The organism is Psychromonas sp. MME1, from assembly GCF_041080865.1.
GTDB lineage: Bacteria > Pseudomonadota > Gammaproteobacteria > Enterobacterales > Psychromonadaceae > Psychromonas.
Genome location: NZ_CP160906.1, coordinates 2,710,560 through 2,941,245 on the forward strand (window position 1 = coordinate 2,710,560; position 230,686 = coordinate 2,941,245).

Consider the following 230,686-nt stretch of genomic DNA (forward strand, 5'->3'; position numbering starts at 1 on the left):
TCCGCGCATCATATGCTCACGAACCTTAATACGGCTCATGCCAAATTTACGAAGATAACCATGTGGACGACCAGTTACGTTACAACGATTACGTTTACGTACTGGACTTGAATCACGAGGTAGCGTTTGAAGCTGTAACACTGCACTCCAACGATCTTCGTCAGATGTGTTTACATTACTAATAGTAGCTTTTAAAGCCGCACGTTTTTCTGCGAATTTACAAACTAGCTTCGCACGTTTTACTTCACGCGCTTTCATTGATTGTTTAGCCATAACCTACACCTTACTTACGGAATGGGAAGTTAAAGGCAGTCAGCAATGCACGCCCTTCTTCGTCAGTCTTAGCTGATGTTGTAATTGTGATATCTAAACCACGTACTTTATCAACTTTATCGTAATCGATTTCAGGGAAAATGATTTGCTCACGTACACCCATACTGTAGTTACCACGACCATCAAATGACTTAGCATTTAGGCCACGGAAATCTCGTACACGAGGAATAGCGATTGTTACCAAACGCTCAAAAAATTCCCACATACGAACACCACGTAGAGTGACTTTACAACCAATCGGGTAGCCTTCACGAATTTTGAAGCCAGCCACAGAGCGGCGCGCTTTAGTGATAACAGGCTTTTGACCTGAGATAGCAGCCATATCAACAGCAGCATTCTCAAGCACTTTTTTATCAGCCAGTGCTTCACCAACACCCATATTAAGGGTGATTTTCTCTATTCGAGGGACTTGCATGACAGACGTATAGCCGAATTGCTTTTGCAAATCAGACACCACGTTGTCTTTATAGAAATCATGCAGTTTCGCCATCGTAAACTCCAGTTACTTCACAAGTTCATTATTAGATTTGAAAAAACGTACTTTCTTTCCGTCTTCATCTCTAAATCCAACACGATCCGCTTTACCCGTTGTAGGGTTAAGGATCGCAACATTTGATATTTGTATCGGTGCTTCTTGTTCAATAATACCACCAGTTACACCCGCTTGCGGGTTTGGCTTTTGGTGTTTCTTGACCGTATTTACACCTTCAATAATTACTTTACCGTTAGTTAAAACTTTAGAAATTTTTCCAGTTTTACCTTTATCTTTACCGGTAATAACAATTACTTCATCGTCACGTTTAATTTTTGCTGCCATATCGGTTCCTTACAGTACTTCCGGCGCCAGTGAAACAATCTTCATAAAATTGTCATTACGAAGTTCACGAGTTACAGGGCCAAAGATACGTGTACCGATAGGTTGGTTATTTGCATTCAGCATAACCGCAGCATTGCGGTCAAAACGAATTACAGAACCATCGGGACGACGTACACCTTTTCTGGTACGCACAACCACAGCTGAATGAACATCACCTTTTTTAACTTTACCGCGAGGAATTGCTTCCTTCACAGATACTTTGATGATGTCACCGATTGCTGCATAACGGCGATGCGAGCCACCAAGGACCTTAATACACATTACGCGTCGGGCGCCTGAATTATCGGCGACATCCAGCACACTTTGCATTTGGATCATTACAGTGCTCCGCTATTTTACTATTAAATACTCTCTAAGGAGTTGTGTTCCCTTTATTCAGGGAGCGGCATCATACCACCAACTTTCAAAGAAAGATAGTCTAAAAAAACGGCATCCGAAAAGGACGCCGTTTATACACGTGTAAACGAGGCTTAAAATTAAGCTTTGCTTACGATTTCTACCAATGTCCAAGACTTAGTCTTAGATAGTGGACGGCATTCGCTGATTAAAACAACGTCACCTTCACCACATTGATTTGTTTCATCATGCGCATGTAACTTAGTCGTGCGTTTAATGAATTTTCCGTATAACGGGTGCTTCACTTTACGTTCGATAGCAACAACGATAGATTTATCCATCTTTGCACTGATTACTTTCGCTTGAAGAGTACGAGTTGTAGATTCGCTCATTACGCACCTGCCTTCTGATTTAATACTGTCTTAACACGGGCGATGTTACGACGCACTTCTTTGATTGAGTGCGGCTTTTCTAACTGACCAGTGTTTAACTGCATACGTAATTCAAATTGAGTACGTAATAAGTTAAGAAGTTCAGCATTAAGCTCTTCAACACTTTTTTCTTTTAGTTCGTTAGCTTTCATTACATCACCTTACGAGTTACGAAAGTTGTTGCCACAGGCAGTTTAGCAGCTGCTAGAGCAAATGCTTCACGAGCCAATGATTCTGGAACACCTTCCATTTCATAAAGAACTTTACCTGGTTGAGTTTGAGCAACCCAATATTCCACGTTACCTTTACCTTTACCTTGACGAACTTCTAACGGTTTGCCAGTAATCGGTTTATCAGGAAACACGCGGATCCAGATTTTACCTTGACGTTTAACATGACGAGTCATTGCACGACGTGCTGCTTCGATTTGACGAGCAGTAATTCGACCACGACCGACAGCTTTTAATCCAAATTCGCCAAAGCTTACTTCCGCACCTTTCGAAAGACCGCGGTTACGGCCTTTGTGCATTTTACGGAACTTCATACGTTTTGGTTGCATCATTAGCGTATCTCCTACTTACCGCGGCTTTTGCGCTTTGGTTTAGATGGCTGTTGTTCTGTTTCTTGTGGCAATAAACCACCTAGAACTTCACCTTTAAAGATCCAAACCTTAACACCGATGATACCGTAAACAGTCAACGCTTCTGAAGTAGAGTAATCGATATCTGCGCGAAGAGTATGTAGAGGTACACGACCTTCACGATACCACTCAGCACGTGCGATTTCTGCACCACCTAAACGACCACTTACTTGAACTTTAATGCCTTTTGCGCCAAGACGCATAGCATTTTGTACCGCACGCTTCATAGCACGACGGAACATTACACGACGCTCTAACTGAGAAGAGACTGAGTCTGCTACTAGTTTTGCATCAAGTTCAGGTTTACGAACTTCTGAAATATTGATCTGCGCTGGAACACCTGCCATTTTAGCAATTGCTGAGCGTAGTTTTTCAACATCTTCGCCTTTCTTACCAATTACAACACCTGGACGTGCAGTGTGAATAGTCACACGAACACTTTTCGCTGGGCGCTCAATTGTAATCTTAGACAAAGAAGCATTTTTTAGCTTTTCAGTTAAGAATTTACGAATTTGAAAATCACTATATAAGTTATCTGCAAAATCTTTTGTGCCGGCATACCAGGTAGAGCTAAATGGCTTAGTGATACCTAGGCGAATACCGTTAGGATGAACTTTCTGTCCCATTGTTTAACCCCTGTCTGATACCACTACTGTGATGTGGCAAGAACGCTTCATTATACGATCGGCACGGCCTTTCGCACGAGGCATGATGCGTTTCATTGTTGGGCCTTCATCAACACAAATTTTTGTGATGTATAGCTCATCAATGTCTGCGCCTTCATTATGCTCAGCGTTTGCGGTTGCAGAATCTACAACTTTTTTAATCAATACTGCAGCTTTCTTAGGGCTGTATGATAAAAGTTCTAGTGCTTTTTCTACTGATAGACCACGTACTTGATCTGCTACCAAACGCGCTTTCTGAGCTGAAGAACGAGCAAATAAATGTTTAGCTAAAGCTTCCATAAATACCTCTATTTCTTCGCTTTCTTATCCGCGACATGGCCACGGTAAGTACGAGTTGGTGCAAATTCACCCAGTTTGTGACCGACCATTTCATCAGTTACAAATACTGGCACGTGTTGACGCCCGTTATGGACAGCGATGGTCAGACCAATCATATCTGGAATGATCATTGAACGACGAGACCAAGTCTTAATTGGCTTTTTCTCACCGTTTTCCATCGCTTTCTCTACCTTCTTCAGCAAGTGTAGGTCAATGAATGGACCCTTCTTGAGAGAACGTGGCATGGCGATACCTCTGCTTATTTCTTGTTGCGACGACGAACAATGTACTGATCAGTACTCTTGTTCTTACGAGTTTTGTAGCCTTTAGTTGGCATACCCCAAGGAGAAACAGGATGACGACCACCCGATGTTCTACCTTCACCACCACCATGTGGGTGATCTACTGGGTTCATTACAACACCACGAACGGTAGGACGAACACCACGCCAACGCGTAGCACCAGCTTTACCTAATTGGCGTAGCATATGTTCTGCATTACCAACTTCACCGATTGTTGCACGACACTCAGCAGGGATTTTACGCATTTCACCACTACGTAAACGTAGTGTAACGTAAGCACCATCACGAGCTATAATTTGGCTGTATGCACCAGCTGAACGTGCAATTTGTGCACCTTTAGCAGGTTTCATTTCTACAGCGTGTACTGTTGTACCTACTGGAATGTTACGCATCGGTAAGCAGTTACCTACTTTGATTGATGCATCTTCACCAGATTGGATTACATCACCAGCAACTAAGCCTTTTGGGGCTAAGATGTAGCGACGTTCGCCATCAGCATAAAGTACTAGCGCAATATTAGCACTACGATTTGGATCGTATTCTAAACGCTCTACTTTTGCTGGGATACCGTCTTTATTACGTTTAAAATCGACTAAACGATAGTGTTGTTTATGACCACCACCGATATGACGAACCGTAATACGACCACCATTATTACGACCACCTGATTTAGATAAAGACTCTAAAAGTGGTGCGTATGGCTTACCTTTGTGCAGGTCTTTGTTTACCACTTTGACAACGTGGCGACGACCTGGAGACGTAGGCTTACATTTTACAATAGCCATCTATAATTCCTCTACTCAGCGCCAGCGAAATCGATGTCTGCACCTTCAGCTAGACTAACGTATGCTTTTTTCCAGTCGCTACGGCGACCCATACGTTGACCAGTACGCTTGGTTTTACCCTTCACGTTTAGTGTGCGAACACCAGTAACTTCAACTTCAAACAGTTTTTGAACTGCCGCTTTGATTTCTGCTTTAGTCGCAGTACCTGCAACTTTGAATACCATAGTGTTATGGTTTTCAGCAGATAAAGTTCCCTTTTCAGAGATATGCGGGGCTAGAATAACTTGCAGTAAACGTGCTTCACTGATCATGCTAGGCTCTCCTCAATCTTTTTCACTGCATCTGCAGTTACTAAAACTTTATCAAATGCGATTAGACTTGCTGGATCAATACCTTGCACATCACGAACATCTACTTTGTAAAGGTTACGTGCTGCTAAGAATAGATTTTCATCTAATTCTTCGGTAATGATTAGAACATCTTTAAGATCCAGTTCTTTTAACTTCGCTTTCAGCTCTTTTGTTTTTGGAGCTTCAACTGTGAAGTTTTCTACAACGATTAGACGATCCTGACGAACTAATTCAGACAGAATGCTTCTCACTGCGCCACGGTACATTTTTTTGTTTACTTTTTGGCTGTGATCCTGAGGACGCGCAGCAAAAGTAACACCACCGCCAACCCAGATTGGGCTACGGATTGTACCTGAACGAGCTCGGCCAGTCCCTTTTTGACGCCATGGCTTTTTACCACCACCACGAACATCACTACGGGTTTTCTGAGCACGAGTACCTTGACGAGCACCAGCTGCATATGCAACGACCACCTGATGAACTAGGGCCTCGTTGAATTCACGTCCAAAGGTAGCGTCAGAAACTTCAAGTGCACTTTGTGCATCTTTCAATACCAATTCCATTACTAAATCCTTGGTTATGCTTTAACAGCAGGTTTAATGAACACATTGCCGTTTTTCGCACCTGGTACTGCACCTTTAATGAGCAGTAAGTTGCGTTCAACGTCTACGCGAACAACTTCAAGATTCTGAGTCGTAACACGCTCAGCACCCATGTGGCCAGACATTTTTTTGCCTTTAAAAACACGACCCGGTGTTTGACACATACCAATCGAACCATTAGAACGATGTGATAGTGAATTACCGTGTGTCATATCTTGTGTGTTAAAGTTCCAGCGTTTAACACCGCCTTGGAAACCTTTACCTTTAGACTGACCTGTAACATCTACTTTCGTATTTTCGTTGAAAAGCTCAACACTTAGCTCAGCGCCAACTTTGATATCTGCACCTTCGTTATCAGCAAGAGTAAACTCCCACAGACCACGACCAGCTTCTACACCTGCTTTCGCAAAGTGACCAGCTTCTGGTTTGTTTACACGGCTAGCTTTCTTAGTGCCAGCTGTTACTTGAATAGCTTGGTAGCCATCAGTATCAAGTGTTTTAACTTGAGTAACGCGATTTGGTGTACATTCAAGAACTGTAACTGGGATAGAAACACCATCTTCAGTGAAGATGCGAGTCATTCCAACTTTACGACCTACTAGACCGATTGTCATTGTTGTAACTCCTTATCTAACCCAAGCTGATTTGAACATCAACGCCAGCAGCTAGATCTAGCTTCATTAGTGCGTCAACAGTCTTTTCAGTTGGTTCTACGATATCAATCAAGCGCTTGTGAGTGCGGATCTCATATTGGTCACGTGCATCTTTGTTTACATGCGGTGAAATCAATACTGTGAAACGCTCTTTACGAGTTGGTAGTGGAATAGGACCACGTACCTGAGCACCTGTGCGCTTTGCAGTTTCAACGATCTCCGCCGTTGATTGATCGATCAATTTATGATCAAAAGCTTTAAGGCGGATACGGATTCTTTGGTTCTGCATGGACCAAAACTCCAATAGTTAAAAATACAACATACAAACAAACACCTGACGAACTATCTAAGATAGATCTCAAGTGCTTATTCAAACTAGTCGCTCCCCAATCGGGAGTCATTTTCGATAACCTAATAAAATGGTTATGGGCTTATTGCCCACCTACCATATCGGTAAGTGCGGTGCATAATACAGTAAATGTGAAGCAATGCAAGTTTTTCTTAACTTGAAATAGAAAAATTATCGTAAAGATCTTTTTCGGATCTTATGCCATTACATTTTATCCTTAAGGCGCTTTTTCTCAGTAGTTTGCGCTTGCTACAATGCTATACTTTCCACTCGAATCAATAAATAGGATCTCCTGTGCACGCGTTAATTTCACTTATCGATCATCTTCAACTACAGGCGCAGGCCAGCAACCATCGGCAAATATTACGCTTACGTGGAACAACCAGCTGGTGTTTTCAACAATGTAGCGTATTAATAGAAGATCTTCCGCAGCCCTATTTTTGGATTGGTGATGCACCGACAGGGGTCACAACAACGCCTTACCAAACAATATTAGGCCAAGAAACCCCCCTTCTCTTTATTAATGCTATTGCTGAATTTGATGCCAATGCTTTTGCAGCTGCGGAAGGCACCTTACGTGGAGGGGGATTATTGATATTACTTAGCCCACTCACTATCGATGACAGTGATTACTTTTATCATTTTATTGATAAGCAACTACAGCAATATAATTTCATCACAATTGCAGAAAATGCACCTATTGCTCAAATTAATAATACCTTCTCTCCTGCCACTTCTTCTTTTTCGATTAACACAAGGGAACAAGAATACGCAGTAAGGGCTATTGTTAAAACGGTGACGGGACATCGACGCCGTCCACTGGTTTTAACGGCAAATAGAGGAAGAGGAAAATCAGCTGCGCTTGGAATTGCTGCGGCAACACTACTCCGTAATGGGATAAAGAAGATTTTAGTTTGTGCACCGAGTAAACGCGCCACATTTACCCTTTTTAAACATGCAAGTTTATTACTGGGCAAGGAAGCGCATCAATATGCTATTATTAACGGTAACCAATCTATCCAATTTATCGCCCCGGATGCACTGCTAGAAAACAGACCAAATTGCGATCTTTTGATTATCGATGAAGCCGCCGCGATCCCTATCCCAATGTTAGAAAGCTTTGTTTGCCACTACGCTCGCATTGTATTCGCTAGCACATTACATGGCTACGAAGGTTCAGGACGCGGGTTTGCATTACGCTTTCAAAAACGTTTAACGGAAATCGCACCGCAGTGGCGAAAATGTCATCTGAAAACGCCGATTCGTTGGTCTGAAAATGATCCCCTTGAACATTTCACTCTAAATAATCTCTGTTTAAGCGATGATGCAACGACTCCGCAGCAATATGATGAAGCGCAACCGGTACAGTTTTATCGCGTAACAGCAGCAGAGTTAATTGCCGATAAAAATCAATTAACCACTATTTTTTCGCTTTTAATTAATGCACATTATCAAACCAAACCTTCAGACCTCGCAATGATGCTTAATGACAATGCCATGCACATTTTCCTCTTTAAACAAAACCAGCAAATTCTCGGTGTCGCATTAGTTAATTCAGAAGGCGGATTTTCACCGCTTTTAGCAGAACAGGTATGGCAAGGAACACGCAGAGTTCAAGGCAACCTGATTGCCCAATCCTTGACTTTCCATTCCGGCCATCAAGGAGCAGCGCAGCAACACTTTGCCAGAATACAACGGATTGCCATTCATCCCACATGCCAACGACAAGGAGTGGGTAAGTTATTTGTAAAATCGTTAACAACTTGGGCCTTGGATAACCACTTCGACCATCTTGGAGCCAGTTTTGCGGCAACGGCTTATCTTTTATCCTTTTGGCAACAACTTGGTTTCACTACCTTACGAGTAGGAACAACACAAGATAGCAGCAGCGGTGCACATTCACTGATTGTTAATTACCCGCTTTCAAATCAGGGAAAAAAATTACACCGAACCATTCAGGAAAACTTCCAATTACAACTGCCGCTACAATTAAGTCGTCACCTACAACGTCTTGACCCTGAGTTAGTATCGGCACTATTAGCGGAATTAAATAATCAGCCACAAGACACTACTCAATTAATCAGTTATATTGCTGGTAACCGCCCTTTTGAAACCGTTGAATATCAATTGCAACAATTACTGCTAAACAGCAATTTACACCGTTTAGATAAAAAGCAGCAGTCACTCGCTATACAAAAAATACTGCAAAATAACAGTTGGCATGAAGTCTGCGATAAAAATCAATATACAGGCAAAAAAGAAGCGCAACGCGCATTAAAAAATGCCATTCAACAGCTCACTCAAAAATAAGAAACGATTCGATGCGATTAGATAAATATATATGCCAGTCTACGACACTTACCAGAAGCCAAGCTAAAAAAATGATTTTGCAAGGGCGAGTGAATAATGGCCAACAAACATTACGTAATAGCGCCTACAAAGTACAAGATGGCGAACTCATTACACTTGATAACAAGGCCATTACCTTACGGGGCAACCGTTACATTATGCTCAATAAACCGCAGGGTTTTATCTGCTCTACCGTCGATGAACATCTACCAAGTATCTTAAACTTGATCGATGTCGACCATGCAGAACAACTCTGTATCGCAGGGCGTTTAGATGCCGATACAACCGGTTTGACACTAATCACCGATGATGGGCAGTGGTCACACCTCATTACCAGTCCTCGTAAAAAGTGTGCCAAGCGTTATCGCGTTACGATTGAGCAGCCGATCGATGACCATTCCTGCACACTGTTTACACAAGGTATACAGCTCAAGAGCGAACCCCACCCCTGCTTGCCAGCAAAAGTAATAATTGAATCGGATCTAGAGGTGCTACTAACCATTAGTGAAGGGAAATATCATCAAGTGAAACGCATGTTTGCAGCGATCGGCAACCATGTGACTGCATTACATAGAGAACAAATTGGCGATATTCAGTTAGATGCCGAACTGAAACCAGGAGAATGGCGCTATTTAAACGAACAAGAAATAAATAGTGTCGGTTAGATAATAAACAGGCATCAAATGGTTGATGCCTCTCTTTACCACTTAACGACTATTGCATTAGAAATGTAACTGTAAACCTGCGTAGGCACCTTTAAACTCAGCATCTGCATAGATGCCACTAAGATCTTCAATATCAAATTTAATATCGCGGTAGCCAAATTGCACCGTCGCATCTATCGCAAGTGTTTCAATCATATTCCAGAAAATACCACCTTGAATATCATGCACATGATGATCATCGTAGCCAATCCAGTTTACTTCACCATAAACGCCTAATCCAGTAAAGGGTAAGCCAATTTCAGCTGCCACATAACCTAACGGAATAACCCCATTGTAGGACTCTTCTGCGCTCTGTGACAGGCTATTGCCCTGATTATCTTCTACTGTACCATCAAGTTTTACCTTAAAATCACCATATTTAGCATTAAGCCCCAGATCAAGGGAGACAATATCGTTATCTAAGATTTCGTAATAGAGAATAAAATCGAAATGATCCAATTTTGCATCCACAGAGGCATGTCCGGTGAAGGTATAATCACCAAATTCCAAATTGTTAACATCACTATACCCCTTTACATCGAGTTGGTTATAGCGAATTTTAATATTAGGTATTACTGGAATAGGATGCTCTAAAGCGACCCAGAAACTCCCTTTGGTCTTATCATCCAGATTAAACGATTGCATTGTGCCATCTTCACCAAATGAACCTGAAGATTCCATATTCCAAATCTGCGCACCGGCATAAAGGCCTGCTATGGTGTCAGCTTGTACGGCTAATGGGGTGAATAATAGTGGAGAAGAGAGCGCTAAAACGCTAAAGCGAAATGTATTATTCATAAATTTATCCTTAAAAGTAGTTAATCCATTTAAACAGTGATTATTGTCACCTGATAATGAAATTCGCGCAACTACATTACCATTCTATTACCCTCTAGCTAATAATTAACCCAACGCGTCACTCATTTCATTTTCGAGTGACCATTAAAATATAATTTATACAGTACATATTTAAACTAAAAAACAACACGTTATATTTAAAAAAAATCAATGTGAACAGAAAACATCATGAAACAATCAAAAGCGAACTTGTATTGTACAAAAAAACGACATAAAATCATCGCGTAAATAGAAATTAAAACAAATTCACAAATTTCAACTCAGTTTTCACTAATATTGTTCGCTAGAAAATAGCAAATTGAGGGAAACCTTAAGACGCAAAACCACCGGCCTGTAGAGTAAGCTCCATGGCAGCGGGGTTACCGAGGCAATGATAGACCCATCATACCTCTACTTTTTTATACTTAACAATGTTATAGGATGACTGAATTATCATTTTTTGTAGGAGACAAAATGCATAATTCACCCCTATCATGTAAGCACTTATTATTAATGATCTTATCTTTACTGCTCTTTTCCTGTGTATCATCCGAATCGGACTCCAGTGATCAAATAATTGACCAACCGCTTGGTGAAAAACTTCAACTTGTTATCTCGTGGTATGATAATTCAGATAATGAATCAGGCTATATCGTCGAACGCCGCCTAGCAGGAGAAGATGCCTATGACCAAGCAATCTTCCTTCCTCAAGATAGCGACCGCTATGACGACAAAACGGCGTTCACTGGGCAGACATATTGCTATCAAGTTAGTGCATATAACCAAGCGGGTAAGTCCGCATCTGATGAAGTTTGCATTGCAATTTAATCGCTATTAAAAAGTGAAAAGCCGCAGGTAATATTGACTTATTATCATGCGACTTGATTTAACTGATGCAGATAGGTTAATAGTTGTAACGGATCATCGCGCGGAAATCTTGTGCCGTATCAGCCACCATTCCTCCCATTCCCATCATATTCGCCTCTTGCATCGTCATTGGAGCACCACTGTTACCAAAGAATCCATTACTACCGGAGTACTTATAATCAATATAGGTATAACGGAATTGTAAATAGAGCGTTTCACCAATAATAGGCAAATTATAATAAGCTTCATAGGCATCACCGCGTGCTGCTATTTTAGAGCCAATTAACGTATCTTCGCCATAGGTAAATGAACGCCAATATTTAGAGCCGTGATTGAATTCAAAACCGAATCTATCATCAGCTAAAAAACCAGGTATTGTTGCACCAAGCCAATAGGAATAGCCTTTTTCATCCTCCTGTGACCCTAACATTCCGTAGTTCCCACCTGCGGATGTACCACCATCGGGTAATGTCTGAGAGGCTGATACCGATGCAAATAAAACCGTATCATCCAAAAAGTCATTAATAAATTCACCGACACCATTCACTTGCACAGATAAAGTGAAATTTTGCAGATCACCTAATTGCTCAAAGCCTGTTGGTTGAGGCGCCATAGGATTAGAATAATCGTAGCCCATATCAAGCATATTGGTGGCGTAATAGTATTGCGCTTTAATATCATATTGACCATCATTATAGGGAGTAATAATAAAGCCAATCATGTCTATATTATCCGTCGCTCCCGTATCAGTATAATCATGTCCAGAGACAGAAAATCGTGGCGTACTCGTCGCACTCAAGCCTCGACCAGCACAGATTTTAGCATCCATACCAGCAACACCCGTTATTTTCTCAAGTTTTGCACTTAAACTTAGGCCATCAAATTCGACATTAATAGAATGTCCAAGTGGCGATTTTGCACTGTCATAACCTTCTCGAATGTTAGCAAGAAAGCCGTTCGTGGATGGGCGACGACCAATACTCGCCGTCCAAGGTATTTGATCATTACCTAAAAATGAATCACCGAGATATAACATATATACCTCCTTCACCTTAAGGCTATTATCATCTAAGTTTTCGTTAGTAACCCAATCAAAATCGCCCATTCCCGGATCGTAGGGGTCACTATTAAGCCCTGTTTGCCCAAATGCTTTGTTATATGAGAGTAACCCTTTAAAAACAAGGTTATCAAAGGGCTGATACCCCATACCAATCTCTAAGCGATTAGCTAAAAGGTCATGATTATGTAGTTTAGAGCCATCGGCCATCTTATAATCAATACTGTCCATCGTAACGCGATAATCAGCACTTAGCTTAAGGTTATTTCCACCTACTTTTTTTTGTAATTCACGCACTTGTTCTTTTAAGTCTGCAATATCCTGCGCCTGATCAGCCTGAACTGTTGTTGAAAAGGCAATGAATAAGGAGGCGGCGATTAGCGATAATTTTTTATTCATAATGTGTCATCCCTGTCTTATTAAAAATAGAAGGAAACTACCTATTAGTTTTCCATCATGCATTTGTAGAACTAACTAATTCCGTTTTAGTTACAACTAGCAAGCTCCCCACTGTCTGCGGCATACTTCTCGGCAAAATCAGCTAAATCTGGCGCTATTTTCTGAAATGTATCACCATTTAAAAACTCGGCAGAATCAGGGAATTTCTTTGTATATTCCTTAATAAAACGTTTGGCATCATTCTTAAACAATCGTTTCCACTCAACCTTTAAGTGCTGACTAGCAAACTCCTGCCCATTGATAGCAAAATGGGGACGCAAGTACTTCAAGTAATATTTTTGCCCCTTCGCTGCATCTGCAAACACATTAAAAGTTAACATTAGCCCAAGTGTTAACATTATTAATTTCTTCATATCTATCTCCTCAGCTTAATTAAAAATGATTATTCTTCGATTTTTTCTTTACCGGTGATCATGGCCTTAATATGCGTTGATAACTTCTCTCCAAAGGTGATCATATAAAGATGAATGACTACAAAACTAAGCAAGGCATAGGCATTAAAGGTGTGTAAAATAGCAATTAAATCGACATGTTCTATGACGCCTGCCGCCCGTAAATCGGGAAAAAAGTAGAAAGCAAAGCCACTAATAACCTGTAACGGCAGCAGAGCGAATAAAATCGCAATGTAACCTAGACGCTGTAACGGATTAAATTTATCTTCTGGCGTTATATGATGCGGATGTTTTTCTCCCTTAAACACACCATATAGATAAAAACGCAATGTCCCTTCCACCCCTTTTAAGGTGGGAAAATATTGCTGCCACTCACCCGTGGTCAAAATCCAGGTGTAGATCAAGACAACGAGCCCCGTCCAGACAAAACCAATGAGGTTATGTGTCTCAACCGCCGTTCCAAAACCAAATAAAACAAACAATCCATGCATTTCCAATCCTGAGAGCAATAACAACACAATCATCAATGCTTGCGCCCAGTGCCAAAATCGCTCAAAACGCTTAAAAAGCACCACAATTTTACTGCCAGACAGATTACTCATAACCTTCTCCTTGCTCTTGCTTCACTGACATTTTTTTTCTTCTAATAGCCGCTAGATAACGTAAAGCGCCATGTCCAATTACCCCCAGTAGGCCGCCAATAACAGCGAACAAAGCAAATAACTCCACCCAGAAATTACTATCTCGACCAATTAAGTAAAAATCATTTAATCCCGCTAAACGACTATCACGAGAATGACAGGAATGGCAATCAACCGCCTCTTCTGCAGGTGCAACCATATGTTTAATAGGCCAGAATCCATTGGTTTCAATAAAATCAAAGTGCCCACTAAATTCAACTTCGTTTAATTGAGCACCTGCGGTTAATGCTTTCTCCCAGTCATACTCAGTCCATAGTGCCCCAGTGCCCTTCTTACCATATAATTTGATCGGCAAAATGCGATTAAACTCGGTGTCATAGGGTTGCTTACCACGGTGTACTTTAAAGGGCCAAATACGTGCATCGGGATCGTTGTAATTCCCCGTCGGTGGATTAATATCAATTGGTGCACTGCTAGGATCAATCACCGTTTGTAGGGTTTTCTGGATTAATTCACCTTTATACCAACGGTATTCAGGCGTCACATTACGTCCCCAAGTGAATGTACCCTTTTTACTCATATAACTATGTGCTTCCACCCCATCAAATACCTTCTCTTCCGTATAGGGTTTACCATCTTTCATCTTCGTTGCCGTAGACCAATCCCAACTCAACTTAGTGAGATAAGGACCGCGCGCCATTTCAGGGATATGACAAGAGGTACAAGCAACCTTAGCGGTATGATTATCAATCTCACGGACTTCATGTGGTTTTTCACCATGGCAGGATTCACAGGCGACATTTTTGCCGTCACGTTCGATACGCCCCATATCTTTTTTATGGTCGATAAAAGCTTTTTTACCGTTATAACGCCCCGCAATTTCATGGCCACTGGTTTTATGGCAAGTTTGACAACTGAAATTTAGCTTATCAGGGCTCATGTGCACATCAAGGGAGTGGACAGGATCAACTAATGACATGTCGGTGTCGCCGTGTTTTACACCATTACCGCCACCACCATTAGCATGACATGCAAGGCAGTTTTCCCGTTTAGGTGCTCCGACACTTTTTGCTACGGCTTTAAGGTCGACCGCGGGTTGAAGAAATTCACCGAGCTGCGTCGCTTCATAGTAAGGATGTCCCGACATCGCCGCCGATTTTTTATATGTTCCTGTACCATCATGACAAACTAGGCAATCAACATTCTCTTCCGCTTCCTGATCAAAATCATCATTACGCCAACCATAGCCCGTATGACATTGTGTACAACTCTCATTACCACGTGCAGAAACACAATAGTTATTAAAACCATTTTTGCCCTTACCAACCATTTGCTCATCGACTTTAGCAGCCCATTTCCAATGGAAGGTTTTATGCACCTGCTTGGCAGCCTCGGTGTGGCATTCCAAACAAGCTTCAGTAACATCAGGCGCATAATCAAAATCCTGATCAAGGGATTCAAATTTACTGTGGTCTGCGGTCATCCTTGTGCGATTTAGATCTACCGCAGAAGCATCAGAATCCGTGGCCAACACCGTATTAATCCAACCTAATAGCAATAGTGCGATTATTGCTGTTGCTTTTCCTTGCATCATAACGCTCATGCTCCTAGCTTCCTGTAGTAACAAAAATACCCCCAATAGGGTATACAGCCATATTGAGTTAATTATGGCAAAACAACATGAGATAAAACTGTATTAGATCAACCTTTAGTTAATAAAGCTACATTAGATAAAACTAATTCAGAAAATGGTAATTAAGTCACACTAATGAAGCATAAATTACATTAAGGGCAGGCAGCTAAGAGGTGTCAGCTTTTTTTACAAAAAAAATAAGTTAGGTTGAAAAAAGAGAGTATAGGAAAACAAAATATATATAACCATATGAAATTACATACCTATTAATAACTGGCAAGAAAAATGCAAAACTAAGCATGGTAACTCGTTTTATATGCAATCCTAGACAACTTAAGAAGGAAATAAAAATGATGTTAATTAAATCAATGTTAATCTCCGCTTTAATGCTTGTTTCAACCGCATCTTTTGCAGCGCCAATCACCTTTATGTCAGGTCTCGATGACGGTTGTGCTAAATGTACACTAAGCAATCAAAATGCTGGAACCTATGTCAACCCGACGGGTACTGATCTTGATGGTGCAAGTTGGATTCAACCCGATGATGCTTGGAATGTTATTGGGGATTACCGAGTATGGGAATTAGATTTGAATAAAAATGGCATGGATAATTATATTTCATCGCTATTTGTTTCATATGATGATTCATTAATAATTAAGAGCCAAGGAAATGTACTCTTTAACTCTGACGATTATGGCATTGCTTCCCCATGGAAAAAAATTACTGATGTTATTGCTTTAACCGGTGAGCTTTTCGTAGCTGGCAATGGCCGCCTAAACTTCTATGTAAATAATATAGGGGGCCCTACTGGCGTTATCTGGAAAGGTACTGCCAATGATGTAAGCACACAAGAAGTACCTGAGCCTGTAACAATTGCGCTACTTGGTATGGGACTATTTGGATTAGGAATGACTCGCAGACGTAAATCATCTACTAAGTAAATGATTGATAACATACCTTCTATAACCCAAAAAACCCAGATAGATTACCTAACTGGGTTTTTCGTTTTCTAATTAATTTTAGCTACATTTTTAATGACGTTTTAGCTTCGGGTTGTTAATGCGCCATGCGTCGTCTGGTCAATAGCAACAGATACAACAACACAACAATCATTACAGAGCTACTTCCACCCGAGGAGGATTGTGAAGTTGGTTCCACGCTCGACTCGGAACCATTATCAGGGCTAGGATCTGGCACAGTAACGTTCAATTTATCAATTTCATAGCGACCATCAAGCGCATAAAAAGTAATCCGATATTCTCCCTCGCCTTCAGTAAATAGAATATCAGCACCAGTAGCATCGACGATCCCATCGGCATTATCATCACCTAAGTTTTGACTCCAATCTGCATTTATATCGAACTTAAAGCGCCCTGCACCAGTGGCGTCACTCTGAGGCCCATTCGTCACGGTAATACGCCAAATATTAGGCTCTACTTGCTCCATCAAACTGGCAGCCCAATTATTGCTGACGCCACGGTAATAAACCGTTGCATAGATATTTTCAACACTACCCAAGGCTTTCAATACCGCATTACGGCGAGTCTCATACCAATTTTTACCTGAATCTAGAGTAAATATTCTATAGCGACTTTCATTGCCCCAACTAGCGGGTCTATCATTGATGACTTCATTATCTCCCGTGTCATTTTCCAACTCATCACGGATCAACTGATGTACATTTTCTATCCATGGCAAGGAGTCCTCCTGACGCATCAGCCCCGACTCTGTGACCAACTCTTTAAGATAACCTTGATACTCTGCACTATAGCGCTTAATCGCTAAAATTTTCCGTACCAACAATGGCGCATCATTAGCAGAGGCAAACTGCAATGGATCGCTCTCCCCCACATCTCCGACCAACAATGAGGTTCCTAGGGTATTATCAGTATCATAAGGAACAAAATGCATAACTTCACTTTCATCAATATAAATAAAAAAGTTATTTCCATTACCCCAGAAACCATCCCAATGTCCAAGCACAGCCTCGCTTGCTAAACCTTTAAGTAAGAGGGGAATATTAATATGCAGAGCAACATAGTCCTCAAATGCTTGCCCCTCTAAATTGCTAAAGTTCTGTGCTAATTCGACCAATTGCGCATGTGCTTGCGTATATTTACTGCCCTTACTTTTATATTCAAAACTAGCTTGATCAGAGTCACCTACCCCCCCCCAACTGTCATTGATCCGTGAAAAATGCGCTTTACCCCAAGCTTTATGATTACCTTGCCACAAGAAACCACTGTCATTGTCTGGGCCAAAACGTTTATCTAAATATTCTTTACGATTAACGCTTTCATTCATTCGATAAACACCAAAATAAACGCTGGCTCGGTTACCCACGGTAATATCTAGGCGTGCGTAGGTCGAAGAGTGCGCCGTCCAAACATTAAAATTATGCATAATATGATTAGATAAAGGCTCTGAACATAGCTTTGATCATCTTTAAAGCGCTTCAATTTAAGCTTGCTAATGCCACTCAACACTTGATTATCAACAAACTCATCAAAGTCGAGAGTAAAGTTAGCTTGCGCATAATTGCCATTTTCCTGCTCTGGTAATTCAAAACTGGTGTTACCACTAATCTTGATGCCGATATTATTTAAGGGATACTCGACACCGCCTTTAATAAAGGTCATATCGCCACTCACTACCTCACGAACACTACTGGTGGAACTGAGCAACACATGCCATTGATCTTCACTAAAATGCAGTTTTATTGTCGGAAGATCATCAATATCAAACCAAAATTGGTGTTCTGGATCTTGCAGATAAGTCGTATCATTAAAAGCTTGGCTAGCTGTTGTCACGAGTAAATAAAGCAACCCGAACATTATTGAGAGTTTTTTGAATTTCATAGTTTTCCCTTTGCAGTAGCACTATTATCTTTTTATTTTGATGTGCTTTTATACGCTAATCACACAATAAAAACAGTGACACTTAAACGATTGATAAATGACCAGAACAAACCAATATCACAATTTAAAAATAAATTAATCTAGAAATGCGAACCATACTTAGCGACAGGCTCATAGCCACGACAATGATCGAGATGCAACTTTTAGAACAAGGGCCATGCCCGTTGGTTATACTCGGCAAGCGGTGCTACTGTTGTAAGAAGGCATCTATTTAATTTCAGGCAACCGTTCTATGATTTATGGAGAAAACCATGCGCAAACTATCCATCGCGACCAAACTACTTTGGATCACCTCTGCACTCTTTCTGATCATTGTCAGCGTACTATCCTTTAGCTTATGGTGGTCTTTGAGTAATAAAAATGCAAAATTAGCAGAACAAGTTCAAGGCACCATGCAACAAGAGACTCAACAGCGACTCAATGCCAAAGCAGGCGAATATGGCGAGAAAATAGCAGGTTTCATTAACGAAGCTTACCGCATTCCATTTTCCTTTAGCGGGATTATCGAAACGACAGCACAGCAGCAACCATTAAGCCGAGAAAACATTGAAACAGCAGTGACCGCTATACTACAAAAAAATAGTCAACTCTCATCCATGTATGCCCAGTTTGAAGCCAATGGTTACGATGGCCTAGACAGCGACTACAGTGGAAGCCATAGCCACAGTGTACCAGATGCAGGTTCCTTAGAAATTTATTACACACGTAATAATGACGGTAGCGTAGAGCACCATCAAATCACCGATGCTACGTCCAAATATATCGCTACACTTAACGAATTTGGGATACGCGAAGCAGAATGGTATTTATGCGCCAAAGAGAGCAAAAAGCCTTGCTTAATGGAGCCATACCTCTATGAAATCAGCCCTGGCAATGAGGAATTGATGACTTCATTAACGGTACCTGTGGTGGTGAAAAATAAATTCATCGGCTTGGTAGGGGTTGATATCAATTTACCTATTTTTCAAAAGCTAATTAATGAACTATCCAGCAGTCTCTACCAAGGCCATGCCAAAGTAACCCTTTTAAGCGAAAAAGGATTAGTCGTTGCGGCCAGCCATTACACAAAAAAAGCACGTCCATTATCAGAGTCGATAGATCCCACTCTTGCCAAACAATATCAAAACCTAAACCAGAATGACGCCTATATGGAAACTACCGATAACATAGTCGTCGTTTTCCCTGTGACCATTCCCATCGCAGATGCACATTGGTCGCTACTTATCGAAGTGGCTAAAAGCGATGCATTGCAGGCTGCCATCGCCATGGACGAAGCGATGAGTGATATGGAAAGCTCCTTAGGTAGCCTGTTACTGATAGTTGGGAGCATAGTCTCTGTAATTGCAGTGGCTGCGATTATTTTTGTGATCCGCTCAATTATCGCACCACTGCACATGATCCAGAGTCGAATTGAAAACCTCGCCAGTGCCGAAGGTGATTTGACTCAATCGGTATCAGTACAATCACATGCCGAATTAATCGCGCTAGGAGCTGGCATTAATGGCTTTATTAGCAAGCTTCGAATACTGATCAGCGAGCTCAAAGAGTTAGCTTCCAGCTCACAAAAAGAAAGCCAGAAAGTTGCCAATATTGCGCAACAAACCCGTGCCAGCGTGGATCGTCAGTACCACGAAATTGAAAGTGTGGTCACCGCCGTTAATGAAATGAGCGCCACCGCCTTAGAAGTAGCCAAAGCATCTGAACAAACCGCTTCGGAAACCGAAGCGATGAGTGTCAATGTTAAAACCGGTGAAGAAAGCCTCAGTAAAGCGATGACCTATGTAAACAATATGTCGCAAGAGTCGCAATTGGCTAAACAAGCGGTTGCTAAAGTGGCCGAAAGTAGTACTAATATCAGTAAAATTTTGGAGGTGATTAGCGCCATTGCAGACCAAACCAATCTACTTGCATTAAACGCAGCAATTGAAGCAGCCAGAGCAGGTGAACAAGGCAGAGGCTTTGCAGTAGTCGCCGACGAAGTGCGCACACTCGCCTCTAAAACCCAAAGCTCTACCAGCGAGATCAGTAAACTGATTGATTCATTACAAGGGGAGGTTAAAAGCGCCTCAAAAATTATCGACCAAGGCGCCGATGGCGCACTGTTAGCTGTGGAACAAACCCAATCCGCATTGCATTCACTTAACACTATTGTTAGTCAAATTGAGGCGGTTTCTAGTCAAGTAACACATATCGCCACCGCTGCCGAAGAACAAAGCGCCGTCACCGAAGAGGTCAATCGTAACATTACTGGCATTTCCGATTCAGCTTCTGAACTCGCTCGTCTCGCCGATGAAGCCCAACAGAGCAGCATGAGCCTAGCCGAACTCGTTGTTCAGCAGGATCAACAACTGAAAAAATTAAGAACCTAAATCGCCGCGACCATCCCCTGTTCGGGGATGGCTACCTAGTGCCACCTTATTGTTGACTCATAACGATGGCTATTCAGAATAATAATAGAAAAGTTTTTCCTTTAAACTCCACCTGCTTGCTTAGTGACCGCAATCAGGGTCACCCATTAGTTAGTTCCCGAACGCAAAAGTATAGGCCTTCACCGTCTGAATATTTTTTGGGGTCGGCTTTGCTGTATACAATAACCTGTCTGCTGTGAGTTTTCCCATGTTTACTCCATAGTTGCTGAAATAATGGAGGGGCAATAATGGCTGCCCACCATTCTACCCACCACTAAACAGGTAGTTGGTAACGGACATCTGCAAACCGATTTGTACTGGGGAAATAAAAAATCCCTGTATTTACAAGCAACCAACAGGGCTTCTAAGACATTCTTGGACGGGTAAAACACTATTCGATATTCTGCACCTGCTCGCGCATCTGTTCGATTAACACTTTACACTCAACGGCGGCGGCGGTGATATCGGTATTGATCACTTTAGACCCTAGTGTATTCGCTTCGCGGTTAAATTCTTGCATCATAAAATCTAAACGACGCCCTACTGCCCCGCCTTTTTTAAGTACATTGCGCGCTTCACTAACATGCGAATCGAGACGATCTAACTCTTCTGCGACATCGGATTTCTGTGCTAATAAGACCAACTCTTGCTCAACGCGATTACTGTCTAAATCGACATTAGCATCTTCGAATTTTTTTAGTATGCGTGCTTTTTGCCACGCTTGCACCTCTGGCATAAATGAACGAACTTTAGCCGCTTGTTGTTCAATAGCATCTAAACGTTGTTCAATTAATAGTGCGAGATTGCTTCCTTCCGCGGCACGTGAAGCGATAAATTCATTCATGGTCGCTTGGAAACCCGCCATTAATTCAATTGCAATGCTATCGAAATCTTGCTCTGGCGCTTGCATGACACCCGACCATTTTAAAATATCTACAGGATTTAATGTCCCCGTACCCGCGGTATCTAATACCCATTGCGCATTTTGAATCAATTGAGCAGCAAGATTGTAATTCATAACCAGTGCATTCTGACTACTATCATTGCTTTCAAAACGAAGGTTACACTCTATTTTTCCGCGATCTAATCGTTTGCGAAATATCTCTTTTAATTTCGTTTCCAAACCACGAAACTGCTCAGGAAGGCGAAAATAAGTTTCTAAGTAACGTTGGTTTACTGAGCGAATTTCCCACACTGCGGTACCCCAATCACCTTTAAATTGCTTACGCGCAAATGCTGTCATGCTGTAAATCATAGCTACCTCGAATAATTAAACAGTAAATTTAATTTTGCAGTATAACTGAGGATGGCCTAAACATGCTACGATAACCATGAATTAAGGAGTCTATTTTCATGGTAAAGAAAATTAATTGTCATATTGTGAGCGGTTTTTTAGGCGCAGGTAAAAGTAAACTAATTGAGCGACTAATATCCTATAAACCCATGCATGAAAATTGGGCTGTGTTGGTCAACGAAATCGGTCATCACCAATATGCGCAGGCCCATGCTTTGGCTAATAACGTTGTTGTTAAAGAGATCTATGGCGGCTGTTTATGTTGTAGCGCAGGCATGCCTTTTCGTGTGGCATTAAATAATTTAATCAAAGAGAGTGCACCGCAACGCATTTTTATTGAACCCGCAGGCTTTGGTCATTTAGTTAATATTAAGAAGTTATTACAGGGGCAGTTTTACCAGCCGATACTCTCCATTGAGAAAACAATTTGTTTACTTTCAGAGGAGCAATTGAGTGATGAGAAATATCGTTTGCATGACGGTTATCTCTCTTTAATAAAAGAGTCTGATAAGTTATGGGTAAATTCAGAAAAAGCTTATTCACTCGCTAAAAAAATGGCCGAGCAATATGCACGGCCAATTTACCTTTTACAACAAAACAGGCAGGATTTAACTGCTTTAATTTCAGATCAAGATGACATTAGACGGCCTAATTCTTCTCCCTCTTCTATCATCTGTGCAAATTCATCCACTAAGCCCTCTTTATTTAACGCGATATAGTCGGTCAGTGCTGCGGGAAAACGCGCGACTATCATTGCTGGTGGTAATTTTGCCCCCCATGCAAAACTGGCAAAGACAGATAAGCGAATAAGAATCGCCGCTTTAGAGGGCTGCTCATAGGAGAGCGGATCAAGCTGTTGCTCTATTGCATCGCAAAATACCGTTGAGAAATCCCAATGTTTCGCTAACTGTGCACCAACTTGACTATAGTCAAATCCGAAAGTTTCACGCTGAGCGGAAAGACGGTTCACCACTCTCAACCGCCATCGCAATTAAAGAACATTCCTGCGGTTTTAATATTTGCAGTAACAATTCACCAATGTTATGCATCATTGCACAGGTAAATGCGGTCTCTTGATTAACGTTGGTATGTTTTGCTAATTTTTTAGCAATGGTGGCGGTAATAAATGTATCTTTCCAGAATTGATTTTTATCAAAACTAGGGGTCGATGGGAATGTATTAGAGAGTGTCGCTGCGACCACAATGCTACGCACTTGATTGAATCCTAAACGGATCACCGCTTGCTCAATGGACTCGACCTCTTTTCCGCGACGATATGCAGCAGAGTTAGCAATACGAATCACTTTCGCACTGATAGATTGGTCCATGCCAATTTTTTTGGCAATGTCTTCGACTCGGACATCTTCGTCTGAAAAACTTTGCATTAAATCAAGCAGCAAAACAGGCAACACGGGTAGTTGTTTTACTTCTTTAAATAGTTGTGAAAGTTCAAGCATTCCACATTCCCTTTTAGTAATCGTCTCTATAATCTAGCAAATTAAGCTTTTGTGCGGGTAAATGCAACAAGCAAACAAGTCTTTATTGAGGTGGCGCAAACTCAAATAGTGTAATCATCTTCTGTTGACAAAATAATTTTAATTTATTTTGAATTTCGATAACATCTTCAATTTTATAGGGCTGCTTATGGGTCGTCCCCCAAACCACCCCTGGCCAACAAAGGTCTGACTTTGTTCGCGCAATAATGTGCAAGTGCATCTGCTCAACAATATTACCAATACTCGCAACATTGAGTTTATCACAGCAAAAATGCGTTGTTAAAAATTCACTTAAAAGATTGCTATCTTGCTGTAATGCATGCTGCTCTTGTGGCGTCAACATGTACAACTCGGTTTGCGTGGTTTTGGGAACAATAATCAGCCAAGGAAAATGACTATTATTAAGTAACAGCCAAAGGCTGCGATCGCTTTCTGCCATGAGATGGCAATCTTTATGTAAGCGAGGATCTAATGTAAATGGCATGCATACCCTTATTATCGTCAATGAATGGAGATGAATTATCCTCCTTTGTAATTAAAAATCCTAACGAAAGATAAATTCAACGAAGAAAGTATTGTTTAACTCATGATTCTCACTCGCAAAATTGTTAAACTCACTTTCTTATTACAAGGAATCTATTTTAATTAGCTTTACAAACCAATTATGCAAAGGATGTCATCATGAAATTCAGCCCCTGTACCAATAATTGCACCAGTGGCGGTAACTATTGCCAAGGATGTGGTCGTAGCCATCAAGAGATACGCGAAACTAAAGCCATTGGCGCAACATTAGTCGCTCATCTATTTAAATATGGCTATGATGATCCGGAAAATTTTTTAGATGTTCTCTGTACTAAATCACTCAACCGTTTAGCAGCACTAAAAGAAGAGAAACGTAAATAACATGAGTAAGTATGATGCTATATCCAGCGAGACTCAGGATGAAGCAATGGTTATTGCAAAGAGCACGCAAAGACCTGGACAAACGAAAGAGCAAACAAGGTTGATTGCTTTAGGTATTCAAAAAGGCATTGCTGAATATAAAAAATCAGCTAAAAACAAGCAACGCCAAGCCGATAAAGCTAAAAAATCCAGAATAAACAAAGTAACGCAAACGAGTGAGCAATCTGAAAATGCCCCCCTTCCTCAAACAAAAAATGCTCGTGGCGCATTACCCTGGGGTTTATTAATAACTAGCTGGGCACTGTTTGCACTCTATTTTTTTACTCAGTGATGAATTCCTGTTCATCGCGTTTTTATCACATAATAAAAGCAAGGAATAACAATGGTTACAGTTATCGTAAATGGCGCTAAAGGGCGTATGGGCAGTGAAGCCGTGAATGCAATTAACAATGATCCCGAATTACAGCTCGTTGGTGAATGTGATTTTGGTGATGACCTTGCTGAGCTGATTAGCACAACAAAAGCACAAGTAGTCGTTGACCTAACTGCGGCTTCTGCGGGTTTTAATAATACGCAAATCATTTTAAACGCGGGTGCTTGCCCTGTGATCGGAACAAGTGGTTTTCAAGTTGAACAGGTTAAACAGTTACAAGTGCTTGCACAACAGAAACAGCTCGGTGGGTTAATTGCGCCTAATTTCTCAATTGGTGCGGTATTGATGATGAAATTTGCCGCTGAAGCCGCTAAATATTTACCCGATGTCGAAGTGATCGAGGCGCATAGCCCACAAAAGGAAGAGAGCCCGTCAGGTACAGGCATTCGTACTGCCGAACTGATTGCCGCAGCGCGTACTAAAGCGGCAACGCCTTGCAGCGACAAAGAATTAATTGAAGGTGCTCGTGGTGCAGAACTGCATGGCGTCAAATTACATTCAATACGTCTACCAGGTGTCGTTGCACAACAAACGGTATTCTTTGGCGGGCAAAGTGAAACGCTGAAAATAGAGCATAATTCACAACATCGTGAATCCTTTATGCCTGGAATTTGTCTCGCTTGTAAAGAGGTCGTAAAACGTCAAGAGTTAGTATACGGTCTAGAATTTTTGATGGATTAATCATAAGGAGGGGGGATTAACTCCCCCTCCTCGTTATCAAGTTAGTGTGTATCTTAACCATTTTTTAGAACGCCAACGGAACATCATAATAACCCCTCTTATCCACTCATCCGCGGCGATTGCCATCCACACCCCAAGCACACCAAAAGCAAAGACGATACCAAACAGATAGGCGAGTAGTACGCTGATCCCCCACATGCTTAATATGCCTATTTTCACTGGATAAGCAATATCACCAGCCCCTTTAAGACTTGATATAAAGATTAAGTTAAAAACACGCCCCGCTTCTAAAATAATCGATCCACCCATTAAGGCTGCAGTTAAGATGAGCACCTCTGGATCGTCACTGAATATATCAATGAGCTCAAAACGAAATAGATAAGCGAGGACGGTGATCGTCGTTGAAGCGATTAAACCAACGACGAAATATTGTTGCACACGCTTCAATATTTCTTCAATCCATCCTTTACCTATAAAATAACTGGTCTGGATCTGACTTGCTTGGCCAACTGCTAAAGCAAAGGCGAAAGAGATTCTAGCAATATTTTGTGCGTAGGTATAAGCCGTTAAAGAGGCCGTTCCCATCTGTACGACGAAATAGATAATCACCATTTGTGAAACATTATAGGAAAGGATCTCCCCTGCATTCATTATCCCTATGCGCAATATTTTTTTATAAAAAAGAGCAGGTATCGCGAATACACTCCCTATTGGCAAGTCAATTTTCTTATCGCGCAACATATACCACAAAATGGCGGCACTAATAAATTGACTAAAAACGGTGGCAATCGCCACCCCCTGTACACCATAAACGGGTAGACCAAAGGGTTGATATAATGCACAATAATTGCCGAAAACATTAATCGCGCCAGCAAATAAATTAATAAACATCGGTGATTTAGAGTAACCATGAGCACGTAAAATAGTAGAAAAAATAATGCCTAGGGTCACCATAATTGTCAGTGAAGCGGTAATAATTAGATAGTCATAACCAAATTGCGCTACCTGAGCCTCTAGGCCAAACAGTGAGATAATGTCACCTGTTGCGACAAATGAAAGCACCCCTAAAGCGATCCCCATCGCAAGCCCTAAATAGATACTCGCAACGGCAATTTTTGCTGAATCTTGGTGACGATCAGCGCCATTATATTGGCTAATAAGCACACTACTGCCGGTGCTGACCATCATTGAAATAATAACAAGGAAAAATGATATTTGCGTAACGACACCTACAGCAGAAACCGCTTTCTCTGAGTAGCCGCTAAGCATAAACACATCGCTAGTATTAAGTGCCGTGCGCAATAATATCTCGACAAACATAGGCCAAGTAAGGGCGACAATATTCATTCTATTGTCCATGAGCTTGCTATTTTTATGCATATTGGGGGCTTAATAATGAAAAAGAGAAGAATCTTCATTATATCCCAAAGATGGGTATCGAGCCTACAAAAAAGCACCTATTACCACAAATAACCATAAAATATTCATGGCCAAAGGAAATAGGTGCTCTAATGTGTTTTTAATGCGCTGTTATTTAATAACGATAAAGAACGAACCTCCATTACGATTTATCTGTAACAGTAATGCAGATTCATTGCGTTTTAAGGCTTTAGTCAGTGATTTAATGTCAGTTACACGGCGTTGATTCGCGCCAACAATAAGATCGCCGACTCTTAAACCACTACCCGCAGCAATCGAGTTTCCCGACACCTGTGTAACAACAACACCATTACCATCATTATCATTTTCAAAGCGCACACCTTCTAGCAATGAATGTAGTCCTTCATTCGTAATCGCCGTCTCCTGTGGAGCGGCAATTAAAACAGTTAACTGTTTCTCTTCACCCTCTCGTAAAATGGTTACCTGTACGCTGTCACCTATATTTTTCACACCAATAAGGCTGCGTAATTGTCCCGTGGAAGTGGTATTTTTACCATCAACCATGACGATAACATCCCCTGCCCGCAACCCCGCTTTTTCCGCAGGCATCCCCTTAGCAACATCGCTGATCAACACCCCTGCTTGGCCATTTTCAAGCGCAAAAGCATCGCGTAGATCAGGTGTAATATCTTGGATTGCAACCCCTATTTGACCACGGCGAACCTCACCATGTGCTAAAATCTGTACCATACTTGCCTTGGCCATATTGCTCGGAATGGCAAAGCCAATACCAACATTACCTCCGGCTGGGGCAATGATAGCAGTATTGATACCAACCAGCTCACCCGCGAGATTAACTAGCGCGCCACCTGAATTTCCCGGATTGATAGACGCGTCGGTTTGGATAAAGTTTTCATAGCCTTCTAGCCCTAATCCAGTTCGCCCTAGTGCACTAACGATACCCGTAGTAACGGTTTGCCCTAAGCCAAAGGGGTTACCGATAGCAATCACAAAGTCACCAACATCAATGGCTGATGAATCGGCAATTTTCACCTCCGTTAAGCGATCTGCTTCTATTTCTAATATTGCAATATCTAAATCAGGGTCAACTCCCATCAAATTTGCTTGATAACTTCGCCCATCAAGTAACGAAACGCGTATCTCATCGGCATCTTTAATCACATGGTAATTGGTCATTACCACGCCTTTACTAGCATCCACAATAACCCCAGAGCCTGCACTTTGCTGACGCCTATTTTGCTTACCTTCTGGCATTTGCTGTTGATCAGGCAAATTAAAAAAGTGTCTAAAGAAGGGATCATTTAATAGTGGGTTAACTTGCTGTGGTTTTGTTGAGTAAGTAGAGATGTTAACCACCGCAGGACTTATCTGTTTTAAAATAGGTGACAAGGAAGGGAAAGGCTTCCCGTCTGCAGTGATATTCGGAATAGTTGCAACGGCGACCTGAGAAATTAGGCCAATAAAAACAGCAAATAGTGTTAACGAAATTTTCTTCATTTTTAAAAGTCCTATCATGATTTGTGATCATTAAAAAAAACATGCTAAAAGTACACTATAGAGGCGTTATTCATCCTCGGTAAATGAAATAATAAAATGGTCAATTATCTCTGTCAATTGGATGAAACATTCGTCGCTAGTCCCCATCGAAATAAATTGCTGATATAAAAGTGACTGGTTGAAGGAGAGTTAAGCAATACCCATAATGGAGTAATCTCCGTTATTTTAAACATTTTTTCTGATTATCTTATTCTATAGTGCTAGATTTAACACTCCATCGTATACATGAAACGTATCAACAGCCATTTTCAGTTCGGAGTAATTATGAAATTAGAATCACTTGCGTTACACCATGGTTATCAATCAGAGGCGACCACTAAAGCAGCTGCCGTGCCAATCTATCAAACCACGTCTTACACCTTTGATGACACACAGCACGGCGCAGATTTATTCGATTTAAAAGTCCCTGGCAATATTTATACCCGCATTATGAATCCCACCACCGATGTTTTAGAGAAACGTGTTGCGGAAATGGAGGGGGGTATCGCCGCATTAGCTGTTGCTTCAGGCATGTCTGCAATCACTTATGCCATTCAATGTATTTGCGAAGTAGGTACAAACATAGTTAGCACTAGCCAACTCTATGGTGGCACTTATAACCTTTTTGCACACTCATTCCCTAAACAGGGTATTGAAACACGAATGGTCTCCTTTGATGATTACCAAGGTTTCGCCGATGCAATAGATGAAAATACACGCGCTATTTTTTGCGAATCAATAGGTAACCCTGCCGGCAACATTGTTGATATTAAAAAATTGGCCGAGATTGCCCATCAACATGGCTTACCGCTGATTGTCGATAATACAGTAGCAACGCCTGTATTATGTCGTCCATTTGAATTTGGCGCGGATATTGTGGTGCACTCTTTAACGAAATATATCGGTGGTCACGGCACATCCATTGGCGGCATTATTGTTGACTCAGGCAAGTTTGATTGGGTTGCCAATAAACAACGTTTCGCTGTGATGAATGAGCCAGATCCCTCGTACCATGATGTTGTTTATACTGAAGCCTTTGGTCCGGCTGCTTATATCGGACGTTGTCGTGTTGTACCACTTCGTAATACCGGGGCTGCAATTTCACCGATGAACTCATTCCAAATACTACAGGGCTTAGAGACTTTGTGCCTGCGTATGGAGCGACACTGTGAAAATGCAGTCAAATTGGCAACCTATTTAAGCAATCACGATAAGGTAGAATGGGTAAATTATGCAGCCCTAGAAAGCAGCCAATATCATGAAACCTGCCAAAAAATTTGCTCAGGCAAAGCATCGGGTATATTAAGCTTTGGTATCAAAGGAGGCTCAGAGGCAGGAGGCAAGTTTATTGATGCCTTAAAAATGATATTACGTTTAGTTAATATCGGTGACGCTAAATCCCTTGCCTGCCACCCTGCTTCAACGACACATAGACAGCTTAATGCCGCAGAGTTAAAAGCAGCGGGTGTTAGCGAAGAGCTTATACGTATTTCCGTCGGTATTGAGAATATCGATGATATCATTGCCGATGTAGAGCAAGCGCTCGCGGCGGTTTAAATTTAGGCGTTCAAATTTAAGCCGTAACGATTTCGTTGCGGCTTATTATCAGGAGAACACAATGCAAGACACGCAAGCATTAAGCGATGCAATCAACCAAGTTATGCCCTTTGGGAAGTATGCGGGTCGTAAACTTATCCATTTACCAGAGCCCTATCTTGTCTGGTTTTATAGTAAAGGTTTTCCGCAAGGAAAATTAGGTGAACAACTTGCTTTAATGTATGAGGTAAAACTAAACGGGCTAGAGAAAATGCTTGCCCCACTAATCAAGCAATAAAATAGCATGACACAGATCACACCAATTTCACATAAAATATCAGCAAACAGGCTGAAAGACCTATTTTAACTGAGCTTATAAGCTACGCCCCCTAATAAAAACAGAAAACTACGCCCTACCACATAAAGTACAGCAATTCATAATGAAATTTATTCTTTTTTGCCACGATCCCTGATCGATTATAAATTTACATTTTACTTGTACCATGACGGGTAGAGTGTGATCTATAACCGCTTGAGATTTCAATGACTATGCTTTAATAACGTACTTTTTATTTATATATCAATTAAGGTACTTACTATTATGTTACGGAAATCTCTAGTAGCTCTATCGGTGACCGCATTATTGTCAGCTTGTGCTGGTGGTGCAGGAGAATCTACTCAAGCTAATAACACGGAGGCGGCTAACGCTCCCTATAGTGTCAATATTACCGCTGCTAAAGCAGCGTCGGACAACCACTTAGTCTGTAATCAGCCCGAAAGTAACAATGCAGCCTGTAATTTGCGTATGTATCAAGTTATGGTGGAATCATTTATCGATGCAGATAGTAATGCCGATTATGGAACAGGTTACGGTACAAGCCATCATAAAGGTGATATAGCCGGTGTCACTGCATCATTGGATTATATTAAATCGTTAGGTATGAATACCGTTTGGTTAACACCGATATTTGAATCGATTCCTATAGATGGACAAACAGAATGGATAGATAGACTCGATGCAACGGGTTATTTTACCAGCAACTATTTCAAAATAGATCCAAAATTTGGAACACTAGAACAGGCTAAAGAGTTAGTTAAAAAAGCACATGAAAAAGGCATGTATGTCATTTTTGATGGTGTGTTTGGTCACCATAAAGGTAATGTTGTTAAATCACCTCAGGGTCGTTTACCTACTATCGGTGCTCCAGTTGGTAATGTCGGATTTGAAGCCAAATATCCAGAAGACTTAGCGTTTTATAAAGAAGTTGCAACCTACTGGGTCAATGAGCTACAAATTGATGGCTGGCGTTTAGATCAAGCTTATCAAGTTCCAGTTTCACAATGGACGGAAATTCGTAAAGCCGTAGAAGAGGCATCAGCAACACAAACCTATAAATTAGCAGGTAAAGAGGTCAATCCTCTTGGCTACATGGTCGCAGAAATCTGGCGTACAGGTGCCAACGACATCGCAGCACAGGGATATGGTCCAGAGGATGATCCGGCACTGCCATCAGCATTTGATTTCCCTGTACGTTATTCAGTTGTACAGACTTTTGCTGTCGATGAGAACAGTGGCGGCAAACGCCCAGCAACCCATTTAGATGAGGCACTATTCTCACATGTTTCCTATCCATCTCATGCGATGCCAAATTTAATGCTAGGTAATCATGATTTAGTGCGCTTTGGTGATTTACTACAACGTGGCTTTATCGCTGACCCAAGTGAGCCAGAATATTGGACTCGTCATAAAGCGGCATTCAGCTTTATGGCTGCCTATAGCGGCCCAATTACACTTTACTATGGTGAAGAGATAGGCGATCAAGTTCCAGATTTTGAAGCAATGTACTCTAACTGTGATGGTTCAAGTGGCCTATGTGATGATCACGTTGCTCGTTCAAGCGCAACAATTGAAGGCTTAGCGACCACAGTTGGTGGTGAGATTGCTGTACTGAATGAACAACAATCAGACCTGAAAAATTATGTTTCTTCTTTGATGGCAATGCGCGCTGCAAATCCGGCACTTTATAACGGCAGCCGTACACACATCTATTCAGATAATAATGTTTACGTCGACCGTAAAGATGCAGGTAATAACCATGTGCTTTATCTAGTGAACACTAAAGATAAAGAAGCAATTATCACTCTCAAAGGAGATGCGTTAGGTAGTGTTGGCAACTTAACTAATCTATTAGACAAGCAAACGGTTAAACTCGTCACTGGACAATATCAGATAACACTCGCTCCTCTTTCTGCCGCATTTTATAATATAGACTCCCCTTCTAAGAAAGGCCCTGTGTTCACTAAAAAAGTTGCGAGTTTGACGGGTACGGGCGATCTTGCTAAATGTGATGCTCCAACCATTAAAGGTGACAAAGGACCGCTAGGTAAAACAATGTGGATCCGCGGAACTTACAAAGGTGGCGATGGCTTTAATGCAACTCCTGCTTCACATAAATTTACTTATAAGGGTAATAATATTTACCAAGTGGTTGTTGAAGAAAAGAGTGCAAGTGCATTTGCCTTTAAATTTGCCGCAGCTGACTGGTCATCTGAATTTGCAGTGAAAAAATCCAAAGCCGTTATTATTGGTCAAGAGCAACCGATCATGACCGCTTCAGGTTACGGTACCGAATCACCCATAAAAATTCCAGAGCCGGGTACTTACGTGTATAGCTTTAAAGTTGAAAAAGGACTGCATAAAGGCACTATGATGGTCAGTAAGTGTAAATAATAGAGAAATTACAGCTTGCATAGCTGGATGACTTCTCTTTTTCTTGACTGATTTTTGCATTTTTATTGATAATAGGTATAGTTAAAATCGAACCGTTATGGATTACCATAGGGTTCGATTTTTTTTACTTTTTTCTTTACAGAAAAATTTCTGCTTAACTGTAACCCTATTTAAAGTATTAGCCGAAAAATAACAGGATACATATGGAAGTTATTGAAATAAAACCTTTTATCTCTTTTACCATCACAATTATTTTGTTGTTTATCGGTAAAATAGCAATATCTAAATCACCTCTACTACAACGATATAGCATCCCGAACCGGTTATTGGCGGTTTTGTTTGTGCAGGGGTGGTCGCACTATTTTATTATGTTTTTAAAATAGAAATTCATTTCGGCTTAAATGTTCGCGATATTCTACTACTCTACTTTTTTGCAGGGATTGGACTAAATGCAGACTTTAAAAGCTTACTCTCTGGTGGCAAACCTTTAGTAATTCTAACCTTACTTGCTATCATCTATATTTTTATGCAAAACATTCTCGGCGTTAGCGTCGCGACGGCTTTTGGATTAGATCCATTATTAGGGCTCATGTCTGGCTCTATCTCTTTGATCGGCGGTGTGGGTACGACAATGGCCTGGGCACCACTATACCAAGAGTGGGGTGTTCAAGGCGCCGCTGAAATGGGCATAGCGAGTAACACCATCGGTTTAATACTTGCCTGTGTCATGGGAGGCCCGATTGCTAACTACTTAATTAACCGACACAAATTAACAGCAAGTAACGATCAAGTGTTAGATATTGGCGTTACCCATAAAGATATCCACGTAAAATTAGATCACTATAGTGTCTTACATGCTTGGTTGTTATTGAATATCTGTTTAATACTAGGTTATCTATTAGACATGTTGATTTCAGAAACAGATTTAAAACTCCCCATGTTCGTCTCTTGTATGATTTCAGGGATCGTCATTGGTAACTTTAGAACGCTCATCTTAAAACGAAAAACCAAAGAGGGTATGAGACAAAGTTTAGGTTTAATCTCTGATATTTGTCTAGGTATGTTCTTAACGATGGCATTGATGGGGCTACAATTGTGGCAATTGCAAAATGCCATCGTTTACTTAAGTTCAGTGATGTTTTTACAGGCGCTACTTTCAATTGTCTTTACTATTTTCATTGTCTATCGATTTATGGGTAAGGATTACGAATCAGCAGTTATTAGTTCTGGTTTTGGAGGGATAACCCTTGGTTCAACTGCCACTGCTATCGTTAATATGACGGCGGTAACACAACAATATGGCGCAGCGCATCGAGCATTTATTGTGGTGCCCTTGGTTTGTGGTTTCTTTATTGATTTAATGAACGCGTTTATCATTAACTGGTTCGTCACCCTTCATGGTTAAGTAATGGCTATAAGCAGTGCTCCAAGGCGCTGCTTATACCTATATGGGGAATCATATTGTGGTCATCGCTTATTGAGAAAAAATGAGGGAGCAAACTGTATGATTGAGTAATAGCCGAATTACAATTGAATACAACGCAGCTATCTTTACCCATGTTACCTCAAGATATTATGCAGATTGCGATTAAGCCATCAATAACCGTAACCACATCCCTATCGGCGATGTAAATCCGGTTGTTATCGACTTAATCTCACCTTTATCAATAATAAAAATGGTTGGTGTTTGAGAAACGCCCCAGGCTTTACTTATTACCCCCTGCTGGTCATTAATAACTTTAAAATCATACCCTTTGCTCTCAATGTAATGCTTAATACGGCTCTCATTACCCGAGCTAATCGCAATTGATAACACTGGATAATGCGCTGACATGAAATCAACCGATGGTGATACCGTACTACAAACACTGCACCACGTTGCCCAAAAGTAGAGCAAAACAGGTTCTTCTTTGCTCATCGCTAAAAGATCAATTTTATCCCCTTGTACATCATTGACCACTAAACCCAATATTTGATCGGAAGGGACGGCTCGGGTTCGCCATAAATCCACCCCCCAACCAACGGCTAAAAAGAGTAGTGAATAAATGACAATGGTTGATGCCCATTTACGTATCGATTTTTTCTTCTTTGTACTCAGTTCATTACTATCACTCATCATTTATCTCCTTGCGCTTGCGCAATCGCAGCTAACACCTGTTTATTACTCAAAATAGTATCCAAAGCTATCCCCTCTGGTGCAGCAGGGCCATAGACAATATTAAATGGTACACCATAACGATTAAATGACTGTAAATATTGTGTAACAGAATCGGAACGCACCGTCCAATCGCCTCTCATCAATACTATGTTTTCAGATTGCAATGCGCTATATACAGGTTCTTGCAATAATACGGCTATTTTATTCGCTTTACAGGTGACACACCAATCGGCAGTGACATCAACAAAAACTGTTTTTCCCTGCGCGACCTGTTGAGTAATAACTGCAACATCAAGTGTTTGCCAATCTAGTTCATCTCGATTTGAGCTTGCCCAATAATTATCACTTAAATGAGCCACAGTAAAACCTACGGCACTAACCAGTAATAGCGATAACAATGCCAAAAAGAAAACACGTTGACCATATTGACGTATGACTAATATAAATAGCGATAATAGCAGTAAGCTAGCCAGACTAATCGTCCACATCGCACCAATAAATATCGCCAACAAACTCAGTAACCACAGGCTGGTTGCTAAGATCATTAATGCAAACACAAGCTTAACACGATTCATCCACGGCCCCGGCTTGGGTAACAACAGGGCAAGACCAGGAAAAGCTGCAATTATTAGCCAAGGTAAAGCCATTCCCATGCCTAACGCGGTGAAGATGGTAAATAACGCCATTGTCGATGCCCCTAAGGCAAAAGCGACTGCGGTTCCTAAAAATGGAGCGCTACAGGGCGTCGCCAGCAATGTTGCAAACATACCTTGTAAGTAATGACCAACTAACGAGTTATCACCCGACGTGGCTAACCATGTATTGGCTTTCACGGATAACCGTATCTCAAACAAACCAAACATGTTAGCCGCAAATAACGCCGTGATAGCTGCCATAAATGCAATAAAATATGGGTTTTGGAATTGAATCCCCCAACCGAGCGCTTGCCCTGATAACTTCAGAAATAAGATAAAAGCAGCTAACAACCAAAAAGAGCAAAGAATTCCCAAACTCGATGCAATAAATTGCTGACGAATTTGCCCTCGTTGAATTCCTTGTAACGACAATATGGTGCTTAATTTCATGCCTAAAACGGGCAATACACAGGGCATGATATTAAGAATTAAACCACCTAATAATGCCACTAAAAATATTGACGTAAGTGAATCTGCACCAGTTTGGTTGATAACCTGATCAGAACTACGATTAATTATTTCAACTAAAAGATCATCATCCACAACGGTAAAATGCAAAGGTTGTTGGGATAAATCAACATCTCCAGCCCAACTCGAAGCATTAAATGAGGCTGTTAGCTGCTTGCCTGAGATGTTAATTATTGGTGTTGAAAAATTGATTTCCGCTAACAGCGGATCTTCTGTATCAACAAAAACATCGGGATTACGCCAATTAAATTGATTACTAATTTGTACGCGCAGCGATTGTGTTGTTTTATCCCAATAAGAGTGAATATCGGTAATCGTCGCACTCTGTTGTTCAGCCAGTTGCTCTGAGTCAATAACAACGGGAACGCTCGACATCGCCTGCGCATAGCTGAAAGCGACCTCAGAGTCAGGCTGCAACTCAGATGGATTAAATGAGAGCATAAAATTATAATCACTTAGCACACAAATAGTCGTACAGGATGCCAAGGTCAGTTTTGCCTCAAAATAGGTCTCTTTATTAAAATCAGCTACGGAAATAACCATCGGAAAGTGGATTATCTCTTTATAACCTAAGGTATCAACCCCCAAAACAGGGTAGCGTTTAGGCGCAGGCCAATGCCAATTTAGCGCAGTAACATTGGCATCGTGAACCCACTCCAATTGCGGTGCCACCCCTCCTTCCCGGGAGAACGCCAATAGGTTTTCCAACCATCATCGAGATTCACACTCAACAAAGCATTAACGGTGTTAGCCTGTGGATCTGTTTGTCCGGTTAATTGCATCTGCACAGAAACGGGAGGATGTGAAGGATTAATTAACCATCCAGAGCTTACTAACTGACTATTCGCACTAGCGATAACACTATAAAGACAAAGACTAAATAGCAATACAGTGGATGCAACATGAAAAACACGGTTCAATTTAAACAAATGTAATTCTCCAACGACAAAAATAACGTTTCATAAATAGCCTATTTGAAGGCCATACATATACTCATAACAGCATTTTAACGATATCTTCACATATATGCCATGTATAACTAAATAGACTTCACACTATCCATTACTAGCTGATGTCTATTTACAGTTAATCGATTTATAATCTTTCATATTGTATTTAAGCCTCTTCACGGTAATCACGATGTCTTTACTCTCTATTATTTTGCTGGCTTTATTAATTATTACTGCGCTGCGTTTAATTATTATCGAGCGGAAATATTGCCGCCTCAAGCTGGCCCATGAACATATACAAGAATTAGTTGATAGCTTACCTGATTTAATTTGGGTCAAAGACAGAGAATCACGGTTTCTATTTGTAAACAGCCAATTCAAAAAAACATTTTCCCTCCCCAAAGATCATTTTATTGGAAAAACAGATTTTGATCTGCCCTGCGATAATGAATTAGCACAGAGCTACTTCGAAGAGGATATGAGAGTACAAAGAGAGAGAAAAATACATCATATTGAAGAGCAAATAAATAAGCCGGATGGTTCGCTGGGTTGGTCGGAAACATTAAAAGTACCACTCATAGATAAAAATAATAATGTGGTTGGCACAGCTGGTATCGCCAGAGATATTACGGCCCGCAAACTAGCCGAGCTAAAAATGGTGCATATTGTCTATCACGATGAATTGACCGGTTTACCTAATCGTAATGGCTTTAATCAACAGTTTAATAAACTACTGAGCTTAAACAACTGCACCGTCGCGATTATCTTATTTAATCTCAATAACTTTAAAAACATTAACGATAGCCTTGGACACCATAGTGGTGATAAAACATTAATACAAATTGCGAGTCGTTTAAAGTCATTAGTCAATGATAACACCATCATTGCCCGTTTGAGCGGTGATGAATTTGCGATAGCACATAACTATGCTAAATTTGAAAACTCGTTAGCTAACTTAAAAGTGCGATTGCTAGAGCTGTTAATAGCGCCAATAATACTCAATGAAATAAAGCACCGCGTTACGGCAAGTTTTGGGGTTGCAGTTGGGCCACAGGATGGGCGAGATGTACAAAAACTGTTACAACATGCAGATTTAGCAATGTATCAGAGCAAAGTCAGCCATAGCAAAGGCTATGTCCATTTTATGCCGGAGTTTGCCGAACAATTACTCTATAAAATGAAATTATCCAATCAACTGAATCAAGGCATAGAAAAAAATCAGTTTCATCTTACCTATCAACCCAAGGTCGATTCGACAGATAAAAAATTGATTGGCGTTGAAGCGCTGTTGCGCTGGAAATTAGATGATAAACTTATCTCTCCCTATGATTTTATTCCAATAGCCGAAAAAAATGGTTTCATTGTTGAATTAGGTAATTGGGTTATCACCACTGCACTGCAACAAATGCGTTATTGGATTGATAATAATATAGAATGCCCACCTATTGCGATTAACATATCGGCAATACAATTACACCAACCAGAATTTGCTGACACCCTTATAAAACATTTACATAACTATCAAATCCCAGGAATCTGGTGCAAATAGAGCTCACTGAAAGTGTTTTAATGGGTGATATGGAAGAGGTGATAGCCCAGCTAAAAGCGATTCGAAGCAAGGGTGTACTGATTAGTATCGATGACTTTGGTACTGGATATTCTAATCTCTCCTATTTACCCTACTTACCCGTCGATATAATCAAAGTTGACCGCGTATTTATCAGTGAACTACACCACAATCTAGATAACCAAAAAATAGTACAAACCATTGTCAGCTTAGCGAATAACTTTAACTTATCAGTGATAGCTGAAGGTGTCGAAACGTTAGATGAACTTAAAACAACCAATAAATGCGGTATCGTTGATATTCAAGGCTATTACTACTCCCGCCCGCTGCAAGTCAATGAACTAGAAAAAGCTTGGTTAAATAATATTATTTAACCAAGCAATAGCTCCCAATAGATAGCACTATAATATGCGTTGCTGTTTTGCAGCTGGCGTAATAACAATGGCAATCGATTTTGAGCTTGGCGTAAAACTAAAATCACCATAATTAGCTAACGCAACGAGGGGGTTAGCCTCTGGAAAATAGGCGGCTGCATTACCACTAGGGATGGCGTATTCAACCACCGTGAAATTACTCACTTTGCGAATAATATCATCTGGCCATAATGCTTCTATATCAACCTTATCACCTGCCGACAACTGTAATGCGCTAATATCATCGCTATTAAGCATAATAATATTTCTATCGCCACTTATACCGCGATATCTATCCTCAAAACCATAGACCGTTGTATTGTATTGATGTGAGAACGTAACGTTTGCAATACAAAAATACGGTTTTGAGTTAAAGCTCGCTGTGATGCCGATATAATCGCTTCGGGTAAAGGATAACTATGAAGTTGTGCTTTTTGATCGCTAGTCGCCCAACGTAATTGGGCGGCAGCATTCCCCAAGTAAAATCCCCCCGGTGCTTGCAAACGTTGGTTCATATCTGTAAATCCGGGAATTGTTTGGCTAATTAAATCACGAATTTGATCGTAATCTTTTACTATATCAAGCCACGCTATCGGTTCATTACCTAAGGTCGCTTGAGCGATACCGGCAATAATCGCTGGCTCAGAACGCATTTCTCTAATATCGCTTGCAACTACCCCCTGCGATGCATGCACCATAGAAAAAGAGTCTTCCACAGTCACTTTTTGTGATTTTCCATTTTGCATGTCGATATCGGTTCGTCCAAGGCAAGGTAAAATCAGTGCACATTTACCGGGATAGAGATGCGTCCGATTTAATTTGGTCGCGATATTAACCGTTAACTCACAACTACTTAATGCCTGTTGTATGTATTGCGAGTCGGGCATTGCCGCGACAAAATTGCCACCGAGAGCAACGAATACTTTACTCTCGCCTCTTAACATCGCTTCAACAGCTTGTACAGCATTATGACCAACCTCAGCGGACGGGGTGAAATTAAAGGTTTTTGCGATACTCTCTAACAATGCTGCATGGGGTTTTTCATCAATCCCCATGGTGCGATCCCCCTGCACATTAGAGTGCCCTCGCACAGGACATAGCCCAGCACCTGTCTTACCAATTTGCCCAAACAATAGCTGCAAATTGGTTAGTTCATGGATAGTGGCAACGGAGTGCTTATGCTGCGTGATCCCCATCGCCCAAGTAATAATAACCCGTTCAGCCTGTTGATAAATATCTGCGGCACTACTTATCTGCGCTTGCGATAATCCAGATTGTTCGGTAATTAATGACCACGGTGTCGCTTTAACCTGCGCTAAATACTCATCTAACCCACTGCACTGTTGAGCAATAAAATCAACATCAAACACTTGTTGACCACTTAGCAATGCTTCTTCGTGACGCGCTAACAATATCTTCACCATGCCACGCACTGCCGCCATATCCCCACCTAAATTAGGCGTAAAATAGCGGCTAGTTAATTTCAACTCACCGCCCAACACCATATGCGCAGGAGATTGTGGATTAGCAAAGCGTTCTAGACCTCGCTCTTTTAAGGTGTTAAATGTGACGATCTTTGCACCACGTTGCACCGCATGACTTAAGGTATGTAACATACGCGGATGATTTGTACCGGGGTTTTGACCAAATACAAATATCGCATCGGCATGGTCAAAATCTTCCATGGTAACAGTCCCTTTACCTACTCCGATAGCGGCCTTTAGTGCATAACCACTCGCCTCATGGCACATGTTGGAGCAATCAGGGAAGTTATTGGTACCAAATTTTCGCACAAATAATTGATATAAAAAGGCTGCCTCATTGCTTGCTCGTCCCGAGGTATAAAACTCCGCTTGATTGGGGTGATCTAAGCGATGTAAGTGTTGTGCAATTAATGCAAAAGCGGCATCCCAAGTAATGGGGAGATATTTATCTTGCTGCGCGTCATAACAGACGGGTTGCGACAGTCTACCCTGCTCTTCAAGATAATAATCACTCTGCTTACGCAACGCCTTGACACTATGCTGAGCAAAAAAGTCGCCATCAACACGACGTGAGGTAGCTTCCCAATTTACGGCTTTAGCGCCATTTTCACAGAAACGGAAAAGGTCGCTTTTTTGTTCTTCCCCCCATGCGCATCCCGGACAATCAAATCCATGGTCTTGGTTGGCATTCAACAGGTTTTTAATATTTTTAGCAACATTTTGACTTTTCAGCAAATGTTTCGCTGTACTTGCAAGAGAGCCCCAACCACCAGCGGCCCCTGTATATTTTTTAACGCTCATTAGCACCTACCTTTACTATACGAAAATCACCATGGTAAACATTGCAGTGATTTTCACTGACAAATCCAATTAAGGTGATATTAAATTGTTTTGCTGCTGCAATCGCCAAACTTGAAGGCGAACCTATCGCCACCACGACCGGAATTTTTGCCGCAATCGCTTTTTGCATTAATTCAAAACTCACTCGCCCACTCAGCATCAATACGCTTTGCTTGGTTAACGAGCCAGTCGTCAAAACTTCCCCTATGGCTTTATCAACCGCATTATGTCGCCCGACATCCTCTTGCACTGATAAACAGCCCTGCAGGGTGAATATCCCCGCGCCATGAACGCCACCGGTTTTCGCAAAAATAGGCTGCCTTTGCTTTAACTGCGCCGGTAAGCTTAGTAGTGTCGTTAAAGGTAGCCACGCTTTATGCTCATCAATGAGCACATTAAAAGCATGGGCTAATGCCTTGATATTATTACTACCACAAATACCGCACCCCGAATGACTAATAAAGTGACGGGTGAATTTTTTCCACTCAAAGCTAACGGCATTAATCAATGCAATATCGCATTGATTTTTTTCACTAACCGTTATCGATTCTATTTGCTCAGCGGTCTCAATAATCGCATAGGATAATAGCAATCCTGTGACTAAAAAAGCATCGTTACCAGGTGTCCTCATGGTAACCATTAAGGGTTTCTCAAGCCGCTCTCCAGTCTTTTGACAACACCAGTGTAGTACAATATTGAGCGGCTCTTCACTAATCACCTCATCTTGACTCAATCGGCTTATCATTGTCGTATCGGCTGCTAGCTCATAACGTTGACGATTAACAAGCTGGTATGGTTTAACACTCATTCTCTCTACCTTGGTAAACTGATTCTGTTGATTTTGTTGAGCGTTGCGTTAAGAGGGCAACTCCGCACCACGTTATAACATAATGTTAACATGGATAAATAGTAGGGGCTTTTACTTGCTTAGCAATTCATTGCACTAGATCGCTTTAATGCGACACAATCATTATTATGCTATTTTACGAGTTTAAACTTCGGAGAAAATGATGAACTATCACGCTGCAATTTTTGATATGGATGGACTGCTTTTAGATACGGAACGCATTTCCATGCAAACGTTCAGTGAAGCCTGCTCGGCACTCTCTCTGCCAATGCTAAAAGAGGTTTATTTAAAGGTTATTGGTTGCAACGCAACAACGGTACAAGAGATTATTTGTAGCGGATATGGTAGCCAACTCGATTATCAGGCATTACGTAGCGAATGGCTACGACGTTATCATGGCATTGTTACAAAGCAAGCCATTCCAATAAAAGAAGGCGTTGTTGAGTTAATGCAGTGGTTAAAATCCGAGTCAATTCCGATTGCAGTGGCAACCTCTTCAGATAAAGAAATCGCAACGATTAAATTAACCTTAGCAGGGCTTATTGATTACGTGGATTGTTTGAGTACGGGTTGTGAAGTGACCAAGAGTAAACCTGATCCAGAAATATTTTTACTCGCGGCAGCGCGTTTACAGGTTCCTGCGCAACAATGTTTAGCCTTTGAAGATTCCCATAACGGAGTCCTAGCGGCGGTCGCTGCGGGCATGCAAGTCTATCAAGTGCCAGATCTTATCCCACCTTCAACTGAACTTATCGCTATGGGGCATCATATCCACTCATCATTAGCCGATGTGCTGCACACATTACAATCACAACAAATTAAACAGGCTAACTAGCTGCACTGTTGGCAACCTTGATATGAGTGCTGAGTGCGTAAATATACGCCTCAACACGGGAGCCATCAGCAAGCTCAGCACAGACAGATACACGTTCATAACCTTCCCCCTCAAACTCATCCAAACGCTGCCAATGCATAGATAGGTCGCAAGAAGTAAAAAGTAAACCGTGCACAAGGCTTTGTTTATCATCTAAAATAATCACGGGATAACCTTCACATGCCCCCCAACCATCTAAGACCTTCCCTCTAACTGTAGCGACCTGCCACTCGCCAGAAACACTTGCCAGCAGATGCTCATTTTCGCGCCCCGGGGCGAGCGTACCATATACAAACAGCCTCTCACTCATTCTCTCTTGCTCCTTGTCGCACCTAATATAAAACCAATTATAAACCCAGACTTTCTAGGATTTGCACAAAAACCGATTCACGATTTTTGCTCGTTAACATGGGGTATAAGCGACACAATCTAATTGCTTGAGCAAACTTATCTTTACCAATGACACTCAATACGCGGGTAAATAGCTGCTCATCAAGGTAAAAGGTTTTTACCGCATGTGTCACGGCACTATCAAGATTGACATAAGTTACCCCATCAAAAACAAAGCTGTCGTTCTCCTCTTCAATCACGAGAGTTTCGTTGTTTACTCGCAACGGCCAACCTGGGTAGTTAATGCGCCCCTGCATGAGTTCAAACATAAACCAAGCGCTCCGCTTAAAGCCTGCAAAGGCGGCCCCTTCAAATTCCGAATCGCGTAACTCCTGCTCGGTCCAGTTTGAACCAATTGCCAATATTTTTTGATGCTTAACGGCGAGCGCTTTTTTAATGGCATCTCGATACGCATACAAAGAGGTGAATGCGCTACGTTTAACAATAGTATCGCACTCTTTGCAGCTAGGCAGAGATAAAGGAGTGTGGGTTAATAACCCCTCTTCGCTAGCATATCTTGGAAAATCAACCCACGTATCATTAGGCTCTCCGCAAAACCAACAGCAATGCCGGTGATTAAAAGGTACTTCAACGGGCGGGTAATGGTTCATACTTTGCGATTTCCTAAATAGAGTGGACGAGAAAAGATATAAGGTTACCGTTTAGCCATAACAAACACCACCAAATAGGTCATTTAGGTAATATAAACGTCATATACTTCCTCTATAGTCACGTTTAATGATTATACCAATTCCGATAAATAGCTGATCTATTTTACTGGTTAAAACAACTTACTGCTGCGTTGTAATTTTCGTAAAGGGAATAACCATTTACGGCAAATTACGCCTTGAATTAAGCTGTTTTTCCTGCGCAAAATTTAGATCACATACTTACCGGAATTGGTATTAACCATTAAACGTGTATTCATCTTTATAAAGGAACAATAAAAATGAAAAAAATAGCTACAGGTATGCTCGCAATAACACTTGGGTTAGGTGTCAGCTCTACATGGGCACAAGAGCCTATATCCTTAGGCGTTCGTCCTCTGTTTTTAATTGATGCTATGGTCGCAAGCCCCTTAAAAACAAAATTATCTCAGTGCCGTAATGAACGCTTCCAACGAAGCGATTTCTCTATTGCGCATCGTGGCGCACCATTACTGTTTCCGGAACATACCAAAGAATCCTATCTTGCGGCAATTCGCAGTGGTGCTGGCATCGTCGAATGTGACGTTACTTTCACTAAAGATAAAGAACTGGTTTGTCGCCATTCTCAAAGTGACCTTCATACCACAACGGATGTCCTTGCCCACCCAGAACTAGCCAAAAAATGTACAGTACCTTTTACACCAGCCGATCCAGCGACAGGGAAAGAGGCACAAGTTGAATGCAGAACATCCGATTTTACCTTAGCAGAGTTTAAATCATTAAAAGGGAAAATGGATGGCGCCAACCCGATGGCGACAAGCGTAGAAGAATATATGCGCGGAACACCAAGTTGGAGAAGCGATCTTTATGCAACGACGGGCACTCTGATGACGCATGCAGAAAGTGCAGCACTGTTCAAAGCACATGGCGTTAAAGTCACACCAGAACTGAAATCTGCCTCAGTTAATATGCCCTACGAGGGCTTCACTCAGGAGATGTATGCACAAAAATTAGTGAAGGAGTTAAAAGAGGCGGGCTTCACTGCTGAAGAGAGTTATTTGCAATCATTTAACCTCGATGACATAAAATATTGGATAGCCAATAATCCCAATTTTGCTAAACAGGCTGTTTATTTAGATGAACGCATGTATGAAGATCAGAACTTTAAGGCATCACTTAAAGATATGCAGTCGCTTGCTAAAGCTGGCGTAAAAATTATAGCACCGCCCATCTATGCGCTGCTAACGTTAAATAGCCAAGGTAATATCGTTCCCTCTGACTATGCGAAATATGCTAAACAAGCTGGGCTAGATATTATTACTTGGTCGCTTGAGCGTTCAGGCCCATTAGCTCAAGGCGGGGGTTGGTACTACCAAAGCGTCGCTGAGGCTATTAATAATGATGGCGACACCATGGTCGTACTCGATGTATTAGCAAAACAAGTCGGCGTGATTGGTGTCTTTAGTGATTGGCCAGCAACGGTCACATACTATGCAAACTGCATGGGAATGAAATAACAGCTCAGAAAAATATCACTTCAGACATTTCCATAATAATAGTTTAGTGAAAACAGCGTGACAAGATTAAACAAATCTTGGCACGCGACTTCTACCATTAATCAGCAAAGAAAGTTATTAACTGTGTTTGATAAGGGCGAATATCACCAATGTTTTCTGCCACCCAGTCAGGGTCAAAATAACTATTTAAATAGCGGTCCCCCTGATCACATAACAAGGTCACAATTGAACCAGACTTCCCCTTAGCAGCCATCTGTTTTGCTAATTGCAACACTCCAACCATGTTAGTGCCCGTACTTGGCCCGACCTTTCGACCTAACACCGTTTCTAACCAGAGCATCGTCGCCACCGACTCAACATCCGGGACTTTAATCATATGATCAATGACCGAGGAGATAAATGAGGGCTCAACTCGTGGGCGACCAATACCTTCGATATGGCTGCATGAGGAGATGACTAGCTGCTTATCGGCACCGTGAAAATAGTCATAAAATACCGAATCTTGTGGGTCAACAACGGTTAATTCTGTGGGCAATTGATGATAACGAATGTAACGCCCAATAGTGGCACTGGTTCCCCCTGTGCCGGCACTCATGACGATATGCTTAGGAATCGGATGCTCCTCTAATTTCATCTGCATAAAAATAGAATCGGCAATATTATTATTGCCACGCCAATCGGTTGCACGCTCTGCATAGGTAAATTGATCCATATAATAACCATTCATCTGCTTCGCCAAACGTTCCGATTCAGCGTAGATCATCTCCGTGGAATCAACCAGAAAACATTCTCCTGAATAATTTGTTATCTGCGCTATTTTTTCTTTACTGGTGTTTTTAGCCATCACAGCAATAAACTTTAACCCAAGTAAACGGGCAAAATAGGCTTCGGAAATCGCAGTACTTCCCGATGAAGCCTCAATAATAGTGGTATTTTCTCTGATATTGCCATTGCATAATGCGTATAAGAACAGCGATCGCGCCAAACGATGCTTGAGGCTTCCCGTTGGATGTGTGCTTTCATCTTTAAGATAGATATCAATACCTTGAAAACGGTTTAAATCTAGTTTAATTAAATGGGTATCAGCACTGCGTTGGTAATCAGCTTGAATCTTGGCGATCGCTTGATCGACCCAGTTACGTTGTTCATTCATTTGCAAAGATCCTTTTATAAGAATCACTACCATAACCAAACTGCAGTAGAAATAGTTTCCTGAACCATCATTAGTTTTTGCTTTGAAAGAAAATTAACCTTAATATTCACAATAATAAGAAAATTTATCTTTTATATAAAAATAATGAGGTAACTATGCCTATTGATCAGGTAGACAAACAAATTTTAACCTTATTACAAAAGGATGCGTCCTTATCTTTACAGCAAATTTCTGAGCAGTTAAACATAACCACAACGCCCTGCTGGAATCGCATTAAACGGCTTGAAAAAGATGGTTTTATTCGCCAACGCGTGGCGTTATTGGATGCGCAAAAGTTGGGCTTACAACTGATTGCCTTTGTGCAGATAAAAACCCAGCAACATTCAGAGGCTTGGTTAAAACACTTTGTCTTACAGGTAAAGGATTTTACCCCCGTTTTAGAATTTTACCGCATGACGGGGGAGTACGATTACCTGCTTAAGGTCTTAGTCACCGACATGGGCAGCTTTGATAAGTTTTACAAAAAGTTAGTCAATAATGTCAGCGGCCTAACCGATGTTAACTCTAGCTTTGCCATGGAACAGCTAAAATACACGACCGAGCTGCCATTACCGTAGCGATGGCAACCTACTCTGACACCTTCGCAGAGACCACGATAAATCGAGCGCCATTTTCACCCGCTTGTACGAAATGATGCTCGCCAGGTTGAATTAAATGGGTATCACCGGGATAAATTGTTTGCTCAACGGTTACCCCCTGTTTATCTATCAACTGAATGAATAACTGCCCTTCTAATAGGTAATAAATCTCTTCGGTATCAATGTGTTCATGCAAACCAACACTGGCATTCGGCGCTAAACTCGAATCCATAAACAGCTCAATACTACTTTTAAGGAGGTTTTCTTGCTTATCTGGTTGCTCGTTGTACAACCACTTCCCGACTAGGTCACCAGCTCCCTGCAAACCAGCGGGCGCCAAAGGATTACTATGGGCAGGCGAATAAAGGACATTGGCAATGCCCTCTTTTACTTTAAAGGCTTGGCTCGTTGTCGCACTCGACTCACTGTAAACGGGCGTATCACCATGATGGAATGCCTGTTCCGTTAAAATTTTTACCATTTTATAATTTTCCTCATACAAACAACGACGAACATATGATGTTCACCTACTCATTGCCGCTATTATTGGGCCGAGTTAAGAGTAAACCGTTAGCAATTAAAGAGAGGCCAAGCATCACCAGAACAGCTGGCCAGAGTGTACCATTATATAATAGGGTCGATAATCCACCAGCGAGTGCCGCCATTAAAAATTGACTCGCGCCACACAATGCAGAAGCCGATCCCGTATGTTCATGGAAATGGCTAATATAAACAGCATTTGAATTCGCAGAAATAGCGCCTTGTGCACCAATAATGAAAATAATATTAATGGCAACAGCTGCCACGGGAGCATTGAATATCACCATCAACACTAATAAACAGAGCCCAGTCAGTTGGATCCAAAGACCCTGTTGCAATAGCGTCATGGCCGATATATGGTTCAAACGGAAGTTATTATAGCGATTAAAAATAGCCATCATAATAACATTGGCACTAAAAAGCAGAGCAAACAGCGCATCACTCAGGGCAAAGTACTTTTGGTAGATAAAAGAAGCATTGGTAACAAACACCAGCATCACAGAAAATGAACATCCCTGCGCAACCAAATAACGCATCCCTTCTCGATTGGCAACCACCAAGCGATAACGACGTAAAAATGATGTGTTTGCTGTCTTTGATGAAGCATCCTTAGCGAGCTTAAAGTGTGAAATTGAAACAACAAAAAGCGCATAAATGAACAGAAAAAAGAAGATACTCTGCCAACCAAATAAATAAATAAGCAGCACCCCAACACTCGGAGCGATAGCCGGTGCAACAACAATAATCAAACCGATTAAAGAGAACAGCTTAGCCGCTTCATTACCCGTCGCTCGCTCACGCACCAAGGGGGCAATACAGACCATGGCAAAGCCACCACCAATAGCCTGTATTACACGACTAACTTGTACCACTAAGAGGCTATGAGTAAGGGCAATGATCAGACTACAAGCAGCAAATAGCAGTAAGCCAACCAATATTAAATGACGCTTACCATAATTATCTGCAAGCGGACCACCAACTAGCTGCCCTGTCGCCAATCCTAATACATATAAACTAATCGTTGTTGCGATTTGCTCTGAACTTACAGTAAAAAAATCAGCCATGTAGGGGATGGCGGGTAAGTAAGCATCAATAGCAAATGGCGTTGCTGCCACAATCAACGCCATAATTAAAGCAAATTTACTGTTGGACATGGTCTCTCGATAATTTATCTATTAATCTTTTAATTTAGCACCAATATTCACAAAAAGCAGTTCCCTTCTACTCGTGGTAAAGTTTATTTCCGCGTTGTTTATTTTGTCACCGCCAAAGTTGCTAAATTGTTAACAAATTAACATTGCGGTAACCGTTTTTTCTCAACTATAATGCCATTCACATAAAATAACGCACTGGATTTACGCTCCAGTTAGCTGCAAGGAAGTCCCATGTCAAATACCATCGTCTGTGCACTGTATCGATTTGTCGCACTTGAAAATTATCAAGAAATCCAACAACCGCTTTTAGCTATAATGATGGCAAACCAAATTAAGGGAACGTTACTACTTGCCAATGAAGGGATTAACGGCACCATCGCAGGCAGTCGAGAAGGGGTTGATAAGCTAATGAATTGGCTAAAATCAGACCCACGCTTTGCCGATATCAGCTGTAAAGAGTCATTCAGCGAAGAAAATCCTTTCTATCGCACTAAGGTAAAACTTAAAAAAGAAATTGTGACGATGGGCGTTGCAGGAATTGACCCGAATCGCGTGGTCGGCAGTTATGTACAGGCGAAAGACTGGAATGCCCTGATCAGCGATCCTGAGGTATTACTGGTTGATACACGCAACGACTATGAAATTAGTATCGGCACATTTAGAAATGCAGTGGATCCGAAAACCACTAATTTTCGTGAATTCCCCGACTATGTCAAACACAATTTAGATCCTGCTAAGCATAAAAAAGTAGCGATGTTTTGTACCGGTGGCATTCGTTGTGAAAAATCAACGGCCTACTTAAAAGAGCAAGGCTTTGACGAAGTTTATCATCTACAGGGCGGGGTATTAAAATACCTAGAAGAGATACCACAAGAAGAAAGTCTCTGGCAAGGAGAATGTTTTGTCTTTGATAATCGAGTTTCAGTCAATCACCAGCTGGAAAAAGGTCAGTACGACCAATGCCATGGTTGCCGGTTACCGATTAGCGCTACGGACAAACAATCCGATAAATACATACCGGGTATCGCCTGTCCGCACTGTTATGGCCAGCTCAGTGATCAGCAAAAGCTGCGTTTTAGCGAACGTGAAAAACAGATAGCTTTAGCTAAGCTACGTGGCGAGGCACATATCGGTACTGACGCCGCAGAACAAATACACAATAACCGTGCAAAAAAACAGTTAAACAAACAAAAGCAACGTATTGCTAAATAAAAGCACGATTAACAGGACGAAATATCGTCCTGTTAATCGACTAATTCAATCCCCAATGAAGTAAGCAATTCTAAGGCTTCAAAACGGCTAAACTTAGCGCCTTTAACTCTATTTAGCGTGACATCAATCTGATAATTTGTCGCATTACTAAAATCGACTCCATCGAGATTCGTACGCATAAACTGGCTATAGGAAAAATCACTGTCAGTGAAATTTGCATAGGCAAAATCTCCCTCTCTAAAATCGACATCATGTGCTTTGCAGCCCTGAATTTCCATCTCTTGCAAAGTAAGACCAAAGAAGGAACTGTCATTGATAATGCACTGCTGAAACTTGATAGAGGTCGTTAAGCTATAATTAGGCCAAACTGCTTTTGCCCAATTAATACCAATGACCTTACTCTCTTGAAAACAGACATCGGCAAATCGGCTTGCGAGAATTTTCATATTTGATAAATTACTTTTGATAAAGCGACAATCAATAAATTTGCAACTTTTCACCATCACATCGCTAAAATTACACTCTGTAAAGGTGCAATTTTCAAAAATCACCTCTTCTATCTGTTGCTGAGATAAATCCAGCCCCAAAAAATCCTGCTGGTAATATTCCTTTATGTCACGATTTAACTTATCCATTTTTTTCCTAGCCGTTTTAACCTGCGTTAATCATCTCTAAAGCCAATCGTTTCGATTGGCTAAAATCCGTTTTTCCCGATCCGAGTTTGGGAATGGCTTCCACCTGATACCAACGTTTTGGCACCATCAAGGGATTACAGCCCTGCGCTAACATACTTTTTCTTACTTCACGGCTATCCAATTCGCCTTGATAAAGAAGGATAATACTTTCTCCTTTTTGCGGATCAGCAATCGCGACCGCGACAACTTCGACCTCTTCATCGAAATCTTTTAATACCGCTAGCTCAATCGCACTCAAACTAATCATCTCCCCCCCAAGTTTAGCAAAGCGAGAGTAGCGATCTAGTATAGTTAAAAATCCATCACTGTCTAAACGCCCTTTATCACCCGAGAGATACCAACGTTCGCCATTAATATCTTTAATTACCTGTTCTGTTTTTTCAGGATTATTGAGGTAACCCAACATGATCTGTGCCCCACCAATTAGGATCAAGCCCTCCCCTCCCGTGGGTAACTCAATAAACGTATCGGGATCGACAATCTTAAAACTCGTTCCTGGTAATGGCATCCCCACGGTTCCCTCTTTTGTGCCAACCTGAATTTGCCAGGTTTTTTTATCCAGCATGTCAGGTAAATTAACACTGGCAACGGGCGTTGTTTCGGTGGTGCCATATCCCTCTAATATATTTTTATTAAATTTACTCTCAAAGGCATTTTTAACCTGTGTATTGAGTTTTTCAGCCCCTGCAACCACAAAACGCAAAGAATCAAACATCAATGGACTGAGCTTTTTATTATTGCTATATAAACGGAAAAAAGTCGATGTTCCACAAATAATTGTTACGTTATTTTTAGCGACGGCTTGACCAATGCCAAGCGCATCGGTTGGGTCTGCATGGCACACTAAGGCAATCCCTTCAATTAAAGGTAAAAACTGTGTGACGGTTAACCCAAAGGCATGAAATAGAGGTAGAGAGCCCATGATCACATCACTCTCTTGCGTATTTAGCACATCGGAAACTTGTTGTAAGTTAGCCATAATATTAGTATGGCTGAGCATGACCCCCTTAGGTGAGCCTTCACTACCACTGGAAAATAAGATTGCGGCTGCCTGTTCATTGTCTACATGTTTAACGTAAAGTTGTTTTAATACCTTAGCGGGCAGCAGTTTAACCAAGATTAAACGGATAATTTGCTGGCTTTTCCTAATCTCCTTCATGACATCTTCGAGATAAATAACGTCAACATCGGCGAATGTTGCAGTTAAATCGATACCGCGTTGTTGTAATTTATGCAAAAAAACGCGGGAACTATAAACCTTAGCCAGCTGCGCTTGTGCAATGGCATCTAATAACGCCTCATGACTTGCCGTATAGTTCAAATTAACAATGGTTTTACCCGCCAGAATGGTCGCCATATTGGCAATCACCCCACCCGCACTGTTAGGTAATAACATCCCAACATTTTGGCCTTTATTACCCTTTTGAATCACCTTACTGAGGCTAATTGCGCCAACTAGTGTACGTTTGCTGATAATTTTTTACCCGTACTATCTGTCACTGCGCGTTGACTGCCAAGACGCTTTACCGTATCAATCCATGCACAACCAAGGCTCTGCAGCTCGTTGGCATGAGTTTTCCATGACTTTACTGAAAGGTCAAAAACACAGCGTTTAACCTGTTCCGCATTACTTTCTTTCGTCATTTCTTGACCAAAAGCGATCACCAAATCCCGAAACAGCGCGCGTCTACGCACCTCCTTTAGGTTAGTAGAAGAGTGGCTAAATTTACTACCCCATAATCCGCGCATATAAAAAGGCACAATCACGATATCGCACTGAGTATGGCTACATACGGTTTCAAAATCTTTTTTAAACTCACCAAGATGCCCATTGCGACTCATTGTCCCCTCGGGAAACAAAGCCACGACCTCACCTTGGTCGAGTACTTTTGCAATATCGAGTAACGATTGCGGCGTGATATTAAGCATATTAACGGGAATACAGCCAAGCAACTTAAAAAACCAACCTAAATACCAACGGGCAAACACTTTTTCATCCATGGCAAAGCGCACCGTACGAGGACATGCAATTTGCAACACTGCCCAATCTATCCAACTCACATGATTACCAAGTAGCAAGACACCGCCCTGTTCGGGTACGTGTTGCATACCTTGAATTGAGACCTTATAGCGACGTGCAATCGACCAATTGAGCACAATTCTTGCCAAACTTTGTGGGAATTTATAAATCGTATATAGGCTACCAACGAGGGCAAAAATCGCAGTAAAAGTGAATAAAATAGCACTATCAATACCATAATAGGCAAAACCTGCAGTGACCAATATAACCATCACCATACAGATCCCCTGCACCCAATTACTCAGCCCTAACACCCTTCCCATTTCATTCTTTTTCGCATGAAATTGAATCAAGGCATTGAGAGGAATAATAAAGAGTCCACCCATCATACCGACCAAGAAAAAACAGACCGTTTGAGCAAAAGCCGACTCCATAAAAGGCAAAAACCACAGTGTCATTGCAAAGCCTATTGCGCCAAGGGGCACCAAACCCGTTTCAATATGATTTTTTGAATAACGCCCAGCTATCCACGACCCAATAACCATTCCCAAACCCGAGGTGATAATGACCGCCTGAATAACTAAGGCGCTGGTAATCGACAAATTTTCTTTTGCATAAGCGGGAAAGCTAGCTAATAACAGCTGCGTAATCGACCAGAACATCGCCAAACCAATAATCGACAGATGAATAATCGGCTGCGAAGTAAAGATCGCTACATTACGTTTAAAATACCCCGCTGTTCGGTATTTTTTCCAATCAAAGGTCTCTTTATATGGCGCCTTTTGCACATTAGGTAAACGATAAGCCATCCATAACTCGAACAATGCGTTGCATACTAATAACCATGCAAGAGGCGCCATTGATTGTAAAATTTGTTCTGGGGTAAGCGATTCTGGTTGATAAAATGATTCAAATAAAGAGGCGAAGATGAGCATGCTCGCCAACACGGCAATAATAGAAACGGACTGCACTAACGCATTAGCTTGCGCCAAATTCTCTCGACCAAATAAAGGTTTAATATAACCGTATTTTGCCGGCGAATAAAAAGCGGACTGCACTGCCAGTAAAAAAGCAATCACAAAGGCTTGCCAAAATAGCCCTTGGTAATAACAAAAAGCAATTGCAAGACTCAATGCCACGGAGCACCAAGCACTGACGACCATCACCCTATTTTTGGGGTATCTATCGGAGATAAACCCCGTGGGTGACAATAATAAAATAAATGGGAGGAGGATAAGACCGTTGATCAAAGCCATTAAAAGGATTTGCTGTTCACCGTGAAAGGCTTTAAAAATAGTATTTTGAATAACTATCTTATGTCCGAACTCAATAAAAACATTCAAAAAAATGGCAAATAGGTACGGCCAGAAACCTCTGATGTTGGCTAATTTTTGCATCACGAATTACCTTTAGTCTATGTGATTACGAGTCGTTGGGGGAGATTATAAAACGCTGTAATAATAGACCTGTTATTAATTAAAAGACAAAGCACAGTTTTATCAATAATAAATAATATTAATTCACTTATTTACTCGATTAAAAAGACAACAACTAAAAAATAAGAGATAATACGCGACTATCAAAAATCCAGCTGATGAGTAAGCTTGGAGATAGGTACGTGATTTATGCCAATTCGCATAATATTATGGTCATAGCTTGTTGATGAAAAATGATATAGAGCAAGGCACATGATTGAGTAATAGCTCGCTATTACGATTGAATGTAACACTGTTATCTATTATTTTGACCAACAAGATAGATCAGATGCTTATGCGGATTGGCATTATACTCAATAATGTTGTTAGGAATTATTATTTATGTCCCAAGTCGGCACGCTTTATATCGTATCTGCCCCAAGTGGCGCAGGAAAGTCTAGTCTCATTAAGGCGTTATTAGCAAAAAAAAGAGATGGGAGTGCACAGGTCTCTATTTCTCATACTACGCGTCAACCACGTATCGGTGAAATCGATGGAGAGCATTATCATTTTGTTGATGTAGCAGAGTTTCAACGACTCATTGCTGAAAATGCCTTTTTTGAATGGGCTGAAGTATTCGGTAATTATTACGGCACATCTCGGGTTGCTATTGAACAGGCACTCGAAAAAGGCATCGATGTGATGTTAGACATCGATTGGCAAGGTGCTCGTCAAGTACGTAAAATGATGCCTAATGCAAAGGGCATTTTCATTTTACCGCCAAGCCGCAAAGAGCTAGAGTCGCGTTTAAATAAACGAGGACAAGACAGCAGTGAAATCATCGCTAAACGGATGGAACAAGCACAATCTGAGATGTCTCATTACGATGAATATGATTACCTAATTATTAATGATGATTTTGAAACGGCAACTGCTGAGTTTTCTGCGATTGTAAAATCGTTACGCAATGAACAACAAAAGCAGGCTATTAAGTATCGCGCAACCATCGATGAGTTATTAAAACCTTAATAACATCAACCTTGAAAATAGCAAAAGCACTTATACATTACTGATAACTATCTGTTATCATAGTAAAAAAAATTAATTCGCATTCATGATAACGCAATATAAATAACCGTCTGATGAATGCAACGCTTATTAACACGAAGGTACTGGATCAAATCGCCTTTAAACCGTATAATAAGCGCCCTTTTTTATGTAAATATTTTTTGGAGTTCAACAATGGCACGTGTAACCGTTGAAGATGCAGTAAATGTAGTTGGTAACCGTTTTGATTTAATCTTAATGGCATCGCGTCGCGCGCGTCAGCTTGCCACTCAAGGTAAAACACCTTTAGTTGAGCCAGAAAACGATAAAGCGACCGTTATTGCTTTACGAGAAATTGAAGCGGGTTTAATTACTAATGAATTGATGGATGTTCAAGACCGTCAAGAAAAGTATGAAAAACATGCCGCTGAATTAGCAGCAGTTGCGGCTATTGCTGAAGGTCGTGGTTAATAACCGACTATTTTAATTTTTTAAGAAACGCCGTACATGCAAATGTCCGGCGTTTTTTTTTCTTAAACACAAGGAGTTTTATACTGTGATATCGCTATTATTACCTGCTTTTGCGATTGTTGCTGGTTTCGCACTACTCATTTGGAGTGCCGATAAATTTGTACTTGGCGCTTCAAATACGGCAAGCAGCTTTTCCATCTCACCCTTAATTGTTGGCGTTGTCATTGTTGGTTTAGGGACATCTGCACCTGAGATGTTAGTTTCGGCAATTGCGGCATGGCAGGGCAAAACAGGGCTTTCTATCGGTAACGCGATCGGTTCAAACATTACCAATATTGGCTTAATGCTTGGACTCACGGCACTCATTTATCCATTACAAATCCATTCCAAATTACTCAAAAGAGAAATGCCCGTTTTACTTATCATTATTTTGATTAGCTTGTATCTGCTTTGGGATCAAAACCTCAGTGTGGTGGATGGCCTCATACTTATGATGATGATGTTTGCGATGTTAGCATTCACGGTATATGAAGCGAAAAGCCACGGTGAAGATAGCTTGCCACAGGAAATTATCGATGAATTACCAGAGCAGGTTAGTAAAGGCGAAGCACTAAAGTGGTTAATATTAGGCATTGTGATACTGATTGCTTCCTCACGTATTCTAGTCTGGGGTGCAGTAGAAGTTGCCGAATACTTCGCCGTCAGCGACCTCATTATTGGTTTAACCATTGTCGCAATTGGCACCAGCTTGCCGGAACTTGCGGCGACGCTTGCCGCTGCACGTAAGAAAGAGTTTGACCTTGCTGTGGGTAATATTATTGGCTCTAATATTTTTAATATTCTTGGGGTAATGGCGCTGCCCGGGCTTATTAATCCAGATACGTTTGATCAGGAAGTATTAACTCGCGACTATCCAACCATGATCGCTCTAACCGTTGCCTTAATGGTGTTTTCAATCGGATTTCGTAAAGGTAAGTCGGGTGTATTAGGCCGTTTTGAAGGTGGGTTATTGTTAATGGGTTACATTGCTTACATGGCCTGGTTATTTATAGATATGAGTAAAACAGTTTCCTAATAACGCAGGGCGGGTTTTCGCGCTAGCGCCCCGTAGGGCAAAAATAGCACCAATCTGCGTTGTTATAAAATCTCTATCTAGCATAAGTATATTCATATTTTGCTTACAAAAAAGCCTCGTGTAAAAACGAGGCTTTTTTATTATCTACGATTTTTTACCTAAAATAAGACGCTAAAAATTTACTTAACATCTAATGGTGCAGCTGTTTTCTTGTGTGTTAGGTAAAGAGGAATCGTTGCAAATAATAAACCACCAACAATATTACCTAAGATAGTCGGGATAAGGTTGAAGTTCAACCAAGTCGCGATACCAAAATCAGCACCTAAAATCATGCCCAGTGGGAATAAGAACATGTTGACAACCGTATGTTCAAAGACCAAAACGAAGAAGATGAAGATAGGTAACCACATTGCGGCAATTTTCCCCCCCACTGAACGTGACGTCATGCCACCCACGACACCTAAACATACCATCAAGTTACAAAAAATAGCACGAACAAAACAGGTGATCCAACCATCTACACCGAAGTTTTCAAAACCAGCAGTCCGCGCTGTAGAGACCTTAATAAACGTTTGCGCTACCGCGTTAGTATCAATACTGAAATTCATCGTCAAAGAAACAGCAATCAAATAAGCAACAAGCAGTGAACCGATAAAATTACCTAGACCTACGAGTCCCCAACAACGAAATACGCGAGGCCAATCAATACCAGGACGGTTTTCAAATTTAGCCAGCGGCGCTAAACCAAAAACCCCCGTTACAAGATCGTAACCCATCAGGCTTAAGATACAAAAACCAACAGGGAAGACGAGCGCACCAACAAGGCCACTGCCAGTTTGTGTGATAGCAGTAATTGCAACCACAACGGCAAGCGATAAAATAATACCAGCCATTGTGCCACGTAAAATCAGATCACGTGTGCTGGTATTGGATTTGGCTTCACCAACATCGATCATGGTTTGTACGAAGTCAGCAGGTTTGTTGTAAGACATAGTTAAGCACCTAATAGTAAAGTTAATGTGAAAGTTAAAATTAAATAGTAAAAGGCTTCCTACTCACCTCCAGGAATGCACATTCACAGCGTAAGTAAGAAACATTTCAGCTATTTAATCTTTACAGCTGCACTTCAATTTGGCCGCCAGAAACACGCACTTTATAGGTTTCGATAGAAACATCTGCATTCTCTAAACAGTGACCATCCGCTAAATTAAAGCGTTGTTTTTTCAATGGTGAAGCAACCCATAACTGCTCTTGATGCTCACAAATCACACCTCGAGATAACACATTTGAACGCGCAAATGGATCCATGTTATTAACGGCAAAAAGCTGTTCGTCATCATAAGGGCGGAAGATAGCCACTTGTTTACCATCAACTAACGCACAAACGCCTGTTGATGGGAAAACAGTTTCTAATTCACAGACTTTAATCCACTTGCTCATTTACGCTTCCTCCAAAGTAATTTTGTACGTAGGTGCTTTTTCATCTAAAAATGCAGGGCGTTTTTGACCACGCTCAGGGGTAAACACCACATTATCATCTTGCTGATCACTATTAATAAAGTGTGCAAAGCGTTTCAGTTGTTGCTCATCATTTAGCGTCGTTGCCCATTCACAATGATAATTATCAATCGATTCAGCCATCTCTTTTTCAAGCTGTGCATTAATGCCTAATTTATCTTCAATCACTACTTTTTGCAGGTATTCAATACCACCTTCTAGGTTTTGTAACCACACCGAGGTACGTGTTAATTTATCCGCCGTACGCACATAGAACATCATGAATCGATCTAGGTATTTAATTAATGTTTCTTTATCTAAGTCAGAGGCAAGTAATGATGCATGCTGCGGTTTCATACCTCCATTACCACAAACATAAAGGTTCCACCCCGCATCAGTGGCAATAATGCCGACATCTTTACCCTGTGCTTCAGCACATTCACGCGTACAACCCGAAACACCAAACTTCATTTTATGGGGGGTGCGCAATCCCTTATAACGGTTTTCCAACTCAACACCTAAACCAACACTGTCTTGCACACCAAAACGACACCATGTACTACCTACACAGGTTTTTACCATACGCAGTGCTTTAGCGTAGGCTTGACCTGTTTCAAAACCAGCATCTAAAAGCTGTTTCCAAATATCAGGAAGATCTGATTTATGCGCGCCGAATAAACCAATACGCTGTGCGCCAGTGATTTTAGTGTATAGCGCATATTGCTCAGCAACACTGGCAACAGCAGCTAAGCCTTTTGGTGTTACTTCACCACCAGCCATACGTGGAATAACTGAATAAGTACCATCTTTTTGCATGTTACCAAGGAAAATGTCATTGGTATCTTGTAGACCATTATGTTCTTTCGTTAGTATGTGCTCACCCCAGCATGACGCTAAGATAGAACCCACGGTTGGTTTACAAGTTTCACAGCCGTAACCTTTACCGTATTTAGCTAATAAATCTTTAAAGGTTTTGATACCTTCAATACGGATAAGGTGGAATAACTCTTGGCGAGAGTATTCAAAATGCTCACAAAGATGGTTTTTAACTTCCATTCCCTGCTTTTTTAGCTCCGCATTAAGTACTTGCGTAATAAGCGGAACACAACCACCACAGCCTGTACCAGCGCCCGTTTCTCCTTTAATCGCACCAATCGTTGTATGCCCAGCCGCAACGGCATCAGCAATATCGCTTTTCTTCACATCAAAACATGAACAGAGTTGTGCGCTCGCAGGTAAAGCATCCACACCTAACCCCGCCGATTTAGTACCAGCATGCGCAGGTAAAATCAAAGAGTCAGGATGTTTAGGCAGTTCGATATCGTTAAGGGTATATTGCAGTAAATCACCATAACTTTCGGTATCGCCCACTAATACAGCACCCAATAATGCCTTACCATCTTCCGAGACAATAATGCGTTTATATACGGCACTGTTTTCATCAAGGTAAACATAACTTTTACAATTTGGCGTGCGACCATTGGCATCGCCGATACTACCAACGTCAACACCTAATAATTTTAATTTTGCGCTCATATCAGAGCCAGTAAACGCATTGTCACGACCAAGTAGGGTATCAACGGCCACTTTCGCCATGTTATAGCCCGGTGCCACTAAGCCGAAGAATTTTTCATTCCAGGAGGCACACTCACCAATCGCGTAAATATCCGCATCACTGGTTTGACATTGGTCATTGATGCTAATCCCACCGCGAGGTGCAGTCGCTAACCCACACTGCTTAGCTAATTTATCCTGTGGGCGAATACCCGTTGAAAAAACGATAAAATCAACTTCTAACTCACTGCCATCGGCAAAGCACATCGTATTACGCGCTGTTTGCCCTGAGCTGACTATCTCTTGCGTATTTTTAGTGGTGTGTACATTGACACCAATGTGCTCTATTTTATGGCGTAACATTTGTCCGCCCTGCACATCTAACTGCTCAGCCATTAATACTGGGGCAAACTCAATAACATGCGTTTCAACGCCAAGTGCTTTTAATGCTCCCGCAGCTTCAAGCCCTAGCAATCCACCACCGACCACGGCACCGCTTTTGCTACGGTGCGCCGTTGTTTCAATCGCCTTTAGATCTTCAATCGTACGGTAGACAAAACAGTCTTTATTATCATTGCCCTTAATCGGTGGCACCCAAGGATAGGATCCCGTTGCCATTACTAATTTATCGTAATAAACCGCACGACCAGTTTGTGAGTGAATCACCTTTTGTTCACGATTAATCATTAAAGCGCGTTCACCAAGCAATACTTCAATATTGTGTTTTTCATAAAAACCCTCTTTTACCAAAGAAAGTTCTTCTGCCGTATGGTGAGAAAAGTAGGAAGATAAATGAACACGATCATAGGCAACGCGAGGCTCTTCACAAAAAACAGTGATTTGAAATTTATCAAGATCCGCTTTATCGACAAAATCCTCAATAAAACGATGACCTACCATACCATTACCAATAATCACTAATTTTTGTTTACTCATATTTTCCTCAATCACGAAGTGAAGTTAAATTCACCTGCAGACTAACCAAATAACGAAAAACAAATTTGATGAAAATCAAAATAAACAGCATCACGACCCGAATTTCATTAACAAAATAGCAATATACCCACTAATAGGTAACCATTTACTTAACAAAGACCACATATAAATCAATGTTTTCTAACAAAACCTTACTTTAAAAAGGGGTAAACGTTGTGCTATCTTGCGCTGCTAATTTCTAAACAAAAACGATACCGCTATGCCTAAAGACAACAATATTAAAATCCTCATCAGTGCCTGTTTACTTGGTGAACGGGTACGATACGATGGCAAAATAAATAAACTAGAAGATCCCTTAATAATGCAGTGGCAACAAAAAAAGTGGCTATTACCCGTTTGCCCTGAAGTGTGTGGCGGTTTAGCAACGCCACGCGCAGCTGCTGAAATACAAGTAGATGGCAGCATTAAAACGGCAAGTGGGGAAGATGTGAGTGTAGCCTTTAAACTCGGTGCACAAAAAACCTTGCAACTGGCCTTAGAGAATAAGGTGAAAGTTGCCATTTTGACGGAAAAAAGCCCATCATGTGGCAGTTCATTACGTTACGATGGCAGTTTTAACAGGACATTAGTTAACGGCGAAGGGTGCACCGCTAAGTTATTACGTGCCCATAATATCGCAGTATTTAATCAATTTAACTTAGCGGATGCACAAGCTTATTTGCAAGCAATAAACGACAAATAATTAACTCTATCGCTTACTCGTAATCATCAATTTGCATTAGATCTGGATGGATAAATTGATAATCCAACAAGGCTTTTACTTTGTCATTACAAACAACCTTATTAATTGCCGAATCATCACTAAGGCGCGGTTTTTCTAACCCTAATGCTAGCGCATTGTGGGTATAAAATTGCGCTTTTGTTGGGTGGGTATCTGCGCAGCCATTTAACACTTCCCCCCAAACTTCGCGTTTAATAATCTGTTCAATCATCTCAACACAATCATCAAGATGAATAAGATTAACTGGCGCTTGCGCTGAGGAAATGGTCTTAGCAGGCACTTTTGTCGTAGCGAAGAAGCGCCCCGGATGACGGCGCCCACCAATTAATCCAGCGAAACGTAAAATAGTTGTCTGAAAATGGCGACTATTACGAAACAGTGATTCGATGGTTAAAAGCGGATGCAATACCTCACTTAGATCATCAGACTCCTTACAAAGCCCACTATTATTGGGATAAACCCCCGTTGAGCTAATGAATAACAGCTTCTGTATCGACGACTGTTCTATTTTTTCAAGCAGCAGTGCAAAGGCAGCTACATTTTTACTAGTGATATTAATGAGTAAAATATCACTATTTAAAAAAGGGTCGATATTATCCTGTAAATTTTCAATATCGATAAGGTAAGGCTGTAAACCCAACGCTGCTAAATGTGCCATTTTTTCGTCAGTGCGGGTAGAAATTTTAACCTGTGCAAAGCGCTTTAATAGCCTCTTTGCAACGGGTACACCTAACCAACCACTGCCCAAAATACTGATAGTTTGCTTCATTTATCCCCCTTTGATTTTGCATCTCTTTCTTTGCGTTTTTGAACGCGAGCCAGAATAACTCGCTTCTCTTGCTCATTCACTTCTCGCCACTGCATAATTTCATTCATTGTGCGAAAACAGCCGATACAAATATCTTTTTCATCCAAGCAACAATTTCGTATACAGGGTGATGCAATGTCACTCATCGATGTAATCCATTCTGTTTTTCTAGGTATCACCATCTTACCTTTAATGATCCATTTTTTTCAGTTAAACTTACTTTTATTTTTAACATTTTTATAACAAAAGAGAGTGTGTAGATGTTTATAATCCGTTGGATTTTGGGGCGTATCATTTTATTAGTAAACTTTAGTTTGCCGCCTAAAAGACGTAAACGAGAGCAACATGAACAGATTAAAATAGATTTAGAGAGTAAATCACTGCAGCTATACCAATACGAAGCCTGCCCTTTTTGCGTCAAAGTGCGCCGCGCGATGCGTCGTCAAAATCTTACAATAACCACGGTTGATGCTAAACAAAGCGCTAATAAAGAGATACTTGCAACACAAGCAGGCAAAGTACAAGTGCCCTGCTTGCGTATTGAAGAGGCCAATAAGGTCACTTGGCTGTATGAATCCAAAGCGATTATCAATTATTTAAATAATCGCTTTGCCTAAGATAGTGACGGTTGAGGTTATTTATCACTGAGTATTAGTTTTACCCCGAGAAAAATTAATACAGCACCGGTCAGCCCTTCCATGGTTTTCATCGCACTTTGATTTTTAAAAAAGGCTTTTGCTGAATGGATGGCATGAGCTAAACCACATTGCCACACCATCGCAATTAAAAAATGAATAGCAGCCATGGTTAAAGATTGTAAAACGGGTGAATAATTGGGGTCGATAAATTGCGGTAAAAAAGCCAAATAAAAAATAGCCGTTTTCGGATTAAGCACATTAGATAAAAAGCCTTCGCGCAGCGAACGACGACAGTTAAAAACCAGATGCTTTTGATCTTGCATGGTTAAATCAGGCTGCGCTTTAAACATGCCACGCAAGCTAGTGAGCCCAAGCCAAATAAGGTATGACGCACCAATCCACTTCATCACCTCAAATAACTGCGCAGACTGCAGTAAAATTGCCGAGATCCCCAGTGCAGAAAAAAGTGCATGCACAAACAGGCCGGAACAGATCCCTAAACTGGTCACACAGCCATCAAGGCTACCTGAACGGCTACTATTACGAATCACCAATGCCGTGTCTAATCCCGGAGTTAAGGTGAGGATGGTGATGGCAATTAAAAAAGCTTCGAAATTAATGATATGCACGCAGTTGCTCCCTATCCAGATAGGTATTTATAGCAAGAAGGCAAGAGTTGATCAATGAGATAATAGCAATGGCTGACCATAAAAAAGCCCCACTATTATTAATGGGGCTATTATCGGCATATTTTTTTATAGCGGTATTTGTTGTGTTATACAGTGGATGTTGCCACCTCCAAGCACAATTTCACGTGCAGCAATCCCTTTTATCTCATAATCAGGAAAGACCCGTTGTAATATGTTAAAAACTTCTTGGTCATGGCGTTCATCTAACAAAGGATAAACAATCTGCCCATTACTAATTAAAAAATTAGCATAAGAAGCCGCTAATCGCTCTCCTTCTTGTCGAGACATCCCATCACTGGCAACGATCCCCTGTGCCTCTTCCTTGGTAATATACAAAGGCCCCGGCATCGGTAGCTTGTGGATAGTTATCTTGCGCCCTTTAGCATCACGCGCCTCACGCAGTGTTTGATAAGCTTGCTGACTAATAGCATACTGTGGAATGAGGGGATCGTCACAGTACGTTAATAACACCTCACCCGGTTTAACAACATGCATTAAATTATCCACATGACCATTGGTTTCATCATTGTACAAACCCTGCTTAAGCCAGATTATTTTCTCCACCCCTAAATGGGCCTGTAACTGACTTTCTATTTGCGCTTTGGACAAATCAGGATTACGGCTTTCATGCAACAAACACTCTTCCGTCGTGAATAAGGTCCCCTCACCATCAACATGAATAGCCCCACCTTCTAATATCATCGGCGCACGATGGCAACTATCATTATTAATTTCGGCCATTTTCTTAGCGACTTTATCATCACTATCCCAAGGGGCATATAATCCATCAACCAACCCACCCCAAGCATTAAATTGCCAATCAATCGCTTTACGTTGCTGCTTATCATTAACCACATAAACCGCACCAATATCACGCAGCCAACAATCATCGTAGGACATTTCAACCACTCGTACACTATCAGGCAACTTGGCTCGAGCTTGATCGTAATGCAACGGGCTCACAATCATCGTCACCGCTGTTTTTTCAGCAATGGTCGTGGCAACATCAATAAATGCTTGCTGTGCCATTTTGCCGTTTTCTCGCCAATTATCTGCTCGATGTGGCCAGCCCATCCAAACACTTTGCTGAGGTTCATACTCACCGGGCATGCGATATCCTCGCAGTGAATGTATTGAATTAAGTGCTATATTCATACACAAGCCTCCTTTGAAGTAGAGATTTTGCCCGCCTTATTTGCCGCTAAACTGCGATATAAGAGCACTTCACCAACCACAATGGTCATTAACACACCACCTAATACAGGCGCACTGTAGGTCCAGTCGATGCTACTGGAAATAATCTCAGGAAAGATAAATAGCACAACGGCCTGTGCGATAATGGCAAAACAGATTAACGTCATCACTAACTGAGTGACAAAGTTGCCTGGCACTTTAAAAGGGCGAATTTGCTGTGCGTCGGTAACTCGTAATTTTAAATATGCTGGGAACATAAATAGGTAAGGTAAAAGAAAGATACAACTAGAGAAGGCAAACATCGACCAGAACAATTCATCATTGCTACTCGCAAAAAAAGCATAAATAACGATCACGGCAGTAGAGACTAAACCAGTGATTACATTGGCTCCAACAGGGGTTGCATATTTTGCCGATAAATAACCAACGCACTCAGGCAACTCTCCTTCTTTGGCAGATTCAGCTGCAGCGCGACTAGAGCCCATCGTCCAGCTGACCATGTTGCCAATAAAGGTAATTAGCGTCATTACACCAAGCATCAATGTGATTGCTTGACCAAAGGCACCGTCACCGAAAAGCACCTTAAAAGTATCCACAATACCTGCTACCAAGCCAATATCTTGCACGGGTAAAGCCGCCAATATACCAAGGGTACCGACAACATATAAAAAAGCAGTCACCGCAATGGCAAGAAAAATCACCTTAGGTACTTGTTTTACATCTTTCATCTCCTTGGTCATTGTTGCAACCAATTCAAATCCCATTAGATTGAAAACTAAAGCAGGCAAAAAGGCACTGCCCGTTTCAAAGGAGGGGAGCATCGCGGAAAATGTAAACTCATTAGCAAAACCATGATTAAAGGCATGTACAAAACCACCAATAGCCAACACAGAAATAATCGCTATTTTTAATATTGCGCAAAGATTAGAAACCCACAGGCCAACATTTACAGAAACATTACAAATCCAAACCGTTAACCACGTTAAGCTGATACAAATGGCTATTTGCATGGCCAGTGACAGATCGGGAAAGAAAAGTTCGGCAAAAGTACCAGCAAATAAAATATAAACAGCAGGCATCCATAAACCGACATTCACCCAATAAAACCACGTCACACGGATTGCCCAATTTTTACCAAAGGCACGTTTTATCCAATCATGAATCCCGCCCTCTCCAGGGTAGGTGGCACTTAACTCGGAAGTGATTAACCCATAGGGGATAACAAATACAACCAGCATAAATGCCCACCAGCCAATAGAACTAACCCCTATTGATGCTGAGGCGGTTAATGTATCGAGTACTAAAACAGCACATAAACTAAACAGTGCGAGCGCGCTAACGCCCATTTTTTTATCCGTCATAATTTTATTCCTTTATTTTAATAAGCAGTGTTACGCTTACAGATTCCCATCAAGCGTTAATAGCGTTTTATACTGATCAGGGCGACGATCTCTAAATAGCCCCCAAGCTTGACGTTGAAAAGTGATTTCATCGAGATCAAATTCATGACAAAGCACCCCTTCGCTGACACGGTCAGCCTGCTCAACAATCGCGCCACTTTGATCGCAGATAAAAGAACAACCAAAAAATGTAATGCTCACATCACGCGTTGTCGCACTCTCCATACCAATACGATTGGAAGCAATAATAGGGGTTTGATTAGCGGCGGCATGACCTTGCATCACTCGCGTCCAATGCGGTTGCGAATCCATTGTAGGTTGGCTTGGCTCGCTACCAATTGCCGTTGGATAGAAGAGGATTTCCGCTCCCTGCAAAGCCATGCAACGCGCTGTTTCAGGAAACCATTGGTCCCAACAAATACCAACGCCAATTTTTGCATAGCGTGTATTCCACACTTTAAAACCCGTATCACCAGGGCTAAAATAGTATTTTTCTAGGTAGCCATCACTGTCTGGAATATGTGTCTTACGATAAGTTCCCAATAAAGAACCATCCGCATCAATCATCGCCATGCTGTTAAAGCGCACATTGCCTGATTTTTCAAACCAGCTAAAAGGCAAAACCACTTGCAGTTCTTTGGCTAATTTAGTGAGTAATTGAAAAGCCGGATTTTCTTCTAAGGTGGTCGCTAATGCATGGTATTTTTCATTAATTTCAATGCAAAAATAGGGCGTTTCAAATAACTCTTGTAAAAGAATAATCTGCGCACCTTCACTGGCAGCTTGACGAACTAAACGCTCAGCTTTAACAAGATTTTCCTGCACATCCCATGAACAAGACATTTGTGTTGCAGCAACTTTCACTTTTCTCATTGTGTTTACATCCTCATATTTTTAAATTAACAGTAGATTTTTAATGGTGATACTTTATCCTCGCTTAAGTTATAATGAAAATGCGATATTTTGATTTTAATATGAAGGAAAGTAATAACCTATGGATATAGATATTAATCAACTGCGCTTGTTGGTTCTTTTAGATCATGAAAGAAACCTCTCTCGCACTGCACAGCGGCTTTTTATGAGTCAGTCTGCGGCAAGCCACATTCTTTCTAAATTACGTAATCGTTTTGATGATCCATTATTTATAAAAACCAAGGTAGGAATGGAACCAACCCCCTTTATCGCCAATTTATTACCGGGAATTAAAAAGGGATTAAACACCATTGAAATGGCGCTCGATAAGGCAAAGCCCTTTGAACCGAGCATCGCTGCGAAAACCTTCTATATTGGTGCGATTGATTACTTTGAATTTTATGGCTTACCTAAATTAGCAGCCAAAATAGAAAAAAAAGCGCCGAATGTACGTATCGGCATTGATATCTTGTCGGAAAATTTACAGCTAGAAAGGATTGAAGATGGGCGCATTGATATCTTACTTGCTGTTGATAATTTGCAGGAAATGCCACGTTATTATCATCGCTATCATTGGTTGTCAGACCATTATGTTGGCATAGTGGCAGAGAAAAACAGATTGCCTAGCAGCTTAACACTAAAGCAGTTTTTACGCACCTCACAGGTTCATCTACCGCTAATCAACAGTGGGGCAGATCTCATTGATCGCTGGCTACATAGCCAACATCAGTCCCGCCACATATCTATGATAGTGCAAAGTTATGCGGTTGGTGGCATGGTTATCGCCAAAAGTAATTATTTAATGTGCGTCCCTTATAATATAGCCAAACAGCTCGTGGAGATGCTGCCGTTAAGGATGGTTAATCTGCCAGCTGGCATCCCCGAATTATCTTTAAGCATGTTTACCCATCAACTTTATGATAGCCAAGATAGCGTACAATGGCTGATCAAGCAGATTCAATCCTGTACCTAAGAATGGCAATCAGTCATATCGCTCACCATTTTTGATCAAGGTCGTCTAGCTGTATTCTCGGCGCTCGAGCGGCATTAATCGCACAACAGAAAGCGAGTACTGCGGCGAGTAAAAATGCAGTTTGAAACGCATCAATAATATGCGTTTGCGGGCTAGCCAACAAAAACTTAATGTTGGCATTGCGGTCAAAGTTAGGAATTAATGCATAGATAAGAGCACCAAATAATGCCGTCCCCATCGATGCCCCCAATGAACGCGACAATGATGCCATTGCAGTAATACGTCCGAGATTCTCTTTACCGCCAACGGTTTGAATAAGCAGTTGTGTAGACGGCATGACAGTGCCTAATCCCAGACCGCAGCAAAGCCCTAATCCAGAGATGATGGTTGGCTGTGGAGGTAGCAAACCTAATAATAAAAACGCCACCGTGGTGATACTCATCCCCACCACAGGTATCCATTTCGGAACGCCCGTCTTAGCGATTATCTTACCGGTAATATACGATCCTGTTATTAACCCCGTGGTTAGTGGCAATAATAATAAACCTGAAGTCGATGCATTAGCACCAAAACCAAGCTGTAAATAGATTGGCAAAAAAAAGATTAATGCAAACAAACACGCAGCAAACAAAAACGTTGACGTTAACGGAATATAAACCTCCTTTTTAATCAATAAATGCAGCGGTAGAAATGAGTGCGCAGTTTTTTGTTGTTGCATCAACATCACTATCGCCAACAGGATAGCCATACCAATGTACATCGCACTCTCTAAGGAAAACCATGGGAATCTATACCCCCCCCGAAGTTAACCAAAAAATAAAGGTCGTCATAATGATGGGGAACAGGATTAACCCAACCCAATCTACTGACCGTTTAACTAATGAGGACGGGCTGGCCGCCAAAGCCAGTAAGCGATAGCCAGCAAAGATCGCCAGCGGGATATTGATCCAAAATAACCACTTCCATGAAAAGTACGTCACAACAACCCCTCCGATCACAGGCCCACCGATACTGGCAACGGCGAATAGAGAGGCAAAATAGCCTTGAAAGCGAGCACGTTGTCGAGGTGGTATCAGCTCACCAATCAATGCCTGCGATAAACTCATCAACCCCCCGCCACCTAAACCTTGTATCACTCGCCCAATAATCAACATCGGCATGGAATGCGCCAACGCAGAGGTCAACGAGCCAATAGAAAAGATCACTAACGCCACAATCAACATATTACGGCGATTATAACGGTCTCCCAACCACCCATAAATGGGAACGGACGCCGCCGTCGCAAGCAGATAACCAATCATGATCCAAGAGGCGGATTGGATCCCACCCAACTCCTTAGCAATGGCAGGTGTCGCCGTGGAAAGTAAGGTTTGGTCTATCGCTGCTAATAACATCGGTAAAAAGACAATTGAAAAAATACCCAAAAAGTGACTTTTTGAGACCATTTTTGAAGATGTTTGTGAAGAAGCGTTATTCATAAAAAGCAGCCACAAAGAGAACAGAGCCATATCATAAGTCTATTTGCAGTGATCTTCATATTATTATTACGAAACGGGCAAATTTAAGCCGTTATGATTAAATAAAGATGGATACTCTCTACACACAGTAGCAAATGGCGGGCTAAAGCCCGCACCCCATTTAATAATAGCCACAATGTGTCATGCATAGCGCTAATGTCGGGACTAAACTCTTACATAGGTGCGGTTCTGGTAACGCTTCAATAGGATATAAAAACTATGTGCAACGAGAGCGAAACCGCCCCCAATCGCCCAAGGCGTGATATAAAATGCAAATAAAAAAAGTGAACAAGCTAAAAGTATAAAGGGTTTAAATTCATAAATTGCTTCAGGTAGAAGCGTCCCGCGTCGATAAAAATTTGCTTTTGCAGGATGCCTATAATGAAATCGCATCATCCACACTAAAGCCCCTAATCCATAAAGAGCTATACCCGAGAAAAGCCCCAGTATGCTATCGATAGAGATGGCACTCACACCACCTATACTCAAATAGGCATAAGGAATAAGTTCATAAACTGGCTTCGACAACATTATTTCCCCTCCCGATTAGTTAAAAAACGCTTCAACTGAGAAATGAGTGATACCTCAAGTCATCGTATTGATAACAGTTATTATTTAATCTTTAATCAGTATAGGAAGAGTCACAGAGAATTAGCAAATATTAACTAAAAATATTTTCCTGAGAGGCTTAGCCAATACTGTACGGGCTTAGCCTCAGACACTAACTAGTATGTAAAATCAGATAGTTAACCTTACACCGTGCTAAATATCCTTAACTGCGCATTAATTTGTTCAACACGCGAGACCATTTCACCGCTGTAGTTCAATCCATCTGTAGACATTTTCGCCGATAAGCCAGCTAATTGTTCGGTATTATTAATATTTTTCTTTACTCCACTGACCACTTCCATTTGAAATTGGGACCGTTCACTAATCGTATTCGTTTGCACGGCAATTTTATCGAAAATATGGGTGATCTGTAACAGTAGTTGACTTGCTGCTTCCGCTTTTAAAACTGCGTTATCACTCGCTTTTTCTCCCTCACACATCAACTGATAACAGATTTTTGTATTTTTTTGAATACTGGCAATGATAGCTTGAATATCTTTAATGGAATGGGTCGTTTTAGTGGCTAACTGGCGCACTTCATCAGCAACAACGGCAAAGCCTCGCCCATGCTCTCCAGCCCTAGCGGCTTCAATCGCTGCATTTAAGGCCAACAAGTTAGTTTGCTCAGCAATAGATTGAATCACCTCGGTGACTTTGCCAATTTGCTTACTGCTAGTAAGTAAATGTGTCATATTGTCACTATTATCCTTCACCAATAGTGCCACATCCATAATAGCGGCGACCGTCTCTTTGACCGTTTGATTACAATCATGCGCCTTACCATTGGCATCGATCACAGCACCATTAGTAACCTGTAAGTCATCTAATGAAGCAAACTTGCTTCATTCAAACTATCGACACTGCTAATTGTCGATTGCAACTCTACCTGCTGGGCAAGTAACTGCGCTTCATTGCTACGATTAATAGCAACCAATTGCTGTGATTCCGTCGCTAAATGGGCGGAGTTTTCTTGTATACTTTCGATAATAACGGCAAAGGAGCGGATCATCCGATCAAAACGCCTACCGATATCCCCAAATTCGTCTCCTTGCGGCATATCTAGCTGCAGTGATAAATTGTTACTCGATTCAATCTGCGTAATAATATTGAGCATCTTATCGAGGCGACGATTCACACCCCAAACGAGCCACCAGCCCAACATTAGAGCAACAAGAGCAACACTAATAGCAATAATACCAAGCCACTGTTTAATAGTGGCACTATATTGCTGAGCCTCTTGCAGTGTCTCATCTGCTATGATTTTCTGCTGCTTAATCAACGCTTTTAAGAGTGTTGTGATTGGCTCAATACCACTATAAAGCTCAAGATCGACAAAATCACTCATTGCATAACTCGATTGTGCTTCAATAAAACCTTGCAACTTGAGAATCGTATTTTGTGCCGATTCAAAAGCGCCCTGATTGCCTTCTATCAATATTTTTTCTTGCTCTGATAATTCACTACTTAAATATTGTTGCCAACTTATTTGCAATGTTTTTTGGGCACTTTTTATTTGCTCATCAGCTTCGCTCCAGAGCAACATTTGTGCACGCGTCTTATGCGCCAAATCGACAATATTGGTCGAGTAAAGCGTCACTATTTCGTTTAATTGAATAATAGGCAGTAAGCGTTTAGATATCACATCCTCTGTATTTTTAATCAATACATTAGAAGAGTGAAACATAATCGTGATAAAAAAAATCGTAATGAAAATGGGAATACAAGTTAGTAGGATTAATTTATGTTTAACTTTTAACTTCATTATTTTATTCACCTTAATCAAAAATGTACTTTAATAACCAACTGAATTATTTAAAGTAATTGTTTTTTATTAAGAAAAGATAAATAAATAATTAAATTTTCACGGAAATGAATAAATTCTTATACGAAAAGAATTAAGGGAATAACCCATAAAATGACATTAATCAAACCATGTTCAAATAGAGAAGCAAATTGATTGCGATACCAGCAATTGTCATAAAAACGTCACAAACAAACCTTATCTTAAACGCTTTACAGGGATATCACTTATCGATTTAACACTTTATTTACAATACCTTATAACCTTTAAAGGTTAGCTAAAGAGAGCCAAATAAAATGAGTAAAAATCTCGAATCTAACCTATTTAATGAAGACTAAATATGCAAAATTTAACGACGATTTCACTGGACTCTATCATTCAAAATAAAAATCTTAGCGTTGTTTTTCAACCCATTATTGAAAATGCGGAACGTAGTATTTTTGGATATGAGGCCTTAATACGGGGGCCGTTAGGAGGTACATTGCATTCACCAGTGGCGCTATTTGCAGAGGCCAAACAACAAGGCAGATTAGTCGAATTGGAGTTTTTATGTCGCGAGTTATCAATTCTGCAATTCAAAAAACTTGACCTCCCCGGGAAGCTATTTCTTAATGCGAGCCCAGAAACGCTCTTCCAACCTAACTTCAAATCAGGCCAAACATTAAAATTACTGGAAAAAATAGGCTTCCCGCCTTCCCGTGTCGTCATTGAATTAACTGAACACAGTCCCTTAGAGAATTATGAACTAGTTCGAGATGCATTAAAGCATTATAAGGAGATGGGCTTTGAAATTGCCATGGATGATTTAGGCTCGGGTTACTCTGGACTTCGTATGTGGTATGAGTTGCGCCCCGATTTTGTTAAAATTGATTGCCACTTTATGTGTGATATTGATAACGATAAAGTAAAACAGCAATTTGTACGCTCGATAAAAAATATTGCTCAAGAGCTAGATTGTAAGGTGATTGCCGAGGGTATTGAAACAGTCGATGAATTTCAATTTATAGAAAAAATTGGCTTACCATTTTGCCAAGGTTATTATTTTAGTCACCCAGAGCCGCTCCCCATCCAAAAGGTAGAGAACCATTTTTTCAGTGATAGGCGAGTCACCAAAAGAAGTAAAAACAGGCTTATTTCATCAAAAAAAGTCGGTGATTTATTGCAATATATCGATGCAATTAACGTTTCAACAAGTGTAGAAACGTGTGCGGATTTGTTTAAGCAAGCACCAGACTTAGATAGCATTCCAGTGCTTGATAATAATATACCGATTGGCTTAATTCGCCGTAACAGCCTAACAAATTTATTTTTTTCAAAATACGGGCGAGAATTATCAGGCAAAAACAAAATAACATCGCTCGTTGATCGGCATGTTCTGATATTAGAGAATAATTTACCGATTGAACAAGCCAGTATGTTAATTAGCGATCAAGTTAGAAGTAAAAAAGCACTGGAATTTATTATTGTAAGTAATGGAGAATACCAAGGCGTTGGCTCCATTATTGACCTTCTTAAGGAGATCACTAATCTACAAATCGATAATGCGCGCTATGCCAATCCACTCACTTTGTTACCTGGTAATGTCCCCATCAGTAAAAGATTAGATCTACGGATTAAAGAGCAAATACCCGTTGCGGTCTGTTACATCGATCTAGACCATTTCAAGCCATACAATGACTATTATGGTTATGAAAAAGGTGACCAAATAATCCTTGGCGTTGCAGATATTTTAAGAGAGGTTATTACTGATCGTGATGACTTTATTGGCCACATTGGTGGAGATGATTTTATTTTAATTCTATCCTCTGATTCTTGGCAAAAAAAATGCCAGAAAATACTCAACAAGTTCGCTAACTGGGTTCGCGATCGCTACCAACCAGAAGATCTACTAAAGGGCGGAATATTAGGTGAAGATCGCGAAGGTAATAAACAATTCCACCCGCTTTTGAGTTTATCCATAGGTTGCGTAAGTTTACCACCGCCCATTTGTAAAACGCATCACGATGTTGCCGTATTAACCACATACGCGAAATCAATGGCTAAAAAAATGAAAGGTAATTCTCTATTTGTCTACAACGACATAGCAACAGACAATCAACGACGAGATAAAGCGAGCTAGTTTTTTAAATATGGAACATTATTATTCAGTTGTTACTTTATCTGCATCTTGATTTTTATCTAGGTCTTCATCTTTCGGCAAAGGCTGCCCCGTATAGGCATGCAAAAATGCTTCACAAAGCAATTCGCTATTGGTTGCATGGCGCAGGTTGTTTACTTGACGACGCGTTCGCTCATCGGTCAGTATTTTCAAAACTTTGGTGGGAATTGAGACGGTTACCTTTTTAACTTGCTCACTTTTTTTACCGTGTTCAGCATAAGGGCTGATGTATTCACCGTTCCATTTTGTAGACATGTTTAAGACCCCATAGTTTTTATGGGGCATTTTAACGTGTGTTGTGATTTTTGGCAATCCGCACATCAAGATGGCTAGATGTCCGCCATGTGGTTCAACAGCAGAGAATGAGAAATTTTCCCCATTAATTTACCTGTAACTCAAGCAGGGTATGCCCCAAACCGATATCATCACTACGTTTCACCACAACAAATCCTGCGGCCTCAACTATCTCCAAGAAATCTTCACTGCGATAAAAGCGACTATTCCCATTAGCAAGACAGGTAAAATATAATGACGTTGCATTTAAGCTTAATGTTGCCGCTTCATATTTCTGAGCATCACAGAACAGCTCTAAAATATACAATTTAGCCTGTTTACTCATGGCATTACGTACTCGTTGTAAAATACTAAGTATCTCCATAGGAGAAAAACAATCTAGAAATTGACTCATCCACCAAATATCAGCGCCCGTTGGTAAAGCGAGGTGTTTATCGAGCATATTCATGGGGTAACCTTTTATGCGATCTGCAAAACCTTGTGCTTTTACGTTTTTCATCGCCATTTCAATCTGCTGTGGCAAATCAATAATCGTCATTTCGACATCACTATCATAATTAACGCATTGTAAAGACCATCTCCCGGTGTTGCCGCCAATATCAAAGATACGCTTAGGTTTATCTTTAAATATGGTTTGCAAAAGAATAGGGAAAGCTCTATCTGAGTAGAAATGGTCGAATTCAAACCAGCTTTTTTTCGCTTTCCCAGGCAAAATGGATAAACCTTCATAAATGTTTGCCCAATTACCCAGCTCCTTTAAACCCGCAGGAACGCCCTTTTGTATCGATTCGGTTAAATGCATCATCGCGGCATAACAAACATCCGCCGTGAAATCTAAGTTAATACGCGTCATTTTGTCGTGTAATAGGAAATACCCTAGGTTAGCAATAACGTAATTGGGTTTCTCCCATGTAACGATATGGGCACTTAATGCCATTTCTAATAACACTTTTACGCCATATTCAGAAACATTCGTTTGCCGACTTATTTCTGTCGCACTTAACCCTTGTGACTGAGCGTTATCTAATACCGTTAAAATGCCGAGATCTCGTAACGTGCGAGCAGCATGAAAAACAATTGGGGAAAAGGCCAATTTTTGTGCTTCATTTTTTGCTTGTAATGCCGTTAATGGATCCTTAGAAAAATCAATCATGACGCCCCTATTATTTAATCTATTAATTTGTCTGTTATTTCGTTAATGAATCGTAATTCAACTGCTACGAGTAGGGTTATTGTATGTTTTTATTGGCAAAGTAACAGTATCAGCAGCAATTAATCTTTTTTTGATCATATCGCGAGTAGCAATGCATGATTGATGGTAGATTTACTACCTTGCTATGCTACAGCTTGTAACTCGTCATTAAAACAAAGAATAAGATTTATGGATGATATCGAATTTAATATAAAAGCTTGGCTCGCATTAGCTCCAGGAGTAAATAACAGGAAAGATTGGCAAACATGGCTAGATAAAAACAAACGCTGGCCAACGACAACCGAGAGCGTTGCAGATAATTTAATTCCGCCGATGATGCGTCGACGCATGAGTCGTTTAAGTAAAATAGCGGTACAAACTGCCCTACAACTCTCTCAAGAAGCGCAGATCGACTATATTGTTTTCTCTAGCCGCCATGCAGAACTCTCTCGGACAGTCGCTTTACTTGAAGATATCATTAAAGGCGAAGATGCTTCACCGATGGCTTTTTCGCAATCGGTACATAATACCGCGGCGGGTTTATTCACCATCGCTAGCCATTGCACCGCGCCTGTGACATCAATAACCGCGTCAGATAATAGCCTCACAAGTGCCATTATTGAGGCCTACTGTTACCTTGCGGAAAACCCACAACATACGGTCTTACTCGTTGATTTTGATGAAATGTTACCCGCGTTATATCAACAATATGAGACTCAGCAATACCCAAGCTATGCGTTCGCCATGTTGTTACAATCTGGGCGGGACGTTTGAATCAGTTATCAACAAAATCAACAAAATCAGCGAGAAGAATACCCACAGGCGTTTAATGTCATAGATTTTCTTTTAACAATGCGCAACATGGAAATTAAAAGTAATCATAAAAAATGGATTTGGACGAAACAATTGTGACACTCTACCAACGTATTAATAAATTATGGCGTATTTTCGCGACGGCTTTCTGTTTTAGCTTATTTGGTTTGGGCGGACTGACGCTTACCTTTATTATCTTTCCTCTATTAACCTTTTCCATCAAAGAAGTCAGTCAACGAGAGTTACAAGTACAAAAAATAATTCAGCGCGCATTTTCGCTTTTCTGTGACACCATGCGCTTTCTCGGTGCGCTTGATTACCGTATTGAAGGTGCTGAAAAGTTACAATTAGATAAAAATTGTTTGCTTATAGCGAATCACCCTAGCTTAATTGATTACGTACTGATCGCCTCCCGCCTAAAGCAATGCGACTGTTTAGTGAAAGCTGCAATTTGGCATAACCCCTTTATGAAAGGCGTAGTTAAATCAGCGGGATATATTCCCAACAACGGCGCACAAGAGTTAATCGAACATTGCGCTAAACGCTTAAATGATGGCAATGTGCTTTTAATTTTTCCTGAAGGAACACGCACCACGCCCGGTAAACATTCGGTTTTACAACGAGGGGCTGCACAAATTGCTATCAAAACAGCGACAGATATACGGATGATACATATTCATGTATCCCCCCTTTTTTAACCAAAGAGACAAAATGGTATCAAGTTCCTGACATAAAGCCCTTTTTCCACGTGCAAGTAAAAGATAAACTAAGCATACAGCCTTTTATTGATAGTCACCTTCCTCCTTCGGTAGCGGTCAGAAATTTAAATAGGCACCTTAGCGATCTTTTTCCACCCGATCACACTTAAAAATCAGTAAGTAGGACTTAATGAACGAATTACATACGGAAATAAAACAACTCATCATTGATGCGCTATTTCTCGAAGATATCAGCGTGGCAGATATTGAAACCGATGCTGAGCTATTTGGCGGCGGCCTCGGCTTAGACTCAATTGATGCGCTTGAATTAGGGTTAGCCATTAAAAAGCGTTACAACGTCATCATTGATGCTGATGATCCTAACGTCCGCAACCATTTTGCATCGGTCGGTAATTTATCTAAATATATTTTTGAAAGTAAGGAATAACCATGCCTGAATTAAATCGTGAAGATATTTTTCAACAAATTCAAGGCGCACTGATTGAGCTTTTTGAAGTTGACGAAGCAGATATTCATCTTGAAACCAACCTTTATAGCGAGTTAGATCTCGATAGTTTAGATGCCGTTGATTTAGTCGTACATTTACAAAAACTAACGGGTAAAAAAATCAAACCGGAAGAGTTTAAAATGGTGCGTACCGTTGCAGATATCGTTGATGCAGTTGAAAATCTCTTAAAGAGCGCATAATGAAACTACTGACACTACTGTCAGTGCTGGTTTTATTGGCTTATCCCCTTGCTGTCTATTATGGTTTAAGCCACTGGGGGATCGGCGCCATTAGCGCCTTATTAGTCATGATGTTTGTTTTACGCATCATCGGGGGAAATCAAACCCGCCTGCGAGAGCTTAAATATATTACTTGGCTAAGTGGTTGTGCTGGCATTGCGCTATCTCTGCTCGCTTACCTCTTTAAAAATAGCAGTTGGTTTACCTATTATCCGATTATTGTCAATTTATTGATGCTGACTGTATTTATGGCAAGCCTATGGCAAAAAGAGACGCTTTGTGAACGTTTTGCGCGATTACAAGAACCACAATTACCTGACTATGCGATTTTATATACACGCCAAGTCACTAAAGTATGGTGCGTTTTTTTTATTATTAACGCGACCATCTCCCTCACCACTGGTTTTATGAGTATGGAGATTTGGACTTTATATAATGGCCTGATCAGTTATTTATTAGCGGGTACTCTATTTGCGTGTGAATATGTGATGCGCTTATATGTAAAAAGAAAGAATAATGAATTTTAGTCCTCTAGATAAGTTATTAATTGCCGATCGCAAGTTCAATCAACGGGTCGCTTTTTCTAATCAAAGCAATAAAAATTGGCATCACTTTATTACTGATATAGCGGATTTATCCGCTCACTTGCGCCAACAAACTGCGCTGAGATGGGCTATTTGTTGCCAAGATAGTTATCTATTTTCAGTTGCTTTTTTTGCTGCTGCCTACGCTGACAAACAATTAATATTACCAGGTAACCATCAACCCGAGATGCTTGCCCTATTAGCGCAACAATTTGATGGGTTACTAACGGATGAGGATTTACTAACAACAATAAAAAGTAAGCACTGTTTATTGCCTTTTGCGGCCGATAAAAAAGCAGAGCCGATTAAACAAATATTGGATATCAATAACGTCTCCCTGCTTTTATATACCTCTGGCTCAAACGGTTTCCCGAAGGCGATTCATAAGACGCTGGCCTTATTAGATACTGAAATTCACTCCTTACAAGAGGTTTGGGGGAAATTATTAACAGAAACAGAGATTGTCAGTAGCGTATCGCATCAACATATTTATGGTTTGCTATTTCGCATACTATGGCCTCTTTGTGCAGGTCGGGCGATAAATAGTGTCGATCTCATTTATCCTGAGCAGGTAATAAAGGCAGCGAAGACAAATCGCACCCTCATTGCGAGCCCTGCGTTGCTCAAACGGCTAAGCGATACCTGTGAAGGTGCTGGCTATCGCGCTATTTTCTCCTCTGGAGGCGCGCTTAATTACGAAACCGCCCGACATAATGAAGCCTGTTTAAAACAGTTGCCGATCGAAGTCTTTGGCAGCACCGAAACCGGTGGTATTGCCTATCGCCAACAGCAATCCGCGCAAACACCTTGGACTTTATTTTCCCCCTTACGCGCCCAATGTAATGAGCAAGGCTGTTTACTGATCAAATCGCCTTGGATAGATAATGCCGAATTTTACCAAACAAGCGACCAATGTGAATTACTCAACGAACGGCAATTTTTACTAAAAGGCCGCATCGACCGAATCGTTAAAATTGAAGAAAAACGGATCGCTTTAACGGAAGTAGAACTGCGTATTAATGAGCTACCTTGGATTGCCGAAAGCGCCGTTATTCTACTAAATTCACAGACGAGGTTATGTTTAGGCGCGGTCATCAAACTGACTGAGCAAGGTGTGCAAGCCCTGAAAAAGCAGGGTAAAGGACAATTTTGCCTATTACTTCGCCAACAACTACGGCTCTGGATTGAACCCATTGCTATTCCTCGATATTTTCGTATAGTGGATGAAATCCCGGTTAACAGACAGGGCAAACAGTTACATAATGAGTTGTCTGCATTATTTAATGATCACAGTAGAGAAACAGATGCCACTCAATAAAGCGCCCATCGTTGCACAAAAAATAGCAGATAATGAGCTGCAACTACTGCTATTTATGGAACCGTCATTAGCCTATTTTCAAGGGCATTTCCCTGACTTCCCGATTCTGCCGGGCGTGGCGCAAATTGACTGGGCGATTTATTATGGACAAACTTTATTAAATTGCCCCAACAAATTTGCCGGGATGGAAGTCATTAAATTTCAAGAGGCTATCTTACCAAATCAGACGGTATCATTGACTCTAAAGTGGCAGAGTGACAAGGGAATGCTCTATTTTAGTTTTAACAGTCACGGTGTTCAGCCAGTAAAAACACACTCATCGGGACGTATTAAATTGGTCAACGCGGCATGAACCATTTCGCCCCCTGTTTCATCATTCCCTGTTATAACCATGGACGAATGTTACCTGCTGTCGTCGCAACACTCTGTGAACGCTATAACCACCCTATTATTATTATTGATGACGGGAGTGATATACAGACCAAAAATGCACTATTGCCTTTGCTAGCCAATCATACCGTCATAACCCTCGCCACTAATCAAGGGAAAGGGGCCGCTGTCATTGCCGGCATTAAGCGGGCAGCACAACTTGGTTACAGCCATGCCATTCAAATTGATGCTGATGGCCAACATGATCTGGACGCTTTATCTGCACTATTAAGCGAAGCCGAAAAACACCCACAAGCGTTAATATCTGGGTGTCCCGTTTATGACCAATCCATTCCCAAAGCTCGCCTATATGGTCGTTACATTACCCATTTCTGGGTTTGGGTAGAAACCTTATCCTTTTCCATTAAAGACAGCATGTGTGGTTTCCGCGCTTACCCAATAGCCGCAACCATCGCACTCATTAATCACTGTCAATTGGGATTGCGCATGGACTTTGATACGGAGATCATGGTCAGACTATATTGGGCTGATTGCGATGTCCGTTTTATCAATACCAAGGTTATTTACCCTGAAGATGGTATTTCTCATTTTCATGCTTTTAAAGATAATGTGCAGATCAGTAAAATGCACAGCAAGTTGTTTTTTGCCATGTTAACGCGTATTCCTAAACTGTTAACACGCCATAAACGCCTCAACCAACAACGGCAGCAACACTGGTCGAAACAAAGTGAACGCGGCACTTATTATGGTATCAAACTGCTATTAGCGGCTTACTCCCTATTTGGTCGAAATGTTTTTAAAATGTTTTTAGCCCCCGTACTTTTTTATTATTCATTGACTGCCAAGGAAACTAAACACGCGTCATCGGCATTCTTGCAGCAAATAAAAATTGTCGCTAAGAAATCGCAACTCAACGTGCCGCAACATTTAACCTTTTATCGCCATATCAACTCCTTTGCCCTGACGATATTGGACAAACTCGCTGCGTGGAAGGGGGACTTTTGTCTCGATAACTTAACCATACACGGCAAGCAGCAGATCGACGCCATTATCGCATCGGGAAAAGGGGCTGTTATTTTAGGTTCGCATTTAGGTAATTTAGAGTTATGTCGAGCATTAAGTCAGCACCACCAGCAACTTAAAATCAATGCGCTCGTTTTTACCGCCAATGCCACACGCTTTAATACGGTGATGAAAGCCGTTAACCCTAAATCCGAGCTAAATATCATCCAAGTGGATAAACTAGGTCCAGAGACGGCCATTTTACTCGCACAAAAAATTGAAGCGGGCGAATGGGTGGTGATTGTCGGAGACCGAACATCAACTCGTGTTGAACATCGTGCTGTCTGGGCCGATTTTTTAGATAAACCCGCGCCCTTTCCACAGGGGCCCTTTATCTTAGCCGCGCTATTGAAAGCGCCCGTTTATCTCCTGTTTGCATTACGCAATGAAAGTAAAAAAGAGGCGCATTTTGACCTCTATTTTGAACATTTTAGCGACGCCATTGACCTCCCTAGAGGTAAACGAGAACAAGCCTTACAAAATGTGGTACAACGCTATGCCACACGATTACAATTTTATGCCATGAAAGCTCCGCTGCAATGGTACAACTTTTTTGATTTTTGGCACTTAAGTGGAAAGAGAGATGACAAATAAACAGCAAAGCATCACCTTTGGTGAAGGCCGTTTACGTATTGAAGATATTGTAGCTATCGCCAATGGTGCGGGTGCGGCAATGAGTAACAGCAGTGAATTCAATAGTAAGATAGACAAAGGTGTGGCATTTCTTGAATCATTATTGCGAGAAGAGGGGGTTATTTATGGTGTCACAACAGGTTATGGTGACTCCTGTACCATTGCCATTCCACCTGAGTTGGTTGATCAATTACCCCTACATCTGACCCGATTTCATGGTTGTGGTTTAGGTAATAATCTCACGGAGCAACAATCAAAAGCGGTACTAGCAACGCGCTTATGTTCCTTATCACAGGCTATGTCAGGGGTAACTCATGACCTACTTAAACAGATTGTTACCCTAATCAATCACGATATTTCTCCGCGTATCCCTGAAGAGGGTTCGGTGGGGGCAAGTGGCGATTTAACACCACTTTCATACTTAGCCGCAGTATTAATCGGTGAGCGTGACGTTATTTACCAAGGACAAATTCGCGCAACGGCAGAGGTCTTTGCGGAATTGGGCATAACACCGATCAAGCTAAAACCCAAAGAAGGATTAGCGTTAATGAACGGCACGGCGGTGATGACAGCATTAGCTTGTTTAGCCTTTAAGCGTGCAGAATACCTCGCTCAATTAGCGACCAAAATAACCGCCATGGTTTCCGTTGCCCTACACGGCAATGACTTTCATTTTGATGCGGCACTGTTCGCCGTCAAACCACATCCTGGTCAGCAACAGATAGCGGCTTGGTTGCGCGCGGATTTACAAGCAGAGCGCCCACCTCGCAATAGTGACCGTTTACAGGATCGTTACTCATTACGCTGCGCGCCTCATGTGATCGGTGTTTTACAGGATAGCTTACCTTTCTTTCGCAGCATGATTGAAAATGAATTAAACAGTGCCAATGACAACCCCATTATTGATGGTGACAATCAACGCGTATTACACGGTGGGCATTTTTACGGTGGCCATATCGCGATGGCAATGGATAGCTTAAAAACCGTTGTCGCAAACATTGCCGACCTGCTAGATAGGCAAATGGCTCAATTGATGGATTATAAATTTAATAATGGCCTACCATATAACCTAACCGGCGCAGAAGGGCCTCGAAAAGCAATTAATCATGGTTTTAAAGCAGTACAAATCGGCGTTTCCGCTTGGACCGCTGAAGCATTAAAACTGACTATGCCCGCGAGCGTTTTTTCACGTTCAACGGAATGCCATAATCAAGATAAAGTCAGCATGGGGACCATTGCTGCGCGCGATTGTTTACGCGTATTACAGCTTAGCGAACAAGTTACCGCAGCCTCATTGTTAGCCGCCACACAGGCGTTGGTATTACGCAAACGGCATAATGAATTAGATGAAAACCACTTTAGTGAAGGTTTACAAAGCATGATGAATGCGGTGTTATCTGAGTTTGTTCCCGTCGATGAAGATCGCCCGTTAGAGGCTGATTTGCGTAAATTTATGGCGCTGATTGAGGCACAACATTGGCAGCTTTACTAATGGAAATATAATGATAGAACGTAAGATTGATCTAACCGCAGAAGTTACTTTGGTAACCGCTTTTCAAGATGCCGATCCAATGGGGGTGATTTATCACGGTAACTATTTTCGCTTTTTTGAAGAAGCGCGACGGATTTTGATGGAAAAAATAAATTATTGCTATCACGATATGCAAGCATCAGGGTACGCTTGGCCGATCATAGATAGCTACGTAAAATACGTCAAAGCGATCCCCTTTCATCATCAAATTCGCATTACCGCGAGCTTAACGGAATGGGAGCACCACCTGCGTGTTGACTATGTTATCTATGATGCCATTAGCGGAGTACGAATGACCAAAGGTTATACTCGGCAGGTAGCGGTCGGACTCAAAAACGCAGAGATGTGCTTTGCATCACCGCAAGTATTCTTAGATAAACTGGAACCCTATTTTGTTAATTAAAAAATTCTGTTTAATTTGGTTACTGTTTGCAAGTTTTAGTGCTGTTATTCACGCCACCACTATCACGCAATTACAGGAAAAATTGAGTGCGCATCAAATCGTGCGAGGACAATATACACAAATCAAAAACATGCAGTTGTTTAAACAGCCTCTATTATCGAGTGGCGAATTTCTTATCGAACAACAACAGGGTCTACTCTGGTCACAAACAAAACCCTTTCTCATCACCTTAGCCTTGAATAAAGATAAATTAAGCCAACGCATTGCCGATCAACCTGCGCAAATAATGCAAGCATCGGATAACCCTATGGTGTTTTATTTTAGCCACCTTTTTTTATCCCTATTTAAAGGTGATACCGAGGGGTTAAGTGAGCAGTTTGTGATGGAATTACAGAGTAAAGGCGAGCGTTGGTCATTACTATTAACCCCAAAAAGTTCACCATTGGACAAAATCTTTCAACAGATAACTATTTCTGGTGCAACGTATATCGAAACACTGCAATTAAACGAATTACAGGGTGACAGTACGAAGATTAATTTTATAAATCAACACAGCTACCCACCCCATTTAAGCAAAGATGAACGTTCTTCTTTACAGTTCTAAGTTAGCCCTCTGTTGGCTAATTATTATTATCGGTAGCGCACTGTTATTGCTACAGCAGACACTTGGGCAAAATAAACTTCCCATAGAGACCAATATCCTCGCGCTGTTACCCGAAAATGAGCAAGATACTTTTGCGCAACAAGCCTTTCAACAGGTAGCGGATAAGTTAGGTAATCAACTCCTGTTTTTGATTGCGAGCAAAGATAAACAACAAGCTTTACAAGCCGCACCCTATTTTGAACAGCAATTAGCGTCACTGGGCCTCTTCGCCTCAGTTTCTGGCAAGATTAATGAGCAGGAACAACAAGCGTGGGCAGATTTATATTTCCCCTACCGAGCACAATTATTATCACCAACACAACAGTTGCGTTTATCAGCATCCCCGAATCAACAAACCGAGCGGGTAATCCAACAAATATACAACCCTTTTTCAGGTGTGACAGGGCAAGAGATCGCAAGCGATCCGTTTTTATTATTCCGTGAATATATGGCTGACAAAGGCGAGTCAATCAATAAATTCACCTTACAACAGGGCTACTTAAGCCGACAATGGCAGGACACTTTTTATATTATGGTGCATGCACAACTTGCAAATAGCCCATATAATTTAAAAACACAGGCACTGTTACCCAAACTGCTCGCCCTAGAGACCTCGCTACAAACACAATTTGATGTGCAACTGATACATACCGGAACACTGTTTTACGCATCCCACGGTACACAAAGCGCCATTAATGAAATTAACCTCATTGGTGTCGGCTCATTAATCGGGATCGTCATGCTTTTGCTGTTGCTATATCGCAGCCTATTACCATTAACGCTCGCCCTACTCTCTATCGGTTGCGGTTTGCTTGTTGCCTTTGTGGTAACCGTATTGGTGTTTAAAAAAGTACATCTGTTTAGCTTAATATTTGGTGCCAGTTTAATTGGCGTCTCCATCGATTATGCGTTTCACTTTTTAACAGAGCGTTTACTCAACAACAAAAATTGGCATTCACAACGGGCGTTAAAGGGTATTTTTAATGCTATAACATTAGGGTTAGTAACTAGTTTAATTGGTTATTTAGGGCTATTGGTTGCCCCTTTCCCTGGCCTACAACAACTCTCTTTATTCTCCGTGGTCGGGCTATTAGCCGCCTATTTGACCGTCATCTGCTGGTATCCATTATTAGCAAGATCTGCAAGTACAAGCAAAGCCCCTAACTTAAGCCCGCTAATGCGTTACTTAGCTTTATGGGATCGTCCAAAAATAAGGTTGTTAACCCCACTTGGGGTATTCGCTATCTCCTGTATTGCATTAACACAGGTACACTTTGATGACGATATTCGCCAGCTACAAACGCAACCTGAACATTTAAAAGCACAGGAACGGCTGATCAAAGAGATCACCGCGATGGGCCAAAATCAGCACATGCTACTGGTCAAAGCGGATACTCAGCAAGCGTTACTAATGCGTCTCGAAGAGGTACAAAAAGAGCTACAACAGTGGCAACAACAAGGTTTATTGAAAAACTATCAAACGATTAGCCAATTTCTTCCGTCAATATCCACACAACAATACAACTACCATTTAGTCGTTCAACTATACCAATCGCAGGCAGAAAATTTACGCGAAAAATTAGCCCTCACGGCGCCTATTACGACCATCGCACCTTTCCAACCATTAAGTTTTGATAGATATCTACAGTCACCCGTCTCTCAGGCTGTCTCTTTTCTATGGTTAGATGAAATTAACGGAATTAGCTCATCCATCATTTTAATCAATGAACTAGAGGATGTTGCTCAGCTAAAAAACTATAGCCAATCCTTTTCTGATTTAACTTATCTCAATAAAGTCGATGAAGTCTCTTCGATTTTTAAGGAGTATCGCCAACATATTAGTGAATTATTAGCCGCCGCCTACTTACTGATCACAATATTTTTGTTGTTACGCTACCCTATAGGGAAAACGGTATTGGTGATCATCCCCCCATTCATTGCTGCTTGCGCCGGACTGGCGATAACAAGCATCATGGGCATACCGATCACTATTTTCAATCTATTAGCATTAATGCTGATTTTAGGTATCGGTATTGATTACACACTTTTTTTTGCCGAACAAAAACGGCATAATCACAATGCAAATACGTTATTAGCCATCACACTTTCCGCTATCACCACTCTGTTATCCTTTGGTTTATTAGCGTTCAGTGAAACACAGGCAATACATGGTTTTGGGATCACCTTGCTAAGTGGTATTACGGTGGCTTGGTTATTGGCACCGTTAGCAATGCAAAGGAAAATTAATGCGCCTGATTAGCTCTCTATTAGCCATGTTCATACTTTCCGCCTGTTCAATGCAGCCATTACAGAACAGAGCGGATCCGCTACAAGTCGAGGTCGCAAAAAACACCTTTGTCACCTTACCTACTCCTGCACAGCTACAGCGAACGCTAGATATTAGTCAGTTAATTAGCGCGCAATGGGGAGAGCAACAACAACAACTGATGGTGCAGTTGCAAGTCGATTCACAACAGTTGGTATTAGCGGCTTTCTCAGCTTGGGGAGCACCACTATTGAGTGTTAAGTATACAGAGCAAAAAATAGAAACCTCTACTATACCGGGGCTCGCAGCGAATTTACCAAAACCTGAGCAAGTGTTGTTTAATGTGATGCTGTCAATTTGGCCAGCACAGGCTTGGCAAACACCTTTTGCAAATATCGGTTGGTCATTAATGGCAACAGAGAAACAACGTTTATTAATGGATGGCAATGGTGATTTGATTATGCAAATAGATTATCAAACAACCCCTCACCTGCAGGGATTGATCACCATCAAACACTTACAACTAAATTATATTATTAACATTGAAACGTATAATGGGCAGTAATGGATAAACAAAACACGATTTTTCCCGTGTATATTAATAGCTGGGCAATGAACTCCGCGCTAGGAAATACCTTAAATATAGCGAAGCAACGTTTAGCAGAGGGCTTCTCTGAAGATATGTGCCCTGAGAACGCTTGGCTAAATGATGGTAAGTCGACCGTTGTCGGCAAAATCAAAAGCCCCCTACCTGAGATTAAAGGACAGTTTAATACACGCAACAATCAAATCGCATTATCCGCCTTGCTTACAATAGAAAAGGATGTACGTGCCGCGATCACTGAATATGGTAGCGATCGTGTTGCCATTATCATGGCCACCAGCACTTCAGGGATCAGTGATGGCGAACAGGCTTTAGCGATTAAAAATACAATGGGTGAGTTTCCTGACGATTACCATTATCGACAACAAGAGCTGGGTAATTTAGGTGAATTTATTGCTCAATACCTACAAGTGACGGGCAGGTTTACACCATTTCCACGGCTTGCTCTTCTAGTGGTCGGGTTTTTATTTCCGCCAAACGTTTATTAAAAGCAGGATTAGTCGATGCCGTATTGGTTGGGGGTGCAGATTCATTGTGCAAACTGACACTCAATGGTTTCCATGCCTTAGAGGCGTTATCTAGCTCACTCTGTAACCCTTTTAGTACCAATCGTAATGGTATAAATATTGGTGAAGGCGCTGCCTTTATGTTGCTCTCGACAAAACAAAGCAGTAATAACATCGCCTTATTAGGTGTCGGAGATAGCTCGGATGCACATCATATTTCAGCACCGCACCCGCAAGGACTCGGCGCAATAAGCGCAATGCAAAAAGCATTGCATGATGCACAATTAAACGCCCATGACATTGGCTATATCAATGCCCATGGTACAGCGACGCCACTTAATGATGCGATGGAATCGAAGGCAATCTATCGTTTATTCCAAGACGCCGTCCCCGTTAGTTCAACGAAACCTTTAACGGGCCACACGCTAGGTACAGCAAGCATTCTCGAAGCGAGTATCTGCTGCCTGCTGCTACAGGAAAAGCTAAATCTCCCCATACAAATTAACGATGGAATTTTTGATACAAACATGGCGCCGATTAAATTAGTCACGACAAAACAGCCGTTACAAAAAAAGGCTTTGTTAAGCAACTCCTTTGCCTTCGGTGGGAATAATGTATCGTTAATATTTGGATACTATCATGGCTAAATTTGCAGATATCAGTGTACTACTTCCGCATAAAATGCCGATGATCTTAATTGATAACGTCATCGATGTGACTGCGTTAACCATCCACTGCCAAGTAACCATTAATGAATTCGGACTGTTTTTTGATAAACAGCTTAACGCCACTCCAGCATGGGTGGGCATTGAATTTATGGCACAAACCGTAGCTGCTTGGTCGGGTTACCATGCGAATCAGCAAGGAGAGCCCTCCCCAATCGGTTTTTTATTAGGTAGTCGTCGTTATCATAGTGAATGCAGCGAGTTTAAGTTAGGGGAAACCTTAGATATTTATGCCGAACAATTACTGGAAAATGAAGGCATGGCTGCATTTGCCTGTCGCATTGAATGTAATAGCAGAGTATTAGCAAGCTGCCAGTTAAATGCCTTTGTTCCACCACAAGATAAGTTACAACTTAGCAGTAAGAAATAGGAAATATAAATGACAAAATCGGTGTTAGTGACTGGCGCAAGTAAAGGCATTGGCCGTGCGATCGCGACGCAACTAAGTAAAGATGGTTTCATCATTGTTATACATTATATGAGCGACCAAGCTGGTGCATTACAAACCCTCGCAACCATTAATGAAGCAGGTGGTAAAGGTCGAATTTTACAATTTGATATTCGCGATAGAGAACAATGCAGAGAGGTCTTAGAAGCTGATATTGAAGCCAATGGTGCCTATTATGGTGTTATTAGTAATGCAGGTATCACGAATGACACGGTATTTCCTGCCATGACGGGTGAAGAGTGGGATAGCGTGGTACACACTAACCTAGATGCTTTTTATAATGTCCTTCACCCTTGTATCATGCCCATGGTACAACTGCGTCAAGGTGGGCGCATTGTCACGCTGGCATCCGTTTCGGGTATCATAGGCAATCGAGGGCAAACTAACTATAGCGCAGCCAAAGCGGGTATTATTGGTGCAACAAAAGCATTAGCCTTAGAGGTTGCTAAACGTAAAATCACGGTAAACTGTGTTGCCCCAGGTTTAGTCGATACGGGAATGGTCACGGAGGAAGTTAAAGAACACGCCCTACCTCTGGTACCCTTACGCAGAATGGGGCAGCCTGAAGAGGTTGCAGGTCTGGTCAGTTATTTAATGTCTGACATTGCCGCATACGTGACTCGTCAAGTCATTTCGATTAATGGAGGTTTAGCGTGAGCAATGAGCGCAGAGTCGTGGTTACAGGTATGTCTGGTGTTACCGCATTGGGTAATGATTGGGAAACGGTATTAACAAGGCTAAAAGCCTGTGAAAATGCAACACAATATATGCCAAGCTATGAGCAATATGAAGGTTTAAACACCAAGTTAGCCGCGCCAATCGATGGCTTTGAATTACCAAAACATTACACCCGCAAAATGGTCCGTGGAATGGGCCGTGTTGCTAAATTAGCCACCTTAGCCTCGGAAAATGCATTAATACAAAGTGGGTTGCTAGGACATGAGGTACTAAGCAATGGGCAAACGGGAATAGCCTATGGCTCGTCGGCAGGCAGTACCGATGCAGTGAGGGCTTTTGGGGTGATGCTGACGGACAAAACGACCAGTGCGATTACCGCAACCACCTATGTACAAATGATGCCACATACCTGCGCGGTGAACGTTGGCCTGTTTTTTGGCTTAAAGGGTCGTATTATTCCGACTAGCAGCGCGTGCACTTCGGGCAGTCAAGCAATAGGTTACGCCTATGAAGCCATTAAGTATGGCAAACAAACCGTTATGCTCGCAGGTGGTGCAGAAGAGTTATGCCCAACGGAATCAGCCGTATTTGATACGTTGTTTGCCACTAGTCTAAAAAATGACAATCCCAAATCATCACCGAGCCCCTACGATAAAGATCGGGATGGCTTAGTGATTGGCGAAGGGGCTGGTACATTAATCTTAGAAGAGTATGAACATGCGCAAGCACGTGGTGCAAAAATATATGCGGAGTTAGTTGGTTTTGCGACTAATTGTGATGCGAAACATGTCACCCAACCCGAGCAAAGCACCATGCAAATCTGTATGCAAATGGCACTACAGGATGCGGCTATCAGTGCGGATAAAATTGGCTATATTTCTGCCCATGGCACGGCTACCAACGGGGTGATATTGCAGAAAGCAATGCCACTGCAAATGTGCTCGGAAAAAACACACCAATTAGCTCATTAAAAAGTTATTTTGGTCATACGTTAGGAGCTTGTGGTGCGATTGAAGCGTGGATTGCGATTGAGATGATGAATACGGGTTGGTTTAATCCAACACTGAACCTAAACAATATTGATCCAGCCTGTGGGCAATTAGATTACATTACAGGTAGTGGTCGTGACATAGAGTGTGAATATATTATGAGTAATAACTTCGCCTTTGGTGGAATTAACACCTCCTTGATTTTTAAACGCTTTCAACACCCCCTCGGGCAATAATAAGCTGCTAGAAACATAAAAAACAGACACCGAAGCCGATCAATGTAAAAGGCTTCGGTTGATCAGCAATGCGTTATGCAGAGTAACGTTTATCACCGAACATCAGTTTATACATCAGCCAGATGCACAACAGCAATGTGATGGTAATCGATATAAAATTAGAACCAAGCTCCGGGTAGTGTGCAGCAATTAACGCTCTATAGGAGAATATCCCAATAAACAATGCCACCCAAGCTGGGCCAACATTGGCTTCATAATTTCCCTCTTTAATATATATTCCGTAAAATTTATTGACCGTAAAAAATAACGTCAAAAAAGGAAAGATAGAAAAGGAGACTTGTGACACAGTGAGTATCGAAAAACAGGCGCTAATAGAAAGACCAATTAAAAATGTGTAAATAAGCCATTTGTACGAAATGGTGGGGTGACTCATGAGCAGTTCCTTAATAATGACCATTTGATGTTAAGCTTCTAAAAATAACATGATACTGGTAATTTTTCCTGTTTTTATTTTCACAACTTGCAACAATATCGTAGCAATAATGTCCAGATTTGTTGTAAGTTTGTGTGACAAAATAATGTAACTTGTTAATATGAAGCACATTGTCTATTTATCGTGAAGGATCACCATGTCAAAACTCAAAGATATAAATATAGCAAGCTATGATTACGATGCAATTGTCATTGGCAGCGGTCCGGGCGGTGAAGGGGCAACGATGAAGCTGGCTAAGGCGGGCTTACGTGTTGCTGTCGTTGAAAAATATGAACGAATTGGTGGAGGCTGTACACATTGGGGCACCATTCCATCAAAGGCACTGCGCCACAGTGTTAGCCAACTCATTGAGCTGAAAAATAATATTCTTTTTGATGATAATTATTTTCAAAAAAAATCATTCACCTTTGCTGACGCACTACGCCACAGCGAACAAGTGATTAATAAACAAGTTTCCATGCGCAGTAATTTTTATAAGCGCAATGGCTGTGATATACATTTTGGCAGCGCCTCCTTCGTCGATAACCATACCTTAACCATTACAAAACATGATGGCTCATCGGAGCTAATCAGCGCAAAAAATATCATTATCGCAACGGGCTCTCGCCCCTACCGACCTGATGATATCGACTTTACCGCCAACAACATCTACGACAGCGATACCATCTTATCGCTAAATTATCAGCCTAAAAACATCGCCATTTATGGTGCGGGTGTGATCGGTTGTGAGTATGCCTCTATATTCAGAGGGCTCGGTGTCAAAACAGATCTCATTAATACCCGTGACAGGCTGTTATCTTTTTTAGATACCGAAATGTCGGACGCTATCTCCTACCACTTTAGAAATTCTGGCATCATTCTGCGCCACGATGAAGAGTATGAAAGTGTCACATCGACGCAAAATGGCGTGGTGATCAGCTTTAAGTCAGGTAAGAAAATGAAAGCAGATTGCCTACTTTTTGCTAATGGTAGAACGGGCAACACGGATAATATGAATTTACAGGAAATTGGTTTGCAGCCCGATGGACGGGGTCAACTAGCTATCAATGAGCATTACCAAACCAGCGTCGATAATATCTACGCCATTGGCGACGTAATCGGTTACCCCAGCCTTGCGAGTGCGGCCTATGATCAAGGGCGCATTGCTGCACGCGTTATTTTAACGCGCGCAGGGCAGAAAAAATTAATCAAAGATATTCCAACGGGGATCTATACCATTCCTGAAATGAGCTCCGTAGGCAAAACTGAACAGATGTTAACCCAGCAGAAAGTCCCCTATGAAGTTGGTCGCGCCCAGTTTAAGGATTTAGCACGCTCGCAAATACTCGGCTCAGATGTTGGTAGTTTGAAAATTCTTTTCCATCGTGAGACGAAAGAGATCTTAGGCATACACTGCTTTGGTGAACGAGCCGCGGAAATTATCCATATCGGGCAGGCAATCATGGAGCAACAGGGGGAAGCAAACACGATTGAATATTTTGTTAACACCACCTTTAACTATCCCACCATGGCTGAGGCTTATCGGGTAGCCGCACTCAATGGATTAAACCGTCTATTTTAATCCCTATCAGGGAGAGTGCTACTCTCCCTAACTTTCTTCCTGTAACTTTTTCAATGTTAACAACAGTGCGCTAATACTGCGTGCCTCTTGAAAATCATCGCGCATTAATAACTCTTCCACCTTATTTAATGGCCACTTTATCACTTCAAGCGGTTCAGGCTCATCGCCCGCTAATTTTTCAGGATAAAGATCCGTTGCCATAAACAACGTCATCTCACTGCTAAAATAACTCGGTGCCATGGATACTTTTTTTAATTTGGTGAGAGAGCGAGTAGCGAAACCGACCTCTTCTTTTAATTCTCGATTAGCAGCAATTTCAGCCGTTTCACCTTGGTCAATCAACCCCTTGGGAAAACCAAGTTGGTATGAATGGGTGCCAGCAGCATATTCACGAATCAATAACAGTGTCTCTTTATCGAAAAAAGGGACAATTAACACCGCCCCTTGGTGCTGCCCTTGCATCCGTTCAAACTCACGTTGCACACCATTACTGAATTTTAGCTGTAGAGATTCAATTTTAAAAAATCGGCTGCTGGCCACCAATGTACATTTCAAAATTTCAGGTAATGACTGTTTCATGAAGCTTCCTTTATAATTCTCTACACAAATATCGGCAACTAAGGCATGAAGATATTCGCTGATTTGCATAAAATAACGTTTTACAGATAGATCATATGACGGTTAGTATTTTATTTCTATTACAGATGCTAATTGAAGTTATCTTTGGTAGCATCAATAAATTACGTTTTTAATGAGATAAAATCAAATGAGTGGCAAAATAATTCGTATCGCAACTCGCCATAGCCCATTGGCTATGTGGCAAGCTAACTTTGTCAAAGCGGAACTACAAAAATTCCATCCCGATTTAACGGTCGAACTGTTAGCGATGAAAACAAAAGGCGATAAAATTCTCGATACCCCTCTCGCCAAGGTTGGCGGTAAAGGGCTTTTTGTCAAAGAGTTAGAAGTTGCGATCTTAGAGGGGCGTGCCGATATCGCAGTCCATTCGATGAAAGATGTACCCGTTGATTTTCCCGAAGGTTTAGGGTTAACGGTGATCTGTAAACGAGAAGATCCTCGCGATGCCTTTGTCTCTAACAACTACACATGTTTAGAGGAACTCCCACAGGGTGCCATTGTCGGCACATCCAGTTTACGACGCCAATGCCAGTTACGTGCACAGCGTCCAGATCTGCAGATTAAAGATTTACGCGGCAATGTAAATACTCGTTTAGCGAAGCTTGATAACGGTGAGTACGATGCCATTATCTTAGCGGCAGCAGGGTTAATTCGTCTGCAAATGCAAGCGCGTATTGCCAGCGTTATTGAACCAGAGCAAAGTCTTCCCGCCGTTGGTCAGGGTGCCGTTGGTATCGAGTGCCGCCTTGATGACGCACAAACCATCGCACTGCTACAACCACTTGAAGACACGGTTACACGTTTACGTGTCTCTGCCGAGCGAGCCATGAATCTTGCGCTTCAAGGAGGATGCCAAGTCCCCATCGGTAGTTATGCCATTTTACAGGGTGAACAGCTATTTTTACGTGGGCTAGTGGGCAGTGTTGATGGCAAGGAGATTATCCGTAAAGAGATCACGGGCCACCAAGATGATGCTGAACAGTTAGGTCTAACATTGGCACAGCAATTACTCGATAGCGGCGCGAAACAGATATTAGCCGATGTTTATCAGCAAGAGATGTAATTCCCATGTCAACGCCACGCCTATTGGTGACTCGTTTCGAACCGCATGCTACACGTTTAGCAAACATACTCAAAGAGCATGGCATCTTTGCCCATGCTCAACCCTTATTAACAATGGCTGAAAGCACTGCCGATATTGATACCGTGGTGGCTAATAATCATGACCTGATTATCGCCGTCAGTGGCAATGCCGTAGATTATACGGATCTAGCATTAGCAGGCAAACCTTGGCCAATCGCAACTTATTTAGCCGTCGGCAACGGCACAAAAACCAAGCTAGAACAGGCCTGCAAACAAAACGTCATCGTGCCAGTACAAGGGTTTGATAGTGAAGGTCTGTTGGCTCTGCCCTGCCTGCAAAATGTAACATACCAGAAGGTGCTAATTTTACGCGGTGTCGGTGGACGAGAGTTACTTGCGGAACGCTTAATGGAGCGCGGCGCGTTTGTTAACTACTTTGAATCATATCAACGTATTGCGTTGCAATTAGACGCATTATCTTTAGTTAAACAATGGCAACAGGAAAATCTTAACGGTGCTATTATTAGTAGCGTTGAACTATTACAACGGCTATATGATATTGTGCCGGAAGCGGCTCGGCCTTGGTTAAAAACACTAACCATTTATGCACCTAGCGAACGTATTTTAAAGTATGCTATGTCAATGGGTTGGAGCTCTCGGAAATTACTTCCTAGCTTAGTTGATGAAGATATTCTCGCTTACTTTACTCAAGATAACTAAATTTTCTTACTGCTTTTTTAGACATGAGGGTCATTATGACTGTTAATAAAGACAATATAACCGATGGCGAAGCTCAACAGCAAACGACAACCATTGCGACCGCAAACTCCGACATGGCAAGTGGGCCGACAAAAAATCGCCTCGCTTTAGCCCTTGCCGGAGGCGCGCTGTTTTTAATGCTTATAATGATCCTCGCAGCGGGCTATTTCTATCAACAAAATCAAACAACAGTCAAACAGCTGCAAATACAACAAAGTAAATTTAACGAACAGTTATCACAACAACAAAGCGAAGAAGAACAAGCGCTAAAGTCCATTCAAGCTAACTTTTCTACGAAAGTAGAAAATATACAGGCGCAATTACAACAAACCAAAAATGAAAATAAAATATATAAGAGCGATATTCAGGCACTACAACGCAGTTTGTCAGAAAAAAATGTACGTCATCCCAACGATTGGGTTTTAGCGGAAGTTGAATACCTCGTCTCTTTAGCCGGTAGAAAAATCTGGTTAGAGCATGATATTGCTACGGCAATCGCCTTGCTATTAGCGGCAGACCAACGTGTTGTAGAGATGAATGATGCCAGCTTGAGTGGTTTACGTGCGGCATTGCTTGAAGATATTAATACCTTAGAAGCTCTGCCTAAACGCGATTTAGATGGGCTGGTACTTACCTTATCAAATTTAGAGCGACGCATTAATAAATTAGTGATCACCTCCATCTCTCTGCCCGATGCAACCAATAATGAAGATACTGTGTTATCGACTGATATTAATGATTGGCAAGAAAACATTAGCAAGTCTTGGACGACCTTTGTGGAAAACTTTATTGTCGTTAATAAAAGAGACAGTAAAATAGAAGCGTTACTTTCACCACAGCAAAGTTGGTATTTACGCGAAAGTCTTCGTAACAACCTATCTAAAGCAGAGTTTTCTGTCTATCGAGAACAGCAAAATATTTACGATATTGCGCTTAACAATGCCAATAAATTATTGAAAAACTATTTTGATTTAACTGACCATGCGACCAATCAATTTTATAACGCGGTTCAAGAATTAACAGCCAATAAGATTGCCATCTCCTACCCTGACCAGTTAAAAAGCACTGCGCTGCTCGCTAACATCATCCAACAACGCGCTAAAAAATCATTAGCAAGCAGCCGTATTACTGAGGGGGGTTAATTATGTTACGTCTATTTATCCTCATTTTAGTTTTGCTTGGAGGCTTACTCATTGGCCCCGATCTCAGCGATAATAAGGGCTACATTCTTATTTCTATTGATTCCTATACAACCTATGAAACAACGCTAATTAATGCCGCCATGATGGCTATTATTTTCTATTTTTTACTATTGTTCGCAGAATGGATATTACGAAAAGTATTATCAATGAGCTCAATTACACGTGGTTGGTTCGGCCAAAGGAAAACAATCAAAGCACAAAAAAATAGCTTATTGGGTATGCTCACGCTCTTTGAAGGCGATTCCCAAAAGGCGCAGAAACTATTAGCAGGATCAGCCGCGCATAGTGGTACCCCTGTCTTGACCTATATTGCCGCGGCGAAAGCTGCACAGCAGCAGAAAAAATATGATTTACGCGATGAGTATCTGCAACAAGCCAATGACGCAGAACAAACGAGCCAGCTCGCGGTAGGGCTCGTCTGGGCTAAATTACAAATAGAAGCGCAACAATTCCACCAAGCAGAAGAGACGCTGCAAGAGTTATCTCTTAAATACCCTAAAAATGGACGTATTCATGAACTCTATGCACAGCTCTACCCCGCACTGCATGAGTGGCAAAAATATATCGATTTAATCAACAACAAACGTAATGGTCTAACCTTTACTGATAGTGAATTTAGCGCAAGACAACTTGATGCTTACCAACAACTATTTAAACAGTTGGCAGCAGAAAATGCACAACAACTAAAAGAGTATTGGGATAACAATGCACCGCGCTGGATGCGTAAGGAATTGGACTATCAAAAGGCGGTCTTAGATGCTTTTCTTGAGGCAGGAGAAGATAAATTCGCCGAGCAATTCTTAATAATGAAACTCAATAAACAATTCTCATTACCACTACTTAGTTACTTAACAAAATTGGAAATTAATGATTATTACCCACTGATATTATTACTCGAGAAAAAACTTAAAAAAGAGCCGCACGCAGCTTTAATTCATAGCACCTTGGCAAGGTTAATGTTAAAAGAGAACAAAATTGGCGCAGCGATAGAACATTTAAAACAGAGTGTTGAGAGTGAGGCAAATATCGAGGAATTTGCGTTGCTAGCTAACTTACTAGAAGAGGATGGCCGTAATAGCGAAGCACAACAATATTATCGTCGTGGACTATCTATTGTCTTGTCATCTTAATGACATTTTTATATTATAAAATCCCATAAAAACAGGAGCTTAACTCCTGTTTTTTATATCACTTATGAGGTACAGAATATGACATCAATTCACCCATGTTTTCCTCTTCCGATTGAAAATAGCGCGGCAGAGCTACTACTCATGCCTTGCCCCGGAACAAAAGGAGTTCCATTACAGGAAACCCTAAAACAGTTAAAAACAAAAGAGAAGGTCGATGCGCTAATCACCTTAATGACCTCTGAAGAGCTATTAAAGAATCAATTGGTAGAGTTAGGCGGGTCGGTAAAAGAGCTAGGCATATCTTGGTTCCATCTGCCAATTACCGATGACCACGCACCTAGCGACGATTTTTTAACACTTTGGGAAACGGCAGGCCCGGCTATACACCGTTTACTAGAACAGGGTAAACGAGTTGCCATTCATTGCAAGGGCGGGACAGGGCGAACGGGACTCGTTGCTGCACAAATCCTAGTAGAGCGCGGCGAAAATTTGGAAAAAGTAATGACACGTATTAAAAAAAGACGACCGAACGCTTTTACACTCACTTGCCATCAAGACTATTTAAAATCGTTAGCCGAAAAATTACAATAAAATTTATTTGCAGGAAATTCACATATGACAATTAAAGTTGGTATCAATGGATTTGGCCGGATTGGCCGTTTAGTATTACGCGCCGCCTATGGATGGCCTGACGTTGAATTTATACAAATTAATGATTGTGCTGGCGATACCGCGACGCTTGCTCATCTGCTTGAATTTGACTCCATTCAAGGACGTTGGCACGAACAAGTAACCGTTGATCAAAACAATATATTAATTGGTGACCATAAAATAGCCTGTACACAGGAAAAACTTATCGCTGCCGTCGATTGGTCCGCCTGTGATGTTGTTATTGAAGCAACGGGTGTGCATCGTGATGCCAATCTTCTGCAAGTTTATTTAGACCAAGGTGTAAAACGTGTTGTTGTTTCTGCGCCAGTCAAAGCGGACTCTATTGCGAACATCGTTGTGGGTGTCAATGATGCGATTTATGATGCCAGTAAGCATCAAATTGTTACTGCGGCATCCTGCACAACCAATTGCCTTGCACCTGTTATTAAAGTGATTAATGAAAAACTTGGCATTGAACAGGTCTGTTTTACCACGATTCACGATTTAACCAATACGCAAACCATCTTAGATGCACCGCACAAAGATCTACGTCGAGCACGAGCCTGTGGAATGAGCCTCATTCCAACCACAACAGGTTCGGCGAAGGCCATTGTTGAAATTTTTCCAGAGCTTAAAGACCGTATTAATGGTCATGCCGTTCGCGTACCCTTAGCCAATGCCTCATTAACCGACATTGTTATCGACGTAAGCCGTGATACCGACGTCGCAGAGGTCAATGCTTTACTGAAAAGTGCAGCAGAGAATGAGCTGAAAGGTATCCTTGGTTATGAAGAAAAGCCATTAGTATCTATCGATTACCGTGGCGATCAACGATCAACTATCGTCGATGCCTTATCCACCATGGTAGTGGGTTCACGGATGGTGAAAATTTATGCTTGGTATGACAATGAAATGGGGTATGCAACGCGCACCGCTGAGTTAATGCGTATCGTTGGGTTGTCAGATAAATAATGCTAAATAAACTCTCTGTTGAATTAAAACAATACTTAATTATCACCACTAACTATTGGGCGTTTACCTTAACGGACGGCGCCCTGAGAATGTTGGTCGTTTTGTATTTTCATCAGTTGGGTTATAGCGCCTTAGAAGTCGCCTTTCTGTTTCTGTTTTACGAGTTTTTTGGTGTCGTCACCAACTTGTTAGGCGGATGGTTAGGCGCACGCTTAGGTTTAAATAAAACCATGAATATTGGCCTGTTAATGCAGGTCATTGCGCTGTTGATGCTCGCCCTACCCAATGATTGGTTAATCATTCCTTGGGTTATGTTAGCTCAAGCCCTCTCTGGTATTGCCAAAGACCTTAACAAAATGAGCGCCAAAAGTGCCATAAAACTTCTGGTTAAAGATGAACAACAGGGTACGCTTTATAAGTGGGTAGCCATTTTAACGGGCTCAAAAAACACTCTAAAAGGGGTGGGATTTTTTCTTGGTGGTTTATTACTGACTTTAGTTGGTTTTCAAAGTGCCATGCTATTAATGGCGGCCATGATCTTTATTGTCTATAGCGCAAGTATGCTGTTACTTAAAAAAGAGCTAGGCAAAGCAAGTCGAAAAATAAAATTCACCGAGCTATTTTCCAAAAGTCGTCCTATTAATATTCTCTCAGCGGCAAGGCTGTTTTTATTTGCCTCTCGTGATGTTTGGTTTGTTGTCGCACTACCTGTTTACCTGAGTGAGACGCTAGACTGGACACCGTGGAGTGTGGGTGGCTTAATGGCACTGTGGGTTATCATCTATGGCGGCATTCAATCAATTGCACCTTATTTTACTGGTAAACGTTCGGGCAAAGTCCCAGCGGGAAAAACAGCCGTTATCTGGGCAACTACACTAGCAATGACCCCACTATTAGTTATCGCCTCTTTACAAGGGGGTAGTGATTGGTTTATTGCCGGGCTATTTTTATTTGGTGCGTTATTTGCTATTAACTCATCATTACATAGTTATTTAATCGTCAGTTATGCGCAACGTGATGCCGTATCACTGGATATAGGCTTTTATTATATGGCTAATGCACTCGGACGATTAATTGGTACACTTCTCTCTGGGTGGGTCTTTGTTAGTTTTGGCTTATCAGCTTGTCTGCTGGTATCGGCACTTTTTATTGTCACTGCTGCCTTGATCTCTTTGTTACTACCGCAGCAGGCGCAGCCATCTTAATATTGCATAATGATGGTTAATGGGTATATATTGTGCGCCCGCAAATAATTCCTTTTATTGAGATTTTTTATGTTGTTGCTGATCAGCCTATTCGCACTATTTCTTGGCCCAATTACTTACCGCATATTACAGCGTCAATCGGGTTGGATAGACCTGGTTGATGCATTTATATTTGTGACCATCTCCGGTTTAGTCTTATTCCACATTCTTCCAGAGTTATTACACAGTGGTGGTTTAATTGTATTAGTATTAATGGCTTTGGGCATATTAGCACCGAGTTGGATAGAAAAATATTTTCATAAAGCCGCGCATCAAGCACATCAAACAACATTATTTCTGGGTATTTTAGGGCTAATATTGCACGCTAGCATTGATGGTTCAGTGCTTATTTTTGATCCGGATAATCACACCAGTTGGTTACTTGCCCTTGGAGTATTACTACATAGATTTCCCGTTGGCTTAACAATTTGGTGGTTATTACGCCCGCAATATGGCCGTGCACTGCCAATTTTCATTTTAACATGTATGTCCATTGCCACCTTGATTGGTGCCTATTATGCCGATTACTCTTTAGCACAACTAGACGGACAATGGCTAGCTTGGTTACAAGCTTTTGTCATGGGCTCGATTATGCATGTGGTCTTACATCGCCCCTATTTTCATGGGCATGGTCAAGAGACACCCCCATCCGAAAATAAATATGCAGCGGGAATTGGCAGCCTGATAGGTTTGTTAGTGTTAGGCTCCGTTTTATTACCACACTGGCTTGGCTATATTGAACATCATCACGACCATGGTGCTATTGCTACTACCGAAGCACATCATTACGACCATCAACATATCGAAGCAAGCAACGAAGCGCTGCATGATGATCACGACCATCAACATATCGCAACAAGCAACGAAGCGCTACATGATGATCACGACCATCAACATATCGCAACAAGCAACGAAGCGCTGCATGATGATCACGACCATCAACATATCGCAACAAGCAACGAAGCGCTGCATGATGATCACGACCATCAACATATCGCAACAAGCAACGAAGCGCTGCATGATGATCACGACCATCAACATATCGCAACAAGCAATGAAGCGTTGCATGATGATCATGACCATCAACATATCGCAGCAAGCAACGAAACGCTGCATGATGATCACGACCATCAACATATCGCAGTAAGCAACGAAACGCTGCATGATGATCAAGGCAACAAAATAGCAAATAGTGGTGATACCGATGAGCATCGTCAACATAATACAGCACTGACACTAATTAACTTCACCAATATCGCTATGCATAGTGCGCCAATGCTATTGTTGGCATATTTCCTCAGTGCCTTAATGCATTATTTTAAACCTAAGTTTTCGATATTACCGGTTCAAGACAGCCAAACATTCTTTGCTGACTCATTAAAGGGGGTTGCCTACGGTTTACCCCTGCCCATCTGTTCTCCTAGTGCAACTAAAATGCACCAACACCTACTTTCCATGGGGGCTAATCAAACCTTTGCCACTGCCTTTTTAATTGCCGCCCCCATTGTAGGATTTGATGCGCTGTTAATTTCGTGGCCATTACTAGGCGAGCAGTTATTACTCTTACGCATCGTTTTAGCCGCACTCTTTGCATTGCTAATTGCATGGGTCATAGGCCGTCATTTTAAATTACAACACACTACATCGGCAGCAAACACGAACCAATGTGAGCACTCAAGCTCACGATTTGTAAATGCTGTGAAGCAAGGTTATCAACACCAGTTAGATCATACAGCCCCATGGGTTTTATTAGGCTGGATGCTGGCAGCAACCCTCTCTGCAGCCTCTGTTTGGGACTTTTTTGGACAAGCTCTTTGGTTACAAGTAATAGTAATGATTGCCGTTGCATTTCCCTTTGCACTCTGTGCCACGGGCATCACACCTGTCATTGCAATGCTATTATTGGCAGGCTTATCACCGGGAGCTGCCATCGCCTTCTTTTTAATTGCACCAACAATCAGTATTGAGCTATTAAAAATGATTCGCCAGCAACAGGGGGTTTTTGCTGCAATGAGTTTAGCGATGCTAATGGTGGGAGGAGCATTTATTATCGGCCTAGGAATCAATCAATATATTGATACGATTTCGTTATCCTGGCTGCAACAGCAGGGCAATTACAGTTGGTGGCAAATTATCAGTTTATGCATTATCTTAACACTCTACTTAAGCTCATTACTGCGCCGTGGAGCACGTAGCTTTATTGCCGAATTAGTTCCTAAAAGCTTTATGAAGATACGTCATAAACACCATTAATCGGCTTAACACTTTTCGAGAGTATTAGAAATGATAAAGCCCCAATATTGGGGCTTTATTTCATTATTTCAGAAGCTAAATTTATGCGTTGTTATTTTTACGACGCAAACCGAATCCGATTAATCCGATACCAAATATAGCTAATGCAGAGGGAGCAGGTACTGCGGCTGCAATACTCTCTTTTGACATCACATCCCAATTTTGGCCATCATTTGTAAATCTCACTGTACTTGGTCCATTACAGCAGCTTTCCGCCCAGTATATTTCCAATAAATGGCTACCAACTGAGATATCAATATCATGTGCTTTCATAACATCGCTATTAGCCCAGTCTGTACTCCACCATAAATCATCGCTTCTATTTGTTAGTAAAAGCCCATCAAGATATAACGCAGCACCATAGTGTGCATCTAATCCAGCTTCAACACCCCAAGTCCCAGTCGCACCTATAGTAAAATCAACTGAAAAATGATTAATGGTATTATTTCCAGTTTTATAAAGCTCAAATGCATCGATAGCGTTCGTTGTAACCGTTGAACTTTGGCTATTCCAAGAGCTAATGAAATCACTGCTATCAATCATAGCTGCATTATCAATCGTTCTTGTTGCAACAGTCATTAGTGACGCAGAAGCATTAGCTGAAATTACCATCGTGGTGGCGAATATTGCGGTAGAGAATACTTTAGAGATATTCATTTATCTTCCTTGAGTTAATTATTTTAAACGTAACGAAGCCTTAAATTGCAAATATCAAGCCAATAAATAAAAACACTTAAATATCAACACAATATAGGCGAACATTAGAATTCAAAAACCATTAGTGTAATTTTTTTCGACATACATGTTGTTTTTTCGGTATTTATTTTACACTTATAATCTATTCTTTATAAAAATCAACAAGCTCCTACGATAATCATTTATTGTTACCCGAAAAGAAAAGCGTGCATATCTTTAACCTTCAGCGTAATAACGTTTTAAAACCGCCATCGCTTCATTCAAAGCTTGCGCTGTTGCAACAGCACCTCCTTTATCGGGGTGATGCCTAGCTAAAAGCTGCCGATATCGTTTTTTAACCATCGCCAAATCACAGGGTTCATTTAACTCAAATAGTGCTAAAGCACTCTGCTTTTCACTATCATCGCTCATTTTCAACCAAAAACTAGCCAGTAAATTATCAACCTCTTCGCCGCTAGTATTATGCAAATTATTTATGTCTAGATAATATGCACGCAACGGATCTCTATTAACTAAACTGGTTGGCTGTTGTGCAATAACACTTTGCGGCAACCATTGAATGTTCAGTGCCTCAATAACAATATAACCTGCTTGTTCAGATCGCAACTGATCTGAAAGCTTATAAAGTGCATGAAATAAAAGAAAATGTTGCTGGAATAAAGCCAAGTTATCAAACGGTAGGTGTTGCTGCTGTTGAAGTTGTTGCTCCTGTAACAGCTTTAATAAATCATACTCTTTGATCCCTTCGGGGTGACTTTTAACAAGTTTTAGCAAAATGCTATTTTGATAATTTATCACTGATTATAGTCATCCCAAGCGCAGGTGGATTGATTAGCTCGCGTTTAATGGAAGAGTTACATCATCAACACTTTGTGAATACTTTAAAACGTTGATGATGATACCAATTCCGGTAAGTATGTGATCTAAATTTTGCGCAGGAAAAACAGCTTAATTCAAGGCGTAATTTGACGTAAATGGTTATTCCCTTTGCGAAAATTACAACGCAGCAGTAAGTTGTTTTAACCAGTAAAATAGATCAGCTATTTATCGGAATTGGTATGAGAATATGGCTATTTAAACTGTTCGTGAAAAAAAGCCCATTGCGCTTTAAAAAATTGCGTCGGTTTTTGTTTGAATTGGCTACGAACAAATTGACTCATACGTCCTTCTGCATAGGCAAGTAGCATATTAGCTGCAATAGCCTCATCAACCCCTAACTTACCGCCATCAAGAATTGGTTTCTCTCTTAACACCTGTTTAATTTGCGATTCTAATTTGGAAAATAAATGCTCGATACGTGATTGTAATCGCTCATGTTCACCCAACAATGCATCACCCGTTAAGATACGCGTGATGCCCGGATTTTGTTCTGCGAAACCAAGCAAAAAATACAAGATATGTTCAATACGAATTAACGTTTGCTTTTGCTGATCTTTAATAAGGTTAATTTGTGTAAATATGGTCGTCTCAATAAAATCAATTAACCCTTCAAACATTCTCGCCTTACTCGGGAAATGACGATACAACGCCGCCTCAGAGACACCCACTTCAGCAGCAAGTTTTGCCGTAGTGATACGTTGCCCAGGCTTCCCCTCTAACATAATGGCTAACGCGCGTAAGATATCATCTTTACGGTTTACCTTTTTCTTTTCTGTTTTTGTCACCATTGTTAACAACATCCTTTGTTATTTAATTTGTCCCTGAGTGCCCAAAACCACCTTCCCCACGCGCACTACCATCAAAGCTATCAACCACTTCGAATGTTGCTTGTACCACAGGCAAGAAAACCAATTGCGCTAAACGTTCACCTGGCTGCAAAGTAAAAGCGGTTGCACTGCGATTCCAACAAGAAACCATTAATGGCCCCTGATAATCAGAATCAATAAGGCCGACTAAATTTCCTAATACGATACCGTGCTTATGACCTAAGCCTGAGCGAGGCAATATCGTTGCAGCTAACGTTGGATCTGCAATATGAATCGCGATGCCTGTTGGTATAAGCTGCGTTTCACCCGGAGCTATGCTTATTGGGCTATCAATACAAGCGCGTAAATCCATACCTGCCGAGCCTATTGTGGCATATTCAGGCAATGGAAACTCTTTACCAATACGGGGATCAAGAATTTTTAGTTCAATTTGTTTCATTATATTTCCTATTTTCTTAATCGTTATTCGTCGTAGAATATTGTTGATGAATAACTTCAAGCAATTGCTGGGCAACCTTTTTTTTATCAGCAAGTGTTATATCAAATCGCTGCTTGGCAGCAAACACCGTTAATGCATTTTTTTCACTATTAAAGCCTTGATCAGCTTTAGCTACATCATTAGCTGCAATCAAATCTAAATTTTTACGTTGCAGTTTATCGAGAGCATAAGCTTCTACATTTTCAGTTTCCGCAGCAAAACCGACACAAAATGGGCGATCTAAATGATTTGCGACATCGGCAATAATATCTGGGTTTTCACTAAATGAAGCGTTAAATTCTCAACTCCAGATTGCTTTTTCATTTTTTCCTGGGCAATCACTTCGGGGCGATAATCGGCGACCGCAGCACAGGCAATAAAAATATCGCAATGGTCAAGAGTCTGCAAACTTGCAGCATGCATATCTAATGCACTTTTAATATCAATTCGATTAATATTAGCCGCACAGGTTAACGCGACGGGACCTGTAATAAGGGTAACATTTGCCCCCATTTTTTGCGCTACCTCTGCCAATGCAAAACCCATTTTTCCCGAACTATGGTTACTGATATAACGAACAGGATCCAACGCTTCTTGTGTCGGACCTGCTGTAATCGTAATATTTACATTTTTAAAAATAGCTTTTTGTGGTGCAAAAAAATCAACCACGAGATCAACTAATTGATGCGCTTCGAGCATTCGACCAGGACCAATATCACCACAGGCTTGTGGCCCTTCTCCCGGCCCCCAAATATGCATGCCGCGCTGAGCCAAAACAGCAATATTCTCCTGTGTAGCAGAGGCGAGATACATCTCCATATTCATCGCAGGAGAAACCGCTATCGGTGCAGGGCTTGCTAAACAAAGCGTGGTTAATAATTCATCGGCAAATCCTGCGCGTAAACGAGCAATAAGGTTCGCCGTTGCCGGAGCAAGTAAAATAAGATCTGCCCATTTCGCAAGCTCAATATGTCCCATACCCGATTGTGCATTAGGATCCAGTAGATCATCAGCCACGGCATGGCCAGAAACAGCTTGCATTGTGAGGGGGGTGATAAAAGATTTTGCAGATGTCGTCATAACCACGCGTACATCCGCACCAAACTCCGTTAATCGACGAGTTAGTTCAACACATTTATAAGCAGCAATGCCACCAGCAATACCTAATAAAATCTTTTTTCCCGCTAAGGGTGAAGAAACAGACATAACGACCACTCTAATCACTATCCCCTAGTTATTTAGGGGTAATTAAAAAGAGCAATAGGATACCACAAACTTTTCCTGCACGATGTGAAAATATCGACTAGATTTAATATCACCATTATGTAACAAAAAAGTCTTGCATGAGTAAATTAAAAGATTGGCCACAACAAGAAAGACCACGAGAAAAACTACTCGCACAGGGCACTGACGCGCTTTCTGATGCAGAATTGCTCGCTATTTTTCTAAGAACAGGCTGCAAAGGAACGGACGTGGTGACGCTTGCTCGCCACTTAATTAGTGAATTTGGCTCGCTACATGCCCTTTTTGGCGCATCGGAATCTCACTTCTGCGCTAAAAAGGGGCTAGGAAAAGCCAAATATGTGCAATTGCAAGCCGTATTAGAAATGTCTCGCCGTTACTTACAGGAGCCGCTACAAAATGGCCAGCCATTAACGAGTGCCGCACAAACCAAATCATTTTTACAAGCTAAGATGCACCATTTACCCTACGAAGTGTTTGCTGCGCTATTGCTCGATAGTCAACATCGCATTATCCGTTTCCATGAGTTTTTCTTTGGTTCCATTGATAGTGCAACGGTTCATACTCGTGTTATCGCACAAAAAGTATTAGCAGATAATGCCGCCGCCATTATTTTGGTACATAACCATCCATCGGGAGATCCAACAGCCAGTATTGCCGATAGAAAAATCACTGAAAAAATCATATCTGCAATGCAACTGATCGATGTGCGCGTTTTAGATCATTTCATTATTGGGTATAAAAAATGTACCTCTTTTGCTGAAAATGGATGGATTTAACGCTTAAATTCACACTTTTGTTGATCTTTCATACGTATTCATGTATAAAATGCGCCCTCGACGCCTTTGGCGACGGCTAAAAAAGGTGTTCGACTATTTTGCTCGAGTAAAATTTATTATTTTGGAGAATTACGACATGTCTAGAGTATGTCAAGTTACAGGCAAGCGTCCAGCTGTTGGTAACAATGTATCACACGCAAAGAACCACACACGACGTCGTTTTTTACCTAACCTACAAACACACCGTTTTTGGGTTGAGAGTGAAAACCGTTTTGTTAAATTACGCCTAACCACTAAAGGTATGCGTATCATCGATAAAAAAGGTATTGATGCAGTATTAGCTGATATCCGTGCCAATGGTGAAAAAGTTTAAGGAGCTTTAAAATGCGTGATAAAATTCGTTTAAATTCAAGTGCTGGTACTGGCCATTTTTATACTACTGATAAAAATAAAAAGACGATGCCTGAAAAGTTTGAAATCAAAAAATTTGACCCTGTTGTACGTAAGCACGTTATGTACAAAGAAGGCAAAATCAAGTAATTTTGATTTTATCTAATAAAAACCCAGTTTATACTGGGTTTTTTTATGCCTGCTAAAAATGAAAAAGGATAAATAATATGCGTTTATCACGTAAAGGTTGGAACAATGTACTTATCTTTGCCGTTTTCACTATTATTTTTATCTTCAATTTTGGCCATAAATTAACCGCGAATAAAAAACCAGTCGCGTTATCCATCATCGACAAAAATCTTACCCTTGTCGAAATCAAAACCCCGGATTTTAGAGTAACCCGTGTCGGACGCAGTTGGCAGAGTCAGCCTAATTTAGGGTTATCGGCAAAGCAACTGGCAACATTAGTGAACAATTGGCAACAGTTAACGCTCAATCCACATGAGCCAATCCCCCTCGGCTCACACCCATACACCATCTTGATTTATAGTGCAGATAGAGAGGAACCTATTACGGTTAATCTGATCCAACAGGGTGATGATTACGTATTACAAACTGAGTCAAATCATGCGCTATTTTTAAATGCACAGCAGCTGCCTTTATTACTTGGTCGTTAACCCCGACAGCTAGCCTAAACAGAGTATTTATATGCCCGAATTACCAGAAGTTGAAACCAGCCGTCGAGGTATCAGCCCGCATCTTATTAATAAAGAGATAAAAGGGCTTACTCTGCGACATACACAGTTGCGCTGGAAGATCCCCGAAGACCTGTTAAGCCATATTAATAGAGAGCGGCTAATCAGCATTGACCGCCGAGCTAAGTATCTATTACTTAATTTTGCTACTGGTACTGTATTAATTCACCTAGGCATGTCAGGCAGTTTGCGAATTTGCCCTTTAAATAGCCACGCACAAAAACACGACCATGTTGATTTCATCTTTTCTGATTGCCTCTTACGCTACACCGATCCTCGTCGATTTGGAGCAATACTGTGGTTAGGTAAAACGCCACAAGACTCTCCACTACTTAATCAACTAGGTCCAGAGCCACTTGATGATGATTTCAATGCAAGCTACCTATATCGCAACGCAGAGAAGCGTAAACTGCCCGTTAAGCAATTTATTATGGATCAGAAGGTGGTAACGGGTGTAGGAAACATATACGCCTCAGAGGCGCTATTTAGAGCCGCTATTAATCCAGCTCGTAGTGCAGGTAATATATCGCAAAAACGCTATGCACTACTGGTCGAGGCAATTAAGGATATTTTACACAAAGCGATTCAACAGGGTGGAACAACCCTAAAAGATTTTGTCGGTGGGGATGGTAAGCCCGGCTATTTCCAGCAAACATTACAAGTTTATGGCAAAAGTGGAGAACAATGCCCACATTGTAAAACGCCACTTAAAAGCATTAAACTTGCGGCAAGAAATAGTGTTTATTGCCCTAAATGCCAGCGCTAAATCCACAAGCATTTAGCGATAGAAACCATTACATATTGGCTTCATTTGGCTGGGCAAGCCAACGTTTTGCTGCAACCATATTGTCAAACATTTGAATTTTGACACCCGCTTCCCGATATAGCTTCTCGAGTTGCTTAGAAATAAGCAAGGAACCAATCGGGTTAATCAGCACGATAGCAGAACGATCTAGCCCTTTGGTTTTTTTCCAAAGATTTACCTCCGTTAATTTTTGTGCTGCATCGGGCGTAAACAAACTTTCTTCGTGAAGAATAATAATCTGATCCCACACCCCGACGTTCACAGCCAGCCACTCGACAGAATTGCATAGATCAGCATGGTAATGGGTTATCAATTCAAGATTAAAGGGACCTTTGGCATCAATAATCAAAGTATTGCTATCAATATCAATGTTATATGTTCCGTGCTCTCTATATTTATCCATTTCAAGAGATACTCATATTATTTATACATTAGACCTCATAAACGTTAGCACAATTTAAGTAACATGCCCTGCTTCGCCGCAATTTCAATCGATATACTCCCCTCTTGTAACCGCCATTGCGCATCGCTTAGTTGATCCTCTAATACGCCAGACTCAATATCCAATTGCCACAGTGGCAGATCAATTAACAGCTCATGATCGCCATTATTAATTAAGCAGATATAACATTGTTTCTGGGTAAATCGAGCGAAAGCAAAGGAGCGCCCCTGAACATTTAACCAATGAAAGTTACCGGATTGCAACGCTGTTGCCGATTTTCTTATTGCAATAAGCTTCTGTACAAATAAAAATGTTTGTAGCTTGCCGTCAGACTCAACTCTATCCCATGGAAAACAACGCCTATTATCGGGATCTCGACCGCCCTGTAAGGCAACTTCAGTACCATAATAAATACAGGGGGTTCCCACATAGGCAAACAGCATCAACAAGGCTAAATGCAGTGTTTCGATATCCTCATTTAGCATCGTTAAAAAACGCATCGTGTCATGGCTATCGAGCTGGTTAAATTGAGAAAGTTGATTTAACCAGGGTATTTTCCCGCGCGCTTCATTGAGCCATTCAACTAACTCTTGAGCATCAATTTGACAAGGTTGATAAGCAATATCTTGTTGTGCAAAAAAAGCGCGAATAGGGTGAGCAAAGCCATAATAGTTCATTGCGCCATCTTCTTGATCGCCCTGTAACCATTGTGATGCTTCGCTAAAATGTTCTCCCAACACGTAACAATTTTGATTGACCGATTTAGCGGCGTTACGAAATTCACGAACATAGTGAGCATTATTAAATGCTCCCTCACCTTCCCCTAGCATGTGGATAACATCAAAGCGCCAAGCGTCAATATTATAGGGAGGACGTAACCAATGCTTAATAACCGCATCATCACCAGCATAGATATAATCACGAACATGAGGATTGGAGAAATTCAATTTAGGTAAGGTTGCGATACCATTCCAGCCAACGTACTGCGTTGTGTCACCTTCAAACTGATAATAGTCACGATAAGGCGATGCTGGATTTGCATAAGCCCCCTCCTCATGCGTAAGCGAATTGCGTTTGTACATATCAAACCAAGGATGATCAACAGAAGTATGGTTGAATACTGCATCTAGCATGATCTTCATATCACGCCCATGCAGATCCTCCACCATTGTAGCGAATAACTTATTTGTTCCTAAATGAGAGTCTACATTGAGGTAATCGACCGTGTCATACTTATGATTACTAGGCGCACTAAAAATGGGATTTAAATAGAGTGCAGTGACACCTAGCTCTTGGAGGTAATCCAGTTTGTTATAAATCCCCTGCAGATCGCCACCAAAAAACTCACAAGCACCGTTTTTGCCATGCTCAGAAACAGCATCGCCCCACGCTTTTTTTATCGTCGGGCGTAGATCGCCACGTAAACAATATTCACCAGATTGTACGCTAATACTACTATCACCGATGGCAAAACGATCGGGAAAAATTTGATAAAAAACCTGCTCTTTAACCCATCCCGGGGGCTGATCTGTTCGATTATACTTAAAATGCCGTTCTCTACCCGATATACGCGATGTAATACCGCAGCCGTCTAACCACCATTGACGATTATTCTGTAACATTTTAAAAGCATAAAAAGTTGTTTCTTTATCCTTATTAATAGGCAACTTAGCTGACCAATATTGCAACTTTTTAGTGCACCGAACAGGTTTCATCGGAATCAGTTTTTCTTCATTATCAGGTTCACAACGGATAAATAACTGAGAGATATCGATATCATTTGCAACGGCAACGGTCACCTTCAATACGTCACCCGATTGTACTAACCAAGCACTGTCTTGACCATGATAAATAAAAGGTATGTTCATTAATAGAATTCTCTTTATGCTCAACTTATATCAATTAATTTAGCACTAAACAAAGAAAGTAAGGAAGTACTTTTACTCGATAGCAATGCGCAACTCACAACATAAACTCTCCGAAGTCACTCATAATAAGTAAAAGAGGAAAGTAGCACGATCATCTATATAGCCCATCATTGCGAGGCAAAGTTAATTGTTTTGATGCTTTAAAAGTGCTTCTTTAACACATTGCGGAGCAAGTTCATCAATATTACCGCCATGCTTATAGACTTCTTTGACAACGGTTGAAGAGATAAACCCCGTGTGACAATTGGCAGCCAAGAGGATAGTTTCTAATTGAGGGTTTAAGGTGCGGTTCACCTGTGAAAGTTGAATTTCATAATCGGCATCACTCGCTCCACGAATACCTCGGATTAAAGCCTCTGCATTATGCTCATTGGCAAATTCAGCAAGCAATCCAGAAAAGGGAATGACATCGATTCCCTTGATATCAGCGGTTGCCAGCGCGACTAACTCGCACCGTTCAGTTAAACTCAACAGCGGTTTTTTACTGGTATTGATAGCTACGGCAATGATCACTCGATCCGCTAAACGACTCGCTCGGCAAATAAGATCAAGGTGACCATTGGTTATAGGATCAAAGAAGAACGGGAAAAATGACCGTTTTCACTGTTATTTTACCACCGCATCATTGATTGCTTTTAAATCATCACGCGCTGATTCAGCATTCCAATACAGGGTATACCAAGGCTCAGGGTGATCCGCGGAGCGTAAGCTTTGCTTCGGAAATTCAATGGATAAGTAGTTATCATCAAAGGAATAAACGGAAGCACCAATTTTAACATCGCTAGCAATCCAAAATATAATTAGGGCAACAAGCGGGTAAACAAATAATATCTTAAACATAAATAACCTATTAATTTAAATATAAAAAATATTAGCTAAAGCTAACCGTCTCTTTTGACTGCTTAAAAATAGCCGCAGATAAAAAACTCAAAAACTCTTCACCGCTGCGATCATCAATCCATTGACCATCAATATAGTTGTAATGATGGCCATTTTCTAATGTAGCTAACCAAACCTGATGCAATGGCTGCTGACGATTAATAATCAGCTTAGATCTATTTTCAAACTCCAGCGTTAATAGACCACCATTTTGGTCATAATCAATATCGGCACCAGACTCTTCGATCTTATCTTCAATTTTTCGGTAAAGCTGATCTGCAATTTCTTGAAATTCGCTATCATTCATATACTGCCCTTTGCTTTTATACAATGAAATGAGATTATACCTGTAAAGAAGTGAGATAATAATGGAAAATGTACAATTTGGCACCCTCAAATAGCTTGCCTACCGTACAATAAAAACAATAAACTAGGATAAGAGATGAAAAACGCTAAATTATTAATAATGATGTCTATTCTTTCTTTTTCAATCGCTGCCTGTGGAATGAAGGGGCCACTTTATCAAGCCCCTGCTAGTGACACAAAAGAAGCAGCAAAAGAAACACAATTACCACGACAAGAAAACACAGATATCGACAATGAAGCGAATAACAGCTAGAGATAAATCACACAAGCGATAGCATTAATAACGATGACATTTGCCTATCACGACGTTTAATAACATTTAGAATGACAAAGGAGTTGAAATTGGATCACTTTAATTATCAAGATGATGGTCGCCTTTTTGCTGAAGGAATTGCTGTTGAAGAAATTGTAAAAAAATCGGGCACACCGGTTTACGTCTATTCACGAGCCACCATTGAACGTCATTGGAATGCATTTAGTCAAGCGGCTGGTGATTATCCTCATCTTATCTGTTACGCGGTTAAAGCTAACTCGAATTTAGGCGTGCTAAACTTAATGGCACGTTTAGGTTCGGGATTTGACATTGTCTCGGTAGGTGAGTTATTACGCGTGATCCACCCGGTGGTGACCCCACTAAAGTTGTTTTTTCAGGTGTAGGTAAAACCGAAGTTGAAATAGCCACGGCATTACAAGCGAATATTCACTGTTTTAATATTGAATCGATTTCTGAACTGTATCGTATCAACGCCGTAGCCGAAAGTTTACAGAAGAAAGCCCCGATCTCAATTCGTATTAATCCCAACATTGATGCAGGCACACATCCCTACATATCAACGGGCCTTAAAGAGAACAAATTTGGCATTGATATCGAACAGGCTAGTACTGTCTATCATTTAGCTAATGAACTTGAGTTTATTGAGGTCAAAGGGGTCGATTGTCATATCGGTTCACAATTAACCGAGATAGAACCTTTTCTTGAAGCTTTAGATAAACTGCTTATTTTGATTGATGAATTAGCGGAACAAGGAATTACGATTGCACACCTTGATCTAGGCGGTGGCTTAGGCGTACCTTACGATAAAGAAACACCTCCCGAACCAAGTCAATACATGAAAGCCATTGTTGCGAAAATGGGCTCACGTAAATTGAAGCTTATTTTTGAACCCGGTCGTGCAATCATGGCAAATGCGGGGATGTTGATAACTAAAGTTGAATTCTTAAAAATCAATAGCCATAAAAGCTTTGCCATTGTCGATGCGGCGATGAATGACCTGATCCGTCCAGCATTATATAGCGCCTGGCAAAATATTATTCCACTGAATAACACCTTTGTAGATTCAGAATTACGCCCATCACGTCGCTATGATGTCGTTGGCCCAATTTGTGAAACGGGCGACTTTTTAGGTAAAGATCGTCAGCTAGCAATCGCCGAAGGTGATTATCTGGCGGTACGCAGTGCCGGAGCCTATGGTTCAACAATGAGCTCAAACTACAACTCTCGCTGCCGCCCAGCCGAAGTGATTATTGATGGGGAAAAAGCTTTTGTCGTACGTGAACGTGAAGAGCATCGAGATCTGTGGCGTGGTGAGCATGTATTACCCAAATAACCATTAACGTAGCCGTCTTTTATTTTACATGCTTTACATTTAACAACGAGAAATGATGAATATTCAATTTTCAAAAATGCACGGATTAGGCAATGACTTCATGGTCATTGATAACGTCACACAAAATGTTTTTATCTCAAAAGAGGCGATCAAGCGACTAGCTGATCGTCATTTTGGCATTGGTTTTGACCAATTATTAATGATTGAACCGCCCTACGATCCTGAAATGGACTTCCATTACCGCATCTTTAATGCTGACGGTAGTGAGGTAGAACAGTGCGGGAATGGGGCGCGATGCTTTGCGCGTTTTGTGAAAATGAAGGGGTTAACTCATAAGCGTGTGATCAATGTCAGTACGGCAAATGGTAAAATTCAACTCAAAATAGAGCAGGATGGCAATATTACCGTCGATATGGGCAAGCCCATTCTTGAGCCAGCTAAAATCCCCTTTATCGCTAAAAAAGAGGAGAAAACCTATATCTTACGCGTCGAAGACCATACGGTAATGTGCGGTGCAGTCTCTATGGGCAATCCACATTGTGTCGTGTTAGTCGATGATATCGATACGGCGCCCGTTGATACTTTAGGGCCATTACTAGAAAATCATGAACGTTTTCCAAATAGGGTAAATGTTGGCTTTTTAGAAATAAAGCGTCGAGATTATGCCCGTTTACGCGTTTGGGAACGCGGTGTGGGCGAAACAATGGCATGTGGAACGGGGGCTTGTGCGGCTGCGGTAATTGGGCAACTACAAAATAAACTCGATACCCATTGCACCATTTCCTTACCCGGTGGTGAACTACGCTTTTTTTGGCAACCAGGACAATCAGTGAGAATGACAGGCCCTGCTGAATTTGTTTATGATGGACAAATTAATATTTAAAGCGACTTTTAACGTGTTGCTTTGCAACACGTTTTATACCAATCGGATTAAGTGTGTAATCTAAATTTTGCGCAGGAAAAATTGATTAATTTGAGGCGTAAGTTGACACAAATGGTTGTTCCCTTTGCGAAACTTACAACAAAAAAGTAAGTTATTTTAACCAGTAAAATAAATCTGCTATTTATTCTGATTGGTATTATTTTACAAATTGTATTGAGCAAAGCTATGAGTCCTTTATATGTACAAATTGAAGAATATTTAAATCATCTCGCCAGTCAACGTGGACTCAGCCCAGTCACCATCCTCAACTATCGTCGAAATCTAGCTCAATTTATTGAATTATTAGAAAAAAAACAGATCACAAGTTGGCCAGAATTAGACAGTCAGCAAGTCCGCATGATGACCAAAGCGCTACACCAAACTGGTATCAAAGCGCGCTCTATTGCCACAAAATTATCTGCCCTACGCTCCTTTTTGCACTATTTAGTACAACAGAATCAATTAACTCACAATCCTGCGAAGGGCGTATCAGCCCCCAAATTAGATAAACCTTTACCAAAAAATATCTCGGTAGATGAGATGTTTCAACTGCTCGATATTGATGAACAGGATCCTCTCAGTGTTCGCGACCAATGTATGATGGAGTTAATGTATTCATCGGGGTTAAGGCTGAGTGAATTAGTTGGTATTAATCTCACGGATATTAAACTCGCAGCCAAAGAGGTCATGGTAACAGGTAAAGGCAGTAAACAACGCTTGTTACCGATTACAACAAGTGCCGCTAATGCGATTAAAGCGTGGTTGAAAATACGCCCTGAATTTTGCATTACAGGCGAGAAGGCGCTGTTCGTTTCCAAACAAAAAAAACGTATATCAACGCGCAGTGTGCAGGCCAGAATGGAAAAATGGGGATTGACACAAGCACTGCCAAGTCATATCAACCCACATAAACTGCGCCACTCATTTGCCACCCATATGCTAGAATCAAGTGGCAATCTTCGTGCTGTGCAAAGCCTATTAGGCCATGCCGATTTAGCCACTACACAAATATATACCCACCTCGATTTTCAGCACCTATCGCAGGTGTACGATCAAGCGCATCCACGTGCAAAGCGGAAAAAGTAGGAATTTAAAATATGAAATATTACCGCCCACTAAAACCTTTTAAAGCGATCAGCTTTGACCTTGATGACACCCTCTACGATAACCACCCGATCATAGAGCAAGCAGAAGAATCCTTTATCACCCATCTCAACCAATGCTATCCAGACCTTGAACTATTCACGCGGCACCAATGGTTGCTTTATAAAGATCAAATGGCCAATGAAAACCCACAATTACGCGATGATGTTTCACTATGGCGTTTACAAACATTGACGCGCGTGATGATTATCCATGGGATGCCGGAATATGAAGCGATTAAACAGTCCCAGATTGCTTTTGCACACTTTTTAACTCTGCGCAGTGATTTTGTGGTGCCCGAGGAAAGCATGCAACTGTTAGCTAACTTAGCACAACACTATCCGGTCGTCGCTATCACCAATGGTAATGTCGATGCACAAAAAATCGCATTAGAGGATAAATTTCAATTTATCCTAAAAGCTGGCGATGGCTTAAAAGCGAAGCCTCAGGGCGATCTCTTTGTCGAAGCGGCGAGACGTTTACAGATTGAGGTAAGCGATATTCTCCACGTCGGTGATCACCTCATTACCGATGTCTATGGTGCACAAAATAATGGGGCGCAAGCGGTTTGGTATAATCCCAATAAACAATCATTAAATGGCGCACTTTTGTTACCTACGGTTGAAATCAGCCATTTAGATCAGCTCTACAAGTTGCTATAATCACCCACTGATTAAATAAACAGGTTTATTGTGATGGATGTTTCTTACTTAATTGATGGCTTAAATGACCACCAGCGTGCAGCAGTTTCGGCTCCCGAGCAAAATATGCTCGTATTAGCAGGAGCAGGCAGTGGTAAAACACGAGTGCTAACCCATAGAATCGCGTGGTTAATGCAAGTCAATAATATCCCAACCTATGGTATTCTCGCAGTGACTTTTACCAATAAAGCCGCTAAAGAGATGCGCAGCCGTATTGCCGATATCTGCCCGATGCAAATAGGTTCTATGTGGATTGGTACTTTCCATGGAATAGCCCACCGTTTATTACGCTTACATTATCAGCAAGCCGATCTCCCTGAGCAGTTTCAAATCATTGATAGCGACGATCAACAAAAAATGGTCAAGCGCATTATTAAAAGCTTGAATCTTGATGAAAAATACTACCCAGCCAAAGAATTACAGTGGTATATCAACGATAAGAAAGATGAAGGTTTACGCGCAAGCCATATTGAAGCAGGATACAGCCTACAGGATAAACAACGCTTACAGGTTTATCGTGCCTATGAGCAAGCCTGTCAATTAGCAGGACTGGTTGATTTTGCAGAACTATTGTTACGCGCACACGAATTATTGCTCAATAACCCATCTCTGTTAGCGCATTATCAAACGCGTTTTCGCCATGTGTTAGTCGACGAATTTCAAGATACCAATAAACTGCAATATGCGTGGCTAAATTTACTCACAGACAGCGATAACTACTTAACTATCGTTGGCGATGATGACCAATCAATTTACGGTTGGCGTGGTGCAGATATTGAAAATATCCAACGTTTTTTAAAAGAAAAAAACAACCCTGTGACCGTACGCCTAGAGCAAAACTATCGCTCTACAGGGCACATTCTTAATGCGTCTAACGCATTGATTAAAAATAACAGCGACCGATTAGGCAAAGAACTCTGGACCAGTGGTGAGGAAGGGGCGGCGATTTCCATTTACAGCGCATTTAATGATTACGATGAAGTGCGTTACGTTACCTCACAACTGCAAAATTATAAGTCTGCAGGCAACAAATTAGCAGAATGCGCCATTTTATATCGCAGCAATGCGCAATCGCGACTCTTCGAAGAGCAGTTAATGGCACAACAAATACCCTACCATATTTATGGTGGGCAACGCTTCTTCGACCGCTTAGAGATCAAAGACAGCGTCGCTTATTTGCGCCTCATGAATAACCATCAAGATGATGCTGCGTTTGAGCGGATCATCAACAAACCCAAACGTAAAATCGGTAATACCACACTTGACAAAATTCGTCTTTGCGCCCGCGAGCAAGGCTATACCATGTGGCAAGCAAGCCTCTATTTAATTGAAAATAAACAATTGAGTGCGGGAGCTAAAAGATCATTACAGGGGTTTATTGAGTTAATTAATCGCTTTAAAAATGAAACCTCTGAATTGCCACTATTTCAAATCGTTGACCATATCACGCAACATTCTGGGTTATATGCCATGTTTGAAGAAGAAAAGGGTGAAAAATCTCGTAGCCGCATTGAAAACTTACAGGAGCTTGTTTCAGCCACCAAAGCCTTTGTCATCCCAGAAGAAGAGCAGGATATGGATGAGCTGACAGCATTTTTAGCCTACGCCGCTTTAGAATCTGGTGATAATCAAGCCGATGAATTTGAAGATGCCGTACAACTGATGACCATGCATGCAGCCAAGGGGCTCGAATTTCCACAGGTATTTATTGTCGGAGCCGAAGAAGGCATGTTCCCAGGACAACAATCCGCAGATGATCCAACACGCTTAGCAGAAGAACGCCGTCTGTGCTACGTTGGCATGACGCGCGCCATGAAAAAATTAACCATTTGCCATGCCGAAAGTCGCCGTTTATATGGCCAAGAAAAGTTCCATTCGCCTTCACGTTTCATCAACGAATTACCCGAACACGACATCGAGTATGTGCGCCTTAAGACACAGGTTAAACGGATGCAACCAGCTCCACTTGCCCGGCCAAGCTTTGCCACAGAGAGCCAAGATATACAAGGTTTTAGGCTAGGGCAACAGGTCAAACACCCCAAGTTTGGCGAAGGCACGATCACCGGGCAAGAAGGGAGTGGCGAAAATAGCCGTTTACAAGTCCATTTTATGGGCGTTGGCAGTAAATGGTTGATGACCGCCTACGCTCGCCTAGAGGCCGTTTAGCCTTTTAAAACAGTTAAGCCCTGTTGCGCAGTAAGTTGTGATCTTTAAGAATTAAACTAACCTTTAAAAAGGTTTGAGTTTTTAACGCGCAGCAATGTTCTAGTTAGGAGGGCTTACGATGCACTTTAAACTTATTAAAGAGTTTCTTACCTATGTAGAAGATTGCCATATCGCATTGGCAGAACTTTATCAACGACTTAGTCTTGAAAGCAAAAACGATAAAGTGAAATTATTACTCGAATTCATGTACTATAAAGAGCAGCTTTCCTATTTACAGTTGCATGAATATGCCCAACAAGCACCGAGCAGTTTATTAGAAACTTGGTTAGAAAATATTTTTGATCAAAGTATCCCCATGAAATGCCAACAGATGCAATTACAAGCGGATTTAGATATCGAAGATGTTCTGGCTCTTGCATTGAAACTTGATACACAACTCATTGAATTAATGCAAACGGTAGCCTATAACTCACCAACGCCCGAAGCTGAACTCGCTTTGGTCAGTCTAACGCATCAAGAGCAGGAAAATTTACACCGCGTTGTCATGGCTAGCAATGAATTTAATTATATGTAATTGCAATAACAGCCTATTGAATAAACCTTCTTACTTTTTATCACCTGATTTTACTTATCCCCCCCTAGTGTTCACCTCAGATAAACGGTAGAATCCTTGCCTATTTACTACTCTTTAGCCATTGGTGATTTATCTATGAAAGCACATATCCAGCAACTACTTGAACAAGCTGTTATTTCTTTACAAACAGAGCAAATAATTCCTGCCGATATTGCACTACGTATAAACATTGACCGCACAAAAGATAAATCACATGGCGATTTTGCAAATAACTTAGCCTTGATGTTAGCTAAACCGACGAAACAAAATCCTCGTGCATTAGCACAACTAATCATTGATAACATGCCTGCATCGGATTTAATCCTAAAAATGGAGATCGCAGGCCCTGGTTTCATTAACTTTTTCATTGCCCCTAACATCTTAGAAAAACAGATAGATGAAGCCTTCCTTGATGCGCGCTTAAATGTACCGAAAACGGATAAAGCACAAACGATTGTTATCGATTACTCTTCACCTAATCTTGCTAAAGAGATGCACGTCGGCCACTTACGTTCTTCAATTATCGGCGATGCCGTTGCGCGCACACTTGAGTTTCAAGGACATAATATTATTCGTCAAAATCACGTTGGCGACTGGGGAACACAATTTGGTATGTTGCTCGCCTACATGGAAGAGCTACGCGCTAAAAATGAACCCATTGAAAATAACCTATCTAACCTTGAACAGTTTTATCGTGCCGCAAAAGGCCGTTTCGATGAGTCAGAAGCCTTTGCGACACGTGCTCGTGATTTAGTCGTAGCATTACAAGGCGGTGATGAAGCTTGCCTAAAATTATGGACAGAATTTAATCAAATAAGTCTATCTCATTGCCAAGAAACCTATGACCGCTTAGGAGTAGGCCTTACCCTTGACGATGTACGTGGTGAAAGTGCCTATAATGATGACTTAGCCAATGTCGTCACCGATTTAGATACAAAGGGCTTATTAAAAGAGAGCCAAGGGGCTAAGTGTGTCTTTTTAGATAGTTTTAAAAATAAAGATGGTGAACCACTACCCGTTATTATCCAGAAAAAAGATGGCGGTTACCTCTATGCAACATCGGACTTGGCAGCAATGCGCTATCGCCAAAATGAATTACATGCGGATCGTATCCTCTATTTTGTTGATGCACGTCAGGGCTTGCATTTCCAACAGGTTTTTGAAGTTGCTCGTTTAGCTGGCTTTGTCAAACAAGAAACCGCACTTGAACATATGCCCTTCGGAACCGTGATGGGTGAAGATGGTAAGCCATTTAAAACACGCGCAGGTTCAACACCGAAGCTTGCGGATCTATTAACAGAAGCACAAGAGCGCGCTTACGATTTAGTAAAAGAAAAAAATCAAGATATGGATGAACAACAACTTCGTCATATCGCATCAATTGTTGGTATCTCTTCCGTTAAATATGCTGACCTTTCAAAAAGTCGCACCAGTGATTACACCTTTAGCTTTGATAGCATGCTGAGTTTTGAAGGCAATACAGCACCTTACTTACTTTATGCCTACACGCGCGTTATCAGTATTTTTAATAAAGCAGAAATTGAACTCGATAACATCACCAGCCCAGTTACTCTAAGCCAAGAGAAAGAGGTTGATTTAGCGAATAAATTAACCCAGTTCAATGAAATAGTTAACAATGTTGCTAAACAAGGCATGCCACACTTTTTATGTTCATACCTCTTTGAGCTAGCAGGCCTGTTTTCAAGTTTTTACGAAGCATGCCCGATTTTATCAGCAAGCAATGAAACCGAAAAACAGAGTCGCTTGAAGCTAGCAGCATTAACCGCTAAAACCCTGAAACAGGGATTGTCTCTACTGGGAATCAACACATTGGAACGTATGTAATGCCCCCTGTTAACCGACGAAAACCCAGTACTCGCGCGAAAACGGGACAACGTCCCCGCTCTAGCGCGGCCAGTAAAAAAAATAAATCTAATAACGGATTTCCATTATTAGCAATCTTACTTGCAACGCTATTAATGGCTTTTATCGGTTACTTTATCTTCGCTGTAGATAAACCAGACCCCGCCCCCGCGGTTAAAGCTCCGGTAACAAAAAAAGAAGAACTGTTACCGGAAAAACCACAACCTAAGTGGGAGTATGAAAAGGCGCTTAAAGAAAAAGAAATCGTCGTTGATCTGCCCGTTGCAAAAAAATCGACCAATAAATATCAAATGCAATGTGGCTCATTTCGTAAAAATGATGATGCACAAGCATTAAAAGCAAGCATTGCCTTCCAAGGTTTAAATAGCCAAGTAAAACTAACAGGCAGCTGGTACCGTGTTATTTTAGGCCCCTACGAACGCAAACGTCTAGCAGAAAAAGATCGTCACAAACTGCAACGCGCCAGAATCAACGGTTGCCAAATCTGGCTATGGCGATAAAACCTTAAAAGAGAAAACAATAAACGAATAAATTATTGTTTTCTCTTTTTACCCTTGAAAATATAATAACCCCCCTCATATATAAGAATTAGCAGCTATTAGATCCTGCTTGTTGCTCCTCTTTTTTCAGTTTTAAAGGTATTAATATGACTACTATTGTTTCAGTACGTCGCGGTAACCAAGTCGTGGTTGGCGGAGACGGTCAAGTTTCTCTCGGTAATACCGTCATGAAAGGCAATGCACGTAAAGTACATCGATTATATAACAACAAGGTAATTGCAGGTTTTGCTGGCGGCACGGCTGATGCGTTTACCCTTTTAGAGCGATTTGAAGCAAAATTGCAAGCACACCAAGGTAACTTAGAGCGTGCAGCCGTTGAACTGGCTAAAGATTGGCGCACCGACAGAATGCTACGTAAACTTGAAGCATTGTTAGCCGTTGCAGATGCAAAACATTCATACATTATTACCGGTAATGGGGATGTTGTTCGTCCTGAAAATGACTTGATCGCGATTGGTTCAGGTGGCAACTATGCTCAGTCTGCAGCTATCGCCTTATTAGAAAATACGGATTTAGATGCAAAAACAATTGTTGAAAAAGCATTAACTATTGCTGGTGACATTTGTGTCTTCACTAATACCTTCCAAACTATTGAATGCATTGAGTTTGATAACGATAATGCAACAAGTAACAAATAGGAATATATCGCCATGTCCAATATGACTCCTAAAGAGATTGCACACGAGCTTGATCGCCATATCATTGGTCAAAACAGAGCCAAACGCGCGGTCGCAATCGCCCTTCGTAATCGCTGGCGCCGTATGCAACTTGATGAAGAAATTCGCCAAGAAGTGACTCCTAAAAATATTTTAATGATCGGCCCTACTGGGGTCGGTAAAACAGAAATTGCACGACGTTTAGCAAAGTTAGCGAAAGCCCCCTTTATTAAAGTTGAAGCAACAAAATTTACTGAAGTCGGTTATGTCGGTAAAGAAGTAGAAAGTATTATCCGCGACCTAGTTGATGTATCCATCAAACTAACACGCGAAGAAGAAATGGAAAAAGTAACCCATCGAGCAGCAGACTTAGCCGAAGATCGCATTCTAGATATATTGATCCCTCCTGCAAAAACCGATAATGAGTGGGACAAGAGCAAAGTTGAAGATGGTGCTGCACGCCAATCGTTCCGTAAAAAGTTACGTGAAGGGCAACTTGATGAAAAAGAGATAGAGTTAGATGTTCCCGCACCACAAATAGGCGTGGAGATAATGGCACCTCCGGGCATGGAAGAGATGACCAATCAGCTACAAGGTCTATTCCAAAATATGTCAGGTAAAAGCGAAACTAAAAAACGCAAATTGAAAATAAAAGATGCGTTAAAAGTCTTAACAGAATCTGAAGCATCAAAATTAATCAATCAAGAAGATCTGAAAGAGAAAGCGATATTTGCCGCTGAAAATAACGGTATTATCTTCATTGATGAAATAGATAAAATATGCAAACGCGGGGACACTTCAGGTCCTGACGTCTCTAGAGAAGGGGTGCAACGCGACCTGCTACCTTTAATTGAAGGTTCAACCGTCAGTACTAAGCATGGCATGGTAAAAACCGATCATATGTTATTTATCGCATCGGGTGCTTTCCAAATTGCCAAACCTTCCGATCTGATTCCTGAACTACAGGGGCGATTACCTATTCGTGTTGAATTAGAAGCGTTAAAAGAGCAAGATCTTGCACGTATATTAACTGAACCTAAAGCATCGCTGAGTGAACAATACCAAGCATTATTGGCAACTGAAGGGGTAACCATCTCATTTACCCAATGTGGTATTGATAAAATTGCAAAATCAGCATGGCATGTCAATGAAACAACAGAAAATATAGGCGCACGTCGTTTACATACTCTCATGGAGCGCATTATGGACGAATTATCCTATGATGCCTCCGACAGAGGGGGTGAGTCAATTATCATCGATGCAAACTATGTTGCTAATGCGTTAGATGAACTAATCGAAAACGAAGATCTAAGTCGATTCATTCTCTAGCTCTACAATTAAACCTATCAAAGCCACTATTTTTATAGTGGCTTTTTCAATATATCAATAAGCGTTTTTGTCTGAAAATCCCTTAATAATGGTCATAAAAATAATTTTTATATCCAATAATATTGACCAAGACCTTATGTACTCTAAATCAAACTCAATGCGTTTTTTCATCTTATCTAGGGTATCGGTTTCTCCACGCCACCCATTAACTTGCGCCCACCCCGTAATCCCCGGCTTTACTTTATGGCGCAACATATAAAAGTCGACTAATTCACGGTAGGTTTCATTATGTACGACTGCATGTGGTCTAGGACCAACAATGGACATTTGCCCAAATAATACATTGATAAACTGCGGTAACTCATCGAGGGAAGTTCGCCTTAAAAAAGCCCCTAATTTTGTTACCCGAGCATCTCCCTTAGTAGCTTGTTTAACAGCAGTACCATTTTCGCTAACGGTCATTGATCTGAACTTTAAAACATCAATAGATTTCCCATCAAGCCCATAACGCTTTTGCTTGAAAAAAACAGGACCACGGGAGTCAAGCTTGATGAGCAAAGCAATCGCTAACATCGGCAACATAATGATCGGCAGGATAATTAAGGAGCCAATGATATCTTCAACCCGTTTTGCAACGGAAGATAAACCACTCATAGGAGACTCATAAACACTGATTGTTTGCACGTTGCCCATATAAGACAAACGAGAATTCAATAAATTGAAGGTAAAAAAATCGGAAACAATATGTACATCAACGGTCGTATCACCTAGATATCGCAAGATAGATTCAATACGATTTTGAGCGTTAAAAGGCAACGCAATATAAACTAAATCGAATTCACCATCCTTAGCTCTTTTTACCCCCGAATCGATACTCCCACCTAAAAAGTCAATGTATTTGGTAGATAATCGCTCAACTTCTCTATCATCAAAGAAAGCCGTTAGCGTGCAACCTATTTCCATTCGCTCAGTAAGCTCATCGGCCAAACGAATCCCCGAATCAGTCAACCCAATAATGGCCACTTTACGAAGATTAAAACCAAGACTACGGTATTTACATAAATATAAATGTAAAAAATAGCGCCAACCAATCAAACCAAATGAGGTTAAAACTAACCACAAACCAATAACCACTCGAGAAATATCGGTCCCCGTTTTAGTAAAAAACAAATATGTTGTCACCGCAAAAATAGCAAACAACCAACAAAGAAAAGTATTTAACGTTAAACGAGAATAAAAGCGAGTTTGACCTGAATGGTAAAGCTGATTATTTTCAGCCAGGAGAAGGTAAACAATAGAAGCGATTAATGAGACTAAAGAGTAGTGTTCGTTAAAATTCGAGTCATAACTATAAATAGAAAGCAGCAAAACGCATTGAATCACCACTAAATCGGCAAGTCTATATACAAAAGAATTCCTATTAATACTATCTCTTACGTAATCTTGCGTCATTATTACATCCTTGACTTGTTTTTCCCAAAATCAGATATTCCTTTTGAAAGGGGTTAATTAGATTAATTATAGTACGATTGTGAATGATTCAGAAGCAATATTAAGTCAAAGTGGGATAATACTCTCCGAAGTAAACACATTACCCACTAAAATAAAATGGTTAATTGAAACAAATAGATACGTGATAGACGCATGCCTTCCCTCATAAATAATGTCCCCCAATATGCGATTTAGAGCTTTACCCTATATTAATTTACGCTTCGAAGAAAGCGCTTTAACCGATCTAAAATTTTAATTCACATACTTAACTCAATGGTCAGTAATCCCCCTCTATTTTTGGCAAAAAACAAAAAAATGCCAGTCAGTTTCGAACTGGCTGGCATGATCCAAGTGAAATAATATTTCAATAACGCTTATTGTGGATTAAGACCTAATTTTTCTAGTACTAGCATAAAGTTATCACGGCGTTCTTTTATGTTATGAACCGCACCGCTCTCTGGACAAGTACTGTCAGGACAACCTCGGTTAACGATACCTGATACCGCATCAATAAATGCTGTTCCCGTCATGCCACCATCGACATACTTTTTAATTTCATTGTAGTAGTTCCAATCTTGGTATAAACCGCCTTCGTCATTGTAGGCTTGTACTGAGGTTACCCAGAAAAACAGACCCGCAATCCATTTGATTTCTCTATTCTCTTCAGAACTACAAATTAACCCTGGGTTTGAACAGAAGTCTAAGTCGGCATACAACGGACTCGCAGGTGGAGCTTCAACTGTCGTACCATCAATCGTTTTACCGATAGTCTCAGGATCGACATGTGAACGGCCCATGAAGTGATTCAGTGTACCGAAATTTTGACGACCAGTAGTTTGTATAACACCACGTCCCCACCAGCCACAACCTTCAACGGTCTCCTGGCTACTACCATCCCAAATGAACTTCCCAGCTTTTTGACCAATATAAACTTCACACTCGTTACGTTCCCATACTTGCTTTGAAGTATCAACAGCAGTCGGTACAGTATTACAGTGCCCACTGTTCGTCCAACGACCAACGTGACCATTAACCAATAGGCCTTGCTCTGCAAGTACAGAATTTGGAGCGGCAAAAATTGGCGCAGGTGCACCGTACCATTGGGCGTGAGTTTGCGCTGTTACTTCCATTTTATTATCACGAGGACAAGAATATGGATGGTCTTTACCGGTTACCGGATTCATTCCATAATCTGCATATTTTTGACCTAACTGACCACAACTTGCTGTCATCGGGTAGTCTGCTGGTGCGCCGTATTTAATTTCAGCCCAATTGTTTTCATCACAAGCATTGTAGCGAATCGTCTCTTGCATACTTTGCGCTAAGAAAGCTGCGATAGCGACCTTAGCGTACTTAGCATTTGTTTCATCATCTGCATTTTCATCGACTAACCAGAAAGTATTGCCAGCAACACCAATATTATGCATTGAATTTAAGCCATTTAAGAAATCCGCCCACTTATACACAGTCGATGGAATCCATTTTGATTGAGGGGTTTCGTATAGAAAGGCTTCATTATTCATCACCGTTTCAGCATTCTCTAAATCACGATTAAGTGATGGGATAACCGTTAATGGTCCTTCTAGAACATCATCACCAACATAATATAGTGGCACTTTAGCACCTTGGTAACGTTCAATTTTTGCCGTTAAATCAGCACTATCAGCGTCGAATAAAATGGCGAATATATTACTATGAGCCGCTTTACGAATTTTACTTTCTTCAGGGGTCGTCCCCATAAAATAAGCAGCAGCTTGAGCCGTTGGCAGGGTCGATAGTAATGCAGGAGCCTGTACAAAGTCTGTGACTTGTTTTACATACTCCAAAGCGTTGTGCCATTGATCGCTTGATAAGGGGGCAGATGAGCTTGACTTAGAAAAAGCAATAAAGTCAGCAGCATTACCTGATTCAGCTTTATACAGCTTGAATTTATCCAGTAAGTCTGCCGTTGCTTTAGATGCCGCATTCCATACCGCTCTTCTACCTGAATAAGTTTCGTAAGCAAAATCTCCAATGCTTAAAGACCAACCAAAAGTTGCTTCAGGAGCCATTGTAGACAACACTAAATTTTGCGCTTGAGCCCAGCCTTTAACATCATTGCTTAGTGCATTAATATCATCGATATCAATTCGACTACCCGTGTAATCAAGCGCTTCCGTTAACGCTTTTTTGACTGCAATAGTCCTTACCGCTTGGCCATCATTGATAAGTGCATCAAGCACATCACTTCTAATGATAATTGCTGAAGAACCAGCCTGTTTAGCGACCTCAATCAATGCAATAAAAGCATTCGTTAGTTTTGCGTAATCAGATAAATCGTCGGCGTTGATCGTATTAACATTCACCACAGTCGGCGCATCTAATGAGGGGCTAGCGACAACAAAATCACTCGGCCACCCCTTAACCTTCAAACTCACAGGATCCATTGGGTTTGGTAAAGAAAGTAGAGGTGCAGTACCCGGTTCGGTGCCATCACAATTTAAGTGATGTTGCCAAGAATCATCGCCACCTGGAATTGACTGTGTCCAATATTTAGCAGAATAAGCAATATTGTTATAAACCATGATATCACCTTGACCGGCATATCCATTTTGGGTCCAATCAGGGTAGACATTAAACTCGACACACAACTCATCAACAGGATCTACTGGGGGTACTTCTGGTTGTCCTGGCTCAAGTGGATACTCGGGATCGGCCGGAATAATGGGGGTACCAGTATTAGGCTCTTCAGGTGCAACAATTGGTGAACCAGGCTCACCAGGAACAACAACCGGTATACCAGGCTCAAGTGGATACTCGGGATCGGCCGGAATAATGGGGGTACCATTATTAGGCTCTTCCGGTGCAACAATTGGCGAGCCAGGCTCACCCGGAACAACAACCGGTATACCTGGCTCAAGTGGATATTCGGGATCAGCTGGAATAATGGGGTTGCCATTATTAGGCTCTTCAGGTGCAACAATTGGCGAACCAGGCTCACCCGGTGCAATGATTGGCGCCCCCTCGCTAGGGCACTCAGTTAAAGTCCAAAACCATGATGATGCACTTGGAGTTTCCCATACTCCGGGATTATTTTTAGCAATAAAACACTGATCTTTATAAGAAACTATAGCACCATTACTAACACGTGTCTCACCTGGAATAAATGCCACAAGATCACCTGGTACCGGCTCTGGGATCGGTTCTGCATTACCAATTAGTTTCCATGGAGAGTCCCACACGTTCGCATAATCATTTGTAGGGCTTTGTCCAGGATTAGCATACCACTTGGCTTCATACAATTTACCGTTAGCTGTTACCTGAGAACGGCCAGGATACGCCTTTGTAACGTCATAGAGTTCAGCAGCATACAAGTGACCAGTTAAGAGAATACCAGCTAGCGCAGCTGTTATTTTATTGATTTTGCGCATAAATTTCCTTTTACATTAATGCATTATATTTTTAGCTATTCCATTTTAATTTGAAATTGGAGAGATCTTAGCTACGTTTCTCCCGTCTACAAGAAAGCCTATCTGCAATGTGGATAGTAATAACAGCTTTGCCGCCTATGTATATTTCCAAATCATTTGGCATATTTAGATGCAAGGGTAGATTTCCGTAAATATCATCAGATATTTTTCACTCGTTGCCGAACACTGCAACGATGACAATACAGATGTAGATATAAAGCCCCCTTTAAATTTGCTTAAATTCTATCAAAAAATTGAAACATTCATTTTGTAAGTTTTTTCCTACTTTTATTGGCCTTTTGCAAATATAAACAATATTTTGTGCAATCCTATGAAGTGTTGCCTTAAAGAAATAAACACCGTAACATTTCCTTTTAGCAAAAGGATTAAAGCGCTTAACTTGACGGCATTCCTTTGCGAAACTTAAAATTTAATCAAACAGAGAACATTAACACGATGAATAACGATGCAGACACCATCACCAACCTCGACCAATTAAAAGCATTTTTAATCACTGTTGAAAACGGTGGTTTAGGTCTAAGCAATATAGGCGGAATAGCTATGGCAACCAGCAAAAAAGATGGACGCCGATTTGTCGCGGTGTTGGATGACAAGCACCAACTATTATTATCTAGATGGATCACAGAAGAGGTGTTTCAAACAGGCCAAGACTTAGTACGTAACGGCACCAAGACTACGAAACACTAAATAGTTATCCCATTTAACGATGGGATCTCAATTATGCGGTATTTTATGCGAATTGTTGCATACCCAGTCAAATTATCTATCACTTACATATCCTACAAGTCAAAAATTTTACAGCCTACTAAGATAGTTGACCCTCACACAATAATGAAGTTGGCTAGCACCCTGTCAAAGTTATGCAACGACTATTGAGTATATGACAATATTTATAATCCCCACGGCGTATTCAGCATAGAAACGTATTCCTGAAAAGATAATACCAACTCCGGTAAGTATGTGATCTAAATTTCGCGTAGGAAAAACAGCTTAATTCAAGGCGTAATTTGACGTAAATGGCTATTCCCTTTGCGAAAATTACAACGCAGCAGTAAGTTGTTTTAACCAGTAAAATAGATCAGCTATTTATCGGAATTGGTATAAATCGGCAAATAATAACAATGAAGAAACGAGGAGCTATTCACACAAACAATATATCGAAATAACATTACTAAATTTCGAATAGAAATGCGTGATGACAAAACACAAAATTCACAATAAATTAATTACAATAAACTTTCAGGGTGGTATTTAACCGACACAGACAGAGGGGTGGCACTCTCTTATTTTTAACTTCTCATTACAAAGGTAATTAATGATGCTTTTAAATAAAAAACTCCCAGCTTTACTTATATGTTCAACTCTCACAGGTAGTTTATTATTTGGCTGTAGTACCACCTCAGACAATGTAGATACTCTAATGAAAGGTGAGTTGCTACGTAATGGTCAATTTACTAATGGCTTCGATGGTTGGTGGGCTACAGGTGCAGAATTAAATGTAAAAGATACTGAAGGTTGTATCAACATTACCACCGCAGGTAGCAAACCTTGGGATGTGATTTTAGGCCAAGGAGGCTTTGGGCTAATAAAAGGAATGAGTTACACATTAGAATTTACCGCTCGCGCTAATGTAGATACTAAGTTCAATGCCGTAATTCAACATGAAGGCGCACCTTATACCAACTATTTTAGCAAAGAGATATCTGTAAGCAGTAAGTCAGCACCGTTTACTTTAACCTTCACTCATCAGGAAAGTAGTGACCCTAAAACAGATTTCCAACTACAATTCGGCGCTCAAAAAATAGCGAACGTCTGTGTTCGTAACCTATCTCTAAAAAGCAATTAATATCAATTAACCTACTTTGCTCCTATGCCACGCTTTGCCAGTGGCTTTTCTTGCTAAGTTGTAACACAACAAAGGATTATAAGACAAAATGGAAAAACAAGAAGCGATTGCTTTACTGCAATTAAAAGGCAAAGCGTTAACCGAAAAAAACATCAAACAAGCATACAATGCAATAGCTGAGCCTATTCAAATGGAGGCCATTAATGCATCAACAGCTGAGTTAGTTAAAAAGCATATGGCAACACTTGATAGCCTTAACCAAGCGCAAACAGCTTTATTAGATAGTATTGATGAGCCCAATACGTTAGATAATATAGCTGAACCTTCTCTCCATACGAATATCAATAGCATCAAAGAATCGATTGTTGCGAGACAAAGTAATACCCAAATACCGATAATAGATACTTCAAAGAAGGGCGTTCAACATCATACTTTTCATGAGCTCCCAAAAGAGAGCAAAGATAAATGTATACCTCAAGCGAATAGGCAAGCGGAAATTAATAACACTAACCGTAGCACAAACAAATTAGTACTTATCTTCCTCACCGCTATATTACTAGGTGGTGGAGCTATCGCCTATCAACAGGGTTGGTTAAACCATTTTATAGGAAACCTTAACTCAGTTGAGAAAGAGTTCTTTTTACAGCAACGAATGGAGGGGACACAATTATTAGAAGAGATCAATACTCAGGTTCAACGTTTAGATAAAGGGCAACGTGATTTATCTGCAGAGCTAGAAATTGCTGAGAGTGATCCTGTTAAGATAGACAACCTTGAAGCGTTACACTTCAGGCAGCAACTTATCCAAGAGTATCTTGCGGAAGGAGCCCTCCTATCAGAGTTAGCAGGGCAAACTACTCAAGCACAAAATATTTTGAATAATCAACAATCTAAACCTGAAGATAACTTACAAGCGCTGCAGTTACTTCATGATGCCAATCAAGCATACCAAAATATATGGCAGCAGTTTAATGCTAGTCAGCACTTATATACCATTCAGCAAGACGCGCTACAAGCACAAGCAAAACTAATGCGAGCCTTGGAAACCTATCAGCTAATTGCATCGAGTGAAATCGCGCAAGCTAACCTGTTGATGGATACCGCAAATGCAACCAAGCAAGCTTGGCAATATACCAAGGCGATAAAATACTATCAGGAAGCATCTACGACATTTATTGCATTACTTGCACACATAGCAAATTTACAAGAATCAAAAAAAGAGGCGTTTACAGCTAAAGATAAAGTAGATCAAATAGTTAAAGAACACAATTTAAAATCTCCAGATATACAACAAGCTTCTGATTTAATGGAAAAAGCAGAAAAAAGTAGCCGTGGAGGTTATATCGAAATTGCAATTTCGACGTACCAACAAGCTGAACAACATTGGTACAAAATATTCGGCGATTTAGCAAGACAAGTTGAAGCGATACAAAAGAATAAAGCTTCAAAAGAAGCTGAAATAGCATTAGAAGCTAAAATAGCAGCAGAAGCTAAAATGGCGTTAGAAGCTAAAATAGCAGCAGAAGCCCAAATAGCATTAGAAGCCAAAATAGCAGAAGAAGCCAAAATAGCAGCAGAAGCCAAACAAGTATTAGAAAAAACAAGAGCTGAAAAACAAGCGCAAATGCTAAATAAATATGTTGGCCCTTTAGTTTTAATAAAAGATGGTAAGTTTCAAATGGGCTCAAACGATGGTGAAAAGAGCGAAAGCCCCGTTCATAGTGTGAGTGTTAAGCCATTTAAGATGATGGCTCATGAAGTAACTTTCGAACAATGGCAGGCATGTGTAAACCAAGGCGCCTGTACTTATTTACCGTCAGATAAAGGCTGGGGAAAAGGTACCCGTCCAGTTATATCGGTCAGTTTCAATGATATTGTCGATGAATATATTCCTTGGTTGAATAAAGTAACAGGGATGGAGTTTAGTTTACCGAGTGAATCACAGTGGGAATATGCTGCACGTGCAGGTAGCACAACTCTATACAGTTGGGGAGATGAGATTGGAGACAACCTTACCAACTGTGACTCTTGTAGTCGTTTGAAGCATCAACGGACTGTACACGTACAGAGTTTTGATGCTAACCCATGGGGATTATATGATATGCATGGTAACGTGGCTGAATGGACACAAGATTGTTGGAATGAAAACTACAATGGGGCTTTGGATAACGATGCCGCGCGGTTAGATGGAAATTGTGATATGGCGGTGTTACGTGGTGGTTCTTGGAATTCGCCCCCAACTCAGTTGCGTTCAGCTAATCGTGAACATAGGGCAGTGAGTAATCGAGACTCTGGTAATGGTTTCCGTTTAGTTCAAAAGTAATATTTCTATTATTCAATTCTCACTAAACTGGACATTACAATTTTGAATGAAACTATACGCTATCGCAGTTAATGTTTTCAAAAGGCTCATGCTTACTTTGCTCTAGCCGGAGACACATATTCAGATCATATAGCTATATTACCAATTCCAGTAAATAGCTGATCTATTTTACTAGTTACAACGCAAAGAATTAAGATTTCATTTGTTTAAACGAGTTAGAGAAAGAAACTAAGATAAAGGAATAGCTGATGTCACAATCTAATCAAACAGATAATCCAAGTGGTAAATATCAATCCGCTAATAACAAAGCCGTTGTTGACATCACTAAATATCAAAATCTAGAAGATAAAATAAGTTCAGAAAGAGCTGCATTTGACCAAGTAATGTCACAAATGAATATTGCTGATCGGCATACTTTTGAAGTGCAATATGAAAGAGCTTGGCAACAAGCAAGTGATAAAAGAGAACTACTTTCTCTACTCATTTGTGAAATAGACTTCTTCAAAGCATATTTCGATAAGTATGGCTATCAAGGTTCAGCTTTCATGCTGCTAGTTATTAGTCTTGCACTAAAAAATACTTGTGAGAAATTTGATTGTTACCTAGCCCACTATCAGGGTGGTGAGTTTGCCGTCATAATTAAAGGGGGCGATGTAGAAACAGCAGAGGAGGTTGCTGAAGCGCTAAGGCTTGCTGTCGAAGAATCTCATACAGAACATAAGTTCTCGGAAGTCAGCGATGTTGTGACACTTAGCATTGGTATCTCTAGTATTTATCCAACAACGATGGATACGTTGTTCCAAAAATCAACGCATGCATTGCAGAGTGCTAAAAAAACAGGACATAATCGTTTTTTTAGCAATGTTGAATTAAAGATTAAACAAAATGGCTTTGCAGATAACACTTCAGAGCTTAAAGATTCTCAAGAAAGCGGCTTTGAGCGTTCAATATCGCAAATACATATATATAATCGCCGCGAATTTAATCATTACTTTGTCAATGCTTGGCAAGAAAGCACAACAAACAAAGAATTATTATCAATGGTGATTGGAGAAGTTGACTTCTTTAATGACTATGAACAACACTATGGTCAGGAAAACAGCGAAGAAATTCTTTTGCTAGTTGCTTGTACATTAAAAAGTAAATGCGAAGAGTTTGGCTGTTTTATTGCACACCTTGAAGAGCAAAAGTTCGTTATATTAATTAAAGGGGGTAATGCTACAAAAGGTTTAAAAATAGCCAAAACACTTCATGAGTCTATTAAAGATCTTGCCATGGTGCATGCTTACTCTCCCATTCAAAATCGCTTAACAATGAGTTTCGGTTTGTCTAATATATTACCAACTGATGAAAACACAATGAAATCTTTGATGTTAAAAGTTGATAATGCCTTAAGAGATGCCAAATCTTCAGGATATGACCAAATTAAAGTCTGTTAAAGCTAATAGAACAGGTTTAAAGGTGGATGAGCCAACCCCATTCAGCTAACCTAAGCTGTAGTAGCTCAGACTTAATCGACCCTGTAAATAATTCTGTGTAACTGCAGTTTTTAAATGTAATCTTTAAGACGGTCTTCAAATGCTATCATAAAGCGATTTAAGGCCGTTTTCCAATTCCTAATTGGCATTGTCCATTTCTTTGATGCATCCATCACAGCAAGATAGACTACTTTTTTAGCGGAATCATCCGTTGGGAATACCTTGCGATTTTTAATGGCCTTTTGCTTCATCGGTCTAAGTGCTGTAATAACGTGAGGGGCTGTAATTGAAGTGATTGGCTGTTTGCCGATAATTGGGAAAATATGATTTATCAGGGTATTTAGCAAAACTTAAATTGGCTCGCTTTGGTGTGATTGGTCGATAATAATTAAACAGCCACAATTTTAAGTCTGTAGGCTTAATTCTTAACGCAACCCATTGCCATCATTGATGGTTGTATTCTTTCTTATGTGGTTTTGCTTTCTTGATTTGAGTATCTGTTAAGGGGGCAATTTTAATCGCCTTAGTAACATTTTGCCAGTGTTACCTAAAACGTAGGATTATGCAAGACGTTAAAAAAACACTACTGGACTACGCATTGCGTTAATAGCTTGTATTTACGTTGTTTTTAATTAGTTTATGGAGTTTAAAGACTTTAAAAACAGGGGGGATGGTGCTGATAGGCGGATTCGAACCGCCGACCTCACCCTTACCAAGGGTGTGCTCTACCAACTGAGCCATATCAGCAAAAGGGAATCTGATAATGACCTACTCTCACATGGGGAGGCCCCACACTACCATCGGCGCAGCTGCATTTCACTTCTGAGTTCGGAATGGGATCAGGTGGGACTACAGCGCTATTATTATCAGAAAAAATTTACTATAAAAGCCCCAATCACAGGATTGGGGCTTTTATAAGGAATTAGGCGCTTGGCGATGACCTACTCTCACATGGGGAGACCCCACACTACCATCGGCGCAGCTGCGTTTCACTTCTGAGTTCGGAATGGGATCAGGTGGGACCACAGCGCTATGTTCGCCAAGCTAAAAAGTTAATTAGAAAAGCTGTCTATTATTCTTTAATCTTGCAAGTTGTAAAATATATTGTCGCAAACGTACTTTTTCTTGGTTACATCAACACGTCTTAGGTGTTGTATGGTTAAGCCTCACGGGTAATTAGTACAAGTTAGCTCAATACGTTACCGCACTTACACACCTTGCCTATCAACGTTGTAGTCTCCAACGGCCCTTTAGGGGACTTAAAGTCCCAGTGAGAACTCATCTTGAGGCTCGCTTCCCGCTTAGATGCTTTCAGCGGTTATCGATTCCGAACGTAGCTACTGGGCAATGCCATTGGCATGACAACCCAAACACCAGCGGTTCGTCCACTCCGGTCCTCTCGTACTAGGAGCAGCTCCTCTCAATTCTCAAACGCCCACGGCAGATAGGGACCGAACTGTCTCACGACGTTCTAAACCCAGCTCGCGTACCACTTTAAATGGCGAACAGCCATACCCTTGGGACCGACTTCAGCCCCAGGATGTGATGAGCCGACATCGAGGTGCCAAACACCGCCGTCGATATGAACTCTTGGGCGGTATCAGCCTGTTATCCCCGGAGTACCTTTTATCCGTTGAGCGATGGCCCTTCCATTCAGAACCACCGGATCACTATGACCTACTTTCGTACCTGCTCGACGTGTCTGTCTCGCAGTTAAGCTGGCTTATACCATTGTACTAACCTCACGATGTCCGACCGTGATTAGCCAACCTTCGTACTCCTCCGTTACTCTTTGGGAGGAGACCGCCCCAGTCAAACTACCCACCAAACAATGTCCCAAACCCCGATTCAGGGGCCATGGTTAGAACTCAAAACATACAAGGGTGGTATTTCAAGGTCGGCTCCACGTCATCTGGCGACAACGCTTCATAGCCTCCCACCTATCCTACACATGTAGGCTCTAAGTTCACTGCTAAGCTGTAGTAAAGGTTCACGGGGTCTTTCCGTCTAGCCGCGGGTACACTGCATCTTCACAGCGATTTCAACTTCACTGAGTCTCGGGTGGAGACAGCATGGCCATCATTACGCCATTCGTGCAGGTCGGAACTTACCCGACAAGGAATTTCGCTACCTTAGGACCGTTATAGTTACGGCCGCCGTTTACCGGGGCTTCGATCAAGAGCTTCGACCTAAGTCTAACCCCATCAATTAACCTTCCGGCACCGGGCAGGCGTCACACCGTATACGTCATCTTGCGATTTAGCACAGTGCTGTGTTTTTAATAAACAGTTGCAGCCATCTGGTATCTTCGGCCGCCAATAGCTCCATCCGCAAGGGACTTCACCGTCAGCGGCGTACCTTCTCCCGAAGTTACGGTACCATTTTGCCTAGTTCCTTCACCCGAGTTCTCTCAAGCGCCTTGGTATTCTCTACCTGACCACCTGTGTCGGTTTGGGGTACGATCCTTATATTTCTGAAGCTTAGAGACTTTTCCTGGAAGCATGGCATCAATGACTTCATCACCTTAGTGACTCGACATCGTATCTCAGTGTTAAGAAAACCCGGATTTACCTAAGTCTTCCACCTACATACTTGAACCTGGACAACCATCGCCAGGCCCACCTAGCCTTCTCCGTCCTCCCATCGCAAAATATAAGGGTACGGGAATATTAACCCGTTTCCCATCGACTACGCCTTTCGGCCTCGCCTTAGGGGTCGACTCACCCTGCCCCGATTAACGTTGGACAGGAACCCTTGGTCTTCCGGCGGGGAGGTTTTTCACCCCCCTTATCGTTACTCATGTCAACATTCGCACTTCTGATACCTCCAGGATGCCTTACAGCTTTCCCTTCGACGGCTTACAGAACGCTCCTCTACCATGCCTATAAATAAGCATCCGCAGCTTCGGTGATATGTTTAGCCCCGTTAAATCTTCCGCGCAGGCCGACTCGACTAGTGAGCTATTACGCTTTCTTTAAAAGATGGCTGCTTCTAAGCCAACTTCCTAGCTGTCTAAGCCTTCCCACATCGTTTCCCACTTAACATATACTTTGGGACCTTAGCTGGCGGTCTGGGTTGTTTCCCTTTCCACGACGGACGTTAGCACCCGCCGTGTGTCTCCCGTGATTGCACTTGTTGGTATTCGGAGTTTGCATGGGGTTGGTAAGTCGGGATGACCCCCTAGCCCAAACAGTGCTCTACCCCCAACAGTGATACACGAGGCGCTACCTAAATAGCTTTCGAGGAGAACCAGCTATCTCTTGGTTTGATTGGCCTTTCACCCCCAGCCACAAGTCATCCCCTAATTTTTCAACATTAGTGGGTTCGGTCCTCCAGTTGATGTTACTCAACCTTCAACCTGCTCATGGCTAGATCACCAAGTTTCGGGTCTAATCCCAGCAACTATTCGCCCAGTTAAGACTCGGTTTCCCTACGGCTCCCCTATACGGTTAACCTTGCTACTGAAATTAAGTCGTTGACCCATTATACAAAAGGTACGCAGTCACCGAACTAAGTCGGCTCCTACTGCTTGTACGTACACGGTTTCAGGTTCTATTTCACTCCCCTCACAGGGGTTCTTTTCGCCTTTCCCTCACGGTACTGGTTCACTATCGGTCAATTAGGAGTATTTAGCCTTGGAGGATGGTCCCCCCATATTCAAACAGGATTTCTCGTGTCCCGTCTTACTCGTTTTCACTGTAAAGAAGTTGTCATATACGGGACTATCACCCTGTATCGTCGGACTTTCCAGACCATTCTACTAACTTCTAAACAGCTTAAGGGCTGTTCCAATTTCGCTCGCCGCTACTTTCGGAATCTCGGTTGATTTCTTTTCCTAAGGGTACTTAGATGTTTCAGTTCCCCTCGTTCGCTTCGTTAAGCTATGTATTCACTTAACGATGACACTAAGTGCCGGGTTGCCCCATTCGGAAATTCCAGGATATAACGCTTGTTATCAACTCCCCTGGACTTATCGCAGATTACCACGTCCTTCATCGCCTCTAATTGCCTAGGCATCCACCGTGCACGCTTATTCACTTAACCATACAACACCTAAAAAGTGTCACGCAGTGACGCGTTTTAGGTATTGTTCCCAACAAGAGATTGACGTCTTTTTGTCAATGTCTGAGTGGGCAACACCATTTGGCATCACTACTTAATACTGATTTTTGTTTTGTATGTCGTTTCCAAGACGCTTGCGATTTCTCATATTTTACAATACAAAAAACAACATTCGTTTTTCGTGCACCTATCAATCATATGATTGAGTAGATACGTACTGTTCACATTTCACTACGTGAAAAATGAACTTTTTATTTTTGCTTGATTACAATGATTAATAAATTAATCATTGAGAACAATTTCGTTTCGTTTAAACATATTGATATCTATATCGATACGTTCAAACAGAACTTTATCAGCTTTCCTAATTGTTAAAGAGCAAACTTTTTCGTAAAAAAAAGCTTAAGATAAATTATCTAACTTATCTTAAGCCTCTCCCTCTAAAAGAGGTTCATGTTGGTACACTTACTAATGTAAGTGGTGGAGCTAAGCGGGATCGAACCGCTGACCTCCTGCGTGCAAGGCAGGCGCTCTCCCAGCTGAGCTATAGCCCCAACATGGTTTGTATAAACAGATTGTTCACAATTTCAAGTAAACTTACAAGAAATTGGTGGGTCTGGGCAGATTTGAACTGCCGACCTCACCCTTATCAGGGGTGCGCTCTAACCAACTGAGCTACAGACCCAATAACGGCCTGTCATACGTCTTTATCATTCTAATCAAACAATCTGTGTGAACACTCATTATTGTGAATTTCTTTACGTAAGGAGGTGATCCAGCCCCAGGTTCCCCTAGGGCTACCTTGTTACGACTTCACCCCAGTCATGAACCACACCGTGGTCATCGCCATCCCGAAGGTTAAGCTAATGACTTCTGGTGCAGCCCACTCCCATGGTGTGACGGGCGGTGTGTACAAGGCCCGGGAACGTATTCACCGTGGCATTCTGATCCACGATTACTAGCGATTCCAACTTCACGGAGTCGAGTTGCAGACTCCGATCCGGACTACGACAAACTTTATGAGATTCGCATACCCTCGCAGGTTAGCAACCCTTTGTATTTGCCATTGTAGCACGTGTGTAGCCCATCCCGTAAGGGCCATGATGACTTGACGTCGTCCCCACCTTCCTCCGGTTTATCACCGGCAGTCTCCCTAGAGTTCCCGGCTTGACCCGCTGGCAAATAAGGATAGGGGTTGCGCTCGTTGCGGGACTTAACCCAACATTTCACAACACGAGCTGACGACAGCCATGCAGCACCTGTCTCAGAGCTCCCGAAGGCACTCATCAATCTCTTGGTGATTCTCTGGATGTCAAGGGATGGTAAGGTTCTTCGCGTTGCATCGAATTAAACCACATGCTCCACCGCTTGTGCGGGCCCCCGTCAATTCATTTGAGTTTTAACCTTGCGGCCGTACTCCCCAGGCGGTCTATTTAATGCGTTAGCTTTGAAACCCACGGCATATAGCCACAAACTTCTAATAGACATCGTTTACTGCGTGGACTACCGGGGTATCTAATCCCGTTTGCTCCCCACGCCTTCGCGCCTCAGTGTCAGTCTCTGTCCAGGTGGCCGCCTTCGCCACTGGTATTCCTTCAGATCTCTACGCATTTCACCGCTACACCTGAAATTCTACCACCCTCTACAAAACTCTAGTTAACCAGTTTCAAATGCAGTTCCAAGGTTGAGCCCTGGGCTTTCACATCTGACTTAATTAACCACCTACGCGCGCTTTACGCCCAGTAATTCCGATTAACGCTCGCACCCTCCGTATTACCGCGGCTGCTGGCACGGAGTTAGCCGGTGCTTCTTCTGCGAGTAACGTCACAGATACAGGGTATTAACCTGCACCCTTTCCTCCTCGCTGAAAGTGCTTTACAACCCGAAAGCCTTCTTCACACACGCGGCATGGCTGCATCAGGGTTTCCCCCATTGTGCAATATTCCCCACTGCTGCCTCCCGTAGGAGTCTGGACCGTGTCTCAGTTCCAGTGTGGCTGGTCATCCTCTAAGACCAGCTAGGGATCGTCGCCTTGGTAGGCCTTTACCCTACCAACTAGCTAATCCCACTTGGGCTCATCTTGTCGCGATAGCTTATAAATAGAGGCCACCTTTGGTCAAAAGACATTATGCGGTATTAGCAGTCGTTTCCAACTGTTGTCCCCCACAACAAGGTAAATTCCCAAGCATTACTCACCCGTCCGCCACTCGTCAGCAAAATAGCAAGCTATTCTCTGTTACCGTTCGACTTGCATGTGTTAAGCCTGCCGCCAGCGTTCAATCTGAGCCATGATCAAACTCTTCAATTTAAAGTTTAATTAGGTTATTTTCTACGATGTAGAATTTAACCAAGCTCAATATTACTGACTAAAACTAAAGAACTTACGTTCTTTTTGTTATTCTGAATTAACCACCAAATATAAATATTTGGCCTGTTAATCATTGAAAGATAAATCTTTCAATGTAAATGAATTAATTCGTGTGTCACTTCTATTGATGTTACCTAAACAAGTTAGGTGTAACTTTCTGCAAGCAGAAGCGTTACTTTTTGATTATTTGAAATCACATCAACAATAAGTGCCCACACAGATTGTTTGATTAAATTGTTAAAGAGCTGCCTTGCGGCGAGGTGCGTATATTACGCGCCTTTCGAACAATGTCAACGTCTTATTTTACATTTCTTACGAAGCGATAAATGCGTTTCTTTTATTCTCAAACTGGTTGCTAACTTGCGTTACGCCCCGTGTCTGTGGATGCGCATTATAGGGATTCAGATCACATTGGCAAGCGTTTTTTCTATAAAAATCGGTTATTTTTGAAATTATTTTTTATACCTGACTCGCAAACAACTTACCCACAAAAACAACGATGTTATCCACAAAGTTATCCTTTAAAGTTGTTTTGCTATCGCAGCCAAATCATCGTAGATAGCTGTCGCAATACTTTTACCTTCTTCGGTAATCTCTTTACCTGTACGCACCAGATAATTGCTTTTTATACCCGCAGCTATGCCAGCTTGTAGATCAGAGACTTTATCACCCACTAAAATGGATTCATTAACATCTATATTAAGATCTTCAATCGCATTCAATATCATCCCCGGTTTTGGTTTGCGGCAATCACAATCGACTTTATATTCACCTAACCCTTTTTCTGCATGGTGAGGGCAATAATAGATGCCATCTAAATCAACACCTCTATCAGCTAATGACCAATCCATCCACTCTGTTAATGAATGAAACTGTTCTTCACTAAAATAGCCTCGTGCAATACCGGATTGGTTAGTGATGACAACGAGTAGATAACCTTTCTTTTGCAGATCTTTACAGGCATCTATTGCACCATCTATAAAATGAAAATCATCAACCTTTGACACATAGCCATTATCAACATTGAGAACACCATCGCGATCAAGAAAAATGGCCCGATTTCGATTTGCTATTGTCATAATGTTTCCTATCACTGTTACTAGATTAATTAAAGATGCTATTATGCCATTCAACTTTAATAACGACTAATATTAAGAAGCGATTATGTTACGATCCACCCTTTGCATCTGTGCTCTTATTTTCACTACTGCTTGCAGTAATTATGATTTTACATCCAACTTAGACAAAGAAAATTTCACGGACTATTTCAAACCATCTGAAGTAACCATTTATTCAAAAGAACAATTACCCAAATTAGATTACACCTTTATCGCGACTGTAGAAGGTAGCAGCTGCCAAGAAGAGGCGAATGACCGCCCCGCAGATATAAAAGAAGCAAGAACGAAAGCGCGTATTCAAGCTGCTGACCTCAATGCTAATGGGATTGTTATTCAAAGCTGTTTAAGTTTTGAAGCTGATGAAACCTGCTTATCAAATATCATCTGCTATGCTCAGGCGATTCATGTAAATTTGCCAGAAGAAACAAAATAACAATGCCCCATTTATTTCACCATATTGGCTTGATCCACTCACCTTATAAAGAGAAGTTCGCCGTACCTAGACAACCTGGTTTAGTTACTTGCGCAAAAGGCGAGCTGGAAATATTAGCACCGTATAATGATCTAAATGCCTTTAATGGGCTAGAAGCATTTAGCCACTTATGGCTGATTTTTGTTTTTCACAAAAATAATAACATAGCTAAAAGCAATGGTTGGAGCCCAACGGTACGCCCACCTAGATTAGGTGGAAATGAGCGTATGGGTGTTTTCGCAACTCGTTCACCATTCCGTCCGAATCCCATCGGTTTATCACAAGTTCGCTATCACGGCTTAAGGCAAGCAGACGGTAAAATTTTTCTACAACTGAGTGAAATTGATTTGGTAGACGGGACACCTATCATTGATATTAAACCTTATATTCCCTATGCCGACTCGAATCCAGCGGCATTAGCTGGTTTTGCTCAAGAGAAACCTGAAGGTATCATGGATGTGCATTTTTCTAGTTTAGCATTACAAAAAGTACAGCAGGTAAACACTCGCTATCCTGAATTACAGCAATTAATAAAGGAAGTGTTGCAACAGGATCCTCGTCCTGCTTACAAAAAGAAGAAAGTAGATGATAAAATATACGCGGTGAATTTATCAGACTTTAATATTTCCTGGCGTAACGATGACTCAACCGTCACCGTGTTAGATATAGAATCTATCGCTTAGCTAAAACATAACCCGTTACTCCGCCAACCAACGCGCCCATCGCATGACTTTCAAAGGAAACGCCTAACTCTCCAGGGAAAAGACCAAAAAATAAGCCACCATAAAATAGTAACGTGATCAGTGAAATTAAAATGTACGTTATTTGTCGACGTATAAAACCATAAACTACCAGGTATCCCCATAGCGCATAAATAACCCCACTCATACCGATATGAACACTATTACCTCGTGCAAAAAGCCAGACCAATAATCCTGTGGTAATAATAAAAAAGGGTAAAAGAACGAAATATCGTTTAATGCTATGTATGCCGATTAAAGTCGACAGCACAACAAAGGGCAGAAAGTTACTCGCTAAATGAGCAAAGTCCCCATGTAGAAATGGCGCAAAAAATATACCGATTAGATGAGGGCTAGAACGAGGCACAATGCCATAGCCATTTAAATTAAGCGCTAAAACATTATTTATAATTAAAAGAATTAAACAAATTAACATGATTGTAATGCTATATTTGGCGATAGTAAGGTAACGTTTCATAGTAAACTCTTGCAAAGTGACGGCTTAACGACAATAAAATAGCTGAAACTAGCCTGAATACTCAAATATATTTTATAAATAGAGTAACAAACCTTTAGTAGTAACTGATCCGCTGCTAAAATCCCCCCTATTTTGTACTGATGTGATCAATTAAGGATTTCTATGCGCACCTCCAACTATTTACTTTCAACTCAAAAAGAAGCACCAAGTGATGCTGTTATTGCAAGTCACCAACTAATGTTACGTGCAGGCATGATCCGTAAACTAGCATCAGGCCTATATACATGGCTACCAACGGGTTTACGTGTTTTACGTAAAGTTGAAAATATCGTCCGTGAAGAGATGGAAAGAGCTGGGGTAATTGAAGTATTAATGCCCGTCGTTCAGCCTGCCGATTTATGGCATGAAACAGGTCGTTGGGACAAATTTGGTGGGGAATTATTGCGTATCAAAGACCGTCATACACGTGATTTTGTTTTAGGCCCGACACATGAAGAAGTTATTACTGAGTTAGTACGCAAAGAAGTGAGTAGTTACAAACAGCTTCCTCTAAATCTATTCCAAATCCAAACTAAGTTCCGCGATGAGACGCGCCCTCGTTTTGGTGTCATGCGTGCGCGTGAATTTACCATGAAAGATGCTTACTCTTTCCATCTTGAACATGAGTGCTTAGAAAAAACTTATCAAGATATGTTTAACGCCTATTGCCGTATCTTTGAGCGTCTCGGTCTAGAATACCGTCCTGTAATCGCCGATACTGGTAGTATTGGCGGCAGTGCCTCTCATGAATTTCATGTACTTGCACAAAGTGGTGAAGATGCAATCGTTTTCTCTAGCGAGAGTGATTACGCTGCGAATATTGAAAAAGCCGAAGCGCTTGCCCCTGACTTTGATCGTCCAGCTGCTAGCGCTGAAGTTCAAATCGTTGATACACCCAATACGCACACGATTGAAGAAGTTTGCACATTCTTAAATATTCCCGCAACACAAGTTATCAAAACATTATTAGTTGAAGGTGAAGTTGAAGAAGGAAAAGAAGTCCCCGTTATCGCACTCGTATTACGTGGCGACCACAACTTAAATGAAATTAAAGTTGAACATATTGCAGGAATAGCTAGCCCATTACGCTTTGCTAATGAACAACAGATTAAAGATGCAGCAAATTGCGATGCAGGATCTATCGGACCTAAAGGATTGTCGATCCGCATTATCGTTGATAGAGCAGCTGAAAAACTCGCTGACTTCGTCTGTGGTGCAAATACAACGGGCAAACACTTAACGGGTGTTAATTGGGATCGCGATATTAGCAATTATGAAGTCGCTGATCTACGCGATGTGGTTGAAGGCGATCCAAGCCCATGCGGTAAAGGAACGTTATCCATTGCTCGCGGTATTGAGGTAGGCCATATATTCCAACTAGGCGATACCTACGCAAAAGCAATGAACGCCAGCGTATTAAACCAGCAAGGTAAAAACCAAATAATGACCATGGGTTGTTATGGTATTGGTATTTCCCGTATCGTTGCTGCCGCAATTGAGCAAAACAATGATCAAAATGGCATTATATGGAATAACGCATTAGCTCCTTTTTCAGTGGTTATCGTACCGATGAACATGAAAAAATCACATCGTGTTGCTGAGCTCGCTGAAAAATACTATGCCGAACTACAACAGGCAGGCATTGAAGTATTATTCGATGATCGTAACGAGCGCCCTGGTATCATGTTTGCCGATGCCGAGTTGATCGGTATTCCACATACATTAGTGATTGGTGAGCGAAGCATTGATAAGGGTGTTATTGAATATAAAGATAGGCAATCAGGTGAAAAACATGAGATTGCTATTGATCAAGTCGTTACCTTTATTAAAGACAAACTCATGTAATTGTTCTATTTTTAATGACAATCAGTGCGATTTTTTGCACTAATTGTCATTAATCCCTCCCCTAAATAAGAGTGAATCTGGAAACAGCCAATGAAATTAAAACGATTAGTATTCATATTCACCTTATTACACTTACTATACAGCGCTATTTCACATGCCTCCCAAAACATGACAACTTTCAAATTCAGCAATGAAAATCAACTTAATAAAAATTTTAGTAACGACATAAATACCTTTTGGGACAAAAAAGCAGAGTCGCATTACTTTTATGGTGTCGATAATAAAAAGATACACACTGTTAGTATCAAATCAGCAAACAACAAAGTGATTGTCATTAGCCAAGGACGTAATGAAAGTGTCCTGAAATATAAAGAGGTTGCCTTTGATTTATACCAACAAGGCTATGATCTATTTTTAATCGACCATCGCGGACAAGGTTTTTCAGAAAGATTAGGCGGTGACCAATTCCGTGGTCATGTACAAAATTTCCAAGATTATGTCACCGACCTCAACCAATTTATTCACTCATTAGATCTACAAAAACATTATCAATACAGATATTTGCTCGCCCATTCAATGGGAGGGACAATCAGTGCGCTATACCTTGAACAATATCCTCACCCATTTCAAGCGGCGAGTTTATTTAGCCCAATGTTATCAATAAATATCGGCGGGATACCAAATAGCATTGCCAAAATACTCACCTATAGCAGCGCTGAAATTTGCAGCTGGTTTAACGATAAAGCCTGTTATATTTTTGCCGGGGGACCACATAAAATAAAAAGCTTTCAAGGTAATGACCTCACCTCCAGTGAAGTAAGATTCCGCGCCTCTCAAAACACCTTTTTACAAGCCCCAACCACACAACTTGGCTCGGCCACCATGCGTTGGGTCGCTGAAAGTATTAGCGCCAGCGAAGCAGCCGTTGCCAGCGCTAATAACATCAAGATTCCCGTATTAGTCATTCAAGCAGGAGATGACTCTGTTGTTAGCGCTTCAGGGCAAAATGATTTTTTTGCTAATATGAAAAATTGCAAGGATAAGCAACTAATGACCATTGATGGTGCACAACATGAAATATTATTAGAAAGCGACCCATATCGCTCTAATGCACTCAATGCAACACTGCAATTCTTTAGCAAATCACAACAAGGCGCACAAACATGTATAAAATAGCAATATCAGATCTTGATGGAACACTCCTCGGCCCAGATCACCGAATATCCGCACAAACCAATGCCACAATAAAACGTTGGCTCGATAGTGACCGTAAATTTGTTATTGCCACCGGGCGACACTATATCGAAGCAAATCACCTACAGGCATCAATCGACACACCGCTTTATTTGATCACCTGCAATGGTGCACGGGTACATAATCACAAAGGGGAGATCATCCATAAACAAAATTTAAACAGTGAGATTGCCGAAGAAATTTGTGCTCAAACATTCGCAGATGAAGTACAAATTAATCTTTTTACCGATCAAAACTGGTTTGCCAATTACCGTATTCCTGCACTGGATGAAATGGGTCTAGATGCAGGATTTGATTGTATCGCCACAGATCTTGCCAAACTTGATAAAGGTAATACTATCAAGATTTTTTTCTGGGCTGAGCCCGAATTTTTACAACCCATTTATGAGCACCTTAACGCCCGTTACGGCAAACGTATTAATTTAACATTTTCATTAGCAAAATGTTTAGAAGTAATGCATGCAACAACCAACAAAGGGGAAGCCGTTAAAGCAGTATTAGCAGACAAAGGATTACGCGTTGATGATGCTGTTGCGTTTGGAGATGGAATGAATGACCTCGAAATGCTTGAAGTGGTGGGTAAGCCGGTACTGATGGGTAATGCACAAAAAGCGTTGCGAGACGCAATACCCAATGCCGAATTCACCCTCACTTCAAAAGAAGATGGCGTCGCATTTTATATGGATAAACTATTAGCAAAATACAATAATAACTAACCTTAATACCTTGTCTTTTTACTGACAAGGCCCCCCCTCCACCAGCATGACATCTCTCTTAAATAATATCCCCCATGTTGCCTCAAGATGCTTTATCAGACACAAATTAATAAGCAGATTTTACTTATCCATAGAGAAATAAATACAAGCGCTGTTATACTCTATTGAACACACATATAATTTACCGATTCAAATCACTGCACTAAGGTTTTTTATGCGCAATTCACACTTATTACTCAGCATTCCTGCACTGTTTATGGCTGCCTGTAGCTCACCACTTCCACCCAAAGAGGAAGTGCAAATAGCCCCTACCATTATCAAAGAAGATTTCGCACAAATTTTAGAGGCAAACTTTAGAGGAAAATTAGCATCAACTAATGGTGAGCTGATTTTTACCGAGTGTGATTCTAAGCAAACATTTTCCATTAGAGACAATGAACGGTTAATGGATACTTATAGGCAAGTTAGCAAGACAGACTTAGCGCCTGTATATATTGAATTTACAGGTGAAATCGTCTTTTCAAACCCTAAAACTGACGAATCAGAACCATTAATTCGCCTTGACCGCATCCATCATATGGCATTGGCAAAAAACTCCTTACAATGTGCTAAACCAGTAGATAACTTTAGATTTAAAGCAAAGGGTGATGATCCCTATTGGCGCATAAATATCAATAACCAAAACATATTTTTTGCGGTCAAAGCGAGCAATCAAGTCTATCAAGTACAATCTGGAAACTTCCGCACAACACAAATAAATCATATAAAAGCGCTCAGTGATAACGGCCAACGTCTTGATCTAACGATTGAACCGGGGCACTGTTATGACCAAAAAAATGGTTCCTATTGGGGGTATATTGCCAAAGTCGATTCGGTTTGGGGAAAATATGACGGTTGTGGAGAGCCTGGTTGGACGACTATAGAAGAAAAATTTACCGGCTATTACCTCAATCAAGATGATACAAAAACAACGGATTTAACCATTAATGATAATTACAGCGTAGAATATAAAGAAAAAATAGGTTCCAACACGATTGTTAGTAACGGTTTTTGGAAAAGTAATTCACCAGATACCATCGTAGTAATGCTCACCAAGCAAGATGATAAAAACATTCGCAAAGAACTTATTTTTAATCGCAAGGGGTTAGCATTAACAACACAAAAAATAAATACAAATAATATTATCACCCCATTGCCAGCACCGGGCCTTGTGTTTGAAAAAATGAGCAGCGCTGTAGAGGCGCCCCAACAAGTCTATACCATTGAGCGAGAGTTTATAGCGCAACGCATCGCACCAAAGAGTGAAATCGACACAGAGGTACAACAAGCATTAATAAAATACTTTAAAGACCATCGCACCGATCCCAAAAACAGTAAATTCAGCTTGGTTAAATACGATTTAAATGGAGATGGCATGGATGAAGCCATTGTCCTATTAGATTGGTGCTCAAAAAGCGGCTGTGAAATGCTCATTTTTAACAATACAAAGAATGGCTATCAATTTTCGAGCCGCGTTTCACGTATTGAAACACCTATTGTGATCGCAAGAATGCAACATTATCGATGGCAAAGTCTGATGGTCGAAAAAAATGGGCTATGGCAAATTCTCGACTTTGATGGTATCAGCTACCCAACTGACGCACGCAAATTAAATAACCCAGGAGATAGAGCAACACAAGGCACCGATGTTATTTTATTTGCCAATGGCAAACCAACCGTTTGGTACCGATAAAAGAATAAGCAATATTGATGGGCTAGCAAAAGAGTGTGGTGTTTTGAAAAAGTATTTTCGCACCACATTGTGAGTACGGAATTACGCTATCTAGCAAGCAGTTAAGCAACGATACACCCCCACCGAGAACTGTCGAAATTCATTACACACCACACAGAAAACTCAACACAAAAAACTAAAACCTCAAAAGAAACAACACCTTGAAATAATGGCGTATTTTTTGCTTAAAGCGATTCACCAATAAAACCTTTATCAAGGATGACCGATATTTATGAAAAAAATTATATTTTTATCTACATGTATATTTGCCAGTGCAGCAAATGCTGTCTTAATTACAAACTCCTCCAACTCAGCATTATCTGGTGCGACTGTAATCGACTTTGAATCACAGACTATAGGCTCATCTTCTAGCTATTCGATTGGTGATGTTACATTTTCAAATGCAGGAACAGGTACCTTACAGATTACAGATTATAGCGATGGAGGTGTTTTTGGTACTTCTGGTCTTGAACTTTCAACGAAATCTGTACAAGGATCATTCAATGTTAATTTCTCTACTCCAGTTTCAGCTTTTGGTATGAGATGGGGCGCTGCCGACGGGTATTGGAATATGAATATTTTTGATTATTCAAACGACTTACTCACAAGTATGTTTATTCCAGCACAAACTTCGCCCTACGTTGGTTTTATCGGTGCTGATATAACTAATATTTCTCGTGTAGAGTTTATGGGGCAGTATTCCGATTGGGTCAAAATTGATGACTTTAGCTATGTCACCCAAAGCAGTGTGCCCGAGCCAGCCTCAATCGCTTTACTTGGCTTATCTTTAGCTGGGTTAGGCTTTACTCGCAGAAAAAAGAAAGTCTAACAAACAAGAATAGGTGTCGTACTGTCGACACCTTATTCAGGTGTTGAATAAGCAACACGACAAGACAAGATAGCTAAAACCTTTTATGAGCAAACTACAAATTGCCCTGCAACAGTCTTTCTAAAAAGGCTTTCAGAAAAATAAGGTTTGCGGGTTCTCGATGGCTCTGTTTGGGATCATCCTGGGATGCTTCAGGTTCACTATAACCATTTATTATTACGACAAAAAGCTTATCGCCCTGCGCGGTCTGTATCACGCCGAGTATATTAGTCACCCCCTTCATCGACCCCGTTTTGGCTATCACCTTTTCGCGTAAAAGCTTACCATTAACCGCGCGATTATATTTTAATGTGCCATCTACCCCAGCAATGGAAAGTGTCGGTAATAAATGTAAACGTTGTTCATTGTGATAAATATAACTGAGCAGCGACATAAACAACTCTGCGCTCATTAAATTATGGCGAGAAAGACCGAACCATCAGCGATATAACCATTCTTTAAATCAATATTTTCAGCTAACAAGATGGCTTTCACCGCTGCCGCACCATTACTAAAGTTACCCGCACGATTAAAGTAATTGGCCCCTAATGTTTTAAATAAACTGTCGGCTATTAAATTATCAGACTCCTTCATCATCTCTTTTAATAGCTCATTCAATAGTGGGGAGTGATGAACAACCAGTAACTCCGTGGTATCAATTGGATTTTTCGCGTCATCAAGGTGAATATCCCCCATTAACTTAATACCCACTTTTTGTAACTCTGATTGAATTATTTTTCGCGCATAATCAAAGGGGTCATTCACTGAAAGTGACAACGGCAATGGCGAGTTGCGACTCTGCAAACATCCCCACAAATGGTAGCTATTGCCACTTTTTCGGGTGATATTTAAATCGCAAAAAGTCTCCTTGCGCTGCGCTTCGCTAACGACATCAACATCACTACTAATTGTAATCGGCTCATAGTTGGGAATAAATAATTTTGCCTTATGGCCGATTTTTGTCGTTAAACTTAAATTACCCAATACACAATTTTTATTAACGATAATAGCGCTTGTTGGCGAGGTATAGCAGACGCCTAAATCATTCCAAGCTTGCCCATTACTCCATTGATAACCATCAAATTGTGATTGATTAATAAAAAAATCCCCCGCTATTTCCCTGATTCCTTGTTTTTTCAACTCCCGTAACATGCGACTAATATCACTGCGTAGCAACGTCGGATCGCCAACAAAACGCAAGGTTAGACTTCCCTGATAACGACCGTTTTTTATTTTTGCACGCGCTCCTTCAATGCTTGTCTGATAACGAAACTGCTCACCCAAATAGAGTTTAGCGGCGGTTGCGGTTAATAATTTTTGCATGCTCGCAGGCGTACGTAAAACCCTTGCCTGCCACTCACTTTCCACTTGTTTTTTCTCTGGATCGATGATCAAATAAGAGAGCTGTGCACCATTGGGCAACAACTCATGTAAATCCTCCCATTGCGAAGCCAATGAAGAGATCGGTATAAAAAATAGAAACAGAAAAAGCAGATGTGTAGGCATAAAATGATATCCAAAAATAGATCAAGAATAAACTATGCTCATTTTCTGTTTTGAAAACAAGATTAGCAATCACGAATCTATTTAAATTTGCAGAATTGATCCTAGAGCAATGCTATAATTTACCCCACGTCGCCGCTTAACTATGAGCTAATAACAATGAACAACCCTCTCTATAAAAAAAACATAATCTCCATTGCAGACCTTTCTCGTGAAGAATTAGAACTCATTTTACAAACAGCACACTCATTAAAGCTGACTCCACAACCTGAGCTATTAAAAAATAAAGTTGTTGCTAGCTGCTTCTTTGAGGCTTCAACACGTACTCGTTTATCCTTTGAAACCGCGGTACAGCGTTTAGGTGGCAGTGTTATTGGTTTTGATAGTGGAGGCAACACCTCTCTAGCACAAAAAGGAGAAACCTTAGCGGACTCCGTCACCGTCATCTCTTCCTACGCCGATGCCTTTTTTATGCGACACCCACAGGAAGGAGCTGCACGTTTAGCGTCTGAGTTTTCTGCTATTCCAGTTATTAATGGGGGGGATGGCTCAAATCAGCATCCGACACAAACTTTATTAGATCTGTTCACTATTTATGAAACACAAGATCGCCTAGATAATCTCAATATCGCCTTTGTTGGCGATTTAAAATATGGGCGAACGGTGCACTCTCTCACCCAGGCATTAAGCCTATTTAATTGTAATTTTTATTTTATCTCTCCCGATGCATTGGCGATGCCAGACTACTTGCTTGAAGAGCTAGACACGCTAGGTATCAACTACTCATTGCACAGCAGTATAGAAGAGGTGATTGATTCTCTTGATATTTTATATATGACTCGCGTTCAAAAGGAGCGTTTTGATGAAACGGAATATCAGCATATTAAGTCTGCATTTTTATTAAATGCACAAATGCTCGAAAATGTACGTGAAAACCTAAAGGTGTTGCATCCACTCCCACGTATTGATGAAATTGATATAAACGTTGATAAAACACCCTATGCCTATTATTTTCAACAAGCAGAAAATGGTGTGTATGCTCGACAAGCGCTACTGGCTTTATTACTAACCCAACAATTTCAGCTACAAGGTTAATAGCAAATGACTTCTAAAAAATTACAGGTTGAAGCAATTCAGAATGGCTCGGTGATTGACCATATTCCAATACAACAAGCCGTTAAAATTCTCAATTTTTTCAAGTTGACACAAACCAATGAAAAAATAACGATCGGCCTTAACTTGCCAACACATAGCGGTAAAGGAAAAGATCTCATTAAGGTTGAAAATACCTTTATCAGCGATGAGCAAGCTAACCAATTAGCGCTGTTTGCCCCTAATGCAACCATTAATCAGATTAAAGATTTCAAAGTTGTGAATAAGTTTAAAGTACAACTTCCAGACTCTTTTATAGGCGTTCTTTCTTGCCCTAATACGAATTGCATTAGCCACAAAGAGCCGGTAAACACCCGCTTCTATGTTAAAAAAATAGATAATTTAGCGCTAAAATGCCATTACTGTGAAAAAACATTTAATTCATCACTCTTCCATGAATTAGATTAGATAACCAATAGCACTCTCTAGCATAATGATACTTCGGGCATCTCAGTACATTGTGGGTTACTGATTTTGCCTCTTAAAGTAACGTGGATATAATAGACACTTGATTTTTATCATCCAATCTTGAATCTAACGGTTTTGTTAGCAAAACTAGATTGTAAATGAATACGTTACGTTTATACTTAATATAACTTTTGTAATCATAGGCGGTTCAAATATGCACTATAATACCTCTCTTCTTTGTGATGTTTATGCTGATACAGTGGATGTCGTAGAACCACTGCTAACCAATTTCGGTGGGCGAAACTCATTTGCTGGTGAAGTGGTCACAGTTAAATGCTTTGAATCTGTTGGCCTTATCTATAAAACGCTGGCGCAAAATGGTGCTGGGAAAGTATTATTAATTGATGGCGGTGGTTCATTACGCCGCGCTTTGGTTAATGCCGATATTGCTGAACTTGCCGTTGAAAACAACTGGGAAGGTATTGTTGTCAATGGGTGTGTGCGTGAAGTTGATTTTCTTGAAGAGTTAGAAATCGGCATTCAAGCAATTACGGCGATCCCCGTTGGCGGAACAGATAACGAAATAGGTGAAGTCAATGTACCAGTCAATTTTGCTGGCGTGACTTTCTTACCTGAAGATATTCTTTATGCCGATAGCACTGGGATTATCATCTCTCCCGAACCGTTAGACCTTGATGAAATCGATGAGATGGATATTGAGCCATTATAAAAAATAAGAGCTAGGTTAACAATTAACCTAGCTCTTATCCCCATGCTCTTGAGGATGCAAAATCAGCAAGAAAAAGCATGGATATATTTTTTCGTTACAACTCTCAGCAGATATGTTGGAGTTAAAGCGTTTCTTCTGCCTGTTCTATTTTTCCTACTAAAGCACTTAGGCGTGATTGCCATTGTTGGTGCTCTTCAATTAACTGGGCATTCTCTGCTTGCAGCTGATTCTGTTTTTCTAATAAAGAGTGTTTATCTTCTTTTAGCTCTTCAACTTCCATCTGCAGCAATGAAATAGTATCAACTGCATTTTGAATTTTACTTTCTAATTTTTCTAATAGTTCTAATGTCATTAACTCGCCCTTTAAAGAATAAGTTTATACTATGTCGCATAGCCTGTTAGTGAGTAGTAACCATCAATTTTGATACGTTTTTTGACTCATCGCTTATGCTATGCAATAAAACGAAATAGTATTGATTACAAGGAAATGAGGATAAGCATTCCCGTTAGCTTATTCAACCTTTGTTTTGCTTTATTGTTCAATAATCGTTAAATAATACCAATATCAATAAATAGCCTAACTATATTACTGGTTAAAAGGATAGAAAAATGAAAAAAAATATAAGAATGGGGCAATATCGCCACTATAAAGGCAATTTATATTCAGTGGAAGGTCTTGCCACGCACAGTGAAACCGAAGAGGCAATGGTCATATACCGCCCTCTTTACGGTGAACAATTATTATGGGTTAGGCCACTAAGCATGTTCATTGAAGAGATCGACGTTGATGGTAAAAAGCAACCTCGATTTAAGTTTGTATCCCAATGATACTTCAAGATACAAACTCAGCAAAAAAGTATGCAGGGGTGCGAGGCATAACATTGCACTCTAGTTATCCTACTTAGAGAGATCCTGCTCCATCGATAGCGATGGCATATCGCATAGCGGTTTACCAACCACCTTTGCTGGCACGCCAGCAACGGTTGTATGAGCAGGAACAGCTTCTAACACCACGCTGCCTGCCCCTATTTTAGCACCGACACCGATTTCGATATTACCCAACACTTTTGCACCGGCACCAATCATCACCCCTTGGCGAATTTTAGGGTGGCGATCGCCCGTTTCTTTACCCGTCCCCCCCAATGTCACACCTTGTAATAATGATACGTTATCTTCAATAACGGCTGTTTCACCTACCACAACGCCCGTTGCGTGATCGAACATGATGCCTTTACCAATGGTCGAAGCCGGATGCACATCTACCCCAAATAATTCGGAACTGCGATTTTGTAAATAATGAGCCAAGGGAATACGTTTTTCTTTCCATAGCCAGTTGGCAATACGGTAAACTTGAATAGCATGAAACCCCTTTAAGTATAATAAGGGTGTGGAATAATCAACAACCGCGGGATCGCGCTCCTGTACCGCAATAATATCGGCCATAGCAGCCTCAAGAATCGAGGGATCTTTACTAAATGCCTCCTCAATCACCTCCCGAACCAAAATGGCAGGCATGGTGTGATTATCTAAACGATTAGCTAATTGATAACTCAGTGCAGATTTTAAATCTTTATGATTTAAGATAGTTGAATAGAAAAAACTCGCTAAAATAGGCTCATCCTTCGAATAATGCCACGCCTCATCACGAATTTTATCCCATAATTTCTGCTGTATCGCTTCCATTACACATCTTCCTTACTGTCATCAATTAATTCCGTTTCAAAAATCAATTTGTTGTTTTTCTTTTCAATCGGCACCACGGAAAGAGGATCTAAGTGAATTAAAATATCGGAGCCTGGAAACAATTCCTCTAAGACATCCTCTAATTTATCCGCTTTAGCATGGGCTGCAAGTAACGTTTGCTTATCATCAAGCTCTAAATGTAGTTGGATAAATTTGGTATTACCCGATTGACGAGTACGTAAATCATGAACACCATGGACGCCATCAATATGATAAGCTGCTTTGATTATTTGTTCCTCTTCGGATTTAGGTAATTGCTTATCCATCAAGCCATTAACCGATTGCATGCCAATTTCCCAAGCACCATGGAAAATATACAAACTGACAACAATAGCAAAAACACCATCAGCCCAGTGCCAACCAAATCCAGCTAAAATAAGCGCCAACAGTACCGCACTATTTAATGCAATATCGGTGCGATAATGTAATGAATCAGCTCTAATTGCCATACTGCCCGTTCTTTTGACAACATAACTTTGAAAAGAAACCAATAGTAACGTAACAACAACTGAAAATATCATCACCCCAATACCGATATTGGATGCGTTAATTGTTTGCCCATTAATTAATGCAGAGATACTATTAAACATTAAAAAGACAGAGGAGCCTGCAATAAAGGCTGCTTGCGCTAATCCGGCGAGGTTTTCTGCTTTACCGTGACCGAAACGATGTTGGTCATCGGCAGGTTGCAGTGCAATTCTTATCGCTAACAGGTTAATAATTGACGTAGTGACATCCATTAGCGAGTCCGTCAAGGCTGCTAAAATACTACTAGAACCGGTCATAAACCAAGCAACTAACTTTACGATAATCAATATAGAAGCAGCTACAACAGCTGCTCGACCTGCTAAGTTAACTAAGCGTCCATATTCTTCTTTACTAATGTTGGTTTGCAAAAAAACACCTACAAATAAGTTAATTTTAAGAGGATGTTATTATAACTTGTTTGCCCATTTTAACCAAATACGATGGGAACCAATCCCCTTTGTTATCAATAGTAAATAGCATTACATCCCCATGCTACCTGAAGAGGTTTTGTCATGCGCGAGCTCGAATACCAGAGCAAGACGTAACATGAGGTTATTCTATTCATTTTTCGAATTGACAATACAGGGCTGGTATCTGACTTGGCGCGCCGTAGGACAAGGAGATATTTGAGGGGCACCACCAGACCTGTACCATCACAACAGGTCTGACATGCGTTTTGTCTAATAATTATTCGTCAGCCATATTTCCTTTTTTACCATTTTGTCCTTTACCTTTACCTTGCATATCATTGTTTTTACCTTGCTTACACTTTTTACCTTTATGGCTATGTTTGCCTTTTTTATTGGCTAATAGTTTATCCATTTTTGTTTGTTGCTGCGGTGTTAATAGATGATAAACATCAAACATCATTTCCATACGCTGCATTTTTCTCGCCTTTTTCGCAGCATCTTTCGAATCAATTAAAGCTTCTGCTTGTGCAGCATCAAACTTAGGAGCTTTCATAATACTCATTTGAGCATCATGAAAAGCGCCCTTTTGTTGCTGCTTATCGCTTTTATGCTTTTGCATGATGGTTTTAACATCCGCTTTTTGCGCATCCGTTAAATCAAGTTTTGCAAGCATTGACTGCATAGGCATTGCATCACAAGCACCACCTCGACCTTCTTGTTTAGCAAAAGCAGTAGAGAATGTAAGCGGTAGAACAATGGTTGCAACTAACATGTTTTTTAATAACGCATTCATAATAAAAATCCTTTATAATGTAAGTGACTAAATATTTATTGTTTGGTTCGGAATTAAGTATAAGGCAATACGAGCAAAGCAACGTATGGTCGAGGTAATGTTGTGTAAAGAAGTGTAAATTACAGTGCTATTAATAAAATATAGTGTTTAATTATCCACATCAAAAAAACATACATTACGCTACGCTTAACAACATACTCTTTAACTACGAATGGATTTGAATTAGAGATGATTATTATTTTACATTAGTCTCCCCGTAAGTTACTGATAACTTATGCTGAGACTTTATTAAAGGTTACAGCATGAAAAATATACTCTTAATTGATGACGATAAAGAACTTGTTTCTTTACTTGCCGAATTTCTATCCTTAGAAAATTTTAACATTGATATAGCCCACGACGGTGAAAGTGGGTTAGAGAAAGCGCTTAGTGGTATTTACGATTTAATTCTTCTCGATGTTATGATGCCACGAATGAATGGCTTTGAAATGCTAAAGTTATTGCGCCAAAAAAGTGAAATGCCCGTACTGATGCTGACGGCAAAGGGCGATGAAATAGACAAAGTGCTCGGTTTAGAAATGGGTGCCGATGATTACCTTGCTAAACCATTTAGCGAACGCGAATTGCTTGCTCGTATCCGAGCAATCATCCGCAGAACACAGCATAAAAACCCGCAAATACAGAGTAAAATAAGCCATTTAGATATTGATCTTTACCCTACTCAGCAACAGGCTATTTGTCAGAATTTTACCGTGGAACTGACGGGTACTGAGCTATTGTTACTCGAAAAATTTCTTCAGCATCCAGGTAAGCTTTTTTCTAAAGAAGAACTCAGCGAAGAAGTGCTAGGTAAAAAGTTACAACCTTTTGACCGAAGTATCGATATGCATTTGAGTAATTTACGCCGTAAACTACCCTCTCGCTTAGATGGTCAAACACGCGTGAAAAACTTCCGTGGAAGAGGGTATATGTGGTTAGAAGGTGGTGATTCGTTAAAGGAAGCTAGCTAGATACCGATAGGATGGCTTATTTTTTTAGGTGGGCCAGTAATACCAAATCATATAATTAAAAGAATTAATGGTTTAACTTATTCGGTATCGACTAAGTATTCAATTAGGCAAAAGGGATTAAACAGTGCGATGGAATTCATTTAACTCATTATTTACCAAAATATTTGTTGGTTTTTGGTTATTAATTCTATTGTTAGCAACCGTTCTCGTTTTACTCCCTAAGCTTGATGGTCGACAACTGCAAGATTTAAGCAGTAGTGATTTAGCGCTTTTACAGCGTCAACAACAACATATTCAGGCATTTCTGGCAAAGCGACCGCTTCAACAAATAAATGTTTTTTTTAAAATGCCTCCCCATAATCGCTTTAAAAAAATTTACGTCACAGACTCATCGGGTCAACTGCTGAACAACCATGCCCCAAAAAATGTTCGCCAATTTATTCTTGATAGCTCATCCATTGATACCCCAAAAAAGAGAATATTCAAGCACAACACTTTCTTTGGACCAATCTTAATTCAACACAAACAGCAAGATTTTCTTTTCTACTTTTCTCATCCAAATGATAAAGAGTCTTTACAATTCGTTGAATGGTTGATTGATAATCCACTATTGCTTTTACTGACCGCGCTACTTATCAGCACCCCCTTATGTGCTTATTTGTCTTGGCATGTAACACAACCATTGAGACAATTACAAAATGTAGCCAATAAAGTCGCACTCGGTGATATTAAAACTGATTTCCCAATCATTAAAAACAGCGACGAAATCAACCAACTAGCCAAGTCAATGCAAAAAATGTTGTTATCTGTCCAAGATATGCTTAACAACCAACAGCGATTATTAAGTGATATCTCACATGAATTACGATCCCCTCTGACGCGTCTCAATCTTGCATTAGCCATTAGTAGAAAACATCTTGGTGATAGTAAAGAGCTACAACGTATATCGATAGAAGCTGAACGAATAGAGTTAATGATCGCTGAAATGCTTAATTTGTCACGCATGCAATTAAATCCACACATTAAAGAAGAAGTGGCCTTCAATGAGCTTTTAGAAGAAATCTTTTTAGATGCACAATTTGAAGCAAAGGAAAATGGAAAAATATTTATATCACCTGAAATAGAAGAAATATATATTAACATCTACCCCGAGTTAGCTTATCGGGCGATAGAAAATGTAATTAGAAATGCCATAAAATATGCAAAAATTAACATTGTTGTCGAAATCACGGTGACAACAACCTATATTCTACTTTCCATTAAAAATGATGGTCCATTAATTCCTGAAAATGCATTACAGGATATTTTCCGTCCTTTTTATCGCCTAAATGATGCGCGAGACCGAGAATCTGGAGGGGTTGGATTAGGATTAAGCATTACTGAAAATGCGATGTCGATGCATGGCGGGAAAATATGGGCAGAAAATATTGATAAACAGGTCTGTATGCATTTACAATTCCCACGTTTTCCTTAACCCAACATAAGATGAGAGCCCATGATTGAAGTTGCACTGTTTGAACCTGAGATTCCACAAAATACGGGCGCGATTATCCGCTTATGTGCCAATACTGGCTGCGTTTTGCATTTAATTGAACCCTTGGGGTTTGATTTAGATGAGAAAAAAGTGCGCAGAGCTGGTCTTGATTATCATGAATTAATCCACGTTTACCGCCACAAAAACTATCAAGCCTTCTTAGAAGTTGTTGCAGGTAAGCGAATTTTTGCTTGTACAACAAAAACAACCACATTTCATAGTAATGCAAAATTTCAAGATAATGATGTTTTACTCTTTGGGCCAGAAACGCGAGGCTTGCCGAGTGAAATTCTAGATAGTTTAACAACAGAACAAAAACTACGTATTCCGATGCGCGCAGAAAGTCGCTCGATGAATTTATCAAATGCTGTTTCTGTGTTTGTTTACGAAGCATGGCGACAACTTGATTTTTCCGGAGCTGTATAACCCGCTTTAATCAAAAGGCTGCTTCGGCAGCCTTAAGAAGCAACTTGCAGCAACTCCACCAACAACTGCACTGTTTTCTCTCCTCTAAACTCATTAACATCTAATCGATAAGCACAATACACTTTTTTTATCATCGCATTAGGCCAAACATCTAAATCAACATTAAAAGCAATGGCATCAATAGCGTGACCATCAAGCTCTAACACCATTTTCAAGTGCTTACCTGCTACTAGGCGTTGTTGTTGTAATTTAAAATGGCCATCGAATAATGGTGCTGGAAAGCCTTGCCCCCAAGGGCCTGCATCACGAAGTTCAATCGCTTGTTGTAAATTAAATTGCGCAGCACTTAATTGACCATCAGAAAGTAATACATTATTTAAGAGATCGGCGTCAATATGATCTTCAATAACCTTGTTGATGGTTTGTGAAAACAAGGTGAAATCAGCTTCCTTGATCGATAACCCAGCCGCCATCGCATGCCCGCCAAACTTTAACAACAGATTCGGAATCGCTTTATCAACGAGATCAAGCATATCGCGAATATGCACGCCCGGAATAGAACGAGCAGATGCTTTAATTTCTCCTTCCCCCGCTTTAGCAAAAGCAAAGGTTGGTCGGTAATAACGCTCCTTAATACGTGATGCAACTAACCCTATCACCCCCTGATGCCAGTCAGCTTCAAAGAGGCAAATAGCAAAAGGAATATTATTCTCATTGACAGTTAAATGCGCTAATGTTTTTAATGCTTCATCCTGCATACCCTGCTCGATCTCTCGACGGGACTGGTTAAGGGCATCAAACTCATTGGCAAGCATATTCGCTTGCTCACCGCGATGACACAGTAACAACTCAACGCCATGGCTCATTTCATCTAAGCGTCCAGCGGCATTTAGGCGAGGTCCCAAGGAAAAACCAAGGTCACTAGCAACTAATTGCCCTTGATTACGTTTTGCCACACCAATCAACGCACTAATTCCAACTCGACATACGCCAGCTCGAATACGCGCTAATCCCTGTTGCACCAATATTCGGTTATTCGCATCAAGTTTAACCACATCCGCCACCGTCCCTAAGGCAACAATATCTAATAACGATGCTAGGTTAGGCGGCTTTTTGTCGGCAAAATAGTGCTTATTCGATAGGTAAGCGCGTAGTCCAAGCATCACATAAAATGCAACGCCCACACCGGCTAAATGTTTACTTGGGAAATCACATCCCGCTTGGTTAGGATTGACGATAGCATCGGCATTGGGTATTTGCTCGCCAGGTAGATGGTGATCCGTTACCAATACCCGTAAACCTTTTTCTTTAGCATAGGCGACACCAGAGATGCTGGCTATACCATTATCCACCGTCATCAACAATTGCGCGCCTTTAGCAATGGCTAAATCGACAATATCAGGGCTTAGCCCATAACCATAATCGAAGCGATTCGGAATAAGATAATCAACATTGCTAAAACCTAATTCTCTTAAAGCCAATATCGATAGTGCAGTGCTCGTTGCACCATCGGCATCAAAATCACCAACGACGATGATGCGCTGTGATTCAATCAACGCTTGATAAAGCAGCTGACAGGCAGATTCCATCCCCTTGAGTTGTGTATAAGGCAGTAAACGTTTAGTACTTGTATCAAGCTCATTGTCGAAAAGAATACCACGGCTAGCATAGATTTTTTTCAGTAATGGGGAGCAATTAAGGGTAAGAAGAGGGGATTCCACTAAGGTACGATTTTTGATTGTAATAGCAGGCATATTATCTCATTATCTTGCATGGCGTATTTATCAGAGGAGCATCTTATTGTTCTACCTATTTACCGATAAGAAGCTGCATTGAGGGATAATGCAGCTTCTACTATATGGCGTTATTTTTGCTCAAGCAGTTGAATTAAGCGATCTGCAGGCACATAACCAGGTTGCATTGATCCATCTTCTAAAATTAATGCAGGAGTGCCATTAATACCAAAAGATAAGCCTAAATCATATTGCTCTTTGACGGTATTAGCACAGGTTTTAGAATCAATATTACGACGTTTTTTAGCGCTATCCATGGCCGCTTTAGGATCATCGGCACACCAAATAGAAACCATCGTATTATAGGCAGAGGAGTTCACTCCACCTCGTGGAAACGCTAAATAACGAACCGTAATGCCTAACTTGTTATAATCGGCCATCTCCGCGTGAAGTTTTTGACAATAACCACAACTTGTATCGGTAAATACCGTAATAACGTGCTTCTCTTCTGCTGCCTTATAGACAATCATATCTTTCTCAAAAGCCTTAAGTTGCGCTTTACGCAATTCAATTAAGCTTTTCTCTGAAATATTTTCCATCTTATTATCTAGGTCATAAATATTACCGTGCAGTAAATATTGTCCATTTTTACTGACGTAAAAAATACCTTGATTGGTCGTTACTTCATATAAGCCTTCAACAACAGCAGGTTTTACTGAATTTACTTGCATCTGTAATGAACGCATTTTAGTGCCAATAGTATCAACTATCGCCTTATCGACTACCGGATCAGCAAAAGAAATACTACTAAAAACAACCAGCGCCATTGTGCTAACAATACGTTTTTTAAATAGGCTCGATAACATGAAAAATCCTTAATATAAAATGAGTAAACTGAGTATGCCTAATTATACCTTTTTTGTGAACGTTAGATTGCGTAATTTACATAGAGGTAATCATTTTGACTGCATACTCAAGATCTAGGATGGTGCTCTTGATGTAGGGCTTTTAAACGATCCTGGGCAACATGCGTATAAATCTGAGTCGTAGAAAGATCACTATGCCCCAACAACATTTGCACAACGCGTAGATCTGCGCCGTAATTTAGCAGGTGCGTTGCAAAAGCATGACGTAAAACATGGGGCGACAGCGCCTCTTTATCAATTCCACACACTTGCGCATAATATTTTACACGATGCCAAAAAGTTTGCCTAACCATCATGTTACCTCTTCGACTGGGAAATAAAACATCACTACTTTGCCCGTTTAATAATTCAGCACGCACCTCCTCTATATACCTTTCAAGCCAATATAATGCTTCTTCGCCAAAGGGTACCAAACGCGTTTTACCTCCCTTCCCGGTTATACGAAGTACACCTTGTTGTAAATTGATCTCCTCCATGGTCAATTCAACCAATTCTGAAACTCGCACCCCTGTAGCGTAAAGCAGCTCTAACATTGCCTTGTCCCTAAACTGAACAGCATCACTTAAATCTGGCGCTGATAAAAGTCCATCGACTTCAGATTCAGACAATGATTTGGGCAGTGGTTTTATTGTCTTCGGGCTTTGTAATTTTGCACTGGGGTCATCGTCACGTATTTTCTCTCGACATAAATATTGATAATAACGACGTATCGCACTCATTAATCTCGCAGTTGAGCTATTTTGGTAATCTATTTCACTGTGTAAACGAAAACTGAAATAATCATTCAAGTCAAGCGAACTCGCTTCTGCCAAATGGCAATGTCGAGTCTCTAAAAAAACATCAACAAGCTGTAAATCATGGCGATAAGCTTCAAGTGTATTTTTTGATAACCCCCTTTCTAGCCATAAAGCATCTAAAAATTGGTCAATACTAACTAGTTCCATTAAACTCTCCTAACTCTTTATTGAACTAAGGCTACTATATGAAAATCGGTTTATTTTATGGCTCTAGCACTTGCTACACCGAAATTGCAGCAGAAAAAATACAGGCCTGTATCGGCGCAGATATCGTCGACCTATTTAACATAAAAACAGAGTCACTTAGCAAGACAAATGATTACGATATTCTTATTTTAGGCATATCGACATGGGATTACGGTGAATTGCAAGAGGATTGGGGAACACTTTGGCAAGAACTTGACGACTTACATCTTAACAATAAAATTATTGCGCTTTTTGGCTTAGGTGACCAACAGGGATACGGTGAATGGTTTATTGATGCGGTAGGATTATTACACCAAGCATTGCAACCACACTCACCTCAATTTATCGGCTATTGGCCAACACAAGGTTATCAATTTAGCGCCTCCAAAGCACTCAGCGAAAATCCTAATTTTTTCGTCGGACTGGCACTAGATGAAGATTCTCAATATGAACTAAGTGATCAACGCATTGAAACATGGTGCTTACAAATATTACAAGAGATAGAGCAAATACTATAAATAAGCCCTTAATAAAAGTAATGAATTGTAAACGTACCCAATAATTGTATAAATTGTGACGATGGCGATTAAAGAACACTCAAAACAGCCAACCAAGCCGCAAAAAACACGACGTAGATCACACTTCACGCACGGATTTTTAGTTATTTAATTTCTGTATCGTTACTATTCTGATCCAGATCAATCTGCTTTTTAACTCTTTAGTTAAGCTACGCCACTTATTTAATAGTACTAATGAATGACCTATATATTCATTAGTACTATATAATTTTTTTCTTTTTAACTCAGCTCATTAAAGCAAGGGAGTACAAGGTACCATGTCGGACGAAAATAAAAACGCGAGTTATCGCGAGCTACATAAACCAGCTAGCGAGTTTGCAACTCGTTCTGACTATCTGGATCATGAGCTACAAATAATGCAACCTCGTCGTTATGCATTAAACTTACCGGGACGCGATTTCCGCTTTGAATGGGAAGATCTAGTACCTGCGATTGCCGGTACCATTGGTATTATCGCGATGTACTCAGCTGTAATGTCGGCATGGGCTGCTGGCCTATCTGAAAAATGGGGCGTTAATCTAGGCACTGAATTTGCGATTGAAGTAGCTCGAGTTGAGATGCTTATCCCTGCATTGCTATTTTGTGTGTTTGCATCAGGCTTTATCAACCCTCGCGCAAACTTAGCGGGTAACCACGGCCCAATGATCCCATTAATTGGTAGTATCGCTTTAGCAGGAGCTCATCCGTTAGCTCTGGCTATTTTATTAGGTATTTTTGGTCTACTACTAAGTTACTTCAAAGGTGGCTCAAAGTTAGTTAACTTAACCAGTGACGGTGTCGCAGGGGGGTTATTGGTCTTCCTTGGTTTTGGTGGTACTTTCTCAATGATTACAGATATGCAATCATGGGGTAAAGGGCTTGAATCTGTTGAACACGGAATTGCAGCTGGTAGCATGGGTTATCTCGGGTTAGTCGTACTAGCTGTAACCGTTGTGCTATATGCATTCCTAGCCAAAATCAATAAAAGATGGTTAGCGATTCCTGCCTGTGCAATTACAGGACTTGTTGTTGCTCTTCTTTTTGGAGCTGGTTTTGACATCACTTTCCAAACTGAAATGGGATTACCTAATTTGAACCCGGTTTATTGGTGGGGATCAACGGATCAAGGTTGGATGCTAGGTCTACCAAATCTACAACATTTCATCGCCTCATTACCATTTGCTATATTAGCAGTTGCGATGTGGTCACCAGACTTCTTAGGTCACCGAATTTTCCAAGAGTTAAACTATCCAAAAGGGACTGATAAAGTACTAATGGATGTTGATGATACAATGACCATGTGTTCTATTCGTCAAATGGTAGGTACAGCTGTGGGTGGTGGTAACATTACATCGAGCTGGGGAACTTATATGATTCCAGCAGCGATTGCAAAACGCCCCATCCCAGGTGGTTCTATCATCCTTGGTTCGTTGGTTATTATTATTGCTATCTTAGGTTTCCCAATGGATGTGGCTGTATGGCCTCCAGTAATGAAAATCGCATTATTAGTAGGTGTATTTTTACCCCTATTAGAAGCAGGCATGCAAATGATCAAAAATACTAAAGACTCTCAGTCTGCTGGTATTTGTATTTTTGCCGCAGCGGTTACCAACCCAGTATTAGCATGGGCACTAACGATGCTCTTGGATAACAATGGGTTAATCGGCGATAAAGAACGTGCTCAAAGACTACCTGTTTTAGATAAATTAATTATCCCAGGTACTGTATTTGTAATCTGTCTAGTCGCAATGCTTGCAGTAGGTATGCTTGAAGGTAAATATGGTATTCCAGCTCTGCTTTAAGCATTATAATTAAAATAGAGACACAAAAAAGGCGGCAATCTGTAAGATTGCCGCCTTTTTATTATGTAATTCCAAATTATTTAATAAAATAAATTGCTATTACTCGTTGATGTCAATTTTCAAATCGCTTGCAATATTTTGCAAAGCCCCAACAAGCTGCGCTTTATCTAATTCATCTGGTATCACAATTGCGAATTGGCTGGTAAATAAAACACCACTTAATAAGCCTAATCGATGACACTCCATGTGCTCAACTTTAACACCATAGTCACTTAACGTTTTAGAAATATCATGAACCAAACCATAGCGATCATTGGCATCAATAGTTAATTTAACATGCTTTGCAGGCTCATGAATTTCAGGACTTAACACTGTCGCGGTGGCTGTAATACCAAGCGATCTAAAATGTTCTGCCAATTTTTCTACATTATCAGTATCAATTTCAACCTTGATCAATCCAGCAAAATAGTCATCAATATGACTTATTTTACTATTTAGCCATTTACCATTTAAAGCGTGTGTTTTTTCCGATAAGACTTTTACTAAATCAACGTAATTAGACCCGTTGATAGTCATCATTACTTGTACATTCATAATTGACTCCATATTTTAATAATGTTGTTAAAATAAGTATAATCCATTGTAAACAAAACAAACTTATATTTTGAGGTAATTTATTGTAAATAAAAGAAAGTTATACTCTGAGTGTAGAACTAAAAAAGTGAAAAAGAAAAACGACATAGCATAGCGGCCACAAGACAATCCATATAAGCCATTCCTCCCTGTAACAACACCTAATACAAATGAAACAATCATCGTTTTTAGAAAATAAATAACGAAAAACCATGTTTAATATAATGATAATAGATTAAAAATAGCCCAAAAAAGGATTTCACCTCCATTTTATGTAATTAAATTACAGATCACATTAAACATTGATTTAGATCAATTTTGTTCTATAGTCCATTTGTTAAACTCAAAAAATTAAAGTAAGTCGGGAAAAAACTTATATATGTGGGCAGAGAATAAAATTGATGAGTTACTTCCTCATCAAATAACGGAAAAGGCTGATAATATAGCCTATACCAAAGCGACAAAAGCTTTTTTATCTGCATTTTATCTCGCCGTTACAGCCGGTATGTTTATTGGCTTAGCGTTTGTTTTTTATGTTACAGTAACAACTGGAACAGAAAGTCTTCCATGGGGCATTAGAAACCTAATTGGTGGTTTAGCATTTAGCCTTGGGCTATTATTAGTCGTTGTTGTCGGCGGTGAACTTTTCACGAGCAGTACCCTTACCCTGATAGCAAAAGCGAGCCACAGAATTACAACTGCACAAATGCTTAAAAATTGGGCTAACGTTTACTTCGGTAACTTCGTTGGTGCCACTTTTCTTGTGTTCCTTATCTTTTTTTCTGGACTCTATAATGCGGACCACGGACAGTGGGGATTAAACGTATTAACCATTGCAGAACATAAATTACATCATTCATATGTTGAGGCAATTTCACTCGGCATATTATGTAATGTGATGGTATGCCTCGCTATTTGGATGGCTTTTGGCGCACGTTCGGTAACAGATAAAATGTTTGCAGTTTTACTGCCAGTTGCTATGTTTGTATCCTCGGGGTTTGAGCACTGTATTGCCAACATGTTTATGGTGCCAATGGGGATTCTTATTCAACATTATGCTCCACCTGAATTTTGGCTTTCTATCGGTCGCGATGCCAGTGAGTTTGCAGACCTTACAATTGCTAAATTTGTAATACACAATTTAATTCCTGTCACCATAGGTAACATTGTTGGTGGCGGTGTGATCGTTGGCTTGATGCATTGGATGATCTATCTTCGTCCAGTCAAAAAAATCAAATAATTTTTTAATTTCTAACTACAAGGTAAATCGTTATGACTAAATTAAACGAAGACTTTACATCTGCCTGGGATGGCTTTGCTGGTGATACATGGAAAACCGAAGTTAATGTTCGTGACTTTATCCAACAAAACTATACGCCATTTGATGGTGATGAAAGCTTTTTAGCGGGTGCAACCGAAGCAACTAATGTGCTTTGGGAAAAAGTAATGGAAGGCATCAAGCTAGAAAATGCGACTCACGCACCAGTTGATTTCGATACAGATGTTGTTTCGACTATCACTGCACACGATGCAGGTTATATCAACAAAGACCTAGAAACGATTGTAGGCCTACAAACTGAAAAACCATTGAAACGTGCGATTATCCCTAATGGTGGTATTCGTATGATCGATGGTTCTTGTAAAGTTTACGGTAAAGAATTAGATGCAGGTATTCGTAAAACTTATTCTGAATACCGCAAAACACACAACCAAGGTGTATTCGATGTTTACACAGGTGACATTCTTAAATGTCGTAAATCAGGTGTATTAACAGGTTTACCAGATGCGTATGGCCGTGGTCGTATCATTGGTGATTACCGTCGTGTTGCTCTATACGGTATCGATTTCTTAATGGCTGAAAAAGCGAAACAGCATAAGAGCCTAGAAGCAGAATTAGTGGCAGGTACGTCATTAGAAGACACCATGAAATTGCGTGAAGAGATCTTCGAGCAATACCGTGCTCTAGCTCAAATGAAAGAAATGGCTGCTAAATATGGCTCTGATATATCAGGCCCAGCAACAAACGCAAAAGAAGCTATTCAGTGGACTTATTTTGGTTACCTAGCGGCAATCAAATCTCAGAATGGTGCAGCGATGTCATTTGGTCGTACTGCAACATTCTTAGATATCTTCATCGAAAAAGATTTACAAGCTGGTAAATTAACTGAAGAAGGCGCACAAGAGCTTATTGACCACTTAGTAATGAAGCTACGTATGGTTCGCTTCCTTCGCACACCAGAATATGATGATCTATTCTCTGGTGACCCTATCTGGGCAACTGAGTCTATCGGTGGTATGGGTGTTGACGGTCGTACACTAGTTACTAAAAACTGTTTCCGTTTCTTACACACGCAATACACAATGGGCCCATCTCCAGAGCCTAACATCACTGTTTTATGGTCTGAAAGCTTACCTACAAACTTCAAAAAATACTGTGCAAAAGTATCTATCGATACTTCTTCTATCCAGTACGAAAATGATGACTTAATGCGTACTGACTTTGGTAACGATGATTACGCTATCGCATGTTGTGTGTCACCAATGATTGTTGGTAAACAGATGCAATTCTTTGGTGCTCGTGCCAACCTTGCTAAAACATTGCTATACGCAATCAATGGCGGCGTAGATGAGAAATCTAAAGCACAAGTTGGGCCAAAAACACTACCTGCTATCACAGGTGAAGTTCTTAACTATGACGAAGTTTATTCTAACTTAGATCACTTCATGGATTGGTTAGCAGAGCAATATGTCACTGCGTTAAACTGTATCCATTACATGCACGATAAATACAGCTATGAAGCAGCGCTAATGGCGCTTCATGACCGCGATGTTTCTCGTACAATGGCATGTGGTATTGCGGGACTTTCAATTGCTGCGGATTCTTTAGCTGCAATTAAATATGCAACCGTTAAACCGATTCGTGATGAAGATGGTGTTGCTATCGATTTCGAAATTGAAGGTGATTACCCTAAATTTGGTAATAACGACCCACGTGTTGATGATATCGCTTGTGAGCTTGTTGAAAGCTTCATGAAAAAAATCAAATCACGCCCTATGTACCGCAATGCACGTGCAACACAATCAATTCTTACTATTACATCTAACGTTGTATACGGTAAGAAAACAGGTAATACACCTGATGGTCGTCGCGCTGGAATGCCTTTTGCTCCAGGTGCAAACCCTATGCATGGTCGTGATGAAAAAGGTGCTGTTGCATCATTAACATCTGTATCTAAACTACCGTTTGCCTACGCTCAAGATGGTATCTCATATACCTTCTCTATCGTACCAAACGCTTTGGGTAAAACAGACGATTCACAAAAAGCTAACTTAGCAGGTCTAATGGACGGTTACTTTAAGCACACTCCTAACATTGAGGGTGGTCAACACTTAAACGTAAACGTTATGAACCGTGAAATGTTATTAGATGCTATGGAAAATCCTGATAAATACCCTCAGTTGACTATCCGTGTATCTGGCTACGCTGTACGTTTTAACTCTTTAACTAAAGAGCAACAAAACGATGTAATCAGCCGTACATTCACAGCTACGCTATAAAAATAAAATTATTAAGGTAAACTTTTATGTTTGCCTGTTATAATTACAGAGGTTTCATCTTCACGGATGAAACCTCTCTTTTTATCTGCGAATAGCTAATTATTTTTTATTTCTTGGTAAGAGATAAAAAATAATTAGCTTTTAAGGGGTTATTATTAATGTCGGTAATTGGACGAGTTCATTCTATTGAAACCTGTGGCACTGTTGATGGGCCAGGAATACGCTTTATTATATTTTTACAGGGCTGTTTAATGCGCTGTAAATATTGTCATAATCGCGATACTTGGGATCTCGAGGGTGGCAAAGAGATGACCGTTGATGAGCTAATGGCTGAATTATTACAATATCGCCATTTTATGAACGCATCGGGCGGAGGCATAACTATTTCTGGCGGGGAAGCAATGCTACAGCCCGAATTTGTCCGCGCTATGTTTGAAGCTTGCCGTTTAGAAGGAATACATACCTGTTTAGACACCAATGGTTTTGTTCGTCGTATCGATGAGACAACAAAAAGTGTTCTCAATGTCGCAGATCTAGTTCTACTCGATATTAAGCAAATGGATAATAAAAAGCATATTGATTTAACTCATGTGAGTAATAAATACACGCTAGAGTTTGCACAATATCTTAGTGATAATAATCAAGCGGTTTATTTACGCTATGTTATTGTCCCCGGCATCACTGATTGTGTTGAAGATGCACACCAACTCGGTAAATTTATTCAGCCGATGAAAAATATAGAGAAAATAGAACTACTTCCTTACCATGAATTGGGTAAGCATAAATGGACTGCAATGGGTGAAATTTATCCTCTTGATGGCGTTCACCCACCATCTAAAGAGACGATGGAAGAAATTAAAAGCATTCTTTTACAGTATCACCCCTCTGTTATTTATTAATAAAAAATGAAAGGCTTAATCGCCTTTCATTTGTTTTTGAGCCCTTTATGAGTAATTTTATTTGCCCCCTTTGCCAAACACCATTACAGCAAAAGCATCACGGTCAAGTTTGCATTAACAACCATCATTTTGACATGGCTAAAGAGGGGTATATTAACCTACTCCCAATCAATGCCAAAAAATCTAAAAATCCGGGTGATAATAAAGAGATGATGTCTGCTCGGCGAGCTTTCTTAAATACAGATAGCTACCTCCCCCTAGCCGAAAAAGTCGCTTTATTAGCCCAACATTATTTACAGGGTCGAGAACAGGCGCAATTGCTTGACCTTGGTTGCGGTGAAGGCTATTACACAAATATATTACAAAAAACGATGCCTAGCACACATGTGATTAATGCCTTGGATATTTCTAAAATAGCAATTCGTTATGCAGCGAAACGTTATAAGGGAATTAATTTTTGCGTGGCGAGTGCCTATGATGTGCCATTACCCGATAATAGTATAGATGCCCTGTTCCGTATCTATGCACCTTCACTGGAAAGTGAATTATTACGCATAATTAAACCACTTGGCTATTTAATAACAGTCACCCCTGCACCACGTCATTTATTTCAACTTAGAGAAAAAATATATGAACAGGTCAACAGTCATCCTCAAGAGAACAAATCGCCATTAGGGTTTAACAAAATAGAACAGATCAATATCCATTATCTTTTGTCAATTGAACAACCCGATACCTTGCAGAATTTAATTAATATGACGCCCTTTGCATGGAAATTTAATGATAAAAGCATGGCAGCTCTCTTAGCTGAAAAACAGTGGCAAATAGAGTGCGATTTTAATATTGAAATTTATCAAAAAATATAATTTGAGGTTAAATTAGTTCATTCTGCTGCAAAAAATTATCCCCACCCAACTTAAATGCTTTACTTAATAGTAAAGCTAAATCCATATAACGTGGCTGATGCCCAGAAGTACTCTCGGTATGTCTACGCCCCTGTAATTTACTCTGGATCTCGGCATACCACGAAAGCAACTGTGGTGGTAAGAATAGTTGTGACCGTTTGCCTAACCAATATAAACCTTGTATCGGCAACCCTAAAATGAAGAAAAGATAAGTCATCAACATTGGCCAATTAAAAAAGTTAGGGTAGATAACAGCTAACAATAGAGCTAATACCAGAAAAGCGGGCATAATTGCCATAGATAGTCGAGTATAATAAGCTACTTTACTGTCAATGAATAAACAATTAAGCACCCTTTGTTTTGGCCAATTTTGTAAATAATTATCGCCTTGTCTAACTATATCAAAAAACAATTCAAAAATTCTCCCGGTTCATGAAAAAATACCAGTAAAAGCCACACCAATACATTTAACCTATTGTAATACAAAAATTGATTTATGTTAATTTATAAGTAAATTGCGGTTTTTTTATTATTTGTATGAGCGTAGACTGCACTATACATTATGTGAGATAAATCACCTCGTTTCAGCTTAGTTTTACGGTGGTTAATGCATTGTTAACGTTTTCAGCATAGCAATTAATTGCTGACCTTTGATTTTTACATTACATTTACTGGAAATTTTCATGATTAATAAACTTGTACTTGTTCTTAACTGCGGTAGTTCATCCCTTAAATTTGCTGTAATAAATGCCGGAAATGGTGATGAAATCATCAGCGGCATTGCAGAATGCTTTTATCTCCCAGATGCACGCATCAAATGGAAAATTGATGGTAAAAAAGAAGCCGCTAGTCTGTCAGCAAATAGCGCTCATTCAGCAGCAATATCTTATATTGTTGAAGAAATCATTAACAAAGAAGCGGGACTCGCAGAAAAATTTGTCGCCATTGGACACCGAATCGTTCATGGTGGAGAGAAGTTTACCCAATCAGTGATCATTGATGATTGTGTTCTTGAAGGTATCGAAAAATGTGCCTCTCTTGCTCCATTACATAATCCTGCGCATATTTTAGGTATCAAAGCAGCACAGCGTGCTTTTCCAACGCTTCCACAGGTGGCTGTTTTTGACACCGCTTTTCACCAAACAATGCCTAATAAAGCCTTTATGTATGCCCTACCTTATAACCTCTATAAAGAAAAAGGTATCCGTCGTTATGGGATGCATGGTACAAGCCATTTATTTGTCAGCCAAGAAGCCGCAAAACTACTTAACAAACCAATTAACGAACTTAACGTAATTTCAGCTCATTTAGGTAATGGCGCGTCAGTTACCGCAATCAAAAATGGTAAAAGTGTAGACACAAGCATGGGAATGACACCCCTTGAAGGATTAGTAATGGGGACGCGCTGTGGTGATATTGATCCAAGCATTATTGAACATTTAGTCACCCGCGAAGGATATAGCTTAACTGGTGTTATGGATATGCTTCAAAAACAGAGTGGCTTATTAGGTATTTCAGGTTTATCAAGCGATTTTAGAGATATAACAGAGCACAGTGAAGAAGGCCACTCTGGCGCCATTCTAGCCTTAGAGATGTTTTGTTACCGATTAGCAAAATACATTGCTTCATTTGCAGTCCCGTTAGGTCGTATTGATGCTATTATATTCACCGGTGGCATTGGTGAAAATGCATCAATCGTACGTACAAAAGTGCTAGAACAACTTGCTATTTTCGGTTACCAAATTGATACTGAAAAAAATAAAGAAACAATCTTAGGCAAACAAGGAATTATTACACAAGAAGGCTCTCCTCTTGTGCTAGTTATCCCAACCAATGAAGAGTGGGTGATTGCACAAGATTCAGCTAGACTTGTCTCTATTTAACTATTTTTAATAATAAACAGGGCCGCCCCTGCTTAATAATTAACTTATCGACTAAGGATTTATCATGTCTCGTACAATAATGCTCATTCCCATTGGCTCAGGTGTTGGTGTCACATCTGTAAGTCTTGGAATGGTTCGCGCTATGGAGCGCCAAGGCGTTGCCGTTAATTTTTATAAACCTATTGCTCAGCCTCGACCTGGAGACAGTGGACCAGAACGTTCGACTGCAACATTACGCAATGGTTCATCAATCAACCCTCCAGAGCCTTTTGCCATTAAATATGCTGAAAACTTGATTTCATCAGGGCGAACATCTGAATTGTTAGAAAATATCGTTGAACGTTTTCGCCAAGGCACAAAAGAGAGTGACGTTACTATCGTAGAAGGGTTAGTACCTACGGATAAACATCAATTCGCTAATGAAATAAACTATAGCATTGCCAAAGCATTAAGTGCTGATATGGTCTTTGTAACTCACCCGAGTAATGACACATCGCAACAACTTAAAGAACGCATGGAAATTGCAATATCCTCTTTTGGCGGCAAAAAAAATAAGCGTATCGCTGGGTGTATCATTAATAAAGTTGGTGCTCCCGTTGATGAAAATGAAAAAATGCGCCCCGATCTAACTGAAATGTTTGATATTCCTGATAGTGTTGCTAATAACAACCTAGAAGTTCTACAAATGTTCAGCAAAAGTCCATTGCCTATTCTGGGCTGCATTCCTTGGAGTGCTGAACTTATCGCACCACGAGTAAAAGATCTTGCCACACACCTTGAAGCAAAAGTACTCAACAAAGGTGATATTGAAAATCGCCGTTTGCACAATGTTATCTTTTGTGCACGTTCTATTCCCAATATGGTTGAGCATTTCAAAGCAGGTTCAATGCTAGTGACCTCGGGCGACCGAAGCGATGTGATCATTGCTGCTTGTTTAGCTGTAATGAACGGCATGAAAATTGGTTGTTTATTGTTGACGGGAGATTATCATCCAGAAGAAGAGGTGCTTAAACTCTGTAAGCAAGCAATGCTATCTGGCTTACCTATATTATTAATAAAAAGTAATACATGGCAAACCGCGCAACGCCTTCAAAACTTTAATATGGAAATTCCCATTGATGATATGGAACGTATTGAAAAAGTACAAGAATATATCGCTAGCCATATCGATAAGCACTGGCTCAATACACTAACAAAAGATTCATCATTGGCACGTCGTTTATCACCACCAGCCTTCCGTTACCACTTAACGGAGCTTGCTCGTCGAGCAAACCAACGCATCGTATTACCTGAAGGTGAAGAACCTCGTACAATTCAAGCGGCGCTTATCTGTGCTCAACGCGGTATTGCAAAACCTGTTTTATTAGGTGATCCAGAAGAGATTCAGCGCGTAGCAACACAGCAAGGTATCGTTTTAACCGATGAAGTAGAAATCATCAATCCTGTTCATGTAATTGAACGTTATATCGCACCAATGGTCGAACTACGTAAATCTAAAGGCTTGACAGAAGTGGTTGCACGTGAACAATTGCAAGATACTGTTGTCCTTGGCACTATGATGTTAGCTGAGAATGAAGTAGCAGGCTTGGTTTCTGGTGCGATTCACACGACTGCCAACACCATTCGCCCACCACTACAGCTAATAAAAACAGCGCCAGGTGCAAGCATCGTTTCTTCTATCTTCTTTATGTTACTACCAGACCAAGTATTGGTTTATGGTGATTGTGCTATTAACCCAGATCCTACCGCTGAACAACTTGCTGATATTGCCATTCAATCTGCCGATTCTGCCATTGCTTTTGGTATTGACCCTAAAGTTGCAATGATAAGCTACTCAACAGGCACCTCTGGGGCAGGTAGCGATGTTGACAAAGTACGTGAAGCAACAAAAATTGCACAACAACGTCGCCCAGACCTACTTATTGATGGCCCACTACAATACGATGCAGCGGTCATGGAAAATGTAGCGAAAAGCAAAGCACCGAACTCTAAGGTGGCAGGACAAGCAACTGTATTTATATTCCCTGACTTAAATACGGGTAATACAACATACAAAGCTGTACAGCGAAGCGCAGACTTAATCAGTATTGGTCCAATGCTACAGGGGATGCGCAAGCCAGTAAACGATCTGTCGCGTGGCGCATTAGTCGACGATATTGTTTATACTATTGCATTAACCGCTATCCAAGCGACACAAGCTCAAGAAAAAAATGGGTTACAAGAAAAGCCTGTTAAAAAATAGAAAACTTTATAAATAAAAAAGCCGCTCATTCATGTTACTACATAAATGAGCGGCTTTTTTATTGAAGTGAAACTACGTTTCACTCTTGTTATTGATTTTTGCAATTAGAATAAGCAATTACTGCAATTGATAAATTTAGGATGTAAATTATAAAGGTGATTTAGAGATAGCCTTGTTGAATCGAAACAATCTCTATGCATCACAAATATTAACGCTGTTTTGGTTATCCCCCTTATTTTCCAATCTAGACTTTAAGTTTTTTATCTTGCCCAACCAAAGCATGTTCTATTTCTTCAAGACTTTTATTCTTGGTTTCGGGCAACAGTGGCCATAAGAGTATTAGCCCTATTAACCCAAACATTGAATAAATTAAGAAAGTATTAGCTGCACCAAAAGTAGCAAGCTGCCATGGGAAAAATTGCTGAATCAAATAGCTAGCAATACTCGTAACCAACGCGAAAAGAGGGATCGCCACACTTCGTACCGAGTTAGGAAATATCTCTGAGAATAAAACCCACATAATAGGACCAATTGATATATGAAACGCCGCTATAAAAGCCAGAATACCAATAAGTACCAAAATAGGGTTAACATTGATAGATGCTTCAATAATATGCCCTTCATTTAAACGCAAAGCATTAGCATCATAATTATTCGCTAACATTGCTTTAAAACTAACATCTGTATCGAAGTGCTTACCTAGTTGCGCAGTAAGTGGAGCGGTATCAATCACATTTTCAAGTTTTTCAATGGTTTGTTCGTTAACACTATAGGTAGCATTATTAAAGCCGTACCAACAGGTTGCATGGCTTATTACAACAACCGATAGACCTAATATCAACAATGGTTTACGCCCCACTTTATCGATAAAAAATATGGCGAGCACAGTAAATACAACGCTAGTTACGCCAATGTAGATCGCTTGCTGAAATGATGCATTAACACCAAAGCCAATTTGTTCAAATACTGTTGGGGCATAAAACAAAATAGCATTCATGCCAGTTACACCCTGCACTACCGCCATAATAAAACCGATGGCAAATACCGTTTTCATTGGTGAAGAAAATAGTAATTTTAATTGCTGGGTAATGTTTTCTGTTTCTTTGTGTTCATTTAGGTTCTGCTGGATTTCAGATTGTACTTGAGCGGCCTGCTGTTCAGGTAATATTTTATTGAGCACGACTAGTGCTTCTTCATGTTTACCTTTCATTGATAGCCAGCGTGGAGATTCAGGTACTCTAATTAATAGTAAAACCCAAGCTACAGCAGGAATAAGCTCTGAAGCGAGCATGGTACGCCAGATATTACTCGAAGAAAATAACAGTGAACTTTCGTTCACATGTATGACTAAGTAATAGTTAATAAAATATGCGGCTAACAAACCTATTACAATATTGAATTGGTTAGCCGAAACTAATCTGCCTCGCTGTTTAGCGGGCGCTATTTCACCAATATACATAGATGCCAAGGATAAAGAACTAAAGGCTAATCCTCCAATAAATCTAGCACTCACTAGCATCATGAAGCTTGTCGCCAAAGCCGATATTAGAGCGGAAAATAAATACAATATAGCAACAATAATGAGTGTTTTCTTTCGCCCTAAAGCATCTGCTGCTTTACCAGCAAAAAGTAAAGCTATAACCGCACCAAGGCTAGGTGCACTCACAACAACACCAATTTCAATATTACTAAGAGAAAACTCAGCGGCGATGTAACGCACCGTACCAGAAATAATAGCGGCATCCAAGCCAAAGACAAAACCTCCAATTGCAACGATTAACGCATACTTATAAGCGTTATATGTTTTTATATTCATTTTTTATCCTCAAGGGGTGATATCAAATGTTATTTAAACACTTTTGGACAACCAATTTAGTGAGATAGATCGTAATTGGTTGATCTTCAGTAAAAATTGGTTAGCAAAAAATAATCATTAAAGGATAAAAGTTAGAAACAATGGAAAATAAATTGAGATTGATTAATAGGGAGAGAGATGAAAAGTAAATGGAGTTATAGCAATTGAAATTCTATTTTACTGGTAAAAATATCTTCGTTTCTCGTAGCAAGTTTCACAGGAGAGCACGATAGACATCACCTTAATTATCTAATTGAGCGCTTTCCTCCATCAATTTAAATGAACCTTAATTAATTTGATGTAAATTAAGAGTTAAAAAAGCAAGAGTAGACTATAGATGGCCCATTACCCCATATGTTTGTTGAGCAAGGAATGATTAATTAACACTATTCAATTTATACGCAAGGAGGAGAGTTCCATCATGCTGTTTATCTGCAATTTTTTAAATATTCTATATTTATATGTGCTGACCGTTTTTTGATCAATATTAAGTTTATTAGCGACCATCTTGTTATTTAAACCGCTCATTAACGCATTTAAAACTTCAAGTTCTCGTTTTGATAGGCTATCGAATGCAGAGGATCTTTTTTTTTTCATGGTCTACGCCGATAGCCGCTTGTCCACTTAAATAAAAAACACGCTCGACAAGTGCATTTAAATCCATACTTTTATCAATAAACCCGGCTGCCCCAATACCACTTGCAAGCTGCTGGTATATTGGATTTTTTATACCGGACATCATTATCACGTTACCACAAAAACCTTTACTTCTTAATAAGGTAACTAAGTCAAATCCATCTTCATTGTTTAGATTAATATCAGCAATGACAAGATTACAAGCATTGTCTCTTACGTAATCCAGTGCCATTCTTGATTCTAAAACGTAATTTACCGTCGAAAAGCGTGGATCTTGGCTAAGATTAAATTTTAATGATGCACCGACTATAGGCTGATCATCGATGATCAAACAATCAATTAAATTCGAATCAGAAATTATCGATGATGCACTAATTGTTTCTTTTAATTGATTAATAGGCATCGGTCTACCCGTATAATAGCCTTGGCATGCTACGGCGCCCATATTGCGGATATAATTCCACGACTCTTCATCTTCAACCCCCTCAACAATCGATATCATCCCTAACGCTTTTGCTGCATTAATAGCCAATTTAACAATGGCTGCGTGTTGATAGTTATGCTTAATATCATGACTAAAAACTTTACTTATTTTTAAAATATCAAAAGGAATTTGAGTTATTTTTTGTAAAGATGAAGAGCCAACACCAAAATCTTTAATGGCCAATGAAATACCTAGCAATTTTAACCGAGCAATATTCACGAATGCATTAATATCAACTTCATAAATATCTGTTTCAACTAACTCGAGAGTGAGGTTTTGGTAATTAAACCCCTCATCGCAACAAATTTTTTTAACTTCTTGGTAAATATCGACCCACTGTAAATCTTTTTGGTTAAGATTAACTGACAATTTAATTTGCGGCTCAATACCTTTTATCGCTCGAATTGACTTAATTAACACAGCTTTAAATAAGACGTTATAAGTCTCTTTTGCATGAATGAGTGGTAAAAATTGTTCGGCATCAAGCACACCTAAAAAAGGGTGCTCCCACCGAGCAAAGGCCTCAACACCAATGATAGCATTGCTTTTAAAGTCGACTTGAGATTGGTAATAATTAAAAATTTCACCATTTTCAATGGCTGCAAATATCTCAGTTTCAGTAAAGTAATGTTCGCTTATCACCCTATGATTGATGGCGCCACAATGGTTAACTCTCGCCGCGAATATCTGCTTAATATCGCCAGAGACTAATGATTTTTTTAAACGAGAAACAGAAGGAAAATGTAATGCATCTGCAGTAGTTTGAGTTAATTTCACAATATTACTCGCACAATCACTGACAATAACGACATGGGGCAGGCGATGGTTATCAGCCAGTTGACTTAATAGATAAACAATATCGCCACCTGGCAACTCGATATCAGAAAAAATATAATCAAAACGCTGTTTTTTGCATAATGACAGCGCGCTATGACAATCAAATGCTTGTAACACATTATCCATAACATCAGTGACACACTCATTCAGCATCAACTTAAGCGACATTGAAAAACGATGATCGCCTTGTACAATAAGTATATTCATCCCGTTATTATAATCCGTTCATCATTAACCAACGCTCTGCTTGCTTAATAGCTAATTGAAGCTCTTGCTGCAAAAATTTTATCAGCATGGATAGTTTGTCTGGCGCATTTAGATATTTTCCAATTTCATCAACTACCGCTAGAATATCATTGAGTTGCAACATTAAAGCTGCACCTTTTATACGGTGGGTGATACGGCCAACATTTGCATCATTTTCATCATTTGCATTTAATGATTGAATATTAGAATTAAATTCAACAATAAGTATGTTTAATAAATAGATTCGATTACTACTAGGAATGTTTTCTATCCAAGATTGCGACTTACCAACGGCATCACTACCAGATCCGTTTGCAGCTCTATTATTTTGCATTAACTAACCATTCTTACTTTTTCTCTACGAGCATCGTTACATTGAACAATAAAACGAGGGATACGCTACCGGTATTAACAACAAGGCCAAGTCGGCATGTTACAAAACGATTAAAATCGTTTTTAAACCATGATCTTCATTGATATTGGTAAACTCTGAAGGTGGCGCTATTTTAGTGATGATTTTCGCATTGGGAAGCTCAGCTTCAATAATTTCTAATAAAAAATTGACACCTAAGTCAGGAGAATTTAAACATAACAACGCTTTCCCGCCTTCACTTAATAACTCTGGTAAACGACGAATGATTTTAGGATAATCATTTTTAATGTTAACACTACCTTTTTGTAATGAAGGTGGATCAACAATAATCAAATCAAACGGCCCATAACGCCTCACCTTTCCCCATGATTTAAACAAATCATGCCCTAAATATTTTACACGACTTAAATCATGGCCATTCAAGCGATGATTATCACGCCCCACCGCTAATGCTGCTTTGCTCATATCTAAATTAACGACCTCTTGCGCGCCACCAGCGATCGCGACATTAGAAAAAGCACAGGTATAAGAAAATAGGTTTAATACGCGTTTATTGCGACTGTTAGCTTGCACCCACTGACGACCATTTTTCATATCTAAAAAAATACCGTAATTTTGTTTGCTACCTAAATTTATTTTATATTTAAGACTATCTTCGGTAGCAATAAAATCGGTCAGAGCTTCTCCATAAAGCACCTCTGTTGGTGCAAAATCCCGACAGCGATACTGTACTTGAATACTTTTAACCACAAACCCCAGTTCCGTCATTTTAACTAATAATTGTTGACTAAGTTCATCTATCCAGCTCGTCTCAACCTCTTTATATAAAATAATTAAAACAACAGGCGATAACCAGTCGATATTAACATGGGTATAATCTGGAAAACGAAAACCACGCCCATGCAACAAACGCTGCAGTTCTGATTCTGGCAACTCAGCCACTTTGCACCAATTAATATGGTTTAATATGTTCATAGTTAACTATCTTCTTTATTCACTTGTAACGCTTTGACTTCTTCATCGGAGCTTAACAAGATGGCAAACCACCTTCCCTCACTACTATTCAACAAAGCTATTTTTAAAATCATGGTTAATGGAACAGAGAGTAACATTCCCACCATGCCTAATAACCACCCCCAGAAAATTAATGATAAAAAAACCACGAGTGTGGATAAACCTAAGCTTCGCCCCATAAATTTTGGCTCAACAATGTTCCCCATAATCATATTAACACTGACAAACAATCCAATGACAATCGCGGCTGAACCAAAACCAAGTTGTAAAAAGGTTAATATTACAGCAGGGACTGCGGCGATAATAGAGCCGATGTTAGGAATGTAATTAAGTAAAAAAGCAAGAACCGCCCATAAAACAAAAAAATCAACCCCTAGCAGCCATAATGAAAAACCTATAATTGCCCCTGTTAACAGACTAATGACCGTCTTTATGGCCATGTATTGATTAACCATATCGATAAAATGATCCAAACGTCTCGTTGTAAGGGCAGAGTCATCAAAGGCAATGTGCAGCTTTGTTGTAAAGCTTTTTCCCTCTGTAAGCATAAATATCACAGTCAGCAACAATAAGAATGCATTTCCTAGCACACTACTGAAACCACTTAGCGTTGTGGTCACCAGCGTCATGACTTTAGCCGGATCAAAATAATTGCGCACCTCACTCATCGACAAGGAAATATTGTATTTTCCCATCCAATTAATTAACCAAGTAAGCTCTCCTGACAATTGCGCTTCATATTGAGGAATTGCTTGACGAAACTCATTAACAGAAGCGCCGACAATGCCACCCAATAATATAAATGAAAAAAAGATCGCCAAAATAATTAAACTAATCGCAATACCATGTGGAATTTTTTTATTGGTTAAAAAGGTGACGGCTGGATTACAAATAATGGCCACAAATAACGATAGTAAGAATGGCACGACAATCGGAGCCGCTACTTTTATTCCAGCTAAAGAGATAACAAAAGTTGAAAAAAACAAAAGGCTACGAGTAAGTGCGGAAATATTGGGCATAAATAACTCTCATTTGTATAACAATTTTTAAGCTTATTACTGCTCATGTTAATCTGCAAAGAGTTTCGTATAGAACAAAGCTAATTATTAAGTAAAATCACTTTTTTATGTTAAAAAAATTTGCCTCCATACTGTAATAAAATTACAATACGCACAATGTAAAAAAAAAAGCAGGCGAATATCTACTAAATTTTGATAATGATATCGCAATTTTTTCTATGCTATTGTATTACCAAAAAAAAGAATCGTTATTTATCTTTCTTTTTTGTAAGTTACTTACATATGATCTCAATCAATACAGAATAAATACTTATTTTTATAATCAATATCAAAGTTTTTTACTAATATTAGTTGGTCATTGCAAAACGCGTTTTATTAAAACACTTTTAAATTTATAAACCTTTGGAGAAATATATGACGGTAAGTAACGTTGCTGAATTAGATGCTATGGTTGCTCGTGTAAAAGCGGCACAACAAGAATATGCAACTTTTTCACAAGAGCAAGTAGATAAAATATTCCGCGCAGCTTCTTTGGCGGCTTCTACAGCTCGCATCGAACTAGCAAAAATGGCAGCAGAAGAGTCTGGCATGGGTATAATGGAAGATAAAGTAATTAAAAACCACTTTGCTTCAGAATTTATCTACAACAAATATAAAGACGAATTGACTTGTGGTGTTATTGCTCGCAATGAAGAAGGCGGCACGATAACAATCGCAGAACCTGTAGGTATCGTTTGTGCTATCGTACCAACAACAAACCCAACTTCTACAGCAATTTTTAAAGCGCTTATCTGTTTAAAAACACGTAATGGCTGTATCTTTTCTCCACACCCACGCGCTAAAAATGCAACTAACTATGCAGCTAAATTAGTATTAGATGCAGCGATTAAAGCGGGTGCTCCAAAAGATATTATTGGTTGGATCGATGTACCATCTGTTGATCTTTCTAACAAGCTAATGAAACATGACGACATCAACCTTATCCTAGCGACTGGTGGTCCAGGTATGGTTAAAGCTGCATACTCTTCAGGTAAGCCAGCTATCGGTGTTGGTGCTGGTAACACACCAGTAGTAATCGATGAAACTGCAGATATTAAACGTGCTGTTTCTTCAATCTTAATGTCTAAAACTTTCGATAACGGTGTAATCTGTGCTTCTGAGCAAGCGGCAATCGTTGTTGAATCTGTTTACGATGCAGTTAAAGCGCGCTTCATGAAATATGGCGCAGCTGTACTAAGCAACGCAGACGCAGACAAAGTACGTAAAGTACTAATGATCGATGGTGCGTTAAACGCAAAAATTGTTGGTCAACCAGCATACAAAATTGCTGCACTAGCAGGCGTTAAAGTACCAACATCAACTAAAATCTTAATTGGTGAAGGTCTTGAAGCTTCATGGGATGACGAGTTTGCACATGAAAAACTTTCTCCAACTTTAGGTCTATTCAAAGCGAAAAACTACGAAGATGCAGTGCGTCAAGCTGGTATCGTGTTAGATATAGGTGGTGTTGGTCATACTTCAGTACTTTATACAGACCAAGATGCAAACAAAGATCGTATTGCTTACTTTGGCGATAAAATGAAAACCGCGCGTATTCTTATCAATACTCCATCTTCACACGGTGGTATCGGTGACCTTTACAACTTCGAACTAGCACCATCTCTAACATTAGGTTGTGGTTCATGGGGCGGTAACGCGATTTCTGAAAACGTAGGTCCAAAACACCTTATCAATAAGAAAACTGTTGCATTGAGAGCTGAAAATATGTTGTGGCATAAACTACCAAAATCAATCTACTTCCGTCGTGGCTGTCTACCTGTTGCAATGACAGACCTTGAAGGCAAAAAACGTGCTCTAATCGTGACAGACCGTTTCCTATTCAACAATGGTTATATTGATGACCTACGTGCTATCTTAAAAGATAAAGGCATGGAAGTTGAAGTATTCCACGAAGTAGAAGCGGATCCAACATTAAGTGTTGTTAAAGCAGGTGCTGCTGCATGTGCTAGCTACCAACCAGATGTTATTTTAGCTGTTGGTGGTGGTTCACCGATGGATGCTGCAAAAATCATGTGGGTTATGTATGAACACCCAGAAACAGATTTTGAAGATCTATCTATGCGCTTTATGGATATCCGTAAACGTATTTACAAATTCCCTAAAATGGGTGCAAAAGCTGAACTAGTATGTATCACTACAACATCTGGTACAGGTTCTGAAGTAACACCGTTTGCGGTTGTAACTGATGACGCTACTGGTCAAAAATACCCATTAGCAGATTACGAATTAACTCCAAACATGGCGGTTGTTGATGCTAACCTTGTAATGGATATGCCTAAATCACTATGTGCATTTGGTGGTTACGATGCAGTGACTCACGCAATGGAAGCTTATGTTTCTGTATTAGCAAATGAATATTCTGACGGTCATGCGTTACAAGCTCTTAAATTACTTAAAGAATACCTACCAAGCTCTTACGCTAACGGTAAAAAAGATCCGATTGCTCGTGAAAAAGTTCACAATGCAGCAACAATCGCAGGTATGTCTTTTGCTAATGCATTCTTGGGTGTATGTCACTCAATGGCGCATAAACTAGGTGCTGAATTCCATATTCCACACGGTTTAGCAAACGCATTATTAATTGCAAACACAGTTCGTTACAATGCAACTAATAACCCAACTAAACAAACTGCATTCTCTCAATACGACCGTCCTAAAGCACGCGCTCGTTATGCTGAAGTTGCTGCACATTTAGGTTTCACTAAAGGTAACACTGAAGATAAACTTAATGCGCTATTAAACTGGTTAGAAGAGTTAAAAGTGGCTCTTGATATTCCACTTTCAATTCAAGCAGCTGGCGTTAATGAAGCTGACTTCTTAGCAAAAGTTGACGAATTAGCACTACATGCATTTGATGACCAATGTACTGGTGCAAATCCACGTTACCCATTAGTTTCTGAGCTAAAAGAAGTGTTAATTGCTTCTTACTACGGTCGTGCTTATGTAGACGTGGTTGACGCTCCAGAAGTTGAAGTTAAAGAAGAAAAGAAAGCTAAATAATCTTTATTTCTTAACTTAATATCGAATAAAGCCTGCTTAATAGCAGGCTTTTTTTTACCGTAAAATTAGATTTTCACTATTATTTTCTCATTTTTCAAACAAACAACACGACAGCACTTAATAACAGATCCTATAAAGGGGGGGGGAGTATGGAAGCTTTTTGGTCTGGTTTATTGTTAGGCTTATCCTTGATATTGGCAATTGGTGCACAAAACGCCTTCGTATTAAAGCAGGGATTGCAAAAAAAACATGTTTTTTGGGTCTGTTTGATTTGTGCTTTTTCGGATGCAATACTAATTTATTTGGGGATATTTGGATTAAGCAACATGATTAATCAGCTACCGTTATTGGAGAGTATTGCACGTTACGCTGGCTTTGCTTTTTTAGCTGTTTATGGGGTACAAAGTTTATTTTCTGCATGGACAAAAGAACATACCTTACAAGCAGCAGCAGAGATACAAAGTTCGCCATGGAAAACATGCCTTACATGCTTAGCCTTTACTTGGTTAAACCCTCATGTTTACTTAGATACGGTTTTTTTATTAGGTACTATATCTAGCCAATATGAAGGGCATAAATCCTATTTTGCAGCAGGTGCTATTTCAGCCTCTTTTGTATTCTTTTTTAGTTTAGGTTATGGAGCTAGAGTACTAACGCCATTCTTTTCTAAAGCAAGCTCATGGAAGATATTAGAAACAGTTGTCGGCATTATTATGTTAACGATTGCCTTCAATTTACTTTTTTAAAAGAGCTATTTTAGCTAAACGTTAGTTTTATAATAAAGGACTAAAAAGATACAGTGTGCCTTCTAATAATTTTTTAAAGTAACTACGCTTTTTCCACTCTAATAATGAGATTTGCTTCGAAGCCAACAGATATTGCTTTTGTAACGTTAACAACTCACTAGAAAAATCCCCATCATCGATTAACATTGTCATTTCAAAATTAAGCCAAAAACTACGCCTGTCTAAGTTAACAGTCCCTAATAAAGCTATTTTTTCATCGATAACAATACTTTTCGTATGCAGCAAGCCACCATAAAACTTATAAACTTGTGCTCCTGCAGTTAACAATTCATCAAAAAAAGCACGAGAAGCATACTTCACCATAAATGAGTCATTTTTAGCTGGAATAATAATTTTAACATCAACACCACGTAACGCAGCGACCTGCAAAGCCGCTAATAAGCTTTCATCGGGGACAAAATATGGCGTAGTAAGAACAAGGCTGTGCTTAGCCTCATAGATAGCGGTCAGAAAAACCTGATGGATACTCGCCTCGCCAAATTCAGGGCCCGATGGAATGAGTTGTGATTTTTGTTTACCTACTGAGGGAAATCGCCCCTTTTCAGACAAGGGTAAAGGGATTTTGTTATCCGTTTCTAAGAACCAGTCCCAAACAAAAAGCCCTTGCATTAATTGTACGATAGGACCTTCACAACGTACCATGATATCAACCCACTCACCAAAACCTTGCTTCGTTTTAAAAAAAACGGGATCGACTAAGTTCATACTGCCTGTATATGCAACATGATCATCAATACAAACAAGTTTACGGTGCATCCTTAAATCCTGTCGTTGAAATAGCAAACGAAACCAACCAACCGGTAAGGCTTCAACCACTTCGACGCCAGCTTTACGTAATTTTTTCGGCATTTTACTATTAAAAAAATCATGGCTACCTACCGAATCAAGCAATAACTTACACTTAACCCCTCGCTGAGCTGCATTCATTAAAGCCTCTAAGAGCGGATCAATTAATCCGCCCTCTTTACATAAATAAAAAAGAAGATAGCAGGTTGACTGTGACCTGTTTATTTCTTCAGTTATTTCAATCAAGATTTTTTTCGTTGTAGGCAACAGAATATGATTATTACCCTTTAACATAGGCATGCCAGTATAGGATTCAACAAAAGCTTGCATTGATCTGGCTAGGTATGAGGCATCGTTTAAGCTTTGCCTATTACTGGTGGGTTCATTACGTAGCCAATCTTTAAACTGTGTACCAATTTGCTGACGACGTTCCTCTTTTTTTACCTAGGTGTAACTCACCTAAAATAAAATAACTAATCATGCCAAATAATGGTAATACGAAGATTAAAAACAACCAGGCCAAAGTGATCCCACTGGCTCTGCGTTTGAGAATAATGCGCAAGGTAGTTAATATTAATAATGAAAAATAAAGAAAGGCATATAGCGCCACATATAAGCTGTTATCTTGCCAATTTAAAGTCCAAGATAAATTATCCATTATGTACGGCCTTCAAAATATAAGATTTGAGAAACACTATTTACGTTTATTACAGCGCAAATAGAATGTTGCTTCATTTGCCTTCATAGGTTTAACTTGCAAGTTACCTTGTACTGTATCGATTAATGGCTCAGATGAAAAACAGGCTTGCTGCACATCATCAAGCCCCTCACTAACCAAATCAATCCCAAGACAATGAGATAGTGTCATAATAGACTTAATCATCGCTTCTGCAACGATTCCTCCGGGCATCGTTTTTGTGTAATCCTTGGATATTTTTAATTTTTCAATCTGCAGCTTTTCAATGAGTGGTATTAGCGAAATATCAGCACCGAAATTATCCACCGTTAGTGCAAAACCTAACTTACTAATATTAATTAAATTTTCATGCACAACATAGTTGTCACTATTAAATATTTTTTCGTTTATCTCAAATTCTAGGCAACGACTAGTACATTTGCTTTCCTTTAAAATAACTTGTAAATCAGAGATAAAAGAGATCTGCTCTAATTGAATTCGTGACAAGTTAATAGTGATACGCCCAAAATTAATATTTTGTTTTTGCCAAATAACCGCCTGGTCAGCAGCTGTTCTTATCATTTTCAAGCCGATAGGTACTAACATTCCCCGTTCTTCAGCAAGCATTAAAAAACGCTCAGGAAGCAACACGCCGTGTTTAGGGTGATTCCAACGTAATAAACTTTCTAAAGCAACGACCTGACGTTTATTAAGGTCATATTGTGGCTGGTAATAGAGTTCAAACTGATCAAGAAGTAACCCCTGTTGTAATTCTCCTTCAAAGTCGAGTTGCTGCTTAGAATATTTCGTTAGGGTTTCTGTATAGAAATGATAAGCATGGGTTCTATCTTTTCTTCCTCTTAACATCGCTTTTTCTGCACTAATTAAAAGTGCATCCGCATCATATCCATCATCAGGATAAATACTAATCCCTATCATGGCAGACAAACTAACCTCAACATTATCAATTAGATATGGCGATTTAAAACATTCAGCAATTTCATGGGCAAGGAAAGCAACATCTTGTTCATTCTCTAACTCATCAACAATAACGACCAATTCATCTCCCCATAATCGTGCCAAAGTGTATTTTTCACCCACGCAAAGCTTTAACCGTTTGGCACTCTCTTTTAAAATAGAATCTCCTTCATTATGACCATACTGTTCATTAATTATCTTAACGCTAGTTATCTTAATAAGCATAACTGCAACCGCGGATTCATTATAGTTAGCACGAGCAATAACATCCTCAATGCGCCTAAATAAAGCAATACGGTTCAGTAACCCCGTGAGAGGATCATGTTTAGATAAGTACTTAATTTTTTCTTCTGCAGATTTGTTTTGAGTTAAATCAGTAAAGGAGTAGACATGGTTTACCATGTTTTCTTGCTCATGCCTTACTACATGAACCTCAAGCCATGCATAATAAATATTTCCATTTTTGGTTTGGTAAGTAATATCGCCCAACCAACACCTTTGCGTTTTTAAGGCTTGCGCTATTTCGGCATAAAACGTTTTATTGTGTAAATGAGACGAGAGCAGGTGAATATGCTGCGATAGTAATTCATTTCTAGCGTATCCAGAAATACGCATGGAACTTTGATTGGCAGATAATATTATTCCATTCGCATCTGTTACAAAAATACTATCATTACTATTTTCAAATACTACATTTGCAATTTTTAGTTGTTTTTCCAATAGATGATGCGCAGTTATATCTCGACCAATACCAATTAACCCTTGAACATGACCGAATTTATCAAGTAACGGTTCTTTTTTCATGGCGATGAAGTGGCGCACTCCATCATTATAAGTAAGATACTCTTCGCCATGGTAAATCTCTTTAGTAGACATAACATGGCGATCTTGTTTAACACACATTAAAGCCTGCTCGATAGCAAAAAGTTGCTCATCGGTTTTTCCAATGATAGCTTCCTCTGAAGCCCCAACAAATTTCTCAAATTGTTTATTGCAGCCTAAAAAGCGACTTTGTAAATCTTTAAAGAATATTAAGTCATTGGATGAATCGGCGCTTGCGCGCAGCATAATCTGTTCTTGCTCTAATAATTTCTTAGTTTTAATATTGTCAGAAATATCAAAAACGATGCCTATTTGTACTTCTCCATCACCAACAACCTCTTTACGAAAACAGACATTAAGCGGCTTACCGGAAGTATCATCAAATGTATATTCGTAAAAATGTACACCTCTTTCTGTAAATATTTTTTTATCTATTTCTTCAACATGATGCAGTAAATTTTTAGGAAGAATATCGCCTGCTTTTTTACCAATGACCTGTTTTGCTGTAAGCCCCAACAGGTTGGCATAAGATTGATTGCAAGCTAAATAATCTCCTTCCCTGCTTTTTAAATATATAGGAATAGTTAATGCGTCTAAGGTGATTTTTATTTCATCTGTTAATACCCTATCTATGAAGGGTAAAGTTACACCATGGCTAGCGCTATCTATTCTATTTAGGTAAATACAATTTAATCGAGGAAAAGAATCCGCTATATGGAGACGCAACTTATTATCTATATTTAATTCACAAATAAAGTGAGTGTAAATATTTGAGGAGAGTGTGCTATAGATATCCGCGACATTAGTTAAATGGTCAATATCCAAAAAGCCACTATTACTGAGGCTAAACATTGTTTTAGCTAGTTCGATATTATGCCCAACATAGAGCACCATTTTCACATTATCAGACACAATTATTTTCCATTTCAATAGTTAAAACTACCGAGTAAAATCAATCAAGAAGAATAACATGAGACAAAAAAAAGGGGATCTTATATCCCCCTTTTTTGCTAGCTATATCAACCTATCTGCTTACGCACATTTCTAAACATGCGCATCCAAGGACTATCTTCACGCCACTCGTCAGGATGCCATGAGTTAGCAACCGTTCTAAATACACGTTCTGGATGAGGCATCATAATAGTAACTCGCCCGTCCTTAGAAGTTAACCCCGTTATACCATTAGGTGAACCATTGGGATTGGCTGGATATTGCTCCGTTTGTTTACCGTAATTATCGATAAAACGCAGTGCAATATTACCACTCGCTTCAATGGCAGCTAAATGGTTTGCATCTTTCACCTCGACACGACCTTCACCATGTGAAACCGCAATTGGCATATAAGAGCCGGCCATATCATTTAAAAACAATGAGTTGTTTTTCTGTACTTCCACTAAACTAAATCGCGCCTCAAAACGCTCTGAATTATTGCGCACAAAACGAGGCCATAAATCAGCACCTGGAATCAACTCGTTTAAATTAGATAACATCTGACAACCATTACAAACACCTAAAGCAAAGCTATTTTGACGCTCAAAAAATGTTTGGAATTGATCGCGAGCTTGTGGGTTAAATAGTATTGATTTAGCCCAACCTTCACCCGCGCCTAATACGTCACCGTAAGAAAAACCGCCACAAGCAACGAGGCCTGCAAAATCAGATAATTGCACCTCACCAGATAAGATATCACTCATATGAACATCAACGGCAGAGAAGCCAGCACGATTAAAGGCAGCAGCCATCTCTTGTTGTGAATTAACGCCCTGTTCACGTAAAATTGCCATACGCGGCAAAACGCCAGTTGCAATATAAGGAGCGGCAACATCTTCATTAATATCAAAGGTTAAATTTACACTTAAACCGGGGTCTTGATCGTCACATTTGAGTTCAAACTCTTGTTGAGCACAACTTGGATTATCTCGTAACGCTTGCATTTTCAACGTGGTCTCAGCCCAAATAGCACGGAACTCACTACGAGATGCAACCAAAACATCATCACCGTCACGGGTAAATATAATTTGATCTGTGTCATTTAGTGAGCCGATAACTAAAGAGTTAGATGCTAACCCATGCCCTGCAAGTACGTTTAATACTGCTTCTTTATCTTCCGCACGCACTTGAATAACAGCGCCGAGCTCTTCGTTATATAGCGAAGCAAAATCATCAGTACCTAACTGGTCTAATTTAACCGACACACCACAATGCCCCGCAAAAGCCATTTCAGAGATAGTAGTAAATAAACCACCATCACTACGGTCATGATAAGCGAGTAATTTTTTATCCGCGACTAAGGTTTGCATCGCATTAAAGAAACCTTGCAATTGAGCAGGATTATCAACATCAGGTGTAACATCTCCCAATTGCTTGTAAACTTGTGCTAAAGAAGATCCCCCTAAACGGTTTTTACCACAACCTAAGTCTACAAGAATTAAATCAGTATCACCTTGATCACTACGCAATTGAGGCGTTACCGTGTTGCGAACATCTCTAACAGCCCCAAACGCGGTAATAATAAGTGAAAGAGGGGAAATAACCTCTTTATCTTGACCTTCTTGCTGCCACTTCGTTTTCATGGACATGGAATCTTTTCCAACAGGAATAGTAAGATCCAATTCAGGACATAACTCTTCCCCAACTGCTTTTACAGCTGCATATAAACCAGCATCTTCACCTGGATGACCTGCTGCAGACATCCAGTTAGCAGAGAGTTTAATACGTTTGAAATCGCCAATATCAGAACAGGCGATGTTAGTGATAGATTCACCCACAGCAAGACGTGCAGATGCCGCAAAATTAAGTAACGCGACAGGAGTGCGCTCACCTAATGACATTGACTCACCAAAGTAGGTGTCATAACTAGCGGCTGTAACAGCACAGTTTGCAACTGGTATTTGCCAAGGACCAACCATTTGATCACGAGCAACAAGTCCGGTAACCGTTCTATCCCCAATAGTAATTAGGAATGTTTTTTCAGCAATAGAAGGTAACCGTAGTAAACGCTCCGCGGCATCTTTAATACTTGCCCCTGAAAGGTCTAATGCTTTACCTTGAGCGGTTTGTGATTTCACATCACGATGCATTTTCGGCGCTTTACCTAATAGCACTTCCAAAGGCATATCAATGGGTTTATTATCGAACTGAGGATCATTAAGTGTTAAATGTTTCTCTTCTGTCGCTTCACCAATCACGGCATACATTGCACGTTCACGCTTACAGATTGCTTCAAATACCGCTAAATTTTCAGGTTTGACCGCTAAAACATAACGCTCTTGAGACTCATTACACCAAATTTCATGTGGTGCCATACTTTGCTCATCATTTGGAATGGCACGAAGATCAAAAATACCACCGCGACCACCATCATTAACCAATTCAGGCATTGCGTTAGAAAGACCACCAGCACCAACATCATGAATGAATTGGATTGGGTTATCATCACCCATCTGCCAACAACGATCGATAACTTCCTGACAACGACGTTCCATTTCTGGATTCTCACGTTGTACAGAAGCAAAGTCTAAATCTTCTGAAGAAGCACCTGAATCCATAGAAGAAGCTGCCCCCCCCCCTAAACCGATGTTCATTGCTGGGCCGCCGAGTACAATTAACTTAGCGCCGACCGGAATATCTTTTTTCTCTACATGGCTACGGCGAATATTACCTAATCCACCAGCAAGCATAATAGGTTTATGGTAACCACGAATTTCTAACCCATTATGGCTATCGACTTGCTCTTCGTAAGTTCGGAAATAACCAAGAATATTAGGGCGGCCAAATTCATTATTAAATGCAGCACCACCTAATGGCGCTTCAAGCATAATATCCAAAGCAGAAACAATACGATCGGGTTTACCGAAATCAGTTTCCCAAGGCTGCTCAAAGGTAGGAATACGCAAATTACTTACGCTAAAACCAACCAAACCTGCTTTCGGTTTTGAACCAATTCCCGTTGCACCTTCATCACGAATTTCACCACCAGATCCCGTTGCAGAACCGGGGAATGGAGAAATAGCTGTCGGGTGATTATGTGTTTCCACTTTCATCAGAATATCGATATATTCATGATGGTAACCATATTCACGCTCATCAACACTTGGGAAAAAGCGTCCCGCCTTTTCGCCCATCATAACAGCAGCATTATCTTTGTAAGCAGACAAAACAAATTCACCCATTTTTTCATGGGTATTGCGGATCATTTTAAATAATGATTTAGGCTGCTTAACACCGTCAATCGTCCAATCAGCATTAAAAATTTTGTGACGGCAATGTTCTGAGTTTGCTTGAGCAAACATCATTAATTCGATATCGTTAGGGTTACGACCTAACTTAATAAAATTATCAACCAAATAATCAATTTCATCTTCAGCGAGTGCCAAACCTAAATTAACGTTGGCTATTTCTAGGGCGCTACGCCCATTACCGATAATATCAACGCTACTCATCTGGGCAGGTTCACCGTGAGCAAAAAGTTTTTGTGCATCATCTAGTGAACTAAAAACGACCTCCATCATACGATCATATAGCAAACTTGTCAGAGTGTTATATTGCTCAGCAGAAAGAGAGCAGCTTGTTTCCACATAGTAAGCAATACCACGTTCTAAACGTTTTACTTTAGTTAATCCGCAGTTATGCGCGATGTCGGTTGCTTTTGAAGACCATGGTGAAATGGTACCTGGACGGGGCGTAACAAAGAGTAACGTACCAACTGGATCATGCTCAGCGATTTGTGGTCCGTACTTTAATAGTTTTTGTAATACAACTAACTCTTGGTCATTTAAAGCATCTGCTAACTCTGCAACATGCATATACTCAGCGTATATTTGTGTTACAGGTAAGTTTAATGCCTCACAGTTTTTTAATAACTGATTAACACGAAATGTCGATAAGGCTGGAGCCCCTCGCAAAATTTCCATAAATTATTTCTCTCGTTGGATAAATAAATGAACTTGGGTTACGCCAATCACATAAAAAAAGATATGCCTAATATTCGCAGAGCTATTCCTAAGCAAAACGAACATGAAGTATTTAGCTAATTGATATAATTGGTATTGGGTCGCTATTATAAGCAAAAAGCATTTTTTATTAAATAAAAACCCTCTATAGTCGGGATAATTTAATATAAAACTGAAATATAATCATTTTTTATAGTTTATTCCTTGTATTTTATATGGTCATTACTATGTGTTTAACAAAATTATCAACAGCCAAAAAATACTTAGCAATTAGCGCCTTATTGTTAATGCTATGTGCTTGTAATCCATTATCACCAAAGACTAGTTTACAAAAAGTACAAGCACGCGGCGATATTATAATGGGCACGATGAATGGCTCATTAACCTATAGTTTTGATGGTCAAAACCACAGTGGCTTTGATTATGAATTAGCCAAACAGTTTGCTGAATATCTAAATGTTAGGTTAACAATAAAAGAATACGATACGCTTAATGAGCTGTTTAATGCCTTAGATAATAATAAAATAGATTTTATTGGCTCAAGCTTAACCCTTACCCCTAAACGAGCAAAAAAATACAGGAGTTCTCCGCCCTATTATTATGTTTCTCAAAAACTTGTTTATCGTAATGGCAGTTATCGCCCTCGAGAAGTTGCCGATATAAATGCCCCTGTCGGCGTACTCAAAGATAGCAGTCACGAAGAGACATTAAAGGCACTCATTAAAAAAGGGTATGAGTTACAAATTAATATTTTTGAACATGAAGATCAAGAGACTCTATTAAGGGAAATAGCCAACAAAAAAATCCCCTTTGCCATTGTGGATAGCTATACCTTAGCTCAAAAACAACGTTTCTATCCCGTTCTGACGGAAGCATTTACTATTGCAAAAAAGCAGCCCGTTGCTTGGCTAATTAATCGTAATCAAGATGATACTATTTACTCTGCGATGATTGAGTTTATGGGAAATAAATATAGCGATCAAACCATCGCTAGACTGGAAGAAAAATATTTTGGTCACATCGAAAATTTTGACTTTGTTGATATGCGAACCTTCATTAAACGGATAAAAACAACCCTACCCAAATATGAAGATTTATTTAAAAAATATGCAACATCAGAAGTTGATTGGTTATTACTTGCCGCAGTTAGCTATCAAGAATCACACTGGGATCCAAAGTCAATTTCGCCAACGGGAGTTCGTGGTTTAATGATGCTAACACTGGATACTGCTAACTATGTCGGCATTGATAATAGACTTGATCCGAACAGAGCATTAAAGGAGGTGCTAAATATTTATCACAACAAATAAATCGTTTGCCAGATAGTATTCCTGAAGATGAAAAAGTGTGGTTTGCTTTAGCTAGTTATAATATTGGCTATGGGCATTTAATGGATGCAAGACGTATTACAAGTATAAAAAAACAGAATCCAAATTCCTGGACTGACGTAAAAGAAAACCTTCCTCTATTACATCAAAAGAAATGGTATACACAAACCCGCTATGGTTATGCTCGTGGTAAAGAAGCACAAAGCTATGTTGATAATATTCGTCAATATCAAAAAACGATAACATGGTATATGGCAGATAAAGAGAAAAAACGCATACAAGCTGAAGCATTAAAAACTGCCCAAGAGCAAGAATTAGCAGAGAAAAAAGCAATTGAAGATGCACAACAAAAAAACTTCGCAGAACAACAAAATTGGCAAACACCATTAAACAAGAAGCAAATATTACTGTATGCCAAACAAGTTAATGAAGAGAGTCAAAAAACCTTACAACAAACTAAAGAAAATAGATTAGCTACCGAGCAAGCATTACAGCTCGCAGAGCAAAATACAGTAACACAACAAGAATATTTAAAAGCGGCACAACAAAAGTTACAGGAAATAAAAAATGCAATACAGCAGACGAATGAAAAAGCATTAGCAGAACAAACAGCTTTACAAGAAGCACAAGAAAAAGCCCTAGCTGATGAACAAAAATTACAATTAGCTAAACAAGAGCTTGAAAACAAACAGCAGCAATTAATAGAAGTAATTGATATCGCTATTGCAGAACAACAACAGCTAAAACAGGCGCAAGAAGCGGCATTAGCTGAAGAATTAAAAGCACAACAGGCGCAACAAGAAACAGCGGCCGAATTAGAAAAAATCCAACAAATGCAGTATGAAGAAAGTGTTAAAACCAATAATAATGATCAGGATATATGATTAGAGTTTAGAAGCAGCCTGTTAATCGCCATTAACTTGCTGTTTCTTTAGTGCTTTTTTTTCTTTTCTGCGGCGCTTAAAAAAAGCACTAAGTTTAGCACCGCAAGCATCAGCAAAAACCCCAGAGGTCACATCAATCTGATGATTTAATTGGTTGTTTTGTACTAAATTAAAAACGGTGCCAGCTGCGCCTGTTTTATAATCCCCAGCACCATAAACAAGACGTTTAATGCGAGCATGAACAAGTGCACCCGCACACATAGGACAAGGTTCTAACGTCACATATAGAGTACAATCAATAAGTCGGTAATTTTCTAGTTTTTTTCCTGCTGCACGTAACGTTAATATCTCAGCATGCGCACAGGCATCGTGTTCATTAATGGATAAATTCCACCCCTCTGCAATGATTGAATTATCTTTAACCAATACAGCCCCGACTGGAATTTCATCAACAAGTTCCGCTTTATCAGCTAAAGATAAAGCATATTGCATCCATTGTTCATCAATAACACGTTGATTATCTTCTTCTGGCTTGGTTTGCTTTAACATTATAAAACCAGTGAATAATATAAATGCGTTAAACTATCGCCATAGACAAGATAAACCCAACCAGCTATGGCAAGGTAAGGACCAAAGGGCATTGGGCGGCTTTGTTTGTCTTTAGAGGCAACAATAGCAGCAATTCCAATCACCGCACCTGCACAGGAGGATAATAAAATAATCAATGGCAACGCCTGCCATCCAAACCAAGCCCCCAATGCAGCTAACAATTTAAAATCACCATAACCCATTCCTTCTTTACCGGTTAATAGTTTAAACACCCAATATATAGACCATAAACTTAAATAACCAAAGGCAGCACCAAGTACCGCATCGCTTAAGCTAGCAAAGGTGCCATTTATATTGATTAACAGGGCAAACCATAATAATGGCAGTGTTAATTGATCTGGCAATAACATGGTATCAAAATCAATAAAGGTTAATGCAATCAAGACCCAAGTAAATAACAGAGCAAAAAGTAATGGCCAACCAAAAGGGATCACATAGGCAACACAAAGAGATAAAATGCCCGTTAACAACTCAATACTTGGGTATCTTTTGCTTATTTTACAGGCACAATGTTTACAACGCCCCTTTTGCCACAACCAACTTAATAAAGGAATATTCTCTGCCGAGCCAATTAAATGGTCACATTGTGGACAACGGGAACGAGGAACAACTAAATTAAATGTTTCAGCTTCGACTTTTAAATTGGCATCAGGAAAAAATTCAGCACAATCTCTTTTCCACTCTCTTTCCATCATCACAGGTAAGCGATAAATCACTACATTCAAAAATGAACCAACTAAGACCCCTAGTATGGTGACAAAAGCGTATAGCAGACTCGGCTGTTGCTGCATTAAATTAAGTAATTCTGACATGTTAATTCCTAGCGGGTAAAAAATAATAAATCAAACAACAACGGGAGGACATATCTCATCATCAGAAAAAAAGTAAGCTATTTCACGAGCAGCTGAGGTTGGACTATCAGATCCATGTACAGCATTAAAGCGAGTAGACTCAGCATAATCTGCACGAATAGTGCCTGGTTCTGCCTCTTCTGGATTAGTTTTACCAATCAAGTCTCGATATGCTGTAATGGCATTTTCAGCCTGTAAAACTTGCACCAAAATAGGTCCGGATGTCATAAATTCAACTAAAGGGGCAAAAAACTCCTTTCCTTTATGTTCTGCATAAAATCCTTCTGCTTGCTCTTTGGTCATATGTATCATTTTAACAGCGACAAGTGTTAAATCTGCTTTTTCAAAACGAGATAAAATAATACCAACAAGTTTCTTGCTAACAGCATCGGGTTTAATAATGGATAGGGTTCTTTCTAATGGCATAATACAAACTTAAAATAATGAATTGAACCTATAATATAACCACATCACAGCAACCCATCAATAAGAATATAAACAGATGAAATCTAATATCACATTAAAAAAAACTGCCAAACCTTATCTATGGATTGTTATATTCGTTATATCTCTTATTATGATTTTTAAATTATTACCAAAACCTGCCAGTAGCTTAACTATTTTTAATAATAATAGCGAAATTGAGGCAAGTCAGTGTCCCACATTAACTCCTATTGAATCGAATAAGAAAGCATCTGAATATAAGTTAAAATCCCCCTTTACACTGCTCAACTGGAATATATATAAACAACAGAAATATCAATGGCAGCAAGCATTACAGGAATTAACAATTAAGGCTGACTTTATAACACTACAAGAAGCCAAATCATCACCAACATTACAACAATTCAGCAAAGAGATGAGAATGTTTACTTTGCATAATGCTGCATTTACTTACGGTGGAGAAAGTTTTGGGGTTAATACGCTAAGTAAATACCCAACGACAAGCATCTGTGGCAGTCTCGCAACAGAGCCTTGGATTAAAATACCTAAATCAGGGATAGCCTCCGTTTATCCCATAAATCAAGACTCAGGCTCTCTTTTACTAATCAACTTACATGCTGTTAATTTTACAATCGGTATTTCCAACTTAAAAGAGCAGTTAAAACCATATATTCTAATCATCAAACAACATCAAGGACCAATTATATTTAGTGGTGATTTCAATACATGGAATGATCAACGGTTAACACTTGTTACAAATATATTTGTTGAATTAGGCTTCAAAGAGGTTCTTTTTAGTGAGGATAATCGCAGTACGGTTTTTGGTTATCCTTTAGATCATATCTACTTTCGTGGTTTAAAGGTCATTAATGAAGAGGTTATTAATAGCAATGCATCTGATCACAACCCTATGCGAGTTACTTTTGCTTTTGAATAATAATATAATTTAATCAGGGGAATAAAATTACTGTTTAGATTGGAGCGGTACACGAGACTCGAACTCGTGACCCCGACCTTGGCAAGGTCGTGCTCTACCAACTGAGCTAGTACCGCATCACTACTTTAAGCATTTTACTAATAAATTTGGAGCGGTACACGAGACTCGAACTCGTGACCCCGACCTTGGCAAGGTCGTGCTCTACCAACTGAGCTAGTACCGCATCACTGCTTTAAGCATTTTACTAGTAAATTTGGAGCGGTACACGAGACTCGAACTCGTGACCCCGACCTTGGCAAGGTCGTGCTCTACCAACTGAGCTAGTACCGCATCACATTTACTATCATAAGATATTTACGGGTTGTTGATAACACCTGTTTCTTATGAGCTGCGAATTATAGATATGGAATAAATGAATGCAAGCTTTTTTTACTAAAAGGGCATTCACCATAACACAACCGAACAAATTTTAAGCATATTTATCTTCGTATAAATAATTACATTAATAACTAAAAAAATATTTTTGATAGTGCTGCAGTTCTGAAATGGATTCTTTAATATCTTGTAATGCTAAATGTGTCCCGGTTTTCTTATGTTTAGCCACCATTTCAGGTGCCCAACGACGACCTAACTCTTTAATGGTACTCACATCTATATTGCGATAATGAAAATAAGCTTCTAACTTAGGCATATACGCAACTAAAAAACGACGATCTTGGCCAATACTATTTCCACACAAAGGTGAAGCCCCTTCAGGAACCCACTCTTTTAGAAATGCTAAGGTTGCCTGTTCTGCTTGCTCACAGCTAATTTTGCTTGCCTTAACTCTATCTGTTAACCCCGATTTACCATGATGTTCGGTACACCATTCATCCATTGCATCAAGTACTTGGTCACTTTGATGAATAACTATTTGCGGGCCTTCAGCAAGAATATTTAAATTACTATCAGTGACAATGGTCGCTATTTCGATTACTTTATCTGTCTCAGGATTTAATCCGGTCATTTCCAGATCAATCCATACTAAGTTATCTTTATTCATGCTTATTGTGATCCTTTTCTCTACAAGAGAGCCCTTTTACTTATTTATATGAAAATATAGTATGATATAGCATTAATACAATTAACGATAGTTAAGGGAAACTGTGGCCAAAAAAAAACGACTTAGTCATAATCAAGTCCGCCGAGTACAAAGTAATCAAAATAAACGTTTGAAAAAAGATATCGTTGAACAATGGGATGATTCTCAATTAGGCCCGCAATTACAGGGTGTCGTTATCAGTCGTTTTGGTCAACATGCAGATATTGAAGATGAAAAAGGTAATATTGAACGTTGTAATTTACGCAGAGGTGTAAAATCATTGGTCACTGGTGATCGTGTAGTTTGGCGTGCTGGTAATGAAAGCTTTCATGGTATTAGTGGTGTCGTTGAAGCGGTTCACCCTCGTAAAACTGTTTTAACACGTCCAGATTATTACGATGGCATCAAACCCATTGCCGCTAATATAGACCATATTATTATTGTTAGCTCTGTCGCTCCTGAGTTTTCTCGTAATATTATCGATCGCTATCTCGTTGCCTGTGAAGATATAGGCATCACCCCTATTATCGTTTTAAACAAAAGCGACCTACTCGATCCCGAATCAGCAAAAATAATTGATAAAGAACTGCAAAGTTATCGTGATATAGGCTATCGCGTTATTTATAGTTCAATGCTGGGAGATGGCCTTAGTGAATTAAAAGGAGCAATGAAAGATAAAGTTAATATTTTTGTCGGTCAATCGGGCGTTGGTAAAACATCGTTACTTAATATGCTACTACCAGAAGTGCAAGCATTAACCGGTGAAATATCTGAAAATTCAGGTTTAGGTAAGCATACAACGACTACCGCTCGTTTATATCATTTTGCTGATGGTGGCGATCTAATCGACAGCCCGGGCATTCGAGAATTTTCTTTATGGCACCTCGAACCCGAACGTATTACATCCGGATTTATTGAATTTAGAGAGTACATTGGGACATGTCGCTTTAGAGACTGTAAACATAAAACAGATCCCGGCTGCGCATTGGTTAATGCTGTCGCAGAAGGTAAAATTAATGACGCGCGTTATCAAAGCTTTATACGAATTTTAGAGACTATGGATGATGCTAAAAATGCACGCCATAGAGATCCAAATACCCATCAATAACAAGGCGAGTTAAGCCTAATTTAGTTAGTACATAAAAGAGAATATTATGATTGATCAGCTCAAAATTATTGGCCAATATTTTTTACCAAAACACCTATTATCACGTTTAGTCGGTTTGCTCGCAGCAGCTAAAGCTGGACAGTTAACCACTTTTTTAATAAAGCAATTTATCAAAAAATTTAACATAGATATGAGTGAAGCAAAATACCCCGATCCAGAGTCTTATAAAACCTTTAACGATTTTTTTACCCGCGAATTACGCGAAGGTGTTCGTACCATTAGCGAAGGGGATAATAACTTAATACTCCCTGTTGATGGCTGCGTTAGCCAATTAGGGGATATTAAACTCGGGCGTATATTTCAAGCAAAAGGACATGATTTTAGCTTACGCGAATTATTAGGTGGAAAAGATGAAGTAGCAAAGCCCTTTGATGATGGGTTGTTTTCTACTATTTACTTAGCACCAAAAGACTACCACCGTATTCACATGCCTATTGCTGGTAAATTAGAGCAAATGATTTTTATTCCCGGTGACCTTTTTTCCGTTAATCCTCTTACGGCTGAAAATGTACCTAATTTATTTGCGCGTAATGAACGAGCCGTCGCTATATTTTCAACGGCAATAGGTCCAATGGCCATGGTATTAGTTGGAGCAACCATAGTCGCAAGTATTGAAACCGTTTGGGCAGGAACCTTAAAGTCCAATAGAAAAAAAGAAATTCAATATTGGGATTATCAAGACCAAAACATTCAACTTGATAAGGGTGCTGAATTAGGCCGCTTTAAACTTGGCAGTACCATCGTTGCACTCTTCCCTAAAAATAGTATCTCTTTTGCAGAAGAATTACAGGCCGGTTCAGTCACAAGACTCGGTAACATATTTGCCACTGTAAATGAATCTAAGTAGGTTTTTGCAAATATGACAGACTTGACAGCTGCGCAATATTTAAAAAAAATATTATTAGCCCCCGTTTATGAGGCTGCTATTGAAACGCCTTTGCAACCACTTAAAAAGTTATCTCTCCGTTTTAATAATCAAATATTATTAAAACGTGAGGATTTACAACCAGTACACTCTTTTAAATTGCGCGGAGCCTACAATAAATTAGCTAGTTTGACGGAACAACAAAAGCAATGCGGCGTTATCGCCGCTTCAGCGGGCAACCATGCGCAAGGTGTTGCCCTCTCAGCACAAAAAATGGGACTAAAAGCAACCATTGTAATGCCGAGTACGACACCAGATATCAAAGTTAATTCGGTACGTGCATTAGGGGCAACGGCTGTTTTATTTGGAGATAGTTTTGATGCAGCTAGCGACCATTGTAAAATGCTCGCTAAATTACATAATTATACCCTAATTCATCCCTTTGATGATCCAGATGTTATTGCCGGGCAGGGGACAATAGCGAAAGAGCTACTACAGCAAAATGCCCATTTAGATTATATTTTTGTTCCTGTTGGGGGCGGTGGGCTCGTTGCAGGTATTGCCGTTTATATCAAACAACTATTACCCGATATAAAAATTATTGCCGTTGAACCTGAAGATGCCGCCTGTTTAAAAGTCGCACTAGATCATGGCGGCCCCATCACCCTGAGTCGAGTTGGACTATTCGCAGATGGCGTGGCTGTAAAAACAATTGGCAGTGAAACATTTCGCCTATGCGAGCAATATGTAGATCAAGTGATTACCGTCAATAGTGATGAAATATGTGCCGCTGTAAAAGATATTTTTGAAGATACTCGCGCTATTTCCGAACCCGCAGGCGCTTTATCACTAGCCGGATTAAAAAAATACAGTCAAGTGCATGGCTTAAAAGATCAACGACTAAGTGCAATTTTAAGTGGTGCAAATGTTAATTTTCATGGTTTACGATATGTCTCTGAACGCTGTGAATTAGGCGAACAAAAAGAGAGTATTCTTGCGGTCACCATTCCTGAAAAAAAAGGCGCATTTTTAGCTTTTTGTAATGAACTTGATGGGCGTGCTATTACAGAATTTAACTATCGTTTTAATTCTCGCAAAGAAGCAAATATTTTTGTCGGCATAAGAACACCTTCCGGAAATGATGAGTTGACCATATTGATAAAAAATCTAGCTAATTCTGGATATTCAGTTGCTGATTTAAGTCATGATGAAATGGCTAAACTACATGTTCGCTATATGGTCGGTGGCGCGCCAATTAGTGATTTAAAAGAACGTTTATATAGCTTTGAATTCCCTGAACATCCTAATGCGTTAGTAAAATTCCTTAATATGCTAGGCACTCATGCCAATATCACACTCTTTCATTATCGCAATCATGGTGCTGCCTACGGGCAAGTATTAGCGGGTTTTGAGCTGGACGAAGGGGTTAATACATTTAAAAAACATTTAGATGCACTGGGTTACAATTATAAAGACGAAACGAACAACCAGGCATATCGCTACTTTTTATCACAGCAAGATGTCATTTGAGGTCGAGTTTGATATTTTTTCCTTATAAATTAAAGAATATTTTATTTAGAGTGACCCGACAATTAACTTGGCCGGTTATGCTGCAATTAGTATTAGCACAAGCGGCAATCACATATTTTTTGTTATATATGGCAAAAGAACAGGATTTAATATCCCCTCCATTGCAATTTTTTTATTACAACATGGTCACCATATCGACCGTTGGTTACGGAGATTTTAGTCCGATCACCCCGCTAGGGAAATTTATTGTCTCTGCCTTTCAAATTCCATCAGGGCTAATAATATTTGCAACTTTTATCGGTAAAGTGACTGAGTTATTTATCAATATAGCGAGATCAAACATGAATGGTAATAATGATTTTTATCACCTGAATGAACATATCCTATTATTATCCTGGGATAGCCACTCCACGGAACAAGTTGTTGAACTTATTCTCGGTGATAAAAAAAGAATAAAGCGGCCTATTTTGCTTTGTGTGACCGATGATATGAGTAATCCGTTTCCAGATAGGGATGACATCTTATTTGCTAAACTACGGACTTTTTCTGATAAAACAGAGCTCAATAGAATTGCAATAAGTAAGGCAAAAAAAATTATTATAGATGGTAAAAGCGATGATGAAACATTATCTATCGCGCTTAGCGTTTCACCATATATCAATAAAGAGGTAAATATAACAGCCCATTTTTTTGATAAAAACAAAGCCGAGTTGCTCAAACTACATTGCCCAAATATAGAATGTAGTATCGACAATAGCGCACAAATAATGGTAAGAAGTATGCAAGATCCAGGCTCGAGTAGAGTTGCAGAGCAGCTACTTTCAACATTACAAGGGGCAACCCTGTTTAGCTTCCAAGTACCTAACATTAGAGAATCTATTACTTTTGGGGAACTATTTAATCAATTTAAAAATAAATATGAGATGATACTGATAGCTACAAGTCCATTTAAAAATGGTGATAATCTTGACCTAAATCCTGATAAAAACACCCTTATAAAGAGTGGCAGTTATTTATTTTACATTGCCAATGAGAGAATCAATCAAGAGCAAATTGACTGGGATTAATGTATTTCATATATAAAAGGGGTTATTTGATTACAAATAACCCCTATTCTATTTACTGTTAATCTTCGACTCTAACACCCCATACATCATGCTCATCAGCGTGAATGATTTGCACCCAAATTTGATCTCCTGGCTGTACATTAAATTCATCAGTTAAATAAACTTTACCATCAACTTCAGGAGCATCCATATAGGAGCGACCAACCGCACCTTCACTATTAACTTCATCAATTAAAACCAAATATTCTTGGCCGATACGAGCTTGTAATTTCTGCGCACTAATATCTGCTTGTAGCGCCATAAAACGTTGTAAACGATCTTCCATTACGTCATCAGGCACATGATCAGGTAACTCGTTGGCTGTAGCACCTTCAACGGGAGAATATTTAAAGCAGCCAACACGATCCAATTGAGCTTCTTCTAAGAATGCTAACAATTCCTCGAATTCTTCTTCAGTTTCGCCAGGAAAACCTACGATAAAAGTAGAACGAATCACTAGCTCAGGACAAATTGCACGCCACTTAGCAATACGCTCGAGGACGCGATCAGAGCTACCAGGACGCTTCATCAATTTCAAAATACGTTTATTTGCATGCTGAAAAGGAATGTCTAGGTAAGGCAAAATTCTACCGTCAGCCATTAATGGTATAATGTCATCAACATGTGGGTAAGGGTAAACATAGTGCAAACGGATCCAAACCCCCTGTTTTGCTAATTCCTCGCACAGCTGTTGCATAGCAGTTTTAACAGGTACACCATCCCAAAAAGCCGTTTTATGTTTAACATCTACACCATAAGCAGATGTGTCTTGAGAAATAACTAAAACTTCCTTAACGCCCGCTTTAACTAAACGTTGCGCTTCACCTAACACATCACCAACAGGTCGAGATTCTAAGTCACCACGCATCGATGGGATAATACAGAAAGTACAACGATGGTTACATCCCTCAGATATTTTTAAGTAGGCATAGTGTTTAGGTGTCAACTTCACCCCCTGAGGTGGTACCAAATCAATAAAGGGGTTATGCGAGGGTTTAGCTAAATGTTTATGAACTTGCGTTAACACTTCATCATAGGCATGTGGTCCCGTTACGGCTAAAACATTTGGATGAAGCTCTATAATTTCATCTTTTTTAGCCCCTAAACAGCCCGTAACCAACACTTTACCATTTTCCGCTAACGCTTCACCAATAGTATCTAAAGACTCTTGTACAGCGCTGTCAATAAAACCACAGGTATTAACAATAACCATATCTGCATCAGCATAAGTAGGCACAACATCATAACCTTCAATACGCAATTGTGTAAGAATGCGTTCGGAATCTACCAAGTTTTTCGGGCAACCAAGACTAACAAAGCCGATACGTGACCCTGAAGATGGCGTCATCACACTCTGTTCTTTAAGTATCTTCGCAGGAGTTGCCAAAGTAGTCGTTTGTTTGGGATCGAACTGTTCAACGCTCATATGTGCCTTTATTTTTTATGCTGTTAAGTATATTAATTGTACGCATTATATAGAAAAGTTTAATAGGGGGGAAATATCAATATTGCTATATTACTTAAATGAAAAAAGCCCACCCTACTATGCAGAATGGGGTTTATTGTAATTATGCGCTTGGCGATGGAAAGGGCTCGCAGCGCTCACCCGCTCGTGACACATCGCTGTCGCGATACTCGCCCTACTCTCGAGCAGGTCATCCTCGTCAGTACCCTAAAAAGAAAAAATCCCTGCTGACATCGTCAACAGGGATTTTTCGTTTATTAGGCGCTTGGCGATGACCTACTCTCACATGGGGAGACCCCACACTACCATCGGCGCAGCTGCGTTTCACTTCTGAGTTCGGAATGGGATCAGGTGGGACCACAGCGCTATGTTCGCCAAGCTAAAAAGTTAATTAGAAAAGCTGTCTATTATTCTTTAATCTTGCAAGTTGTAAAATATGTTGTCGCAAACGTACTTTTTCTTGGTTACATCAACACGTCTTAGGTGTTGTATGGTTAAGCCTCACGGGTAATTAGTACAAGTTAGCTCAATACGTTACCGCACTTACACACCTTGCCTATCAACGTTGTAGTCTCCAACGGCCCTTCAGGGGACTTAAAGTCCCAGTGAGAACTCATCTTGAGGCTCGCTTCCCGCTTAGATGCTTTCAGCGGTTATCGATTCCGAACGTAGCTACTGGGCAATGCCATTGGCATGACAACCCAAACACCAGCGGTTCGTCCACTCCGGTCCTCTCGTACTAGGAGCAGCTCCTCTCAATTCTCAAACGCCCACGGCAGATAGGGACCGAACTGTCTCACGACGTTCTAAACCCAGCTCGCGTACCACTTTAAATGGCGAACAGCCATACCCTTGGGACCGACTTCAGCCCCAGGATGTGATGAGCCGACATCGAGGTGCCAAACACCGCCGTCGATATGAACTCTTGGGCGGTATCAGCCTGTTATCCCCGGAGTACCTTTTATCCGTTGAGCGATGGCCCTTCCATTCAGAACCACCGGATCACTATGACCTACTTTCGTACCTGCTCGACGTGTCTGTCTCGCAGTTAAGCTGGCTTATACCATTGTACTAACCTCACGATGTCCGACCGTGATTAGCCAACCTTCGTACTCCTCCGTTACTCTTTGGGAGGAGACCGCCCCAGTCAAACTACCCACCAAACAATGTCCCAAACCCCGATTCAGGGGCCATGGTTAGAACTCAAAACATACAAGGGTGGTATTTCAAGGTCGGCTCCACGTCATCTGGCGACAACGCTTCATAGCCTCCCACCTATCCTACACATGTAGGCTCTAAGTTCACTGCTAAGCTGTAGTAAAGGTTCACGGGGTCTTTCCGTCTAGCCGCGGGTACACTGCATCTTCACAGCGATTTCAACTTCACTGAGTCTCGGGTGGAGACAGCATGGCCATCATTACGCCATTCGTGCAGGTCGGAACTTACCCGACAAGGAATTTCGCTACCTTAGGACCGTTATAGTTACGGCCGCCGTTTACCGGGGCTTCGATCAAGAGCTTCGACCTAAGTCTAACCCCATCAATTAACCTTCCGGCACCGGGCAGGCGTCACACCGTATACGTCATCTTGCGATTTAGCACAGTGCTGTGTTTTTAATAAACAGTTGCAGCCATCTGGTATCTTCGGCCGCCAATAGCTCCATCCGCAAGGGACTTCACCGTCAGCGGCGTACCTTCTCCCGAAGTTACGGTACCATTTTGCCTAGTTCCTTCACCCGAGTTCTCTCAAGCGCCTTGGTATTCTCTACCTGACCACCTGTGTCGGTTTGGGGTACGATCCTTATATTTCTGAAGCTTAGAGACTTTTCCTGGAAGCATGGCATCAATGACTTCATCACCTTAGTGACTCGACATCGTATCTCAGTGTTAAGAAAACCCGGATTTACCTAAGTCTTCCACCTACATACTTAAACCTGGACAACCATCGCCAGGCCCACCTAGCCTTCTCCGTCCTCCCATCGCAAAATATAAGGGTACGGGAATATTAACCCGTTTCCCATCGACTACGCCTTTCGGCCTCGCCTTAGGGGTCGACTCACCCTGCCCCGATTAACGTTGGACAGGAACCCTTGGTCTTCCGGCGGGGAGGTTTTTCACCCCCCTTATCGTTACTCATGTCAACATTCGCACTTCTGATACCTCCAGGATGCCTTACAGCTTTCCCTTCGACGGCTTACAGAACGCTCCTCTACCATGCCTATAAATAAGCATCCGCAGCTTCGGTGATATGTTTAGCCCCGTTAAATCTTCCGCGCAGGCCGACTCGACTAGTGAGCTATTACGCTTTCTTTAAAAGATGGCTGCTTCTAAGCCAACTTCCTAGCTGTCTAAGCCTTCCCACATCGTTTCCCACTTAACATATACTTTGGGACCTTAGCTGGCGGTCTGGGTTGTTTCCCTTTCCACGACGGACGTTAGCACCCGCCGTGTGTCTCCCGTGATTGCACTTGTTGGTATTCGGAGTTTGCATGGGGTTGGTAAGTCGGGATGACCCCCTAGCCCAAACAGTGCTCTACCCCCAACAGTGATACACGAGGCGCTACCTAAATAGCTTTCGAGGAGAACCAGCTATCTCTTGGTTTGATTGGCCTTTCACCCCCAGCCACAAGTCATCCCCTAATTTTTCAACATTAGTGGGTTCGGTCCTCCAGTTGATGTTACTCAACCTTCAACCTGCTCATGGCTAGATCACCAAGTTTCGGGTCTAATCCCAGCAACTATTCGCCCAGTTAAGACTCGGTTTCCCTACGGCTCCCCTATACGGTTAACCTTGCTACTGAAATTAAGTCGTTGACCCATTATACAAAAGGTACGCAGTCACCGAACTAAGTCGGCTCCTACTGCTTGTACGTACACGGTTTCAGGTTCTATTTCACTCCCCTCACAGGGGTTCTTTTCGCCTTTCCCTCACGGTACTGGTTCACTATCGGTCAATTAGGAGTATTTAGCCTTGGAGGATGGTCCCCCCATATTCAAACAGGATTTCTCGTGTCCCGTCTTACTCGTTTTCACTGCAAAGAAGTTGTCATATACGGGACTATCACCCTGTATCGTCGGACTTTCCAGACCATTCTACTAACTTCTAAACAGCTTAAGGGCTGTTCCAATTTCGCTCGCCGCTACTTTCGGAATCTCGGTTGATTTCTTTTCCTAAGGGTACTTAGATGTTTCAGTTCCCCTCGTTCGCTTCGTTAAGCTATGTATTCACTTAACGATGACACTAAGTGCCGGGTTGCCCCATTCGGAAATTCCAGGATATAACGCTTGTTATCAACTCCCCTGGACTTATCGCAGATTACCACGTCCTTCATCGCCTCTAATTGCCTAGGCATCCACCGTGCACGCTTATTCACTTAACCATACAACACCTAAAAAGTGTCACGCAGTGACGCGTTTTAGGTATTGTTCCCAACAAGAGATTGACGTCTTTTTGTCAATGTCTGAGTGGGCAACACCATTTGGCATCACTACTTAATACTGATTTTTGTTTTGTATGTCGTTTCCAAGACGCTTGCGATTTCTCATATTTTACAATACAAAAAACAACATTCGTTTTTCGTGCACCTATCAATCATATGATTGAGTAGATACGTACTGTTCACATTTCACTACGTGAAAAATGAACTTTTTATTTTTGCTTGATTACAATGATTAATAAATTAATCATTGAGAACAATTTCGTTTCGTTTAAACATATTGATATCTATATCGATACGTTCAAACAGAACTTTATCAGCTTTCCTAATTGTTAAAGAGCAAACTTTTTCGTAAAAAAAAGCTTAAGATAAATTATCTAACTTATCTTAAGCCTCTCCCTCTAAAAGAGGTTCATGTTGGTACACTTACTAATGTAAGTGGTGGAGCTAAGCGGGATCGAACCGCTGACCTCCTGCGTGCAAGGCAGGCGCTCTCCCAGCTGAGCTATAGCCCCAACATGGTTTGTATAAACAGATTGTTCACAATTTCAAGTAAACTTACAAGAAATTGGTGGGTCTGGGCAGATTTGAACTGCCGACCTCACCCTTATCAGGGGTGCGCTCTAACCAACTGAGCTACAGACCCAATAACGGCCTGTCATACGTCTTTATCATTCTAATCAAACAATCTGTGTGAACACTCATTATTGTGAATTTCTTTACGTAAGGAGGTGATCCAGCCCCAGGTTCCCCTAGGGCTACCTTGTTACGACTTCACCCCAGTCATGAACCACACCGTGGTCATCGCCATCCCGAAGGTTAAGCTAATGACTTCTGGTGCAGCCCACTCCCATGGTGTGACGGGCGGTGTGTACAAGGCCCGGGAACGTATTCACCGTGGCATTCTGATCCACGATTACTAGCGATTCCAACTTCACGGAGTCGAGTTGCAGACTCCGATCCGGACTACGACAAACTTTATGAGATTCGCATACCCTCGCAGGTTAGCAACCCTTTGTATTTGCCATTGTAGCACGTGTGTAGCCCATCCCGTAAGGGCCATGATGACTTGACGTCGTCCCCACCTTCCTCCGGTTTATCACCGGCAGTCTCCCTAGAGTTCCCGGCATGACCCGCTGGCAAATAAGGATAGGGGTTGCGCTCGTTGCGGGACTTAACCCAACATTTCACAACACGAGCTGACGACAGCCATGCAGCACCTGTCTCAGAGCTCCCGAAGGCACTCATCAATCTCTTGGTGATTCTCTGGATGTCAAGGGATGGTAAGGTTCTTCGCGTTGCATCGAATTAAACCACATGCTCCACCGCTTGTGCGGGCCCCCGTCAATTCATTTGAGTTTTAACCTTGCGGCCGTACTCCCCAGGCGGTCTATTTAATGCGTTAGCTTTGAAACCCACGGCATATAGCCACAAACTTCTAATAGACATCGTTTACTGCGTGGACTACCGGGGTATCTAATCCCGTTTGCTCCCCACGCCTTCGCGCCTCAGTGTCAGTCTCTGTCCAGGTGGCCGCCTTCGCCACTGGTATTCCTTCAGATCTCTACGCATTTCACCGCTACACCTGAAATTCTACCACCCTCTACAAAACTCTAGTTAACCAGTTTCAAATGCAGTTCCAAGGTTGAGCCCTGGGCTTTCACATCTGACTTAATTAACCACCTACGCGCGCTTTACGCCCAGTAATTCCGATTAACGCTCGCACCCTCCGTATTACCGCGGCTGCTGGCACGGAGTTAGCCGGTGCTTCTTCTGCGAGTAACGTCACAGATACAGGGTATTAGCCTGCACCCTTTCCTCCTCGCTGAAAGTGCTTTACAACCCGAAAGCCTTCTTCACACACGCGGCATGGCTGCATCAGGGTTTCCCCCATTGTGCAATATTCCCCACTGCTGCCTCCCGTAGGAGTCTGGACCGTGTCTCAGTTCCAGTGTGGCTGGTCATCCTCTAAGACCAGCTAGGGATCGTCGCCTTGGTAGGCCTTTACCCTACCAACTAGCTAATCCCACTTGGGCTCATCTTGTCGCGATAGCTTATAAATAGAGGCCACCTTTGGTCAAAAGACATTATGCGGTATTAGCAGTCGTTTCCAACTGTTGTCCCCCACAACAAGGTAAATTCCCAAGCATTACTCACCCGTCCGCCACTCGTCAGCAAAATAGCAAGCTATTCTCTGTTACCGTTCGACTTGCATGTGTTAAGCCTGCCGCCAGCGTTCAATCTGAGCCATGATCAAACTCTTCAATTTAAAGTTTAATTTGTATCTTTCGATACGACTCAATATTACTGACTAAAACTAAAGAACTTACGTTCTTTTTGTTATTCTGAATTAACCACCAAATATAAATATTTGGCCTGTTAATCATTGAAAGATAAATCTTTCAATGTAAATGAATTAATTCGTGTGTCACTTCTATTGATGTTACCTAAACAAGTTAGGTGTAACTTTCTGCAAGCAGAAGCGTTACTTTTTGATTATTTGAAATCACATCAACAATAAGTGCCCACACAGATTGTTTGATTAAATTGTTAAAGAGCGCGCCTTGCGGCGAGGTGCGTATATTACGCGCCTTTCGAACAATGTCAACGTCTTATTTTACATTTCTTACGAAGCGATAAATGCGTTTCTTTTATTCTCAAACCAGCGGCTAACTTGCGTTACGCCCCGTGTCTGTGGATGCGCATTATAGGGATTCAGATCACATTGGCAAGCGTTTATTAAAAGATTATTCAAAACAAACAATCGTTTGTAGAATTACTAATCAAAATGCTGGTTTGTTCGCCATTTTTATTCATCCATAGCTCTTGTTTGCTAATTTTGTCGATTTGTTTTATCTATATCCATACGACATCATTATGCAAACTCTGCAATAAAAGCATATTGAGGTAATATGGGGATAGTTTACATCACAAATATTAATGGACATATATAATGAAGAATATACAAATTTTGGTTGGTAGTACTTTAGGTGGTACTGAATATGTTGCAGAAGCAACTCAACCACTACTTGAAGAAGCAGGCTTTGATAGTGAAATTCAGTTTGATCCAGATTTAAATACCCTATCTTTATCTGAAGATGAAGTTTGGTTAATTTGCTTATCTACCCATGGTGCAGGAGACTATCCCGAAAACTTCAAGGCATTTGTAGAACAACTACAAAGTGTCAATTCTGCATTAACAGACGTATGCTACGGTATTATCGGTGTTGGTGATTCTAATTATGATACTTTTTGTGAAGCCGCAAAAAACTTAGATTATATACTTGAAGAAATGGGCGCAACGCGTATAGGCGATCGTCTAGAAATTGATGTTGTTACACACCCTATTCCAGAAGATCGCGCAGTTGAATGGATCCCAAGTTGGATTGAAGATCTTAATTATTCACAATTATGATCATATTTAACTTACCCACAGGTAGCTGTGCATAGTTCATTTATAACTTATGAATTATTCTTGTTTAATTTATGCATAAATATGTGGACTATTTTAAGTGTGTATAAAGACCATTTTTATCCCTGATATAGACTCAGAAAGATCTCTTTTTACACACATTTAAAGATCCACTGTAAGATCCTGATCTTTATAATTTAAACGACTTTTTACACAGAAATTCATTTACTTAATAAGTGTAATAATAAAAGATCTTTAAAGATCTATATATACTACTAATACTATTGTTTTGATCTTATCTGTTTTCCTTTAGTCGATAAAAGAGTAAAATCCTGTTTAGCTTTTTAACTAATCTGTTTTGGAAAATAAATGAATTACCACGAATATTTTGATGTCATTGTTGTAGGCGGTGGTCATGCCGGTACAGAAGCAGCTTCTGCTGCCGCTCGTATGGGTATGAACACGTTATTATTAACCCACAATATTGAAACATTAGGTCAAATGTCATGTAATCCTGCTATTGGTGGTATTGGCAAAGGTCATTTAGTTAAAGAAATTGATGCTTTAGGTGGTTTAATGGCTACGGCTGCAGATCTTGGCGGCATTCAGTTTAGAACGCTTAATTCAAGTAAAGGACCTGCAGTTCGAGCTACCCGTGCTCAAGCCGATCGACTTCTATACAAAGCGGCTATAAGGGAAAAACTTGAAAACCAAGAAAACTTAAAAATATTCCAACAAGAAGTGGAAGATCTAACTGTTGAAAATGATCGCGTAACAGGGGTGATCACTAAAATGGGGGTGATTTTTTCTGCTAAAACGGTTGTTTTAACTGTTGGTACATTTTTAAATGGTTTAATTCATATAGGGCAAAAAAATTATAGCGGTGGTAGAGCTGGAGATCCTGCTTCAATCGGTCTTGCTCAACGCTTAAAATCATTACCTTTACGTATGGGAAGATTAAAAACGGGTACGCCAGCACGTATTGATGCTCGTAGTATTGATTTCTCAGTATTAGAAACACAGCATGGGGACGACATTACTCCGGTATTTTCTTTTTTAGGTAATCGCGCCCAACATCCAAGACAAATACCTTGCTATATAACCCATACCAATGAAAAAACGCATGATATTATTCGTAAAAATATACATCGTAGTGCTATGTACTCTGGTGTAATAGAAGGCATTGGACCTCGTTATTGTCCCTCTATCGAAGATAAAATAAGTCGTTTTTCGGATAAAAATTCACATCAAATCTTTGTTGAACCAGAAGGGTTAACCACCCATGAAATATACCCTAATGGTATATCAACAAGTTTACCCTTTGATGTGCAAATTGAATTTATCCGTTCAATGAAAGGTTTTGAAAATGCGTTTGTAACTCGTCCTGGTTATGCGATTGAATATGATTATTTTGATCCTCGTGATCTTAAATCAACATTAGAAAACAAATATATTGCAGGTTTATTTTTTGCTGGGCAAATCAACGGCACAACGGGTTATGAAGAAGCTGGCGCTCAAGGTTTATTAGCCGGTATGAATGCAGGTTTATTCGTACAAGAAAAAGAAGGATGGTGTCCACGTAGAGATCAAGCTTATTTAGGTGTATTAGTTGACGATCTTTCTACATTAGGTACAAAAGAACCGTATCGCATGTTTACGAGTCGTGCTGAATACCGTTTATTATTACGTGAAGATAATGCCGATGCCCGTTTAACAGAAAAAGGTCGTGAAATTGGATTGGTTGATGATATCCGTTGGCAAGCTTTTAGTGAAAAACAAGAAGCAATAGAAATTGAGTTACAACGTTTAAGAAATCAGTGGATTAACCCTACATCTAGTAATGCCAATGAAATTAATGCACTGCTGAAAACACCAATGCAGCGTGAAAGTACTTTGGAAGCGATGATTCGCCGACCAGAAGTTAGTTATGAAGGTTTGATGTCTATTGAAGGATTAGGCCCTGCTATCGAAAATCCACAGGCTGCAGAGCAAGTTGAAATTAAAATAAAATATCAGGGATACATCGATCGTCAATTAGAAGAGATTGAAAAACTCAAACGTCATGAAAATACATTATTACCACAGGATTTAGATTATTCAGCAATAAAAGGGTTATCTAATGAAGTCCTGACCAAGTTAATGGATATTAAACCTGAAAATATAGGTCAAGCATCTCGTATTTCTGGTATAACACCTGCAGCCATTTCTATTTTACTTATTTATCTGAAAAAAAATGGTTTAAGACAGAAGGCGATATAAAATGAATTTGCTCGATGAATTACAGCTGATGCTTGAAAAAACCTCTTTGCAAGTAACTGAAATACAAAAAGATAAGTTAATAAAACTTGTTGAGTTACTTAGTAAATGGAATAAGGCTTACAATCTCACTTCTGTTCGAGATCCTAAGCAAATGCTTGTTAAGCATATTATGGATAGTATCGTCGTTTCACCATATATCCAAGGTAAACGATTAATTGATGTTGGTACAGGCCCTGGTTTGCCTGGTTTACCTTTAGCAATATTAAATCCAGATAAAGAATTTGTATTATTAGATAGCTTAGGAAAACGGATTCGTTTTATCCGTCAAGCAATACTTGAACTTGGATTAAAAAATGTTACAACGGTACAAAGTCGAGTTGAAGAATATCAACCAGAAGAAAAATTTGATGTAGTATTGAGTCGTGCATTTGCTTCTCTACACGATATGCTTTTTTGGTGTAAACATTTACCCAATGAAAAAGGTCACTTTTTAGCTTTAAAAGGACAATTTCCAGAGATTGAAATTGCACAATTAAACGAGTCATTTGAATTTATAGAGTCAATTTCCTTACAAGTACCAAATCTTGAAGGTGAACGTTGCTTAGTAAAAATAAAAGGCATCTAATTTTAGTCTTAATTATTAACATATATAGAGTATATTTTTGTGGGCAAAATAATTGCAATAGCAAACCAAAAAGGTGGTGTGGGGAAAACAACAACCTGTGTGAATCTTGCGGCTTCTATGGCGGCAACGAAACGCAAAGTATTGGTGATTGATTTAGATCCACAAGGAAATGCGACAATGGGGAGCGGTATTGATAAATATGAAGTTGCCCATAGTGCTTATGATTTATTGATTGATCAATTACCTCTTGATCAAGTCATTGAAAGTAACACATCTGGTGGTTATGACTTGGTTGCTTCTAATAGTGATGTCACTGCTGCAGAAGTTAAATTAATGGAGTTTTTTGCTCGAGAAACGCGTTTACGCACTGCCTTGGAAAAATATAAAAATAAATATGATTATATTTTTATAGATTGTCCGCCATCATTAAATATGCTTACCGTTAATGCCATGACAGCTTCTGATTCTGTTTTAGTTCCTATGCAATGTGAATATTTTGCACTAGAAGGTTTAACAGCTCTTATTGATACAATCAGCAAATTGGCCTCTGTTGTGAACTCAGAGCTTAAAATAGAAGGCATTCTACGTACAATGTATGATCCTCGTAATCGTTTATCATCGGATGTATCGGATCAATTAAAAAAACATTTTGGCGATAAAGTTTATCGAACCATTATTCCACGTAATATTCGTCTTGCTGAAGCGCCAAGTTTTGGTACGCCAGTGATGTATTATGATAAATCATCGAATGGTGCTCGTGCATATTTAGCACTAGCCGGTGAAATATTAAGACGAGAAGAGCAATTTGCAAACCAAAATGTAGAAACAGCCTAAATAGGAATGAACATGTTGGCGAAAAAACGAGGTCTAGGAAAAGGACTCGACTCATTATTAAGTAGTAGTACGGTTAACCGTAATAAACAGGTTTCTCATGATTTTAATGCAGAGAAAACACAGCAGCTTGTCGATGATGTAAAAGGTAGCTTAATTGATATAGAGGTTAATTTTTTACAGCCTGGGAAGTATCAACCTCGTCGAGATATGTCTAGCGAAGCATTAGATGAGTTGGCTAATTCTATTCGTGCTCAAGGCATCATACAACCATTGGTAATTAGGGAAACCGGTCATCAAAAATATGAGATAATTGCTGGTGAGCGCCGTTGGCGAGCTGCAAAATTAGTTGGCTTAGAATATGTCCCTTGCTTAATTAAAAATGTAGAAGATAACGCAGCGATAGCCATTGCACTTATTGAAAATATTCAGCGTGAAAATCTTAATGCGATGGAAGAAGCTATTGCATTAAAGCGACTTCTTGAGGAGTTTGAGCTTACCCATAATGAGGTTGCAAAAGCAGTCGGTAAATCACGAACAACGGTCAGTAACTTGTTACGTTTAAATAATTTGGATGAAAACGTAAAAGTATTACTCGAACACGGTGATATTGAAATGGGGCATGCACGAGCATTACTTAGCTGCGATCATGATTTACAGTCGGATCTATCTAAGATTGTCGTTGCTAAATCACTTAATGTGCGTGAAACAGAACGCTTAGTTAAAAATTCATTAACCCCAAAAATAATTAAAAACGCCCCTCCTCCTTGCGAAAAAACAGAGCAAATTATTGAAAAATTTCAAAAAATATTTGGTTTAAATGTAACTGCTAAAATAGGAGCTAAGGGAGCTGGAAAATTAGTGATAGATTATTCATCTGTCCATGATTTAGATATATTAATAAATAATATTGAAATAAAAAAGAGTAATAATTGATGTTATTCTGTGACAAAGAGTCTATTTTGTAATGATTTTATTTAAAATGTTAAATGTAGCAGGTTGCTTGTTATATTTGCAGGCTCTCTCAATATTGCATTGAACAATTTTGTCGGTATACTTTGATTTATGTCATTAAAACAATCACTAATTGCTTTTATTGATATATTTTAAGTGGTAAAAGGGAATCATAATGGTTGCTAAAATCGTAAAGAAAAATCAGCGAGCTGGTTTTCGTTTACTTGCTTTTCAATTATTAATTATGCTTTTTTTAGCATTGATTTTAACAGTGTTTTCTTCAGTTAAATCTGGTTATTCAGCATTAGCTGGGGGAATAACTTTTACACTTCCTAATATTATTTTTGTTTTAATGGCTTTTGCACATGCAGGGGCGAGCAAAACAAAGCTAATTATTAGGGGGTTTTATGGCGGAGAGGCTATTAAAATCGTATTAACTGTTATTTTATTTAGTATTTTTTTGGGTTATTTTAAGCTGTCTTTATTAGCTTTTTATAGCGCTTTTTTTTGCTTATTAATATCACAGTGGTTCGCGCCTTTCTTTTTTCACAATAATAACGGGATGAAAAATGACAGCTAAAGATGAAGTATTAACTTCTTCAGCGTATATCCAACATCACCTGACCAATGCACAAATGTGTACTGTTGATGGTGGCATAGCATTTAATCATGCGTGTGCGGATGCTGGTTTTTGGACTTGGCATATTGACTCACTCCTGTTTTCAGTTGGCTTAGGTGTTCTGTTCTTGTTTATTTTTTACAAGGTTGGACAAAAAGCAACAACTGGTGTCCCTGGCAAATTTCAATGTTTTGTAGAACTACTCGTTGAATTTGTTAATAACTCGGTAAAAGACTCTTTTCATGGTCGTAGCCCGGTTATTGCACCATTAGCTCTGACTATTTTCGTCTGGATTTTCCTGATGAACTTAATGGATCTAATCCCTGTTGACTTTGTACCTGAAGCCGCCAAGCAGTTGCTAGGTGTTCCTTATCTTAAAATAGTACCAACAACCGATTTAAATACCACTTTTGGCCTTTCGCTAAGTGTATTTGCATTGATGGTTTACTATACAATTAAGATCAAAGGCGCTGGTGGGTTTGTAAAAGAGCTAACCTTGCAACCTTTTAATCATTGGGCATTTATTCCTGTTAATTTAGTACTGGAAACAATCTCTTTGATAGCGAAGCCAATTTCATTGTCACTTCGTTTGTTTGGTAACCTGTACGCAGGTGAGTTGATCTTTATTCTGATTGCATTAATGCCTTGGTGGACGCAAGCAGCACTCTCAGTGCCATGGGCGATATTCCACATTTTGGTTATTGTGCTACAGGCCTTTATTTTTATGATGCTGACAATTGTATACCTCAGCATGGCGCATGAAGATCACTAATATTAACGACTTAATTTTATATAATTTTTAAATATTCTTGGAGAAAAAAATGGAAACTATTATCAGCTCTACGGCTATTGCTGTTGCACTTATGATTGGTCTAGCGGCATTTGGTACAGCGGTAGGTTTTGCTCTATTAGGTGGTAAATTCTTAGAAGCAACTGCACGCCAGCCAGAGCTTGGTCCTGCATTACAAACTAAAATGTTTATCGTAGCTGGTCTATTAGATGCTATCTCTATGATCGCAGTTGGTGTTGCATTATTCTTTGTATTTGCAAACCCATTCCTAGCTCAACTACCAGCTTAGTAACGGATCCTCTAATTTACATAATTATTAAGGAGCTGTTATGAATATAAACGCAACCCTTTTAGGCCAAGCTATTGCATTTGCATTTTTTGTTTGGTTCTGTATGAAGTTTGTGTGGCCTCCATTAATTGCGGCAATCGAAGCTCGCCAAAAGTTAATTTCGGATGGCTTAACGCAGGCTGAACGTGCAGCTAAAAATCTTGAATTAGCAAAAGTTAAAGCATCGGAAAGTTTAAAAGAGGCTAAATCGCAAGCAGTTGTTATTATTGAACAAGCTAACAAGCGACGTACGCAAATTGTTGAAGAAGCTAAAGCTGAAGGTGAAATCGAGCGTCAAAAAATTATTACGCAAGGTCAAGCCGAAGTAGAAGCTGAACGTAATCGTGCTCGTGAAGAGTTACGCCAACAAGTTTCTACTCTTGCTATTGCAGGTGCAGAGAAAATTATTAAGCGTACTATTGATAAAGAAGCGAACAGCGACATTATTGATAAATTGGTTGCTAAACTATAAGGAATGAGCTTATGTCTGAATTGACTACTGTAGCTCGTCCTTATGCAAGAGCTGCTTTTGAATTTGCTGTTGAAAATAACACAATTGATGCTTGGACTGACATGTTGTCATTTGCTGCTGAAGTTGTAAAAAATCCAGTTATAGCTGAATTTGTAAAAAGTGATAAAGCGGTACAAGAGCTAGCCAATTTATTTCTTAATGTTTGTGGCGATCAACTCGATGAGAATGGTCAAAACTTGATTAAGGTAATGGCTGAAAATGGACGTTTGAGTGTTTTGCCTCGCGTAGCACAACTCTATGCTGAATTAGAAAATGAGTATAAAAAAGAGGTCGATGTATTAGTCGTCTCTGCATATGCTTTAACTAAAAAGCAAAAAGATGAGTTGAGTGAATCGTTAGAAAAACGTCTCGCACGAAAAGTAAACCTAAATTGTAGTATTGATAAATCGCTTATTGCCGGCATGGTAATTACAGCGGGAGACTTAGTCATTGATAGCTCAGCGAGCAGTCAATTAAGTCGATTATCTAAAACTTTACAATCTTAATGGGAAATTAGCATGCAACTGAATTCCACAGAAATTAGCGATATTATCAAGCAACGAATTTCTAAATTTGAAGCGGTAAGTGAAGCTCGTAATGAAGGAACAATTGTTTCCGTAAGCGATGGTATTATTCGTATTAACGGCCTTGCTGACTGTATGCAAGGTGAGATGATTGAATTACCAAATGGTAGTTTTGCTATGGCACTAAACCTTGAGCGAGACTCAGTCGGTGCGGTAGTAATGGGGCCTTATTTAGATCTTAAAGAAGGGCAAAAAGTTAAATCAACGGGTCGTATTCTAGAAGTACCAGTTGGTAAAGGTTTATTAGGTCGTGTTGTAAACACCTTAGGTGAGCCTATTGATGGAAAAGGACCGATTATAAATGACGGTTTTTCTCCAGTAGAGGTTATTGCACCGGGTGTTATCGACCGTAAATCAGTTGACCAAGCGGTACAAACTGGTTGGAAAGCGATTGATTCAATGGTTCCAATTGGTCGTGGTCAACGTGAATTAATTATCGGTGACCGCCAGGTAGGTAAAACAGCTATTGCGATTGATGCTATTATCAATCAAAAATCAGTTGGCCTATATTCAATATATGTTGCTATCGGCCAAAAAGCGTCAACAATTGCAAACGTAGTACGTAAACTTGAAGAGCATGGCGCGCTTGAAAATACCATCGTTGTTGTTGCATCTGCTTCTGAAGCTGCTGCTCTGCAATATTTAGCGCCTTACTCTGGCTGTTCAATGGGTGAGTATTTCCGTGACCGTGGTGAAGACGCACTGATTGTATATGATGACCTTTCTAAACAAGCTGTTGCTTATCGCCAAATTTCATTACTGCTAAAACGTCCACCGGGTCGTGAAGCTTACCCTGGTGATGTTTTTTATCTACATTCACGCCTACTAGAGCGAGCTTCTCGTGTTAGTGAGCATTATGTTGAAAAATTCACTAAAGGTGCTGTGAAAGGTAAAACAGGTTCTTTAACTGCATTACCTATCATTGAAACGCAAGCAGGTGACGTATCGGCATTCGTACCAACGAACGTTATATCTATTACCGATGGTCAAATATTCTTAACGACAGAGTTATTTAATAATGGTACTCGTCCAGCGGTTGATCCAGGTATATCTGTATCGCGTGTTGGTGGTGCTGCACAGTGTAAAGTTATTAAAAAACTAGCTGGTGGTATCCGTACCGCACTTGCTCAATATCGTGAGTTAGCGGCTTTTGCTCAGTTTGCTTCTGATTTAGATGATGCTACGCGTAAGCAGCTTGACCACGGTAAGAAAGTAACAGAGTTGATGAAGCAGAAGCAATATTCTCCAATGTCAATTATGGAGCAAGCATTATCACTATTTGCAGCAGAGAAAGGTTATCTTATTGATGTTGAAGTTGAAAAAATATTAGACTTTGAAGCATCCCTTCTTTCTTACGCTAAAAATGAGCATGCTGATTTCTATGCCCAAATTAATGAAACTGGTGATTATAGCAACGAAATTGAAGAGAAATTCAAGGCTATCTTGGAGTCTTTCAAAGCGACGCAAACCTGGTAATTAGTTTAACTACTTAGGTAGTTAACTAATCATTAATTAGGAGTAGGAAATGGCCGGCGATAAAGAAATTAGAAATAAGATCGCGAGTATTAAAAACACTCAAAAGATCACTGGTGCCATGCAAATGGTCGCAGCATCAAAAATGCGACGCGCACAGGAGCGAATGGCTAGTTCGCTTTCATATGCGAATACTATGCGCAAAGTGATCGGTCATATCGCACTTGGTAAATTGGAATATCACCACCCTTATCTTGAAGAAAGAGAAATTAAGCGTGTTGGTTATATTGTCATTTCAAGTGATCGTGGTTTATGTGGTGGTTTAAATATTAATTTATTTAAACCAGTTATTGCACAAATGCAGCAATATTCTGAAACTGGAGTAGAAGTTGATTTAGTTGCTATAGGCTCTAAAGCAGCCTCATTTTTCAATAACTTAGGCGCAAATGTTGTTGCTCAAGTTTCTAATTTGAGTGATCAACCTGCAGTTAGTGATTTAATCGGTTCGGTTAAAGTTATGCTAGATGCCTACGATCAAAATAAACTCGATCGCTTATATATAGTGAACAATAAATTCATTAATACCATGGTACAAGAACCATCAGTAAATCAATTATTACCTTTACCAAAAGCGGAAGGTGATAAAGAGGTGGCTAATGATCTCTGGGATTATATATACGAAGGTGAAGCTAAGGATATTTTAGATTCATTGTTAATTCGTTATGTTGAATCCCAGGTGTATCAAGGCGTTGTCGAGAACTTAGCTTGTGAACAAGTTGCTCGTATGGTTGCGATGAAAGCTGCAACGGATAACGCTAGTGACATCATTGATGAATTACAACTTGTTGCCAATAAAGCACGTCAATCCGCAATTACTCAGGAAATTTCTGAGATTTGTGCTGGTGCTGCTGCGGTATAAGCAAATTAACATACTTAAGATTTTAGAGGATCAGAGATGAGTACAGGTAAAATCGTTCAGATTATCGGTGCTGTTGTGGATGTAGAATTTCCACAAGATGCTGTACCGAATATATACAGCGCATTGATCGTGACTGCAAAGAATCTAACCATGGAAGTACAACAGCAAATTGGTGGCGGTGTTGTTCGCTGTATCGCCATGGGTGCTTCAGATGGTTTAAGTCGTGGTTTAGAAGTAACAGATACAAAAGAAGCAATTTCAGTACCTGTAGGTTTGGCTACATTAGGCCGTATCGTGAATGTATTGGGTGAGCCTATCGATGAATGTGGGCCTATTGCTTCGGAAGAAAAATATGCTATTCACCGAGAGCCACCTTCATATGAAGAACAATCTAGTGCAACAACATTACTAGAAACCGGTGTTAAAGTTATCGACCTTGTTTGCCCATTTGCAAAAGGTGGTAAAATAGGTCTATTTGGTGGTGCGGGTGTTGGTAAAACCGTCAATATGATGGAGCTTATCAATAATATTGCATTGAAACATTCAGGTTTATCAGTATTTGCAGGTGTGGGTGAGCGTACTCGTGAAGGTAATGATTTTTACTTTGAGATGCAAGAAGCTGGCGTTGTAAATATAGAAAAACCAGAGTTATCAAAAGTAGCGATGGTTTACGGTCAAATGAATGAGCCACCAGGTAACCGTTTACGCGTTGCGTTAACAGGTTTAACTATGGCTGAACGTTTCCGTGATGAAGGTAAAGACGTATTATTATTTATCGATAATATATACCGTTACACGCTAGCAGGAACAGAAGTATCTGCACTATTAGGCCGTATGCCTTCAGCCGTTGGTTACCAACCAACTCTAGCTGAAGAGATGGGGGTTCTACAAGAGCGTATTACTTCAACTAAAACGGGTTCTATTACGTCTATCCAAGCGGTATACGTACCTGCGGATGATTTAACAGATCCATCACCAGCAACTACTTTTGCTCACTTAGATGCAACGGTTGTATTGTCACGTAACATCGCATCGCTGGGTCTTTACCCTGCAATCGATCCTCTTGACTCAACTTCACGTCAACTTGATCCCTTAGTAGTTGGTCCAGAGCACTATAATGTTGCTCGTGGTGTACAAGGCATTTTACAACGTTATAAAGAGCTCAAAGATATTATTGCTATTTTGGGTATGGATGAGTTATCAGAAGAAGATAAACTCGTTGTTGCTCGAGCTCGTAAGATTGAGAAATTCCTTACTCAACCTTATCATGTTGCTGAAGTCTTTACTGGTCAGCCTGGCATATATGTATCACTTAAAGATACATTAGCTGGCTTTAAAGGGTTAATTGCTGGTGATTTCGATGATATTCCTGAACAGGCTTTTCTATATGTAGGAACTATTGACGAAGCGGTTGAAAAAGCAAAAGGCTTGTAATAACCGGAGGTTACTATGACTACTAAGGCTATGACCACACATTTAGATGTAGTAAGCGCTGAAAAATCTATTTTTTCAGGGCGAGTTTCACATGTACAAGTGTCTGGTCAGGAAGGTGAATTAGGCATCATGCCTGGTCACACACCTCTGTTAACACCAATTAAACCAGGAATGGTGCAATTGGTAAAACAACACGGTGAAGAAGAAGTTATTTATATATCAGGCGGCTTTATTGAAGTTCAACCTGGTGGTGTAACTGTATTGGCTGATACAGCTATTCGTGGCGTCGATTTAGATAAAGCGAAGGCTGAAGAAGCTAAACGTTCTGCAGAACAGCAGATTGCTCATCCTTCTAAGGATATTGACTACGCGCTTGTAACAGCACAGTTAGCACAAGCAGTAGCACAATTGCGAGCAATTAAGTTAACACGCAAGAAGTAAATTAACTTTATACAAAAAAGGCGATCATTGGATTGCCTTTTTTATTTTAATTACTGTTTTTTTGTATAGCTAACCAATATATTAACTCTTCTTTTCCTGTTTTAGATAAACCATAAACACCTCTTTGTATTTTATCAAACCAACCATAATAGTTTTGATATAAGATACTGTTAGCTTGCTTTTCAATGATATTTTTATGGATTTCAGCGCCTGTTGCTTGGTGATATTCATTTAGGTATTGAGCAACCCTGATAGTGCGTTGTCTATAAGCCGTTAATCCCCCTTTTTTCCGAGTCGCGCCTCCTTCTTGGGTATCGCCTATGCGTGTCGAAAATTCCTTTAGTAACGCTTTCTGTTTGGGTTTGTTTTTTCTTGGTTGATAATCCTTTGGATCGCAAACAACTTCTACATAACTCTGTGATTTTTGAATATCAACAATAATCAACCCGATACCTAACCGTGCTATTAATTTTTTAACTTGTTTGCTTTTTTTCTTATAAATTGGGATGTTTTTAGGTATTGCAATATAGACATCATCACTAAGTGTAAAACGTTCTACTGCTTGCATTAATAGGGTAATATTAAGCTTTAATTTTAACTCTATAATTAAAATTTGCTCATCTCCGCCACTATTTTTTACAGCAACAATATCGCAATCTTTAATTTCGCCTTTTACTCTATAGTCGCGAGTTTCAAGGAACTGTTTTATTGGTAAATAGAGATCGGTTTCTTGTCTTGGAATCGTCATATATATGATACTTATTAGCTAAATGATAACTGTTTTATAAAATGAATGGTTGTTTATCATCAAGGCAAATATTCTATTATGTCTATGCCAAAAAAACTGTTCTTGGTATTGTTTTTGTCGGCCTAGTATATAATCCGTACCAAATTAATGGACCTTGATACGTTCACTTGTTGATTAACATTGCTATCATTAGCATCTAATAGGTATAATAACCACCATTTATCTATCAACTCAAAGCCGAAATCATGCAAAAATTCGATACTAAAACATTTCAAGGGCTGATTCTTGCGTTGCAAGATTTTTGGGCTCGTAATGGTTGTGCTATTGTCCAGCCTCTCGACATGGAAGTAGGAGCGGGTACCTTTCACCCTCAAACTTTCTTACGTTCAATAGGCCCTGAGCCGATGAGCAGTGCCTATGTACAACCGTGTCGTCGTCCAACTGATGGTCGTTATGGTGAAAACCCTAATAGACTACAGCATTATTACCAATTTCAAGTCGTATTAAAGCCATCTCCAAAAAATATTCAAGAACTTTATTTGCAGTCACTTGAGGAGATAGGCATAGATACTTCTATCCATGATATTCGTTTTGTGGAAGATAATTGGGAATCACCAACATTAGGTGCTTGGGGACTTGGTTGGGAAATATGGCTAAATGGTATGGAAGTCACTCAATTTACTTATTTCCAACAAGTTGGTGGCCTTGAATGTGCACCAGTTACTGGTGAAATAACCTATGGCCTTGAGCGTCTTGCTATGTATATTCAAGGGGTTGATAGCATTTATGATTTACTCTGGACTGATGGCCCATTAGGACGCGTAACCTATGGTGATATATTCCATCAAAATGAGGTAGAGCAATCTACCTATAATTTTGAACATGCAGATGTAGAAGCGTTATTCGCACAGTTTGATCAATGTGAACAAGACAGCCAAAAATTAATTGCAGCGGGTTTACCTTTGCCGGCTTATGAGCAAGTAATGAAAGCTTCACATGCCTTTAACTTATTAGATGCTCGTCACGCAATATCTGTGACGGAACGTCAACGTTATATTTTACGTGTACGTACTTTATCGAAAGCAGTTGCTGAAGCTTATTATAGCGCCCGTGAAGCGTTAGGTTTCCCACTTTGTAAAGCACAAGACAAATAGAGGCGAGTCACATGTCACAAGAAAATTTATTAATTGAACTAGGTACGGAAGAGTTACCTCCTAAGTCTTTACGTAAGCTTGCCGAAGCATTTGCAAATAATTTCCAAGCTGAATTAGAAAAATCCGAACTCGCTTTTGAAAATGTTCGGTGGTTAGCTTCTCCTCGTCGATTAGCGCTTATTGTAAAAGGGTTAGCTTCTACTCAACCTGATAAGGTTATTGATAAACGTGGTCCAGCTGTTAATGTTGCTTTTAATGAAGCGGGTGAAGCAAGTCAGGCTGCATTGGGCTGGGCTCGTTCTAATGGCATAACAATTGAAGAGGCTGACCGTTTAGTCACAGATAAAGGCGAGTGGTTGTTATTCAAATCGGAAGTGAAGGGCTTACCTGTTGAGCAACTTATTCCAAGTATTGCGGCATCTGCATTATCTAAATTACCGATACCTAAACCGATGCGCTGGGGCTCTGCTAGTACTCAATTTATTCGTCCAATTCACACTGTCTGTATGCTGTTTGGTAGCCAATTAATAGCAGGTGAATTATTAGGGATAGAATCTGCGCGTATTATCCGCGGTCATCGTTTTTTAGGTGAAGCTGAACTTACGCTTGATCACGCTAATAATTATGAAAAAATATTAGATGATAGCGGTAAAGTTATTGTCGATTATGAACGCCGTAAAGCCATCATTCGCGATCAAGTCGAAGCGGTTGCTGCCCATGAAAATGGTATCGCAGCGATAGATGAAGACCTCCTTGAAGAAGTGACATCATTAGTTGAATGGCCAGTTACCTTGGTTGGCTCTTTTGAGGAAAAATTCTTAGCGGTTCCTTCAGAAGCACTGATTTATACAATGAAAGATAACCAGAAATATTTTCCTGTTTTAGATAAGTCTGGAAATTTATTACCGCGTTTTATTTTCGTTTCAAATATTGTTAGTCGTGACCCTTCTCAAGTCATTAGTGGTAATGAAAAAGTTGTTCGTCCCCGTTTAGCTGATGCTGAATTCTTCTTTGAAACCGATAAAAAGAAATCATTAGCGAGTCGTTTAGAGTCCTTATCAAGCGTCTTATTCCAACAACAATTAGGCACTTTAAAAGAAAAATCAGAACGTATCGCTAACATCGCTGAAGATATTGCCGTGCAAATAAAA

Annotated in this window: 207 protein-coding genes, 8 tRNA genes, 7 rRNA genes, 10 pseudogenes and 1 riboswitch (2 of these 233 only partly in view); of the genes and pseudogenes, 118 read left to right on the top strand and 114 right to left on the bottom strand. The window is 40.3% G+C overall.

What is annotated here, in order from left to right:
- From rpsN to rpsJ, 15 genes are all read right to left on the bottom strand, one after another.
- Positions 1–273 carry the 5' portion of a 30S ribosomal protein S14 gene (rpsN, locus tag AB2N10_RS12415; protein ID WP_354622690.1) on the bottom strand. Its footprint begins 33 nt before the window's first position, so 273 of the gene's 306 nt are visible here — the first part of the coding sequence; its start codon is at positions 271–273; its stop codon lies off the left edge, out of view.
- Between the two features lie 10 nt (positions 274–283).
- Complete coding sequence (rplE, locus tag AB2N10_RS12420; protein ID WP_354622691.1) at positions 284–823, bottom strand: 50S ribosomal protein L5; 540 nt, start codon at positions 821–823, stop codon at positions 284–286.
- A gap of 12 nt (positions 824–835) precedes the next feature.
- Complete coding sequence (gene rplX, locus AB2N10_RS12425; RefSeq protein ID WP_354622692.1) at positions 836–1,150, bottom strand: 50S ribosomal protein L24; 315 nt, start codon at positions 1,148–1,150, stop codon at positions 836–838.
- Positions 1,151–1,159: 9 nt separating this feature from the next.
- Positions 1,160–1,528, bottom strand: coding sequence for a 50S ribosomal protein L14 (rplN, locus tag AB2N10_RS12430; protein WP_284203650.1), 369 nt, complete (start codon positions 1,526–1,528; stop codon positions 1,160–1,162).
- Positions 1,529–1,686: 158 nt separating this feature from the next.
- Positions 1,687–1,938, bottom strand: a complete 252-nt coding sequence (rpsQ, locus tag AB2N10_RS12435; RefSeq protein ID WP_354622693.1) for a 30S ribosomal protein S17 — start codon at positions 1,936–1,938, stop codon at positions 1,687–1,689.
- Complete coding sequence (rpmC, locus tag AB2N10_RS12440; protein ID WP_354622694.1) at positions 1,938–2,129, bottom strand: 50S ribosomal protein L29; 192 nt, start codon at positions 2,127–2,129, stop codon at positions 1,938–1,940. The genes rpsQ and rpmC overlap by 1 nt, the downstream gene beginning before the upstream one ends.
- The gene (gene rplP / locus AB2N10_RS12445) at positions 2,129–2,539 is read right to left on the bottom strand and encodes a 50S ribosomal protein L16 (RefSeq protein WP_354622695.1); all 411 of its coding nucleotides are present in this window, start codon (positions 2,537–2,539) and stop codon (positions 2,129–2,131) included. Before rplP ends, rpmC begins: the two co-directional genes overlap by 1 nt.
- Positions 2,540–2,550: 11 nt before the next feature.
- Positions 2,551–3,243, bottom strand: a complete 693-nt coding sequence (rpsC, locus tag AB2N10_RS12450; protein WP_354622696.1) for a 30S ribosomal protein S3 — start codon at positions 3,241–3,243, stop codon at positions 2,551–2,553.
- Between the two features lie 3 nt (positions 3,244–3,246).
- Complete coding sequence (gene rplV, locus AB2N10_RS12455; protein ID WP_354622697.1) at positions 3,247–3,582, bottom strand: 50S ribosomal protein L22; 336 nt, start codon at positions 3,580–3,582, stop codon at positions 3,247–3,249.
- 8 nt (positions 3,583–3,590) lie between these two features.
- Positions 3,591–3,866, bottom strand: coding sequence for a 30S ribosomal protein S19 (rpsS, locus tag AB2N10_RS12460; protein ID WP_354622698.1), 276 nt, complete (start codon positions 3,864–3,866; stop codon positions 3,591–3,593).
- A 14-nt stretch (positions 3,867–3,880) separates the two neighbouring features.
- The gene (rplB, locus tag AB2N10_RS12465; RefSeq protein WP_369433917.1) at positions 3,881–4,708 is read right to left on the bottom strand and encodes a 50S ribosomal protein L2; all 828 of its coding nucleotides are present in this window, start codon (positions 4,706–4,708) and stop codon (positions 3,881–3,883) included.
- Between the two features lie 11 nt (positions 4,709–4,719).
- Positions 4,720–5,019, bottom strand: a complete 300-nt coding sequence (gene rplW / locus AB2N10_RS12470; protein WP_019613677.1) for a 50S ribosomal protein L23 — start codon at positions 5,017–5,019, stop codon at positions 4,720–4,722.
- A complete protein-coding gene (gene rplD / locus AB2N10_RS12475; RefSeq protein ID WP_354622699.1) occupies positions 5,016–5,621 on the bottom strand; it encodes a 50S ribosomal protein L4 in 606 nt (201 codons plus the stop codon). Before rplD ends, rplW begins: the two co-directional genes overlap by 4 nt.
- Before the next feature lie 14 nt (positions 5,622–5,635).
- Positions 5,636–6,274, bottom strand: a complete 639-nt coding sequence (gene rplC / locus AB2N10_RS12480; RefSeq protein ID WP_354622700.1) for a 50S ribosomal protein L3 — start codon at positions 6,272–6,274, stop codon at positions 5,636–5,638.
- A gap of 16 nt (positions 6,275–6,290) precedes the next feature.
- Entirely contained in the window at positions 6,291–6,602 is a 312-nt protein-coding gene (rpsJ, locus tag AB2N10_RS12485; protein ID WP_354622701.1) for a 30S ribosomal protein S10, read from the bottom strand.
- Between the two features lie 354 nt (positions 6,603–6,956).
- Between rpsJ and AB2N10_RS12490 the strand changes: the two genes are divergently transcribed.
- The gene (locus tag AB2N10_RS12490) at positions 6,957–8,972 is read left to right on the top strand and encodes a GNAT family N-acetyltransferase (RefSeq protein ID WP_354622702.1); all 2,016 of its coding nucleotides are present in this window, start codon (positions 6,957–6,959) and stop codon (positions 8,970–8,972) included.
- Between the two features lie 11 nt (positions 8,973–8,983).
- Positions 8,984–9,676 (top strand): pseudouridine synthase, encoded by a 693-nt coding sequence (locus AB2N10_RS12495; RefSeq protein ID WP_354622703.1) that lies wholly within the window; start codon positions 8,984–8,986, stop codon positions 9,674–9,676.
- A gap of 57 nt (positions 9,677–9,733) precedes the next feature.
- On the opposite strand, the gene AB2N10_RS12500 is transcribed toward AB2N10_RS12495, so the two are convergent.
- Positions 9,734–10,513, bottom strand: a complete 780-nt coding sequence (locus AB2N10_RS12500; protein ID WP_354622704.1) for a TIGR04219 family outer membrane beta-barrel protein — start codon at positions 10,511–10,513, stop codon at positions 9,734–9,736.
- A gap of 342 nt (positions 10,514–10,855) precedes the next feature.
- Positions 10,856–10,940, top strand: a riboswitch (cyclic di-GMP riboswitch).
- 86 nt (positions 10,941–11,026) lie between these two features.
- Between AB2N10_RS12500 and AB2N10_RS12505 the strand changes: the two genes are divergently transcribed.
- On the top strand, positions 11,027–11,380 hold the full coding sequence (locus tag AB2N10_RS12505; protein ID WP_354622705.1) for a fibronectin type III domain-containing protein: 354 nt from the start codon (positions 11,027–11,029) through the stop codon (positions 11,378–11,380).
- Between the two features lie 76 nt (positions 11,381–11,456).
- Here AB2N10_RS12505 and AB2N10_RS12510 read toward each other — a convergent pair whose 3' ends face one another.
- From AB2N10_RS12510 to AB2N10_RS12525, 4 genes are all read right to left on the bottom strand, one after another.
- The gene (locus tag AB2N10_RS12510) at positions 11,457–12,875 is read right to left on the bottom strand and encodes a DUF3373 family protein (protein WP_354622706.1); all 1,419 of its coding nucleotides are present in this window, start codon (positions 12,873–12,875) and stop codon (positions 11,457–11,459) included.
- Positions 12,876–12,961: 86 nt separating this feature from the next.
- Entirely contained in the window at positions 12,962–13,288 is a 327-nt protein-coding gene (locus AB2N10_RS12515) for a hypothetical protein (protein WP_354622707.1), read from the bottom strand.
- Positions 13,289–13,317: 29 nt separating this feature from the next.
- Positions 13,318–13,929, bottom strand: coding sequence for a cytochrome b/b6 domain-containing protein (locus tag AB2N10_RS12520; RefSeq protein ID WP_354622708.1), 612 nt, complete (start codon positions 13,927–13,929; stop codon positions 13,318–13,320).
- Complete coding sequence (locus AB2N10_RS12525; RefSeq protein WP_354622709.1) at positions 13,922–15,571, bottom strand: tetrathionate reductase family octaheme c-type cytochrome; 1,650 nt, start codon at positions 15,569–15,571, stop codon at positions 13,922–13,924. Before AB2N10_RS12525 ends, AB2N10_RS12520 begins: the two co-directional genes overlap by 8 nt.
- Before the next feature lie 380 nt (positions 15,572–15,951).
- Here AB2N10_RS12525 and AB2N10_RS12530 point away from each other — a divergent pair, with 380 nt between their 5' ends.
- Positions 15,952–16,542, top strand: a complete 591-nt coding sequence (locus AB2N10_RS12530) for a PEP-CTERM sorting domain-containing protein (protein ID WP_354622710.1) — start codon at positions 15,952–15,954, stop codon at positions 16,540–16,542.
- Positions 16,543–16,657: 115 nt separating this feature from the next.
- On the opposite strand, the gene AB2N10_RS12535 is transcribed toward AB2N10_RS12530, so the two are convergent.
- On the bottom strand, positions 16,658–18,004 hold the full coding sequence (locus AB2N10_RS12535; RefSeq protein WP_369433918.1) for a CotH kinase family protein: 1,347 nt from the start codon (positions 18,002–18,004) through the stop codon (positions 16,658–16,660).
- Entirely contained in the window at positions 17,953–18,459 is a 507-nt protein-coding gene (locus tag AB2N10_RS12540) for a hypothetical protein (protein WP_369433919.1), read from the bottom strand. Before AB2N10_RS12540 ends, AB2N10_RS12535 begins: the two co-directional genes overlap by 52 nt.
- Positions 18,460–18,770: 311 nt before the next feature.
- On the opposite strand from AB2N10_RS12540, the gene AB2N10_RS12545 reads away from it, so the two are divergent.
- On the top strand, positions 18,771–20,888 hold the full coding sequence (locus AB2N10_RS12545) for a methyl-accepting chemotaxis protein (protein WP_354622712.1): 2,118 nt from the start codon (positions 18,771–18,773) through the stop codon (positions 20,886–20,888).
- A 430-nt stretch (positions 20,889–21,318) separates the two neighbouring features.
- Here the strand turns inward: AB2N10_RS12545 and AB2N10_RS12550 are convergent, their stop codons facing one another.
- Positions 21,319–22,182 (bottom strand): YicC/YloC family endoribonuclease, encoded by an 864-nt coding sequence (locus tag AB2N10_RS12550; RefSeq protein ID WP_354622713.1) that lies wholly within the window; start codon positions 22,180–22,182, stop codon positions 21,319–21,321.
- Positions 22,183–22,280: 98 nt separating this feature from the next.
- Between AB2N10_RS12550 and AB2N10_RS12555 the strand changes: the two genes are divergently transcribed.
- A complete protein-coding gene (locus AB2N10_RS12555; RefSeq protein WP_354622714.1) occupies positions 22,281–22,940 on the top strand; it encodes a GTP-binding protein in 660 nt (219 codons plus the stop codon).
- Here AB2N10_RS12555 and AB2N10_RS12560 read toward each other — a convergent pair.
- Positions 22,850–23,678 (bottom strand): annotated as a pseudogene (locus AB2N10_RS12560) (HDOD domain-containing protein). The gene AB2N10_RS12555 and the pseudogene AB2N10_RS12560 sit on opposite strands and share 91 nt — an antisense overlap.
- 82 nt (positions 23,679–23,760) lie before the next feature.
- Positions 23,761–24,201, bottom strand: coding sequence for an HIT family protein (locus AB2N10_RS12565; RefSeq protein ID WP_354622716.1), 441 nt, complete (start codon positions 24,199–24,201; stop codon positions 23,761–23,763).
- 197 nt (positions 24,202–24,398) lie between these two features.
- Here AB2N10_RS12565 and AB2N10_RS12570 point away from each other — a divergent pair, with 197 nt between their 5' ends.
- The 3 genes from AB2N10_RS12570 to dapB are packed head-to-tail and all read left to right on the top strand — an operon-like array spanning position 24,399 to position 25,734.
- Positions 24,399–24,620, top strand: coding sequence for a DUF1289 domain-containing protein (locus tag AB2N10_RS12570; RefSeq protein ID WP_354622717.1), 222 nt, complete (start codon positions 24,399–24,401; stop codon positions 24,618–24,620).
- Position 24,621: 1 nt separating this feature from the next.
- Positions 24,622–24,951 carry a DUF2956 domain-containing protein gene (locus AB2N10_RS12575; protein WP_354622718.1) on the top strand — a complete coding sequence of 110 codons (330 nt, stop codon included), beginning with the start codon at positions 24,622–24,624 and terminating at the stop codon, positions 24,949–24,951.
- 51 nt (positions 24,952–25,002) lie between these two features.
- Positions 25,003–25,734, top strand: coding sequence for a 4-hydroxy-tetrahydrodipicolinate reductase (gene dapB, locus AB2N10_RS12580; protein WP_354622719.1), 732 nt, complete (start codon positions 25,003–25,005; stop codon positions 25,732–25,734).
- A gap of 36 nt (positions 25,735–25,770) precedes the next feature.
- On the opposite strand, the gene AB2N10_RS12585 is transcribed toward dapB, so the two are convergent.
- Together AB2N10_RS12585 and AB2N10_RS12590 are read right to left on the bottom strand one after the other, a co-directional pair.
- Positions 25,771–27,081 carry an MATE family efflux transporter gene (locus tag AB2N10_RS12585; protein WP_369433920.1) on the bottom strand — a complete coding sequence of 437 codons (1,311 nt, stop codon included), beginning with the start codon at positions 27,079–27,081 and terminating at the stop codon, positions 25,771–25,773.
- Between the two features lie 183 nt (positions 27,082–27,264).
- Positions 27,265–28,632, bottom strand: coding sequence for a Do family serine endopeptidase (locus tag AB2N10_RS12590; protein ID WP_354622722.1), 1,368 nt, complete (start codon positions 28,630–28,632; stop codon positions 27,265–27,267).
- A 324-nt stretch (positions 28,633–28,956) separates the two neighbouring features.
- On the opposite strand from AB2N10_RS12590, the gene AB2N10_RS12595 reads away from it, so the two are divergent.
- The 4 genes from AB2N10_RS12595 (at position 28,957) to gltS (ending at position 34,343) form a co-directional block, all read left to right on the top strand.
- Positions 28,957–30,228 carry an aminotransferase class I/II-fold pyridoxal phosphate-dependent enzyme gene (locus tag AB2N10_RS12595; protein ID WP_354622723.1) on the top strand — a complete coding sequence of 424 codons (1,272 nt, stop codon included), beginning with the start codon at positions 28,957–28,959 and terminating at the stop codon, positions 30,226–30,228.
- A 61-nt stretch (positions 30,229–30,289) separates the two neighbouring features.
- The gene (locus tag AB2N10_RS12600; protein WP_354622724.1) at positions 30,290–30,505 is read left to right on the top strand and encodes a DUF3820 family protein; all 216 of its coding nucleotides are present in this window, start codon (positions 30,290–30,292) and stop codon (positions 30,503–30,505) included.
- A gap of 303 nt (positions 30,506–30,808) precedes the next feature.
- Complete coding sequence (locus tag AB2N10_RS12605; protein WP_369433921.1) at positions 30,809–32,938, top strand: alpha-amylase family glycosyl hydrolase; 2,130 nt, start codon at positions 30,809–30,811, stop codon at positions 32,936–32,938.
- Positions 32,939–33,287: 349 nt separating this feature from the next.
- Positions 33,288–34,343, top strand: coding sequence for a sodium/glutamate symporter (gene gltS / locus AB2N10_RS12610; protein WP_369433922.1), 1,056 nt, complete (start codon positions 33,288–33,290; stop codon positions 34,341–34,343).
- 183 nt (positions 34,344–34,526) lie between these two features.
- Here the strand turns inward: gltS and AB2N10_RS12615 are convergent, their stop codons facing one another.
- From AB2N10_RS12615 to AB2N10_RS12625, 3 genes are read right to left on the bottom strand one after another with little or no spacing between them, the layout of a single operon-like run.
- A complete protein-coding gene (locus tag AB2N10_RS12615; RefSeq protein WP_369433923.1) occupies positions 34,527–35,057 on the bottom strand; it encodes a protein disulfide oxidoreductase in 531 nt (176 codons plus the stop codon).
- Positions 35,054–36,931: a thioredoxin family protein gene (locus AB2N10_RS12620; protein WP_369433924.1), complete on the bottom strand. Its 1,878-nt coding sequence runs from the start codon at positions 36,929–36,931 to the stop codon at positions 35,054–35,056. Before AB2N10_RS12620 ends, AB2N10_RS12615 begins: the two co-directional genes overlap by 4 nt.
- A complete protein-coding gene (locus AB2N10_RS12625) occupies positions 36,883–37,188 on the bottom strand; it encodes a hypothetical protein (RefSeq protein WP_369433925.1) in 306 nt (101 codons plus the stop codon). The genes AB2N10_RS12620 and AB2N10_RS12625 overlap by 49 nt, the downstream gene beginning before the upstream one ends.
- 211 nt (positions 37,189–37,399) lie before the next feature.
- On the opposite strand from AB2N10_RS12625, the pseudogene AB2N10_RS12630 reads away from it, so the two are divergent.
- Positions 37,400–39,150 (top strand): annotated as a pseudogene (locus AB2N10_RS12630) (EAL domain-containing protein).
- A 27-nt stretch (positions 39,151–39,177) separates the two neighbouring features.
- Here the strand turns inward: AB2N10_RS12630 and AB2N10_RS12635 are convergent.
- Both AB2N10_RS12635 and fdhD read right to left on the bottom strand, forming a co-directional pair.
- Positions 39,178–41,474, bottom strand: a pseudogene (locus AB2N10_RS12635) (FdhF/YdeP family oxidoreductase).
- On the bottom strand, positions 41,464–42,321 hold the full coding sequence (fdhD, locus tag AB2N10_RS12640; RefSeq protein WP_354622732.1) for a formate dehydrogenase accessory sulfurtransferase FdhD: 858 nt from the start codon (positions 42,319–42,321) through the stop codon (positions 41,464–41,466). Before fdhD ends, AB2N10_RS12635 begins: the two are co-directional and overlap by 11 nt.
- 199 nt (positions 42,322–42,520) lie before the next feature.
- On the opposite strand from fdhD, the gene AB2N10_RS12645 reads away from it, so the two are divergent.
- The gene (locus tag AB2N10_RS12645) at positions 42,521–43,195 is read left to right on the top strand and encodes an HAD family hydrolase (RefSeq protein ID WP_369433926.1); all 675 of its coding nucleotides are present in this window, start codon (positions 42,521–42,523) and stop codon (positions 43,193–43,195) included.
- On the opposite strand, the gene AB2N10_RS12650 is transcribed toward AB2N10_RS12645, so the two are convergent.
- Positions 43,188–43,544 (bottom strand): gamma-glutamylcyclotransferase family protein, encoded by a 357-nt coding sequence (locus tag AB2N10_RS12650; protein ID WP_354622734.1) that lies wholly within the window; start codon positions 43,542–43,544, stop codon positions 43,188–43,190. The two genes, AB2N10_RS12645 and AB2N10_RS12650, sit on opposite strands and share 8 nt — an antisense overlap.
- A 37-nt stretch (positions 43,545–43,581) precedes the next feature.
- Positions 43,582–44,235 (bottom strand): hypothetical protein, encoded by a 654-nt coding sequence (locus AB2N10_RS12655; protein WP_354622735.1) that lies wholly within the window; start codon positions 44,233–44,235, stop codon positions 43,582–43,584.
- Between the two features lie 359 nt (positions 44,236–44,594).
- Between AB2N10_RS12655 and AB2N10_RS12660 the strand changes: the two genes are divergently transcribed.
- Positions 44,595–45,788 carry a glycerophosphodiester phosphodiesterase family protein gene (locus tag AB2N10_RS12660; RefSeq protein WP_354623462.1) on the top strand — a complete coding sequence of 398 codons (1,194 nt, stop codon included), beginning with the start codon at positions 44,595–44,597 and terminating at the stop codon, positions 45,786–45,788.
- A 97-nt stretch (positions 45,789–45,885) separates the two neighbouring features.
- On the opposite strand, the gene AB2N10_RS12665 is transcribed toward AB2N10_RS12660, so the two are convergent.
- Positions 45,886–46,941, bottom strand: a complete 1,056-nt coding sequence (locus AB2N10_RS12665; protein WP_369433927.1) for a PLP-dependent cysteine synthase family protein — start codon at positions 46,939–46,941, stop codon at positions 45,886–45,888.
- Positions 46,942–47,096: 155 nt separating this feature from the next.
- Here AB2N10_RS12665 and AB2N10_RS12670 point away from each other — a divergent pair, with 155 nt between their 5' ends.
- Positions 47,097–47,558 carry an Lrp/AsnC family transcriptional regulator gene (locus AB2N10_RS12670; RefSeq protein WP_354622736.1) on the top strand — a complete coding sequence of 154 codons (462 nt, stop codon included), beginning with the start codon at positions 47,097–47,099 and terminating at the stop codon, positions 47,556–47,558.
- Between the two features lie 10 nt (positions 47,559–47,568).
- Here AB2N10_RS12670 and AB2N10_RS12675 read toward each other — a convergent pair whose 3' ends face one another.
- Together AB2N10_RS12675 and AB2N10_RS12680 are read right to left on the bottom strand one after the other, a co-directional pair.
- Positions 47,569–48,060: a cupin domain-containing protein gene (locus AB2N10_RS12675; RefSeq protein WP_354622737.1), complete on the bottom strand. Its 492-nt coding sequence runs from the start codon at positions 48,058–48,060 to the stop codon at positions 47,569–47,571.
- A gap of 46 nt (positions 48,061–48,106) precedes the next feature.
- On the bottom strand, positions 48,107–49,273 hold the full coding sequence (locus tag AB2N10_RS12680) for a multidrug effflux MFS transporter (RefSeq protein WP_369433928.1): 1,167 nt from the start codon (positions 49,271–49,273) through the stop codon (positions 48,107–48,109).
- Between the two features lie 231 nt (positions 49,274–49,504).
- On the opposite strand from AB2N10_RS12680, the gene AB2N10_RS12685 reads away from it, so the two are divergent.
- Positions 49,505–50,485 (top strand): rhodanese-related sulfurtransferase, encoded by a 981-nt coding sequence (locus AB2N10_RS12685; protein WP_354622739.1) that lies wholly within the window; start codon positions 49,505–49,507, stop codon positions 50,483–50,485.
- Positions 50,486–50,517: 32 nt separating this feature from the next.
- Here AB2N10_RS12685 and AB2N10_RS12690 read toward each other — a convergent pair whose 3' ends face one another.
- From AB2N10_RS12690 to AB2N10_RS12700, 3 genes are read right to left on the bottom strand one after another with little or no spacing between them, the layout of a single operon-like run.
- Positions 50,518–51,120: a pentapeptide repeat-containing protein gene (locus AB2N10_RS12690; protein WP_369433929.1), complete on the bottom strand. Its 603-nt coding sequence runs from the start codon at positions 51,118–51,120 to the stop codon at positions 50,518–50,520.
- Positions 51,121–51,136: 16 nt separating this feature from the next.
- Positions 51,137–52,576 carry an AMP-binding protein gene (locus tag AB2N10_RS12695; RefSeq protein ID WP_369433930.1) on the bottom strand — a complete coding sequence of 480 codons (1,440 nt, stop codon included), beginning with the start codon at positions 52,574–52,576 and terminating at the stop codon, positions 51,137–51,139.
- 59 nt (positions 52,577–52,635) lie between these two features.
- Entirely contained in the window at positions 52,636–54,597 is a 1,962-nt protein-coding gene (locus tag AB2N10_RS12700; protein WP_369433931.1) for an MFS transporter, read from the bottom strand.
- A gap of 420 nt (positions 54,598–55,017) precedes the next feature.
- Here AB2N10_RS12700 and gmk point away from each other — a divergent pair, with 420 nt between their 5' ends.
- From gmk to AB2N10_RS12715, 3 genes are all read left to right on the top strand, one after another.
- Positions 55,018–55,644, top strand: coding sequence for a guanylate kinase (gene gmk, locus AB2N10_RS12705; RefSeq protein ID WP_354622744.1), 627 nt, complete (start codon positions 55,018–55,020; stop codon positions 55,642–55,644).
- Between the two features lie 213 nt (positions 55,645–55,857).
- The gene (gene rpoZ / locus AB2N10_RS12710) at positions 55,858–56,133 is read left to right on the top strand and encodes a DNA-directed RNA polymerase subunit omega (RefSeq protein ID WP_354622745.1); all 276 of its coding nucleotides are present in this window, start codon (positions 55,858–55,860) and stop codon (positions 56,131–56,133) included.
- Positions 56,134–56,218: 85 nt separating this feature from the next.
- A complete protein-coding gene (locus tag AB2N10_RS12715) occupies positions 56,219–57,208 on the top strand; it encodes a calcium/sodium antiporter (protein WP_354622746.1) in 990 nt (329 codons plus the stop codon).
- Between the two features lie 179 nt (positions 57,209–57,387).
- Here the strand turns inward: AB2N10_RS12715 and AB2N10_RS12720 are convergent, their stop codons facing one another.
- From AB2N10_RS12720 to nirB, 3 genes are all read right to left on the bottom strand, one after another.
- Positions 57,388–58,200, bottom strand: a complete 813-nt coding sequence (locus AB2N10_RS12720; RefSeq protein ID WP_354622747.1) for a formate/nitrite transporter family protein — start codon at positions 58,198–58,200, stop codon at positions 57,388–57,390.
- A 121-nt stretch (positions 58,201–58,321) separates the two neighbouring features.
- Positions 58,322–58,648, bottom strand: coding sequence for a nitrite reductase small subunit NirD (gene nirD / locus AB2N10_RS12725; protein ID WP_354622748.1), 327 nt, complete (start codon positions 58,646–58,648; stop codon positions 58,322–58,324).
- Positions 58,649–61,195, bottom strand: a complete 2,547-nt coding sequence (gene nirB / locus AB2N10_RS12730) for a nitrite reductase large subunit NirB (RefSeq protein WP_354622749.1) — start codon at positions 61,193–61,195, stop codon at positions 58,649–58,651.
- 259 nt (positions 61,196–61,454) lie between these two features.
- On the opposite strand from nirB, the gene AB2N10_RS12735 reads away from it, so the two are divergent.
- Positions 61,455–61,937, top strand: coding sequence for a DUF523 domain-containing protein (locus tag AB2N10_RS12735; protein WP_354622750.1), 483 nt, complete (start codon positions 61,455–61,457; stop codon positions 61,935–61,937).
- Positions 61,938–61,950: 13 nt separating this feature from the next.
- On the opposite strand, the gene AB2N10_RS12740 is transcribed toward AB2N10_RS12735, so the two are convergent.
- Together AB2N10_RS12740 and AB2N10_RS12745 are read right to left on the bottom strand one after the other, a co-directional pair.
- A complete protein-coding gene (locus AB2N10_RS12740; RefSeq protein ID WP_354622751.1) occupies positions 61,951–62,745 on the bottom strand; it encodes an NAD(P)H-binding protein in 795 nt (264 codons plus the stop codon).
- Complete coding sequence (locus AB2N10_RS12745) at positions 62,742–62,930, bottom strand: DUF1289 domain-containing protein (protein ID WP_354622752.1); 189 nt, start codon at positions 62,928–62,930, stop codon at positions 62,742–62,744. Before AB2N10_RS12745 ends, AB2N10_RS12740 begins: the two co-directional genes overlap by 4 nt.
- Before the next feature lie 114 nt (positions 62,931–63,044).
- On the opposite strand from AB2N10_RS12745, the gene AB2N10_RS12750 reads away from it, so the two are divergent.
- Positions 63,045–63,401: a glutathione S-transferase N-terminal domain-containing protein gene (locus tag AB2N10_RS12750; protein WP_354622753.1), complete on the top strand. Its 357-nt coding sequence runs from the start codon at positions 63,045–63,047 to the stop codon at positions 63,399–63,401.
- 17 nt (positions 63,402–63,418) lie between these two features.
- On the opposite strand, the gene AB2N10_RS12755 is transcribed toward AB2N10_RS12750, so the two are convergent.
- From AB2N10_RS12755 to aguB, 4 genes are all read right to left on the bottom strand, one after another.
- The gene (locus AB2N10_RS12755) at positions 63,419–64,051 is read right to left on the bottom strand and encodes a LysE family translocator (protein WP_354622754.1); all 633 of its coding nucleotides are present in this window, start codon (positions 64,049–64,051) and stop codon (positions 63,419–63,421) included.
- Positions 64,052–64,177: 126 nt separating this feature from the next.
- On the bottom strand, positions 64,178–65,266 hold the full coding sequence (aguA, locus tag AB2N10_RS12760; RefSeq protein WP_369433932.1) for an agmatine deiminase: 1,089 nt from the start codon (positions 65,264–65,266) through the stop codon (positions 64,178–64,180).
- Positions 65,263–66,666, bottom strand: a complete 1,404-nt coding sequence (locus tag AB2N10_RS12765; protein ID WP_369433933.1) for an APC family permease — start codon at positions 66,664–66,666, stop codon at positions 65,263–65,265. The genes aguA and AB2N10_RS12765 overlap by 4 nt, the downstream gene beginning before the upstream one ends.
- Before the next feature lie 36 nt (positions 66,667–66,702).
- Complete coding sequence (gene aguB / locus AB2N10_RS12770) at positions 66,703–67,578, bottom strand: N-carbamoylputrescine amidase (protein WP_354622757.1); 876 nt, start codon at positions 67,576–67,578, stop codon at positions 66,703–66,705.
- A gap of 121 nt (positions 67,579–67,699) precedes the next feature.
- Between aguB and AB2N10_RS12775 the strand changes: the two genes are divergently transcribed.
- Complete coding sequence (locus tag AB2N10_RS12775; RefSeq protein ID WP_354622758.1) at positions 67,700–68,590, top strand: LysR family transcriptional regulator; 891 nt, start codon at positions 67,700–67,702, stop codon at positions 68,588–68,590.
- Positions 68,591–68,612: 22 nt separating this feature from the next.
- On the opposite strand, the gene AB2N10_RS12780 is transcribed toward AB2N10_RS12775, so the two are convergent.
- The 5 genes from AB2N10_RS12780 to AB2N10_RS12800 form a co-directional block, all read right to left on the bottom strand.
- Positions 68,613–69,350, bottom strand: a complete 738-nt coding sequence (locus tag AB2N10_RS12780) for an MFS transporter (RefSeq protein ID WP_354622759.1) — start codon at positions 69,348–69,350, stop codon at positions 68,613–68,615.
- A 28-nt stretch (positions 69,351–69,378) separates the two neighbouring features.
- A complete protein-coding gene (locus AB2N10_RS12785; RefSeq protein WP_354622760.1) occupies positions 69,379–70,068 on the bottom strand; it encodes an MFS transporter in 690 nt (229 codons plus the stop codon).
- 204 nt (positions 70,069–70,272) lie between these two features.
- Positions 70,273–70,638: a hypothetical protein gene (locus AB2N10_RS12790; RefSeq protein WP_354622761.1), complete on the bottom strand. Its 366-nt coding sequence runs from the start codon at positions 70,636–70,638 to the stop codon at positions 70,273–70,275.
- 221 nt (positions 70,639–70,859) lie between these two features.
- Complete coding sequence (locus tag AB2N10_RS12795) at positions 70,860–71,513, bottom strand: methyl-accepting chemotaxis protein (protein WP_354622762.1); 654 nt, start codon at positions 71,511–71,513, stop codon at positions 70,860–70,862.
- Positions 71,514–71,539: 26 nt separating this feature from the next.
- On the bottom strand, positions 71,540–72,478 hold the full coding sequence (locus AB2N10_RS12800; RefSeq protein WP_354622763.1) for a methyl-accepting chemotaxis protein: 939 nt from the start codon (positions 72,476–72,478) through the stop codon (positions 71,540–71,542).
- Between the two features lie 379 nt (positions 72,479–72,857).
- Here AB2N10_RS12800 and AB2N10_RS12805 point away from each other — a divergent pair, with 379 nt between their 5' ends.
- A complete protein-coding gene (locus AB2N10_RS12805; RefSeq protein ID WP_369433934.1) occupies positions 72,858–74,636 on the top strand; it encodes a GGDEF domain-containing protein in 1,779 nt (592 codons plus the stop codon).
- Positions 74,637–74,657: 21 nt separating this feature from the next.
- Here the strand turns inward: AB2N10_RS12805 and metJ are convergent, their stop codons facing one another.
- Positions 74,658–74,930 carry a met regulon transcriptional regulator MetJ gene (gene metJ / locus AB2N10_RS12810; RefSeq protein ID WP_354622765.1) on the bottom strand — a complete coding sequence of 91 codons (273 nt, stop codon included), beginning with the start codon at positions 74,928–74,930 and terminating at the stop codon, positions 74,658–74,660.
- A 124-nt stretch (positions 74,931–75,054) separates the two neighbouring features.
- On the bottom strand, positions 75,055–76,122 hold the full coding sequence (locus tag AB2N10_RS12815) for a methyltransferase (protein WP_369433935.1): 1,068 nt from the start codon (positions 76,120–76,122) through the stop codon (positions 75,055–75,057).
- Between the two features lie 228 nt (positions 76,123–76,350).
- On the opposite strand from AB2N10_RS12815, the gene AB2N10_RS12820 reads away from it, so the two are divergent.
- The 18 genes and pseudogenes from AB2N10_RS12820 to AB2N10_RS12905 all read left to right on the top strand — a co-directional run bounded on the left by AB2N10_RS12820 (position 76,351) and on the right by AB2N10_RS12905 (position 91,435).
- Positions 76,351–76,935 carry a beta-ketoacyl synthase chain length factor gene (locus AB2N10_RS12820; RefSeq protein WP_369433936.1) on the top strand — a complete coding sequence of 195 codons (585 nt, stop codon included), beginning with the start codon at positions 76,351–76,353 and terminating at the stop codon, positions 76,933–76,935.
- 119 nt (positions 76,936–77,054) lie between these two features.
- Positions 77,055–77,672 (top strand): lysophospholipid acyltransferase family protein, encoded by a 618-nt coding sequence (locus AB2N10_RS12825; RefSeq protein WP_369433937.1) that lies wholly within the window; start codon positions 77,055–77,057, stop codon positions 77,670–77,672.
- Positions 77,673–77,862: 190 nt separating this feature from the next.
- Entirely contained in the window at positions 77,863–78,120 is a 258-nt protein-coding gene (locus tag AB2N10_RS12830; RefSeq protein ID WP_354622770.1) for a phosphopantetheine-binding protein, read from the top strand.
- Positions 78,121–78,122: 2 nt separating this feature from the next.
- Positions 78,123–78,380, top strand: coding sequence for an acyl carrier protein (locus tag AB2N10_RS12835; RefSeq protein WP_354622771.1), 258 nt, complete (start codon positions 78,123–78,125; stop codon positions 78,378–78,380).
- On the top strand, positions 78,380–78,946 hold the full coding sequence (locus AB2N10_RS12840; RefSeq protein WP_354622772.1) for a hypothetical protein: 567 nt from the start codon (positions 78,380–78,382) through the stop codon (positions 78,944–78,946). Before AB2N10_RS12835 ends, AB2N10_RS12840 begins: the two co-directional genes overlap by 1 nt.
- Complete coding sequence (locus tag AB2N10_RS12845) at positions 78,936–80,321, top strand: AMP-binding protein (RefSeq protein ID WP_354622773.1); 1,386 nt, start codon at positions 78,936–78,938, stop codon at positions 80,319–80,321. Before AB2N10_RS12840 ends, AB2N10_RS12845 begins: the two co-directional genes overlap by 11 nt.
- Positions 80,308–80,673, top strand: coding sequence for a 3-hydroxyacyl-ACP dehydratase (locus AB2N10_RS12850; protein ID WP_354622774.1), 366 nt, complete (start codon positions 80,308–80,310; stop codon positions 80,671–80,673). The genes AB2N10_RS12845 and AB2N10_RS12850 overlap by 14 nt, the downstream gene beginning before the upstream one ends.
- The gene (locus tag AB2N10_RS12855; RefSeq protein ID WP_354622775.1) at positions 80,670–82,367 is read left to right on the top strand and encodes a glycosyltransferase; all 1,698 of its coding nucleotides are present in this window, start codon (positions 80,670–80,672) and stop codon (positions 82,365–82,367) included. The genes AB2N10_RS12850 and AB2N10_RS12855 overlap by 4 nt, the downstream gene beginning before the upstream one ends.
- On the top strand, positions 82,357–83,898 hold the full coding sequence (locus tag AB2N10_RS12860; protein ID WP_354622776.1) for an aromatic amino acid ammonia-lyase: 1,542 nt from the start codon (positions 82,357–82,359) through the stop codon (positions 83,896–83,898). Before AB2N10_RS12855 ends, AB2N10_RS12860 begins: the two co-directional genes overlap by 11 nt.
- A 10-nt stretch (positions 83,899–83,908) precedes the next feature.
- Positions 83,909–84,340 carry an acyl-CoA thioesterase gene (locus tag AB2N10_RS12865; RefSeq protein WP_354622777.1) on the top strand — a complete coding sequence of 144 codons (432 nt, stop codon included), beginning with the start codon at positions 83,909–83,911 and terminating at the stop codon, positions 84,338–84,340.
- Positions 84,330–84,944: an outer membrane lipoprotein carrier protein LolA gene (locus AB2N10_RS12870; protein WP_354622778.1), complete on the top strand. Its 615-nt coding sequence runs from the start codon at positions 84,330–84,332 to the stop codon at positions 84,942–84,944. The genes AB2N10_RS12865 and AB2N10_RS12870 overlap by 11 nt, the downstream gene beginning before the upstream one ends.
- The gene (locus AB2N10_RS12875; RefSeq protein WP_369433938.1) at positions 84,919–87,243 is read left to right on the top strand and encodes an MMPL family transporter; all 2,325 of its coding nucleotides are present in this window, start codon (positions 84,919–84,921) and stop codon (positions 87,241–87,243) included. Before AB2N10_RS12870 ends, AB2N10_RS12875 begins: the two co-directional genes overlap by 26 nt.
- The gene (locus tag AB2N10_RS12880; RefSeq protein WP_354622780.1) at positions 87,230–87,814 is read left to right on the top strand and encodes a DUF3261 domain-containing protein; all 585 of its coding nucleotides are present in this window, start codon (positions 87,230–87,232) and stop codon (positions 87,812–87,814) included. The genes AB2N10_RS12875 and AB2N10_RS12880 overlap by 14 nt, the downstream gene beginning before the upstream one ends.
- Complete coding sequence (locus tag AB2N10_RS12885; RefSeq protein ID WP_369433939.1) at positions 87,814–88,341, top strand: hypothetical protein; 528 nt, start codon at positions 87,814–87,816, stop codon at positions 88,339–88,341. The genes AB2N10_RS12880 and AB2N10_RS12885 overlap by 1 nt, the downstream gene beginning before the upstream one ends.
- Positions 88,320–89,006 (top strand): beta-ketoacyl synthase N-terminal-like domain-containing protein, encoded by a 687-nt coding sequence (locus tag AB2N10_RS12890; protein ID WP_369434677.1) that lies wholly within the window; start codon positions 88,320–88,322, stop codon positions 89,004–89,006. The genes AB2N10_RS12885 and AB2N10_RS12890 overlap by 22 nt, the downstream gene beginning before the upstream one ends.
- Positions 88,999–89,454 (top strand): hotdog family protein, encoded by a 456-nt coding sequence (locus AB2N10_RS12895; protein WP_354622783.1) that lies wholly within the window; start codon positions 88,999–89,001, stop codon positions 89,452–89,454. Before AB2N10_RS12890 ends, AB2N10_RS12895 begins: the two co-directional genes overlap by 8 nt.
- Positions 89,455–89,463: 9 nt before the next feature.
- Entirely contained in the window at positions 89,464–90,189 is a 726-nt protein-coding gene (locus AB2N10_RS12900; RefSeq protein ID WP_354622784.1) for a 3-ketoacyl-ACP reductase FabG2, read from the top strand.
- Between the two features lie 29 nt (positions 90,190–90,218).
- Positions 90,219–91,435: pseudogene (locus AB2N10_RS12905) on the top strand (beta-ketoacyl-ACP synthase).
- A gap of 73 nt (positions 91,436–91,508) precedes the next feature.
- Here AB2N10_RS12905 and AB2N10_RS12910 read toward each other — a convergent pair.
- The gene (locus AB2N10_RS12910; protein ID WP_354622786.1) at positions 91,509–91,868 is read right to left on the bottom strand and encodes a DUF1422 family protein; all 360 of its coding nucleotides are present in this window, start codon (positions 91,866–91,868) and stop codon (positions 91,509–91,511) included.
- Between the two features lie 196 nt (positions 91,869–92,064).
- Here AB2N10_RS12910 and sthA point away from each other — a divergent pair, with 196 nt between their 5' ends.
- Complete coding sequence (sthA, locus tag AB2N10_RS12915) at positions 92,065–93,489, top strand: Si-specific NAD(P)(+) transhydrogenase (RefSeq protein ID WP_354622787.1); 1,425 nt, start codon at positions 92,065–92,067, stop codon at positions 93,487–93,489.
- 27 nt (positions 93,490–93,516) lie between these two features.
- On the opposite strand, the gene nudE is transcribed toward sthA, so the two are convergent.
- On the bottom strand, positions 93,517–94,068 hold the full coding sequence (nudE, locus tag AB2N10_RS12920) for an ADP compounds hydrolase NudE (protein WP_369433940.1): 552 nt from the start codon (positions 94,066–94,068) through the stop codon (positions 93,517–93,519).
- Between the two features lie 187 nt (positions 94,069–94,255).
- Between nudE and hemC the strand changes: the two genes are divergently transcribed.
- The 8 genes from hemC to AB2N10_RS12960 all read left to right on the top strand — a co-directional run bounded on the left by hemC (position 94,256) and on the right by AB2N10_RS12960 (position 103,422).
- Positions 94,256–95,191 carry a hydroxymethylbilane synthase gene (gene hemC / locus AB2N10_RS12925; protein WP_354622788.1) on the top strand — a complete coding sequence of 312 codons (936 nt, stop codon included), beginning with the start codon at positions 94,256–94,258 and terminating at the stop codon, positions 95,189–95,191.
- 5 nt (positions 95,192–95,196) lie between these two features.
- A complete protein-coding gene (locus tag AB2N10_RS12930; protein WP_369433941.1) occupies positions 95,197–95,931 on the top strand; it encodes a uroporphyrinogen-III synthase in 735 nt (244 codons plus the stop codon).
- Positions 95,932–95,966: 35 nt separating this feature from the next.
- Entirely contained in the window at positions 95,967–97,112 is a 1,146-nt protein-coding gene (locus tag AB2N10_RS12935; RefSeq protein ID WP_354622790.1) for a uroporphyrinogen-III C-methyltransferase, read from the top strand.
- A gap of 2 nt (positions 97,113–97,114) precedes the next feature.
- Positions 97,115–98,302 (top strand): heme biosynthesis HemY N-terminal domain-containing protein, encoded by a 1,188-nt coding sequence (locus AB2N10_RS12940; RefSeq protein ID WP_369433942.1) that lies wholly within the window; start codon positions 97,115–97,117, stop codon positions 98,300–98,302.
- 78 nt (positions 98,303–98,380) lie between these two features.
- Positions 98,381–98,893 (top strand): dual specificity protein phosphatase family protein, encoded by a 513-nt coding sequence (locus AB2N10_RS12945; protein WP_354622791.1) that lies wholly within the window; start codon positions 98,381–98,383, stop codon positions 98,891–98,893.
- A gap of 24 nt (positions 98,894–98,917) precedes the next feature.
- On the top strand, positions 98,918–99,925 hold the full coding sequence (locus AB2N10_RS12950) for an ArsJ-associated glyceraldehyde-3-phosphate dehydrogenase (protein WP_369433943.1): 1,008 nt from the start codon (positions 98,918–98,920) through the stop codon (positions 99,923–99,925).
- Positions 99,925–101,130, top strand: coding sequence for an organoarsenical effux MFS transporter ArsJ (arsJ, locus tag AB2N10_RS12955; protein ID WP_354622793.1), 1,206 nt, complete (start codon positions 99,925–99,927; stop codon positions 101,128–101,130). The genes AB2N10_RS12950 and arsJ overlap by 1 nt, the downstream gene beginning before the upstream one ends.
- A gap of 69 nt (positions 101,131–101,199) precedes the next feature.
- Entirely contained in the window at positions 101,200–103,422 is a 2,223-nt protein-coding gene (locus AB2N10_RS12960) for a permease (RefSeq protein ID WP_354622794.1), read from the top strand.
- Positions 103,423–103,503: 81 nt separating this feature from the next.
- Here the strand turns inward: AB2N10_RS12960 and AB2N10_RS12965 are convergent, their stop codons facing one another.
- The 5 genes and pseudogenes from AB2N10_RS12965 to coaBC all read right to left on the bottom strand — a co-directional run bounded on the left by AB2N10_RS12965 (position 103,504) and on the right by coaBC (position 107,547).
- Entirely contained in the window at positions 103,504–104,118 is a 615-nt protein-coding gene (locus AB2N10_RS12965) for a CCXG family PEP-CTERM protein (RefSeq protein WP_354622795.1), read from the bottom strand.
- Positions 104,119–104,373: 255 nt separating this feature from the next.
- Complete coding sequence (locus AB2N10_RS12970) at positions 104,374–104,955, bottom strand: DNA-J related domain-containing protein (RefSeq protein ID WP_354622796.1); 582 nt, start codon at positions 104,953–104,955, stop codon at positions 104,374–104,376.
- A 272-nt stretch (positions 104,956–105,227) separates the two neighbouring features.
- On the bottom strand, positions 105,228–105,824 hold the full coding sequence (gene slmA / locus AB2N10_RS12975) for a nucleoid occlusion factor SlmA (RefSeq protein WP_354622797.1): 597 nt from the start codon (positions 105,822–105,824) through the stop codon (positions 105,228–105,230).
- A 22-nt stretch (positions 105,825–105,846) separates the two neighbouring features.
- Positions 105,847–106,305: a dUTP diphosphatase gene (gene dut, locus AB2N10_RS12980; protein ID WP_354623463.1), complete on the bottom strand. Its 459-nt coding sequence runs from the start codon at positions 106,303–106,305 to the stop codon at positions 105,847–105,849.
- Between the two features lie 13 nt (positions 106,306–106,318).
- Positions 106,319–107,547: pseudogene (gene coaBC, locus AB2N10_RS12985) on the bottom strand (bifunctional phosphopantothenoylcysteine decarboxylase/phosphopantothenate--cysteine ligase CoaBC).
- Positions 107,548–107,684: 137 nt separating this feature from the next.
- On the opposite strand from coaBC, the gene radC reads away from it, so the two are divergent.
- From radC to mutM, 5 genes are all read left to right on the top strand, one after another.
- Positions 107,685–108,362 carry a DNA repair protein RadC gene (gene radC / locus AB2N10_RS12990; protein ID WP_354622799.1) on the top strand — a complete coding sequence of 226 codons (678 nt, stop codon included), beginning with the start codon at positions 107,685–107,687 and terminating at the stop codon, positions 108,360–108,362.
- A 136-nt stretch (positions 108,363–108,498) separates the two neighbouring features.
- Entirely contained in the window at positions 108,499–108,735 is a 237-nt protein-coding gene (rpmB, locus tag AB2N10_RS12995; RefSeq protein WP_354622800.1) for a 50S ribosomal protein L28, read from the top strand.
- 11 nt (positions 108,736–108,746) lie between these two features.
- Positions 108,747–108,902 (top strand): 50S ribosomal protein L33, encoded by a 156-nt coding sequence (rpmG, locus tag AB2N10_RS13000; RefSeq protein ID WP_011768487.1) that lies wholly within the window; start codon positions 108,747–108,749, stop codon positions 108,900–108,902.
- 77 nt (positions 108,903–108,979) lie between these two features.
- Entirely contained in the window at positions 108,980–109,429 is a 450-nt protein-coding gene (locus AB2N10_RS13005; RefSeq protein ID WP_354622801.1) for a hypothetical protein, read from the top strand.
- 31 nt (positions 109,430–109,460) lie between these two features.
- Positions 109,461–110,273 carry a bifunctional DNA-formamidopyrimidine glycosylase/DNA-(apurinic or apyrimidinic site) lyase gene (mutM, locus tag AB2N10_RS13010; protein ID WP_354622802.1) on the top strand — a complete coding sequence of 271 codons (813 nt, stop codon included), beginning with the start codon at positions 109,461–109,463 and terminating at the stop codon, positions 110,271–110,273.
- A 28-nt stretch (positions 110,274–110,301) separates the two neighbouring features.
- On the opposite strand, the gene AB2N10_RS13015 is transcribed toward mutM, so the two are convergent.
- The 5 genes and pseudogenes from AB2N10_RS13015 to cyaY all read right to left on the bottom strand — a co-directional run bounded on the left by AB2N10_RS13015 (position 110,302) and on the right by cyaY (position 113,868).
- Complete coding sequence (locus tag AB2N10_RS13015; protein WP_354622803.1) at positions 110,302–110,715, bottom strand: hypothetical protein; 414 nt, start codon at positions 110,713–110,715, stop codon at positions 110,302–110,304.
- Positions 110,716–110,759: 44 nt separating this feature from the next.
- On the bottom strand, positions 110,760–112,622 hold the full coding sequence (malZ, locus tag AB2N10_RS13020) for a maltodextrin glucosidase (RefSeq protein WP_369433944.1): 1,863 nt from the start codon (positions 112,620–112,622) through the stop codon (positions 110,760–110,762).
- Positions 112,623–112,805: 183 nt separating this feature from the next.
- Positions 112,806–113,261: pseudogene (gene coaD, locus AB2N10_RS13025) on the bottom strand (pantetheine-phosphate adenylyltransferase); the annotation flags it as partial.
- Between the two features lie 27 nt (positions 113,262–113,288).
- On the bottom strand, positions 113,289–113,522 hold the full coding sequence (locus AB2N10_RS13030; RefSeq protein ID WP_354622807.1) for a hypothetical protein: 234 nt from the start codon (positions 113,520–113,522) through the stop codon (positions 113,289–113,291).
- A gap of 31 nt (positions 113,523–113,553) precedes the next feature.
- Positions 113,554–113,868 carry an iron donor protein CyaY gene (gene cyaY / locus AB2N10_RS13035; RefSeq protein ID WP_354622808.1) on the bottom strand — a complete coding sequence of 105 codons (315 nt, stop codon included), beginning with the start codon at positions 113,866–113,868 and terminating at the stop codon, positions 113,554–113,556.
- Between the two features lie 135 nt (positions 113,869–114,003).
- Between cyaY and AB2N10_RS13040 the strand changes: the two genes are divergently transcribed.
- From AB2N10_RS13040 to hslU, 11 genes and pseudogenes are all read left to right on the top strand, one after another.
- Positions 114,004–114,180: a lipoprotein gene (locus AB2N10_RS13040; protein ID WP_354622809.1), complete on the top strand. Its 177-nt coding sequence runs from the start codon at positions 114,004–114,006 to the stop codon at positions 114,178–114,180.
- 89 nt (positions 114,181–114,269) lie between these two features.
- A pseudogene (lysA, locus tag AB2N10_RS13045) lies at positions 114,270–115,534 on the top strand (diaminopimelate decarboxylase).
- A 55-nt stretch (positions 115,535–115,589) separates the two neighbouring features.
- Positions 115,590–116,417, top strand: a complete 828-nt coding sequence (dapF, locus tag AB2N10_RS13050; RefSeq protein WP_354622811.1) for a diaminopimelate epimerase — start codon at positions 115,590–115,592, stop codon at positions 116,415–116,417.
- A gap of 225 nt (positions 116,418–116,642) precedes the next feature.
- Entirely contained in the window at positions 116,643–117,542 is a 900-nt protein-coding gene (gene xerC / locus AB2N10_RS13055) for a tyrosine recombinase XerC (RefSeq protein ID WP_354622812.1), read from the top strand.
- Between the two features lie 11 nt (positions 117,543–117,553).
- A complete protein-coding gene (locus AB2N10_RS13060; protein ID WP_354622813.1) occupies positions 117,554–118,261 on the top strand; it encodes an HAD-IA family hydrolase in 708 nt (235 codons plus the stop codon).
- A 33-nt stretch (positions 118,262–118,294) separates the two neighbouring features.
- The gene (gene uvrD / locus AB2N10_RS13065; protein ID WP_354622814.1) at positions 118,295–120,466 is read left to right on the top strand and encodes a DNA helicase II; all 2,172 of its coding nucleotides are present in this window, start codon (positions 118,295–118,297) and stop codon (positions 120,464–120,466) included.
- A gap of 118 nt (positions 120,467–120,584) precedes the next feature.
- Positions 120,585–121,040 carry a hypothetical protein gene (locus AB2N10_RS13070; RefSeq protein ID WP_354622815.1) on the top strand — a complete coding sequence of 152 codons (456 nt, stop codon included), beginning with the start codon at positions 120,585–120,587 and terminating at the stop codon, positions 121,038–121,040.
- 135 nt (positions 121,041–121,175) lie between these two features.
- The gene (gene argS / locus AB2N10_RS13075; RefSeq protein WP_354622816.1) at positions 121,176–122,924 is read left to right on the top strand and encodes an arginine--tRNA ligase; all 1,749 of its coding nucleotides are present in this window, start codon (positions 121,176–121,178) and stop codon (positions 122,922–122,924) included.
- On the top strand, positions 122,924–123,463 hold the full coding sequence (locus AB2N10_RS13080; RefSeq protein ID WP_354622817.1) for an SPOR domain-containing protein: 540 nt from the start codon (positions 122,924–122,926) through the stop codon (positions 123,461–123,463). The genes argS and AB2N10_RS13080 overlap by 1 nt, the downstream gene beginning before the upstream one ends.
- 146 nt (positions 123,464–123,609) lie before the next feature.
- The gene (hslV, locus tag AB2N10_RS13085; protein WP_354622818.1) at positions 123,610–124,161 is read left to right on the top strand and encodes an ATP-dependent protease subunit HslV; all 552 of its coding nucleotides are present in this window, start codon (positions 123,610–123,612) and stop codon (positions 124,159–124,161) included.
- Positions 124,162–124,173: 12 nt separating this feature from the next.
- Complete coding sequence (gene hslU / locus AB2N10_RS13090; RefSeq protein ID WP_354622819.1) at positions 124,174–125,508, top strand: ATP-dependent protease ATPase subunit HslU; 1,335 nt, start codon at positions 124,174–124,176, stop codon at positions 125,506–125,508.
- 54 nt (positions 125,509–125,562) lie between these two features.
- Here the strand turns inward: hslU and AB2N10_RS13095 are convergent, their stop codons facing one another.
- A complete protein-coding gene (locus tag AB2N10_RS13095) occupies positions 125,563–126,960 on the bottom strand; it encodes an undecaprenyl-phosphate glucose phosphotransferase (RefSeq protein WP_354622820.1) in 1,398 nt (465 codons plus the stop codon).
- Positions 126,961–127,373: 413 nt separating this feature from the next.
- Complete coding sequence (locus tag AB2N10_RS13100; RefSeq protein WP_354622821.1) at positions 127,374–130,409, bottom strand: cellulose-binding domain-containing protein; 3,036 nt, start codon at positions 130,407–130,409, stop codon at positions 127,374–127,376.
- A gap of 495 nt (positions 130,410–130,904) precedes the next feature.
- On the opposite strand from AB2N10_RS13100, the gene AB2N10_RS13105 reads away from it, so the two are divergent.
- From AB2N10_RS13105 to AB2N10_RS13120, 4 genes are all read left to right on the top strand, one after another.
- Positions 130,905–131,156, top strand: a complete 252-nt coding sequence (locus AB2N10_RS13105; RefSeq protein ID WP_354622822.1) for a hypothetical protein — start codon at positions 130,905–130,907, stop codon at positions 131,154–131,156.
- A gap of 628 nt (positions 131,157–131,784) precedes the next feature.
- Positions 131,785–132,315 (top strand): carbohydrate binding domain-containing protein, encoded by a 531-nt coding sequence (locus AB2N10_RS13110; RefSeq protein WP_354622823.1) that lies wholly within the window; start codon positions 131,785–131,787, stop codon positions 132,313–132,315.
- Positions 132,316–132,403: 88 nt separating this feature from the next.
- On the top strand, positions 132,404–134,638 hold the full coding sequence (locus AB2N10_RS13115; RefSeq protein WP_354622824.1) for an SUMF1/EgtB/PvdO family nonheme iron enzyme: 2,235 nt from the start codon (positions 132,404–132,406) through the stop codon (positions 134,636–134,638).
- Between the two features lie 248 nt (positions 134,639–134,886).
- On the top strand, positions 134,887–136,077 hold the full coding sequence (locus AB2N10_RS13120) for a diguanylate cyclase (RefSeq protein WP_354622825.1): 1,191 nt from the start codon (positions 134,887–134,889) through the stop codon (positions 136,075–136,077).
- Positions 136,078–136,187: 110 nt separating this feature from the next.
- On the opposite strand, the pseudogene AB2N10_RS13125 reads toward AB2N10_RS13120, so the two are convergent.
- The 9 genes and pseudogenes from AB2N10_RS13125 to gmhB all read right to left on the bottom strand — a co-directional run.
- A pseudogene (locus tag AB2N10_RS13125) lies at positions 136,188–136,385 on the bottom strand (IS256 family transposase); the annotation flags it as partial.
- A gap of 402 nt (positions 136,386–136,787) precedes the next feature.
- Positions 136,788–136,863: transfer RNA gene (locus AB2N10_RS13130), tRNA-Thr, on the bottom strand.
- A gap of 8 nt (positions 136,864–136,871) precedes the next feature.
- Positions 136,872–136,987: ribosomal RNA gene (gene rrf, locus AB2N10_RS13135) — 5S ribosomal RNA — on the bottom strand.
- A gap of 57 nt (positions 136,988–137,044) precedes the next feature.
- Positions 137,045–137,160, bottom strand: a 5S ribosomal RNA gene (rrf, locus tag AB2N10_RS13140).
- Between the two features lie 111 nt (positions 137,161–137,271).
- A 23S ribosomal RNA gene (locus AB2N10_RS13145) occupies positions 137,272–140,160 on the bottom strand.
- Between the two features lie 496 nt (positions 140,161–140,656).
- A tRNA-Ala gene (locus AB2N10_RS13150) sits at positions 140,657–140,732 on the bottom strand.
- Positions 140,733–140,786: 54 nt separating this feature from the next.
- Positions 140,787–140,863, bottom strand: a tRNA-Ile gene (locus AB2N10_RS13155).
- A 78-nt stretch (positions 140,864–140,941) separates the two neighbouring features.
- A 16S ribosomal RNA gene (locus tag AB2N10_RS13160) occupies positions 140,942–142,486 on the bottom strand.
- The 16S, 23S and 5S rRNA genes sit together here with 3 tRNA genes alongside, the layout of an rRNA operon.
- Positions 142,487–143,067: 581 nt before the next feature.
- The gene (gene gmhB, locus AB2N10_RS13165) at positions 143,068–143,625 is read right to left on the bottom strand and encodes a D-glycero-beta-D-manno-heptose 1,7-bisphosphate 7-phosphatase (RefSeq protein ID WP_354622826.1); all 558 of its coding nucleotides are present in this window, start codon (positions 143,623–143,625) and stop codon (positions 143,068–143,070) included.
- Between the two features lie 85 nt (positions 143,626–143,710).
- Between gmhB and rcsF the strand changes: the two genes are divergently transcribed.
- Together rcsF and tsaA are read left to right on the top strand one after the other, a co-directional pair.
- On the top strand, positions 143,711–144,097 hold the full coding sequence (rcsF, locus tag AB2N10_RS13170) for an Rcs stress response system protein RcsF (RefSeq protein WP_354622827.1): 387 nt from the start codon (positions 143,711–143,713) through the stop codon (positions 144,095–144,097).
- A gap of 2 nt (positions 144,098–144,099) precedes the next feature.
- Positions 144,100–144,819, top strand: a complete 720-nt coding sequence (gene tsaA, locus AB2N10_RS13175) for a tRNA (N6-threonylcarbamoyladenosine(37)-N6)-methyltransferase TrmO (protein ID WP_354622828.1) — start codon at positions 144,100–144,102, stop codon at positions 144,817–144,819.
- Here tsaA and AB2N10_RS13180 read toward each other — a convergent pair.
- Positions 144,809–145,354, bottom strand: a complete 546-nt coding sequence (locus AB2N10_RS13180) for a rhomboid family intramembrane serine protease (protein WP_354622829.1) — start codon at positions 145,352–145,354, stop codon at positions 144,809–144,811. The genes tsaA and AB2N10_RS13180 overlap by 11 nt on opposite strands.
- Positions 145,355–145,516: 162 nt before the next feature.
- Between AB2N10_RS13180 and AB2N10_RS13185 the strand changes: the two genes are divergently transcribed.
- The 5 genes from AB2N10_RS13185 (at position 145,517) to AB2N10_RS13205 (ending at position 151,808) form a co-directional block, all read left to right on the top strand.
- A complete protein-coding gene (locus AB2N10_RS13185; protein ID WP_369433945.1) occupies positions 145,517–147,238 on the top strand; it encodes a proline--tRNA ligase in 1,722 nt (573 codons plus the stop codon).
- Between the two features lie 90 nt (positions 147,239–147,328).
- On the top strand, positions 147,329–148,414 hold the full coding sequence (locus AB2N10_RS13190) for an alpha/beta fold hydrolase (RefSeq protein WP_354622830.1): 1,086 nt from the start codon (positions 147,329–147,331) through the stop codon (positions 148,412–148,414).
- Entirely contained in the window at positions 148,402–149,208 is an 807-nt protein-coding gene (locus tag AB2N10_RS13195) for a Cof-type HAD-IIB family hydrolase (protein ID WP_369433946.1), read from the top strand. The genes AB2N10_RS13190 and AB2N10_RS13195 overlap by 13 nt, the downstream gene beginning before the upstream one ends.
- A 214-nt stretch (positions 149,209–149,422) precedes the next feature.
- Entirely contained in the window at positions 149,423–150,940 is a 1,518-nt protein-coding gene (locus AB2N10_RS13200) for a hypothetical protein (RefSeq protein WP_369433947.1), read from the top strand.
- A gap of 271 nt (positions 150,941–151,211) precedes the next feature.
- A complete protein-coding gene (locus tag AB2N10_RS13205) occupies positions 151,212–151,808 on the top strand; it encodes a PEP-CTERM sorting domain-containing protein (RefSeq protein ID WP_354622832.1) in 597 nt (198 codons plus the stop codon).
- A gap of 94 nt (positions 151,809–151,902) precedes the next feature.
- Here AB2N10_RS13205 and dacB read toward each other — a convergent pair.
- Positions 151,903–153,353: pseudogene (gene dacB, locus AB2N10_RS13210) on the bottom strand (D-alanyl-D-alanine carboxypeptidase/D-alanyl-D-alanine-endopeptidase).
- Positions 153,354–153,509: 156 nt separating this feature from the next.
- Between dacB and pyrB the strand changes: the two are divergent.
- The 3 genes from pyrB to rraA all read left to right on the top strand — a co-directional run bounded on the left by pyrB (position 153,510) and on the right by rraA (position 155,640).
- Positions 153,510–154,445, top strand: a complete 936-nt coding sequence (gene pyrB, locus AB2N10_RS13215; protein WP_369433948.1) for an aspartate carbamoyltransferase — start codon at positions 153,510–153,512, stop codon at positions 154,443–154,445.
- Positions 154,446–154,451: 6 nt separating this feature from the next.
- Positions 154,452–154,910, top strand: coding sequence for an aspartate carbamoyltransferase regulatory subunit (gene pyrI / locus AB2N10_RS13220; protein ID WP_369433949.1), 459 nt, complete (start codon positions 154,452–154,454; stop codon positions 154,908–154,910).
- Between the two features lie 214 nt (positions 154,911–155,124).
- The gene (gene rraA, locus AB2N10_RS13225) at positions 155,125–155,640 is read left to right on the top strand and encodes a ribonuclease E activity regulator RraA (protein WP_369433950.1); all 516 of its coding nucleotides are present in this window, start codon (positions 155,125–155,127) and stop codon (positions 155,638–155,640) included.
- A gap of 121 nt (positions 155,641–155,761) precedes the next feature.
- Here the strand turns inward: rraA and AB2N10_RS13230 are convergent, their stop codons facing one another.
- Positions 155,762–155,992, bottom strand: a complete 231-nt coding sequence (locus AB2N10_RS13230; protein ID WP_354622835.1) for a cell division protein ZapB — start codon at positions 155,990–155,992, stop codon at positions 155,762–155,764.
- A gap of 257 nt (positions 155,993–156,249) precedes the next feature.
- On the opposite strand from AB2N10_RS13230, the gene AB2N10_RS13235 reads away from it, so the two are divergent.
- Entirely contained in the window at positions 156,250–156,468 is a 219-nt protein-coding gene (locus tag AB2N10_RS13235) for a DUF1653 domain-containing protein (protein ID WP_354622836.1), read from the top strand.
- 69 nt (positions 156,469–156,537) lie between these two features.
- Here AB2N10_RS13235 and cysE read toward each other — a convergent pair whose 3' ends face one another.
- The 3 genes from cysE to AB2N10_RS13250 form a co-directional block, all read right to left on the bottom strand.
- Positions 156,538–157,323: a serine O-acetyltransferase gene (gene cysE, locus AB2N10_RS13240; RefSeq protein WP_369433951.1), complete on the bottom strand. Its 786-nt coding sequence runs from the start codon at positions 157,321–157,323 to the stop codon at positions 156,538–156,540.
- Entirely contained in the window at positions 157,323–158,279 is a 957-nt protein-coding gene (locus AB2N10_RS13245; protein WP_354622837.1) for a cation diffusion facilitator family transporter, read from the bottom strand. The genes cysE and AB2N10_RS13245 overlap by 1 nt, the downstream gene beginning before the upstream one ends.
- A gap of 319 nt (positions 158,280–158,598) precedes the next feature.
- On the bottom strand, positions 158,599–159,114 hold the full coding sequence (locus AB2N10_RS13250) for a Spy/CpxP family protein refolding chaperone (RefSeq protein WP_354622839.1): 516 nt from the start codon (positions 159,112–159,114) through the stop codon (positions 158,599–158,601).
- 302 nt (positions 159,115–159,416) lie between these two features.
- Here AB2N10_RS13250 and AB2N10_RS13255 point away from each other — a divergent pair, with 302 nt between their 5' ends.
- The 3 genes from AB2N10_RS13255 (at position 159,417) to trmL (ending at position 162,084) form a co-directional block, all read left to right on the top strand.
- Positions 159,417–160,124 carry a response regulator gene (locus tag AB2N10_RS13255; protein WP_354622840.1) on the top strand — a complete coding sequence of 236 codons (708 nt, stop codon included), beginning with the start codon at positions 159,417–159,419 and terminating at the stop codon, positions 160,122–160,124.
- 124 nt (positions 160,125–160,248) lie between these two features.
- Complete coding sequence (locus AB2N10_RS13260; protein WP_354622841.1) at positions 160,249–161,598, top strand: ATP-binding protein; 1,350 nt, start codon at positions 160,249–160,251, stop codon at positions 161,596–161,598.
- Between the two features lie 21 nt (positions 161,599–161,619).
- Entirely contained in the window at positions 161,620–162,084 is a 465-nt protein-coding gene (trmL, locus tag AB2N10_RS13265) for a tRNA (uridine(34)/cytosine(34)/5-carboxymethylaminomethyluridine(34)-2'-O)-methyltransferase TrmL (RefSeq protein ID WP_354622842.1), read from the top strand.
- A 32-nt stretch (positions 162,085–162,116) separates the two neighbouring features.
- Here trmL and recJ read toward each other — a convergent pair whose 3' ends face one another.
- The 3 genes from recJ to xerD all read right to left on the bottom strand — a co-directional run bounded on the left by recJ (position 162,117) and on the right by xerD (position 165,687).
- Positions 162,117–163,838 carry a single-stranded-DNA-specific exonuclease RecJ gene (gene recJ / locus AB2N10_RS13270; RefSeq protein WP_369433952.1) on the bottom strand — a complete coding sequence of 574 codons (1,722 nt, stop codon included), beginning with the start codon at positions 163,836–163,838 and terminating at the stop codon, positions 162,117–162,119.
- A gap of 110 nt (positions 163,839–163,948) precedes the next feature.
- On the bottom strand, positions 163,949–164,683 hold the full coding sequence (dsbC, locus tag AB2N10_RS13275) for a bifunctional protein-disulfide isomerase/oxidoreductase DsbC (RefSeq protein ID WP_369433953.1): 735 nt from the start codon (positions 164,681–164,683) through the stop codon (positions 163,949–163,951).
- A gap of 107 nt (positions 164,684–164,790) precedes the next feature.
- Positions 164,791–165,687 carry a site-specific tyrosine recombinase XerD gene (xerD, locus tag AB2N10_RS13280; protein ID WP_354622844.1) on the bottom strand — a complete coding sequence of 299 codons (897 nt, stop codon included), beginning with the start codon at positions 165,685–165,687 and terminating at the stop codon, positions 164,791–164,793.
- Between the two features lie 38 nt (positions 165,688–165,725).
- Between xerD and fldB the strand changes: the two genes are divergently transcribed.
- Together fldB and AB2N10_RS13290 are read left to right on the top strand one after the other, a co-directional pair.
- A complete protein-coding gene (gene fldB / locus AB2N10_RS13285) occupies positions 165,726–166,244 on the top strand; it encodes a flavodoxin FldB (RefSeq protein ID WP_354622845.1) in 519 nt (172 codons plus the stop codon).
- Positions 166,245–166,561: 317 nt separating this feature from the next.
- A complete protein-coding gene (locus AB2N10_RS13290; protein WP_354622847.1) occupies positions 166,562–168,085 on the top strand; it encodes a DUF3360 family protein in 1,524 nt (507 codons plus the stop codon).
- 99 nt (positions 168,086–168,184) lie between these two features.
- On the opposite strand, the gene AB2N10_RS13295 is transcribed toward AB2N10_RS13290, so the two are convergent.
- Complete coding sequence (locus AB2N10_RS13295; protein WP_354622848.1) at positions 168,185–168,679, bottom strand: hypothetical protein; 495 nt, start codon at positions 168,677–168,679, stop codon at positions 168,185–168,187.
- A 418-nt stretch (positions 168,680–169,097) separates the two neighbouring features.
- Between AB2N10_RS13295 and focA the strand changes: the two genes are divergently transcribed.
- The 4 genes from focA (at position 169,098) to rlmA (ending at position 174,041) form a co-directional block, all read left to right on the top strand.
- A complete protein-coding gene (focA, locus tag AB2N10_RS13300) occupies positions 169,098–169,958 on the top strand; it encodes a formate transporter FocA (RefSeq protein ID WP_354622849.1) in 861 nt (286 codons plus the stop codon).
- Between the two features lie 32 nt (positions 169,959–169,990).
- Positions 169,991–172,276 (top strand): formate C-acetyltransferase, encoded by a 2,286-nt coding sequence (gene pflB / locus AB2N10_RS13305; RefSeq protein WP_354622850.1) that lies wholly within the window; start codon positions 169,991–169,993, stop codon positions 172,274–172,276.
- 158 nt (positions 172,277–172,434) lie between these two features.
- Complete coding sequence (gene pflA / locus AB2N10_RS13310; protein WP_354622852.1) at positions 172,435–173,175, top strand: pyruvate formate lyase 1-activating protein; 741 nt, start codon at positions 172,435–172,437, stop codon at positions 173,173–173,175.
- 47 nt (positions 173,176–173,222) lie between these two features.
- Positions 173,223–174,041, top strand: coding sequence for a 23S rRNA (guanine(745)-N(1))-methyltransferase (gene rlmA / locus AB2N10_RS13315; RefSeq protein ID WP_354622853.1), 819 nt, complete (start codon positions 173,223–173,225; stop codon positions 174,039–174,041).
- 7 nt (positions 174,042–174,048) lie between these two features.
- On the opposite strand, the gene yfbV is transcribed toward rlmA, so the two are convergent.
- Positions 174,049–174,492 carry a terminus macrodomain insulation protein YfbV gene (yfbV, locus tag AB2N10_RS13320; RefSeq protein ID WP_354622854.1) on the bottom strand — a complete coding sequence of 148 codons (444 nt, stop codon included), beginning with the start codon at positions 174,490–174,492 and terminating at the stop codon, positions 174,049–174,051.
- A gap of 271 nt (positions 174,493–174,763) precedes the next feature.
- On the opposite strand from yfbV, the gene AB2N10_RS13325 reads away from it, so the two are divergent.
- Positions 174,764–175,963: an acetate kinase gene (locus tag AB2N10_RS13325; RefSeq protein WP_354622855.1), complete on the top strand. Its 1,200-nt coding sequence runs from the start codon at positions 174,764–174,766 to the stop codon at positions 175,961–175,963.
- 64 nt (positions 175,964–176,027) lie between these two features.
- Positions 176,028–178,205 carry a phosphate acetyltransferase gene (gene pta / locus AB2N10_RS13330; RefSeq protein WP_354622856.1) on the top strand — a complete coding sequence of 726 codons (2,178 nt, stop codon included), beginning with the start codon at positions 176,028–176,030 and terminating at the stop codon, positions 178,203–178,205.
- A 244-nt stretch (positions 178,206–178,449) separates the two neighbouring features.
- Here pta and AB2N10_RS13335 read toward each other — a convergent pair whose 3' ends face one another.
- The 6 genes from AB2N10_RS13335 to AB2N10_RS13360 all read right to left on the bottom strand — a co-directional run bounded on the left by AB2N10_RS13335 (position 178,450) and on the right by AB2N10_RS13360 (position 184,669).
- Positions 178,450–180,021 (bottom strand): sugar porter family MFS transporter, encoded by a 1,572-nt coding sequence (locus tag AB2N10_RS13335; protein WP_354622857.1) that lies wholly within the window; start codon positions 180,019–180,021, stop codon positions 178,450–178,452.
- Between the two features lie 429 nt (positions 180,022–180,450).
- A complete protein-coding gene (locus AB2N10_RS13340) occupies positions 180,451–180,657 on the bottom strand; it encodes a response regulator transcription factor (protein WP_369433954.1) in 207 nt (68 codons plus the stop codon).
- Positions 180,626–182,224 (bottom strand): EAL domain-containing protein, encoded by a 1,599-nt coding sequence (locus AB2N10_RS13345; protein ID WP_369433955.1) that lies wholly within the window; start codon positions 182,222–182,224, stop codon positions 180,626–180,628. The genes AB2N10_RS13340 and AB2N10_RS13345 overlap by 32 nt, the downstream gene beginning before the upstream one ends.
- A 7-nt stretch (positions 182,225–182,231) precedes the next feature.
- Positions 182,232–182,597 (bottom strand): hypothetical protein, encoded by a 366-nt coding sequence (locus tag AB2N10_RS13350; protein ID WP_354622861.1) that lies wholly within the window; start codon positions 182,595–182,597, stop codon positions 182,232–182,234.
- Between the two features lie 99 nt (positions 182,598–182,696).
- Positions 182,697–183,611, bottom strand: coding sequence for a class I SAM-dependent methyltransferase (locus AB2N10_RS13355; RefSeq protein ID WP_354622862.1), 915 nt, complete (start codon positions 183,609–183,611; stop codon positions 182,697–182,699).
- A gap of 2 nt (positions 183,612–183,613) precedes the next feature.
- Positions 183,614–184,669: an AI-2E family transporter gene (locus AB2N10_RS13360; RefSeq protein ID WP_354622863.1), complete on the bottom strand. Its 1,056-nt coding sequence runs from the start codon at positions 184,667–184,669 to the stop codon at positions 183,614–183,616.
- A gap of 414 nt (positions 184,670–185,083) precedes the next feature.
- On the opposite strand from AB2N10_RS13360, the gene adhE reads away from it, so the two are divergent.
- The gene (gene adhE / locus AB2N10_RS13365; RefSeq protein ID WP_354622864.1) at positions 185,084–187,729 is read left to right on the top strand and encodes a bifunctional acetaldehyde-CoA/alcohol dehydrogenase; all 2,646 of its coding nucleotides are present in this window, start codon (positions 185,084–185,086) and stop codon (positions 187,727–187,729) included.
- A gap of 149 nt (positions 187,730–187,878) precedes the next feature.
- Positions 187,879–188,475 (top strand): LysE/ArgO family amino acid transporter, encoded by a 597-nt coding sequence (locus AB2N10_RS13370; RefSeq protein ID WP_354622865.1) that lies wholly within the window; start codon positions 187,879–187,881, stop codon positions 188,473–188,475.
- A 27-nt stretch (positions 188,476–188,502) separates the two neighbouring features.
- Here the strand turns inward: AB2N10_RS13370 and cls are convergent, their stop codons facing one another.
- The 4 genes from cls to purL all read right to left on the bottom strand — a co-directional run bounded on the left by cls (position 188,503) and on the right by purL (position 196,710).
- Positions 188,503–189,738: a cardiolipin synthase gene (cls, locus tag AB2N10_RS13375; protein WP_369434678.1), complete on the bottom strand. Its 1,236-nt coding sequence runs from the start codon at positions 189,736–189,738 to the stop codon at positions 188,503–188,505.
- The gene (locus AB2N10_RS13380) at positions 189,722–189,979 is read right to left on the bottom strand and encodes a PLDc N-terminal domain-containing protein (protein ID WP_369433956.1); all 258 of its coding nucleotides are present in this window, start codon (positions 189,977–189,979) and stop codon (positions 189,722–189,724) included. Before AB2N10_RS13380 ends, cls begins: the two co-directional genes overlap by 17 nt.
- Before the next feature lie 36 nt (positions 189,980–190,015).
- A complete protein-coding gene (locus AB2N10_RS13385; RefSeq protein ID WP_354622867.1) occupies positions 190,016–192,709 on the bottom strand; it encodes an EAL domain-containing protein in 2,694 nt (897 codons plus the stop codon).
- 107 nt (positions 192,710–192,816) lie between these two features.
- Positions 192,817–196,710, bottom strand: a complete 3,894-nt coding sequence (gene purL, locus AB2N10_RS13390; RefSeq protein WP_354622868.1) for a phosphoribosylformylglycinamidine synthase — start codon at positions 196,708–196,710, stop codon at positions 192,817–192,819.
- A 326-nt stretch (positions 196,711–197,036) separates the two neighbouring features.
- Between purL and mltF the strand changes: the two are divergent.
- A pseudogene (mltF, locus tag AB2N10_RS13395) lies at positions 197,037–198,961 on the top strand (membrane-bound lytic murein transglycosylase MltF).
- 21 nt (positions 198,962–198,982) lie between these two features.
- Here mltF and tadA read toward each other — a convergent pair.
- Genes tadA through ndk form a run of 3 tightly spaced genes read right to left on the bottom strand, consistent with a single transcriptional unit; the run spans position 198,983 to position 200,847 of the window.
- Entirely contained in the window at positions 198,983–199,510 is a 528-nt protein-coding gene (gene tadA, locus AB2N10_RS13400; RefSeq protein ID WP_354622870.1) for a tRNA adenosine(34) deaminase TadA, read from the bottom strand.
- A complete protein-coding gene (locus tag AB2N10_RS13405) occupies positions 199,510–200,382 on the bottom strand; it encodes an A24 family peptidase (protein WP_369433957.1) in 873 nt (290 codons plus the stop codon). Before AB2N10_RS13405 ends, tadA begins: the two co-directional genes overlap by 1 nt.
- A 30-nt stretch (positions 200,383–200,412) precedes the next feature.
- A complete protein-coding gene (ndk, locus tag AB2N10_RS13410) occupies positions 200,413–200,847 on the bottom strand; it encodes a nucleoside-diphosphate kinase (protein WP_369433958.1) in 435 nt (144 codons plus the stop codon).
- Between the two features lie 76 nt (positions 200,848–200,923).
- On the opposite strand from ndk, the gene AB2N10_RS13415 reads away from it, so the two are divergent.
- Positions 200,924–201,802: an endonuclease/exonuclease/phosphatase family protein gene (locus AB2N10_RS13415; protein ID WP_354622873.1), complete on the top strand. Its 879-nt coding sequence runs from the start codon at positions 200,924–200,926 to the stop codon at positions 201,800–201,802.
- A gap of 40 nt (positions 201,803–201,842) precedes the next feature.
- Here the strand turns inward: AB2N10_RS13415 and AB2N10_RS13420 are convergent.
- From AB2N10_RS13420 to orn, 4 genes are all read right to left on the bottom strand, one after another.
- Positions 201,843–201,918 (bottom strand) — tRNA-Gly (locus tag AB2N10_RS13420).
- A 31-nt stretch (positions 201,919–201,949) separates the two neighbouring features.
- A tRNA-Gly gene (locus AB2N10_RS13425) sits at positions 201,950–202,025 on the bottom strand.
- A gap of 31 nt (positions 202,026–202,056) precedes the next feature.
- Positions 202,057–202,132: transfer RNA gene (locus tag AB2N10_RS13430), tRNA-Gly, on the bottom strand.
- Positions 202,133–202,304: 172 nt separating this feature from the next.
- Positions 202,305–202,844: an oligoribonuclease gene (gene orn, locus AB2N10_RS13435; protein WP_369433959.1), complete on the bottom strand. Its 540-nt coding sequence runs from the start codon at positions 202,842–202,844 to the stop codon at positions 202,305–202,307.
- 103 nt (positions 202,845–202,947) lie between these two features.
- Between orn and rsgA the strand changes: the two genes are divergently transcribed.
- The 4 genes from rsgA to AB2N10_RS13455 all read left to right on the top strand — a co-directional run bounded on the left by rsgA (position 202,948) and on the right by AB2N10_RS13455 (position 207,513).
- Positions 202,948–203,991, top strand: coding sequence for a small ribosomal subunit biogenesis GTPase RsgA (rsgA, locus tag AB2N10_RS13440; protein WP_354622876.1), 1,044 nt, complete (start codon positions 202,948–202,950; stop codon positions 203,989–203,991).
- A 46-nt stretch (positions 203,992–204,037) separates the two neighbouring features.
- Positions 204,038–204,898: an archaetidylserine decarboxylase gene (asd, locus tag AB2N10_RS13445; RefSeq protein ID WP_354622877.1), complete on the top strand. Its 861-nt coding sequence runs from the start codon at positions 204,038–204,040 to the stop codon at positions 204,896–204,898.
- 12 nt (positions 204,899–204,910) lie between these two features.
- A complete protein-coding gene (gene ilvA / locus AB2N10_RS13450) occupies positions 204,911–206,446 on the top strand; it encodes a threonine ammonia-lyase, biosynthetic (RefSeq protein WP_354622878.1) in 1,536 nt (511 codons plus the stop codon).
- A gap of 77 nt (positions 206,447–206,523) precedes the next feature.
- Positions 206,524–207,513 (top strand): potassium channel family protein, encoded by a 990-nt coding sequence (locus AB2N10_RS13455; RefSeq protein ID WP_354622879.1) that lies wholly within the window; start codon positions 206,524–206,526, stop codon positions 207,511–207,513.
- Positions 207,514–207,571: 58 nt separating this feature from the next.
- Here the strand turns inward: AB2N10_RS13455 and rimO are convergent, their stop codons facing one another.
- The 6 genes from rimO to AB2N10_RS13485 form a co-directional block, all read right to left on the bottom strand.
- The gene (gene rimO, locus AB2N10_RS13460; RefSeq protein WP_369433960.1) at positions 207,572–208,978 is read right to left on the bottom strand and encodes a 30S ribosomal protein S12 methylthiotransferase RimO; all 1,407 of its coding nucleotides are present in this window, start codon (positions 208,976–208,978) and stop codon (positions 207,572–207,574) included.
- Positions 208,979–209,280: 302 nt separating this feature from the next.
- A 5S ribosomal RNA gene (rrf, locus tag AB2N10_RS13465) occupies positions 209,281–209,396 on the bottom strand.
- 111 nt (positions 209,397–209,507) lie between these two features.
- A 23S ribosomal RNA gene (locus AB2N10_RS13470) occupies positions 209,508–212,396 on the bottom strand.
- A gap of 496 nt (positions 212,397–212,892) precedes the next feature.
- Positions 212,893–212,968: transfer RNA gene (locus tag AB2N10_RS13475), tRNA-Ala, on the bottom strand.
- Positions 212,969–213,022: 54 nt separating this feature from the next.
- Positions 213,023–213,099 (bottom strand) — tRNA-Ile (locus AB2N10_RS13480).
- Between the two features lie 78 nt (positions 213,100–213,177).
- Positions 213,178–214,722, bottom strand: a 16S ribosomal RNA gene (locus AB2N10_RS13485).
- 684 nt (positions 214,723–215,406) lie between these two features.
- On the opposite strand from AB2N10_RS13485, the gene mioC reads away from it, so the two are divergent.
- The 14 genes from mioC to AB2N10_RS13555 all read left to right on the top strand — a co-directional run bounded on the left by mioC (position 215,407) and on the right by AB2N10_RS13555 (position 227,633).
- Positions 215,407–215,868, top strand: a complete 462-nt coding sequence (gene mioC, locus AB2N10_RS13490; RefSeq protein ID WP_354622880.1) for an FMN-binding protein MioC — start codon at positions 215,407–215,409, stop codon at positions 215,866–215,868.
- 366 nt (positions 215,869–216,234) lie between these two features.
- Entirely contained in the window at positions 216,235–218,124 is a 1,890-nt protein-coding gene (gene mnmG / locus AB2N10_RS13495) for a tRNA uridine-5-carboxymethylaminomethyl(34) synthesis enzyme MnmG (protein WP_369433961.1), read from the top strand.
- Between the two features lies 1 nt (position 218,125).
- Complete coding sequence (gene rsmG, locus AB2N10_RS13500) at positions 218,126–218,749, top strand: 16S rRNA (guanine(527)-N(7))-methyltransferase RsmG (RefSeq protein WP_354622881.1); 624 nt, start codon at positions 218,126–218,128, stop codon at positions 218,747–218,749.
- A gap of 39 nt (positions 218,750–218,788) precedes the next feature.
- Positions 218,789–219,583: a ParA family protein gene (locus AB2N10_RS13505; RefSeq protein WP_369433962.1), complete on the top strand. Its 795-nt coding sequence runs from the start codon at positions 218,789–218,791 to the stop codon at positions 219,581–219,583.
- A gap of 12 nt (positions 219,584–219,595) precedes the next feature.
- Positions 219,596–220,516: a ParB/RepB/Spo0J family partition protein gene (locus tag AB2N10_RS13510; protein ID WP_369433963.1), complete on the top strand. Its 921-nt coding sequence runs from the start codon at positions 219,596–219,598 to the stop codon at positions 220,514–220,516.
- A gap of 193 nt (positions 220,517–220,709) precedes the next feature.
- Positions 220,710–221,114 carry an ATP synthase subunit I gene (locus tag AB2N10_RS13515; RefSeq protein WP_354622883.1) on the top strand — a complete coding sequence of 135 codons (405 nt, stop codon included), beginning with the start codon at positions 220,710–220,712 and terminating at the stop codon, positions 221,112–221,114.
- A complete protein-coding gene (atpB, locus tag AB2N10_RS13520; protein WP_354622884.1) occupies positions 221,104–221,925 on the top strand; it encodes a F0F1 ATP synthase subunit A in 822 nt (273 codons plus the stop codon). The genes AB2N10_RS13515 and atpB overlap by 11 nt, the downstream gene beginning before the upstream one ends.
- A 49-nt stretch (positions 221,926–221,974) precedes the next feature.
- Positions 221,975–222,232 carry a F0F1 ATP synthase subunit C gene (atpE, locus tag AB2N10_RS13525; RefSeq protein WP_354622885.1) on the top strand — a complete coding sequence of 86 codons (258 nt, stop codon included), beginning with the start codon at positions 221,975–221,977 and terminating at the stop codon, positions 222,230–222,232.
- A 40-nt stretch (positions 222,233–222,272) separates the two neighbouring features.
- Positions 222,273–222,743, top strand: a complete 471-nt coding sequence (atpF, locus tag AB2N10_RS13530; RefSeq protein WP_354622887.1) for a F0F1 ATP synthase subunit B — start codon at positions 222,273–222,275, stop codon at positions 222,741–222,743.
- Positions 222,744–222,754: 11 nt separating this feature from the next.
- A complete protein-coding gene (gene atpH, locus AB2N10_RS13535) occupies positions 222,755–223,288 on the top strand; it encodes a F0F1 ATP synthase subunit delta (RefSeq protein WP_354622888.1) in 534 nt (177 codons plus the stop codon).
- Between the two features lie 12 nt (positions 223,289–223,300).
- Positions 223,301–224,842, top strand: a complete 1,542-nt coding sequence (atpA, locus tag AB2N10_RS13540; RefSeq protein ID WP_354622889.1) for a F0F1 ATP synthase subunit alpha — start codon at positions 223,301–223,303, stop codon at positions 224,840–224,842.
- Between the two features lie 49 nt (positions 224,843–224,891).
- Positions 224,892–225,758 carry a F0F1 ATP synthase subunit gamma gene (gene atpG, locus AB2N10_RS13545; protein WP_354622890.1) on the top strand — a complete coding sequence of 289 codons (867 nt, stop codon included), beginning with the start codon at positions 224,892–224,894 and terminating at the stop codon, positions 225,756–225,758.
- Positions 225,759–225,794: 36 nt separating this feature from the next.
- Positions 225,795–227,192 (top strand): F0F1 ATP synthase subunit beta, encoded by a 1,398-nt coding sequence (gene atpD, locus AB2N10_RS13550; protein WP_354622891.1) that lies wholly within the window; start codon positions 225,795–225,797, stop codon positions 227,190–227,192.
- A 15-nt stretch (positions 227,193–227,207) separates the two neighbouring features.
- Positions 227,208–227,633 carry a F0F1 ATP synthase subunit epsilon gene (locus AB2N10_RS13555; protein WP_354622892.1) on the top strand — a complete coding sequence of 142 codons (426 nt, stop codon included), beginning with the start codon at positions 227,208–227,210 and terminating at the stop codon, positions 227,631–227,633.
- Positions 227,634–227,679: 46 nt separating this feature from the next.
- Here the strand turns inward: AB2N10_RS13555 and AB2N10_RS13560 are convergent, their stop codons facing one another.
- A complete protein-coding gene (locus AB2N10_RS13560) occupies positions 227,680–228,381 on the bottom strand; it encodes a DUF2161 family putative PD-(D/E)XK-type phosphodiesterase (protein WP_369433964.1) in 702 nt (233 codons plus the stop codon).
- A gap of 245 nt (positions 228,382–228,626) precedes the next feature.
- On the opposite strand from AB2N10_RS13560, the gene glyQ reads away from it, so the two are divergent.
- Positions 228,627–229,535, top strand: coding sequence for a glycine--tRNA ligase subunit alpha (gene glyQ, locus AB2N10_RS13565; protein ID WP_369433965.1), 909 nt, complete (start codon positions 228,627–228,629; stop codon positions 229,533–229,535).
- Between the two features lie 11 nt (positions 229,536–229,546).
- Positions 229,547–230,686, top strand: the 5' portion of a protein-coding gene (glyS, locus tag AB2N10_RS13570) for a glycine--tRNA ligase subunit beta (protein WP_354622894.1). Its footprint extends 927 nt past the window's final position; the window shows 1,140 of its 2,067 coding nt (coding positions 1–1,140); its start codon is at positions 229,547–229,549; the stop codon falls past the right edge of the window.

Bases quoted from the DNA above. Each gene is read 5' to 3' on its own strand.
- rplE (WP_354622691.1), bottom strand. From the start codon at position 823: ATGGCGAAACTGCATGATTTCTATAAAGACAACGTGGTGTCTGATTTG.
- rplX (WP_354622692.1), bottom strand. From the start codon at position 1,150: ATGGCAGCAAAAATTAAACGTGACGATGAAGTAATTGTTATTACCGGT.
- rplN (WP_284203650.1), bottom strand. From the start codon at position 1,528: ATGATCCAAATGCAAAGTGTGCTGGATGTCGCCGATAATTCAGGCGCC.
- rpsQ (WP_354622693.1), bottom strand. From the start codon at position 1,938: ATGAGCGAATCTACAACTCGTACTCTTCAAGCGAAAGTAATCAGTGCA.
- rpmC (WP_354622694.1), bottom strand. From the start codon at position 2,129: ATGAAAGCTAACGAACTAAAAGAAAAAAGTGTTGAAGAGCTTAATGCT.
- rplP (WP_354622695.1), bottom strand. From the start codon at position 2,539: ATGATGCAACCAAAACGTATGAAGTTCCGTAAAATGCACAAAGGCCGT.
- rpsC (WP_354622696.1), bottom strand. From the start codon at position 3,243: ATGGGACAGAAAGTTCATCCTAACGGTATTCGCCTAGGTATCACTAAG.
- rplV (WP_354622697.1), bottom strand. From the start codon at position 3,582: ATGGAAGCTTTAGCTAAACATTTATTTGCTCGTTCTTCAGCTCAGAAA.
- rpsS (WP_354622698.1), bottom strand. From the start codon at position 3,866: ATGCCACGTTCTCTCAAGAAGGGTCCATTCATTGACCTACACTTGCTG.
- rplB (WP_369433917.1), bottom strand. From the start codon at position 4,708: ATGGCTATTGTAAAATGTAAGCCTACGTCTCCAGGTCGTCGCCACGTT.
- rplW (WP_019613677.1), bottom strand. From the start codon at position 5,019: ATGATCAGTGAAGCACGTTTACTGCAAGTTATTCTAGCCCCGCATATC.
- rplD (WP_354622699.1), bottom strand. From the start codon at position 5,621: ATGGAATTGGTATTGAAAGATGCACAAAGTGCACTTGAAGTTTCTGAC.
- rplC (WP_354622700.1), bottom strand. From the start codon at position 6,274: ATGACAATCGGTCTAGTAGGTCGTAAAGTTGGAATGACTCGCATCTTC.
- rpsJ (WP_354622701.1), bottom strand. From the start codon at position 6,602: ATGCAGAACCAAAGAATCCGTATCCGCCTTAAAGCTTTTGATCATAAA.
- AB2N10_RS12495 (WP_354622703.1), top strand. From the start codon at position 8,984: ATGCGATTAGATAAATATATATGCCAGTCTACGACACTTACCAGAAGC.
- AB2N10_RS12500 (WP_354622704.1), bottom strand. From the start codon at position 10,513: ATGAATAATACATTTCGCTTTAGCGTTTTAGCGCTCTCTTCTCCACTA.
- AB2N10_RS12505 (WP_354622705.1), top strand. From the start codon at position 11,027: ATGCATAATTCACCCCTATCATGTAAGCACTTATTATTAATGATCTTA.
- AB2N10_RS12510 (WP_354622706.1), bottom strand. From the start codon at position 12,875: ATGAATAAAAAATTATCGCTAATCGCCGCCTCCTTATTCATTGCCTTT.
- AB2N10_RS12515 (WP_354622707.1), bottom strand. From the start codon at position 13,288: ATGAAGAAATTAATAATGTTAACACTTGGGCTAATGTTAACTTTTAAT.
- AB2N10_RS12520 (WP_354622708.1), bottom strand. From the start codon at position 13,929: ATGAGTAATCTGTCTGGCAGTAAAATTGTGGTGCTTTTTAAGCGTTTT.
- AB2N10_RS12525 (WP_354622709.1), bottom strand. From the start codon at position 15,571: ATGAGCGTTATGATGCAAGGAAAAGCAACAGCAATAATCGCACTATTG.
- AB2N10_RS12530 (WP_354622710.1), top strand. From the start codon at position 15,952: ATGATGTTAATTAAATCAATGTTAATCTCCGCTTTAATGCTTGTTTCA.
- AB2N10_RS12535 (WP_369433918.1), bottom strand. From the start codon at position 18,004: ATGCATAATTTTAATGTTTGGACGGCGCACTCTTCGACCTACGCACGC.
- AB2N10_RS12540 (WP_369433919.1), bottom strand. From the start codon at position 18,459: ATGAAATTCAAAAAACTCTCAATAATGTTCGGGTTGCTTTATTTACTC.
- AB2N10_RS12545 (WP_354622712.1), top strand. From the start codon at position 18,771: ATGCGCAAACTATCCATCGCGACCAAACTACTTTGGATCACCTCTGCA.
- AB2N10_RS12550 (WP_354622713.1), bottom strand. From the start codon at position 22,182: ATGATTTACAGCATGACAGCATTTGCGCGTAAGCAATTTAAAGGTGAT.
- AB2N10_RS12555 (WP_354622714.1), top strand. From the start codon at position 22,281: ATGGTAAAGAAAATTAATTGTCATATTGTGAGCGGTTTTTTAGGCGCA.
- AB2N10_RS12565 (WP_354622716.1), bottom strand. From the start codon at position 24,201: ATGCCATTTACATTAGATCCTCGCTTACATAAAGATTGCCATCTCATG.
- AB2N10_RS12570 (WP_354622717.1), top strand. From the start codon at position 24,399: ATGAAATTCAGCCCCTGTACCAATAATTGCACCAGTGGCGGTAACTAT.
- AB2N10_RS12575 (WP_354622718.1), top strand. From the start codon at position 24,622: ATGAGTAAGTATGATGCTATATCCAGCGAGACTCAGGATGAAGCAATG.
- dapB (WP_354622719.1), top strand. From the start codon at position 25,003: ATGGTTACAGTTATCGTAAATGGCGCTAAAGGGCGTATGGGCAGTGAA.
- AB2N10_RS12585 (WP_369433920.1), bottom strand. From the start codon at position 27,081: ATGAATATTGTCGCCCTTACTTGGCCTATGTTTGTCGAGATATTATTG.
- AB2N10_RS12590 (WP_354622722.1), bottom strand. From the start codon at position 28,632: ATGAAGAAAATTTCGTTAACACTATTTGCTGTTTTTATTGGCCTAATT.
- AB2N10_RS12595 (WP_354622723.1), top strand. From the start codon at position 28,957: ATGAAATTAGAATCACTTGCGTTACACCATGGTTATCAATCAGAGGCG.
- AB2N10_RS12600 (WP_354622724.1), top strand. From the start codon at position 30,290: ATGCAAGACACGCAAGCATTAAGCGATGCAATCAACCAAGTTATGCCC.
- AB2N10_RS12605 (WP_369433921.1), top strand. From the start codon at position 30,809: ATGTTACGGAAATCTCTAGTAGCTCTATCGGTGACCGCATTATTGTCA.
- AB2N10_RS12615 (WP_369433923.1), bottom strand. From the start codon at position 35,057: ATGATGAGTGATAGTAATGAACTGAGTACAAAGAAGAAAAAATCGATA.
- fdhD (WP_354622732.1), bottom strand. From the start codon at position 42,321: ATGAGTGTTAAACCATACCAGCTTGTTAATCGTCAACGTTATGAGCTA.
- AB2N10_RS12645 (WP_369433926.1), top strand. From the start codon at position 42,521: ATGATGAACTATCACGCTGCAATTTTTGATATGGATGGACTGCTTTTA.
- AB2N10_RS12650 (WP_354622734.1), bottom strand. From the start codon at position 43,544: ATGAGTGAGAGGCTGTTTGTATATGGTACGCTCGCCCCGGGGCGCGAA.
- AB2N10_RS12655 (WP_354622735.1), bottom strand. From the start codon at position 44,235: ATGAACCATTACCCGCCCGTTGAAGTACCTTTTAATCACCGGCATTGC.
- AB2N10_RS12660 (WP_354623462.1), top strand. From the start codon at position 44,595: ATGCTCGCAATAACACTTGGGTTAGGTGTCAGCTCTACATGGGCACAA.
- AB2N10_RS12665 (WP_369433927.1), bottom strand. From the start codon at position 46,941: ATGAATGAACAACGTAACTGGGTCGATCAAGCGATCGCCAAGATTCAA.
- AB2N10_RS12670 (WP_354622736.1), top strand. From the start codon at position 47,097: ATGCCTATTGATCAGGTAGACAAACAAATTTTAACCTTATTACAAAAG.
- AB2N10_RS12675 (WP_354622737.1), bottom strand. From the start codon at position 48,060: ATGGTAAAAATTTTAACGGAACAGGCATTCCATCATGGTGATACGCCC.
- AB2N10_RS12680 (WP_369433928.1), bottom strand. From the start codon at position 49,273: ATGTCCAACAGTAAATTTGCTTTAATTATGGCGTTGATTGTGGCAGCA.
- AB2N10_RS12685 (WP_354622739.1), top strand. From the start codon at position 49,505: ATGTCAAATACCATCGTCTGTGCACTGTATCGATTTGTCGCACTTGAA.
- AB2N10_RS12690 (WP_369433929.1), bottom strand. From the start codon at position 51,120: ATGGATAAGTTAAATCGTGACATAAAGGAATATTACCAGCAGGATTTT.
- AB2N10_RS12695 (WP_369433930.1), bottom strand. From the start codon at position 52,576: ATGTTATTACCTAACAGTGCGGGTGGGGTGATTGCCAATATGGCGACC.
- AB2N10_RS12700 (WP_369433931.1), bottom strand. From the start codon at position 54,597: ATGCAAAAATTAGCCAACATCAGAGGTTTCTGGCCGTACCTATTTGCC.
- gmk (WP_354622744.1), top strand. From the start codon at position 55,018: ATGTCCCAAGTCGGCACGCTTTATATCGTATCTGCCCCAAGTGGCGCA.
- rpoZ (WP_354622745.1), top strand. From the start codon at position 55,858: ATGGCACGTGTAACCGTTGAAGATGCAGTAAATGTAGTTGGTAACCGT.
- AB2N10_RS12720 (WP_354622747.1), bottom strand. From the start codon at position 58,200: ATGTCTTACAACAAACCTGCTGACTTCGTACAAACCATGATCGATGTT.
- nirD (WP_354622748.1), bottom strand. From the start codon at position 58,648: ATGAGCAAGTGGATTAAAGTCTGTGAATTAGAAACTGTTTTCCCATCA.
- nirB (WP_354622749.1), bottom strand. From the start codon at position 61,195: ATGAGTAAACAAAAATTAGTGATTATTGGTAATGGTATGGTAGGTCAT.
- AB2N10_RS12735 (WP_354622750.1), top strand. From the start codon at position 61,455: ATGCCTAAAGACAACAATATTAAAATCCTCATCAGTGCCTGTTTACTT.
- AB2N10_RS12740 (WP_354622751.1), bottom strand. From the start codon at position 62,745: ATGAAGCAAACTATCAGTATTTTGGGCAGTGGTTGGTTAGGTGTACCC.
- AB2N10_RS12745 (WP_354622752.1), bottom strand. From the start codon at position 62,930: ATGAGTGACATTGCATCACCCTGTATACGAAATTGTTGCTTGGATGAA.
- AB2N10_RS12750 (WP_354622753.1), top strand. From the start codon at position 63,045: ATGTTTATAATCCGTTGGATTTTGGGGCGTATCATTTTATTAGTAAAC.
- aguA (WP_369433932.1), bottom strand. From the start codon at position 65,266: ATGAATATAGCACTTAATTCAATACATTCACTGCGAGGATATCGCATG.
- AB2N10_RS12765 (WP_369433933.1), bottom strand. From the start codon at position 66,666: ATGACGGATAAAAAAATGGGCGTTAGCGCGCTCGCACTGTTTAGTTTA.
- aguB (WP_354622757.1), bottom strand. From the start codon at position 67,578: ATGAGAAAAGTGAAAGTTGCTGCAACACAAATGTCTTGTTCATGGGAT.
- AB2N10_RS12775 (WP_354622758.1), top strand. From the start codon at position 67,700: ATGGATATAGATATTAATCAACTGCGCTTGTTGGTTCTTTTAGATCAT.
- AB2N10_RS12780 (WP_354622759.1), bottom strand. From the start codon at position 69,350: ATGTACATTGGTATGGCTATCCTGTTGGCGATAGTGATGTTGATGCAA.
- AB2N10_RS12785 (WP_354622760.1), bottom strand. From the start codon at position 70,068: ATGAATAACGCTTCTTCACAAACATCTTCAAAAATGGTCTCAAAAAGT.
- AB2N10_RS12790 (WP_354622761.1), bottom strand. From the start codon at position 70,638: ATGTTGTCGAAGCCAGTTTATGAACTTATTCCTTATGCCTATTTGAGT.
- AB2N10_RS12800 (WP_354622763.1), bottom strand. From the start codon at position 72,478: ATGAAGTTAAAAGTTAAACATAAATTAATCCTACTAACTTGTATTCCC.
- AB2N10_RS12805 (WP_369433934.1), top strand. From the start codon at position 72,858: ATGCAAAATTTAACGACGATTTCACTGGACTCTATCATTCAAAATAAA.
- metJ (WP_354622765.1), bottom strand. From the start codon at position 74,930: ATGTCTACAAAATGGAACGGTGAATACATCAGCCCTTATGCTGAACAC.
- AB2N10_RS12815 (WP_369433935.1), bottom strand. From the start codon at position 76,122: ATGATTGATTTTTCTAAGGATCCATTAACGGCATTACAAGCAAAAAAT.
- AB2N10_RS12820 (WP_369433936.1), top strand. From the start codon at position 76,351: ATGGATGATATCGAATTTAATATAAAAGCTTGGCTCGCATTAGCTCCA.
- AB2N10_RS12830 (WP_354622770.1), top strand. From the start codon at position 77,863: ATGAACGAATTACATACGGAAATAAAACAACTCATCATTGATGCGCTA.
- AB2N10_RS12835 (WP_354622771.1), top strand. From the start codon at position 78,123: ATGCCTGAATTAAATCGTGAAGATATTTTTCAACAAATTCAAGGCGCA.
- AB2N10_RS12840 (WP_354622772.1), top strand. From the start codon at position 78,380: ATGAAACTACTGACACTACTGTCAGTGCTGGTTTTATTGGCTTATCCC.
- AB2N10_RS12845 (WP_354622773.1), top strand. From the start codon at position 78,936: ATGAATTTTAGTCCTCTAGATAAGTTATTAATTGCCGATCGCAAGTTC.
- AB2N10_RS12850 (WP_354622774.1), top strand. From the start codon at position 80,308: ATGCCACTCAATAAAGCGCCCATCGTTGCACAAAAAATAGCAGATAAT.
- AB2N10_RS12855 (WP_354622775.1), top strand. From the start codon at position 80,670: ATGAACCATTTCGCCCCCTGTTTCATCATTCCCTGTTATAACCATGGA.
- AB2N10_RS12860 (WP_354622776.1), top strand. From the start codon at position 82,357: ATGACAAATAAACAGCAAAGCATCACCTTTGGTGAAGGCCGTTTACGT.
- AB2N10_RS12865 (WP_354622777.1), top strand. From the start codon at position 83,909: ATGATAGAACGTAAGATTGATCTAACCGCAGAAGTTACTTTGGTAACC.
- AB2N10_RS12875 (WP_369433938.1), top strand. From the start codon at position 84,919: ATGAACGTTCTTCTTTACAGTTCTAAGTTAGCCCTCTGTTGGCTAATT.
- AB2N10_RS12880 (WP_354622780.1), top strand. From the start codon at position 87,230: ATGCGCCTGATTAGCTCTCTATTAGCCATGTTCATACTTTCCGCCTGT.
- AB2N10_RS12885 (WP_369433939.1), top strand. From the start codon at position 87,814: ATGGATAAACAAAACACGATTTTTCCCGTGTATATTAATAGCTGGGCA.
- AB2N10_RS12895 (WP_354622783.1), top strand. From the start codon at position 88,999: ATGGCTAAATTTGCAGATATCAGTGTACTACTTCCGCATAAAATGCCG.
- AB2N10_RS12900 (WP_354622784.1), top strand. From the start codon at position 89,464: ATGACAAAATCGGTGTTAGTGACTGGCGCAAGTAAAGGCATTGGCCGT.
- AB2N10_RS12910 (WP_354622786.1), bottom strand. From the start codon at position 91,868: ATGAGTCACCCCACCATTTCGTACAAATGGCTTATTTACACATTTTTA.
- sthA (WP_354622787.1), top strand. From the start codon at position 92,065: ATGTCAAAACTCAAAGATATAAATATAGCAAGCTATGATTACGATGCA.
- nudE (WP_369433940.1), bottom strand. From the start codon at position 94,068: ATGAAACAGTCATTACCTGAAATTTTGAAATGTACATTGGTGGCCAGC.
- hemC (WP_354622788.1), top strand. From the start codon at position 94,256: ATGAGTGGCAAAATAATTCGTATCGCAACTCGCCATAGCCCATTGGCT.
- AB2N10_RS12930 (WP_369433941.1), top strand. From the start codon at position 95,197: ATGTCAACGCCACGCCTATTGGTGACTCGTTTCGAACCGCATGCTACA.
- AB2N10_RS12935 (WP_354622790.1), top strand. From the start codon at position 95,967: ATGACTGTTAATAAAGACAATATAACCGATGGCGAAGCTCAACAGCAA.
- AB2N10_RS12940 (WP_369433942.1), top strand. From the start codon at position 97,115: ATGTTACGTCTATTTATCCTCATTTTAGTTTTGCTTGGAGGCTTACTC.
- AB2N10_RS12945 (WP_354622791.1), top strand. From the start codon at position 98,381: ATGACATCAATTCACCCATGTTTTCCTCTTCCGATTGAAAATAGCGCG.
- AB2N10_RS12950 (WP_369433943.1), top strand. From the start codon at position 98,918: ATGACAATTAAAGTTGGTATCAATGGATTTGGCCGGATTGGCCGTTTA.
- arsJ (WP_354622793.1), top strand. From the start codon at position 99,925: ATGCTAAATAAACTCTCTGTTGAATTAAAACAATACTTAATTATCACC.
- AB2N10_RS12960 (WP_354622794.1), top strand. From the start codon at position 101,200: ATGTTGTTGCTGATCAGCCTATTCGCACTATTTCTTGGCCCAATTACT.
- AB2N10_RS12965 (WP_354622795.1), bottom strand. From the start codon at position 104,118: ATGAATATCTCTAAAGTATTCTCTACCGCAATATTCGCCACCACGATG.
- slmA (WP_354622797.1), bottom strand. From the start codon at position 105,824: ATGGTGACAAAAACAGAAAAGAAAAAGGTAAACCGTAAAGATGATATC.
- radC (WP_354622799.1), top strand. From the start codon at position 107,685: ATGAGTAAATTAAAAGATTGGCCACAACAAGAAAGACCACGAGAAAAA.
- rpmB (WP_354622800.1), top strand. From the start codon at position 108,499: ATGTCTAGAGTATGTCAAGTTACAGGCAAGCGTCCAGCTGTTGGTAAC.
- rpmG (WP_011768487.1), top strand. From the start codon at position 108,747: ATGCGTGATAAAATTCGTTTAAATTCAAGTGCTGGTACTGGCCATTTT.
- AB2N10_RS13005 (WP_354622801.1), top strand. From the start codon at position 108,980: ATGCGTTTATCACGTAAAGGTTGGAACAATGTACTTATCTTTGCCGTT.
- mutM (WP_354622802.1), top strand. From the start codon at position 109,461: ATGCCCGAATTACCAGAAGTTGAAACCAGCCGTCGAGGTATCAGCCCG.
- AB2N10_RS13015 (WP_354622803.1), bottom strand. From the start codon at position 110,715: ATGGATAAATATAGAGAGCACGGAACATATAACATTGATATTGATAGC.
- malZ (WP_369433944.1), bottom strand. From the start codon at position 112,622: ATGAACATACCTTTTATTTATCATGGTCAAGACAGTGCTTGGTTAGTA.
- AB2N10_RS13030 (WP_354622807.1), bottom strand. From the start codon at position 113,522: ATGTTTAAGATATTATTTGTTTACCCGCTTGTTGCCCTAATTATATTT.
- cyaY (WP_354622808.1), bottom strand. From the start codon at position 113,868: ATGAATGATAGCGAATTTCAAGAAATTGCAGATCAGCTTTACCGAAAA.
- AB2N10_RS13040 (WP_354622809.1), top strand. From the start codon at position 114,004: ATGAAAAACGCTAAATTATTAATAATGATGTCTATTCTTTCTTTTTCA.
- dapF (WP_354622811.1), top strand. From the start codon at position 115,590: ATGAATATTCAATTTTCAAAAATGCACGGATTAGGCAATGACTTCATG.
- xerC (WP_354622812.1), top strand. From the start codon at position 116,643: ATGAGTCCTTTATATGTACAAATTGAAGAATATTTAAATCATCTCGCC.
- AB2N10_RS13060 (WP_354622813.1), top strand. From the start codon at position 117,554: ATGAAATATTACCGCCCACTAAAACCTTTTAAAGCGATCAGCTTTGAC.
- uvrD (WP_354622814.1), top strand. From the start codon at position 118,295: ATGGATGTTTCTTACTTAATTGATGGCTTAAATGACCACCAGCGTGCA.
- AB2N10_RS13070 (WP_354622815.1), top strand. From the start codon at position 120,585: ATGCACTTTAAACTTATTAAAGAGTTTCTTACCTATGTAGAAGATTGC.
- argS (WP_354622816.1), top strand. From the start codon at position 121,176: ATGAAAGCACATATCCAGCAACTACTTGAACAAGCTGTTATTTCTTTA.
- AB2N10_RS13080 (WP_354622817.1), top strand. From the start codon at position 122,924: ATGCCCCCTGTTAACCGACGAAAACCCAGTACTCGCGCGAAAACGGGA.
- hslV (WP_354622818.1), top strand. From the start codon at position 123,610: ATGACTACTATTGTTTCAGTACGTCGCGGTAACCAAGTCGTGGTTGGC.
- hslU (WP_354622819.1), top strand. From the start codon at position 124,174: ATGTCCAATATGACTCCTAAAGAGATTGCACACGAGCTTGATCGCCAT.
- AB2N10_RS13095 (WP_354622820.1), bottom strand. From the start codon at position 126,960: ATGACGCAAGATTACGTAAGAGATAGTATTAATAGGAATTCTTTTGTA.
- AB2N10_RS13100 (WP_354622821.1), bottom strand. From the start codon at position 130,409: ATGCGCAAAATCAATAAAATAACAGCTGCGCTAGCTGGTATTCTCTTA.
- AB2N10_RS13105 (WP_354622822.1), top strand. From the start codon at position 130,905: ATGAATAACGATGCAGACACCATCACCAACCTCGACCAATTAAAAGCA.
- AB2N10_RS13110 (WP_354622823.1), top strand. From the start codon at position 131,785: ATGATGCTTTTAAATAAAAAACTCCCAGCTTTACTTATATGTTCAACT.
- AB2N10_RS13115 (WP_354622824.1), top strand. From the start codon at position 132,404: ATGGAAAAACAAGAAGCGATTGCTTTACTGCAATTAAAAGGCAAAGCG.
- AB2N10_RS13120 (WP_354622825.1), top strand. From the start codon at position 134,887: ATGTCACAATCTAATCAAACAGATAATCCAAGTGGTAAATATCAATCC.
- gmhB (WP_354622826.1), bottom strand. From the start codon at position 143,625: ATGACAATAGCAAATCGAAATCGGGCCATTTTTCTTGATCGCGATGGT.
- rcsF (WP_354622827.1), top strand. From the start codon at position 143,711: ATGTTACGATCCACCCTTTGCATCTGTGCTCTTATTTTCACTACTGCT.
- tsaA (WP_354622828.1), top strand. From the start codon at position 144,100: ATGCCCCATTTATTTCACCATATTGGCTTGATCCACTCACCTTATAAA.
- AB2N10_RS13180 (WP_354622829.1), bottom strand. From the start codon at position 145,354: ATGAAACGTTACCTTACTATCGCCAAATATAGCATTACAATCATGTTA.
- AB2N10_RS13185 (WP_369433945.1), top strand. From the start codon at position 145,517: ATGCGCACCTCCAACTATTTACTTTCAACTCAAAAAGAAGCACCAAGT.
- AB2N10_RS13190 (WP_354622830.1), top strand. From the start codon at position 147,329: ATGAAATTAAAACGATTAGTATTCATATTCACCTTATTACACTTACTA.
- AB2N10_RS13195 (WP_369433946.1), top strand. From the start codon at position 148,402: ATGTATAAAATAGCAATATCAGATCTTGATGGAACACTCCTCGGCCCA.
- AB2N10_RS13200 (WP_369433947.1), top strand. From the start codon at position 149,423: ATGCGCAATTCACACTTATTACTCAGCATTCCTGCACTGTTTATGGCT.
- AB2N10_RS13205 (WP_354622832.1), top strand. From the start codon at position 151,212: ATGAAAAAAATTATATTTTTATCTACATGTATATTTGCCAGTGCAGCA.
- pyrB (WP_369433948.1), top strand. From the start codon at position 153,510: ATGAACAACCCTCTCTATAAAAAAAACATAATCTCCATTGCAGACCTT.
- pyrI (WP_369433949.1), top strand. From the start codon at position 154,452: ATGACTTCTAAAAAATTACAGGTTGAAGCAATTCAGAATGGCTCGGTG.
- rraA (WP_369433950.1), top strand. From the start codon at position 155,125: ATGCACTATAATACCTCTCTTCTTTGTGATGTTTATGCTGATACAGTG.
- AB2N10_RS13230 (WP_354622835.1), bottom strand. From the start codon at position 155,992: ATGACATTAGAACTATTAGAAAAATTAGAAAGTAAAATTCAAAATGCA.
- AB2N10_RS13235 (WP_354622836.1), top strand. From the start codon at position 156,250: ATGAAAAAAAATATAAGAATGGGGCAATATCGCCACTATAAAGGCAAT.
- cysE (WP_369433951.1), bottom strand. From the start codon at position 157,323: ATGGAAGCGATACAGCAGAAATTATGGGATAAAATTCGTGATGAGGCG.
- AB2N10_RS13250 (WP_354622839.1), bottom strand. From the start codon at position 159,114: ATGAATGCGTTATTAAAAAACATGTTAGTTGCAACCATTGTTCTACCG.
- AB2N10_RS13255 (WP_354622840.1), top strand. From the start codon at position 159,417: ATGAAAAATATACTCTTAATTGATGACGATAAAGAACTTGTTTCTTTA.
- trmL (WP_354622842.1), top strand. From the start codon at position 161,620: ATGATTGAAGTTGCACTGTTTGAACCTGAGATTCCACAAAATACGGGC.
- recJ (WP_369433952.1), bottom strand. From the start codon at position 163,838: ATGCCTGCTATTACAATCAAAAATCGTACCTTAGTGGAATCCCCTCTT.
- dsbC (WP_369433953.1), bottom strand. From the start codon at position 164,683: ATGTTATCGAGCCTATTTAAAAAACGTATTGTTAGCACAATGGCGCTG.
- xerD (WP_354622844.1), bottom strand. From the start codon at position 165,687: ATGGAACTAGTTAGTATTGACCAATTTTTAGATGCTTTATGGCTAGAA.
- fldB (WP_354622845.1), top strand. From the start codon at position 165,726: ATGAAAATCGGTTTATTTTATGGCTCTAGCACTTGCTACACCGAAATT.
- AB2N10_RS13290 (WP_354622847.1), top strand. From the start codon at position 166,562: ATGTCGGACGAAAATAAAAACGCGAGTTATCGCGAGCTACATAAACCA.
- AB2N10_RS13295 (WP_354622848.1), bottom strand. From the start codon at position 168,679: ATGAATGTACAAGTAATGATGACTATCAACGGGTCTAATTACGTTGAT.
- focA (WP_354622849.1), top strand. From the start codon at position 169,098: ATGTGGGCAGAGAATAAAATTGATGAGTTACTTCCTCATCAAATAACG.
- pflB (WP_354622850.1), top strand. From the start codon at position 169,991: ATGACTAAATTAAACGAAGACTTTACATCTGCCTGGGATGGCTTTGCT.
- pflA (WP_354622852.1), top strand. From the start codon at position 172,435: ATGTCGGTAATTGGACGAGTTCATTCTATTGAAACCTGTGGCACTGTT.
- rlmA (WP_354622853.1), top strand. From the start codon at position 173,223: ATGAGTAATTTTATTTGCCCCCTTTGCCAAACACCATTACAGCAAAAG.
- AB2N10_RS13325 (WP_354622855.1), top strand. From the start codon at position 174,764: ATGATTAATAAACTTGTACTTGTTCTTAACTGCGGTAGTTCATCCCTT.
- pta (WP_354622856.1), top strand. From the start codon at position 176,028: ATGTCTCGTACAATAATGCTCATTCCCATTGGCTCAGGTGTTGGTGTC.
- AB2N10_RS13335 (WP_354622857.1), bottom strand. From the start codon at position 180,021: ATGAATATAAAAACATATAACGCTTATAAGTATGCGTTAATCGTTGCA.
- AB2N10_RS13340 (WP_369433954.1), bottom strand. From the start codon at position 180,657: ATGAAAAAAAAAAGATCCTCTGCATTCGATAGCCTATCAAAACGAGAA.
- AB2N10_RS13345 (WP_369433955.1), bottom strand. From the start codon at position 182,224: ATGAATATACTTATTGTACAAGGCGATCATCGTTTTTCAATGTCGCTT.
- AB2N10_RS13350 (WP_354622861.1), bottom strand. From the start codon at position 182,597: ATGCAAAATAATAGAGCTGCAAACGGATCTGGTAGTGATGCCGTTGGT.
- AB2N10_RS13355 (WP_354622862.1), bottom strand. From the start codon at position 183,611: ATGAACATATTAAACCATATTAATTGGTGCAAAGTGGCTGAGTTGCCA.
- AB2N10_RS13360 (WP_354622863.1), bottom strand. From the start codon at position 184,669: ATGCCCAATATTTCCGCACTTACTCGTAGCCTTTTGTTTTTTTCAACT.
- adhE (WP_354622864.1), top strand. From the start codon at position 185,084: ATGACGGTAAGTAACGTTGCTGAATTAGATGCTATGGTTGCTCGTGTA.
- AB2N10_RS13370 (WP_354622865.1), top strand. From the start codon at position 187,879: ATGGAAGCTTTTTGGTCTGGTTTATTGTTAGGCTTATCCTTGATATTG.
- AB2N10_RS13380 (WP_369433956.1), bottom strand. From the start codon at position 189,979: ATGGATAATTTATCTTGGACTTTAAATTGGCAAGATAACAGCTTATAT.
- purL (WP_354622868.1), bottom strand. From the start codon at position 196,710: ATGGAAATTTTGCGAGGGGCTCCAGCCTTATCGACATTTCGTGTTAAT.
- tadA (WP_354622870.1), bottom strand. From the start codon at position 199,510: ATGTTAAAGCAAACCAAGCCAGAAGAAGATAATCAACGTGTTATTGAT.
- AB2N10_RS13405 (WP_369433957.1), bottom strand. From the start codon at position 200,382: ATGTCAGAATTACTTAATTTAATGCAGCAACAGCCGAGTCTGCTATAC.
- ndk (WP_369433958.1), bottom strand. From the start codon at position 200,847: ATGCCATTAGAAAGAACCCTATCCATTATTAAACCCGATGCTGTTAGC.
- AB2N10_RS13415 (WP_354622873.1), top strand. From the start codon at position 200,924: ATGAAATCTAATATCACATTAAAAAAAACTGCCAAACCTTATCTATGG.
- orn (WP_369433959.1), bottom strand. From the start codon at position 202,844: ATGAATAAAGATAACTTAGTATGGATTGATCTGGAAATGACCGGATTA.
- asd (WP_354622877.1), top strand. From the start codon at position 204,038: ATGATTGATCAGCTCAAAATTATTGGCCAATATTTTTTACCAAAACAC.
- ilvA (WP_354622878.1), top strand. From the start codon at position 204,911: ATGACAGACTTGACAGCTGCGCAATATTTAAAAAAAATATTATTAGCC.
- AB2N10_RS13455 (WP_354622879.1), top strand. From the start codon at position 206,524: ATGCTGCAATTAGTATTAGCACAAGCGGCAATCACATATTTTTTGTTA.
- rimO (WP_369433960.1), bottom strand. From the start codon at position 208,978: ATGAGCGTTGAACAGTTCGATCCCAAACAAACGACTACTTTGGCAACT.
- mioC (WP_354622880.1), top strand. From the start codon at position 215,407: ATGAAGAATATACAAATTTTGGTTGGTAGTACTTTAGGTGGTACTGAA.
- mnmG (WP_369433961.1), top strand. From the start codon at position 216,235: ATGAATTACCACGAATATTTTGATGTCATTGTTGTAGGCGGTGGTCAT.
- rsmG (WP_354622881.1), top strand. From the start codon at position 218,126: ATGAATTTGCTCGATGAATTACAGCTGATGCTTGAAAAAACCTCTTTG.
- AB2N10_RS13510 (WP_369433963.1), top strand. From the start codon at position 219,596: ATGTTGGCGAAAAAACGAGGTCTAGGAAAAGGACTCGACTCATTATTA.
- AB2N10_RS13515 (WP_354622883.1), top strand. From the start codon at position 220,710: ATGGTTGCTAAAATCGTAAAGAAAAATCAGCGAGCTGGTTTTCGTTTA.
- atpB (WP_354622884.1), top strand. From the start codon at position 221,104: ATGACAGCTAAAGATGAAGTATTAACTTCTTCAGCGTATATCCAACAT.
- atpE (WP_354622885.1), top strand. From the start codon at position 221,975: ATGGAAACTATTATCAGCTCTACGGCTATTGCTGTTGCACTTATGATT.
- atpF (WP_354622887.1), top strand. From the start codon at position 222,273: ATGAATATAAACGCAACCCTTTTAGGCCAAGCTATTGCATTTGCATTT.
- atpH (WP_354622888.1), top strand. From the start codon at position 222,755: ATGTCTGAATTGACTACTGTAGCTCGTCCTTATGCAAGAGCTGCTTTT.
- atpA (WP_354622889.1), top strand. From the start codon at position 223,301: ATGCAACTGAATTCCACAGAAATTAGCGATATTATCAAGCAACGAATT.
- atpG (WP_354622890.1), top strand. From the start codon at position 224,892: ATGGCCGGCGATAAAGAAATTAGAAATAAGATCGCGAGTATTAAAAAC.
- atpD (WP_354622891.1), top strand. From the start codon at position 225,795: ATGAGTACAGGTAAAATCGTTCAGATTATCGGTGCTGTTGTGGATGTA.
- AB2N10_RS13555 (WP_354622892.1), top strand. From the start codon at position 227,208: ATGACTACTAAGGCTATGACCACACATTTAGATGTAGTAAGCGCTGAA.
- AB2N10_RS13560 (WP_369433964.1), bottom strand. From the start codon at position 228,381: ATGACGATTCCAAGACAAGAAACCGATCTCTATTTACCAATAAAACAG.
- glyQ (WP_369433965.1), top strand. From the start codon at position 228,627: ATGCAAAAATTCGATACTAAAACATTTCAAGGGCTGATTCTTGCGTTG.